Annotated in this window: 236 protein-coding genes, 2 tRNA genes and 1 other RNA gene (2 of these 239 only partly in view); 123 read left to right on the forward strand and 116 right to left on the reverse strand. The window is 62.0% G+C overall.

Features of this window, described 5'->3' with window-relative positions:
* On the reverse strand, nt 1-553 hold the start of the coding sequence (locus G6N74_RS14115) for a phosphoserine transaminase (protein ID WP_165118344.1). It extends 623 nt beyond the left edge of the window; only the first 553 of its 1,176 coding nucleotides appear in the window; the start codon lies at nt 551-553; its stop codon lies off the left edge, out of view.
* Nucleotides 554-1,139: 586 nt separating this feature from the next.
* Here G6N74_RS14115 and G6N74_RS30515 point away from each other — a divergent pair.
* Nucleotides 1,140-3,041: a calcium-binding protein gene (locus tag G6N74_RS30515; RefSeq protein ID WP_205826684.1), complete on the forward strand. Its 1,902-nt coding sequence runs from the start codon at nt 1,140-1,142 to the stop codon at nt 3,039-3,041.
* A gap of 247 nt (nt 3,042-3,288) precedes the next feature.
* Here the strand turns inward: G6N74_RS30515 and G6N74_RS14125 are convergent, their stop codons facing one another.
* From G6N74_RS14125 to G6N74_RS14145, 5 genes are all read right to left on the reverse strand, one after another.
* The gene (locus G6N74_RS14125) at nt 3,289-4,056 is read right to left on the reverse strand and encodes an outer membrane protein (protein ID WP_165118859.1); all 768 of its coding nucleotides are present in this window, start codon (nt 4,054-4,056) and stop codon (nt 3,289-3,291) included.
* Nucleotides 4,057-4,281: 225 nt separating this feature from the next.
* On the reverse strand, nt 4,282-5,145 hold the full coding sequence (locus tag G6N74_RS14130; RefSeq protein ID WP_165118860.1) for an outer membrane protein: 864 nt from the start codon (nt 5,143-5,145) through the stop codon (nt 4,282-4,284).
* 191 nt (nt 5,146-5,336) lie between these two features.
* Entirely contained in the window at nt 5,337-6,689 is a 1,353-nt protein-coding gene (gene glmM / locus G6N74_RS14135) for a phosphoglucosamine mutase (protein WP_165118346.1), read from the reverse strand.
* 250 nt (nt 6,690-6,939) lie between these two features.
* Complete coding sequence (locus G6N74_RS14140) at nt 6,940-8,031, reverse strand: SO2930 family diheme c-type cytochrome (protein ID WP_165118348.1); 1,092 nt, start codon at nt 8,029-8,031, stop codon at nt 6,940-6,942.
* A gap of 192 nt (nt 8,032-8,223) precedes the next feature.
* Nucleotides 8,224-9,465, reverse strand: coding sequence for a parallel beta-helix domain-containing protein (locus tag G6N74_RS14145; RefSeq protein WP_165118350.1), 1,242 nt, complete (start codon nt 9,463-9,465; stop codon nt 8,224-8,226).
* Nucleotides 9,466-9,522: 57 nt separating this feature from the next.
* On the opposite strand from G6N74_RS14145, the gene G6N74_RS14150 reads away from it, so the two are divergent.
* The 4 genes from G6N74_RS14150 (at nt 9,523) to G6N74_RS14165 (ending at nt 12,291) form a co-directional block, all read left to right on the forward strand.
* On the forward strand, nt 9,523-10,179 hold the full coding sequence (locus tag G6N74_RS14150) for a TetR/AcrR family transcriptional regulator (RefSeq protein ID WP_165118352.1): 657 nt from the start codon (nt 9,523-9,525) through the stop codon (nt 10,177-10,179).
* Between the two features lie 609 nt (nt 10,180-10,788).
* Nucleotides 10,789-11,511: a hypothetical protein gene (locus G6N74_RS31645; protein ID WP_446685582.1), complete on the forward strand. Its 723-nt coding sequence runs from the start codon at nt 10,789-10,791 to the stop codon at nt 11,509-11,511.
* 109 nt (nt 11,512-11,620) lie between these two features.
* The gene (locus G6N74_RS14160) at nt 11,621-11,992 is read left to right on the forward strand and encodes a hypothetical protein (protein WP_165118354.1); all 372 of its coding nucleotides are present in this window, start codon (nt 11,621-11,623) and stop codon (nt 11,990-11,992) included.
* Complete coding sequence (locus tag G6N74_RS14165; RefSeq protein ID WP_165118356.1) at nt 11,989-12,291, forward strand: hypothetical protein; 303 nt, start codon at nt 11,989-11,991, stop codon at nt 12,289-12,291. Before G6N74_RS14160 ends, G6N74_RS14165 begins: the two co-directional genes overlap by 4 nt.
* A gap of 71 nt (nt 12,292-12,362) precedes the next feature.
* Here G6N74_RS14165 and G6N74_RS14170 read toward each other — a convergent pair whose 3' ends face one another.
* Nucleotides 12,363-12,887, reverse strand: coding sequence for a MarR family winged helix-turn-helix transcriptional regulator (locus tag G6N74_RS14170; protein WP_165118358.1), 525 nt, complete (start codon nt 12,885-12,887; stop codon nt 12,363-12,365).
* 115 nt (nt 12,888-13,002) lie between these two features.
* Between G6N74_RS14170 and G6N74_RS14175 the strand changes: the two genes are divergently transcribed.
* Nucleotides 13,003-13,353 (forward strand): cupin domain-containing protein, encoded by a 351-nt coding sequence (locus G6N74_RS14175; RefSeq protein ID WP_165118360.1) that lies wholly within the window; start codon nt 13,003-13,005, stop codon nt 13,351-13,353.
* A gap of 379 nt (nt 13,354-13,732) precedes the next feature.
* Here the strand turns inward: G6N74_RS14175 and ftsH are convergent, their stop codons facing one another.
* The 9 genes from ftsH to G6N74_RS14220 all read right to left on the reverse strand — a co-directional run bounded on the left by ftsH (nt 13,733) and on the right by G6N74_RS14220 (nt 23,177).
* A complete protein-coding gene (gene ftsH, locus G6N74_RS14180) occupies nt 13,733-15,670 on the reverse strand; it encodes an ATP-dependent zinc metalloprotease FtsH (RefSeq protein WP_165118362.1) in 1,938 nt (645 codons plus the stop codon).
* A 106-nt stretch (nt 15,671-15,776) separates the two neighbouring features.
* Entirely contained in the window at nt 15,777-17,135 is a 1,359-nt protein-coding gene (gene tilS / locus G6N74_RS14185) for a tRNA lysidine(34) synthetase TilS (protein WP_205826696.1), read from the reverse strand.
* The gene (gene ybgF / locus G6N74_RS14190) at nt 17,132-18,199 is read right to left on the reverse strand and encodes a tol-pal system protein YbgF (RefSeq protein ID WP_165118364.1); all 1,068 of its coding nucleotides are present in this window, start codon (nt 18,197-18,199) and stop codon (nt 17,132-17,134) included. The genes tilS and ybgF overlap by 4 nt, the downstream gene beginning before the upstream one ends.
* A gap of 227 nt (nt 18,200-18,426) precedes the next feature.
* Nucleotides 18,427-18,933 carry a peptidoglycan-associated lipoprotein Pal gene (gene pal / locus G6N74_RS14195; protein ID WP_165118366.1) on the reverse strand — a complete coding sequence of 169 codons (507 nt, stop codon included), beginning with the start codon at nt 18,931-18,933 and terminating at the stop codon, nt 18,427-18,429.
* Between the two features lie 211 nt (nt 18,934-19,144).
* The gene (gene tolB, locus G6N74_RS14200; protein WP_165118368.1) at nt 19,145-20,461 is read right to left on the reverse strand and encodes a Tol-Pal system beta propeller repeat protein TolB; all 1,317 of its coding nucleotides are present in this window, start codon (nt 20,459-20,461) and stop codon (nt 19,145-19,147) included.
* A 38-nt stretch (nt 20,462-20,499) separates the two neighbouring features.
* Nucleotides 20,500-21,564 carry a cell envelope integrity protein TolA gene (gene tolA / locus G6N74_RS14205; protein WP_165118370.1) on the reverse strand — a complete coding sequence of 355 codons (1,065 nt, stop codon included), beginning with the start codon at nt 21,562-21,564 and terminating at the stop codon, nt 20,500-20,502.
* Nucleotides 21,565-21,570: 6 nt separating this feature from the next.
* Nucleotides 21,571-22,029, reverse strand: a complete 459-nt coding sequence (tolR, locus tag G6N74_RS14210; protein ID WP_165118372.1) for a protein TolR — start codon at nt 22,027-22,029, stop codon at nt 21,571-21,573.
* Nucleotides 22,030-22,041: 12 nt separating this feature from the next.
* The gene (gene tolQ, locus G6N74_RS14215; protein WP_165118374.1) at nt 22,042-22,752 is read right to left on the reverse strand and encodes a protein TolQ; all 711 of its coding nucleotides are present in this window, start codon (nt 22,750-22,752) and stop codon (nt 22,042-22,044) included.
* 263 nt (nt 22,753-23,015) lie between these two features.
* Nucleotides 23,016-23,177: a hypothetical protein gene (locus G6N74_RS14220; protein ID WP_091909320.1), complete on the reverse strand. Its 162-nt coding sequence runs from the start codon at nt 23,175-23,177 to the stop codon at nt 23,016-23,018.
* A gap of 353 nt (nt 23,178-23,530) precedes the next feature.
* Here G6N74_RS14220 and G6N74_RS14225 point away from each other — a divergent pair, with 353 nt between their 5' ends.
* From G6N74_RS14225 to G6N74_RS14250, 6 genes are all read left to right on the forward strand, one after another.
* On the forward strand, nt 23,531-25,438 hold the full coding sequence (locus G6N74_RS14225; protein WP_165118376.1) for a propionyl-CoA synthetase: 1,908 nt from the start codon (nt 23,531-23,533) through the stop codon (nt 25,436-25,438).
* A 120-nt stretch (nt 25,439-25,558) separates the two neighbouring features.
* Entirely contained in the window at nt 25,559-26,347 is a 789-nt protein-coding gene (locus G6N74_RS14230; protein WP_165118378.1) for an SDR family NAD(P)-dependent oxidoreductase, read from the forward strand.
* A gap of 169 nt (nt 26,348-26,516) precedes the next feature.
* Entirely contained in the window at nt 26,517-26,693 is a 177-nt protein-coding gene (locus G6N74_RS14235) for a hypothetical protein (protein ID WP_165118380.1), read from the forward strand.
* A gap of 18 nt (nt 26,694-26,711) precedes the next feature.
* Nucleotides 26,712-27,293, forward strand: coding sequence for a DJ-1/PfpI family protein (locus tag G6N74_RS14240; RefSeq protein ID WP_165118382.1), 582 nt, complete (start codon nt 26,712-26,714; stop codon nt 27,291-27,293).
* 82 nt (nt 27,294-27,375) lie between these two features.
* Nucleotides 27,376-27,783, forward strand: a complete 408-nt coding sequence (locus tag G6N74_RS14245) for a hypothetical protein (RefSeq protein ID WP_165118384.1) — start codon at nt 27,376-27,378, stop codon at nt 27,781-27,783.
* Between the two features lie 4 nt (nt 27,784-27,787).
* A complete protein-coding gene (locus tag G6N74_RS14250; RefSeq protein ID WP_165118386.1) occupies nt 27,788-28,504 on the forward strand; it encodes a helix-turn-helix transcriptional regulator in 717 nt (238 codons plus the stop codon).
* A gap of 6 nt (nt 28,505-28,510) precedes the next feature.
* On the opposite strand, the gene G6N74_RS14255 is transcribed toward G6N74_RS14250, so the two are convergent.
* From G6N74_RS14255 to G6N74_RS14265, 3 genes are all read right to left on the reverse strand, one after another.
* On the reverse strand, nt 28,511-30,259 hold the full coding sequence (locus tag G6N74_RS14255) for a DGQHR domain-containing protein (protein ID WP_165118388.1): 1,749 nt from the start codon (nt 30,257-30,259) through the stop codon (nt 28,511-28,513).
* A gap of 20 nt (nt 30,260-30,279) precedes the next feature.
* Entirely contained in the window at nt 30,280-31,230 is a 951-nt protein-coding gene (locus G6N74_RS14260) for a DNA-methyltransferase (protein WP_246245757.1), read from the reverse strand.
* A gap of 113 nt (nt 31,231-31,343) precedes the next feature.
* Nucleotides 31,344-32,252, reverse strand: a complete 909-nt coding sequence (locus G6N74_RS14265; protein ID WP_165118390.1) for an SDR family oxidoreductase — start codon at nt 32,250-32,252, stop codon at nt 31,344-31,346.
* Between the two features lie 90 nt (nt 32,253-32,342).
* On the opposite strand from G6N74_RS14265, the gene G6N74_RS14270 reads away from it, so the two are divergent.
* Nucleotides 32,343-32,912 (forward strand): TetR family transcriptional regulator, encoded by a 570-nt coding sequence (locus G6N74_RS14270; protein ID WP_165118392.1) that lies wholly within the window; start codon nt 32,343-32,345, stop codon nt 32,910-32,912.
* 15 nt (nt 32,913-32,927) lie between these two features.
* Here the strand turns inward: G6N74_RS14270 and G6N74_RS14275 are convergent, their stop codons facing one another.
* Nucleotides 32,928-33,800 carry a sigma-70 family RNA polymerase sigma factor gene (locus tag G6N74_RS14275; protein ID WP_165118394.1) on the reverse strand — a complete coding sequence of 291 codons (873 nt, stop codon included), beginning with the start codon at nt 33,798-33,800 and terminating at the stop codon, nt 32,928-32,930.
* A gap of 117 nt (nt 33,801-33,917) precedes the next feature.
* Between G6N74_RS14275 and G6N74_RS14280 the strand changes: the two genes are divergently transcribed.
* A complete protein-coding gene (locus G6N74_RS14280; RefSeq protein WP_165118396.1) occupies nt 33,918-34,373 on the forward strand; it encodes a carboxymuconolactone decarboxylase family protein in 456 nt (151 codons plus the stop codon).
* A 9-nt stretch (nt 34,374-34,382) separates the two neighbouring features.
* Here G6N74_RS14280 and G6N74_RS14285 read toward each other — a convergent pair whose 3' ends face one another.
* On the reverse strand, nt 34,383-35,084 hold the full coding sequence (locus G6N74_RS14285) for a class I SAM-dependent methyltransferase (RefSeq protein WP_165118398.1): 702 nt from the start codon (nt 35,082-35,084) through the stop codon (nt 34,383-34,385).
* Between the two features lie 200 nt (nt 35,085-35,284).
* Here G6N74_RS14285 and G6N74_RS14290 point away from each other — a divergent pair, with 200 nt between their 5' ends.
* The 5 genes from G6N74_RS14290 to G6N74_RS14310 all read left to right on the forward strand — a co-directional run bounded on the left by G6N74_RS14290 (nt 35,285) and on the right by G6N74_RS14310 (nt 37,183).
* Nucleotides 35,285-35,572, forward strand: coding sequence for a hypothetical protein (locus G6N74_RS14290; protein WP_165118400.1), 288 nt, complete (start codon nt 35,285-35,287; stop codon nt 35,570-35,572).
* 124 nt (nt 35,573-35,696) lie between these two features.
* A complete protein-coding gene (locus tag G6N74_RS14295; protein WP_165118863.1) occupies nt 35,697-36,020 on the forward strand; it encodes an ArsR/SmtB family transcription factor in 324 nt (107 codons plus the stop codon).
* Nucleotides 36,017-36,427: an SRPBCC family protein gene (locus G6N74_RS14300; protein ID WP_165118402.1), complete on the forward strand. Its 411-nt coding sequence runs from the start codon at nt 36,017-36,019 to the stop codon at nt 36,425-36,427. Before G6N74_RS14295 ends, G6N74_RS14300 begins: the two co-directional genes overlap by 4 nt.
* A 40-nt stretch (nt 36,428-36,467) precedes the next feature.
* The gene (locus G6N74_RS14305) at nt 36,468-36,698 is read left to right on the forward strand and encodes a hypothetical protein (RefSeq protein WP_165118404.1); all 231 of its coding nucleotides are present in this window, start codon (nt 36,468-36,470) and stop codon (nt 36,696-36,698) included.
* 5 nt (nt 36,699-36,703) lie between these two features.
* The gene (locus G6N74_RS14310) at nt 36,704-37,183 is read left to right on the forward strand and encodes a DUF1801 domain-containing protein (protein ID WP_165118406.1); all 480 of its coding nucleotides are present in this window, start codon (nt 36,704-36,706) and stop codon (nt 37,181-37,183) included.
* Nucleotides 37,184-37,208: 25 nt separating this feature from the next.
* On the opposite strand, the gene G6N74_RS14315 is transcribed toward G6N74_RS14310, so the two are convergent.
* Nucleotides 37,209-38,009, reverse strand: coding sequence for a dienelactone hydrolase family protein (locus G6N74_RS14315; RefSeq protein ID WP_165118408.1), 801 nt, complete (start codon nt 38,007-38,009; stop codon nt 37,209-37,211).
* 61 nt (nt 38,010-38,070) lie between these two features.
* Nucleotides 38,071-38,772, reverse strand: a complete 702-nt coding sequence (locus tag G6N74_RS14320; RefSeq protein ID WP_165118410.1) for a DUF1013 domain-containing protein — start codon at nt 38,770-38,772, stop codon at nt 38,071-38,073.
* Nucleotides 38,773-39,002: 230 nt separating this feature from the next.
* Between G6N74_RS14320 and G6N74_RS14325 the strand changes: the two genes are divergently transcribed.
* Nucleotides 39,003-41,204, forward strand: a complete 2,202-nt coding sequence (locus tag G6N74_RS14325; protein ID WP_165118864.1) for an esterase-like activity of phytase family protein — start codon at nt 39,003-39,005, stop codon at nt 41,202-41,204.
* 78 nt (nt 41,205-41,282) lie between these two features.
* On the opposite strand, the gene G6N74_RS14330 is transcribed toward G6N74_RS14325, so the two are convergent.
* Nucleotides 41,283-41,903, reverse strand: coding sequence for an NAD(P)H-dependent oxidoreductase (locus tag G6N74_RS14330; RefSeq protein WP_165118412.1), 621 nt, complete (start codon nt 41,901-41,903; stop codon nt 41,283-41,285).
* 79 nt (nt 41,904-41,982) lie between these two features.
* On the opposite strand from G6N74_RS14330, the gene G6N74_RS14335 reads away from it, so the two are divergent.
* Nucleotides 41,983-42,603 (forward strand): TetR/AcrR family transcriptional regulator, encoded by a 621-nt coding sequence (locus tag G6N74_RS14335; protein WP_165118414.1) that lies wholly within the window; start codon nt 41,983-41,985, stop codon nt 42,601-42,603.
* Nucleotides 42,604-42,725: 122 nt separating this feature from the next.
* Here the strand turns inward: G6N74_RS14335 and G6N74_RS14340 are convergent, their stop codons facing one another.
* A complete protein-coding gene (locus G6N74_RS14340) occupies nt 42,726-42,866 on the reverse strand; it encodes a DUF1127 domain-containing protein (protein ID WP_165118416.1) in 141 nt (46 codons plus the stop codon).
* Nucleotides 42,867-43,112: 246 nt separating this feature from the next.
* Between G6N74_RS14340 and G6N74_RS14345 the strand changes: the two genes are divergently transcribed.
* Nucleotides 43,113-44,405: a GGDEF domain-containing protein gene (locus tag G6N74_RS14345; RefSeq protein WP_312857874.1), complete on the forward strand. Its 1,293-nt coding sequence runs from the start codon at nt 43,113-43,115 to the stop codon at nt 44,403-44,405.
* A 267-nt stretch (nt 44,406-44,672) separates the two neighbouring features.
* Here G6N74_RS14345 and G6N74_RS14350 read toward each other — a convergent pair whose 3' ends face one another.
* The 7 genes from G6N74_RS14350 to G6N74_RS14380 all read right to left on the reverse strand — a co-directional run bounded on the left by G6N74_RS14350 (nt 44,673) and on the right by G6N74_RS14380 (nt 49,173).
* Complete coding sequence (locus G6N74_RS14350) at nt 44,673-46,871, reverse strand: xanthine dehydrogenase family protein molybdopterin-binding subunit (RefSeq protein ID WP_165118420.1); 2,199 nt, start codon at nt 46,869-46,871, stop codon at nt 44,673-44,675.
* 2 nt (nt 46,872-46,873) lie between these two features.
* Nucleotides 46,874-47,332, reverse strand: a complete 459-nt coding sequence (locus tag G6N74_RS14355; RefSeq protein WP_165118422.1) for a (2Fe-2S)-binding protein — start codon at nt 47,330-47,332, stop codon at nt 46,874-46,876.
* Between the two features lie 203 nt (nt 47,333-47,535).
* Complete coding sequence (locus G6N74_RS14360; RefSeq protein ID WP_165118424.1) at nt 47,536-48,135, reverse strand: DUF922 domain-containing Zn-dependent protease; 600 nt, start codon at nt 48,133-48,135, stop codon at nt 47,536-47,538.
* Between the two features lie 123 nt (nt 48,136-48,258).
* Nucleotides 48,259-48,519 (reverse strand): DUF1488 family protein, encoded by a 261-nt coding sequence (locus tag G6N74_RS14365; RefSeq protein ID WP_165118426.1) that lies wholly within the window; start codon nt 48,517-48,519, stop codon nt 48,259-48,261.
* 11 nt (nt 48,520-48,530) lie between these two features.
* Nucleotides 48,531-48,737, reverse strand: coding sequence for a hypothetical protein (locus G6N74_RS14370; protein WP_165118428.1), 207 nt, complete (start codon nt 48,735-48,737; stop codon nt 48,531-48,533).
* A gap of 55 nt (nt 48,738-48,792) precedes the next feature.
* Entirely contained in the window at nt 48,793-48,930 is a 138-nt protein-coding gene (locus tag G6N74_RS14375; protein WP_165118430.1) for a hypothetical protein, read from the reverse strand.
* A 15-nt stretch (nt 48,931-48,945) separates the two neighbouring features.
* Complete coding sequence (locus G6N74_RS14380; RefSeq protein ID WP_165118432.1) at nt 48,946-49,173, reverse strand: hypothetical protein; 228 nt, start codon at nt 49,171-49,173, stop codon at nt 48,946-48,948.
* Between the two features lie 946 nt (nt 49,174-50,119).
* On the opposite strand from G6N74_RS14380, the gene G6N74_RS14385 reads away from it, so the two are divergent.
* The gene (locus tag G6N74_RS14385) at nt 50,120-50,434 is read left to right on the forward strand and encodes a hypothetical protein (protein WP_165118434.1); all 315 of its coding nucleotides are present in this window, start codon (nt 50,120-50,122) and stop codon (nt 50,432-50,434) included.
* 164 nt (nt 50,435-50,598) lie between these two features.
* On the opposite strand, the gene G6N74_RS14390 is transcribed toward G6N74_RS14385, so the two are convergent.
* A complete protein-coding gene (locus G6N74_RS14390) occupies nt 50,599-51,579 on the reverse strand; it encodes an NAD(P)H-quinone oxidoreductase (RefSeq protein WP_376767717.1) in 981 nt (326 codons plus the stop codon).
* 229 nt (nt 51,580-51,808) lie between these two features.
* On the opposite strand from G6N74_RS14390, the gene G6N74_RS14395 reads away from it, so the two are divergent.
* The 3 genes from G6N74_RS14395 (at nt 51,809) to G6N74_RS14405 (ending at nt 53,639) form a co-directional block, all read left to right on the forward strand.
* Nucleotides 51,809-52,003, forward strand: a complete 195-nt coding sequence (locus G6N74_RS14395) for a DUF1192 family protein (RefSeq protein ID WP_165118438.1) — start codon at nt 51,809-51,811, stop codon at nt 52,001-52,003.
* 81 nt (nt 52,004-52,084) lie between these two features.
* The gene (locus G6N74_RS14400) at nt 52,085-53,332 is read left to right on the forward strand and encodes an MFS transporter (RefSeq protein WP_165118440.1); all 1,248 of its coding nucleotides are present in this window, start codon (nt 52,085-52,087) and stop codon (nt 53,330-53,332) included.
* A 43-nt stretch (nt 53,333-53,375) separates the two neighbouring features.
* Complete coding sequence (locus G6N74_RS14405) at nt 53,376-53,639, forward strand: ArsR/SmtB family transcription factor (RefSeq protein WP_091909381.1); 264 nt, start codon at nt 53,376-53,378, stop codon at nt 53,637-53,639.
* A gap of 248 nt (nt 53,640-53,887) precedes the next feature.
* Here the strand turns inward: G6N74_RS14405 and G6N74_RS14410 are convergent, their stop codons facing one another.
* Nucleotides 53,888-54,067 carry a YdcH family protein gene (locus G6N74_RS14410; protein WP_091909384.1) on the reverse strand — a complete coding sequence of 60 codons (180 nt, stop codon included), beginning with the start codon at nt 54,065-54,067 and terminating at the stop codon, nt 53,888-53,890.
* 234 nt (nt 54,068-54,301) lie between these two features.
* Here G6N74_RS14410 and G6N74_RS14415 point away from each other — a divergent pair, with 234 nt between their 5' ends.
* From G6N74_RS14415 to G6N74_RS14440, 6 genes are all read left to right on the forward strand, one after another.
* On the forward strand, nt 54,302-54,505 hold the full coding sequence (locus G6N74_RS14415; protein ID WP_165118442.1) for a YdcH family protein: 204 nt from the start codon (nt 54,302-54,304) through the stop codon (nt 54,503-54,505).
* Between the two features lie 144 nt (nt 54,506-54,649).
* Nucleotides 54,650-55,114 (forward strand): 5-(carboxyamino)imidazole ribonucleotide mutase, encoded by a 465-nt coding sequence (gene purE / locus G6N74_RS14420; RefSeq protein ID WP_376767718.1) that lies wholly within the window; start codon nt 54,650-54,652, stop codon nt 55,112-55,114.
* Nucleotides 55,111-56,187, forward strand: coding sequence for a 5-(carboxyamino)imidazole ribonucleotide synthase (locus G6N74_RS14425; protein WP_165118446.1), 1,077 nt, complete (start codon nt 55,111-55,113; stop codon nt 56,185-56,187). Before purE ends, G6N74_RS14425 begins: the two co-directional genes overlap by 4 nt.
* 131 nt (nt 56,188-56,318) lie before the next feature.
* Entirely contained in the window at nt 56,319-56,444 is a 126-nt protein-coding gene (ykgO, locus tag G6N74_RS14430) for a type B 50S ribosomal protein L36 (protein WP_047568381.1), read from the forward strand.
* 107 nt (nt 56,445-56,551) lie between these two features.
* Nucleotides 56,552-57,142, forward strand: a complete 591-nt coding sequence (locus G6N74_RS14435) for a tetratricopeptide repeat protein (RefSeq protein ID WP_165118448.1) — start codon at nt 56,552-56,554, stop codon at nt 57,140-57,142.
* A 70-nt stretch (nt 57,143-57,212) separates the two neighbouring features.
* The gene (locus G6N74_RS14440; RefSeq protein WP_165118450.1) at nt 57,213-58,277 is read left to right on the forward strand and encodes an alpha/beta fold hydrolase; all 1,065 of its coding nucleotides are present in this window, start codon (nt 57,213-57,215) and stop codon (nt 58,275-58,277) included.
* A gap of 32 nt (nt 58,278-58,309) precedes the next feature.
* Here the strand turns inward: G6N74_RS14440 and pyk are convergent, their stop codons facing one another.
* Both pyk and G6N74_RS14450 read right to left on the reverse strand, forming a co-directional pair.
* A complete protein-coding gene (gene pyk, locus G6N74_RS14445; protein ID WP_091909401.1) occupies nt 58,310-59,746 on the reverse strand; it encodes a pyruvate kinase in 1,437 nt (478 codons plus the stop codon).
* On the reverse strand, nt 59,743-60,297 hold the full coding sequence (locus tag G6N74_RS14450; protein ID WP_165118452.1) for a DUF1036 domain-containing protein: 555 nt from the start codon (nt 60,295-60,297) through the stop codon (nt 59,743-59,745). The genes pyk and G6N74_RS14450 overlap by 4 nt, the downstream gene beginning before the upstream one ends.
* 179 nt (nt 60,298-60,476) lie before the next feature.
* Between G6N74_RS14450 and G6N74_RS14455 the strand changes: the two genes are divergently transcribed.
* From G6N74_RS14455 to G6N74_RS14475, 5 genes are all read left to right on the forward strand, one after another.
* Complete coding sequence (locus G6N74_RS14455; protein ID WP_165118454.1) at nt 60,477-61,274, forward strand: N-formylglutamate amidohydrolase; 798 nt, start codon at nt 60,477-60,479, stop codon at nt 61,272-61,274.
* A gap of 11 nt (nt 61,275-61,285) precedes the next feature.
* Nucleotides 61,286-61,594 (forward strand): DUF1244 domain-containing protein, encoded by a 309-nt coding sequence (locus G6N74_RS14460; RefSeq protein WP_165118456.1) that lies wholly within the window; start codon nt 61,286-61,288, stop codon nt 61,592-61,594.
* 225 nt (nt 61,595-61,819) lie between these two features.
* The gene (locus G6N74_RS14465; protein ID WP_091909407.1) at nt 61,820-62,080 is read left to right on the forward strand and encodes a DUF2312 domain-containing protein; all 261 of its coding nucleotides are present in this window, start codon (nt 61,820-61,822) and stop codon (nt 62,078-62,080) included.
* 198 nt (nt 62,081-62,278) lie between these two features.
* A complete protein-coding gene (locus G6N74_RS14470) occupies nt 62,279-63,040 on the forward strand; it encodes a L,D-transpeptidase (RefSeq protein ID WP_165118458.1) in 762 nt (253 codons plus the stop codon).
* Between the two features lie 98 nt (nt 63,041-63,138).
* Entirely contained in the window at nt 63,139-63,579 is a 441-nt protein-coding gene (locus G6N74_RS14475; protein ID WP_165118460.1) for a hypothetical protein, read from the forward strand.
* Between the two features lie 3 nt (nt 63,580-63,582).
* Here the strand turns inward: G6N74_RS14475 and G6N74_RS14480 are convergent, their stop codons facing one another.
* The 5 genes from G6N74_RS14480 to G6N74_RS14500 all read right to left on the reverse strand — a co-directional run bounded on the left by G6N74_RS14480 (nt 63,583) and on the right by G6N74_RS14500 (nt 66,488).
* Nucleotides 63,583-63,948 carry a DUF488 domain-containing protein gene (locus G6N74_RS14480; protein ID WP_165118462.1) on the reverse strand — a complete coding sequence of 122 codons (366 nt, stop codon included), beginning with the start codon at nt 63,946-63,948 and terminating at the stop codon, nt 63,583-63,585.
* Between the two features lie 3 nt (nt 63,949-63,951).
* Nucleotides 63,952-64,353, reverse strand: a complete 402-nt coding sequence (gene msrB / locus G6N74_RS14485; protein WP_165118464.1) for a peptide-methionine (R)-S-oxide reductase MsrB — start codon at nt 64,351-64,353, stop codon at nt 63,952-63,954.
* Between the two features lie 68 nt (nt 64,354-64,421).
* Complete coding sequence (locus G6N74_RS14490) at nt 64,422-65,612, reverse strand: vWA domain-containing protein (protein ID WP_165118865.1); 1,191 nt, start codon at nt 65,610-65,612, stop codon at nt 64,422-64,424.
* 8 nt (nt 65,613-65,620) lie between these two features.
* The gene (locus G6N74_RS14495; protein ID WP_165118466.1) at nt 65,621-66,052 is read right to left on the reverse strand and encodes a DUF6691 family protein; all 432 of its coding nucleotides are present in this window, start codon (nt 66,050-66,052) and stop codon (nt 65,621-65,623) included.
* A gap of 4 nt (nt 66,053-66,056) precedes the next feature.
* A complete protein-coding gene (locus G6N74_RS14500; RefSeq protein WP_165118468.1) occupies nt 66,057-66,488 on the reverse strand; it encodes a YeeE/YedE family protein in 432 nt (143 codons plus the stop codon).
* Nucleotides 66,489-66,722: 234 nt separating this feature from the next.
* On the opposite strand from G6N74_RS14500, the gene G6N74_RS14505 reads away from it, so the two are divergent.
* Nucleotides 66,723-67,799, forward strand: a complete 1,077-nt coding sequence (locus G6N74_RS14505) for a glycoside hydrolase family 25 protein (protein ID WP_165118866.1) — start codon at nt 66,723-66,725, stop codon at nt 67,797-67,799.
* On the opposite strand, the gene G6N74_RS14510 is transcribed toward G6N74_RS14505, so the two are convergent.
* Together G6N74_RS14510 and G6N74_RS14515 are read right to left on the reverse strand one after the other, a co-directional pair.
* Entirely contained in the window at nt 67,777-68,223 is a 447-nt protein-coding gene (locus G6N74_RS14510; RefSeq protein ID WP_165118470.1) for a GNAT family N-acetyltransferase, read from the reverse strand. The two genes, G6N74_RS14505 and G6N74_RS14510, sit on opposite strands and share 23 nt — an antisense overlap.
* Nucleotides 68,224-68,482: 259 nt before the next feature.
* Nucleotides 68,483-69,322 carry an AAA family ATPase gene (locus tag G6N74_RS14515; RefSeq protein WP_165118472.1) on the reverse strand — a complete coding sequence of 280 codons (840 nt, stop codon included), beginning with the start codon at nt 69,320-69,322 and terminating at the stop codon, nt 68,483-68,485.
* Between the two features lie 178 nt (nt 69,323-69,500).
* Between G6N74_RS14515 and ssrS the strand changes: the two genes are divergently transcribed.
* The 5 genes from ssrS to G6N74_RS14545 all read left to right on the forward strand — a co-directional run bounded on the left by ssrS (nt 69,501) and on the right by G6N74_RS14545 (nt 72,427).
* A non-coding RNA gene (gene ssrS, locus G6N74_RS14520) (6S RNA) lies at nt 69,501-69,656 on the forward strand.
* A 97-nt stretch (nt 69,657-69,753) separates the two neighbouring features.
* Nucleotides 69,754-70,329 carry a 5-formyltetrahydrofolate cyclo-ligase gene (locus G6N74_RS14525; protein ID WP_376767715.1) on the forward strand — a complete coding sequence of 192 codons (576 nt, stop codon included), beginning with the start codon at nt 69,754-69,756 and terminating at the stop codon, nt 70,327-70,329.
* Between the two features lie 119 nt (nt 70,330-70,448).
* Nucleotides 70,449-70,769, forward strand: a complete 321-nt coding sequence (locus G6N74_RS14535) for a helix-turn-helix domain-containing protein (RefSeq protein WP_165118867.1) — start codon at nt 70,449-70,451, stop codon at nt 70,767-70,769.
* On the forward strand, nt 70,766-71,590 hold the full coding sequence (locus tag G6N74_RS14540; protein WP_165118478.1) for a TIGR00282 family metallophosphoesterase: 825 nt from the start codon (nt 70,766-70,768) through the stop codon (nt 71,588-71,590). Before G6N74_RS14535 ends, G6N74_RS14540 begins: the two co-directional genes overlap by 4 nt.
* Nucleotides 71,591-71,665: 75 nt before the next feature.
* Nucleotides 71,666-72,427 (forward strand): TerC family protein, encoded by a 762-nt coding sequence (locus tag G6N74_RS14545; RefSeq protein WP_165118480.1) that lies wholly within the window; start codon nt 71,666-71,668, stop codon nt 72,425-72,427.
* Nucleotides 72,428-72,474: 47 nt separating this feature from the next.
* On the opposite strand, the gene G6N74_RS14550 is transcribed toward G6N74_RS14545, so the two are convergent.
* The gene (locus tag G6N74_RS14550; protein WP_165118482.1) at nt 72,475-72,819 is read right to left on the reverse strand and encodes a winged helix-turn-helix transcriptional regulator; all 345 of its coding nucleotides are present in this window, start codon (nt 72,817-72,819) and stop codon (nt 72,475-72,477) included.
* A gap of 143 nt (nt 72,820-72,962) precedes the next feature.
* Here G6N74_RS14550 and G6N74_RS14555 point away from each other — a divergent pair, with 143 nt between their 5' ends.
* On the forward strand, nt 72,963-73,661 hold the full coding sequence (locus G6N74_RS14555; RefSeq protein WP_165118484.1) for a glutathione S-transferase family protein: 699 nt from the start codon (nt 72,963-72,965) through the stop codon (nt 73,659-73,661).
* Nucleotides 73,662-73,848: 187 nt separating this feature from the next.
* Here the strand turns inward: G6N74_RS14555 and G6N74_RS14560 are convergent, their stop codons facing one another.
* Nucleotides 73,849-74,655, reverse strand: a complete 807-nt coding sequence (locus G6N74_RS14560) for an MBL fold metallo-hydrolase (protein ID WP_165118486.1) — start codon at nt 74,653-74,655, stop codon at nt 73,849-73,851.
* Nucleotides 74,656-74,837: 182 nt separating this feature from the next.
* Here G6N74_RS14560 and G6N74_RS14565 point away from each other — a divergent pair, with 182 nt between their 5' ends.
* Nucleotides 74,838-75,587 carry a YebC/PmpR family DNA-binding transcriptional regulator gene (locus G6N74_RS14565; protein WP_165118488.1) on the forward strand — a complete coding sequence of 250 codons (750 nt, stop codon included), beginning with the start codon at nt 74,838-74,840 and terminating at the stop codon, nt 75,585-75,587.
* On the forward strand, nt 75,584-75,874 hold the full coding sequence (locus G6N74_RS14570; protein ID WP_165118490.1) for an Rdx family protein: 291 nt from the start codon (nt 75,584-75,586) through the stop codon (nt 75,872-75,874). Before G6N74_RS14565 ends, G6N74_RS14570 begins: the two co-directional genes overlap by 4 nt.
* Nucleotides 75,875-75,942: 68 nt before the next feature.
* Here the strand turns inward: G6N74_RS14570 and G6N74_RS14575 are convergent, their stop codons facing one another.
* Nucleotides 75,943-76,422, reverse strand: a complete 480-nt coding sequence (locus G6N74_RS14575) for an anthrone oxygenase family protein (RefSeq protein WP_165118492.1) — start codon at nt 76,420-76,422, stop codon at nt 75,943-75,945.
* Nucleotides 76,419-77,264 carry an NmrA family NAD(P)-binding protein gene (locus G6N74_RS14580; protein ID WP_165118494.1) on the reverse strand — a complete coding sequence of 282 codons (846 nt, stop codon included), beginning with the start codon at nt 77,262-77,264 and terminating at the stop codon, nt 76,419-76,421. Before G6N74_RS14580 ends, G6N74_RS14575 begins: the two co-directional genes overlap by 4 nt.
* A gap of 91 nt (nt 77,265-77,355) precedes the next feature.
* On the opposite strand from G6N74_RS14580, the gene G6N74_RS14585 reads away from it, so the two are divergent.
* Complete coding sequence (locus tag G6N74_RS14585; RefSeq protein ID WP_165118868.1) at nt 77,356-77,991, forward strand: TetR/AcrR family transcriptional regulator; 636 nt, start codon at nt 77,356-77,358, stop codon at nt 77,989-77,991.
* 262 nt (nt 77,992-78,253) lie between these two features.
* Here G6N74_RS14585 and rpmE read toward each other — a convergent pair whose 3' ends face one another.
* Nucleotides 78,254-78,475, reverse strand: coding sequence for a 50S ribosomal protein L31 (gene rpmE / locus G6N74_RS14590; RefSeq protein WP_091909459.1), 222 nt, complete (start codon nt 78,473-78,475; stop codon nt 78,254-78,256).
* Nucleotides 78,476-78,670: 195 nt separating this feature from the next.
* Between rpmE and G6N74_RS14595 the strand changes: the two genes are divergently transcribed.
* Together G6N74_RS14595 and G6N74_RS14600 are read left to right on the forward strand one after the other, a co-directional pair.
* Complete coding sequence (locus G6N74_RS14595) at nt 78,671-80,473, forward strand: ABC transporter transmembrane domain-containing protein (protein ID WP_165118496.1); 1,803 nt, start codon at nt 78,671-78,673, stop codon at nt 80,471-80,473.
* Between the two features lie 202 nt (nt 80,474-80,675).
* Nucleotides 80,676-81,554, forward strand: a complete 879-nt coding sequence (locus G6N74_RS14600) for an MBL fold metallo-hydrolase (protein WP_165118498.1) — start codon at nt 80,676-80,678, stop codon at nt 81,552-81,554.
* Nucleotides 81,555-81,757: 203 nt separating this feature from the next.
* On the opposite strand, the gene G6N74_RS14605 is transcribed toward G6N74_RS14600, so the two are convergent.
* The 3 genes from G6N74_RS14605 to G6N74_RS14615 all read right to left on the reverse strand — a co-directional run bounded on the left by G6N74_RS14605 (nt 81,758) and on the right by G6N74_RS14615 (nt 87,889).
* A complete protein-coding gene (locus G6N74_RS14605; protein WP_165118500.1) occupies nt 81,758-83,410 on the reverse strand; it encodes an FAD-binding dehydrogenase in 1,653 nt (550 codons plus the stop codon).
* A gap of 301 nt (nt 83,411-83,711) precedes the next feature.
* Complete coding sequence (locus tag G6N74_RS14610; protein WP_165118502.1) at nt 83,712-85,196, reverse strand: carboxypeptidase M32; 1,485 nt, start codon at nt 85,194-85,196, stop codon at nt 83,712-83,714.
* Nucleotides 85,197-85,291: 95 nt separating this feature from the next.
* Entirely contained in the window at nt 85,292-87,889 is a 2,598-nt protein-coding gene (locus G6N74_RS14615) for a DUF3857 domain-containing transglutaminase family protein (protein WP_165118504.1), read from the reverse strand.
* 126 nt (nt 87,890-88,015) lie between these two features.
* Between G6N74_RS14615 and G6N74_RS14620 the strand changes: the two genes are divergently transcribed.
* Nucleotides 88,016-88,369 carry a DUF1304 domain-containing protein gene (locus G6N74_RS14620; RefSeq protein ID WP_165118507.1) on the forward strand — a complete coding sequence of 118 codons (354 nt, stop codon included), beginning with the start codon at nt 88,016-88,018 and terminating at the stop codon, nt 88,367-88,369.
* A 63-nt stretch (nt 88,370-88,432) separates the two neighbouring features.
* Here the strand turns inward: G6N74_RS14620 and G6N74_RS14625 are convergent, their stop codons facing one another.
* The 8 genes from G6N74_RS14625 to G6N74_RS14660 form a co-directional block, all read right to left on the reverse strand.
* A complete protein-coding gene (locus tag G6N74_RS14625; protein WP_165118509.1) occupies nt 88,433-88,915 on the reverse strand; it encodes a hypothetical protein in 483 nt (160 codons plus the stop codon).
* A gap of 235 nt (nt 88,916-89,150) precedes the next feature.
* Nucleotides 89,151-90,179 carry a peptidoglycan -binding protein gene (locus G6N74_RS14630; RefSeq protein WP_165118511.1) on the reverse strand — a complete coding sequence of 343 codons (1,029 nt, stop codon included), beginning with the start codon at nt 90,177-90,179 and terminating at the stop codon, nt 89,151-89,153.
* Nucleotides 90,179-91,201, reverse strand: coding sequence for a MotA/TolQ/ExbB proton channel family protein (locus tag G6N74_RS14635; RefSeq protein WP_165118513.1), 1,023 nt, complete (start codon nt 91,199-91,201; stop codon nt 90,179-90,181). Before G6N74_RS14635 ends, G6N74_RS14630 begins: the two co-directional genes overlap by 1 nt.
* Nucleotides 91,202-91,308: 107 nt before the next feature.
* Nucleotides 91,309-92,013 (reverse strand): PAQR family membrane homeostasis protein TrhA, encoded by a 705-nt coding sequence (gene trhA / locus G6N74_RS14640; RefSeq protein WP_165118515.1) that lies wholly within the window; start codon nt 92,011-92,013, stop codon nt 91,309-91,311.
* A gap of 98 nt (nt 92,014-92,111) precedes the next feature.
* On the reverse strand, nt 92,112-92,912 hold the full coding sequence (locus G6N74_RS14645; RefSeq protein WP_165118517.1) for an inositol monophosphatase family protein: 801 nt from the start codon (nt 92,910-92,912) through the stop codon (nt 92,112-92,114).
* Nucleotides 92,913-92,935: 23 nt separating this feature from the next.
* Nucleotides 92,936-93,502, reverse strand: a complete 567-nt coding sequence (gene efp / locus G6N74_RS14650) for an elongation factor P (RefSeq protein ID WP_165118519.1) — start codon at nt 93,500-93,502, stop codon at nt 92,936-92,938.
* Between the two features lie 127 nt (nt 93,503-93,629).
* Nucleotides 93,630-94,703 (reverse strand): tetratricopeptide repeat protein, encoded by a 1,074-nt coding sequence (locus G6N74_RS14655; protein WP_312857875.1) that lies wholly within the window; start codon nt 94,701-94,703, stop codon nt 93,630-93,632.
* A 14-nt stretch (nt 94,704-94,717) separates the two neighbouring features.
* Nucleotides 94,718-95,386 (reverse strand): thiamine phosphate synthase, encoded by a 669-nt coding sequence (locus tag G6N74_RS14660; protein WP_165118521.1) that lies wholly within the window; start codon nt 95,384-95,386, stop codon nt 94,718-94,720.
* Between the two features lie 247 nt (nt 95,387-95,633).
* Here G6N74_RS14660 and G6N74_RS14665 point away from each other — a divergent pair, with 247 nt between their 5' ends.
* The 13 genes from G6N74_RS14665 (at nt 95,634) to G6N74_RS14725 (ending at nt 105,088) form a co-directional block, all read left to right on the forward strand.
* Nucleotides 95,634-96,410 (forward strand): sulfite exporter TauE/SafE family protein, encoded by a 777-nt coding sequence (locus tag G6N74_RS14665; RefSeq protein WP_165118523.1) that lies wholly within the window; start codon nt 95,634-95,636, stop codon nt 96,408-96,410.
* A 134-nt stretch (nt 96,411-96,544) separates the two neighbouring features.
* Nucleotides 96,545-97,747 (forward strand): OpgC family protein, encoded by a 1,203-nt coding sequence (locus G6N74_RS14670; protein WP_165118525.1) that lies wholly within the window; start codon nt 96,545-96,547, stop codon nt 97,745-97,747.
* A gap of 141 nt (nt 97,748-97,888) precedes the next feature.
* The gene (locus G6N74_RS14675; RefSeq protein WP_165118527.1) at nt 97,889-99,529 is read left to right on the forward strand and encodes an acyl-CoA synthetase; all 1,641 of its coding nucleotides are present in this window, start codon (nt 97,889-97,891) and stop codon (nt 99,527-99,529) included.
* A 151-nt stretch (nt 99,530-99,680) separates the two neighbouring features.
* Nucleotides 99,681-100,094, forward strand: a complete 414-nt coding sequence (locus tag G6N74_RS14680; RefSeq protein ID WP_165118529.1) for a hypothetical protein — start codon at nt 99,681-99,683, stop codon at nt 100,092-100,094.
* A 341-nt stretch (nt 100,095-100,435) separates the two neighbouring features.
* A complete protein-coding gene (gene rcdA, locus G6N74_RS14685; RefSeq protein ID WP_165118870.1) occupies nt 100,436-100,969 on the forward strand; it encodes a protease adaptor protein RcdA in 534 nt (177 codons plus the stop codon).
* A 102-nt stretch (nt 100,970-101,071) separates the two neighbouring features.
* Nucleotides 101,072-101,584, forward strand: coding sequence for a crossover junction endodeoxyribonuclease RuvC (gene ruvC / locus G6N74_RS14690; RefSeq protein ID WP_165118531.1), 513 nt, complete (start codon nt 101,072-101,074; stop codon nt 101,582-101,584).
* 64 nt (nt 101,585-101,648) lie between these two features.
* Complete coding sequence (locus tag G6N74_RS14695) at nt 101,649-101,891, forward strand: AbrB/MazE/SpoVT family DNA-binding domain-containing protein (protein WP_165118533.1); 243 nt, start codon at nt 101,649-101,651, stop codon at nt 101,889-101,891.
* On the forward strand, nt 101,891-102,304 hold the full coding sequence (locus tag G6N74_RS14700; protein WP_165118535.1) for a type II toxin-antitoxin system VapC family toxin: 414 nt from the start codon (nt 101,891-101,893) through the stop codon (nt 102,302-102,304). The genes G6N74_RS14695 and G6N74_RS14700 overlap by 1 nt, the downstream gene beginning before the upstream one ends.
* A gap of 13 nt (nt 102,305-102,317) precedes the next feature.
* Complete coding sequence (gene ruvA, locus G6N74_RS14705) at nt 102,318-102,938, forward strand: Holliday junction branch migration protein RuvA (RefSeq protein ID WP_165118537.1); 621 nt, start codon at nt 102,318-102,320, stop codon at nt 102,936-102,938.
* A 64-nt stretch (nt 102,939-103,002) separates the two neighbouring features.
* Complete coding sequence (locus G6N74_RS14710; protein ID WP_165118539.1) at nt 103,003-103,281, forward strand: AbrB/MazE/SpoVT family DNA-binding domain-containing protein; 279 nt, start codon at nt 103,003-103,005, stop codon at nt 103,279-103,281.
* On the forward strand, nt 103,278-103,682 hold the full coding sequence (locus G6N74_RS14715) for a type II toxin-antitoxin system VapC family toxin (RefSeq protein WP_165118541.1): 405 nt from the start codon (nt 103,278-103,280) through the stop codon (nt 103,680-103,682). The genes G6N74_RS14710 and G6N74_RS14715 overlap by 4 nt, the downstream gene beginning before the upstream one ends.
* Nucleotides 103,679-104,710, forward strand: coding sequence for a Holliday junction branch migration DNA helicase RuvB (gene ruvB / locus G6N74_RS14720; protein WP_165118543.1), 1,032 nt, complete (start codon nt 103,679-103,681; stop codon nt 104,708-104,710). Before G6N74_RS14715 ends, ruvB begins: the two co-directional genes overlap by 4 nt.
* Nucleotides 104,711-104,746: 36 nt before the next feature.
* Nucleotides 104,747-105,088: a hypothetical protein gene (locus G6N74_RS14725; RefSeq protein ID WP_165118545.1), complete on the forward strand. Its 342-nt coding sequence runs from the start codon at nt 104,747-104,749 to the stop codon at nt 105,086-105,088.
* Between the two features lie 6 nt (nt 105,089-105,094).
* Here G6N74_RS14725 and G6N74_RS14730 read toward each other — a convergent pair whose 3' ends face one another.
* Nucleotides 105,095-106,327 (reverse strand): glycoside hydrolase family 5 protein, encoded by a 1,233-nt coding sequence (locus tag G6N74_RS14730; protein ID WP_246245772.1) that lies wholly within the window; start codon nt 106,325-106,327, stop codon nt 105,095-105,097.
* Between the two features lie 108 nt (nt 106,328-106,435).
* Between G6N74_RS14730 and ybgC the strand changes: the two genes are divergently transcribed.
* Nucleotides 106,436-106,924, forward strand: a complete 489-nt coding sequence (gene ybgC, locus G6N74_RS14735) for a tol-pal system-associated acyl-CoA thioesterase (protein WP_165118549.1) — start codon at nt 106,436-106,438, stop codon at nt 106,922-106,924.
* 45 nt (nt 106,925-106,969) lie between these two features.
* Here ybgC and G6N74_RS14740 read toward each other — a convergent pair whose 3' ends face one another.
* From G6N74_RS14740 to tkt, 5 genes are all read right to left on the reverse strand, one after another.
* On the reverse strand, nt 106,970-107,995 hold the full coding sequence (locus G6N74_RS14740) for a class I fructose-bisphosphate aldolase (protein WP_165118551.1): 1,026 nt from the start codon (nt 107,993-107,995) through the stop codon (nt 106,970-106,972).
* A gap of 146 nt (nt 107,996-108,141) precedes the next feature.
* Nucleotides 108,142-109,338, reverse strand: coding sequence for a phosphoglycerate kinase (locus tag G6N74_RS14745; RefSeq protein ID WP_165118553.1), 1,197 nt, complete (start codon nt 109,336-109,338; stop codon nt 108,142-108,144).
* A gap of 256 nt (nt 109,339-109,594) precedes the next feature.
* Complete coding sequence (locus tag G6N74_RS14750) at nt 109,595-111,418, reverse strand: potassium/proton antiporter (RefSeq protein ID WP_165118554.1); 1,824 nt, start codon at nt 111,416-111,418, stop codon at nt 109,595-109,597.
* Nucleotides 111,419-111,603: 185 nt separating this feature from the next.
* Nucleotides 111,604-112,614 carry a type I glyceraldehyde-3-phosphate dehydrogenase gene (gap, locus tag G6N74_RS14755; protein WP_165118556.1) on the reverse strand — a complete coding sequence of 337 codons (1,011 nt, stop codon included), beginning with the start codon at nt 112,612-112,614 and terminating at the stop codon, nt 111,604-111,606.
* Nucleotides 112,615-112,640: 26 nt separating this feature from the next.
* Complete coding sequence (tkt, locus tag G6N74_RS14760; RefSeq protein WP_165118558.1) at nt 112,641-114,638, reverse strand: transketolase; 1,998 nt, start codon at nt 114,636-114,638, stop codon at nt 112,641-112,643.
* Between the two features lie 259 nt (nt 114,639-114,897).
* On the opposite strand from tkt, the gene G6N74_RS14765 reads away from it, so the two are divergent.
* Both G6N74_RS14765 and G6N74_RS14770 read left to right on the forward strand, forming a co-directional pair.
* Nucleotides 114,898-115,170 carry a DUF4164 domain-containing protein gene (locus tag G6N74_RS14765; RefSeq protein WP_165118560.1) on the forward strand — a complete coding sequence of 91 codons (273 nt, stop codon included), beginning with the start codon at nt 114,898-114,900 and terminating at the stop codon, nt 115,168-115,170.
* Between the two features lie 7 nt (nt 115,171-115,177).
* Complete coding sequence (locus G6N74_RS14770; RefSeq protein ID WP_165118563.1) at nt 115,178-115,555, forward strand: cell division protein ZapA; 378 nt, start codon at nt 115,178-115,180, stop codon at nt 115,553-115,555.
* Nucleotides 115,556-115,625: 70 nt separating this feature from the next.
* Here the strand turns inward: G6N74_RS14770 and rpoH are convergent, their stop codons facing one another.
* Nucleotides 115,626-116,537: an RNA polymerase sigma factor RpoH gene (gene rpoH / locus G6N74_RS14775; RefSeq protein ID WP_165118565.1), complete on the reverse strand. Its 912-nt coding sequence runs from the start codon at nt 116,535-116,537 to the stop codon at nt 115,626-115,628.
* A 179-nt stretch (nt 116,538-116,716) separates the two neighbouring features.
* A complete protein-coding gene (locus tag G6N74_RS14780; RefSeq protein ID WP_165118567.1) occupies nt 116,717-117,745 on the reverse strand; it encodes an RluA family pseudouridine synthase in 1,029 nt (342 codons plus the stop codon).
* Nucleotides 117,746-117,777: 32 nt separating this feature from the next.
* On the opposite strand from G6N74_RS14780, the gene G6N74_RS14785 reads away from it, so the two are divergent.
* The 3 genes from G6N74_RS14785 to G6N74_RS14795 all read left to right on the forward strand — a co-directional run bounded on the left by G6N74_RS14785 (nt 117,778) and on the right by G6N74_RS14795 (nt 118,749).
* Complete coding sequence (locus tag G6N74_RS14785) at nt 117,778-118,167, forward strand: fimbrial protein (RefSeq protein WP_165118569.1); 390 nt, start codon at nt 117,778-117,780, stop codon at nt 118,165-118,167.
* Nucleotides 118,164-118,562 carry a VOC family protein gene (locus G6N74_RS14790; RefSeq protein WP_165118571.1) on the forward strand — a complete coding sequence of 133 codons (399 nt, stop codon included), beginning with the start codon at nt 118,164-118,166 and terminating at the stop codon, nt 118,560-118,562. The genes G6N74_RS14785 and G6N74_RS14790 overlap by 4 nt, the downstream gene beginning before the upstream one ends.
* Nucleotides 118,563-118,674: 112 nt before the next feature.
* Nucleotides 118,675-118,749 (forward strand) — tRNA-Glu (locus G6N74_RS14795).
* 240 nt (nt 118,750-118,989) lie between these two features.
* Here G6N74_RS14795 and G6N74_RS14800 read toward each other — a convergent pair.
* Entirely contained in the window at nt 118,990-119,250 is a 261-nt protein-coding gene (locus tag G6N74_RS14800) for a hypothetical protein (protein WP_165118573.1), read from the reverse strand.
* A 176-nt stretch (nt 119,251-119,426) separates the two neighbouring features.
* Between G6N74_RS14800 and G6N74_RS14805 the strand changes: the two genes are divergently transcribed.
* Complete coding sequence (locus G6N74_RS14805) at nt 119,427-121,052, forward strand: sulfatase-like hydrolase/transferase (protein WP_165118575.1); 1,626 nt, start codon at nt 119,427-119,429, stop codon at nt 121,050-121,052.
* Nucleotides 121,053-121,133: 81 nt separating this feature from the next.
* Here the strand turns inward: G6N74_RS14805 and yidC are convergent, their stop codons facing one another.
* The 3 genes from yidC to G6N74_RS14820 form a co-directional block, all read right to left on the reverse strand.
* Nucleotides 121,134-121,835, reverse strand: coding sequence for a membrane protein insertase YidC (gene yidC / locus G6N74_RS14810; RefSeq protein ID WP_165118577.1), 702 nt, complete (start codon nt 121,833-121,835; stop codon nt 121,134-121,136).
* 41 nt (nt 121,836-121,876) lie between these two features.
* Entirely contained in the window at nt 121,877-123,328 is a 1,452-nt protein-coding gene (locus G6N74_RS14815; RefSeq protein ID WP_165118579.1) for a class I SAM-dependent methyltransferase, read from the reverse strand.
* Nucleotides 123,329-123,887: 559 nt separating this feature from the next.
* Nucleotides 123,888-124,739, reverse strand: coding sequence for a helix-turn-helix transcriptional regulator (locus tag G6N74_RS14820; RefSeq protein WP_165118580.1), 852 nt, complete (start codon nt 124,737-124,739; stop codon nt 123,888-123,890).
* Nucleotides 124,740-125,172: 433 nt separating this feature from the next.
* Between G6N74_RS14820 and G6N74_RS30520 the strand changes: the two genes are divergently transcribed.
* Nucleotides 125,173-127,011: a calcium-binding protein gene (locus tag G6N74_RS30520; RefSeq protein WP_205826686.1), complete on the forward strand. Its 1,839-nt coding sequence runs from the start codon at nt 125,173-125,175 to the stop codon at nt 127,009-127,011.
* Nucleotides 127,012-127,127: 116 nt separating this feature from the next.
* On the opposite strand, the gene pcaQ is transcribed toward G6N74_RS30520, so the two are convergent.
* Nucleotides 127,128-128,045: a pca operon transcription factor PcaQ gene (gene pcaQ, locus G6N74_RS14830; protein ID WP_165118582.1), complete on the reverse strand. Its 918-nt coding sequence runs from the start codon at nt 128,043-128,045 to the stop codon at nt 127,128-127,130.
* Nucleotides 128,046-128,140: 95 nt separating this feature from the next.
* Here pcaQ and pcaD point away from each other — a divergent pair, with 95 nt between their 5' ends.
* The 11 genes from pcaD (at nt 128,141) to G6N74_RS14885 (ending at nt 137,696) form a co-directional block, all read left to right on the forward strand.
* Nucleotides 128,141-128,941, forward strand: coding sequence for a 3-oxoadipate enol-lactonase (pcaD, locus tag G6N74_RS14835; protein WP_165118584.1), 801 nt, complete (start codon nt 128,141-128,143; stop codon nt 128,939-128,941).
* A 4-nt stretch (nt 128,942-128,945) separates the two neighbouring features.
* Nucleotides 128,946-129,356 carry a 4-carboxymuconolactone decarboxylase gene (gene pcaC / locus G6N74_RS14840; RefSeq protein WP_165118586.1) on the forward strand — a complete coding sequence of 137 codons (411 nt, stop codon included), beginning with the start codon at nt 128,946-128,948 and terminating at the stop codon, nt 129,354-129,356.
* Nucleotides 129,353-130,108, forward strand: coding sequence for a protocatechuate 3,4-dioxygenase subunit beta (gene pcaH, locus G6N74_RS14845; protein ID WP_165118589.1), 756 nt, complete (start codon nt 129,353-129,355; stop codon nt 130,106-130,108). Before pcaC ends, pcaH begins: the two co-directional genes overlap by 4 nt.
* A complete protein-coding gene (gene pcaG, locus G6N74_RS14850) occupies nt 130,108-130,725 on the forward strand; it encodes a protocatechuate 3,4-dioxygenase subunit alpha (protein ID WP_165118591.1) in 618 nt (205 codons plus the stop codon). Before pcaH ends, pcaG begins: the two co-directional genes overlap by 1 nt.
* A 3-nt stretch (nt 130,726-130,728) precedes the next feature.
* Entirely contained in the window at nt 130,729-131,781 is a 1,053-nt protein-coding gene (locus G6N74_RS14855) for a 3-carboxy-cis,cis-muconate cycloisomerase (protein ID WP_165118593.1), read from the forward strand.
* 28 nt (nt 131,782-131,809) lie between these two features.
* Nucleotides 131,810-132,982 carry a 4-hydroxybenzoate 3-monooxygenase gene (pobA, locus tag G6N74_RS14860; protein WP_165118595.1) on the forward strand — a complete coding sequence of 391 codons (1,173 nt, stop codon included), beginning with the start codon at nt 131,810-131,812 and terminating at the stop codon, nt 132,980-132,982.
* A 150-nt stretch (nt 132,983-133,132) separates the two neighbouring features.
* Nucleotides 133,133-134,305 (forward strand): ABC transporter substrate-binding protein, encoded by a 1,173-nt coding sequence (locus G6N74_RS14865; protein ID WP_165118597.1) that lies wholly within the window; start codon nt 133,133-133,135, stop codon nt 134,303-134,305.
* A 64-nt stretch (nt 134,306-134,369) separates the two neighbouring features.
* On the forward strand, nt 134,370-135,233 hold the full coding sequence (locus G6N74_RS14870) for a branched-chain amino acid ABC transporter permease (RefSeq protein WP_165118599.1): 864 nt from the start codon (nt 134,370-134,372) through the stop codon (nt 135,231-135,233).
* Nucleotides 135,234-136,238, forward strand: a complete 1,005-nt coding sequence (locus tag G6N74_RS14875; protein ID WP_165118601.1) for a branched-chain amino acid ABC transporter permease — start codon at nt 135,234-135,236, stop codon at nt 136,236-136,238.
* The gene (locus G6N74_RS14880; RefSeq protein WP_165118603.1) at nt 136,235-136,999 is read left to right on the forward strand and encodes an ABC transporter ATP-binding protein; all 765 of its coding nucleotides are present in this window, start codon (nt 136,235-136,237) and stop codon (nt 136,997-136,999) included. The genes G6N74_RS14875 and G6N74_RS14880 overlap by 4 nt, the downstream gene beginning before the upstream one ends.
* Entirely contained in the window at nt 136,980-137,696 is a 717-nt protein-coding gene (locus G6N74_RS14885; protein WP_165118605.1) for an ABC transporter ATP-binding protein, read from the forward strand. Before G6N74_RS14880 ends, G6N74_RS14885 begins: the two co-directional genes overlap by 20 nt.
* A 208-nt stretch (nt 137,697-137,904) precedes the next feature.
* On the opposite strand, the gene G6N74_RS14890 is transcribed toward G6N74_RS14885, so the two are convergent.
* Nucleotides 137,905-138,672 (reverse strand): IclR family transcriptional regulator domain-containing protein, encoded by a 768-nt coding sequence (locus G6N74_RS14890; RefSeq protein WP_165118607.1) that lies wholly within the window; start codon nt 138,670-138,672, stop codon nt 137,905-137,907.
* 201 nt (nt 138,673-138,873) lie between these two features.
* On the opposite strand from G6N74_RS14890, the gene G6N74_RS14895 reads away from it, so the two are divergent.
* From G6N74_RS14895 to pcaF, 3 genes are read left to right on the forward strand one after another with little or no spacing between them, the layout of a single operon-like run.
* On the forward strand, nt 138,874-139,590 hold the full coding sequence (locus tag G6N74_RS14895) for a 3-oxoacid CoA-transferase subunit A (RefSeq protein WP_165118609.1): 717 nt from the start codon (nt 138,874-138,876) through the stop codon (nt 139,588-139,590).
* The gene (locus tag G6N74_RS14900; protein WP_165118611.1) at nt 139,590-140,261 is read left to right on the forward strand and encodes a 3-oxoacid CoA-transferase subunit B; all 672 of its coding nucleotides are present in this window, start codon (nt 139,590-139,592) and stop codon (nt 140,259-140,261) included. Before G6N74_RS14895 ends, G6N74_RS14900 begins: the two co-directional genes overlap by 1 nt.
* A 3-nt stretch (nt 140,262-140,264) precedes the next feature.
* On the forward strand, nt 140,265-141,473 hold the full coding sequence (gene pcaF / locus G6N74_RS14905) for a 3-oxoadipyl-CoA thiolase (protein ID WP_165118613.1): 1,209 nt from the start codon (nt 140,265-140,267) through the stop codon (nt 141,471-141,473).
* Nucleotides 141,474-141,694: 221 nt separating this feature from the next.
* On the opposite strand, the gene G6N74_RS14910 is transcribed toward pcaF, so the two are convergent.
* From G6N74_RS14910 to alkB, 4 genes are all read right to left on the reverse strand, one after another.
* Nucleotides 141,695-142,216, reverse strand: coding sequence for a methylated-DNA--[protein]-cysteine S-methyltransferase (locus tag G6N74_RS14910; protein WP_165118615.1), 522 nt, complete (start codon nt 142,214-142,216; stop codon nt 141,695-141,697).
* Between the two features lie 73 nt (nt 142,217-142,289).
* Nucleotides 142,290-142,859, reverse strand: coding sequence for a methylated-DNA--[protein]-cysteine S-methyltransferase (locus G6N74_RS14915; protein WP_312857877.1), 570 nt, complete (start codon nt 142,857-142,859; stop codon nt 142,290-142,292).
* Nucleotides 142,856-143,599 (reverse strand): 2OG-Fe(II) oxygenase, encoded by a 744-nt coding sequence (locus G6N74_RS14920; protein ID WP_165118617.1) that lies wholly within the window; start codon nt 143,597-143,599, stop codon nt 142,856-142,858. Before G6N74_RS14920 ends, G6N74_RS14915 begins: the two co-directional genes overlap by 4 nt.
* Before the next feature lie 91 nt (nt 143,600-143,690).
* Entirely contained in the window at nt 143,691-144,341 is a 651-nt protein-coding gene (gene alkB, locus G6N74_RS14925; protein ID WP_165118619.1) for a DNA oxidative demethylase AlkB, read from the reverse strand.
* Between the two features lie 231 nt (nt 144,342-144,572).
* Here alkB and G6N74_RS14930 point away from each other — a divergent pair, with 231 nt between their 5' ends.
* On the forward strand, nt 144,573-144,992 hold the full coding sequence (locus G6N74_RS14930; protein ID WP_165118621.1) for a hypothetical protein: 420 nt from the start codon (nt 144,573-144,575) through the stop codon (nt 144,990-144,992).
* Nucleotides 144,993-145,545: 553 nt separating this feature from the next.
* Here G6N74_RS14930 and G6N74_RS14935 read toward each other — a convergent pair.
* Nucleotides 145,546-145,698 carry a hypothetical protein gene (locus tag G6N74_RS14935; protein ID WP_165118623.1) on the reverse strand — a complete coding sequence of 51 codons (153 nt, stop codon included), beginning with the start codon at nt 145,696-145,698 and terminating at the stop codon, nt 145,546-145,548.
* 421 nt (nt 145,699-146,119) lie between these two features.
* Between G6N74_RS14935 and G6N74_RS14940 the strand changes: the two genes are divergently transcribed.
* Entirely contained in the window at nt 146,120-147,043 is a 924-nt protein-coding gene (locus tag G6N74_RS14940; protein ID WP_165118625.1) for a hypothetical protein, read from the forward strand.
* Nucleotides 147,044-147,197: 154 nt separating this feature from the next.
* A complete protein-coding gene (locus G6N74_RS14945) occupies nt 147,198-147,374 on the forward strand; it encodes a hypothetical protein (RefSeq protein ID WP_165118627.1) in 177 nt (58 codons plus the stop codon).
* A 27-nt stretch (nt 147,375-147,401) separates the two neighbouring features.
* Here the strand turns inward: G6N74_RS14945 and G6N74_RS14950 are convergent, their stop codons facing one another.
* From G6N74_RS14950 to G6N74_RS14985, 8 genes are all read right to left on the reverse strand, one after another.
* The gene (locus G6N74_RS14950; RefSeq protein WP_165118629.1) at nt 147,402-148,913 is read right to left on the reverse strand and encodes a helicase HerA domain-containing protein; all 1,512 of its coding nucleotides are present in this window, start codon (nt 148,911-148,913) and stop codon (nt 147,402-147,404) included.
* A 158-nt stretch (nt 148,914-149,071) separates the two neighbouring features.
* Nucleotides 149,072-149,833: an ABC transporter ATP-binding protein gene (locus G6N74_RS14955; RefSeq protein WP_165118631.1), complete on the reverse strand. Its 762-nt coding sequence runs from the start codon at nt 149,831-149,833 to the stop codon at nt 149,072-149,074.
* Nucleotides 149,821-150,654 (reverse strand): ABC transporter ATP-binding protein, encoded by an 834-nt coding sequence (locus G6N74_RS14960; RefSeq protein WP_165118634.1) that lies wholly within the window; start codon nt 150,652-150,654, stop codon nt 149,821-149,823. The genes G6N74_RS14955 and G6N74_RS14960 overlap by 13 nt, the downstream gene beginning before the upstream one ends.
* On the reverse strand, nt 150,651-151,568 hold the full coding sequence (gene nikC, locus G6N74_RS14965; protein ID WP_165118636.1) for a nickel transporter permease: 918 nt from the start codon (nt 151,566-151,568) through the stop codon (nt 150,651-150,653). The genes G6N74_RS14960 and nikC overlap by 4 nt, the downstream gene beginning before the upstream one ends.
* Nucleotides 151,565-152,632 carry an ABC transporter permease gene (locus G6N74_RS14970; protein WP_165118638.1) on the reverse strand — a complete coding sequence of 356 codons (1,068 nt, stop codon included), beginning with the start codon at nt 152,630-152,632 and terminating at the stop codon, nt 151,565-151,567. Before G6N74_RS14970 ends, nikC begins: the two co-directional genes overlap by 4 nt.
* Before the next feature lie 22 nt (nt 152,633-152,654).
* Nucleotides 152,655-154,295 carry an ABC transporter substrate-binding protein gene (locus tag G6N74_RS14975; protein ID WP_165118640.1) on the reverse strand — a complete coding sequence of 547 codons (1,641 nt, stop codon included), beginning with the start codon at nt 154,293-154,295 and terminating at the stop codon, nt 152,655-152,657.
* A gap of 51 nt (nt 154,296-154,346) precedes the next feature.
* The gene (locus G6N74_RS14980; protein ID WP_165118642.1) at nt 154,347-155,399 is read right to left on the reverse strand and encodes a dipeptidase; all 1,053 of its coding nucleotides are present in this window, start codon (nt 155,397-155,399) and stop codon (nt 154,347-154,349) included.
* A 161-nt stretch (nt 155,400-155,560) separates the two neighbouring features.
* A complete protein-coding gene (locus tag G6N74_RS14985; RefSeq protein ID WP_165118644.1) occupies nt 155,561-155,806 on the reverse strand; it encodes a hypothetical protein in 246 nt (81 codons plus the stop codon).
* A 173-nt stretch (nt 155,807-155,979) separates the two neighbouring features.
* On the opposite strand from G6N74_RS14985, the gene G6N74_RS14990 reads away from it, so the two are divergent.
* The 7 genes from G6N74_RS14990 (at nt 155,980) to phoB (ending at nt 165,766) form a co-directional block, all read left to right on the forward strand.
* Nucleotides 155,980-159,246: a response regulator gene (locus G6N74_RS14990; RefSeq protein ID WP_165118646.1), complete on the forward strand. Its 3,267-nt coding sequence runs from the start codon at nt 155,980-155,982 to the stop codon at nt 159,244-159,246.
* Between the two features lie 244 nt (nt 159,247-159,490).
* Nucleotides 159,491-160,528, forward strand: a complete 1,038-nt coding sequence (locus G6N74_RS14995) for a PstS family phosphate ABC transporter substrate-binding protein (RefSeq protein WP_165118648.1) — start codon at nt 159,491-159,493, stop codon at nt 160,526-160,528.
* Between the two features lie 66 nt (nt 160,529-160,594).
* The gene (gene pstC, locus G6N74_RS15000; protein ID WP_165118650.1) at nt 160,595-162,061 is read left to right on the forward strand and encodes a phosphate ABC transporter permease subunit PstC; all 1,467 of its coding nucleotides are present in this window, start codon (nt 160,595-160,597) and stop codon (nt 162,059-162,061) included.
* Nucleotides 162,058-163,374 carry a phosphate ABC transporter permease PstA gene (pstA, locus tag G6N74_RS15005; RefSeq protein WP_165118652.1) on the forward strand — a complete coding sequence of 439 codons (1,317 nt, stop codon included), beginning with the start codon at nt 162,058-162,060 and terminating at the stop codon, nt 163,372-163,374. The genes pstC and pstA overlap by 4 nt, the downstream gene beginning before the upstream one ends.
* A 14-nt stretch (nt 163,375-163,388) precedes the next feature.
* On the forward strand, nt 163,389-164,213 hold the full coding sequence (gene pstB, locus G6N74_RS15010) for a phosphate ABC transporter ATP-binding protein PstB (RefSeq protein WP_165118654.1): 825 nt from the start codon (nt 163,389-163,391) through the stop codon (nt 164,211-164,213).
* A gap of 33 nt (nt 164,214-164,246) precedes the next feature.
* Nucleotides 164,247-164,954, forward strand: coding sequence for a phosphate signaling complex protein PhoU (gene phoU, locus G6N74_RS15015; RefSeq protein ID WP_165118656.1), 708 nt, complete (start codon nt 164,247-164,249; stop codon nt 164,952-164,954).
* Between the two features lie 122 nt (nt 164,955-165,076).
* Nucleotides 165,077-165,766, forward strand: a complete 690-nt coding sequence (phoB, locus tag G6N74_RS15020; RefSeq protein WP_091909675.1) for a phosphate regulon transcriptional regulator PhoB — start codon at nt 165,077-165,079, stop codon at nt 165,764-165,766.
* Between the two features lie 3 nt (nt 165,767-165,769).
* Here phoB and G6N74_RS15025 read toward each other — a convergent pair whose 3' ends face one another.
* On the reverse strand, nt 165,770-167,011 hold the full coding sequence (locus G6N74_RS15025) for an ROK family protein (RefSeq protein WP_165118658.1): 1,242 nt from the start codon (nt 167,009-167,011) through the stop codon (nt 165,770-165,772).
* Nucleotides 167,012-167,297: 286 nt separating this feature from the next.
* Here G6N74_RS15025 and xylF point away from each other — a divergent pair, with 286 nt between their 5' ends.
* From xylF to G6N74_RS15045, 4 genes are all read left to right on the forward strand, one after another.
* Nucleotides 167,298-168,341, forward strand: coding sequence for a D-xylose ABC transporter substrate-binding protein (gene xylF, locus G6N74_RS15030; protein WP_165118660.1), 1,044 nt, complete (start codon nt 167,298-167,300; stop codon nt 168,339-168,341).
* Between the two features lie 193 nt (nt 168,342-168,534).
* A complete protein-coding gene (locus G6N74_RS15035; protein ID WP_165118662.1) occupies nt 168,535-169,854 on the forward strand; it encodes a sugar ABC transporter permease in 1,320 nt (439 codons plus the stop codon).
* 22 nt (nt 169,855-169,876) lie between these two features.
* Nucleotides 169,877-170,665 (forward strand): ATP-binding cassette domain-containing protein, encoded by a 789-nt coding sequence (locus G6N74_RS15040; RefSeq protein WP_165118664.1) that lies wholly within the window; start codon nt 169,877-169,879, stop codon nt 170,663-170,665.
* 84 nt (nt 170,666-170,749) lie between these two features.
* A complete protein-coding gene (locus G6N74_RS15045; RefSeq protein ID WP_165118666.1) occupies nt 170,750-172,414 on the forward strand; it encodes a CHASE domain-containing protein in 1,665 nt (554 codons plus the stop codon).
* A gap of 34 nt (nt 172,415-172,448) precedes the next feature.
* On the opposite strand, the gene G6N74_RS15050 is transcribed toward G6N74_RS15045, so the two are convergent.
* The 4 genes from G6N74_RS15050 to G6N74_RS15065 form a co-directional block, all read right to left on the reverse strand.
* A complete protein-coding gene (locus G6N74_RS15050) occupies nt 172,449-172,775 on the reverse strand; it encodes a hypothetical protein (RefSeq protein WP_165118668.1) in 327 nt (108 codons plus the stop codon).
* Nucleotides 172,776-172,857: 82 nt separating this feature from the next.
* On the reverse strand, nt 172,858-173,913 hold the full coding sequence (locus tag G6N74_RS15055; protein ID WP_376767716.1) for a sensor histidine kinase: 1,056 nt from the start codon (nt 173,911-173,913) through the stop codon (nt 172,858-172,860).
* 182 nt (nt 173,914-174,095) lie between these two features.
* Nucleotides 174,096-174,260, reverse strand: a complete 165-nt coding sequence (locus tag G6N74_RS15060; protein WP_018429836.1) for a DUF1328 domain-containing protein — start codon at nt 174,258-174,260, stop codon at nt 174,096-174,098.
* A gap of 126 nt (nt 174,261-174,386) precedes the next feature.
* Nucleotides 174,387-175,181, reverse strand: a complete 795-nt coding sequence (locus tag G6N74_RS15065; RefSeq protein ID WP_165118672.1) for a response regulator — start codon at nt 175,179-175,181, stop codon at nt 174,387-174,389.
* 221 nt (nt 175,182-175,402) lie between these two features.
* Here G6N74_RS15065 and G6N74_RS15070 point away from each other — a divergent pair, with 221 nt between their 5' ends.
* Nucleotides 175,403-175,600: a NepR family anti-sigma factor gene (locus G6N74_RS15070; RefSeq protein WP_165118674.1), complete on the forward strand. Its 198-nt coding sequence runs from the start codon at nt 175,403-175,405 to the stop codon at nt 175,598-175,600.
* A gap of 5 nt (nt 175,601-175,605) precedes the next feature.
* Nucleotides 175,606-176,154, forward strand: coding sequence for an RNA polymerase sigma factor (locus G6N74_RS15075; RefSeq protein WP_091910293.1), 549 nt, complete (start codon nt 175,606-175,608; stop codon nt 176,152-176,154).
* On the opposite strand, the gene G6N74_RS15080 is transcribed toward G6N74_RS15075, so the two are convergent.
* Nucleotides 176,140-176,529 carry a response regulator gene (locus G6N74_RS15080; protein WP_246245759.1) on the reverse strand — a complete coding sequence of 130 codons (390 nt, stop codon included), beginning with the start codon at nt 176,527-176,529 and terminating at the stop codon, nt 176,140-176,142. The genes G6N74_RS15075 and G6N74_RS15080 overlap by 15 nt on opposite strands.
* Before the next feature lie 144 nt (nt 176,530-176,673).
* On the opposite strand from G6N74_RS15080, the gene G6N74_RS15085 reads away from it, so the two are divergent.
* Complete coding sequence (locus G6N74_RS15085) at nt 176,674-177,435, forward strand: Crp/Fnr family transcriptional regulator (protein WP_165118676.1); 762 nt, start codon at nt 176,674-176,676, stop codon at nt 177,433-177,435.
* A gap of 39 nt (nt 177,436-177,474) precedes the next feature.
* On the opposite strand, the gene G6N74_RS15090 is transcribed toward G6N74_RS15085, so the two are convergent.
* Nucleotides 177,475-178,563 (reverse strand): AI-2E family transporter, encoded by a 1,089-nt coding sequence (locus G6N74_RS15090; RefSeq protein WP_165118678.1) that lies wholly within the window; start codon nt 178,561-178,563, stop codon nt 177,475-177,477.
* 119 nt (nt 178,564-178,682) lie between these two features.
* On the opposite strand from G6N74_RS15090, the gene G6N74_RS15095 reads away from it, so the two are divergent.
* Complete coding sequence (locus G6N74_RS15095) at nt 178,683-179,018, forward strand: ElaB/YgaM/YqjD family protein (protein ID WP_165118680.1); 336 nt, start codon at nt 178,683-178,685, stop codon at nt 179,016-179,018.
* Between the two features lie 24 nt (nt 179,019-179,042).
* Nucleotides 179,043-179,507, forward strand: coding sequence for a hypothetical protein (locus G6N74_RS15100; protein ID WP_165118682.1), 465 nt, complete (start codon nt 179,043-179,045; stop codon nt 179,505-179,507).
* Nucleotides 179,508-179,515: 8 nt separating this feature from the next.
* Here the strand turns inward: G6N74_RS15100 and G6N74_RS15105 are convergent, their stop codons facing one another.
* Nucleotides 179,516-181,060: a sensor histidine kinase gene (locus tag G6N74_RS15105; RefSeq protein WP_205826687.1), complete on the reverse strand. Its 1,545-nt coding sequence runs from the start codon at nt 181,058-181,060 to the stop codon at nt 179,516-179,518.
* 122 nt (nt 181,061-181,182) lie between these two features.
* Here G6N74_RS15105 and G6N74_RS15110 point away from each other — a divergent pair, with 122 nt between their 5' ends.
* The 3 genes from G6N74_RS15110 (at nt 181,183) to G6N74_RS15120 (ending at nt 182,700) form a co-directional block, all read left to right on the forward strand.
* Nucleotides 181,183-181,359, forward strand: a complete 177-nt coding sequence (locus tag G6N74_RS15110) for a hypothetical protein (protein ID WP_165118684.1) — start codon at nt 181,183-181,185, stop codon at nt 181,357-181,359.
* A gap of 45 nt (nt 181,360-181,404) precedes the next feature.
* Nucleotides 181,405-181,695 carry a hypothetical protein gene (locus G6N74_RS15115; RefSeq protein WP_165118686.1) on the forward strand — a complete coding sequence of 97 codons (291 nt, stop codon included), beginning with the start codon at nt 181,405-181,407 and terminating at the stop codon, nt 181,693-181,695.
* An 87-nt stretch (nt 181,696-181,782) separates the two neighbouring features.
* Nucleotides 181,783-182,700: a PRC-barrel domain-containing protein gene (locus G6N74_RS15120; protein WP_165118688.1), complete on the forward strand. Its 918-nt coding sequence runs from the start codon at nt 181,783-181,785 to the stop codon at nt 182,698-182,700.
* Between the two features lie 60 nt (nt 182,701-182,760).
* Here G6N74_RS15120 and G6N74_RS15125 read toward each other — a convergent pair whose 3' ends face one another.
* On the reverse strand, nt 182,761-184,305 hold the full coding sequence (locus tag G6N74_RS15125; RefSeq protein ID WP_165118690.1) for an alkaline phosphatase family protein: 1,545 nt from the start codon (nt 184,303-184,305) through the stop codon (nt 182,761-182,763).
* Nucleotides 184,306-184,523: 218 nt separating this feature from the next.
* Here G6N74_RS15125 and G6N74_RS15130 point away from each other — a divergent pair, with 218 nt between their 5' ends.
* The 3 genes from G6N74_RS15130 (at nt 184,524) to G6N74_RS15140 (ending at nt 186,465) form a co-directional block, all read left to right on the forward strand.
* Nucleotides 184,524-185,456: a VOC family protein gene (locus tag G6N74_RS15130; RefSeq protein ID WP_165118692.1), complete on the forward strand. Its 933-nt coding sequence runs from the start codon at nt 184,524-184,526 to the stop codon at nt 185,454-185,456.
* Between the two features lie 71 nt (nt 185,457-185,527).
* Complete coding sequence (locus G6N74_RS15135) at nt 185,528-186,169, forward strand: alpha/beta hydrolase (RefSeq protein WP_165118694.1); 642 nt, start codon at nt 185,528-185,530, stop codon at nt 186,167-186,169.
* Complete coding sequence (locus tag G6N74_RS15140; protein ID WP_165118696.1) at nt 186,166-186,465, forward strand: GNAT family N-acetyltransferase; 300 nt, start codon at nt 186,166-186,168, stop codon at nt 186,463-186,465. The genes G6N74_RS15135 and G6N74_RS15140 overlap by 4 nt, the downstream gene beginning before the upstream one ends.
* A gap of 263 nt (nt 186,466-186,728) precedes the next feature.
* Here the strand turns inward: G6N74_RS15140 and G6N74_RS15145 are convergent, their stop codons facing one another.
* Genes G6N74_RS15145 through G6N74_RS15160 form a run of 4 tightly spaced genes read right to left on the reverse strand, consistent with a single transcriptional unit; the run spans nt 186,729 to nt 191,378 of the window.
* Nucleotides 186,729-186,980 carry a hypothetical protein gene (locus tag G6N74_RS15145; protein WP_165118698.1) on the reverse strand — a complete coding sequence of 84 codons (252 nt, stop codon included), beginning with the start codon at nt 186,978-186,980 and terminating at the stop codon, nt 186,729-186,731.
* Between the two features lie 2 nt (nt 186,981-186,982).
* Complete coding sequence (locus G6N74_RS15150; RefSeq protein ID WP_376767719.1) at nt 186,983-188,203, reverse strand: aminomethyl transferase family protein; 1,221 nt, start codon at nt 188,201-188,203, stop codon at nt 186,983-186,985.
* Between the two features lie 12 nt (nt 188,204-188,215).
* Nucleotides 188,216-189,772: a phytoene desaturase family protein gene (locus tag G6N74_RS15155; RefSeq protein WP_165118702.1), complete on the reverse strand. Its 1,557-nt coding sequence runs from the start codon at nt 189,770-189,772 to the stop codon at nt 188,216-188,218.
* Entirely contained in the window at nt 189,759-191,378 is a 1,620-nt protein-coding gene (locus G6N74_RS15160; RefSeq protein ID WP_165118704.1) for a phytoene desaturase family protein, read from the reverse strand. Before G6N74_RS15160 ends, G6N74_RS15155 begins: the two co-directional genes overlap by 14 nt.
* Nucleotides 191,379-191,539: 161 nt before the next feature.
* On the opposite strand from G6N74_RS15160, the gene G6N74_RS15165 reads away from it, so the two are divergent.
* From G6N74_RS15165 to G6N74_RS15175, 3 genes are read left to right on the forward strand one after another with little or no spacing between them, the layout of a single operon-like run.
* The gene (locus tag G6N74_RS15165; protein WP_165118706.1) at nt 191,540-192,340 is read left to right on the forward strand and encodes a methyltransferase domain-containing protein; all 801 of its coding nucleotides are present in this window, start codon (nt 191,540-191,542) and stop codon (nt 192,338-192,340) included.
* Nucleotides 192,341-192,346: 6 nt separating this feature from the next.
* Entirely contained in the window at nt 192,347-193,045 is a 699-nt protein-coding gene (betI, locus tag G6N74_RS15170; protein WP_246245760.1) for a transcriptional regulator BetI, read from the forward strand.
* A gap of 30 nt (nt 193,046-193,075) precedes the next feature.
* The gene (locus G6N74_RS15175; RefSeq protein ID WP_165118708.1) at nt 193,076-194,158 is read left to right on the forward strand and encodes an extracellular solute-binding protein; all 1,083 of its coding nucleotides are present in this window, start codon (nt 193,076-193,078) and stop codon (nt 194,156-194,158) included.
* A gap of 14 nt (nt 194,159-194,172) precedes the next feature.
* Here G6N74_RS15175 and G6N74_RS15180 read toward each other — a convergent pair whose 3' ends face one another.
* From G6N74_RS15180 to G6N74_RS15195, 4 genes are all read right to left on the reverse strand, one after another.
* Complete coding sequence (locus G6N74_RS15180; RefSeq protein WP_165118710.1) at nt 194,173-194,544, reverse strand: VOC family protein; 372 nt, start codon at nt 194,542-194,544, stop codon at nt 194,173-194,175.
* 277 nt (nt 194,545-194,821) lie between these two features.
* Nucleotides 194,822-195,895, reverse strand: a complete 1,074-nt coding sequence (locus G6N74_RS15185) for an ABC transporter ATP-binding protein (RefSeq protein WP_165118876.1) — start codon at nt 195,893-195,895, stop codon at nt 194,822-194,824.
* A 22-nt stretch (nt 195,896-195,917) separates the two neighbouring features.
* On the reverse strand, nt 195,918-196,739 hold the full coding sequence (locus G6N74_RS15190) for an ABC transporter permease (RefSeq protein WP_091909761.1): 822 nt from the start codon (nt 196,737-196,739) through the stop codon (nt 195,918-195,920).
* The gene (locus G6N74_RS15195) at nt 196,736-197,653 is read right to left on the reverse strand and encodes an ABC transporter permease (RefSeq protein WP_165118712.1); all 918 of its coding nucleotides are present in this window, start codon (nt 197,651-197,653) and stop codon (nt 196,736-196,738) included. Before G6N74_RS15195 ends, G6N74_RS15190 begins: the two co-directional genes overlap by 4 nt.
* Nucleotides 197,654-197,897: 244 nt before the next feature.
* Between G6N74_RS15195 and G6N74_RS15200 the strand changes: the two genes are divergently transcribed.
* A complete protein-coding gene (locus G6N74_RS15200; RefSeq protein ID WP_165118714.1) occupies nt 197,898-199,322 on the forward strand; it encodes an aminotransferase in 1,425 nt (474 codons plus the stop codon).
* Nucleotides 199,323-199,418: 96 nt separating this feature from the next.
* Here the strand turns inward: G6N74_RS15200 and G6N74_RS15205 are convergent, their stop codons facing one another.
* The 5 genes from G6N74_RS15205 to G6N74_RS15225 all read right to left on the reverse strand — a co-directional run bounded on the left by G6N74_RS15205 (nt 199,419) and on the right by G6N74_RS15225 (nt 204,333).
* Nucleotides 199,419-200,618 (reverse strand): aromatic ring-hydroxylating oxygenase subunit alpha, encoded by a 1,200-nt coding sequence (locus G6N74_RS15205; protein ID WP_165118716.1) that lies wholly within the window; start codon nt 200,616-200,618, stop codon nt 199,419-199,421.
* Nucleotides 200,619-200,849: 231 nt separating this feature from the next.
* Nucleotides 200,850-202,115, reverse strand: coding sequence for an ABC transporter substrate-binding protein (locus G6N74_RS15210; protein WP_165118718.1), 1,266 nt, complete (start codon nt 202,113-202,115; stop codon nt 200,850-200,852).
* Between the two features lie 98 nt (nt 202,116-202,213).
* Complete coding sequence (locus tag G6N74_RS15215) at nt 202,214-203,263, reverse strand: aldo/keto reductase (RefSeq protein WP_165118720.1); 1,050 nt, start codon at nt 203,261-203,263, stop codon at nt 202,214-202,216.
* 4 nt (nt 203,264-203,267) lie between these two features.
* Complete coding sequence (locus G6N74_RS15220) at nt 203,268-203,624, reverse strand: TIGR04076 family protein (protein ID WP_165118722.1); 357 nt, start codon at nt 203,622-203,624, stop codon at nt 203,268-203,270.
* Entirely contained in the window at nt 203,617-204,333 is a 717-nt protein-coding gene (locus G6N74_RS15225; protein ID WP_165118724.1) for a GntR family transcriptional regulator, read from the reverse strand. The genes G6N74_RS15220 and G6N74_RS15225 overlap by 8 nt, the downstream gene beginning before the upstream one ends.
* Nucleotides 204,334-204,548: 215 nt before the next feature.
* Here G6N74_RS15225 and G6N74_RS15230 point away from each other — a divergent pair, with 215 nt between their 5' ends.
* From G6N74_RS15230 to G6N74_RS15250, 5 genes are read left to right on the forward strand one after another with little or no spacing between them, the layout of a single operon-like run.
* Complete coding sequence (locus G6N74_RS15230; RefSeq protein ID WP_165118726.1) at nt 204,549-205,361, forward strand: ABC transporter ATP-binding protein; 813 nt, start codon at nt 204,549-204,551, stop codon at nt 205,359-205,361.
* Nucleotides 205,358-206,113, forward strand: coding sequence for a branched-chain amino acid ABC transporter ATP-binding protein (locus G6N74_RS15235; RefSeq protein ID WP_165118728.1), 756 nt, complete (start codon nt 205,358-205,360; stop codon nt 206,111-206,113). The genes G6N74_RS15230 and G6N74_RS15235 overlap by 4 nt, the downstream gene beginning before the upstream one ends.
* Nucleotides 206,110-207,021: a branched-chain amino acid ABC transporter permease gene (locus G6N74_RS15240; RefSeq protein ID WP_165118730.1), complete on the forward strand. Its 912-nt coding sequence runs from the start codon at nt 206,110-206,112 to the stop codon at nt 207,019-207,021. The genes G6N74_RS15235 and G6N74_RS15240 overlap by 4 nt, the downstream gene beginning before the upstream one ends.
* The gene (locus G6N74_RS15245) at nt 207,018-208,034 is read left to right on the forward strand and encodes a branched-chain amino acid ABC transporter permease (protein ID WP_165118732.1); all 1,017 of its coding nucleotides are present in this window, start codon (nt 207,018-207,020) and stop codon (nt 208,032-208,034) included. The genes G6N74_RS15240 and G6N74_RS15245 overlap by 4 nt, the downstream gene beginning before the upstream one ends.
* Nucleotides 208,018-209,475 carry an aldo/keto reductase gene (locus G6N74_RS15250; RefSeq protein WP_165118734.1) on the forward strand — a complete coding sequence of 486 codons (1,458 nt, stop codon included), beginning with the start codon at nt 208,018-208,020 and terminating at the stop codon, nt 209,473-209,475. The genes G6N74_RS15245 and G6N74_RS15250 overlap by 17 nt, the downstream gene beginning before the upstream one ends.
* On the opposite strand, the gene G6N74_RS15255 is transcribed toward G6N74_RS15250, so the two are convergent.
* Nucleotides 209,439-210,026 (reverse strand): DNA-3-methyladenine glycosylase, encoded by a 588-nt coding sequence (locus G6N74_RS15255; RefSeq protein WP_165118736.1) that lies wholly within the window; start codon nt 210,024-210,026, stop codon nt 209,439-209,441. The two genes, G6N74_RS15250 and G6N74_RS15255, sit on opposite strands and share 37 nt — an antisense overlap.
* 267 nt (nt 210,027-210,293) lie before the next feature.
* On the opposite strand from G6N74_RS15255, the gene G6N74_RS15260 reads away from it, so the two are divergent.
* Nucleotides 210,294-211,199 carry a prohibitin family protein gene (locus tag G6N74_RS15260; protein ID WP_165118738.1) on the forward strand — a complete coding sequence of 302 codons (906 nt, stop codon included), beginning with the start codon at nt 210,294-210,296 and terminating at the stop codon, nt 211,197-211,199.
* A gap of 120 nt (nt 211,200-211,319) precedes the next feature.
* On the opposite strand, the gene G6N74_RS15265 is transcribed toward G6N74_RS15260, so the two are convergent.
* A tRNA-Arg gene (locus tag G6N74_RS15265) sits at nt 211,320-211,396 on the reverse strand.
* Between the two features lie 76 nt (nt 211,397-211,472).
* A complete protein-coding gene (locus G6N74_RS15270) occupies nt 211,473-212,636 on the reverse strand; it encodes a M20 aminoacylase family protein (RefSeq protein ID WP_165118740.1) in 1,164 nt (387 codons plus the stop codon).
* A gap of 213 nt (nt 212,637-212,849) precedes the next feature.
* Here G6N74_RS15270 and G6N74_RS15275 point away from each other — a divergent pair, with 213 nt between their 5' ends.
* Nucleotides 212,850-213,995 (forward strand): D-alanyl-D-alanine carboxypeptidase family protein, encoded by a 1,146-nt coding sequence (locus tag G6N74_RS15275; protein ID WP_165118742.1) that lies wholly within the window; start codon nt 212,850-212,852, stop codon nt 213,993-213,995.
* A gap of 15 nt (nt 213,996-214,010) precedes the next feature.
* Complete coding sequence (locus G6N74_RS15280; RefSeq protein ID WP_165118744.1) at nt 214,011-215,126, forward strand: CobW family GTP-binding protein; 1,116 nt, start codon at nt 214,011-214,013, stop codon at nt 215,124-215,126.
* A gap of 263 nt (nt 215,127-215,389) precedes the next feature.
* Here the strand turns inward: G6N74_RS15280 and G6N74_RS15285 are convergent, their stop codons facing one another.
* The 5 genes from G6N74_RS15285 to G6N74_RS15305 form a co-directional block, all read right to left on the reverse strand.
* The gene (locus G6N74_RS15285) at nt 215,390-215,623 is read right to left on the reverse strand and encodes a sulfurtransferase TusA family protein (RefSeq protein ID WP_165118746.1); all 234 of its coding nucleotides are present in this window, start codon (nt 215,621-215,623) and stop codon (nt 215,390-215,392) included.
* 6 nt (nt 215,624-215,629) lie between these two features.
* A complete protein-coding gene (locus G6N74_RS15290) occupies nt 215,630-216,940 on the reverse strand; it encodes a L,D-transpeptidase family protein (protein ID WP_165118877.1) in 1,311 nt (436 codons plus the stop codon).
* Nucleotides 216,941-217,151: 211 nt separating this feature from the next.
* A complete protein-coding gene (locus tag G6N74_RS15295) occupies nt 217,152-218,102 on the reverse strand; it encodes an acetyl-CoA carboxylase carboxyltransferase subunit alpha (protein WP_091909853.1) in 951 nt (316 codons plus the stop codon).
* Between the two features lie 89 nt (nt 218,103-218,191).
* Nucleotides 218,192-219,115, reverse strand: a complete 924-nt coding sequence (locus G6N74_RS15300) for a site-specific tyrosine recombinase XerD (protein WP_165118748.1) — start codon at nt 219,113-219,115, stop codon at nt 218,192-218,194.
* A 5-nt stretch (nt 219,116-219,120) separates the two neighbouring features.
* A complete protein-coding gene (locus G6N74_RS15305; RefSeq protein ID WP_165118750.1) occupies nt 219,121-219,270 on the reverse strand; it encodes a histidine kinase in 150 nt (49 codons plus the stop codon).
* Between the two features lie 95 nt (nt 219,271-219,365).
* Between G6N74_RS15305 and G6N74_RS15310 the strand changes: the two genes are divergently transcribed.
* Nucleotides 219,366-219,793, forward strand: the 5' portion of a protein-coding gene (locus tag G6N74_RS15310; RefSeq protein WP_246245761.1) for a shikimate kinase. It continues 196 nt past the right edge of the window; 428 of the gene's 624 nt are visible here — the first part of the coding sequence; the start codon lies at nt 219,366-219,368; its stop codon lies beyond the right edge, outside the window.

The raw sequence follows: 219,793 nt of genomic DNA on the forward strand, positions 1-219,793 counted from the left end.
GCTTGTCGAAATCGAGCTTCTGCGCAAACGCTGCCGAGGTGGCGTCGCAGATGGTCAGGCCCTTGCGGTCTGCCGGGATGAAATCGCCATTGGCGACGCGCACGCCCGAGGTCGTGCCGTTCCAGGTGAAGACCACGTCGCGGTCGAAATCGACTGCTGCGAGATCGGGCAGCGCGCCATAGGGCGCGTCGAAGGTGCGGACGTCGGGCAGCTTGAGCTGCTTGACCACGTCGGTCACCCAGCCGGCGCCGAAGCTCTCCCAGGCGACCATGTCGACGCCGCGCTCGCCGAGCAGCGACCATAGCGCCATCTCGACCGCGCCGGTGTCGGACGCCGGCACGATGCCGATGCGATAGTCGGCGGGGACCTGAAGAACTTCGCGGGTAAGGTCGATGGCGCGGGCAAGCTTGGCCTTGCCGATCTTGGCGCGGTGCGAACGGCCAAGGGCCGCATCGCGGAGGCCTTCAAGAGACCAGCCGGGGCGTTTTGCGCAGGGACCTGAGGAGAAATTGGGGTTTGCCGGACGGAGTCCTGGCGCGGAAAGCGTCGTCATCGTGGTTCTATCCTTCCAGATAGCTGGCCCCTCGTTGGGGAGGGGTGGCCCACGGCGGGAAATACAGAAAGACGCTGGGGATCGCAAGAGGGAATCGGCGTGCCGGCCGGGCCGAAGGGTATCAGGCGCAGTGCGAATGCATCACATGATGAAATCAAGAGGAAATGAATCCTCTCCGCAAATTTTCTTGATGTGATGAAATTTACATAAGAAAGTGTCTTTGCCTTTGGAAATAATTTTTCCAAGCGGTGCTTTATCGTAATTAGGTATACTCATCATCCGATTTATACCTATTGATTGCGATGAGAATATTATGCAATCTGTTGGTGTTCAGAAGTACGTGGGCCTCTTTTGAGGCAGTTCATCCGGCCTGAATGCGATAAGAGCAGAGGAGTCTGCAGAAGATTTGGGTTCCATGAAAGCATGGCGTCGCAGGTCTATTGATAAGATTCAAAATAACAAAAGAAGACGCAATGTAATTGCGTCATCGCCACGAGGACAAATGGAGCGAGATAACGGTTCCAGACTTGTCGCGTGGCATCATTTGGGTGGCTTTTTCGCATGAATAAACCGCTCGGCCTTTCGTTTGAGCAAGGCCGTGGCAATTCAGATGAACACAGTTAGGCCACAAGGGGGCTTCGAGATGACTGTCACAACAACGTTCACGACCAACTTCGTCAAGTCAATCACGCTCAATTCGGACGGTTCGCAGGGTTCCCTGGTCAGCTTGCCTGGTGGAAGCTTTGGTGTTGCCTCTACAAGCTCGGGCAATACTGTTTTCGGGCAGCTCTACAATTTGTCAGGCAATCCGACAACTTCCAGTTTTCAGATAAGCAATCTCGGCGTAAACGCTGCAAACCCGGCAATCGCGCACCTGACGAACGGCAACAATGTCGTCGTTTTCCAGGATACGGACAGCATCGTTTTTCAGGTCAATTCGCCGACAGGGGCGATCGTCGTCTCCGATGTTGACATCGGAGACACCAATAGCAGCAATCCGGATGTGACCGCCCTGACGGGCGGCGGCTTTGTGATCGTCAATCAGGACAATTTTTCCGCTACCGATAATGATATCGATGTCAGAATTTATAATAACCTGGGCGTGGTGTCGAACGCATTTGCAGTTGACAGCAGCGGCGCGCACGACACCAACGCGAAAGTGGCGGGTCTCCTTGACGGCGGCTTCGCCGTAACATGGCAGCGGCTTGTAGCAGGCGAGACCGAGGTGTGGCGAGCGGTCTATAATGCCGATGGCTCGGTTCGCGCGGCCGCCGCTCTCTTTGATTCGGCCGGGACGATCAATGAAAACCCGGATATCGTGGCACTCGCCAACGGTGGCTTCGCCGTCGTTTACGCCGACAATGGGTGGGATGGTGTCGAGCGAGAAATAACCTATGCCCGTTTCGACATCGCCGGCACGTTCCAGGGGTTTACGAGGCTCAACACCAACACGCAGTCCGAGTTTCAGCCCAGCGTGGTGCAATTGTCGAATGGAGTTGTCGCCGTCAGCTATCATGATGATGTCTTCGGAGATACAGATCCGATGGTTTCATTCGTTGACGGCAATAGTGGTGCATTGCTTTCGCCAAGCGGGATTCGCTTGAACAGTTCGGTCAGCAACGAGCAGGACACCTCGATCGCGGCTCTGAATGACGGGCGGTTCGTCGTATCCTGGCACAACGGTTCAAACAATGATGTCGTTGCCGAGATACATCAGGCGGTAAGGTTTTCCAGCAGCGACGCCGCCAGCGATACCGTTAACGGATATGCTCTCGTCGACGAGATGCATGGTAATGGCGGCGATGACACGCTTAACGGCCTGGCCGGCAACGACATACTTTTTGGGGAGGCCGGCAATGATTTCCTGAATGGGGGCGCCGGCAAGGACACAATGTACGGCGGGGCCGACAACGATATTTATTTCGTTTCTTCGGCCGACGATCGTACCATCGAGGCCGTAGGGCAGGGCACGGACACTGTCCGGTCGCTGATCGACTGGACACTCGCGGCCAATGTTGATCGGCTCGAATTGCAGGGTACCGCCAATCTGACCGGAAACGGCAACGGTCTGAAGAACACGCTTGTCGGCAATAGCGGCAACAACATCCTTCGCGGCGCTGCCGGCAATGATCTGCTTGCGGGTGGAGCCGGCAACGATACCCTGGTCGGCGGCACCGGCATCGATGCTTTCCACTTCAATGCAACACTCGGCCCGACCAATATAGACAAGATCACCGACTACACCGTGGTTGACGATCTCATCCAGCTCGACAAGGGCATCTTCACCGGCCTTGCTGCCGGATGGCTGACGGCGGGCGCCTTCCATACCGGAAGTGCGGCGCATGATGCCAGCGATCGCATCATCTACAACAGCACGACTGGTGCACTGCTGTTCGACAAGGATGGCATAGGCGGCACTGCCGCGGTCAAGTTCGCCCAACTGTCGTCGGGCCTGAGCATGAATGCGGGCGAGTTCTTCATCGTCTGAACTCCGACTGCCTGAGCAACAAAAATCCCGCCACCCGAGAGGGTGGCGGGTTGTTGCCTGGGCGCTTGCGCGCCGCGGTACTCAATACTCTGCCGCTGGACCCGGAGGATGCACCTTCATGGTCAATGACCGGTTAATTCGGCCGCTCGAATCCGACTTTATTTTTCAAGGAAATGTTTGCCGTGGTCCGGAACGGAACAAGGCGAGCCGAAGCCCGCCTTGTTGTTGCCGGTAGCGATGTTGGAACTCACCACAAATCGTAGCGCAGGCCGACCTTGAGCTGGTGATAGTCGATGCCTTTCGATATCCGGTAGCTGTCCAGGCCTGTCATCTCGACATATTGCGCACTCGGTGCTGCCAGATACTGGTATCCGACGTCGAGGGCGATATTCTTCGACAGCTGATACGCGACGCCGGCGTTCAGCGAATAGGCGAAGCTGACCTGGCTCTTCTTGTCGGCGAAGTCGACGTCGACGAAGACCGGATCGCGAATGTCTTCGTTCAGCGTGTAGCTTCTCTTGGAATAGACCGCGCCGACACCGGCGCCGATATAGGGCGTCAGGCCGACATAGGTGCCGAGGTCGGCATAGGCGTTGACCATGCCGCTCCAGGCTTTGTTCTCGGCGCTGACCCCTACGTCGGAAAAGACGACGCCGGCATCGTCGGCAATCAGGTAGTCCAGCGACGACTCGCCCTTCGACAGGAAGCCGAGGTTGATTTCGCCACGCAGGAAATCGTTGAAGTGGTAGCCGGCACCGATGCTTCCCGAGAGAGCGGTGTTGTCCTGGTCGAAGGAATAGATCGGGCTCGGCCCGATCTCGGTGTTCTTGAATGGCTTGTTGAAGTTGTAGCCGAGGTCGCCGCGCAGGTACCAGCCGGAGCCGACTTCCACGGGGACATATTCGGGCGCGTTGTCGACGAAGATCGGAGGATCGTAGTCGGCGGCATTTGCCGCGTTGCCCGCCAGCGCCGCCGCTACGGCAAGCGAAAAGATCAAAATGCCATGCGATTTCATCACGCCAAACTCCCGCAAATGCGGCACGACCGACTGTCGTGCAACCGCCACCCGAGAGCATTGTTAACCATAGGGGTTAAGTTGCAGTTAAGGCTAATGGATGGTTAGCGGATTTGTCGTCTTGGCCGCCTTGTTAAGGTTTTGGGGCTGGCCATTGATCGTTGTTTCGACCAAGAAAAAACCGCCCGGCGAAGGCCGGGCGGTCAAATGTGGTGGGCAGGGTAATTACTTGTAGACGGGCTCGACCGGGGGCGGCTCGTAGGCCACCGGCTCCGGCTCGGCGCAATCGGCCTTGCCGCCGCCGAACTGGTAGCGCAGGCCGCCGCGCACTTCATGCACGTTGAAACCCTTGTCGTAACCTGGGCCAGCGCCTGGGCCGCCGGCCGAAGAGTCGACATAGTCGAACATCTTGCCGCCATTGACGCGGGTGAAGCGATAGCCAGCGTCGAATTGCAGGTTCTTGGTGATGCAGTAGGAAGCACCGGCCATGAGCGCATAGGCAAAGCGCCATTCCTTGCCGCCCTTGTGGCTGTCATCGACGCCGGGGAACTGGTTGCGGAGGTTGTCCCACTTGACGTAAGCGCCACCGATACCGGCGCCGACATAAGGCGTCACGCGGTGCCAGGTGCCGAGGTCGACATAGGCGTTGGCGAGCAGCAACAGCGCGCTGTAGGACGAAGTGTCGGTCGAGACGTTGACGCCGTCCGAGGTCTGGCCGTTGAATTTCGACTTGAACCAGTAATCGGCCGTCACGTCGGTGCGGAAGTAGTTGTTGACCTGGTAGCCGACGCCGCCGCCGAACGACATTGCGCCCTTCAGGTCGCCGAAATCGAATGATTTCGAACCGGGAACCGGAACAGGTCCGCAGCCCGCGTCGCAGACGCCGTAGGTGATGTAGTCGGCGCCGCGGAATTTCGACCAGCGGTAGCCGAGGTCGCCGCGCAGATACCATCCGCCCGTCTCGACCGGCTGATAGACGACTTGCGGCTGCGGCTCGACCACCGGTTCATACATGTCGGCGGCAACCGCGGGCGCGGCAAAGCCGGTCACCAGCAGCGCGGCGAACACCCGCTTGGAAATGTAGAGCATTTTCATTACCCCTGCGAATCCCTCGCACCCCCACCGGGGCGAGATCGGTTGAATTCGACGTGGATAATGGAGTCCAAAGGTTAAGTTGTGCTTAACCCTGTTCCTTAACCATGGCGAGCAACCGGCAGGCGTTTCCCGAACGGAAAAAGCCCGCCGGAGGCGGGCTTTTCAAAGGCATTGTCGGTCTTGAATCAGGCGGCCGTCTTGAGGTCCGAAATGACGCCGACGATGTCGTTGACCACCGTCTCGACCAGCTTGGGATCGTCACCCTCGGCCATGACGCGGATCAGCGGCTCGGTGCCGGAAGGGCGGATGACGAGCCGCCCGGACTTGCCGAGGCGGTTGCGCGCATCCTCGATCGCCGCCTTGACGGGCGCGGCTTCCAGCGGCTTGCCGCCGGAGAAGCGGACATTCTTGAGAAGCTGCGGCACGGGCTCGAACTTCCGGCACAGGTCGCTCACCGGCTTGTTCTGGCGCTTGATGCAGGCCAGCACCTGCAGGGCCGAGACGAGGCCGTCGCCGGTGGTGGAGAAATCCGAAAGCACGATATGGCCGGACTGCTCGCCGCCGATGTTGAGGCCGTGGGCGCGCATATGCTCGACGACGTAGCGGTCGCCGACCTGGGTGCGGTGAAGCTGCAGGCCGATATCGCCGAGGAAACGCTCCAACCCAAGATTGGACATGACTGTGGCAACGACGCCGCCACCGACGAGGCGGTCGTTCTGGTTCCAGGATTCGGCCACCAGCGCCATGATCTGGTCGCCGTCCACCACCGTGCCGTTCTCGTCGACGATGATCATGCGGTCGGCGTCGCCATCGAGCGCGATGCCGATGTCGGCGCGAACTTCATGCACCTTCCTGGCAAGGCTTTCCGGATGGGTGGAGCCGCATTCCTCGTTGATGTTGAAGCCGTTGGGGCTGTCGTGGATGGCGATGACCTCGGCGCCGAGTTCCCAAAGGGCGGCGGGTGCGACCTTGTAGGCAGCGCCATTGGCGCAGTCGATCACGACCCGCAGGCCCGCCAGCGACATGGAACGCGGCAAGGTGCGCTTGGCGAATTCGATATAGCGGTCATGCACGCCGTCGATGCGCTTGGCCCGGCCGAGCGCGTCTGCATCGGCAAGGGCGAGGTCAATGTCCTGATCGAGCATCGCCTCGATGCGCATCTCGATCTCGTCGGAAAGCTTGTAGCCGTCCGGGCCGAACAGTTTGATGCCGTTGTCGTAATAAGGGTTGTGCGAGGCCGAGATCATGACGCCGATATCGGCGCGCAGCGAGCGCGCCAGCATGGCGACCGCCGGTGTCGGCACCGGGCCGAGCAGGAACACATCCATGCCGGCGGCGCAGAAGCCGGCTACCATGGCGTTTTCGATCATGTAGCCAGAAAGGCGCGTGTCCTTGCCGAGAACGACGCGATGGCGATGATTGCCGCGCTGGAAGGAAAGGCCGGCTGCCATGCCGACTTTCATCGCGATCTCGGCAGTCATCGGAAATTTGTTGGCGCGTCCGCGGATTCCGTCGGTTCCGAAATATCGTCTGCTCATACTCTACTATCCCCGGCCGAGAACTCATGTCCCGGCGCTGCTCTTGCCATAACAAGCCGGCCGCCCGATATCACATTATGTGATTATCTGTCATGAATCCTTCGAAATTCTTTCATTTTCAGTGACTTTGATTGCATAGACCCTTCATCGCCGGAGTGCCACATCTCCATTCGAATGCGCGAAGGTGTTCCGACACTTGCATTGGCGCATGATCCGGCCGGGAAATCGATTCCGATTTTCGGTGGATAGGCTAACGCATCGAGGCAATCCAGTCGCGCAGCAAGGCTACCGCTTCCGGGTCTGCGACATGGCGGCCAAGCTCCGGCATCATGACGCCGGGCTCGGTGCTTTCGACGCGGTACGGCAGTATCGAGCCGTCGGGATCGCCGGGCTTGATGTCGAAGGAGCGGTCGCCCGAACCCTTGCCGGCCGCCACCGGCCGCTTGCCGACGCCGTAGCGCACTCTGTCCTTCTCGCCATAGGTCAGGAACAACCCTGAATTGCTGGCCGCCCCTTCGGCGCGGTGGCAATGGGCGCAATTGACGTCGAGCCAGGCGCGGGCGCGGGCGTCGAGCGGGGCGGCGGCATCGCGCCAGTCCGGCACGGCGGGGGACGACGCAGGCAGGCCCGATAGGATTTTGGCCTCGGCCCAGTGTGCCAGCTGGTTCTGCGGGCCTGAGGCATAGGGAAAATCGCCGTTGAGGTTGCGCGCCTTGGGGCCCAGCGGCACGATTTCGCCGTTGAAGGCATGGCAGCCTTTGCACTGGTTCTTGTTGGGCACGGCATAGGTGAAGGTCAGCGGCGTGCCATCGGCCTTGACCGTTGCGATATCGACCTTGGCGCCGGTGATCTTCAGCGTCGCCTCGGTCTGCTCGTCGTTCCACAGATACGCCCAGGCCTGCCAGCCGGTTTCATGCTTCAGCAGCACGCGGGTTTCGATCAGGCGGACATTTTTGTCGGGCGCGCGGAAATCGGCGGGAAAGGCGAAGGTTTTTATGAGCGCGGTGCCTACGGGGAAGTCGAAGGCTTCGGTGTCGTTGTACTGCGCTGACTGGACTTCGGGAACGTAGACGAAGCGGTATTTCAGCGCGTTGTCGGAGAAGAGCGGCGTTATCGGCGCGAAGGGGATGACGTTCTCGGCAGGTGTTTGCTTCGCTATATCGGTGAAGAAGCCGAATTCGGAGAGGAGCTTTGGCGGAGTGTCGGCGAGGATGGCGTCGGGGGAGACGGCGAAAGAGGGGGAGGAGGCCGTGCAGAACGCTGTCACCAGCGCGAATATCTGAACGAGAAAATGCGACCAGAGACGGAGCCCTACGTTGCCCCCCTCTGTCCTGCCGGACATCTCCCCCACAGGTGGGGAGATTAGCTGTGGCAATGCCGGTCCAATCCTTACAACGTTGAAGATTGGCGAAAGGCTTGATGACAGCCTGATCTCCCCACCTGTGGGGGAGATGTCCGGCAGGACAGAGGGGGGCAACGTAGAGTGCATATCTCGCCGATCAGTGGTCACCGCCGCTGCGTCTCGGGGCCTATCTTAAGCCCCATTCTCCTGCGGCAGCTTCACCGCTGTCGGCTCCGGCAAACTCCCCTTATACGCCGAAATATCCTTATCCGGCGAAGTCGACCACGGCAGCATCAACTGCGAGATCATCTTGAGATTGGCGAATGTCGTGCCCTCGGCCTCGTCGATATAGATGCGGTCGGCAGCCGAAACCCAGGTGAGATATTCGGGAATGCGGGTGACACCGTCCCAGACGATGCTCGGCACCGGCGTGCCGGAAACATCGGAGATGGTCTTGCCGACCTCGCCGTCCGGCGCGTTGCCGCCCTCGCCATAGGTGTTGCCGTGGACGAAGACGCCGCGCGGCACGAACATGTAGTTGTCGTCGTCGTAATCGTTGGGATAGGCGGCGATCAGCACATGGGTGGTGGCGTTGCCCGACAGGCGGTTGCCGAAGACATGGACGTTGCGGTTGGCCATGACCATGATGCCCATGCCCTTCGGCACCATGGCGACGGTGTTGCCCTTGGGCGCGAAATTGGGCGTGTCGTTGTCGACCACGTCATTGTCGAAGACGCGGATGTCGTGGCCGCCCTGCACCGGCAGATTGGGCAGGTCGAAGATGAGGATGCCGCCGGTGTTGTGGGTGGCGGTGTTCTTGTAGACGTCGGCCTTCATCGAATTCTCGATCTCGATGCCGGCGACGTTGTATTCGGCGCGTGAATTGCGCACCACGATGTTCTCGCTCTGGCCGACATAGATGCCGGCGTCCGCCGCACCCTTCACCGTCACGCCATCGACCAGGATGTTCTTCGAGGTGACCGGGTAGACGCCGTAGGCGCCGTTGTTGGCGTCGGGCCCATTGGTCCATTCGACGCGCAGGTTGCGGAAGGTTATCTGGTCCGAGCCCTTGGCCTTGACGCCGTCGCCCTTGGAATCCTCGACCGCGAAATCCTCCAGCACCACACGGTTCGAGGTGACCAGCAGGCCTTCGCCCGAGCCGGTCTGGCCTTTGAAGGAAAGGATCGTCGCATCGGGCCCCGCGCCCTTGACCAGCACGTCGTCGACATCGAGCGACAGGCCCTCGGTGAGTTCGAATTTGCCGGTGCCGATGGCAATCGTGTCGCCGGGCTTGGCCATGATCAGCGCCTCGGTCAGGCGTTCGGCGGCGCCGTCTCCGGCTTCGACAGGGATCTCCGCGGCCAGCAGCGGGCCGCAGGCGGCAGAGGTCAAAAGCACGGCAAGAAAGGCCGCGCGCGGCGACAATGAACGCATGAAAATCCTCCCTCTTTGCATTGACGATGCTCCCACGATCGATCAAAGTCAATAAAGATGAAACAGTTTCAGCTTTTGCCGAAATCGGAAACCGGCGCACCTGCGACCAGCCCGGTCGTGCCGCGCCAGAAGCGGGCGCAGCGCACGCGCACGGCGCTGCTGGACGCAGTGGAGGCGCTTGTCGCCACTGAGGGCGCGGATGCGGTGACGACGACGCGACTCGCCGAAACCACCGGCGTCTCGGTCGGCACGATCTACCGCTATTTTTCCGATCGCGACCAATTGCTGCTCGCCGCCTATGACGGCACCGTCGCGCGCATCGTCGAAACATGCGGCGAAGCGCTTGCCGATCTCGATCCCGGCATGCCGATGGCGGCGGCGGCAAGGAAACTGCTTGGGCTCTATCTCGATACGGCCGAAACTATTCCGGCGCATTCCGGTCTTTTGGCCGCCATGCGGGCGCTGCGCCCGATCGAGGCCGACCAGGGCGGCGGCAACGAGGCCAGCATCGTCGGCGCTATCGTGGCGCCGTTTCTGCAGAAGTTTTCGGCCGGGGGCGTTGCGGCCGACCCTTCCCGCCTGCATTTCCTCAGCGTGCTGATGGGAACGCTGGTCGATCTCTATCTGGTGACACCGGACACTTCGGATCGGACAAGGCTGCGCGAAGAGATAGAGGCGCATATGCTGCTGGCGCTCGAGCGTCTTTCCGGCTGAAAAGCGGGCGCAATCGTGCTGGCGAAGTTTTAGTCATAACAACGTCCAAAATAGATAGTATCTGGCGCAACTGTCCGTTGCAGGGTAAAGATTTGCTCAGGGACGTTTTGTGGGCAGCATTTACGGAGAATTGCCATGCTATTCAACAAACTAGTCACCCTATCGGGCTTCGCGGCCCTCGCCCTGTTCATGGCGTCGCCAGCCAGCGCTCTGACCATGAAAGAATGCAGCGCCAAATATAACGCCGCCAAGGACGCCGGGTCGCTCAGTGGGCAGACCTGGAACCAGTTCCGCAAGGCCGAATGCGCTGCCGACGACAGCGCTGCAACCGCGCCGGCCAAGGCCGACACGAAAAAGGCTGCAAAGACGACCAAGAAGGCTTCTGACACGGCTGCCTCCGATGACGAGGCCAAGGGCCTGTCGATGAAGGAATGCAGCGCCAAATACAATGCGGCCAAGGACGCCGATGCGCTGAACGGCATGAAGTGGAACGACTTCCGCAAGGCCCAGTGCGGCCCGGGCGCCAGCACCACCGTTGCCGCCAAGCCTGCAAAGGCTTCCAAGTCGTCCGACACGGCAGCTGCCGGTGACGAGGCCAAGGGCCTGTCGATGAAGGAATGCAGCGCCAAGTACAATGCCGCCAAGGATGGCGACGCGCTGAACGGCATGAAGTGGAACGATTTCCGCAAGGCTGAATGCGGCCCGGGCGCCAGCGCCACGATGGCGGCAAAGCCCGCGGCTGCTTCCGACGACGAGGCCAAGGGCCTGTCGATGCAGGAATGCAGCACCAAGTACAATGCCGCCAAGGATGCGAACGCGCTGAACGGCATGAAATGGAACGACTTCCGCAAGGCCCAGTGCGGCCCCGGCGCCAGCGCCACCATGGCGGCAAAACCGGCGAAAGCCTCTAAGTCCGACACCGCTGCTGCCGACACCGGCGGCAAGGGCCTGACGATGAAGGAATGCAGCGCCAAGTACAGCGCGGCCAAGGACGCCAACTCGCTCGGCGGCCAGAGCTGGAACCAGTTCCGCAAGTCGTCCTGCAGCGCTTCGGCGGCTGACGACGACAGCGTGCCGAACCTCGACCAGGCGACCTATGACGGCGAGCCGGACCAGCCGACCGTCACCGCGCCGCGCGGCGTAAGCTTCCCGAAGGCCGTGTCGAAGAAGTTCGCCACCGAGACCCCCGGCAAGGCACGCATGCACACCTGCCTCGAGCAGTATTACGACAACAAGGACAGCGATTCGCTGGCTGGCCTGCGCTGGATCCAGAAGGGCGGCGGCTACTACAGCCTCTGCAACGCCCGCCTGAAGGCCAGCGTGTCCGGATAAGCGCCGACCGTCTCAGGACAACGGAAAAGCCCGCGCACCGAAAGGTTTGCGGGCTTTTTGTTGGGTGCATCTTCTTGGGTTCGACCCGCCAGTTACTGCAAAGGAAGAAATGCTTCTCAAAAAGAGAGTAAAGCCTGTCAATTCACTCATCTTCATTTCCGATGTCGATGGGGGTGAGGCGCCGGATCCCGTAAAAGGCCCCTTAATTCTCGCAACGCAATCATGTATTTCCGTTGGAACCTTTCCGGAAATCGAGGGTGCAACGGAAATTGTCATGGGACCTGTGGACGAGGCCGGTCCGGATGGTCCGCCCGACTTCAGCGGACTTCTCGAGACGCCGACCAGGCATTTGGTGGTGACTACGGTCGATGGGCGGGTCATTCTCAAGGCCTCTGTACAGGCTGCCCTGACATCTGTTCAGATTTGGCTCAGCCATCCCAAGTGGCCCGAAAGAATTATCATCGGTTGGGGAGAGCAGTGAAGCTCATCTCAAAGCAAATAGCCGTTCCCAACTGCCTGCTGTTCATCAGGGACGCACAAAATCGCGACTATCCCGAAATTGATGGTGAAGAGTTCTTCTGGAGAGCCCCTAGCTGCATTGCCGTCGGTTGCCTGCCTGATAGCGAAGGCGACACCGCGGTCAGCCTTGGCGGAATGGGAGATATCCCAGCGGGGCTGGTTCAGATATTCGACGGAGAGATCGAGACGCCCAGCCGCAAAGTTGTGGTCGACATCGTTCCGGGCCTCAAGGTGCTTGAGAGCGAGGTTTCCGGCCGGTGAACCCATATTCAGGTTTGGACGAATGGCGATAACTGCTCGGACGTCGTGTTCGTTTGCCTGCGGTAGCTCTCTCATGAGGAAGGCGTCGCATCGCCCTCCTCCACCCCCCGCACCAACTCCCGCAGCAGATCGGCAAGGGCTGCGCGCTTTTCCGGGCTGAGCTTTTCGAGGAACTGCATTTCGCTGGCCATATCGGCGCGGAACGCTTCTTCCGCCCGCTTCTGGCCCTCCGGCGTCAGCGCCACGAAGAAGCTGCGGCCGTCCTCGGATGACTTCTCGCGGCTGATCAGCCCTGCTTTTTCCAGCCTTCCCAGCCGGTGGGTCAGCCCGCCCGAGGAGATCATCAGCGATGTGTAGAGGTCGGTCGGGGTCAGCCTGTAGGGCGGGCCGGAGCGGCGCAGGGTGCTGATGACGTCGAACTCGCCGCGGTCGAGCCCGAAGCCGGCGAAGGTCGCCTCGATGCTCGGGCGGACAAGGTTCGACAGGCGGTAGGCCCGCCCGAGGATCGTCATCGGCGTTGTGTCGATGTCGGGCGCTTCGCGGGCCCACTGGCCGCGCAGGCGGTCGACATGGTCGGGTTTCGGCTTGTCGCTCATGCTTTTCTCCATGGAAAGCCTATAGGCGCATTATATCTTGACGTGAAGATATTTTTAGATATCTTCACGTCAAGATAGTTTTGCCGTATCAATTGAGCCAACCGGGAGAAGCAAGATGTACGAAGTCATTCGCCGCACCGAACCGAAGCCCGGCGCAAGCCGCACCGTTCTCTTCCAGGGCAACGAGCACGGTTCGCAGGTATCATTCTTTCTGGTCGACAACGATCCGGGGCAGGGGCCGGGGCTGCATGTCCACCCCTATACGGAAACCTGGGTCGTGCGCTCGGGCGAGGCGGAATTCACCGTCGGGCGGGAAAAAACCCGCGCCACCGCCGGCGATATCGTCGTGGGCGCTGCCAACATCCCGCACAAATTCGTCAATGTCGGTACGGGACGGCTGGAGATCGTCTGCATCCACGCCAACGACCATGTCGTGCAGGAGTTTCTGGAAGAGGCGAACGGTTAGTTGAGCAGGCAGGGTTTGTTCGCATAAACCCCCTCTCCGTCGCGCTTCGCGCGCCACCTCTCCCCCGCCTTGCGGGGGCGAGGAACCCAAGTTCTGAAATGTTGCGGCCTCGATGGGTGCCGGTTCCTCGCCCCCATAAAATGGGGGAGAGGTGGCGCGCGAAGCGCGACGGAGAGGGGGAACGTCCAAACGAAAAACGCCGCCGGATTTTCATCCAGCGGCGCTTCAATCTTCAATCCTGCCCTTCGCTAGGGCTCCGGGTGTTGGTCGACCGTATCCCGGCCGGGTCCCCGCTGCCTACGGCAGCGTCCCGGCGTTCGCTGGCCTATCATGATGCTACTGGCATCATGATTTTCTCGCTACGCTCGAAACCGGCTGCTCACCCCTGCGGCTGAGGCTCCATGCCGCCTTCGGGCTCCTCGCCCTTCTTGCGGCGGCCGCCGGTGGAGCCGGCTTTCGGCACGGCCGAACCGCGGCTCGGGGGCGTGTCATCGCCAAGATCACGCGATGGCTTCTTGCCGGCCATCAGCTGCTTGATCTCTTCGCCGCTCAGCGTCTCGTATTCGAGCAGGCCTTCGGCGATCGCGATCCATTCCTTCTTCTTCTTGGTCATGATCCGCATCGCTTCGGCATAGGCCTCGTCGATCAGGCGGCGCACTTCGGCGTCGATGATCTGCGCGGTCTCTTCCGAGACGTTCTGCGTGCGGGCCACCGAGTGGCCAAGGAAGACCTCTTCCTGGTTATCGCCATAGGCGACGCGGCCGAGCTTGTCGGAATAACCCCACTGGGTCACCATCGAGCGCGCCAGCTTGGTCGCCTGCTGGATGTCGGAGGAAGCACCGGAAGTGATGTTCTCCTTGCCGAACTTCAGTTCCTCGGCGACGCGTCCGCCCATCATGATCGCAAGGCGTGAGATCATCCAGGTGTAGGTCACCGAGTAGCGGTCGCCTTCCGGCAGCTGCATGACCATGCCCAGCGCGCGGCCACGCGGAATGATGGTGGCCTTGTGCAGCGGGTCAGCCTTCGGCACGTTCAGCGCGACGACGGCGTGACCAGCCTCGTGATAGGCGGTGTTGGTCTTTTCTTCCTGCGTCATGGCCGAGGAGCGGCGCTCCGCGCCCATCATGATCTTGTCCTTGGCGTCCTCGAACTCCGCCATGGTGACCAGACGCTTGTTGCGGCGTGCCGCCATCAGGGCGCTCTCGTTGACGAGGTTGGCCAGATCAGCGCCCGAGAAGCCCGGGGTTCCGCGCGCGACGACCTTGAGGTCGACATTAGGAGCCAGCGGCACGTTGCGCACATGCACCTTCAGGATCTTCTCGCGGCCGACGATGTCGGGGTTCGGCACCACGACCTGACGGTCGAAGCGGCCCGGACGCAGCAGCGCGGGATCGAGAACGTCGGGGCGGTTGGTGGCGGCGATCAGGATGATCGATTCATTGGCCTCGAAACCGTCCATCTCGACCAGAAGCTGGTTCAGCGTCTGTTCGCGCTCGTCATTGCCGCCGCCGAGGCCGGCGCCACGATGGCGGCCGACGGCGTCGATTTCGTCGATGAAGATGATGCAGGGCGCGTTCTTCTTGGCCTGCTCGAACATGTCGCGCACGCGGCTGGCGCCGACGCCGACGAACATTTCGACGAAATCCGAACCGGAAATGGTGAAGAAGGGCACATTCGCCTCACCCGCCACCGAGCGGGCAAGCAGCGTCTTGCCGGTGCCGGGAGGGCCGACGAGCAGCACGCCGCGCGGGATCTTGCCGCCCAGCCGCTGGAACTTCTGCGGGTCGCGCAGGAACTCGACGATCTCTTCCAGATCTTCCTTGGCTTCATCGACGCCGGCGACATCGCCGAAGGTGACGCGGCCATGCGCCTCGGTCAGAAGCTTGGCCTTGGACTTGCCAAAACCCATGGCGCGGCCGGAGCCGGACTGCATCTGGCGCATGAAGAATATCCACACGCCGAGGATGAGGATCATCGGCAGCCACGAAAGCAGCATCGAGAACAGCGAGCCGGAACCGTCGTTTTCAGGACGTGCCTGGATGGTGACGTTCTTGTCCTGCAGGCGCTGAACCAGCGTCGCATCGCCCGGAGAATAGGTCTGGAAGGCGGTCGCGCTGTCGTTATAGGTGCCCGAAATGCGGTCACCGGCAATCGTCACCGTCTTGACGCGGCCAGCCTCGACCTCCTTCAGGAAATCCGAATAGGCGACATCGCTCGATGCGCCCCGCGTCTGCGGCGTCTGGAACAGATTGAACAACGCGATCAGAAGAACGGCGATGATCGCCCAGAGCGCGAGATTACGATAATTCGGATTCATCGATTATCCTGTTCGTGCCCGCAAGCGAACACGCATTGTTGGTGAAAAGCTTGGCTCTAACATAGGCACCGTCTCGGCCAATGCCAAGCAGAAGAGCACGGATCGGTTAAGCTTTAGCTTTGTGGCCTCGCCATGGCGAAGCGGGCAGGGGTGCAGCGCCCAGCAGTGCAATGACGGCGCGGGCCGGCTCAAGATCGAAAGCCGGCAGAAAACGCGCCCACGGGGCCGCCACCGGCATCGCCTTGAGCCCTCGCAAAGCGGCGTCCGCTGCAATCCGGCCGAGGCATTCTTCACCCCGCCACAGCGCCGGTTCGGCGGCCAAGGCAGAGCGGACAAGGCTTGCCGGCAGGTTTTCCGTCTGTGTCGTCAAGGACTTGGCCTGCAATGCGCCGAGCGGTGCGACGGTGACGCCGTCGATCGAAGCGGCGCGCAAGATGCGGTAGCGCCCGTCCCAGATCATCCCGTCATCGGGCATCGATGGGGCAGGTAGGCCGCGCGCCTCGCGGTGGAGAAAAATGCCGATCCGCCGCTTGTCGATCACCGTCCGCGACAATGTGGCGCAAAAAGTGTCTCGCGAAAGATTGCCGAAAAGTTCCGCAGAACGAGCCTCGTCGGGCAGGAAAGGCGTGCCGCCGACGACCGCTAGCAAGGTGCGCAGCGCGTAGATGGCGGCATCGCGGGTTTTGGGTGCTGCGAAATCGCGGTCGAGACGCAAGAGTCCGGGTGCCGGCCGGCTGGCAAAAGCGCCGATCAGGGCGGCTGCTTCGGCTCCAAGACGCATACGTTCGCCGGCAGCGTCGGTGGCGATCTCCAGTGCTTCGGCAACCCGCTCGCCGTCCTGTCTTAGCTCTGCCCGCATGCGTGGACGCTCGAAAAGCTCGTTGGTGTTGGTCGGGTCCTCCAGCCACGTCACGCCTTGTGTGCGCAGAAAATTGCGCAAGGCTTCGCGGCGTGTGGCGAGCAGGGGCCGGGCGATCCAGACGTGGCAATCGAACAGGGTCGCCGGCGCCATGCCGGCCAGCCCGCGCCCGTCGTCCTGGCGCGCCTTACGCATCAGCACCGTCTCGGCCTGGTCATCGGCGGTGTGGCCGGTGAGGATCAGGTCTGTGCCTTCGAGCTTTGCCGCCTGCGCCAGCAGCCCGTAGCGCGCCTCGCGGGCGGCGGCGGGAATGCCGGCCGCTGGCTTCTCGCCCGTCCATGTCATGGTGCGGTGGGCGATGCCATGGCGGGCGGCGAGCTGTGCCACCTCATCGGCCTCGGCGGCCGAGCCCGGCCGCAAGGCGTGATCGACGGTCACTGCCACCAGCCGGATCGCGGGGGCGGTCCGGTCGAGAAAGGATTTTGCCAGGAGAAGGAGGGCGAGGGAGTCGCTGCCGCCGGAAACCGCTGCGATCAGCGCGCGGCGGGGCGCGACATCAAAATTCGAGAATAGCTGAAGCGGGTCGACGCCCACCGGAGCGGTCAGCACGCGGCAAGCGCCTGTTCCTGCTTGATGCGCTCCTTGAGGGCGCCGGAAACTTCGGGGTAGCGCTTGCCGATCTCGCCGAAGGTGGCGCAGGCAACGTCGCGCTGATGCAGGCCGACCAGCGAGACGCCGAGCTTGAACAGCATGTCGGGCGCTTTCTTGGCCTTGGGGAATTCCTTGTTGGCGGCGAGGAAGATTTCGGCCGCATCGCGATATTTCTGCTGCCCGAGCAGGGCCTCGCCAAGCCAATAGCGCGAATCAGCGGTCTTGGGGTCGGCCGGGAAACGCGCAATGTGATCGCGGAAGCCGGATTCCGCCGTGCTGTAGTCGCCCGAAAGAATGAACTGGTAGGAGTTGCGGTAGACTTCGTCCGGATCGTCGGTCGCGGGCAATGCTGCAACGACCGCGCCGTTCGAAGGTGCCGCGTCGTTGTTGGCGGGGGCGTCCAGGTCGCTGCCGCCGACGGAAGCCTGGTCACCGACGCTGCCGCTGGTGACGTTGCCGTCGGCGTCAAAGGTGATCGTGCCGAAGGTCGTCGGCGCTTTCCCGGTTCCGTTTCCGGGCGGGGTGGTGCCGCCGCCGTTCTCGCCGATGACCTGCTCGACGCTTTCCGATGACGAACCGCCGGTGGCGGCGGTCGTCTGCTTGTCGGAAGACGTCGCGGAATTCTCCGCGACGCTTCTGTTTGTCTTGCCCGAGCCGGCGTCCGACTTCTTCTTGCCTTCGAGTTCCTGGAAGCGGAACTCGTTGTCTTCCTGCATCTTGCGGAGCTGTTCCTGCATCTGCAGGATCTGGAAGTTGAGTTCCTCGACCTTGCCGTTCAGCGAACGGATCTGCTCTTCGAGGCCGCTGACGCGCGGGTCGCCGGCCTGTGCGACCTGATACGTGCCGCTGCTGCTGCGGTTGCCGAAAACCCCCGGCAGGCCCGCGGCCGGCGATGGTGTGGAAATACTCGCGCCGTCGCTTCTGCCCGGGCCGTGCCCCGGTCCGGCATCACGCGCAAAAGCCGCGCCTGAAAGCAATAGCACGGCAAGTGTGCCGCTCAGGATGGATCGAAAATACATGTGCCTCTCGCCATTGAAAAACGGGAAATCGCGCGGTTGCGCACCGCCTTTTATCAGGGAGCGAGACTTCGGCCAAATTTTGTTTGCAAAATGTGGCAATGAAAAAGGCGGCCCTTGAGCCGCCTTTCCAAAACAGGTGTTGCTAATTTACCGCGTGTAGCGGGATCAGGCTTTCTGCTTGCGCATGATCTTGTCCGTAAAGTCTGCAACTTTACGGGATCAAGCGCTTAGCTGCCGGCTCCGCCCAGCGTGGTAACGGCGCGACGGTTCTGCGACCAGCAGGAGATGTCGTCGCAGACTGCGACCGGGCGTTCCTTGCCGTAGGAAATCGTCTTCAGGCGGTTCGAGGCGACGCCACGGGCGACGAGGAAGTCACGGGTAGCGGCGGCGCGGCGTGCACCGAGCGCCAGGTTGTATTCGCGGGTGCCGCGCTCGTCGGCATGGCCTTCGACGACGATGGCGTAGTTGCCGTACTTGTTAAGCCACTGTGCCTGACGGCTCAGGATGCCCTGCGCGTCGGCGCGGATCGACGAGGAGTCGGTATCGAAGAAGATACGGTCGCCGACATTGACGGTGAAGTCCTGGGCCGAGCCAGGCGTTGCAGCGCCCGCGCCGCCCAGTCCGAGATCGGCAGCACTGTTCGGGGTTTTCTTGGAAGCACAGCCGGCGATAGCCAGCGACATCATCAAGGCGATGACCACAGGGTTGGTTGCTAGTTTAGCGATGCGGCGCATCCCGCCTCTCCTTCGTATTCGAGTGATTTCGTTGATCGATCAGTAACCACATCGCAGTTAACCGGCGGTCAAGAAACAGGGTTAATGATTGGTTGCCGACGCCCGTCCGCGTTCGGCACACGACCCACATTTCATTTCCCGCGCACCGTAGGCCGAAATGCGGCGGAAACGCGGCGATCCTATGAACCGCCGCGTTCTGAAGGCTTTCGCTCTATTCGAGAAGCGGCGACCAGGCTGGGTCAGAGCCGAAATTCGCCGTCGGAATGGCCTGTTCGTTGCGGCCGGTCAGGTCGATCGAGTGGAGCTTCGGTCCGCCGGCACCTGCCGCATCGCGGAAGAACATCAGCACGCGGCCGTTGGGCGCCCAGGTCGGGCCTTCCTGCTGGAAGCCCGAGGAAAGAATACGCTCGCCCGAACCGTCGGTCTTCATCACGCCGATCTGGAACTGGCCGCCGGCCTGCTTGGTGAAGGCGATCAGGTCGCCGCGCGGCGACCATACCGGCGTCGAATAGGTGCCGTCGCCGAAGGAGATGCGGGTCTGGCCGGAGCCGTCCGCGCCCATGACGTAGATCTGCGGGCGGCCGCCGCGGTCGGAGGTGAAGACGACCTTGGAGCCGTCCGGCGAATAGGACGGCGAAGTGTCGATCGAGTTCGAATTGGTCAGGCGCGTGGTGGTGCGGCTGCGGAGGTCCATGGCAAAGACGTTGGAATTGCCGTCGTCGCGCAGCAGGCTCATGATGACCTTCTGGCCGTCAGGCGAGAAGCGCGGGGCGAAGGTCATGCCGGGGAAATTGCCGACGAGTTCGCGCTGGCCGGTCTCGATCTGCAGCAGATAGACCTGCGGCTGGCCGCTCTCATAGGACATGTAGGTGATTTCCTGGCGCGTCGGCGAGAAGCGCGGCGTCAGCACGATCGAGCGGCCATCGGACAGGTAGCGGATGTTCGCGCCGTCCTGGTCCATGATGGCGAGGCGCTTCTTGCGCTGGTTCTTCGCGCCCGATTCGTCGATGAAGACGACGCGGGTGTCGAAATAACCCTTCTCACCTGTCAGGCGCTCATAAATGGCGTCGGCGATGATGTGGGCGACGCGGCGCGAATTTGCCCGCGAGGAGAAGAACTGCTCGCCGATGAGCTGCTGGCCGGCAAAGGTGTCCCACAGCCGGAACTCCGCCTTCAGCCTGCCGTCCGCTTCCTGGGTGACCCGGCCAGTGACGAGCGCCTGCGCGTTGATGACCTTCCAGTCCTCGAAGCGCGGGGCGGCGTCCGGATTGGAGATCTTTTCGATGAAAGCGCCCTTGTCGATCGGCGCGAACAGGCCGGAACGCTTGAGGTCGGCTGCGACGATGCCCGAAATCTCGGCGCCGACGGCGTCACCCGACAGGAAGTCGGTGATGGCGACCGGCAGCGGCTCGACGGTGCCCTTGTTGACGTCGATCTCGACCAGCGCATGGGCCGGCAGAGTGGCGACCGCGCTCAGCCCCGTGGCAAGCGCGCCCATCAGCATGATCGTCTTGAAAAAATTCTTCATGAAGTTCGGCCTCTTTGGTCCAGATGCGCGGATGTGGGTCAGAACATCTCGCTGGGGTCGAAATTGACGATGACGTCAGCCCAGGCGTCATACTTATCGGCGGGAAGATTGTAGGGGGAGCAGCGCGAGACGGCGCGGCGGGCCGCTTCTGCGGCTGCGCGTTCGACGCCGGAGCTGCCGCCGCCGGAAATGATCTCCGGGCTGCCTTCCAGCGCGCCGGAGCGGTCGAGCTTGAACTTGACCGAAACCTTCAGCGTGTCGCCGTCGAGCGCGCCGGCTGGAATGTTCCAGCAGCGCTGCACCTGGCCGCGCAGCGCGTCCATTTCGCTCATCGACAGTTTCGAGCCGCCGGTGGTCTTTTCGCCGCCCAGCGATGCCTGTTCGGTCGAGCGCTTGGCGCCGCCGCCGGAAGCCTTGTCCTTGTTGAGGAGCGCTGCGACTTCGTCGGCGTTGAACGACTTTTCCGTCGATTTCGGCTTGGCGGCTGCTTCCTTGGCCGGCTTTTCCGCTTCCTTGCGGTCGGGCGTCTTTGCCGTCTGGGCCTGCGGCGGCTGCGGCTTGGCGGCCGGCGAGGGCGCGGTATTCGGCAACTGTACCGTCTCGGCGTCGGGCTTCTCGGCCGCGATCGTCTCGGCGACCGGGTCCGGCTTCACTTCCTGCTTGGGCTGCGGCTGCGGCGTCACTTCCGTGGCGGGCACCGGCGTCGGCTTGGGCTCTTCCTGCTTGACCGGCTCGGGCTTGGGCTGTTCGGGCGCAGGCTTAGGCGTCGGTTCGGGCGAGGGCGGCGGCGCGTCGGCTGCTTCCACCGGCTTGGGCTTGGCTTCCGGCGTCACCTTCTTGTCGGTGTCGACGCTGTTTTCGCCGACCTTCTGCGCGTCCGGCACGATGTCGGGGCGCTGCGTCGGCTTGGGCGCAGGCTTTTCGTTCACCGCGGCGGTCTTGTCGCCCTGCTGGATCTGGGTGATTTCCTCGATCGGAATGATGTCGACCGGAAACGCCTCGACATCGGCGACCTCAAGGGCGCTCGGTGCCGACAGCGTCAGCAGGCCGAAGGTGAGGACCGCGGCATGCAGGACAACCGATGTGGTGAGACCGGCCTTCATCGAATTCTACTGGTCCTGTTCCTGCAGCGTCACAAGGCCGATCTTGGTGTAGCCGGCCGCCTGGATACGGGCCATCACCCGCATCACCGTGCCGTAGTCGGCGGTCTTGTCGCCACGCACGTAGATGCGTTCCTCATAGCCGGCCTGCGCGATCGCGCCGAGCTTGGGCACCAGTTCCTCGATCGGGATCTCGGTTTCCTGGATGTGGATCTGGCCGGCCTGGTTGATCGAGATGGTGATCGGCTGGGTTTCGGAATTCAGCGCCTTGGCCTGCGTTTCCGGCAGGTCGATCGGCACGCCGACGGTCATCAGCGGGGCTGCCACCATGAAGATGATGAGCAGCACCAGCATGACGTCGACGAAAGGCGTGACGTTGATTTCGGACATCAGGCCGTGATGGCGGCCGCGCCGCCTGTGGCCGCGCCCGCCGCGTCCGCCTCCCGCCGCTCCTACAGACATTCCCATGATTGCTCTACCTCAGGCCTTGGCCGCGACTTTTTCATCGATTTGGCGCGAGAGTATGGCGGAGAACTCATCCGCGAACCCTTCCATACGCACCGCGATCTTGCTCGCGTCCGATGACAGCTTGTTGTAGGCGATGACCGCCGGGATAGCGGCGAGCAGGCCGATAGCGGTAGCCAGCAGCGCTTCGGCGATGCCGGGGGCGACGACGGCGAGGTTGGTCGATTTCGATCCGGCGATGGCCTGGAACGAAGTCATGATGCCGACCACGGTGCCGAACAGGCCGATGAAGGGGGCTGCCGAACCGATGGTGGCGAGGAAGCCGAGCCGGCCTTCCAGGCGTTCCATCTCGCGGGTCAGCGCCAGGTCCATCGCCTTGTCGATGCGGGTCTGGAGGCCGAGCGGCGCCTTTGCGCCCTTCTCGAAACTCTTCTTCCATTCGCGCATGGCGGCAACGAAGATCGCGCCCATGCCGGTGGTCTTGCGGTCCGACAGCGTACGGTAAAGCTCTTCCAGCGACTGTCCCGACCAGAATATCTGCTCGAAGCGGTTCAGCGCCGCGCGCATCCGGCCATAGGCGACGATCTTGTCGACGACGATCGCCCAGGTCCAGACGGAAGCGCCGAGCAGGCCGAGCATGACCAGCTTGACGACCCAGCCGGCCTGCCAGAACAGCGCCCAGATAGACAGTTGTGCGCTCGGTTCGGCGAGTGCGAGATTTTCCATGATAAGACAGTCCTTAATATTTCCGGGCGCCGCTCGCGGCCCGCCCTTGCGCATCATCCCATGTGGTCCGTTCGCGCGAAGCTTCCGGAAGTACCCCAAAATGCGCCGTTACCCGGCCTTTTCAGGGCGAAATTTGGTCAAAGGAAGGCGTTAAAAAAAGACGCATTCCTAACGATCTTCTTCATGAACTGTTATGGTTAAGGATGAGTTAGTGTTTGAAGCGCGCAAATGCGATGCGTTTTATTTTTCCGCAGGGGCGTTCTTCAGACCGCGTGGCTCAGCAATACGGTGATCCCGATCGCGCCCAGCGCCAGCACCGCCAGCTTCCAGAAGTCGCGCCGCTGCCTGAGGCCCGGCAAGCCCAGCGGCTTGATGAGCTGAATTGCCATGATGGCTATGATGACGAGCGACAGCGCCTTGGACATGCGCGTGTTTGAGCAGCAATGGGGGTGGCTGTCAAAGCGGGGATTGCAATAGTAGAGGTGGTGCGCTGGCGGATGCCGTAGTTCCCCCTCTCCGTCGCGCTTCGCGCGCCACCTCTCCCCCATTTCATGGGGGCGAGGAACCGGCACTCGCCGAGGTTCGTGGTATTTCAGAACTTGGGTTCCTCGCCCCGCTTGCGGGGAGAGGTGGCGCGCGAAGCCGAGACGGAGAGGGGACCTTAAGTGGAGCATTCCACGGGTCAAAAATCCCACATCTATCCCTTAGTCAGATGGACGCCGGCCCTGATCTTCATCTAAGACGCCCACAGTTCTGTCGCTGCTTGGGAGGTGTTGCGATGCGTTCGCGTTATCATGAAGTCTACGAAAGCTGGGAAAATGACCCGGAGGCATTCTGGGCCGAGGCGGCGCGCGACATCGACTGGGTAAAACCGTGGGACAAGGTCTTCGACGCCGAGGCCGGCGTCTATGGCCGCTGGTTTCCAGGCGCCGAATGCAACACCTGCTTCAACGCGGTCGACCGTCACGTCGCCGGCGGCCGCGCCGGCCAGCTCGCGCTGATCCACGACAGCCCGATCACCGGCACCCAGAAAAAATTCACCTATGCCGAGCTTCTGGCGGAAGTGACCGCACTCGCCGCCGTGCTCCAGGATCAAGGCGTGGAAAAGGGCGAGCGCGTCATCATCTACATGCCGATGGTGCCGGAAGCGGTGTTCGCCATGCTCGCCTGCGCCCGCATAGGCGCTGTCCATTCGGTGGTGTTCGGCGGCTTTGCCGCGCGCGAACTCGCGACACGCTTGGACGATGCGACGCCGAAGTTGATCATCTCCGCTTCCTGCGGCATCGAGCCGGGGCGTGTCGTGGCCTACAAGCCGCTGCTCGACGGCGCCATCGAGCTGGCGCGGCACAAGCCGTCCGCCTGCATCGTCCTCCAGCGCGAGCAGCTGACCTGCGACCTGATCCCCGGCCGCGATGTCGATTACGCCGAGACGGTCAAAGCTGCGAAAGCCGCCGGCCGCGAGGTCCCCTGCGTGCCGGTCGCTGCCACCGATCCGCTCTATGTGCTCTACACCTCCGGCACCACCGGCCAGCCCAAGGGCGTCGTGCGCGACAATGGCGGGCACATGGTGGCGCTGAAATGGTCTATGGAAAACGAATACGGCGTCAAGCCCGGCGAAGTGTTCTGGGCCGCTTCCGATGTCGGCTGGGTGGTCGGCCATTCCTACATCGTCTATGCGCCGCTGCTGCACGGCTGCACCACCATCCTGTTCGAGGGCAAGCCGGTCGGCACGCCCGATGCCGGCACCTTCTGGCGGGTGATTTCCGAGCACGGCGTCGTTGCCCTGTTCACCGCGCCGACCGCCTTCCGCGCCATCAAGGGGCAGGACCCTAAGGGCACGTTCGTGCCGAAATACGATTTGTCGAAGTTCCGCACGCTGTTCCTGGCCGGCGAGCGCGCCGACCCGGAAACGATCAAATGGGCCGAGCGCAATCTCAATGTTCCCGTCATCGACCATTGGTGGCAGACCGAGACCGGCGGGCCGATCAGCCAGAATCCGGTCGGGCTCGGGCAGCTGCCGGTCAAATACGGGTCTCCCGGCGTGCCGATGCCAGGCTATGATGTGCAGATACTGGACGATGCCGGCCACCCGGTGGAGCGTGGCACGCTCGGCAATGTCGTGGTCAAGCTGCCGCTGCCGCCCGGCTGCCTGCCGACGCTGTGGAACGCCGACGAGCGCTTTCGCGAGGCCTATCTCATCGAGTTTCCCGGCTATTACAAAACCGCCGATGCCGGCTATATCGACGATGAGAACTACCTCTTCATCATGGCGCGCACCGACGACATCATCAACGTCGCCGGCCACCGGCTTTCCACCGGCGGCATGGAGGAGGTGCTGGCCGAGCATCCCGATGTTGCCGAATGCGCCGTCATCGGCATTGCCGACGCCATGAAGGGGCAGGTGCCCTGCGGCTTCGTCGTGCTCAATGCCGGCGTTTCCCGCGACGCTGCCGAGATCGAAAAGGAAGTGGTGGCGCTGGTGCGCGATCGCATCGGGCCGGTCGCCGCCTTCCGCATCGTGGTGGCGATCAAGCGCCTGCCCAAGACGCGGTCGGGAAAAATCCTGCGCGCCACCATGCAGAAGATCGCCGACCGCGAAGAATGGAAGATGCCGGCCACGATCGACGATCCCGCCATCCTTGATGAGATCAAGGCGGTGCTGAACGCGCGCGGGATCGGCGTCTGAGAGACCGCCCCGCTAACTCTACCCTGCCGGCCATCTGACGCCGAGCGGTTGACCGGGTCTGTCCTTGCGATAAGTGTCCGTCACAAGCGCCGCTGGACGGCTGACTGACAGGAGAATTCCATGGCCCTTACCGGCAAGACAGCGATCGTAACGGGTGCGGCGGGTGGCATCGGGCTGGCGATTGCCCAGCGTTTCCTGCATGACGGCGCCCGGGTGATGATCGCCGATGTCGATCACGAGAAGGGCGAAAAGGCCGAACGCGATCTCGCCAAGCTCGGCAAGGTCCAGTTCGTCAAGGCCGATGTCGGCAAGCGCCTCGACATCCACAATCTGGTCGCCGCCACCATCGACGCCTTCGGCGACATCGACATTCTCGTCAACAATGCCGGCATCGTCCATGGCGCCGATTTCCTCGACCTCAAGGAAGAAGATTTCGACCGCGTCCTGCAGGTAAATCTGAAGGGTTCCTTCCTCGCCGGGCAGGCGGTGGCGAGATACATGGTCGAGAAGGTCGGCAATGGCGGATCGCCCGGCTCCATCATCAACATGTCCTCGATCAACGCTGTCGTGGCCATCGCCAACCAGCTTCCCTATTCGGTGTCGAAGGGCGGCGTGAACCAACTCACCCGGGTCATGGCGCTGTCGCTGGCACCCTACGGCATCCGCGTCAACGCCATCGGGCCGGGTTCGATCATGACCGACATGCTGTCCAGCGTGAACAACGATCCCGAAGCGAAGAACCGCATCCTGTCGCGCACGCCGATGGGCCGTGTCGGCGAGCCGTCGGAAATTGCGGCGATCGCGGCGTTCCTTGCCTCCGACGACGCCAGCTACATCACCGGCCAGACCATCTACGCCGATGGCGGCCGCCTGCCGCTGAATTATACGGTGCCGGTGAAGGGGGCGTAGGCTTAAGCAAGGCCCCTCTCCGGCTCGGCGAAGCCGAGACGGAGAGGGGGCTGCTTTTGATCGCCTGAAACGACCGCAACAAACCTTTCCACCAACGCTGCCACCCTCCTGACAGACTGCTGTCAGCAGGGGTGTGGGATAGTGTCTCCATCAACGAAGGAGAACTGTCATGTTTACCACCGATATTTTCAACACCATCAGGCACTACGCTGGCAAGTTCCAGACCCTGCACGACGATATCCGCACCGAGCGCCTCATCAATTCCCTTCCGCACAGCATCCAGAAGGATATAGGCTGGCCGGACAATTATGCTGCCCGCCGTGCATTCCGCGCACGTCGCGGTTGAGCGGAGAAGGTGATGCTCATGTCCGCGGGGAAAACGATAGGGTTCCTGTTCATCGAGGGTCTTGCCGACTGGGAATACGGCCTGCTTTCCGGTTCGGCGGTCGAATGGTTCAGCGCGCGCGCCGTGTCGCTGACCCCGACCGGCGAGCCGGTGACATCGATGAGCGGTTTCCGTCTTACGCCCGACCGGGGCGCCGATCCCGCGGAAAATGCCGATCTTGACGCCATTGCCGTCATCGGGTCCGACGGCTGGGCGTCGAAAAAGGCGCCGGATGTCTCCGCACTGCTGCACACCGTCGAGGAACGCGGCGGCGTGGTTGGCGGCATCTGCGCCGGCACATTGGCGCTGGCCCGCGCCGGCCTGTTCAGGAAAGCCAAGCACACCAGCAATGGCCGCGACTGGATCCTTCACCACGAGCCCGACTATGCCGGCAGGGAAAACTACCAGGACGTGCCGCACGCAGTGGTTGACGGGCGCATAGTATCGGCACCCGGTTCCGCCTCCGGTACCTTCGCGCTGGAGTTCCTGCGCACGCTTTATCCCGAACGCGCGGACGCGGTAACCGAAATGCGCTCGCTGTTTGCGCGCGAATATTCCTGACTATCCCGACGAGGCTCCTGACATTATGCTGTCAGGAGGATCATGCCATGTTGCCATTTCGGGATCGTGGAGGATGCTCGACATGAAAAGCTGGACCGACAGGCTCAACGCGCCGGCGAAAGTCGAGATCAAGCCCGCGCCGGTGTCGATTGCCGGCATGCGCAAGGGCGAGGTCATGCTGGTGCCGACGCCGAAGCTAGTCGACGATTTCATTCGCGCCATTCCCGCCGGCCACCATGTCGACGTGGTGACGATGCGCAAGACGCTGGCTGTGGCCCACAAGGCGGAAGTTACCTGCCCGATCTATACGGGCTATCATCTGCGCACGGTGGCCGAGGCGGCACATGAGGCGCTGGAGCGCGGCGCGGACCTCGACGACATCACGCCGTTCTGGCGGGTGCTCGATGCGAAGACGCCGACGACGAAGCGGCTGACCTTCGGCGCGGGCTTCGTTGCCGAGCAGCGGCAGCGCGAAGGATTGACGGGATAACACCATGCGGCGCGCCGACAGGCTTTTTCAGATCGTTCAGCATTTCCGCGGCGGCCGGCTGGTCACCGCGCAGAAACTTGGCCAGTGGCTCGAAGTGTCGGAGCGCACGATCTATCGCGACATCGCCGACCTTCAGTCGACGGGCGTGCCGATCGATGGCGAGGCCGGCGTGGGCTACATAATGAGGGAGGGGTTCGACCTTCCGCCGCTCATGTTCACAAGAGATGAAATCGTAGCACTGGTTGCCGGCGCGCGCATGGTGAGGGCCTTCGGCGGCGCCACCATGGCGCGGGCGGCAGACGAGGCGCTGGTCAAGATCGGGGCGGTGCTGCCGGACGCCGAGAAGGACCGCATCGCCCGCACGGAAATCCACACGCCGATGTGGGTGGTGAGCGATGCCGACCGCAAGGCGATCGACATCCTCGAGCGTTCCGTCGAAAAGCGCGACGTGCTGACGCTCGACTACCGCGACGAAGCCGGCCGCACCACCGCCCGCGACGTGCGCCCGCTCGGCCTCTGGTTCTGGGGCAAGGTCTGGACGCTGGTCGCCTGGTGCGAGATGCGCGACGATTTTCGCGCCTTCCGCATCGACCGCATCAGCGCCATCACCCCCTCCGGCCGCCCCTTCCGCCACGAACGCGGCAAGCAACTGGCGGATTTTTATCGGCGGGTGGAGAGGAACGAGTATGACGGGAGCGGGGCGCGGTCGGCTGGGGCGTGAGGGGCATCATGTATGGAAGTGTTTGTCGTAAATTTCCCCGGCCATTCGTCCGTATTGGCTGGAATGGAAAGCTGAGAAGTCGAACTCATGTATTCCCTCAAGTTTATTCTTTAGAATCAGAAAATCGATAGCCCCACGATTCTCGATAATCCGCCTCATAACGATCAGGAAGCTGTTTACATATGTAACGGTGAGTACTCTATTCTTAACTTGTGCCTCAGTCGTCCATCGCTCGTTTGGCACATTTGCCTTAACTGCATTCAGGAATATCTCAATTTGAGAGGCGCTAAACTTGATGTATTCTGCAAGCGCAGCCGGGGCCCTTCCTGATGCAATTTCGGCCTTCTGCGGATGAGAAAACAGCGTGAACAATGAATCGTTTCCTCCAAGTTTAATTAGCGGGCCTAAGCCATAACTAACGATAGAGGTTGTTTTGAGCTTGCCTTTGTCAAAGAAATACGCCTCCACATGCCCATGTAACGGGCCAGAAGCGGCAAGCCTCTGCAGGACTTGCTTGCCAATGGCGGTCGGACTGTAAGGTTTCAGTATTACCTCAATTTCTTGTTTAAGTGCAGGGGGAGCGTTTGTTTGGTTGGAATTAATTGCTAGAAAGAGTGTCGCTTCAAAACGTTCTGCAATCTCTTGAGGCGTTCCATCAGGGTATATTATTCCTGTGACTAGTAGGTTCTGCTCATTTCTCAGTTTGGCGATATGCTTATCATCCTCCCTAGACTCGTAGTATGAAAAGAGGCGATGCTGTCCATCAATTAATCCAATTGAGTTCGGCCTTAATGGAAGTGATATTTTTACTGGGGCTGTCTCTTCCAGAAGCTTTATATCTACGGTCTTTCCCTCGTCATTAACCGGATGAACATCTGACGGAAGTGTGGCGATAAGGTTGTTTACGAAAACCTGCCCATCCGACTTTAGCTTACGTCGAATTTGCTCAATCTTTGTGGGTTGCACCATGCGCTGATACGCTTGGAATGAAGATCGCCACCCATTCCTGCGTAAAACGTATGCCCGCTGCAACAGAGAGGCTGCGTCAGCATAAAATGAGACGACTTTATACCCCGGAGGAAATCCAGATGCAGAATCCGGAAGAATTGAGCCATCGTACTTAATATCAGTCGAATTCTTGGGGAATATTCCGTCTTTCGCTACCTTTGTTGGGTCTATATTTGCAAATTCAAGAAACTCTGGGAGGGCGGACATTTTTATGGTGCCGCATATCTTCTCAAAGTATTTAAGTAGAGGGAAATCTAGATAAATCGGCTCATCGACCGTATTTTTAACCCCGGCGTCAAAATCGTATCTTGAACAGTATATTATTCTAGTTATAAATTTCTTATAATGGAATCTATTTCCAAGTCTTTTGTCGAAGTCTGGAGATTTTTCTCGAAGATAAGCGATGAAGCCATCTGGATCGGATTCTACTTTTGAAAAAATTATCTTTTTATTCTTAAGGTGCCCAGTAACGTCGGATGGCTGCGATGTTGTGTATTCAACTAGAAGAATCACATTTTGATACACAAACGCGTCGTCAAACTCACCATCTTGGCCGCCAAAATTAATCTGCAATTCAGCGATTTCTGGCGCTCGATCAAAGCCGGCATTTCGTAAAGTTGCCCGTGCTGTACGGATGTGGTCCGCCTTGACTTTTTGAATTTTGCGCTGTTCTGGCGTGAGCTTGCTTTTGAGTTTTTTCGCTTTCTTTTGTTTAGTTCTACCCGGTTTTTGAGTATTCACTGCCATCCCCTATTTACCGCCGTCCCCTATTCAGCAGCCCATTCCTCAGGAATGGTAGCAACTTTTTCCCCTGATTTTGGTCTTCGTATAGGCACTCCCATGGGCCTTGTGACCAATTCGCCACTTTCCTGATCGGCAAGGCGCTTGCGTGCAATTTCAATGTACTTTTCGCTTTTGTCTATTCCGATGCCAACGCGACCATGTTTTGCTGCGGCGATAACGGTTGTACCTACCCCGACAAAGGGGTCGAGGATTCTATCGCCCGGCTTGGTGAGTGCAAGAACACACCTTTCGACCAGTTCGCTAGGGAATGAGCATGGATGAATCGTCTTCTCAGGATGTCTTGCCTTGACGTTGGGCAGATCCCATATCGGCTCATCCAGGAAAGCTTTGGTAGCATCAAAAGCCCAGAAATCGCTTGGGTTTTTTCCTTTCGGATTGCCACTAGGTTTCCCAGCCCTATCCCCCTTGCTGGCAGCGTGCCGCTTTCCAGGGTAGAGCTGCGGAACGAGAACTGGCTCGAGATTGAAGTGGTAGCTGTCAGTTTTCGAGAACCACAAAAGCGTCTCATAGCGACCGGAAAATCTTCGTGTCGCATGAAGTCCAAAATTGAAATGCCAAATAATTCGATTTCTTAGTCTAAAACCCCGCTCATGTATCATTCCATAGAAATAGTAATCTAATGGATATACTTGCCCGTTATTAACATAATTTCCAACCTGCCAGCATATATGGCCGTCGTCTTTAATTTTTTTGCAGGTTTTATCAACTATCGGCTCGAGCCAAGCTAGGTACTCTTTTAGAGTCAGGCGCTGATCTCGCTCATACTCCTTGCCTATGTTATAGGGCGGTGAAGTTATAGCAAGACTGCAAGAGGCGTCAGGCAACTGATCCAAGGCGGTGATTGCATCCCCTTCGATCAGTTGATGAAATGCAGTCAGACTGCCAGACCGTTTCGTTGTTTCCGGTACTGTCAACCTAGGCCCCCGATTCGTCGCAAACCTAGGCGTAAGCGAACGAAAAGGCGAATTCCAGTACAAATAGTTGACTGGTTCGTTTTGATAACAAGTTGTGGTAGTTGCCGTCCCCCTCACCGATACCCCGTAGCATCCGCCGGCTTCCCCGCATCCTGCACCTCCGGCACATAGCGCCAGGCATCAGGCCTTGAGCCGTCGAGGTCTATAAAACCGTAGACCTGCGCAAGGCCACCGCTGGAGAGCGACTGGCCGTTCCAGCGGGCGCGGTCGGGGTCGGCGGCGAGCGCTGCCACCGCACGGCCGACGAAGCGCGGGGTTTCGGAGATGATGAAGTGGGGGATGTTGGCGGTGGCGTCGCGCCAGTTTTCCTCCTTCACGCCGAACGCTTCCAGCATCATTTCGGAGCGCATCCAGCCCGGCGTGATCGCCACGGCCGTCGCGCCATGCGGCGCAAGATCCTTGGCGTGCGCCCAGGCCATGCGCAGCACGGAGGCCTTGCAGAGGTCGTAGAAGGGCGACAGGCGGTAGTGCTCGGCGTTGTACTCGGCGGTGCCGTCCGTCACCTCCACCAGCAGGCCGCCGGGCCGCTCGATCAGCAGGGGCAGGGCATGGTGCGCGGTGATCAGATGGGTGTCGATGGCCAGCCGCAGCATGCGCAGGCCGTTTTCCAGATCGTGGTCCCACACTGGCTTGTTCCATTCGAACAGCTTTTCGCCGCCCCACACGTCGTTGACCACTACGTCGAGCTGGCCCTGCTCAGTGCGGATGCGCGCTACGAGATCGCGGACCTCTTCGGAAACCAGATGGTCGACGCGCACCGCGATGCCCTTGCCGCCGGCGGCGGTGACCAGCTCGGCGGTTTCCTCGATGGTTTCGGGCCGGGCATATTCGGATTGCTGCTCGCGCGTCGTGCGCCCGGTGACATAGACGGTTGCGCCCGTCGCCCCCAATTCCGTTGCAATGCCCCGGCCCGCACCGCGCGTGGCGCCGGCGACAAGGGCGACTTTTCCGGCAAGCGTCATCGAACTCTCCTGTGATCAACCACCATCGGCACTGGCCTTTACGGCCGGAATTATTTATAAGTGAATATTCGTTTATAAATGGAAGTCAAGATGCCCCGCCGCAAGATGCAGTCCGACGAGCAGGTGCTGGAAGCCGCGCTGAAAATCATCCACGAGCGCGGGCCGGAGGCGCTGACCTTCGACAGCCTCGGCCGCTCCTGTGGGCTTTCGCCGGCGACACTGGTGCAGCGTTTCGGCACCAAGGCGTCGCTGAAGCAGAAGGCGCTGCTGCATGCCTGGGACGGGCTGGACGACAAGACCGCGCGGCTCGCCGCCAGCGCCCCGAAGACGCCCGACGGCGCCATCGCGCTGCTGGTCGGGCTGTCGCAGGATTATGGTGGCATCGAAACCTATGCCGAGGGCCTGCTGGTGCTGCGCGAGGACCTGCGCGATCCAGCACTCCGGGCGCGCGGTGCTGCGTGGAAGGCGGCGCTGTCGGTAGCACTTGAGGATTGCTTTGCCGGCTTTCCCGATGCGCCTTCCGGCATCGGGCTGCTGATGGCCTCGCAATGGCAGGGCTCGTTGCTGTGGTGGGGCTTTGATCCGCAGGGCGGTGTGGCGAGTTTCGTCGAGGACGGCCTGAGGCACTTCGTCGGCGCCATCGTCACCGCCCGTCGGTGACGATGGCGGTTGCCCTCAATCGAGCGATGTCACGCCGAGCCGGGCGAGATGGTCCGGGTCGGCGATGGCATCGATGGCGGTGATCCTGCCGTCTGCGATGGTCAGGCGCAGCGCAACGCGCAGCTGTCCGCCGACGACGACCTGAACCCCGACGCCGCCGTCGACCAGCGCCGTCTGCGCGCCCTGGGCGCGTCCATTGAAGGTGGCGGCCACGGCCTGCGCGCCGCGGATCTCGGCCTGCGATCCCATGCGCGCGGCGGTCGGGTCGGCGCGGAAGACGACGTCGGGGGCAAGCATGGTCAGCAGCGCCTGGAAATCGCCGCTGCGCGAGGCGGCGAGGAAAGCGTCGACGATTTCGCGTTGCCGGCTGCGGTCGGTTTCAGCCTTGGCATCCGCGCCTTGCACGCGCCGGCGGGCGCGGCTGGCCAGTTGCCGCGACGCTTCCGGCGTGCGCCCGACGATGGGCGCGATCTCGTCGAAGGGCAGGTCGAACATGTCGTGCAGCACGAAGGCGACGCGCTCGGCCGGCGCCAGCGTCTGCAACACCACCAGCAGTGCGATGCCGATCGAGTCGGCCATGATCGCCTCGCGTTCGAGATCGGCCGAAGTGTCCGGTATGGCTATCGGCGCGGAGCCATCCACCTCCAGCGGTTCCTCGCGCCGCGATTTGCGCGAGCGCAGCATGTCGAGGCAGATGCGCGCCACCACCGTCGTCAGCCAGCCGCCGAGATTTTCCACCGCGCCGGCATCGGAGCGGGTGAGCCGCAGCCAGGCTTCCTGCACTGCGTCGTCTGCCTCGTTCTGCGAGCCAAGCATGCGGTAGGCAACTGCCCGCAGATGGGCGCGATTTGCCTCGAAGCGATCAGCCAGAAATTTTTCTTCGGTCATCTGTCACGTTTCCTCCTTGCGGTCCGTCATGGCCATGACGAACGAAACCCGGCCAATGTGACGAGACGGTCCGGGCCCGTCAGATCGAAGCGCAAAAGACACTAGAGGAGACCGACAATGCAATCCCGTATGAAGAACCCGGCAGCGATCATCCCCAATGCCATGCAGGCCATTCTGGCGCTCAAGGCAGCGACGGAAAAGGGCGACGTGCCGGCCAAGACGCTGGAACTCGCACATCTGCGCGCCAGCCAGATCAATGGCTGCGGCCTTTGCGTCGACATGGGCGCGAAATCGGCCAAGAAGGCGGGCGAGACGGACGAGCGGCTATTTGCCGTCGCGGCCTGGCGCGACGCGCCCTATTTCACCGATTCTGAGCGCGCAGCACTCGCGCTCACCGAAGCCGTCACGCGGCTCAGTGACCGGGCAGATCCGGTGCCGGACGACATCTGGGAAGAGGCCGCCCGTCACTATGACGAGCGGGCGCTGTCGGCGCTGATCCTGTCGATCGCCACCACCAACGTCTTCAACCGCCTCAACGTGACGACGCGGCAGATCGCCGGGTCGTGGGGCTGACTGGTTGGCCTAGGCGTAGCCCACCCAGCCCCTGAAGCTCAGCCCTGCATAAAACAGGCTGATGCCCGAGAAGCCGGCGTCGCGCAACATCGCCTCGTCTTCCTCGGGCGACAGAATGGACAGCCTGGTGCCGATCGCCCGCCGGGCGTTCTCTGCGTTGGCGGGGTCGCTTCCACCGAATGCAATGTGGCGGTCAATCCACATCGACCGCTCGGGTTCAGTCTGCGGAAAGCTGATGTGAGCGACGACGAAGGGTGCGCCCGGTGCCAGGCGGCGGTGAATCTGCCGGAGTGTCTCGATGCGCTGGTCGCGGGGAACGAAATGGAGCGTCAGCAGGCAGGCGGCGCCGTCGAACGGTCCTCCCGGCGCGGCATCGATGTAGCCCTCGTGAAGGCGCATGCGCTCGGCGTGCGGCCCCACGATCTGCTCGGCCACCCGAAGCATATCGGCCGACGGGTCGACGCCGTCGAACGTCCAGCCGGGATGATCGTCGGCGAGAGCCTTCAACTCAAGGCCGCCGCCCGCCCCGAGGACCAGAACGCGGCCGTCCGAGGGGACACGCTCCGAAAGGAGCATCGAAGTCATGCGATGCAGGCCGGCGAAGCCGGGCACCTGACGCGGCGGCCCCTCCGCATAGGAACGCGCATGGGCGGCGTTGAAAGCGGCTGCATCTCTTTCGGGTACGCTAGGGAGATCGTCGTTTCTAGTCATGTAACTTTTATTGTTACGTTTAGTATCTCGATGTCAAGCTCAGAGCCGATCCCGAGCCGCTTAAGGCCCTGAAACCACACGCTCCAACACCGCAAATTTGATCGGTTCGTGATTGTCCCAGCCCCGTCATCATCACAGTTGTAGCACCATCGGGGCGCAATCTTTGCCTACATCAGGAGGTAAGGACTATGCGTATGGCCTTGCTACTTTCACTGGGCCTGTTGGCACCGCTGGCGGGCTGCGTAACGGAAGATGTCTACGGACCCGGCTACGCCGCCTACGCGCCACTGGGCTACTATGACGGCTACGACGGCTTTGCATTCGACGGCGGAGTCCGCTGCGGCTGGCGCTGCCACCACATGCCACCACCGCCGCATCATCATGGCTCGGGTTTCCCCGGCCATGCGTTCCCGGCCTTTTCGACAGGCGGCTCCCAGGGCATGCATGGCGGCGGCCGCATGCCGATCATGCCCGTGGGCCGTCGCTAGAACGTCGTGCCGAGAAAGCGCGAAAAGATAGCCTGAACGGTTCGAGGTTTAAAGGCATCGCTTGACTTATCCATATCTCGGCGGTTATTGATTTCAATCAATAGCCAGAGAGTTATGGATGGCGATGACGCAGCCCCACGATGTCCTTTTCAGAACGCTCGCCGATCCGACGCGGCGGGCCATCTTTGAGCGGCTGTGCCGCGACGGAGCCCAGACGGTGGTCGCCCTGACGGCCCAGGCCGGAGTCTCGCAACCTGCCGTATCAAAGCATCTCGGGGTTCTGAAGCGGGCCGGGCTGGTGCACGACCGCCACGAAGGCCGCCAGACGCATTACAGCGCGCAGCTCGGCGCCCTGGCCCCGTTGATCGACTGGACAAACCAGATGGGCGGGTTTTGGCAAGACCGGTTCGACGATTTGGAAGACCTGCTCAAAAGGATGGATCAATGAGTAATACAGCGATCGAAACACTCTCCGTCATTGTCGAACGGGAGGTGCCTTTTGCGCCGGAAAAGATCTGGCGCGCGCTCACCCAGCCGCACCTCATCGAGGAGTGGCTGATGAAGAACGATTTCAAGCCGGTTCTGGATCACCGTTTCAATCTCAGCGCAGACTGGGGCAGCGTGGATTGTCGAGTACAGACAGTCGAGCCGAACAGGAAGCTGTCCTACACCTGGGAGACCAAGGATCTCGAAAGCGTCGTTACATGGTCGCTCATTCCGACGAGCACGGGGACGCGCCTGCGCATGGAGCAGACAGGCTTCCGGCCGGATCAGCAGCCTTACTACCGGGGCGCCACGGTTGGCTGGCAAAGGTTCTTTGCAGCCCTGGAGCAGGTCCTGGCACGGCCCGATTGAAGCGCGCTGCCAAGCTTTACCCATGTGAAAGGAGGATCTCATGAAGTGGAATTTTTGGATTCGGCAGCTCCACCGCTGGACGTCGATCATCTTCACGGTGATCGTCGCCGCCATCTTCATCGCATTGGGCGTGGGGAAGGAGCCCGTCCAGTGGGTGTATTTCCTGCCGCTGTTCCCGCTCGCCTTGCTCCTGCTCACCGGGCTGTACTTGTTCGCGCTGCCCTATGCCGTCAGATGGCGCAGTGGCCAAGGCACCGCCGGCGAGGCGTGAACATAATGGCCGATGAAAAGTCCGGCACATCGCCGAAGGCACCCGCCAAGCCGCGAAAACCCGTACCAAAGCCGGGGCCCAGCAAGGTCGTGCTTCTTTCCGGCGGCAACCCGCAGATCGCCAAGGGATACGGAGACGCCCCGGTGCAGGCCTATATAGCGGCCATGCCGGGCTGGAAAAGCGACCTTGGGCGGCGTCTCGACGCGCTCATCGAACGCATCGTCCCCGGCGTCAGCAAGGCCGTCAAATGGAACTCGCCTTTCTACGGCGTCGAGAGCGGAAACTGGTTTCTCAGCTTTCACTGCATGACCAGGTACATCAAGGTCGCCTTCTTTAAAGGCGCTGCCCTGCATCCTCTTCCGCCCGGCACGTCCAAGCAGAAGGATGTGCGCTATCTCGACATCCACGAGGACGACCCGTTCGACGAGGCCCGGTTCGCCGACTGGGTGAAGCAGGCCAGCCAGTTGCCCGGCGAACGAATGTGAGCGGCAGAGGCGGGCACCGCAGCTCCTAAGGTTTCAGGGCAAGACGCTCCAGCAGAAACCTCGCGACGCGCTCGCGGGCGGTTTGCGCCTGATGGCCCGGTCGAATGAAGAAATCGTGCCGGGCGCCGTCGTAGATATCGAGAATAGCAGTCTCGCCCAAGGCAGCCGCCGTCCTTTGCAGGTTGTGTCCGGTCGACAGCGGAAACACCTGATCGGCGCTCCCCCATATCAACAGGAGCGGCGGGATCGACCGCACCTGGCCTGCATGGCTTTCGGGAAAACCGCCATCGACCAGCACAAGGGCGCTTACGCCGGAAGCATTTGCGGCAGTCGCTGCGGCAACATTCGCGCCAAGCGATATGCCGAGCAAACCTATTTTGTCGCCGTATAGGGGGTCCCTCCTCAGAAACGCGACGACGGCTCGAACCGATGAGATCCAATCCGGAAGGCGTTTGTCGTAATATCGCTTGCGCGCCGATACGCCGCCGGCCTGCTCGATCGTGTCAATGTCTTCCCGCGTCAGATAGTGCACGAGAAAGACATCCATTCCTGCCGCCTGGAACTTGCGCGCGAGCTCGCCATAGGCAGGCGCGGCCAATCCCCGGCTTCCGCTGAGCAGGATTATCGCAGGTCGCGTCGATCCGCCGGCTGCGCCATATTTTTCGACAAGGACATTGCCTGCCGGCGTCGGGATTTTCGTTTTCTGAGGCGGCGTTTCGGCTGCAAAGGCGGTGACGCATGCCAGCATCAGCCATGCGAGGAGAAGTGGCCCTCGCAAAAAACGGAACAGTGCTGCGCTCATGCGGTCGGTATCCGGTCCTGCCATGAAAAAGGCCCCGCTTGCGGGGCCTTTGAATCCATCGATTGCGGGCTGATATGCCTTGCAATCAGGGACGGTCGTCTTCGTCCTCGTCGGGGGTCTTGGACTTCAGCGCCGAGAGCTTGGCGAAGACGGCGTTGGCGTCGAGTTCCTTGTCCTCGTCGGCCACGGCTTCGACCCTCGGCTCCAGCCTTTCGGTCATCGAAGCCGGCAGCAGCGTGTCGCCGGTAGGCGCGGCCGCCGGGCGGCCGCTGGAGGCGCGCTGCACTTCGATGTCGAGGTCGATCTGCGAGCACAGGCCCAGCGTCACCGGGTCCATCGGCTGCAGGCTGGCGGAGTTCCAGTGCTTGCGCTCGCGGATCTGCTCGATGGTCGCCTTGGTCGTGCCGACGAGGCGCGATACCTGTGCGTCCTTCAGCTCGGGATGGTTGCGCACCAGCCACAGAATGGCGTTGGGGCGGTCCTGGCGCTTGGACAGCGGCGTGTAGCGCGGCCCCTTGCGCTTGCTCTCGGGCACCCGCACCTTCGGCTCGGAAAGCTTCAGGCGATGGTTGGGGTCCTTCACGCCGCGGGCGATCTCTTCGCGGGTGAGCTGGCCGGTCATGATCGGGTCCATGCCCTTGATGCCCTGCGCGGACTCGCCATCGGCGATCGCCTTCACTTCGAGCGGATGCAGGCCGCAGAACTGGGCGATCTGCTCGAAGGAAAGCGCTGTATTGTCGACCAGCCAGACTGCGGTCGCCTTGGGCATCAGAAGCGTGTTGGCCATCAGATAATATCCTCTCGTTCGCCCGCGTCCCTTGTGCGCGGGCGGTGGTTCAGACCACCGGAATTGGGAAATTCGAGGCGTATATAACCTTGTTCGCGGCCGGGAGCAAGAAAACTTCGCATCGGCCTTCGATGACGGTTCGTTGTCATCGAACTGTCACGCCTCCGTCATCGCGCTGAAATATCGATCGCCCAAAGCAGCATGGAAACATCAACCAGGAGAGGTCCATGATGCCCCGTCACTCCCGCCTTTTGATACTCACGGCGGCACTTGCCGCTTCGGTCTCGTTGCCGGCCCATGCCGACAGTTTCTTCAACCGCGTCGCCTCCTTCCCGGTCGCCTCGAACCTGCCTTCCGACATTGACCAGAAATCACCGACCTCGTCGGAAATCATCAAGGCGAGCGAAGACGGCAAGACGCTGGTCTATTCCGACAGCCCGCTCGGCGCGGTCGGCTTCGTCGACATTTCCGACGCCAAAGCACCGAAGGCCGGCGGCATCGTCAAGATCGATGGCGAGCCGACCTCCGTCGTCTTCGCCGGCACGAAAGTGCTCGCCGGCGTCAACACCTCCGAGAGCAAGGCCAAGCCTTCGGGCAACCTCACCGTCATCGATGCCGCCACCAGGAAGATCGAAGCCACCTGCGACCTCGGCGGCCAGCCCGATTCCGTCGCCGTCAGCAAGGACGGCAAGTTCGCGGCCATCGCCATCGAAAACGAGCGCGACGAGGAGCTGAACGATGGCGAGCTGCCGCAGCTTCCGGCCGGCTTCCTGAAGATCGTTTCGCTGAAGGACGGCACGCCCGACTGCGCCACCATCAAGACCGTCGATATGACCGGCCTGTCGGAAATCGCCCCGGAAGACCCGGAGCCGGAATTCGTCGACTTCAACGACGCCAATGAAATCGCCGTCACGCTGCAGGAAAACAACCACATCGCCATCGTCGATGCCGAGACCGGCAAGGTCACGGCGCATTTCTCCGCCGGCACGGTCGATCTCGAAGGCATCGACACCGAGAAGGACGGCGCGCTGAACTTCACCGGCAGCATGAAGGGCGTGGCTCGCGAGCCCGACGCCATCAAGTGGCTCGACAACGACCGTTTCGTCATCGCCAATGAAGGCGACTACAAGGGCGGTTCGCGCTCCTTCACCATCTTCGACAAGACCGGCAAGGTGCTCTACGAATCCGGCCCGTCGCTCGAAATGAAGATCGCCGCCGCCGGCCATTACCCGGAAAAGCGCAACAAGAAGGGCGTCGAGCTGGAAGGCGCTGAAGTCGCCAAATTCGGCGACGCGCAGTACATCTTCATCGCCAGCGAGCGCGCCTCGATGATCGCCGTCTACAAGGACACCGGCGCCGAGCCGGAATTCGTCCAGCTGCTGCCCTCGGGCATCGGCCCGGAAGGTCTGGTCGCCATCCCCTCGCGCAACCTGCTCGTCACCGCCAACGAGACCGATCTGGTCGAGGATGGCGGCGTGCGCTCGCATGTCATGGTCTATGAAATGGGCGAAGGCCCGGCCGCCTACCCAATGATCGTTTCCAGCACCGCCGAAGACGGCAAGCCGATCGGCTGGGGCGCGCTCTCCGGCCTCGCCGCCGACCCCAGGGAAGCCGGCAAGCTTTATGCCGTGTCGGATTCGGTCTACCGCTCGCAGCCGTCGATCTTCACCATCGACGCCACCAAGACACCTGCTGTCATCACCAACAAGCTGGTCGTCACTCGCGACGGCGCGCCGGCCCAGAAGCTCGACATCGAAGGTATCGCGTCGGACGGCGATGACGGTTTCTGGCTGGCCTCGGAAGGCGATGCCGCCAAGCTGACGGCAAACGCGATCTACAAGGTCAACGCCAAGGGCGAGATCAAGCAGGAAATCCCGCTTCCCGCCGAACTCCTCGGCAAGGACGGCCGCTTCGGCTATGAAGGCATCACCACCATCGGCGAGGGCGACGACCTGACACTGGTCATGGCCGTGCAGCGTGAATGGGCCGACGATCCGAAAGACCAGGTCAAGCTGCTCGCCTACAAGCCAAAGGCCAAGGAATGGTCGGGCGTGCGCTACCCGCTCGAAAAGACCGAAAAGGGCTGGGTAGGCCTGTCGGAAATCACCGCCCATGACGGCAAGCTCTACATCATCGAGCGCGACAACCTGATCGGCGCGGAAGCCAGGCTGAAGAGCGTCCAGTCCGTTTCGCTCGACGCCTTCAAGCCGGCCAAGCTCGACGGCGAGCTGCCGCTGGTCGAAAAGACGCTGGTGCGCGACCTCGTGCCCGACCTGAAGGCCGCCACCAACGGCTATGTCGTCGACAAGGTCGAAGGTTTTGCCATCGACGCCAATGGCGACGCCTATGTCGTCACCGACAATGACGGCGTCGACGACTCCTCGGGCGAAACCCTGTTCCTGCGCCTGGGCAATATCGCGGCGATCAACTGATTGCGGAAACTTAGCCGGCAACGAAACGGCCGCGGCGAAAGCTGCGGCCGTTTTTGTTGGATACGGCAGGCCACGCGCTCATGCTACGTTGGCCATTAGGCGTTGCCCTGATGCATCGAAGAGATTGCGGCCAATGGCGCGGGCCGTGTCCAGATGAGAACTCATATCCTGCGTTTCCGATGGCAGCAGGAGTTCGGACGTTACCACCCTAGCGCCGCAATAGTCGAAGATGCCATGATCGATCTGCGTCTTCATCGCGCCGAAATAGCCATGTCGCGCATAGGTTCGCAGGTTGGCGCCTCCGATGGCGACCAGATGAACTTTCAGATGGCGAAGCTTCTTTGCCGGCTTGGTGTCCGGGCCTTCGTCGTAGGCCCAGCCGTTTGTGAACACGCGGTCGATCCATCCCTTGAGAAGCCCCGGCATCGACCACCAGTAGACCGGATAGACCAGGACAAGTGCGTCTGCGCGATCGATCCTCGCCTGCTCGGCGGCAATGTCCGCAGAGATCGGCGTCTGCCTGAGGTGAACCGCGATATCGGTCGCGCTGAACCTCGGATCGAAAGCTTCCGCCGAAAGGTCGGCAATTTCGAAGGAATTGCCGGGGCCGGACAGGGACAAGCCCTCGGCGACATGCGCGACGACGCTATGGGTGAGCGATTTGGGATCGGGATGCGCGACGACGATGAGCGCGTGCATGTTGAAAGCTCCGGCTGAATGATTGCAGTTGATGAATGAGGCTTATATACTTTTAGTAAGTTACTTTTGGTATATAGCGATGTCAAGCACCAAAACGAATGAACAGGGTTCCAACTCGCCGCCGCGTCGTCGCCTGTCGCGGGAGGATCGGCATCGCCAGCTTCTGGATGTTGCATGGCGGGTGGTTCGGGAAGAGGGAACGGACGCCTTGACGCTTGGGTGGCTCGCCGAGCGGGCGAATGTCACGAAGCCGGTCGTGTACGATCATTTCGGTACGCGCAACGGGCTGCTGGCGGTGCTCTATCGGGAATACGATGCACGCCAAACAGCGCTCATGGACGCCGCACTTCAGGCAAGCGAGCCGAATTTGGCGAGCAGGGCCGGGGTTATCGCATCGTCCTATGTCGACTGCGTGCTTCTCCAGGGGCGCGAGATACCTGGAGTGACCGCGGCGCTGGCGGGTTCGCCAGAACTCGAAAAGATCAAACGCGACTATCAGGCGGCATTCATCGAGAAATGCCGCGTCGCGCTCAGTCCGTTCGCGGGCGGTCGTGCCGTTGCGTCGGCTGGTCTCTGGGCGATGCTCGGGGCGGCCGAGGCGCTGTCCAATGCTGCCGCTACCGGAGAAATCACCGCCGCGCAGGCGCAGGACGAGCTTTTCGAGACGATTATCGCAATGGTCGGCAGAAGTGCGCGGTGACAATTTTCATGTCGCCAAGCCGGCCCAAGCCAAGAACGACAAAACCCGCCGGACAGGGTCCGGCGGGCTCGGAACCGGCGGGATGAACAATCCCTACTAGGCCGGCTCTGCTTTCGATCGCGTTAGATCGAGGTGCGGGCGATGCTTGCGATGTTGCCACGGTTGATGCCGAGATCGCCAAGCTGGCGATCGGTAAGACGGCTCAGTTCGCGGACGGTTTCGCTGTAGCGGCGCCAGTTACGGAAAGTGCGGATCGGGTTCATGGTAGCCTCCATTGTTTCGGTAACCTGTAGATGGGAATGCCCCGATCCGACTTGAACAGACGCTTTTGCATGGCGGGAATGCATTTATTGCATTGCAACATAAATCTCTGGTAACAGGTCTCGACCCTAAACTCGGTTGCGGCCATTTTTATTTGCCTTGCACCAAAGAAAGGGCGGATTAACCATTAATCGTCACAAAGAATGGTGGTTTGGACGCTGACCGCGTCTTGAGTTGGGTGGGTGGACGTGGCGAATAGTCTTTTGCTTCTGGCCGAGGCGGTTCTTTATTTCGGTGTCATGGCAGCGTTGTTTCGCCTGCGCGCCCGCGTCGGCCTCGGCCTGTTCGTCTGCGCGCTCGGCGTCATGCATTTCCTCGAGACCTATCTGGCCAGCGTCTTCTACATCGAATTGCCCTTCGGCATGGTTTCGCCCGGCTCCACCGTGATGTTCTCCGGCAAGCTGGTGATGCTTCTGCTGCTCTACATGAAGGAGGATGCCGCCACCGTCAGGCAGCCGATCTACGGCCTTCTCATCGGCAATTTCCTGATGGTCGGCCTCGGCCTCATACTGCGCCAGCATCAGGTGGCCGATCTTCCCACCGGCCAGTCGCCCGACATCGGTTTCCTCGATGAAATGGGCTGGCTGATGGTCTGGGGCACGACGCTGCTCTTTATAGACGCCATCGCCATCATTCTTCTCTACGAGCGGCTTGGGCGCAGCCTGGGCCAGCATCTGTTCGCGCGCATCGCCGTCAGCGTCTGCCTCGTGCTCACCTTCGACCAGCTCGGCTTCTATTCGGTGCTGCACATCGTCACCGGCGCGCCGCCCTCGGTGCTGGTTGGCGGCTGGATCGCCAAGATGGGCGCCGGCCTCGTCTTCAGCGCCATGACGGTCGGCTATCTCCGCTGGTTCGAGCGGCCGAGCCTGCGCCCCCAGCGCGGTCTGTCGGACGTTTTCGAGACGCTGACCTATCGCGAGCGCTACGAAAAACTGGTCGAATTCGCCGGGCGCGACAGCCTCACCGGCCTTCTTCACCGCGGCCGCTTCGAGACCATGGGCGAGCAGGCCGTGACGGCGAGCGTCAAGACCGGTACGCCGCTGACGCTGCTGATCGTCGATGTCGATCACTTCAAATCCATCAACGATCGCTTCGGCCATGCCGAGGGCGACCGCGTGCTGAAATGGATCGCCGAAAACCTGACCGGCGCGGTGCGCGTGCAGGATCATGTCTTCCGCATCGGTGGCGAGGAATTCGCCATCCTGTGCCCGCTGCCGCACAATGTCGCCCGGCTGCTCGGCGAGAACATCCGCCAGTCGATCCGCGCCGCAAGCGAAACGGGTCCCGTCAGCCTCACCGTCAGCATCGGGGTTGCGACGGTCGATGCCGGCAAGACGAGCCTTGGTGAACTCTTCGCAGTGGCCGACAAGCGCCTCTACATGGCCAAGGATGCCGGCCGTGACAGAGTGATGGGGGATGTCGCCGAAGAGGCGATGCCCGCCGGCGTGCGTGCGCCTTCTGCCGGGTCTGCTGCGGGGTAGGGTGTTCGTTGCTGGTGCGCGAGGATACTATTTCGTGCTAGGCGCATAGCCCCCTCTCCGTCTCGGCTTCGCCGAGCCACCTCTCCCCCGCTTCGCAGGGGCGAGGAACCCAAGTCCTGAAGTGTTGCAGCCTCCCAGAACCCAGGTTCCTCGCCCCATGAAATGGGGAGAGGTGGCTCGGCGAAGCCGAGACGGAGAGGGGCCTGCATCCAGAAAAACAAAACGGCCGCGATTCTCATCGCGGCCGTTTGCATGTCTTGCGTCGAACTACGCCGACAGGTTCTTGATCAGCGGCAGCTTGCGGATGGTCTTGCCGGTGGCTGCCCGCAGCGCATTACCGACGGCCGGGCCGATCGGCGGCACGCCGGGTTCGCCGACGCCCGTCGGCGGCTCGGTCGAGGGTACGATATGCACCTCGATGCGCGGCATCTGGTCGATGCGCAGCGGCGTGTAGGTGTCGTAGTTCTCCTGGTCGACGACGCCACCCGTCAGCGTCAGCTCTTCCTGCAGGATCGCGCCGAGCCCGAAGCCGATGCCGCCTTCCATCTGGGCGCGGATCTGGTCCGGGTTGATCGCGGTGCCGCAATCGACGGCGCAGACGACGCGGTCGACGGTGAAGTCGCTGCCGCCCTTGTAGGTGATCTCCACCACTTCGGCGACGAAGGTCGAGAAGCTTTCATGCAGCGCCACGCCACGGAAGCGGCCTTCCGGCAGCGGCTTGTCCCATTCGGCCTTCTCGGCGGCCAGCTTCAGCACGGCGGCATGGCGCGGATGGTTTTCCAGCATCGACAGGCGGAACTCGACCGGGTCGCGGTTGGCAGCGGCGGCGAGTTCGTCGATGAAGGTTTCCATGACATAGGCGGTGTGGGTCGAGCCGACCGAACGCCACCACAGCACCGGGATATTCACGTCGCTCGTCGTCAACTCGATCTTCATGTTCGGGATCGCGTAGGGCAGGTTCGATGCGCCCTCGACCGAGGTCGGGTCGATGCCGTCCTTCATCATTGCCGCAAACGGCGAACCGTTCATGATCGACTGGCCGACGATGTGGTCCTGCAGGGCGACGATCTTGCCGTCCTTGTCGAGCCCGGCCTTGATGGCGTGGACATAGGCCGGACGGTAGCGTCCGCCGCGCATGTCGTTTTCGCGCGTCCACTGCACCTTTACCGGCTTGCCGGGGCCGAGCGCCTTCGCGGTTGCGACCGCCTCAACGATCAGGTCGGCATCGGCGACCGCGCGGCGGCCGAAGCTGCCGCCGGTCTTCATCACATGCAGCTTCACCTTGTCCGGCGTCGTGCCGCCGACCTGGGCTGCTGCCGCCTGATAGATGTCGGGCATCTGGTGGCCGCCCCAGACGTCGATGGTGCCGTCCTCATTGACGCGGGCGACCGCGTTGAGCGGCTCGATCGAAGCGTGGACGAGATAGGGGAACTCGTAATGCCCCTCGACCACCTTGGCGGCACTTGCCAGTGCGCCCGCCGCATCGCCGTCATTGCGGGCGGTGGCTGCTCCGGGGCCGTCGGCTGCCTTGTTGTACTCGGCCATGATCTCGGCGGTGCCGCGGTTCTCGGCCTTCGCCTCGTTCCACTTCACCTCGACCAGATCGCGGCCCTTCATCGCGGTCCACATGTTGGTGCCGACCACGGCGATGCCGCGCGGCGTCTGCACCACATCGACAATGCCGTCGAGCGCCTTGGCCTTGGCGGCATCAAAACTCTCGACCTCGGCGCCGAATTTCGGCGGATGGATCATCACGGCCGTCACCAGCCCATCCATCTTCAGGTCGATCGTGTAAGTCTGGGTGCCGTTGGTCTTGCCGTGCGAATCGTAGCGCTTGAGGCTGTCCGAGCCGATCTGGGTCCATTTTTCACGCGGCTTCAGTTCGACGACTTCGGGGACCGGCAAGGCAGCTGCCGCCTGCGCCAGTTCACCGAAGCTGGCGCGCTTGTCGGTGCCATGCGAGACGACACCGCCGGCGACGGTAATTTCACCCGCCGGCACGTTCCAGGTCTTGGCGGCGGCAGCCACCAGCATGGTCCGCGCCGCAGCGCCCGCCTTGCGGTAGCGTTCCCATGACGAAGTCATGGAGGTGGAGCCGCCGGTGCCCTGCATGGCCCCGCCCCAGGCGAGGTTACCGTAGAGCGCGGTGTTGCCGGCGCCGCCGATGACATCGACCTGCGCCCAGTCACCGTCGAGTTCTTCCATCACCAGCGTGGCGATGCCGAAATAGGAGCCTTGCCCCATCTCGAACTGCGAGGAATGGATGATGATCTTGTTGTCGGGCGTGACCTCGACATAGGCCTGGAACGGATTGGCCGCTGCAGCGGCGGGTGCCGATTGCGCGAGTGCCGGCTCAGTGGCGAGCAGCCGGTAGCCGACGGCGAGACCGGCAGCTGCCGCCGTGCCGATGAGGAACTGGCGGCGCGTCGTCTGAACGGCTTCTTTCTTCATACGAAATTGCAACATGGTCATGCCTCCAGCCGGTGCGCGGCTTCGTGGATCGCGGCGCGGATGCGGTGATAGGTGGCGCAGCGGCAGAGATTGCCGCTCATCGCCGAATCGATGTCGTCGTCGGTGGGTTTCGGCGTCTCGGCCAGAAGGGCGGTTGCCGACATGATCTGGCCGGACTGGCAGTAGCCGCATTGCGGCACGTCCATCTCGGCCCACACGGCCTGCACCGTCTCGCCGACCTTGCCGGACACGCCTTCGATCGTGGTGATCGAGGCGCCTTCGATGTCGCTGACGCTGGTCTGACACGAGCGCGTCGCGGTGCCGTCGATATGGACCGTGCAGGCGCCGCATTGGGCCATGCCGCAGCCGAATTTCGTTCCCGTCAGCCCGATGACGTCGCGGAGCGCCCAGAGCAGAGGCATGTCCGGATCGACGTCGAGCGTTTTGGCTTCACCATTGAGTGTGAAAGCGACCATGGCTTGCTCTCCTTATGTTTGAGCTGGCTATCGCGTAGCATTTTCGCCGGTGGGGAACCGGCGTTATTCGAATTGGGTTGCAACGCCCAACTTATGGCCACGCCGTCACGCCAACAAGCGTTCACGTGCCCAATCGCGAGATCGTGAAGCGAGGCGTCAAAGAACACGGAAAATGTGATCGGCGCCGGCGGGCTCGTGGCGCGCTACTGCCCGTTCACCAGCCGCAGGATGAGCTGGTGGACATTGCCGCCATCGCTCATTTCGACGCGGTCGAAATCGCGGCTGTGCTGGCGTTGCGCCTGCGAAGCGGCCGCCAGCAGCTTCGTCAGCTCGACCCTGATCTTCTTGCAGCCAGGGTCCTTTGGTGCGGAAAAACCGACGCTGAAGGCGACGATCTCCGTCACCATGTCCTTGATGCGCTGGCCATGCACCAGCTCGTGCCTGCGCAGGCCCTCGGCGAAGACGTCCCAGTGCTCCTTCATGGGGCTTGAGAGCTTTGCGGCCGGTTTGGGCAATGTGTAGGTGATCACGAGGTTTGGCTGCGCCGATGCCAGCATGCAGCTGCCGTCGCTTTGCGGACGGTAATCCCTGCGCCAGGTCAGCTTGAAATTGGTGAGGGCAATGGTGCGCCCGACGCTGACCTTGGGTCCGTTCAGGCCGATGGATTCATAAAGCTCGGGCCCGGTTTTGCCCGTGACGCCATAGGTCTGCACCTTTTCGACCGCCTTCCAGTCGGCGCGGGCAAGGGTCGGCAATGCGGCGAGGCCTGCTGCCAGCAAGCAAAAACGGAAAGCTGTCGTCACGCGAATCCCCGCAGTCGAACTTCATTGCGCGACATGCTCTAACATATAGGGAATTGGGGAACAGCCTGATTTCCGGACCCGCAAGGTCGCGGTGACAGCGCCGGCCGGCCGAGACGGAAGAGACTATCTGAGATCGGCGGATGTCAATATGTGCCGGTTCTTGCGATCGCGGGCATAGGCCTTCTGGGCGGCCTCGTAAACGGAAGTGCGGGCCTCGTCGAAAGCCGCAAGAAGCTCGCTTTCGGTGGCCGCTGCCGCCGGCGGGAAAAATGCGCCTGCTTCCATGAAGAAGGCAATCTCGGCCATGCCGTCATAGCCGCTGAAGCGGATGCGCCGGGCGGTGTCGTCATAGCTCCGGCTGCGGTTGGGAAATTGCAATGCCATGGCAATGGACCCTAAAGTAATCGGCTGTTCTCAACGAGCTGCCGCATGCGCCGCAGCGTGCCGTCGCTGTCGGCTCTCTTGCGTCTGGCTGCCGCGTCCTTTTCGTAACGCTTCCACTGCTCGGCCGACATTCTCTGTCCCGGCTCCGGCAGTTTCGTCAGAAACCTCGTTTTCATGACGGGCATCTTCACGACAGGTATCGCGTTCACATCGGGCATCGTTGTCTTTCTTTCGTTAAGGCGCAGCAGTCGAAGGGATCGGCTTCCGCGACGCTCACATCTTGTGCGGCTTGCGCATGAGATCGCTGGTGGCAGCCTTGACCTGTGAGCCGGACGACGTTTCCACCTTCGCCGTCACTTTTTCCTTCTTGGGCTTCCTGGATTCACGATTACTGCGTTGCTGTTTCGCCATGGCGAATATCTCCTTTCACTGCACGGGCTCCTGTGAAACCGGATTGGCCTCGCATGCCTCGATGCTGTCTTCCGTCGTCACGCGCTCGTAACGCTCTTCGTCGTTGCGGATGCGGTATTGAGGCGAATTGTTTCTTTCCGGCAGAGTGCCGGTAATGCGGTAGACCTCCGCCGTCGTCGGTGACAGGCCAAGCCCACCTTTGAGGCGAACCAGCTGGTCGATGACGAAACGATGGTTAGACATGTCCTTGCCCGTTCTTTGTCAGCCGCATGCCAAGCGCATGCGGGGTAGCGATCAGGCTTGTTCCTCGTCCTGGCGCAATGCAGCGTCGAATTCACCGGAATCGATCTGCGGCAAGCGGCTCGAGCGACCGGCAGAGGATATCGCCGGCTGACCCCGCAGCGCGAAAGGCGCCGAGAAGTGCACGATTGAATGCCTGGTGCGTGTCGAGGCCATTGGTCTGCCCTCGCAAAGAAAAACCCGCGCAGCGATCGTTATCGCCGGCTTATATCTATCGGAAATCTGGAAGAGATTGGCGCGCCGAAAATCTTTGCGCCCGCAAAAGCCAAACCTGGCCCAAAAAATCGATGTAATTTTCTTAGTTGTCAATTGAGGTTTAATTGCGGCTTTACATGTTTAAATTTGATTTCGACTTTTTTGGAGTTAAAAATATTTATGAGTTTCCCATGAGTATTTGACGAGAATATAGGAAAACGAACTTTTCGCAGGGTGGAAAAGTTTCATGCCTTTCGGCGCGGTTTTCGTTGTTTTTTAGCTGCGGCTGCGAGCCATCCCTTTGAAAATGTTCGAGGTTCTTTCGGGCGTTTCTGCCGGTTGGAAAGATCTTTTTCCCCACCCCAAACGCTACCCGCATAATCTCGGCGTCGCCCTCACGGGAACGCGGGTCATGAACCGGATGAGCGTGGAGGGGACGGCGTCCGGGCTGGTGGCACTACGGTGGTGCTGCTGGGTGATGAACCCCTAAGCCCGGGTCTTAGCTACGGCTGGCCACGCGAATGTGGAGGCGACTGAGCGGGACAAGAGCGTCGGCGGGCGCATGGCAAGCGTCACATAAACATAAAAAGACAGGCGCAAGCCATGCGTCCGCTTTCCCACTTCATCCCGGCCTCGTTCGAGGCGCGGGCCTGTTCACCATGCCCGGAGTTTCCCCAACGGAGGATTTTTTCGCATGACCGAATTTCCTAACATGCACCGCCGCGCCGCGCGCAAGAGAGCCGAGCCTCGTCCAGCCGTCATGATCGACGGCAAGCCTGCGCCGAAACCGCTGTCCGATGGGCTGGTGCTTGCCTGGAGCATCGCTGCTTCGCTGGAGGGTGCGCATTTCCGTTGCCAGCGGCGCGAGTGCCGCATCGCCGGGCGCTGCTGCTCGGCTTCGGGGGTGAGCAAGGCTACGCTGTGCGACGTGCCCTTGCCGGAGAGTGCGGAGAAACTGGTGGTCGGCATGATCCTGTTCGCGCATAGGCTGGCGAGCGGGAAGCGGTGAGGAGCGCCGGCGTCTTCTCCCCCCTCGAGGGGGAGATGGCGCAAAGCGCCAGAGGGGGTCGTTCATGCAGCACTCGGCGCAAAAGGAACGTCGAGCACTGCCGCAGCGACCCCACCCGACGGCTTCGCCGCCACCCTCCCCTCAAGGGGGAGGGAAACGCCGCGTTACCCCACATCCAGCACAATCTTGCCGATATGCTCGCCTTCCTCCATGCGCTCATGGGCGCGCCAGGCGTCGGTCAGGGGGAAGATCATGTCCATCACCGGGGCGACGCGGCGGCTGGCGAGAAGCGGCCAGACCTGCGCTTCCAGGCCGGCGGCGATCTGCGCCTTCACTTCGATCGGGCGGGGCCGCATGGTCGAGCCGGTATGGGTGAGCCGCTTGACCATCAGCTTGGAAAAGTCGGCGCTCGCCACCGCGCCGCCCTGCGTGGCGATCTGGACGATGCGGCCTTCGACGGCGGCTGCACTGTAGTTGCGGGCGACATAATCGCCGCCGACCATGTCGAGGATGACGTTGGCGCCGCGCCCCTCGGTCGCTTCCTTGACCGCTTCAACGAAATCCTCCTCGCGGTAGTTCACGGCGCGGTCGGCGCCGAGCTTCAGGCAGGCTTCGCATTTCTCGGCGCTGCCGGCTGTGGTGATGACATAGGCGCCGAAGGCCGAGGCAAGCTGGATCGCTGTAGTGCCGATGCCCGAGGAGCCACCATGGACCAGCAGCGTCTCGCCGGCCTTCAGCCCGCCGCGCTCGAACACATTGTGCCAAACGGTGAAGAAGGTTTCGGGCAGGGCGGCTGCTTCCGAGAAGGTGAAGCCGGCGGGCACAGGCAGCGTGTTGGTTTCGTGAACCTTGGCGTATTCGGCATAGCCGCCGCCGGGCGTCAGGGCGCAGACACGGTCACCGACGCGCCAGCGCGTCACGCCCTCGCCAAGGGCCGCCACTTCGCCCGCCACTTCGAGGCCGGGCAGGTCGGAGGCGCCGGGCGGCGGCGGATAGGCGCCCTTGCGCTGCTGCACGTCGGGCCGGTTGACGCCGGCAGCCTTGACGCGGATCAGGATTTCTCCCGCTTCCGGCTTGGGCACATCGCGCCTTTCGGCCTTCAGCACCAGCGGGCCGCCGGGCGTCGAGATCGCCACCGCCGTCATCTTGTCCGGAATTGCCGCCTTGTTCGCCATTTTTGTCTCCCTTCCCACCGGTGTGGTGTCGGCCTACGTTCTTGCCCGTCCTTATGGAGCGTGTCGCCACGACAGGCAAATGCGCAAACCGTCGAACCGAGGCTTCCAATTCGTCACGGCTGCCCTAAGCTCTTGTTCCGACGTATGATCCTGCCCGAAGAAGTCGGGCTTTCGGATCAAGCAACAGGGAGATGCAATCATGGCGATCTTCGAGGACGAGCCGAAAAAGCCGGCGAGCGCGCATGTGCTCGGGCAGGATCTTTCGCTGCTGTCGGTGTCGGACCTGTCGGAGCGAATCAGTCTGCTCCAGGCCGAGATAGTGCGGCTGGAGGCCGAGCTGAAGACGAAGGATGCCACCAAGAATGCAGCGGAGGCACTGTTTCGGCTGAAATAGTCGAAAGATGTCGTAAGCACGCCGTCGAAAAACCCGATTATCGGTATTTTCAGGTGGCGGAAAGCAAAGCCGGGGAGACGCATGTTCGCAGCCTACAGACCGATCCTCTCGCTCCTGCGCGGCACGGCGTTTCTTCTGGCGGCATCGGGGCTTCACGGCCTGCTCCTCCCCTTGCGCGGGCAGGAAGAAGGGTTTTCCACCGCCGCCCTCGGCCTGATGGGCACGGCCTGGGCCGGCGGGTTCGTCGCCGGCTGCTTCTTTGCGCCGCGACTCGTTCGAAGGGCCGGGCATGTGCGGGCCTTCGGGGCGTTCGCCGCCTCGGGCGCGATCGTCGCACTGCTCACCGGGCTGATGATCGACGAGTATATCTGGATCCTGCTGCGCGCCTTCACCGGCTTCACCATGGCCGGCGCCTTCATGGTCATCGAAAGCTGGCTCAACGAGAAAGCCACCAACGAGAACCGCGGCACCGTCTTCGGTCTCTACATGATGGTCACCTATGCCTCGATCATGGCCGGCCAGATGATCGTCGCCTTCGGCGACGTGAAATCGGCCTCGCTGTTCATGGTCGCCGGCATCTTTTTCTGCCTGTCGCTGATCCCGACCGCCGTCTCGACCGCCTCGACGCCGCAGCCCTTGCAGGATGTCTCGCTCGACCTGAAAGGGCTCTACGCCAACTCGCCGGTGTCCTGCGTCGGCTGTTTCCTCACCGGCGTCGCCAATGGCGCCTGGGGCACGCTGGGTGCGGTCTATGGCGCGCGAATCGGCATTTCGACACCCGAGATCGCGCTGATGATGAGCATTGTCGTGGTTGCGGGTGCTGCGATGCAGCTGCCGATGGGCCGCATTTCCGACAAGACCGACCGGCGTTTCGTGCTGGCGGCGGCGGGCTTCGCGTGTGCGATCGTCGGCGTGCTGATTTTCCTGACCGGGCCACGCTCAGGCGTATTGGTCATCACCATGACGGCTGCCTACGGCGCTTTCGCCTACACGCTCTATTCGTTGGCGGTGGCGCATGCCAACGACCACGCCAAGCCGGAGGATTTCGTCAAGGTGTCGGGCGGCCTGCTGCTGCTCTACGGCTTCGGCACGATGATCGGCCCGATCATCGGTGCCGCTTTGATGGGCTATCTCACCCCGGAGAGCCTGTTCCTGGCCACAGCGCTCGCGCATTTCTCGCTCGCCGGCTACACGTTGCTGCGCATCAGCCGCCGCGCGCCGGTGCCGGTGGAAGATCGCGAGGCCTTCAAGACGCTGCCGTCCGAGCGCGGCGTGACCCCGGAAGCCGGCAGGCTCGATCCGCGCACGCCGCCGGAACCGGCAGAATAACAAGGCAGTTGAGATTGGCGGCGGATTACCGCACAAATAGGGAATGATCCTTTCCGATGCGTTCCTGGCCATTGCGGATCCCAACCGGCGTCACCTCCTGGAGGAGTTGCGGCGCGGCCCCAAGACGGTCGGCGAACTGGCGTCCGGATTACCCGTCTCCCGCCCCGCCGTATCGCAGCATCTGAAAGTCCTGCTCGACGCCGGCCTGGTCAATGCAACGGCCGAAGGCACCAGGCGGGTCTATGCCGTCAGCGCCGGCGGCTTTTTGCAGCTAAACGTCTGGCTCGATCAGTTCTGGGAAGCCTGACGAGCGGTGTCGTCGCTTCGGCCTGTGAATGGCGGGTTGTGAATAGCGGGGAAATCTCGACCTGAATCAGGATCGGTCCGAAGGCGTGAAGCGTCTTTCGGAGGCTCCAAACAAACAGAGCGGCCATGCTCCATCTGGTCGCAGGCCGCTCTGGATTTCTGGCAGGGATAAAAAAACCTACTGACCCGGCGGCTAACCGCACCGCCGGCGGAAGAACGCGCAGAGCGCGCGTCTATGCAAAACTGATTTTAGTGGGTGGTCGGGTTTGCCTTCAGTTTTTCAATCTCGTCCTTGAGTGCCAGCTTGCGCCGCTTCAGATTCACGATTTCGAGGTCGTCCACCGATGGATGGTTCAGCGCTGTGTCGATTTCGCGCTCGATGTCGCCGTGCTTCCGCTGCAACTCTTCAAGATGGTTGGCAAGAGACATGATTGGAGCTCCCTTTCATGGTTTCCTCGATTGCGCCACACACGGATCCTCCGCAGGGCCCGTACTGTGACGGCACGATGACAGTGTGCCACCATCTCGCTTGCGTGTCGAATGTGCCGTGGTAGCATTTCCTGAAAGATTGAAATGTGCTATGGGCTGCGCGCCGGAAGGAATTGCACTTCCGATCATGCCTACGGGTGCTTTCGGGCACCCGAAATTCTGCAGACGGTGGACATGTCAGATCAGGAACAGACTGAGATTCGTCTCGAGTTTGCAAAGCTTAAGCAGGAACACGCCGATTTCGACGCGGCGATCAACGCGATGATCGCGATGGCCTGTGATCCGCTGCAGATTCAGCGCATGAAAAAGAAGAAGCTGCTGCTGAAAGACCGGCTGTCGCAGCTGGAAGACAAAATGATTCCCGACATCATCGCCTAGCGGCGAGGCCACTTCTCATCGCAAGGCTGCTTGCCGGACGCCGTTCATTTCGCTAATCGGCTGGCAGAAATTTCTATCGAGCCTGTTTCCAGCAAAGCAGAGGCCAGAGATTTGAGCACAGTGCGCGCCGACGTCGCCATCATCATGGGAAGCCAGTCCGACTGGGCAACCATGCGCCACGCCGCCGAGACGCTGGAAGCGCTCGGCATTGCGCATGACACGCGCATCGTGTCGGCGCATCGCACGCCGCAGCGGCTCTACGATTTCGCCAAGGGCGCCAAGGCCGAAGGGTTCAAGATCGTGATTGCAGGCGCTGGGGGTGCAGCGCATCTTCCCGGCATGACGGCGGCTTTGACGTCGCTGCCGGTGTTCGGCGTGCCGGTCGAATCGAAGGCGCTATCGGGGCAGGATTCGCTGCTGTCGATCGTGCAGATGCCGGCTGGCATACCGGTCGGAACGCTGGCCATCGGCAAATCCGGCGCGGTCAACGCGGCCCTGCTGGCCGCTGCCGTGCTCGCGCTTGGCGATGACAAACTCGCGGAGCGCCTGGATGCCTGGCGCGCCGAGCAGACCGCCAAGGTCGCGGACCATCCCATGGACGAGGCATGAGCGGACCTCTGCCCGCCGGCTCGACGATCGGCATTATCGGTGGCGGCCAGCTCGGCCGCATGCTGGCGATGGCTGCCGCCCGCCTCGGCTATCGCACGGTGATCCTCGAGCCGCAGGCCGATTGTCCGGCATCGCAGGTGGCCAACAGCCAGATCGTGGCCGCCTATGACGACAGCGCAGCGCTTGCCGAACTGGCTCGCGCAAGCGCGGTCGTGACCTACGAGTTCGAAAACGTTCCGGTTTCCGCCGCCGAATTTCTTGCGCGTTCGGTGCCGGTTTTTCCGCCGGCCCGTGCGCTTGAGGTGTCGCAGGACCGCGTGGTGGAAAAAAGCTTTCTCAACGGCATCGGCATTCCAACCGCTGATTTTCGTGCCATCGACAGTGACGAAGACCTTGGCGCGGCGCTCGACGCCTTCGGCGGTGCCGGCGTGCTGAAGACCCGGCGCATGGGCTATGACGGCAAGGGCCAGCGCCTGTTCCGCAACGCCGCGCCGGATGGCGCCAACGGCTCTTATACCGCGATGGGCAGCGTGCCGCTGATCCTGGAAGCCTTCGTGAGTTTCGACCGCGAGATTTCCGTTATCGCGGCGCGCGGCCGTGACGGGGCGCTTTCGGCCTATGACCCCGCCGAGAATGTTCATAGCAGCGGCATCCTGCACAGCTCGACCGTGCCGGCGACGATCTCGCCGCAGACCGCCCGGAGTGCCACCGAAGCCGCCTTCGCCATTCTCGAGGCCCTCGACTATGTCGGCGTCATCGGCGTCGAATTCTTCGTGCTTCCAAACGGCTCGCTGCTCGTCAACGAGATCGCGCCGCGTGTCCACAATTCGGGCCACTGGACGGAAGCGGCCTGTGCCAACTCGCAGTTCGAGCAGCACATTCGTGCAATCGCCGGACTGCCGCTCGGCTCTGCCGCGCGACATTCGGATTGCGTGATGGAAAACCTCATCGGCGACGAGGTCGAGCGCGCCGAGAGCCTGCTCGCCGAGCCGGAAGTGGTGTTGCATCTCTATGGCAAGGCGGAAGCCCGCCCCGGCCGCAAGATGGGTCATTTCACCCGGTTGATGCGCTAATTTACCGGACAGGCCCCTGCCGGAGGTTGACATCGGCAAACCATCTCGTCTAAGAGCCAGCTACAAATTTGGGGCGCGCTGTTGGCGCGCTTTTTGATTAGGCCTTCGGGCCCCATTCGACAGGCAAGACCATGAAGATCAAGAATTCGCTCAAGGCCCTCAAGGGCCGTCACCGCGACAACCAGCTGGTTCGCCGCAAGGGCCGCGTCTATATCATCAACAAGACTGCCCCGCGTTACAAGGCTCGCCAGGGCTGAGTGGCCGACCCGGGAAGCATGGCTTTTCGGGGATGACCGGTTCAAGGCCCAGGCCTTCACGCGAAATTCAGTTTGACGTTCCGATGCGAGGGGATAGATTCTCTCGCATGCGGAACGTTTTTGCGTTTTTTCTTACCTTTGCTCTGGCCGGTGCCTTCGTGCCGGTGGTTCACGCACAGCAGACCGGACCGGCGACAAGCACGCAGGTTGTCGCAAAGCCCGATCGGCTCGACGCGCTGTTCGGCGAGTTGAAGCGCGAGCGCAACGAGCGCGCCGCACAGCGTATCGCCCAGCGTATCCGCGAGGAATGGAACAGGTCCGGCAGCGCCTCCATCGACCTGATGATGCAGTGGTCGCAAAAGGCGATGGAAGAGCAGAAGTTCGACATCGCGCTCGATTTCCTCGATCAGGTCGTCACGCTCGATCCCTCATATTCCGAAGGCTGGAACCGCCGCGCCACGGTGCATTTCATGATGCAGAACTTCGGCAAGTCGATGTCTGACATCAACCAGACCTTGCGGCTGGAGCCGCGCCATTTCGGCGCGCTGGCCGGCATGGCGCAGATCATGAAGGAGAGGGGCAACAAGCAGTTGGCGCTCAATGCCTGGCAGCGCGTGCTCGATATCTATCCGATGATGCGCAGCGCCCAGAACGAGGTTTCCACGCTTTCGGAAGAGCTGGCCGGTGAAGGCATCTGATGCATCGGCCCGCCGGCGATGCTGATTTTCCAGTACCCGTTTTCCACACCGCTCGTCGAACAATCCTGAAATGAACCTCCTCTACGCCGCCGCTGCCTTTCTGCTTGCGCTTCTCTTGATAATGGTCGGCGTGACGCGCGTTGGCTCGTGGCTGGTCGAACGCCGAAACCCGCCGGTGGGAAGTTTTGTCGACATCGACGGCGCGCGCATCCATTACGTCCATGTGCCGGGGCCAGAGAAACCGGACCTGCCGCCAATCGTCTTCATTCATGGTGCCAGCGCCAATCTGAACGATCAGATGGTGCCGCTGCGGCCGTTGCTCGAAGGGCGTGCCGAAATGCTGTTTTTCGACCGGCCGGGCCATGGCTGGTCGAGCCGGGGGTCGGGAAACAACGAGAACCCTAGCGCGCAGGCCGATACGATCGCGAAGCTGATGGACCGGCTCGGGATCAAGCAAGCGATCATCGTCGGCCATTCCTTCGGCGGTGCGGCCACCACCGCACTCGGCCTCGAACATCCCGACAAGGTGCGTGGCCTGGTGTTTCTGTCGGCGGCGACCCATCCATGGCCGGGTGGAGCAACGTCCTGGTACTACAGCCTGACATCGGTTCCGGTGATCGGCCGGCTGTTTGCCGAAACCGTCACCACGCCAGCCGGGCTGATGCAGCTCAATGGTGCCACGACCTGCGTCTTCGCACCCAACAAGGTGCCGGACGATTATGTGAAAAGGGCGTCGATCCCGCTGGTGCTGCGTCCGAGCGCCTTCCGCGCCAATGCCATCGATGTCGAGGGCCTCTATCGCTACGCCCTGGCCACCGCACCGCGCTACAGGGAGATCAAGGCGCCGACGGTCGTGATCTCGGGCGATCGCGATACGGTGGTTTACGAGGAAATCCATTCCGTCGGGCTTGCCCGCGACATTCCGAATTCGGAACTCGTTTGGGTCCACAATCTCGGCCACAAGCCGGACTGGATCGCTCCTGATCTGGTTGTTGCGGCCATCGAAAAACTTGCCGGCAAGCCTGTCGATCTACAGGCCACCGCTCGGGCTGTGGAGGCACGCATCGCCGGCGACGCCTATGGCGCGGGCTGCATCGACGAGACGGTTATGGACGGTGAACTCGCGCCGGAGTAACCGGCGCGCTTCACAGGGTCAGCGAGTGGCGCTCAAGCGCCGCCGCGGCCCTCGGCGCCGATATAGGCGATGCGCAGCATATTGGTCGCGCCCGGCGTGCGCAGCGGCACGCCTGCCGTGATGATGACGCGGTCGCCCGGCCGGCCGAAATTTTCCTCGAAGGCGATGCGGCAGGCGCGATCGACCATGTCGTCGAGGTCGAAGGCATCTTCGGTGACGACGCAATGCGTGCCCCACACCAGCGAAAGCCGGCGCGCGGTTTCGACCACTGGCGAAAGAGCAATGATCGGCACTTGCGGCCGTTCACGCGCGGCGCGCAGGCCGGTCGTGCCGGAGGCCGTGTAGGTGATGATTGCCGAAAGCTTCAGCGTTTCTGCGATCTGGCGCGAGGCCAGCGAAATGGCGTCGGCTCCCGTCGCTTCGGGCTCGGAGCGCTGGGCGTTGATGATGCCGGGATAGGTCGGGTCCTGCTCGACCCGCTCGGCGATGCGGTTCATCATCGACACGGCTTCGACTGGATATTCGCCGGCCGCAGATTCGGCCGACAGCATGATCGCATCGGCGCCTTCGAACACGGCGATCGATACGTCGGACACTTCGGCGCGGGTCGGGACGGGGGCTGAGATCATCGATTCCAGCATCTGGGTGGCGACGACCACCGGCTTGCCGGCGCGGCGGGCTGCGCGCGTGATCTGTTTCTGGATGCCGGGCACGGATTCGAGCGGCATTTCCACGCCGAGGTCGCCACGCGCCACCATCAGCGCGTCGGAGAGTTCGATGATCTCGGCCAGCCGCGCCACGGCCTGCGGCTTTTCGATCTTCGACATCAGGAGCGCGCGGCCGCGAGCGATCTTGCGCGCCTCGGCAAGATCCTCGGGCCGCTGGATAAAGGACAGCGCGACCCAGTCGACCCCGGTCGCCAGGACGGCGTCGAGATCGGCACGATCCTTCTCGGTCAGTGCGCCGACCGGCAGTTCGGTGTCGGGCAGGCTGACGCCCTTGCGGTCGGAGATGCCTTTGCCGGCAATCACTGTGCAGACGATGGACTTTCCATCGCATTTGACGGCCTTCAGCTCCAGCTTGCCGTCGTCGATCAGCAGGCGGTGTCCCGGCTGGACCGAGGCAAGAATCTCGGGATGCGGCAGGTGGACGCGCTTGGCGTCGCCCGGCGCGGGATTGTCGTCGAGCGTGAATTCCTGACCGAGTTCAAGCGTTTCCTTACCGTTGGCGAATTTGCCGACACGCAGCTTCGGCCCCTGCAGGTCGGCCAGAATGCCGATCGGCCGGCCAAGTTCGGTCTCTACCGCGCGAATGCGGCGGACAAGTTCGCGCATGAGCGGGTGGTCGGTGTGGCTCATATTGATGCGGAAGACATCCGCGCCTGCCTCGAAAAGCTTTCGGATCATCTCCTCGGAAGAGGAGGCTGGTCCGATCGTTGCGAGGATTTTTACCTTGCGGCTACGTCTCATGGAGAATTCGTTCCCGTGACGGCTGCTGCACCGCCCGTTGCGGGCTCGTCGGTCAGCTGGACCATCCAGCTTGCCTGCTCGCCCGTGTCATATTCCTGGAAGCCCGCGCGCTGGAATCCGCGGGCGACGCAATCGGTCACGCCCGCAATCTTGAATTCCTTTTCGGCGACGCACATGTTGATCGGACCGTCCCAGCGCCCACCGCGCTCGGCGTCTTCTGCATAAAGATAGTAAAACCGTGATGACAAAGGACCCTCGATCAGCGTCTTGCAGGTCGAACCTTCGATATGCCACCAGCCTTCGGTGACCCAGCCGGCCTTGGCGCGATAGCCGATGCCGACGCCGATCAGGCTCTGCGTGGCGTTGCAGACCCGGAAATCGGCGCGCGCATCGCTTGCGGTGGCAATTGAAAATACCGGGATGGCGAGGAAAAGAAGCAGCGCGGTCCATGCAGAACGCATGCGCGATGCCCCGGCGAAATCCATCCTCGAACCCCTCTTGTCTGCTGTCAGCATTGTTGGATGCCCCTTTTCGGAAAAGTCCGTGCGCATGTCAACGCGCCCAAGCACGTCAATCCAATCGATTTAAGTGGCTTCATGTCGCATCCTTGATCGCTCTCGCATGATTTCTGCCAGAACATTGACCAAACAACGACATTGCACCCAGCCTAACTTCATGAAATGACGGGCCTATCCCCATCAACACCGGCAGACGGGACGTTTGCAAGCCCATGACGCGATCCGCAGTTTTTGCCCCCTATGAAATCATCGAGGGAGACCGCAAACGCGGCATAGTCCTGCTTGGGGACCATGCGAAACGTGCTTTGCCGGATGAATATGGCGATCTTGGCCTGCCGCCGGCCGAATTCCAGCGTCACATCGCCTATGACATCGGCGTCGAGCAGGTCACGCGCAAGCTGGCGGCCCTTCTTGGCGCGCCAGCGGTGCTGGCGAATTTCTCGCGGCTGCTGATCGATCCCAATCGCGGCGAGGATGACCCGACACTGATTCGCCAGCTCTATGACGGCACCGTGGTGCCCGGAAACTATCCGATGACGCCGGAGGAGCGGGAACGTCGGCTCGATAATTATTACCGGCCCTATCATGATGCGGTCGGCGCCATGGTCTCCTCCGTCGCGCGGGAATCCGGCAAGGCGCCCTTCCTGTTTTCGGTGCATTCCTTCACGCCAGTGATGCAGGGCTATGTGCGGCCCTGGCATGTCGGCCTCTTGTGGGATCGCGACGACCGAGCCATTCGCCCGCTGATCGAGCTTCTTGCCAGGGATGAGACCTTGGTTGTCGGCGACAACGAGCCCTATGACGGCGCCTTGCGCGGCGACACCATGTTCAAGCACGCCATCGTCAACGGCTATGCCCATGCGCTGATCGAGATCCGACAGGACCTGATCGCCGACGATGCGACTGCCGAGGATTGGGCAATCCGGCTCGCGCCCATCGTTGACGCGGTCAATGCGCGCCCCGATATACATGAGGTCAAGCTATTCGGCTCGCGCACGGGGCCAGTATGAAGGAGCCTTCCATGACCGATCTCAGCGAAGACCAGAAGCGCGATTTCGAAGCCGCAGCCTTCCGCCGGCTGGTCGAGCATTTGCGCGAGCGTGGCGACGTCCAGAACATCGACCTGATGAACCTGGCCGGTTTCTGCCGCAACTGCCTGTCCAATTGGTATCGCGAGGCGGCCGAGGCGGACGGGGTGGCGCTTTCGAAGGACGCATCGCGCGAAATCGTCTACGGCATGCCCTATGCCGAATGGCAGGCGCTGCACCAGACCGAGGCCTCTGAAGCCAAGAAGGCCGAATTCGAGGCGCGTCGGCCGAAAGACCACTAGATCGCGTGCGTCCATTCGGACGCACGAAGGACGATCCAGCACTTGGAATGAGCATCGGAAATTCCGAAACCGGATTCCACTTTTCGGTCCGATGCTCTGACGTTCAACTTTGGCAACAGTGACGATATGCTGCTTTTTCCGCCCTTGACCCCTCCGGCTGGGTAAGGCAATCGAACGCGACCCATCCGCGGCCCGAGTCGCCGCCTTTCATTCGGAGCAGGAAAAATGGCCGACGACATCACCGAAACCAGCCAGACCGTTGCCGCGGGCCAGTTGCGCGCCTTCATCGAGCGCGTCGAGCGCCTCGAGGAAGAGAAGCAGACGATTGCCGACGATATCAAGGACGTGTTTGCCGAGATGAAGGGCACGGGCTTCGACACCAAGGCCGTGCGCACCATCATTCGCCTGCGCAAGAAGGACCAGGCCGAGCGGCAGGAAGAGGAAGCGATCCTCGATCTCTACAAGGCCGCCCTCGGCATGGAGTGAGCCATGTCGCCCGCCCGGCCTTACAGCAGAGCGGGCGAGGGAAGAATTTGACTTCGGCCGCCGCCGGGCGGCTGGAGTCCGGTACCGGGTCCGGAAGCCGAAAGAAGAACCCAGTCGGGGTCCCCGCTTGAGGGCACCTCGAACGGGAAATTATGAAACCCGGCTTTGCTTCCACCCTGAACATGGGTAGAAAGTCGCATGCCGAACTTCAACCGCCGCAAGATACTGGTAATGGCTGCGACAAGCGCCGCGTCGACCGCGCTGGCCGCTTGCACGAGTGGTCCTCCACGCCAGGCGGGAGGGTTCGTCCAAACCGCAGAACCGCTGCCGGAGCCGCTGCCACAGCCCGTCGTCAGTCCCAGCTTCGGCGATCCTCGCATGATGTATGCCGCCATGTCCGACGACGGTCATGACATTCCTGCCGTGCCTTTCGAAAAGATCAATCCGAAATTCTATCGACAGGTCGTGCCTGACCCGACCGGAGAGCAGCCGGGAACCGTCGTCGTCGACACGGCAAACCATTTCCTCTTTCTCGTCGGCAACATGGGGCAAGCAATCCGCTATGGTGTTGGTCTTGGCCGCCAGGGTTTCGAGTGGTCGGGCCAGGGGGTGATCCAGTGGAAACAGAAATGGCCACGCTGGTTCCCGCCCAACGAAATGATCGACCGCCAGCCCGAGTTGGAAAAATATCGAGCGCGGCAGATACCCCGCACGAACGATTGGGAGGGTGGCATGCAGGGCGGTGTCAGCAACCCGCTCGGAGCCCGCGCGCTCTACATCTTCCAGGACGGTAAGGATACGCTCTATCGCCTCCACGGCTCGCCGGAATGGTCGTCGATCGGCAAGTCGGTCTCGTCAGGATGCGTGCGGCTTATGCACCAGGACATCATCGATCTCTATGACCGGGTTCCCGATGGGACGCCTATTGTTGTCACCGGCGGGTTGTCGTCGGCAGTCTAGCCTGACAGCCGATCAGCGGGTTCGTTAGGTATCCTTGATCCTGTGCTTCAATCCGGCCTGTTCGCCTGGGCTTGCAGGAGTTGAGGGAGCGGCGAGCGATGGAAGAATTTGATTTTGGACCCCGACGGGCTTCAGAATTCCGGCATCGGGCCTTCTGGGCGCTGTTCGAGGAACGGCATCCCGAAGAAAAGCCTCGCCGGGCGCGGCACGGGCCATGGTTCTGGCAGCGCGGGCTGCCCGAGATCGGCCTCGTCATCACGATGTATGTGGCGCCGGAGCCAAATCTCGTCGGCGTCTTCTTCGGCCGCAACGAGAAGCTCGGCGCGGTCGATGCCCAAGCGCGGCTGAAACCTTTCCAGGCCATTATCGAGGAACGGCTGAAGATCAGGCCCGAGCAGCGTTTCGATGGGACAAGCCTCGGCTGCACATGGCGGGTGAATTGCTTTGCCGAAGACAACTGGCCGGCCATGGCCGACTGGCTGGTGACCGAGGCCTCGCGTTTTGAGCGCGTCGTGACAGAACTGCTCAGCGAGCGCTAACCTTCAGCCAAGCAGCACTTCACGTAGAACAACGGCATCATTGTGCGTTTCGTCGCGGGCGGAATAGACCAGCGTCACCACGCCGGTCTTGGCCAATTCGCGCAGATGTTCGATCTGCTCTTGATGCGTTTCGAGTTCCGCAATGTATCGCCTGCGGAACTCCTGCCATCTTTCAGGATCGTGCCCGAACCATTTTCGCAGTTCGGTGCTCGGCGCGATTTCCTTCATCCACTGATCGAGCCTGGCGTCCGCCTTGCTCACGCCGCGAGGCCAGAGCCGGTCGACCAGGATGCGAGCGCCGTCATCGGCGGACGGCGGCTCATAGGCCCGCTTGAGCCTGATCCTGTCCGCCGGGATCTTGCCGGCCATGCCTCAGGCAGGCTGGAAGTTCAGGGCCACGCCGTTGATGCAATAGCGCAGGCCGGTCGGCGGCGGGCCGTCTTCGAAGACATGGCCGAGATGGCTGCCGCAGCGCGCGCAATGGCATTCCGTACGGACCATGCCGTAGCTGCGGTCGACGGTTGTTTCGACCGAGCCCTCGACCGGGTCGTTGAAGCTCGGCCAGCCGGTGCCGCTCTCGAACTTCAGCTTTGCTTCGAACAAAGGCTGGTCGCAGCCGACGCAGGTGAAGGTGCCGGCGCGCTTCTCGTAAAGCAGGGCGCAGCTTCCCGGCCGCTCGGTGCCGTGACCGCGCATGACCGCATATTGTTCCGGTGTCAGCTTGGCGCGCCATTCTGCGTCGGTGCGGGTGACGGGATAAGTGTGGGTGTCCATGAGGCCGCCTCCAGGGGAAGTTTTGTTCCGGCCGAATGTAAGACTGAAAGCCGGGTTTACCAAGTGCCTCAATGCTTCCTGGAAAGCTCCTTGGTCGCGCTTTCCAGCCCCGAAAGCGTCAGCGGGTACATGCGGCCGGAAAAAATGTCGTTGATCGTCTTGATCGAATGGGTGTAGCTCCAGTGCTTTTCGCGCGTTGGATTGATCCAGATGGCATTGGGCCATTGCGCGATAACGCGCTGCAGCCAGACCGCCCCGGGCTCGGGGTTCCAATGCTCGACGGAACCGCCGGCATAGGCGATCTCGTAGGGGCTCATGGAGGCGTCGCCGACGAAGATGACCTTGTGGTCGTGGCCGTATTTATGGAGCACGTCGTGGGTCGGGATGACTTCGGAATGGCGGCGGCGATTGTCCTTCCAGACGCCTTCGTAAAGGCAGTTGTGGAAGTAAAAATATTCGAGCTGGCGGAATTCGGCGCGCGAGGCCGAAAACAGCTCTTCCACCACCTTGATGTGGTCGTCCATCGAGCCGCCGACATCGAAAAACATCAGGAGCTTGACCGCGTTGCGTCGTTCCGGCCGGGTCTGGACGTCGAGATAGCCGTGCTCGGCGGTGGCGTGGATGGTGCCGGGCAGATCGAATTCCTCGTCCGCCCCCTCGCGCACCCAGCGGCGCAGGCGCTTCAGCGCGACCTTGATGTTGCGGGTGCCGAGTTCGACGGAATCGTCGAAATTCTTGAACTCGCGCTTGTCCCACACCTTAACCGCGCGGCGGTGGCGGCTTTCGTTCTGGCCGATGCGCACGCCTTCGGGATTGTAGCCATAGGCGCCGAAGGGCGAGGTGCCGGCGGTGCCGATCCATTTCGAGCCGCCCTGATGACGGCCCTTCTGCTCTTCGAGGCGCTTCTTCAGCGTCTCCATCAGCTTGTCGAAGCCGCCCAGCGCCTCGACCAGCTTTTTCTCGTCGTCGCTCAGGTGCTTTTCGGCAAGCCGCCGCAGCCATTCCTCGGGCAGGTCTTCGACATCGATGGCGCCTTCGCCGGCCAGCGCCTCGACACCCCTAAAGACGTGCGCAAAGACCTGGTCGAAGCGGTCGATATGGCGCTCGTCCTTCACCAGTGCTGCGCGGGCGAGGTAGTAAAAGCCCTCGACGTCATAGTCGACCAGTCCCGCTTCCAGCCCTTCGAGCAGGGATAGATATTCCCGCAGCGACACGGGGACTTTGGCGGCCTTGAGCTCGAGAAAGAAGGGAATGAACATGGCTTGCTTCATGCCTGCTTCAGGGGCGGTCGGGCAAGGGTCAACATGCGGGCGGCCCATAGACCTGCAAACATTGCGGGCACGAATACCAGCGCTCCGGGCGCGGCAAATCCAAGCGCCGTCAGCGCCGGGCCCGGACAGAAGCCGCCAAGACCCCAGCCAATGCCGAAGATCGCAGCGCCGGAAAGCAGGCGCGCATCCACGTCCTTGGCCGTTGGCAGCCGGAATGCATTCGCTAGAAGCGGGCGGTCACGTCTCAGCACGATACGGTAGCCAAGAAACGTCACGAGCACGGCGCCGATCATGACGAATAGGAGCGACGGGTTCCACGTACCGGCCAGATCGAGGAAATTGAGCACCTTGGGGGGGTTGGACATGCCCGACACGACAAGGCCGATGCCGAAGAGCAGGCCGAGCAGGAGATTGACGACGAATGTCATGGGCTCAGCCTCCAACCATGTGACGCACGACAAAGACCGTGACGAAGGCGGTGGCCATGAAGGTGACTGTTGCGACGATCGAGCGCGTCGAGAGGCGCGAGATGCCGCAGACGGCGTGCCCGCTGGTGCAGCCGCCGCCGAGGTTTGCGCCGAAGCCGACCAGCAAGCCTGCTATGGCCATCAAGGGCAGGTTCGATGAAACCGTCTGCAGGACAGGCTGGCCAGTCACCGCCATCACGACGAAGGGAGCGCATACCAGGCCTGCCACGAAAGCGAGCGCCGACAGGCTGCCGGCGCCTTCCCGATAGGGCGGCAGCAGGCGCGTGGCTATGCCGCTGATTCCGGCGATCCGGCCATCCAGTGCCATCAGCAGCACGGCGGAAAGGCCGATCAGGGCACCGCCGATCAATGACGAGAACGGCGTGAATTCGGTCATGGATACCTCCGATTGAGCCAATGGGCCTTGCGTGGCCGAAAGCCGGCCGATGCTACAGCAAATCGCATCCAATGAAATCGCCGGGTGTGCATCTGGTTGCCAGCCTCTTTCGAGTTGTCGTGGTTAACGGCGGGATTCAACCTTTCTTGGTAATTTGTCGTTAGGAATTTGCCTCAGTGGGGTTCGATGGCGTTTTCCTTGACCATCGACATGTTCGTTTGCGTGCGGGTGTTTATGCGTTTTTCAGGGGTTCCAGCAATTCTCTTCGCCTGCATGGCTTTGGCCGGCTGCACATCCAGTTCGGGCGTGGGCGACATTCTGGCGCAGCCATCGCTCGAAACGACGAGTTCCGTCGTTAGGCCAAGCGGTCCGGTGCCTGCGGCAAGCGTCGGTGCCGTCAGTCCCGATCCCCAGCAAACGCTGCCTCATCAGGCATTGGCTGCGGCCGCTCCGATCCCGCCGGCAGCGGTGGCGCTTGCGGTCGAGACCAAGTCGGCGGGAATGCCGGTGCCCGAGCTGAAACCGGTCGCACTGATGGTGCCGTCAGACCCGTCGGGCAGCAGAACTGTGCCCCGCGAACGCAGCCGCGTCTACAGCCGCCAGTTCCGCGATGCCAAGCCGATCAATTTCGGCAAGGCCTCGCCAAGGGCGCTGGCCGTGCACGGCGTCGACGTCTCGCGCTGGCAGGCCGACATCGACTGGCAGAGGCTGCGCAGCCAGGGCGCGAACTTCGCCTATATCAAGGCGACCGACGGCGGCGACCATCTCGACCCGATGTTCAGAAAAAACTGGCGCGGCGCACAGGAGGCCGGGCTGAAGCGCGGCGCCTATCACTTCTTCTACTGGTGCCGCACCGCCGGCGAACAGGCCGACTGGTTCATCCGCAACGTGCCGAAGGTGGAAGGCGCGCTGCCGCCGGTCATCGATGTCGAATACAATGGCGAGTCGAAATGCCAGCGCCGCCTGTCGCCCGCCAAGGTGCGGGAGAAAATGCAGGTCTTCATGGACAAGCTGGAGCGGCATTACGGCCAGCGCCCGATCATCTACACCGCGCCGGATTTCTATCGCGACAATCTCAGGGGCGAATTCCTTGACTATCCGTTCTGGCTCCGCGCCGTCGCCCAGCACCCGTCCAAGGTGTATCCCGGCCGCAAGTGGGTGTTCTGGCAGTATTCTGGGTCCGGGCTTTCGCACGGCGTTGCCGGGAAGATCGACCTCAACGTCTTCCACGGCAGCGAGAGCGACTGGCACCGCTGGGTCGACCGGGTGACCGGCCAGACCGAGGTGGCTACAGCAGGTCGTACTCAATAAAGCCGGTGCGCCGCGCGACGTAGTCGTAAAGCTTGCGCGCGGTGGCGTTGGTCTCGTGCGTCATCCAGTAGACGTTCGACACGCCGATCTTGGCGGCTTCCTGCTTGACTGCCTCGATGAGAGCCGCGCCCACGCCCTTGCCGCGCACGTCAGGGTCGGCGAACAGATCCTGCAGATAGCAGTTGTTGACCACTGACCAGCATGAGCGGTGATACATATAATGCGTCAGGCCGACAGCTTTGCCGTCGAGCAGGGCAATGAAACCCTTGGGCTCGTACTCGCCCTCGGTGAACAGGCGTTTCCAGGTCGTCTGGTAGACTTCCTCCGGCACGGTCGCCTTGTAGAAGATCAGATAGTCGGTCCACAGGCGGCGCCATTCGGCATGGTCGATTTGTTCGAGCGGTCGGATGGTGACTTCGGTCATTGGCTGTCGCTTTCTATCGTCATTGTTCGTGGTGAGCCTGCCCGAGTGCGAAGCTATTACCAACGGTCCAGAGCTGGAAAAGCATTGTCCGCGCTGTGGAGCCCCCTCTCCGTCTCGGCTTTGCCGAGCCACCTCTCCCCCATTTCATGGGGGCGAGGAACCTAGATTCTGCAAGGCTGCGACATTTCAAGGCTTGGGTTCCTCGCCCTGCTTGAGGGGAGAGGTGGCTCGGCGAAGCCGAGACGGAGAGGGGAAATTTCTACCCTTGCCGTCTCGCCATGAACGCCAGCCGCTCGAACAGGTGCACATCCTGCTCGTTCTTGAGAAGCGCGCCGTGCAGCTTGGGCAAGGCGTTCTTCGGGTCGGCGCGTAGATCGGCTGGATCGATGTCGTCGGCGACCAGCAGCCTGATCCAGTCGAGCGCCTCGGAGGTCGAGGGCTTCTTCTTCAGGCCTGCCACGTCGCGGATTTCGTAGAACTGGGTCAACGCTGCGCGCACCAGGTTCTGCTTGATGCCGGGGTAATGAACCTCGACGATTTTCGTCAGCGTGTCGGCATCGGGGAAGCGGATGTAGTGGAAGAAGCAGCGGCGCAGGAAGGCGTCGGGCAGTTCCTTCTCGTTGTTGGAGGTGATGATGACGATGGGGCGCACATCGGCGTGGATCGTCTCGCCGGTCTCGTAGACGAAGAATTCCATCTTATCGAGTTCCTGCAAAAGATCGTTGGGGAACTCGATGTCGGCCTTGTCGATCTCGTCGATCAGAAGCACGACCTTCCTGCCGGCGGCGAAGGCTTCCCACAGCTTGCCGCGCTTGATGTAGTTCTTGATGTCGTTGAAGCGGTCGTCGCCGAGCTGGCTGTCGCGCAGGCGCGAGACGGCGTCATACTCGTAAAGGCCCTGCTGGGCGCGGGTGGTCGACTTGATGTGCCATTCGATCAGGTCGAGGCCAAGGGCGGATGCCACCTGCTTGGCAAGCTCGGTCTTGCCGGTGCCGGGCTCGCCCTTGACCAGCAAGGGCCGCTCCAGCGCGATCGCCGCATTGACCGCGACCATCAGATCCTTTTCGGCAACATAGGCCGAGGTGCCTTCAAAACGCATTCCAAACTCCAGATTGGTGTTGGCCGCGACAGTAGGGGCGGGATGGGGACGGGGCAAGGGTTGTGCCGGCGTTTCCCTCCCCCTCAAGGGGGGAGAAAACACCGGCGCTTTAATCTAAATTTTTTCAAAGCTGGCAATTCTCTGGCGTGCACCCTAGATGCGTCCTATATTCATCGATGACGGTCTGTGCTTCCCGGCAGGAGAACATTTTCCCCGGGGCCTTAACGATCCTTAGGGAGCTGTCCCTGGGAAGACCCGTGGGTCTTTCCATACGGCGCCCACCTACTTTGTAGGTTCCCGGGATCGCTCTCTCCACCGGTTGTGTGGATCGTCACTTTCCCTATTTCGCTGCGTCTTGTGAAAACGTCGCTTCTGCGATGGCGACCCGCAACTGGCATTTTTTATCCTGCCCCGGCATAAGGGGCGCGATGATGGAAAAAGCACTCAAGAAACAACTGCGCCTGGAAGCGCTCGCCCGCCGCGACGCGCTGCCGGTCGTGTGGCGCATCGAGGCGTCGTTGCAGATGGCGGATATGGCAGCTGCGATCCCGGTCGAACCGGGGCAGATCGTCTCGGCTTTCTGGCCGATGCGCTCGGAGGTCGATATCCGGCCGCTGATGTTTTCCTTGCGCGAAAAGGGCGCGCGGCTCTGCCTGCCGGCGATCCTCGACAAGACGACCATCGTCTTTCGCGAACTGGTGCGCGGCGCCGAGCTTGTCCAGATGAGCTATGGCACTGCGGGGCCGCCCGAGGATGCAGAAGTGCTAGACCCTTCGCTGATGCTGATACCGCTGGCCGCCTTCGACGCGCGCGGCCATCGCATCGGCTATGGCGCCGGCTATTACGACCGGGCGATTTCGCGCCTGCACGACAAGGGCCTCGACCCGCGCATGATCGGCATCGCCTTCGATTGCCAGGAGGTGCCGCTGGTGCCCGACGAGCCGCATGACGTGATCATCCCGGAAATCCTGACCGAAAGCGGCTTGCGCCGGTTTGGCGACGCTTGACCCGTCAGACAGAACAACGGTGGTTTACACGGAGCGCGGTGAGCGAATAAGACTGATTTCCGCCCGAAAGGCGAAGCGCCGTGAACAAAGAACATATGACCAGGAACGCCAAGGCTGAAATGAAGAGCGGTTGGGACCGGCTGCGGTCCATGGGCTATGCCGAGGTGGCGGCTGCGGCCCTCGACGACGCAGACACTATGCCGCTGGACGAAGCGCCGTTGAACACGCCTGGCCGTGTGCCGCGCGTGAAGATCATCCGGCGCGCGTTACATCTGTCACAAGAAGAATTTGCCAGCCGCTATCTGATCCCGCTAGGGACGCTGCGGGATTGGGAGCAGGGCAGGACGGAACCGGATCAGGCCGCGCGCGCCTATCTGCGCGTTATCGCCAAGGAGCCGGAAACCGTATCGCGCGCGCTCGGAACACGGGACGCTGCATGAGACTTCTTTTTCTCGGGGACATGGTGGGTAAATCCGGCCGCACGGCAGTGTGGCAAAGGCTGCCGGGGCTGATTTCCGACTTCAAGCTGGATTTCGTCATCGTCAATGGCGAGAACGCGGCCGGCGGTTTCGGCATAACCGAAGAGATTTTTCGCGAGACGCTGAATGCCGGCGCCGATGTGGTGACCACCGGCAATCATGTCTGGGACCAGCGCGAGGCGCTGACATTCGCACCGCGCGAGGACCGCTTCCTGCGCCCGGTGAATTTTCCGAAGGGCACGCCGGGGCGCGGTTCGGGCGTCTATATCGCCAAGAACGGCGCGCGGGTCTTCGTCTCCAACATCATGGGCCGGGTGTTCATGCATCCCGAACTCGACGATCCTTTTCAGGCGGTGGAGCGCGAGCTTGCGGCCTGCCCGCTCGGCGAGCAGGCAGATGCGGTGGTGATCGACTTCCACGCCGAGGCGACGAGCGAGAAAATGTGCTTTGCGCATTTCGTCGATGGTCGCGCCAGCCTCGTCGTCGGCACCCATACGCACCAGCCGACCGCCGACCACCAGATCCTCAACGGTGGCACGGCCTACCTGACCGACGCCGGCATGTGCGGCGATTATGATTCCTCGCTCGGCATGGACAAGGAAGAACCGCTGAACAGGTTTCTTTCGAAGGTGCCGAAGGGGCGTTTCGAGGCCGCGAACGGCCCTGCGACGATTTGCGGCCTCGGCGTCGATATATCCGACCGTACCGGGCTTGCCGAGAAGGTCGCGCCGTTGCGGCTCGGGCCGAGGCTCGAAGAAACCGTGCCTTCTTTCTGGTCTTGACGTTGAAGTGAGCCTGTAGCCTACCTACTTCTGCCGGAATATTTTTCTCTCAGATTGTCAGGGGACATTCAGCAGATGCCGATCATCGACTTTCTGGCGCCGCACTTCGCCTTCGTGAATGATCCAACGGCGTGGGTCGCACTTGTGACGCTTGTCGTGCTCGAGATCGTGCTCGGCATCGACAATCTGATCTTCATCTCGATCCTGACCAACAAGCTGCCGGCAGAGCAGCAGTCGCGGGCGCGAAAGCTCGGCATAAGTGCTGCACTCATCATGCGGCTGGTGCTTCTGGCGACGATCTCCTTCATCGTGCAATTGACGACGCCGGTTTTCTCGGCCTTCGGCCATGGCTTTTCCTGGCGCGACATCATCCTGATCGCCGGCGGCCTGTTCCTGGTGTGGAAGGCGACCAAGGAAATCCATCACACGGTCGATCCGGAAGATCACAAGGATTCGATGGTCGGCGCCACGGTCAAGCTTTCGATGGGTGCCGCGATCTTCCAGATCCTGCTGCTCGACCTGGTCTTCTCCGTGGACTCCATCATCACCGCCGTCGGCATGACCGACGAGATCGTCATCATGTATATCGCCGTCATCGCCGCCGTCACGGTGATGATGGTGGCTGCCGACCCGCTGGCGAAATTCATCGCCAAGAACCCGACCATCGTCATGCTGGCGCTGGGCTTCCTGCTGATGATCGGCATGACGCTGATCGCCGACGGCATGGGCTACCACGTGCCCAAGGGCTACATCTACGCCGCCATGGGTTTTTCTGCGCTGGTCGAGGGGCTCAACATGCTGGCCAGAAAGCGCAAGGTCAAAGGGCACGGCGAGTAATGGCGGGGCGGGCTTTCGCCCGCCATCGTCTATTGTTCGCCTGAGGTCTATTCCGCGGCCTGGCGCCGGGCCGCGATCACGTCGCCATATGTCTTGCCCCATTCGGCAAGCGGGATCAGCGCATCGTCGAGCGAGACGCCAAGTGCGGTCGCTGAATATTCGACGCGCGGCGGGACCTCGTGAAACATCTTGCGATGAACGAGGCCGTCGGCTTCCATTTCGCGCAACTGCTGGATCAGCATCTTCTCGCTGATGTCCGGTACCAGCCGCTTCAATTCACCGAAGCGGCGCGGCTCGGTGTGGATCAGCCACAGGATCAGGGCCTTCCATTTTCCGCCGATAACCTGGAATGCAGGGCCGAGCCCGCAGCTGTCCGGCTGTTTTTTTGCCATGGAAATCCTCAATACTTACGATCAGGTTAGTACCTTACAATATTGTAGGTACTTGCTCATGGTCAAGTATTGCATAGGTTTCCGGTCAGCGTCGCGCTGGCGTTTCCGGTCGGTGCGGTGAGCCAACCCGAAAGGAAATCAAGATGGAACCTGTACTTTTCTACGGCGTGCCGCATGGCTGCTCGTTTGGCTCGATCGTCGCCCTCGAATGGCTGGGCCAGCCCTATCGCCTCTGCCGCATCGACATGCTGGCCAAGACGGAAAGCGAGACTTTTGGCGGCGTCAGCCCGCTTGGCGAGACGCCGGCGCTGCTGCTGGAGGACGGCCGCCCGCTGGTCGAGAGCTTCGCCATCATGCAGAACATCGTGGCGCGTGGCCGAGACGGCCGGTTTGCGCAAGGTTCGGCGGAGTTCGACCGGCTGAACAGCGTGCTTGCCTATCTGCACACGACGTTCCATTCGGCCTTCTCGCCGGCCTGGACGGCCTACAAGCTGGCCGAGGACGATCCGAACCGGGAGGTGCTGCGGGCGTTGGCGCGGGAGAAGGCTGCACGGAGCTATGCCCATCTGCAGGACATGATGGCGGATCGCGAATGGCTGGCGGGCGATACGAAGACGGTCGCCGACGCCTATTTCATCGGCATTGCGCGCTGGGGTGAGGACCTTGGGCTGTTCGACCTCTCCCGGGAATATCCGGGTTTGCACAAGCATATCCGGAAGCTTGAGGCGGATCTTGGCGTGATCTTTGCCCATGCTATCGAGGATGAGACGCCGGCGACCAGCAGTGGCGGGTTTCTGGGGCATGTGACGTTGGCGGAGCTTGAGCGGCGGGTCGCCGCTTAGCCACTTCGCTGGCAGATAGATTGCCCCTCACCCTTACCCTCTCCCCGTAAGGACGGGGAGAGGGAGGCGCCGCCGTTGGAGATTCCTCCTTCTCCCCGTTCACGGGGAGAAGGTCCCGGCAGGGGGATGAGGGGCAAGAACTCTGCAAGAGCATTGGCATTCTGGTCGTCAGGCCGCCGCTGACCCCTCAAATCCCCTCCAGCACCACAATCGTCGGCTGGCGCGGCAGTGTTTTCAGCGAGACGGTAAACGAGGGGCTGTCGCGGAAGTCGACGGCGAAGCCTTCGCCTACGCGGCGGAGGAATTCGTCCAGCGGCGTTGCATGGCGGTGCATGGGCAGCACGACTGACGAATAAAGCCGCGTCGTGATCTCGCTGATCGAGCCGATCGACTGGGTCAGGCCGCCGTCGATCGGCACCATGACGATGTCGAGCCGGCCGATCTGGCCATATTGCTGGTCGCTGAGGCGCGTATGCAGGTGGCCGAGGTGGCCGATGCACAGGTCTGCCACCTCGAAGATGAAGATCGAATTGCCGTCGCGCTCGAGCTCGCCGCCCCAGCTGCGAATATCGGTCGGGACGTTGCGGATATAGACATCGTCGACGATGACCCGGTGCTTCGCCGGCCCGCCTTCCGGGTTCCAGCCGCGCAGGACATGTTCGATGCCGGGGTTGGGCGCGTTGGTGTAATGCGTGCGGTGCGCCTTGTTCATGGTGACGACGCGCGGCAGCGGGTCGCTGCCATAGATGCCGCTGAAGTCGGTGGCGATGCGCACGCCGGCAGGGCTCTCGATGACATAGGTGGAATGGCCGGCATAGGTGATTTTCACCTCGCCGCTGGTTCTCGCCTGCGCCGGCGTGAAATTGGCATAGGTGACGCCGGGCAGCGCCTGCGCGATGGCGATGCAGCGGCTCGGCACCGGGTCTTCCTGCGCGAATGCGGCCAATGGCCAGAGCAGGAAGGCGAGCAGAAAGGCAAGGCGAAAAGCTGGCATTCCAAGGCTCCCGTCGCAGGCGGCGATGAATGATGCGGCGACGCAATATGACCGGCGACAGGGCATTATCGGGAGTCACGTTTTCGCGAGGGCGGCAAACACCGGTACTTCTGGACGTTCACCGTCATTCTGGTTTATAAGCCGGCCCATTCCAGATAGCCGAGTAAAGACTAAGGGGTCCCATGGCCGGCCATTCACAATTCAAGAACATCATGCACCGCAAGGGTCGTCAGGACGCGGTGCGCTCGAAAATGTTTTCCAAGCTGGCGCGCGAAATCACCGTCGCCGCCAAGGTCGGCGTGCCCGACCCGGCGATGAACCCGCGCCTGCGGCTGGCCGTGCAGAACGCCAAGGCCGTGTCGATGCCGAAGGACAACATCCAGCGCGCCATCAACAAGGCGTCGGCGGGCGATGCGGAAAACTATGATGAAGTGCGCTACGAGGGCTACGGCCCCGGCGGCGTCGCTGTCATCGTCGAGGTGCTGACCGACAACCGCAACCGCTCTGCTTCCAATGTGCGTGCTGCCTTCACCAAGTCTGGCGGCGCGCTCGGCGAAACCGGCTCGGTGTCCTTCATGTGGGACCGCGTCGGCGAAATCTTCTATCCGGTCTCGGCCGGCAGCGCCGACAAGCTGATGGATGCGGCAATCGAGGCGGGCGCCGACGACGTGCAGTCGGACGAGGACGGCCACACCATCCTCTGCGCCTTCGAGAACCTCGGCGAAGTGTCCAAGGCGCTCGAAGCCTCGCTCGGCGAAGCCGAATCGGTGAAGGCGATCTGGAAGCCGCAGAACAACATTCCCGTCGACGAGGACCGCGCCCAGTCGATCCTGAAACTCGTCGCCACCCTCGAAGACGACGACGACGTGCAGAACGTCTACGCCAATTTCGAGGTCGATGAAGAGACGATGGCCAAGCTCAGCGCGGCATGACCGAAGCCGCGCCAAAAGCCCGCGTAGCAATCACCTACTGCACCCAATGCATGTGGCTGCTGCGCGCGGCGTGGCTGGGGCAGGAGCTTCTTTCGACCTTTGGCACCGAGCTTGGCGAGGTCGCGTTGGTGCCGGGCACCGGCGGCGTGTTCGAGATCACCTGCAATGGCGAACTGATCTGGGAGCGCAAGCGCGACGGGGGTTTTCCCGAGGCCAAGGTGCTGAAGCAGCGGGTTCGCGATATCATCGATCCCGAACGCGATCTCGGGCATTCGGACCGCAAGTAGCGGCCCATTCGATCATTTGCCCTCGCACGGACCAAAGACGATATGCGCAATCGAACGCGCCAGGCCGTCTACCGCAGCGCTATGATGAAGCAGGCGAGCGAAGCGATGCCGCTCACCGTGCGAACATGGTTCCAGGGCACCCATTCGGCAAGGTAGCGGGTCCAAAGGTTTGCGCCTTCGGCCGTTTCGGGGCCGGCCGCAGCCAGCGCATCGTTCAGCGGCACGTTGAAGATCATCGTCACCAGAAGAATGCCGACGATGTAGAGCAGGCTGCCGGCAAGCAGCCAGGCCGAGCCGATCTCGCTCCAGCCGATGATCGCCTTGACGGCGAGGATCGCGCAGATCAGCGCCGTCCCCATGAAGGCCGTGAGGAACAACGGGTTGATGATGACGACGTTGATGGCGTTCATCGCAGCCGCGCCGTCGCCGGCGGGCAAGCGCGCGAGTGCGGCCATGATGGTGGTCGAAAAGACGAAGAACAGCCCTGCCATGATGCCGCTGCCCAGCGCGGCGGCGAAGGTGAGGACGATGAAGAACGGCGCGATCATTTTTTCTCCTCCCAGATGCCGGTGGCGGCGGTGTCGCGAGCATAATCGGAAAAATCCCTCGGGGTGCGGCCGAGAATGCGCTGCGCGCCGTCGGTGACATAGGTGTTGCGGCCGTCGAGCACGTCGGTGAACAGCTCCGTCATAAGGCCGAAGAACTCGGCCGGTATGCCGGCCTGCTTCAGTGTCTCGAAGAAGACTTCGTGGGAAATCTGCTCATAGCGAATGTTCCGCCCGCTCGCCTTGCCGATTTCAGCGGCGGCCTCGGCGAAGGTCAGCAGGCGCGGGCCTGTCATTTCGTAGAGTTCTCCGAAATGGCCGGGCTCGGTCAGCGCGATGACGGCGGCGTCGGCAATGTCGTCGGCATCGATGAAGGGTTCCTTCACATCACCGGCGGGCAGGGCGATCTCGCCGGCCAGGATGGAGTCGAGCAGAAAACCCTCGCTGAAATTCTGGGCGAACCAAGAGCAGCGCAGGATGGTCCAGTCGGCGCCGGAGGCCTTGAGTTCCTCTTCGGCGCGCTGTGCCTCCGGCTCGCCACGGCCGGAAAGCAGCACCAGCCGCTTCACGCCGCTTTCCACCGCCAGCCGCGAGAAGGCGCCGACAGCCTCAGTGGCACCCGGCACGGCGATGTCCGGATAATAGGTGATGTAGACGGCGCCGACGCCGTCAAGCACTGCCTTCCAGGTCTTTTCGTCGTTCCAGTCGAAGGGCGGCTGGCCGGAACGCGAGCCGATGCGCACCGGCAGGCCGCGGGCGGCCAGGCGTTGGGCGACGCGGCTTCCGGTCTTGCCGGTGCCGCCGAGAATGAGGGTCGGTTTGGTGGTGTCATTGATCGTGTTCATCACTTCCTCCATAATGTGAGTAACCCTCACATTTGCAAATGTGATAAACCCTCATATTATGGCTGTCAACCGGAATCGCATCGAGGACATCATGGAGCCGACCCCAGCACCTGCCGAAGACACGCCGACTATCACGCGCCGCGCGCCGACGCAGCAGCGCAGCCGCGAGCGGGTGGAGCGCATCCTCGAAGTCGCCTCGGCACTGATCGCGGCAACCGGCAGCGATGCCATGCGCATGAGCGAAGTGGCTGAAAATGCCGGGATTTCGATCGGCTCGCTGTACCAGTATTTTCCTGACAAGGGCGCGATCCTGCGCACTCTGGCCGAGCGCTACAACGCGCAAGGGCGCGAATGCATCGAGGCCGAGCTTGCCGACGTGCGCGACCTCGAAGGGATGCGCGTGGCCTTCGGCCGGCTGATCGACATCTATTACGGGCTGTTCCTGGCCGAGCCGGTGATCCGCGACATCTGGTTCGGCATGCAGGCCGACAAGGGCCTGCGCGATGTCGAGCTGGAAAGCGGCCGGCTCAACGGGGCGCTGCTTGCTGCCGTGCTGAAGCGGCTGCGGCCCGATGCGGACGAGGCGGAGCTCGATCGCTCGGCGTTTCTCATCATGTCGCTGGGGGAATCGACGATGCGGCTGGCGATCTCGGTCGAGCGTGCCGAGGGCGATGCGCTGGTGGAGAGTTACAAGCACATGGTGCTGCGGGAGATGGAGGCGGGGTGAGGGGAAAAAGGCTTCTTCGGCCACGCATGCGCTGCCCCTCATCCCGCTGCCGCGACCTTCTCCCCGTATAGTGACGGGGAGAAGGAGGAAGCTGTGACGCTGACGCCTCCCTCTCCCCGTCCTTACGGGGAGAGGGTAAGGGTGAGGGGCAGCACCTGCCTGTGCGGATTGGCCAACCAGATCGCTGTTGTCCTCACCTGACGTCCCAAAACAAAAAACCCCGCCGAAGCGGGGTTTTTCGAAATCCGTAATGCACTCAGGCTTACATGCCGAGGCCTTCGTAGCGCTTCTTGAACTTCGAGAGACGGCCGCCGCGGTCGAGCAGCGTCTGCTGGCCACCGGTCCAGGCCGGGTGGGTCGAAGGGTCGATGTCGAGGTTCATCGTGTCGCCTTCCTTGCCCCAGGTCGACTTGGTCTGGTACTCGGTGCCGTCGGTCATGACGACCTTGATGGTGTGGTAGTCGGGATGGATATCGGTCTTCATCGGTCTGTTCCTGGCTGTCGCGCTGCGGCTCACGGCTTGCGCCTGCGGCGATGCGCCTCTTTTGAAAACTCGAAGCCGCAGCTATTGAAGAGCCACGGCTTCTAAAACGGTCGCGGTGCCTATACATCAGGCGAAAATAAATCACAAGGCCGCACTCGGCGCTTTTGCCAGATGCTGCTGCACAGGGATGGCAACATGGCTGAGACAGGGCGCAGCGCGGAGGAAGATCGCCGGCGTTCGCTGCAGCCGCTGCGACGGCTTTCGCCCTATATCTTGCGCTATCGCGGCATGGTGGCCGGTGCGTTGGTCTCGCTGGCAACCGCTGCCGGCGTGACGCTGGCCCTGCCGATTGCCGTGCGCCGCATGATCGACCACGGCTTTTCCAACTCGGATTCCGGCTTCATCGCCAATTATTTCTCGATGCTGGTGGTGATGGCGGCGCTGCTCGCGCTGGCCTCGGCCTGCCGCTATTATTTCGTCATCACGCTGGGCGAGCGGGTGGTGGCGGATGTGCGCCGCGACGTTTTTTCCCATGTGACGAAGCTTTCGCCGTCCTTCTTCGACACGGCGCAGTCGGGCGAGATCATCTCGCGGCTGACGGCTGATACGACGCAGGTGAAATCGGCGGTCGGGGCAACGGCATCGGTGGCGCTGCGCAACGTCATTCTCGGCCTTGGCGCGGTCGGCATGATGGTGGTGACCAGCCCCAAGCTTTCCGGCCTCGTGCTCGTCGCCATTCCCGTCATCGTGCTGCCGCTGGTCGCCTTCGGCCGCTCTGTGCGGCGCAAGTCGCGCGCGGCACAGGACACGCTTGCGGAAGCGACCGCCTATGCCAGCGAGCAGATCGGCGCGATGCGCATCCTGCAGGCCTTCACCAACGAGAAGCTGGTGACCGGGCGGTTTGCCAAGGCCGTGGACACGGCTTTCGAGGCGGCGCGGTCTTCGGTGTTTGCGCGGTCATTCCTGACCTTCTTTGCCATCTTCACCATTTTCGCTTCGGTGGTGGCGGTGCTGTGGTTCGGCTCTCGTGATGTGCTTGCGGGCACGCTGTCGGCCGGCACGCTGGGCCAATTCCTGCTCTATTCGGTGTTTGCCGCCGGCGCGCTCGGAGCGCTGTCGGAAGTGTGGGGCGAACTGGCGCAGGCGGCAGGCGCGGCCGAGCGGCTGACCGAGATCCTGGCCGAGACGCCGGCAATCGCGGCACCTGCGAACCCGCTGCCCCTGCCCAAGCCGGCGCGGGGCCTTGTCGAGTTCCGTGACGTTTCCTTCGCCTATCCGGCGCGGCCTGACCGGCCGACGCTGCACGGCGTCAGTTTCACCATCAAGCCGGGCGAGACGGTGGCCATCGTCGGGCCGTCGGGAGCCGGCAAGAGCACGATCTTCGCGCTGCTGCTGCGCTTTTACGATCCCGTTTCCGGTTCCATCCTGATCGACGGCGTCGACATCGCCAAGGCCGACCCGCAGGCAGTGCGCGACCGCACGGCGATCGTGCCGCAGGACGTCACCATCTTTGCGGCGACAGCGGGCGAGAATATCGGCTTCGGCAGGCCCGGCGCCGCGCAGGCCGAGATCGAGGCGGCGGCCAAGGATGCGCTGGCCGACGAGTTCATCGAAAAGCTTAGCAACGGTTATGACACGCAGGTGGGCGAGCGTGGCGTCATGCTGTCGGGCGGCCAGCGCCAGCGCGTGGCGATCGCCCGCGCGATCCTGCGCGATGCGCCGATCCTGCTGCTCGACGAGGCGACCTCGGCGCTCGACGCACAGAGCGAGACGCTGGTGCAGACCGCGCTCGAACGGCTAATGAAGGGCCGCACGACCATCGTCGTCGCGCACCGGCTGGCGACCGTGCTGAAGGCCGACCGCATCCTGGTGATGGATGGCGGGCGCATCGTCGAGGAAGGCACCCATCGCAGCCTCGTGCGCAAGGGCGGCGTCTATGCCGGACTGGCCAAGCTGCAGTTCGAGACGGGGGCGACGGCCTTCCAGGCTGCCGAGTAGGATGCGCTGATATTCAGGCCATGACGGCCTGCAAATGGCGGCTTTCGCCTCGTCCTGACCTGAATCTCAACACATCCTGGGTGCGGCCAGAACCTACGCCTTCAAGACGACCCTGCGTCGATCGTGGCGATTGCCTTTTCCATGGCCGGTATGCTTCATTCCGGGGAAAAATTGGCATGGCTTTGCATAGCAGGGAAGATTCGTGGAAAATAATCCTCTTGTTGCGGCGTTTTTCGATGAACGCACGTTTTCGGTCCAGTATGTCGTGGCCGATCCCGAGACGCGCAAATGCGCGATCATCGACCCGGTGTTGGATTTCGACGAAAAGTCCGGCGCGACCGGCACCCGCAATGCCGACCGGCTGCTTGACCATATCGCTGCTGAAAAGCTGGAGCTGGCGTGGATTCTCGACACCCACCCCCATGCCGACCATTTTTCCGCCGCTTCCTATCTGAAGGCGAAGACCGGCGTGCCGACGGCGATCGGGGAGCGGATCATCGAGGTGCAGAAGCTGTGGCGCGATATCTATAATTGGCCGGAACTGGCGGTCGACGGATCGCAATGGGACCGGCTTTTTGCCGATGGCGACCGGTTCAGGATTGGCAATCTCGACGTTTCCGTCATGCACTCGCCGGGCCACACGCTGGCCTCGATCACCTATGTCGTCGGCGATGCGGCCTTCATCCATGACACGCTGTTCATGCCCGACAGCGGGTCGGCGCGAGCGGATTTTCCCGGCGGCAGCGCAAGCCGGCTGTGGCAGTCGATCCAGGCCATTCTGGCGCTGCCGGAGGACACGCGGCTGTTCACCGGCCATGATTATCAGCCGGGCGGGCGCGAACCGCGCTGGGAAAGCACGGTGGCGGAGCAGAAGTGCGGGAACAACCATCTGACGCAGAACCGCACCGAGGCCGAGTTCGTCGCCGTGCGCGAGGCGCGCGACAGGACGCTGCCGATGCCCAAGCTCATTCTTCATGCGCTGCAGGTCAACATCAACGGCGCGCGGCTGCCCGAGCCGGAAGCGAACGGCAAGCGCTATCTGAAGTTTCCGCTGGATGCGCTGGATGGGGCGGTTTGGTGAGGGATTGAATGGGGCGGAGTATTGTTGCCTTGTGAGGTCCCCTCTCCGTCTCGGCTTCGCCGAGCCACCTCTCCCCCGCTTTGCGGGGGCGAGGAACCTAGGTTCTGCGAGGCCGCAGCGCTTCAGGACTTGGGTCCCTCGCCCCATGAAATGGGGAGAGGTGGCTCGGCGAAGCCGAGACGGAGAGGGGTCTTTATGCCCCGCTACCGTCCCGCATGCCTCCCGGCATTCCTGCCCGAAAAAATGCAGCCGCCCAGAAACGTCCCTTCAAGCGCGTTGTAGCCGTGATAGCCGCCGCCGCCAAAGCCGGCGACTTCGCCGGCCGCGTAAAGGCCGGGGATCGGCTCGCCGTTCTTGTCCAGCACCTGTGAGTCGAGATTGGTGTGCAGGCCGCCCAGCGTCTTGCGGGTCAGCACGTTGAGCCGCACGGCGATCAGCGGGCCGTTGGCCGGGTCGAGGATCTTGTGCGGCTTGGCGGTGCGGATCAGCTTGTCGCCGAGGTAGTTGCGCGCGCCGTTGATGGCGGTGATCTGCGCGTCCTTGGCGAAGGGGTTGTCGATCTCGCGGTCGCGCGCCTCGATCTGCATCAGCAAATGGTCATGGTCGATCAGTTTTTCGCCGGTCAGCGCGTTCATGGCCTCGACGAGGCCGCTGAGATTGTCCCTGACGATGAAATCCTCGCCGTGCTGCTTGAAGGCCTCGACCGGCGGCGGCGCGCCCTTGGCCCGCCGGCTTTTCAGCACGGCAAGCCAGCTTTTCGAGGTGAAATCCGGGTTCTGTTCGGAGCCGGAAAGCGCGAATTCCTTCTTGATTATCTTCTGCGTCAGCACGAACCAGGAATAGTCGTAGCCGGTCGAAAGAATGTGTTTCAGCGTGCCCAGCGTGTCGAAGCCGGGCAGGTAAGGTGCCGGCAGGCGGTTGCCTTTCGCGTCGAACCATAGAGAGGATGGGCCGGGCAGGATGCGGATGCCATGGTTCGGCCAGATCGGCGCCCAGTTCTTGACGCCCTCGGTGTAGTGCCACATGCGGTCGCCATTGATGACCGCGCCGCCGGCATCTTGCGTGATCGCGACCATGCGGCCATCGACGTGATGCGGTACGCCGGCGATCATGTTTTTCGGCGGCGGGCCGAGGCGATCCTTCGGCCAGTTCTTCCTGACCAGATCGAAATTGCCGCCGATGCCGCCGGAGGTGACGATGACGGCATTGGCGTTGAACTCGAACTCGCCGATGACGCCGCGCCCGGACTGCTGGCCGCGCTCGACCGTCGAGGGTTCGAGGATTTCACCGGCGACACCAGTGACCGCGCCCTTGATCTTGATCAGCCGGCTTGCCTGATGGCGGAATTTGAGCGCGATGCGGCCGCTGGACACATGCTCGCGCACGCGGCGCACAAAAGGCTCCAGAACGCCGGGCCCGGTGCCCCAGGTGATGTGGAAGCGTGGCACCGAATTGCCGTGGCCATGCGCCAGCGCGCCGCCGCGCTCGGCCCAGCCGACGACCGGAAACCAGCGCATGCCCTGCGCATGAAGCCATGGCCGCATCTCGCCGGCGGCGAAATCGACGAAGGCTTCCGCGACCTTTCGCGGCCAGAAATCTTCCGCGCGGTCGAACTGCGCCGAGCCTAGCCAGTCCTGCATGGCGAGGTCGCGGCTGTCCTTGATGCGCAGCCGCCGCTGCTCGGGGCTGTCGACGAAGAATAGGCCGCCGAGCGACCAGAAGGCCTGCCCGCCAAGTGAGTTTTCGCCCTCCTGTTCGAGGATGATGACGCGCTTACCGGCATCGGCAAGCTCCGCCGCCGCCACCAGCCCGGCCAGCCCACCGCCAACGATGATCGCATCTGCCTGTTCTGCCATCCTGCTCCCCTCCCAAGGCAGCTTGTTGCCGTGGGCAGTTTGGGGGAATGGTTTTCGAGATCAAGGGGGAAATTCAGGGAGAGGGAGTGACGGTGGGGAAGGGGTGGAAAAGGAAGAGGCCCCTCTCCGTCGCGCTTCGCGCGCCACCTCTCCCCATTTCATGGGGCGAGGAACCTAGGTTCTGCAAGGTAGCAACGCCTCAGGACTTGGGTTCCTCGCCCCGCTTGCGGGGAAAGGTGGCTCGGGGAAGCCGAGACGGAGAGGGGAACTTCCAGTGGGATGCCAGCCTCCGCCGTCTACCTCACGCCCCGTACCGTTCCTTCAAATGGCTCGTGAAATACGCCGCATTCAGCTTCTCACCGGTGGCGCGTTCCATGATTTCCGGCGTCGAAAAGCGCGAAGCCTGCGACCAGATGTTTTGTCGCCGCCAGTCGGTGACGGCGTCGAACCTGCCCTTGGCGACATCGTCATTGACGGCGGGATGCTGCTTTTCCAGTGCTGCCCATTGCTGCGCGGCCATCATGGCGCCGAGGGTGTAGGAGGGGAAATAGCCGAAGGCGCCGCCTGGCCAGTGCACGTCCTGCATCGGGCCGTCCTGCGGCGTGTCGATGGTGGACAGGCCGAGATAGTCGCGCATCTTGGCATCCCAGGCTTCCGGCAGATCGACGGCGTTGAGCTTGCCCGAAACCAGATCCTGTTCCAGTTCGAAGCGCAGGATGACATGCAGGGGATAGGTCACCTCGTCGGCATCGACGCGGATCAGGCCGGGCTTGACCAGATGGACATGGGGCAGGATGTCAGCCTTGCTCCAGCTTTCGCCGAGATGCTGCTCGACCAGCGGCAGTGCCCAGTCCCAGAAGGCCGGGTTGCGACCGAGCTGCTTTTCCACGAACAGGCTCTGGCTCTCATGCATGGCCATGCCGCGCGCCTTGCCGAGCGGCCAGTGCGACCATTGCTTGGGCAGGTTCTGCTCATACATGGCGTGGCCGGTCTCGTGCAGCACGCCCATAAGCGACGACAGGAATTCGGTCGTCTTGTAGCGCGTGGTGATGCGTACGTCGCTCGGCACGCCGCCGCAGAAGGGGTGATGCGAAACCGAGAGGCTGCCATGGGTGAGGTCGAAGCCGACCGCCGCCATCATGGCAAGGCCAAGCTCGCGCTGGCGCTCGATGGCATAGACGCCGGACAGCGGCCGCAGCGGCGTCTTGGCCAGCCGCTCCTCCTGCACCGCGAGCGCTTCCGGCACGAAGCCCTTGAGGAAGGTCTTCAGCTCGGACAAGACCGGCGTGATGTCGGCAGCGCGATGGCCGGGGTCGTATTGCTCCATCAGCGCATCGTAAGGAGCGAGGCCGAGTGCTTCGGCGCGCATCGCGGCCTCCTCGCGCACCAGCGCGATGACGCCTTCCAGCGCTGGCAGGAAGCCTGCCCAATCGTTCTTGGCGCGCAGGTCGCGCCAGAGCTGCTCGCAACGCATGCGCGCCGTGGTCTGGCGCTCGACGAACTCGGTCGGCAGGCAGGTCATGTTGGTGTATTGCCGCCGGAATTCGCGCAACGCCGTCTGCTGTTCCTCGCTGAGCGTTTCGCCTTCGGCTGCTTCGATCCAGTCGGCAATCTCGGGCGCTGTCGCCTGGCGGTGATGCATGCCGGCAAGGGCCGCCATCGCCTCGGCCCGCTTCTCGCCGCCGCCGACAGCCATGTGGGTGGCTTCGTCCGCACCGAGAATGGCAAGCGCATGCTCCAGCGCTTCGAGCTTGTGGCCGAGTTGGTCGAGTTTGGTGAAAGACATGGCTGCTCCGGAGTTTTTTGGAAGGCGGGAGAGGACACCAAGTCGGGCGCGATCGCAAGCCGGATGCGAAGATCGAGGAAGCTTCCGGAATTATCCTAGCCTGGGAAATTCCAAATGGAGAGCGTCATGACCGCACATGCTGCAATTCCGAAAACGTCCCACCGGGAGACTCTCGAATTTCTTGCTTCATTCTCGGGCATAGGCTCGTTCAGCCGGTTGATCATGATCAGCAGGGGAAGCGGAGCTAAAGACTGTATGGCGGTTCCGGCACCATCCCACCACAACGGCGTAGTGTCCTGGCCGAACACGATTTCCGGAGTGAGGTCGACAAGCCAAACAGCAAGGAACGTGACGGTGCCGATAACGATCGTCCATAGTGGAAGCTTTCTACCGGCCATCTGCTTGTCAACGTCCAAAAAAGCCGGGATCAGCCAGAATGGAAGGAAGACGGCGCGCCAGAAGGGCCACGTTTTCAATCCGGAGTTCGCGCGCTTCTGCCGAAAGGCTCGCCATGCCCAGAGCAAATTATAAATACCCAGGCTGAGCAGCGACATGACAGTGAATTTTTTGATCGACATCGGCCAATAGTGCTGGTCGTTCGGCAGGATCTGCTTCTTTGCTTCGCGTATGATCATGGCAACGAAACAAACTAGGGATACCAGGATGCCTGTTACAGTGACGAAGCGCAGAGTTGAGTCTTCCGCGCTGGGTGCGATAGCGCCTGTCTGGGTAAAATCGTAATTCCATTGAATATTGCGGTTCACGTCATCGGCCGCTTTGAGATAGTCGACAATTCGTGCAGCCGGGACCTTGTCCACCAGCGTCTTGTAGTTCCAGTCGATTTCAAGTTCGGTGGGCGTATTCGAGTAGCTGATCTTGAACGAAAGCTCCGGCGTCAGGACGTCGCCATCTTGCGGCCCGGTAAATCTCGTTTTCAAGTTCGTGACGATCACCTTGTGATGCTTGTAAGTAGGGCTCCCAAGCCAGACCGGCCCGATGCGGCCGACCATTGTCGGCGTCGGCAGATTGGAGACGCCTACATCGGCTTTGAGCGGGAATTTCTTGTTCAGGTCATTTGCCTGCAAGGCCGTCGCGGCCAATTCGTAAGCCTCCTTTACGGAAACGATGTTTCGATCCCGGTCATCCTTGGTTTCGAGCGCAGCGACGCTTTTCAGCCCAGGATACTGCTTGCTGTAATATTGCAGATAGTCGTCGCCCATCTTGGACAAGGCTTCGCCTGCAAGTTTTCGGCGCATGCCATCAGCGTCGGCATCGATGTAAGTAGTGGTGACCGTGAGCTTGAGAGGATCGCTGTCCTGCTTGGGGAACTCAAAACGCTCCACGACCGAAGTTGTCGGCTTGGCGGGTTCCGGCTGAAGCATTTTCTCCAATGCGGCCGTCGAGGATACTAAGGGCAGCGCGAAGCCGTAGTCCGGCTGGGAAAGGTTCTCAATCCTGCCACCTTGAAGGTAGGAGGTCGCATCCAGCCAATAGATGCGCTCGCCGATGACGGCTTTGACGATTGCATGATCGAAGGCCCGCAAGGAGGGAAGCCGCTGATACAGCGCCCTGCCTTCGTCAAGATCGGCAAGGGAAACGTAAGCCTCGATGCCGAGATGCCTGAGCGCTGAGGTCAGCAGCAGCGCCTTGTCCTTGCAGTCGCCGAAGCCGCTTGCCAAGACGGTTTCCGGGCTCCGTGGTATGTAGGAACCGGCGCCGATCGACAGGCTGACATAGCGTATCTCGTCCTGCACCAGCCGGAACGCCTCGACCATGCGGTCTTCCGGCTTGGGATATTGCGCGGCGATGCGCGCGAGCTTGTCCGTAAATTCCTTCGGGAAGACGGTCGCAGGCTGATAGTAAGGCAGGATCGCGTCTACGACGTCCTGCCAGTTTGCGGTCGAGGAAATTTCAACTATCCCCTGGTTGGGATAGTCGACCGGCAAATTGTCTTCCCATTTGATCGGGGCGGGATTCGAAACCTTCCAAGCGTAGACGGTATCCTCACCACTGACCGTGATCGAAGGTTTGATGCCTGTTGCGGTTGGACGTATTTGAAGTGGCTGTGAGGTTGGCCAGACAATCTTTTCGTGAACGAGGGCCACAGGCTCCGTCCATTCAGTCAAAAACTGTTCGATGAACAGATCTGGGCCGACAATCGGTGTGACTTCGTAGGTCGCGGCATAGTCCACGATATCGCCAACACGCACGTCCTCGATGTTGACATGGGCAGTCAGCCTGCCGTCGAAGATGCCCTTCTCGGAATCCCTTTCGCGGCGATAAACATCGAACTTCACATCAGGTAGCCGGTCCAGAACGACACCGTCGCGAATCACGTGAAGGCGGTTCAAAGTTACCTTGTGGCGTGATGGATCGAATTCCAAATCCATGCCGGCGCCTCTCTCCAGACCAGGTCGATCGACGATCTGATAGGCATAGCGGTCGAACCTCGTGAAGCCGTTGGTGCGATGTTTGTATTGGTAGTCCGACAGAAGATTTGAAATTCCGTTTTTGATTCTGTCGCGATAAGCCGGATCCGCCTTGGGGAGATCGACGAATTCAACCCAGCCTTCTGCCGGTCCCTTGGCTACCTGGTCGTCAGCCGCCGCCGGCCCGCCCAAGGCAAAAGATGAAACGGTGAAAACGACACAACACAAAACTGCCCGCAGGCTACAACGGAACCCTGACTGCATAATTTCCCACACCAACCCCTAGTTGATAATGTTTTCCAAGCTTCGAGGGAAATGTAAAGCTGGTCCGAGTGCCGATGGCGTTCAGCGCCAAGCCGGACAGTGAAGAAACGTCCACGGGAGGGGTAAATGATCGCCAACATTCTGATCGCGCTGGTGGCGGCGCTGCATCTTTATTTCATGTATCTGGAGATGGTTGCGTGGGACACGCCGGCGGGGCGGAAGGCGTTCAACCTGACGCCGGAATTTGCCACCGCATCGAAAGTGCTGGCGGCCAATCAGGGGCTTTATAATGGTTTTCTAGCAGCCGGGCTGATCTGGGGGCTGTGGTTGGGGGAGACCGGCTTTGCGGTGAAAACGTTCTTCCTGATCTGCGTTGTGGTCGCCGGCCTGTTCGGGGCGGCAACCGTCAGCCGCAAGATCCTTTTCATTCAGGCGCAGCCGGCGGCGTTGGCGCTTGTGGCGCTGTTCGCCGGCTGGTGATTTCCGACCGGCAAGGAAAGGCCGCTCCCCGCCAACTGGGAGCGGCCCACCACTATGGGCGCGTCAGGCGTTGGCGACATCCCTGTGGATGGTGCGGTTAAGGTTTGCGATGCGGGTCTGCAGCCTATCGAAGCGGGCTTCAGGCAGGGTGCCGCGATGGTTCTCGGCAACTATCTGTGCGTCGGTGCGGATCATCCGGGAGCGGTTTTCCAGGTTACGTGCCTCGGCATTGTTCAGGTATCCATCCCGCCGATCGAGCATGATGCGGTGGTTTACCCGGCTGATTTCACGATCGATCCGGGCAAGCCGTTCGTGGTGAACCGCAGCCATGGTTTGTGGGGCAGGCATTGCCTGCACTCCCAGGGCGGCGTCGGTTTGTGAGGTGATCGAATCCGGAATGGGCGTGTCGTCCCCGCTGCTGAACCGGTTGCCATCGAAGTTGTGTTCATGTCCGTGGCCGCCGGAGTGATCTGCTGCGTAGGCGCCGGCGAAGGAGGTTGAAGCGAGAGCTGCGGCAAGAGCCGCCTTGATGAGAAAAGAGCGCATGATTTGCGTCCTCTGTTCTGCGCGGGCGGGCAATGTCGCCCGCAAGTCAGGCCGTCCGGTTCTGTCGCGTCGCGAATGGGAGTATCGCCGGCAGTTCCCGACCTGTGCAGCGAAGCTACGCCCAGCCTCCCATCACGCGCAAATTACAAAAAGATAATTCGCGTTTGATGGGAAATGCTGCATTCGCGGACATATTTGAGCGAATATGGCATGAATTCGGCGTTGTTTTCGCGGTCTAGCGCTCTGTCAGCTTCAGCTCGATGCGGCGGTTCTTGTTGCGCGCATCGTCCGTGTCGGCAGTGTCGAGCGGCTGGAATTCGCCGAAGCCGGCGGCCACCAGCCGGTTGGCCGGCACGCCGTTTTCGATCAGGAATTTCACCACCGAGGTCGCGCGGGCGGAAGAAAGCTCCCAGTTGTCGCGATAGCGGCCGGTGCCCGAAAGCGGGCGGTTGTCGGTGTGGCCATCGACGCGCAGCACCCAGTTGATCTCCGGCGGGATTTCCTTCTGCAGTTCGATGATGGCGTCGGCGAGCTTCTTCATCTCGCCGCGGCCGGCATCGTTGATGACCTCCGAGCCGACCGGGAACAGCACTTCCGACTGGAAGACGAAGCGGTCGCCGACGATTCGGATGTTTTCGCGGTCGGACAGGATTTCGCGCAGGCGCCCGAAGAAGTCGGAGCGGTAGCGGTTCAGTTCCTGGACGCGCTGGGCGAGCGCGACATTCAGCCGTTTGCCGAGATCGGCGATCTTGACGTTGGAATCACGGTCCTTGGCCTCGGATGCGTCCAGCGCCTGTTCGAGCGCGCCGATCTGCTTGCGCAGGGCGGCGATCTGCTGGTTGAGAAGCTCGACCTGGCTCAGCGCGCGCTGGCTGACCTGGCGTTCATTGTCGAGCTGGCCCGACAGGGTGCCGATCTGGGCGGTGGCGGCAGCACCGGCACCCGCGCCTTGCGACAGGAGCTGTTCGAGCCGGCTTTTCTCGGCTTCGGCGGCGGAAAGCGAGGCTTGCAGATTGGCGAGCGAATCCTGTGCGTCCTGGGTGCTGGATTTCTCCAGGGCCAGAAGCTGCGTCAGTTCGTTGATCTGCGAGTTGAGGCGGTTCAGCACCGCGTCCTTGCCGGTGATTTCTCGGCTGAGCAGGAACTGCGCCAGCACGAACACCGATAGCAGGAACATGATGGCCAGCAGCAGCGTCGACAGTGCGTCGACGAAGCCCGGCCAGTAGTCGATACGGCGGTCGGTGCGCCGGCGCGACAGAGCCATTAATTAGGCTCCCGCTTCTTGAGCGCATCGGCGATTTTTTCGAGCGTGTTGCGCATCGCCTTCTGTTCCTGCGACTGCGCCTCGACCCAGTCGCGCATGATCTGCTGCTCGGAGCGCATGTTCTTGACCAGGCCGGAAATGCCGTCGGCGAGATTGGCCATGGCGGTGGCGACGCGCGGGCTGGAGCCGCCGGTTTCCTGCATGTTGCGGAGCTTCTCCGACAGCGCCCTGATCTCGTCGGAGGACCCACTGCCGGTGGGCGCGACCACCTGGATGTCGGAGGAAAGGTCGGTGACAGAGGAGAGCCAGTTTTCAAGCTCGGTGTAGAAACGCGTCTGCGCCCGGCCGGCCTGCAGGTCGAGGAAGCCGAGCACCAGCGAGCCGGCAAGGCCGAACAGCGAGGAGGAGAACGCCGTGCCCATGCCTTCCAGTGGGGCAGCCAGGCCGGCCTTGAGTGCGTCGAGCACGGCGGCGGTGTCGCCGGTGCCCGGGTCCAGCGACTGGATGGTGTCGCCGATCGAGCCGATGGTGTGCAGCAGGCCCCAGAAGGTGCCGAGCAGGCCGAGGAAGACCAGGAGGCCGATGAGATAGCGCGAGATGTCGCGGGTTTCGTCGAGGCGGGTGGCAATCGAATCGAGCATGGTGCGCATCGAACTGGTCGAGAAGGCCATCGATGACGAGCGGCTGAGCAGTGCCTTCATCGGCGCCAGCAGCACCGGTTCGGCTTCCTCGGAGCCAGCGCGGAAGGTGTTGACCCAGCGCACTTCGCGGAACAGCCGCGTCACCTGCAGAAAGGCGAGCAGGATGCCGATGACGAGAACGCCGAGAATCAGGCCGTTGAGGCCGGGATTGGTGGTGAAGGCCGACGAAATCTGCCGCGTCAGGATCGCCGCGATGAAGGCGACGATGGCCAAAAACACCACCATGGAGAGAAGAAAGACCTGCGGGCTCGACAGCTTGTAGGGATCGTAGCCTTCGGCATCGGAGGCTTCGCCTATCCCGAAAATTCTCATGAACGCCATTGCCGCTCCGATTCCGTGCCCGCAATCAACTTGCCCGCGACTCTAAACGGAAATGTGACGAAATTGAAAGACGCAAGGTGCAGCTTGTCGCAAGCAAGGCCAGATAATCAGAGCCGGTTGACGACCAGAACATCCAGTACGGCGGCGAAATGCAGCCCGGCGCCGGTCACCACGAAGCCGTGCCAGACGGCGTTCTGGAACCGCAGGCCCCGCCACGCGAAGAAGACCACGCCGCAGGAATAGACGATGCCGCCCGCCAGCAGCAGCATGAGTGTTGCCGGTGGCAGGGTATGCAGCAGGGGCTGAAGCACCACGACGCCGCTCCAGCCGATGGCGAGATAGAAGCCAACGGCGATGCGGTCGAAACGACCGGGGAAAAGCATCTTGAGCGCGATGCCGAGGGCTGCCGCTGACCAGACGAGAATGAGCATCCGGCGCGTCAGCGCGGCGTCGTTCAACTGGGCCAGGAACGGCGTGTAGGTCGCGGCGATGAGAAGATAGATGGCAGCGTGGTCGAAGCGGCGAAGGATCCATTTCGCCGGCGATATCGGCCAGAGATTGTAGGCGAGCGAAATCGACAGGACCGTGAGCAGCGACACGACGTAGAAGACCGCGGCGACATATTCGCCCGGACCGGCGTGGAAGGCGGAGATTGCGAGAAGTGCGGAGCCGGCTGCGATGGCGAGCACGATGCCGACCGCATGGACGATGCCGTCGGCGATCAGTTCGGCGCGCGAATAATGAAAGCGCCCAGGTAGGGGGAGGGCGCTTTCTGCATTCCGATCAGTGTTCGGTTGCGCGGCTTTCGTCATACCAGACGATATGAACGACCGAGGCAGGCTTTTTCAAGACGCCAATTGGGAGAAGACAGGGCGACGCTTTGCGCCTTCCGGCGGAGACAGGGGGCGTTTCAGCGCGCCGTTACCGGCTTCTTCAGCGTCTTGAGCAGGGCGCGATGGATCGTTTCGTTGCCGGCGACAATCGCACCGGTGTCGAACATATCATTGCCGCCATTCTTGTCGGAGACGAAGCCGCCGGCCTCGCGCACCATCAGGATGCCGGCTGCGACGTCCCAGGGCGAGAGCGATTCTTCCCAGAAACCGTCCATGCGGCCTGCCGCGACATAGGCGAGGTCGAGCGCTGCCGAACCCAGGCGGCGGATGCCGGACACTTCGCCCATGACGTTGCGCAACTCGACGAGGTAGTTGCCGTGGTGGCCCCGGCCGAGATGCGGCACGCCGGTGCCGATAACGCAGTCGGTGAGCTTGGTGCGACCGGCGACCCGCAGGCGGCGATCGTTCATGAAGGCGCCGCCGCCGCGCTCGGCGGTGTAGAGTTCGTCCATTGCCGGGTTGTAGATGACGCCGGCGACGATCTGGCCCTGACGCTCCAGTGCGATCGAGATCGAGAAGATCGGGATGCCGTGCAGGAAGTTTGTGGTGCCGTCGAGCGGATCGACGATCCAGCGGTGCTGGTCGTCCTCGCCTGCCACCACGCCACGCTCTTCCATCAGGAAAGCGTAACCCGGCCGCCCCTTGGCCAGCTCGGCATGGATGATCTCTTCGGCCTTGCGATCGGCCTGCGAGACATAGTCGCCGGGGCCTTTCATAGAGACCTGAAGGTTCTGCACTTCGCCGAAGTCGCGCGACAGCGAGCGGCCGGCCTTCATAGCGGCCTGGACCATGACATTGAGGATCGCCGAACGCGCCATTTACTAGACTCCGAACGCTGCGCTTAGTCGGCGCGGCGGATGTAGGTGATTTCGTTGGTGTCGACGACGATGCGTTCGCCCGAAGCAATGAAAGGCGGAACCAGAACGCGCACGCCGTTTTCCAGCACTGCCGGCTTGTAGGACGATGCGGCCGTCTGGCCCTTCACCACCGGGTCAGCCTCGGTGATCGTCAGCGTCACCTGGTCGGGCAGCGCGATGCCGATGGGACGTTCGTCGTAAAGCTCGACAGTCACCATCATGCCGTCCTGCAGGAAGGCTGCGCGATCGCCCACGAAGTCCTTCAGGAGTTCGAGCTGCTCGTAGCTCTGGGTGTCCATGAACACCAGAGCATCGCCCTGTTCGTAGAGGAACGAGAAGTCCTTCTGTTCCAGCCGCACTTTTTCGACCGTCTCGGCCGAACGGAAGCGCTCGTTGAGCTTGGTGCCGTTGATGAGGTTCTTCAGTTCAACCTGGTTGTAGGCGCCGCCCTTGCCGGGCTTGACGTGGTTGGTCCTGACCGCCACCCAGAGGCCGCCATCGTGTTCGATGACATTGCCGGGACGGATTTCGTTGCCGTTGATCTTGGCCATTGTTGTAAAGTTCCGGAGAGGTTTATCCGTCTGGTCGACGGTTTCGGCGCTTCCAAGACCACAATTTGCGTGGAGAGGCAAGAGAGAGGCCTGAAAACGCGGTGTTTACGGCCTGAAACCACCCATGTCAGCGCAAACGGTTAGCCCGCTGCAGCGCCGTTTTCATTTCGTCGTCGGTCAGGCCGTCGAGAAAATCCTCCATCGCCGCATCCCTCAAGCCGGCGCGGCGAGCGAGCATGTACCATGCGGCGGCGCTGATGGAATCGGGATCGGTGCCAAGGCCCTGCATATAGAGTTTGGCGAGGCGGTTCTGTGCGGCGACGTTGCCGTCAAGGGCTGCGATCCGCATCCAGTTGAAACCGGCCTTGCGGTCGCGGTCGCCGCCGCGCCCGTCCATCAGCCATGTGCCGAGATCGAGCTGGGCGGTATCGTAACCCTGGATGGCGGCGCGCAGCAGCCAGCGCCGCGCTTCGACGTCGTCGTGTTTCTTGCCGCCGACGCCGTTGGCGAAGATCTGCGACATCGCATATTGCGCATCGGCCAGTCCGGCGTCAGCGGCGCGCTGGTAATAGACGACAGCGTCGTCCATCCCCTTGCCTTCGGATTCGCGCCCGACCAGCATCTGCGCGAAGTTGAACTGGGCAAGCCGGTTGCCGGCTTCGGCGGCCGATTGCATCAGCGCGTAGGCGGCCTGCGCATCCTTTTTGACGAAATCGCCATCGAGCAGCATCAGGGCATATTGGAACTGCGCTTCGGGGATGCCCTGCTCGGCGGCCAGCGCGTACCATTTGGACGCTTCCTTGTCGTTGCGCGGGACGCCGAGCCCGCGCGACAGGATTTCGGCAACCAGCGTCTGCGCGGCGGCATCGCCGGCCGTGGCGCGCGGCAGGGCCAGATTGTAGGCTGTCATGTAGAGGCCGCGCTGGAACGCCCCGTAGGCCGGGTCGGTTTTCGCGCCGCCGAAGCGATCCAGATCAGGCTCGCCGCCATTGCCCTTGCCGCCGCCGAAACGCTGCGGGTCGACAATGTCGGTGGGTGCCGGCAGGCGCTTCATTTCGGTGGGCGCCGGCGTCGTCGTCGGTAGGGGTTTCGGCTCGGTTGGCGTCGTCTTCGGGTCGTCCACGGCAAGTGCTGCCGCCGGCGTCAGGCATAAGGCCAGCGTCAGGCCAAGGATGGCGCGGGAAGTCTTCTGGCCCCTCACGGTTCGCCCACTCCTCAATTACCCGCCGACGAGAAACTCGGCGCGGTTTCGTCAAGGATGGCATTGGCGCGGGCGATCGCATCCCTGGGGTCTACGCCTTCGCCGAATACTGCGCTCGACAGCGCGACAAATTCGGCCCCGGTGGCAGCGACCGCCTCGACGGAAGCGACGTCGGAGCCGGCCAAGACGATGCAGGGGATCTCGATCACCTCCGCCCACCATTGGCCGAGCGACAGGTTGCGGTTGTGCGGTTCGGGTTTGTTGTCGTAGCCGAAGCGGCCGAAGAAGATATAGTCGGGACGTAGTTCGCCAAGCTCGAGCGCGTCGTCGCGCGTCTTGGCGCCGCCGGCGCCGACCATCATTTTCTGCTGGTAGTGCTCGATCGCTTCCTCAAGCTCTGCCTTCTTCGTTTCGAGATGAAGGCCGTCCGCCCCGACGCGGCCGGCGGCGCGGGTGTCATCGGCGATGATCGCCGCGATGCCGGCTTCCTGGGCGACCGGCACGACCTTTTCGGCAAAGGCCTGGAAAGAGGCCTCGTCGAGATCATAGGGCGGCAGGATGATCGAGGCGATGTCGCCCCCGGCAATCGCCTGGCGTAGCCGCTCGACGAAGTGGTCCGGTTTCTCGCCCGACGGGGCGATCAGCACGATGCGGCAGCGATTGGGTGAGGATGCTTCGGTCATTGTCGTCTTTCCAGAATGCCAGACCCCATGCAGGGTGATCATGGTTGCATTTGGGCATAGAGGAAGACGGGCTGCTTGAACAGTCGCGAGGCTAGAGCGAGATGGCGTCTCCTTGAGCCGCCATCTCGCTTTTGTTTTGAAGCATGATCTTGTCCGAAAAGTCTGCAACTTTTCGGGATCATGCTTTGATCGATCTCGCCAAGACGAAAGAACCGGGTTATTTCATCGGGCGAAAGGCTTCCCTCCCATGAATGCGCTGCTTCTCGATCCGTGGTTCTACGCGGCTGCTCTGCCTGCCGTGTTTCTCGTCGGCCTGTCCAAGGGCGGGTTCGGCGGTGCCGTTGGCTTCGTCGGCGTGCCGCTGATGGCGCTGGTGATGCCACCGGTGCAGGCAGCCGCAATCCTGCTGCCCATCCTGGTGCTGATGGACATGGTATCGCTGTGGACATGGCGCGGCGTGTTCGACAAGCAGACGCTTTTCTACATGATGCCCGGAGCGCTGATCGGCATCGGCATCGGATGGCTGACGGCCGCGGTGGTGACGGCAGACATGGTGCGCTTCATCGTCGGCGCGGTTGCTATCGTCTTCGTCTCGCGCTGGGCCTGGCAGCAATTTCGCCTTGGCGCCGAGTATTCGGCGGCACCCAATCGCGTGGTAGGCGGTTTCTGGGGCACGGTTTCGGGCTTCACCAGCTTCGTCGCCCATGTCGGCGGACCACCCTTCCAGGTTTATACGTTGCCGCTGAAGCTCGACCCGAAAGTGCTGTCGGGCACTGCCGCGATATTCTTTGCCATCACCAATGCGGTGAAGCTCATTCCCTACTTCGCTCTCGGGCAGTTCGACACGACGAACCTGACTGCCTCGGCAGCGCTGATGCCGCTTGCGCCGCTATCAACTCTTGCCGGCGCCTGGCTGGTGAGACGGATGCGGCCGGAGCTCTTCTATCCCTTTACCTACGCGACGGTGGCGCTGATCGCGGTAAAACTGATCTGGGATGGCGGGGCGCAATTGTTGCAGCCTTAAAACATTTTTTGACGGGAACCCGTCGAACCTTGCCTTCATTTGTGCATTTCCACGTCATAGCAACAGGTTCGAACTGGCATGCGTTGCGCTCTGGGCGCCAGGCTGTCGTAAACCTGTAATACGCAACGAGTTTTATGGCGGCCATGACGAATATCGCATCAAATCAACGGGATACCCGCATCGACGTGTTTCGGGCGCTGGCCCTGCTCACGATCTTCATCAACCATGTGCCGGGCACCATCTACGAGTTCGCTACCCATAAGAACTTCGGCTTTTCGGATTCGGCCGAGGCTTTCGTGCTGATTTCGGGCATCGCCGTCGGGCTAGCCTACGGGACGAAATTCAAGCCGGGCAACCGGCTTCTGATCGCGCTGAAAGCGTGGCGGCGGGCCGGTGTGCTCTATGTCTCGCACATCATGACGACGGTGGCGACGCTGGCGATCTTTTCGGGTGCAGCACTCCATTTCGCGCGGCCGGACCTGCTCAAGCTGATCAACATCCAGATGATCATCGAGGACACGCCAGAAGCGCTTGTCGGCATCGCCACGCTCAGCCATCAGGTTGGCTACAACAACATATTGTCGATGTATGCCATCGTACTCCTGATGATGCCGCTGTTCCTGCTTCTCGGGAATATCAGCCTGCTTCTGATGGTCTGCGTTTCAGGTGCCCTCTGGCTCGTGGCGGGCGTCTACCAGATCGCGCCCGGCAACTTCCCCGGCGACGGCCTGTGGTTCCTCAACCCGCTGTCGTGGCAGTTCCTGTTCGTCATCGGCATCGCCGCGACGATGCATGTGAAGCGCGGCGGCGAGATCCGCTTCAGCCCGTGGCTGGCCGGCATCGCCGCGTCCTACGTGCTTTTGTCGCTGGCCTGGGTGCGGGTGCCGTTCTGGGGTGTCGATACCTCGCTCGGCCTGCCGATGGTGCTGACCGGTTTCGACAAGACCTTCCTGTCGTTGTCGCGGCTCGCCCATGTCCTGTCGCTCGCCTATTTGATCACCGTCATCCCCGCACTTTCCAACCTGGCGCGCACGCGGGCCGACCACCCGCTGGCCATTCTCGGGAAGCATTCGCTGCCGGTGTTCATTGCCGGCACGCTGCTGGCAATGGTGGCGCAGGTGATGAAGATGGTCAGCCCCGGCGGCCTGTTCTACGACACGGTGCTGATCTCGACCGGCATCGCCCTGCAGTTCGGCTTCGCCTATTATCTCGAATGGCTGCCGAAGATCGGCTGGGGCGGCAAGCCCGCCGCGCAGTCCTCGAAGACCGCTGTCACGCAGCGGCCGATGGGCGGAAAGGCACCTGCGATGACGGCGACGCGCTTTCCGGATCGGTAAGACAGCAAAAGAAATCCCTTCCGGCCCGCGGGGAGGGATTGGCGTTCTCCACTTTGACCAAAAGCACTGCCGAAACCATGTTCCCACCGCGCGGGGTCATGGTCTAATGTCCGCCCGAATTCGTCGCCTTCGGGAGGTATCGTGGCAAGCATTTATGACAGCGGTCTGGACCGCAACCCCGCCAACCATCAGCCGCTGACGCCGCTGACCTATCTGGAGCGGGCGGCTGCCACATACCCAAATCACGTAGCGATCATTCATGGCGACCAGCGCGTCACCTATCGCGATTTCTGGCGCCGTTCGCGCCAGCTGGCTTCGGCGCTCGCTGGCCAGGGCATCGGCAAGGGCGACACGGTAACGGTGATGCTTTCCAATACACCGCCGATGCTGGAGGCGCATTTCGGCGTACCGATGACGAAGGCCGTCCTTCACTCGCTGAACACACGGCTCGACGCCGCCGTCCTCGCCTTCCAGCTCGACCATGCCGAGAGCCGCATCGTCATCGTCGACCGCGAATTTTCAGGCGTCATGAAGGAGGCGCTGGCACTGGCCAAGGTGAAGCCGCTGGTGATCGATTATGACGACCCGGACTATGCCGCGGATGCGCCCTACCCGAAGGGCGAGCGCATCGGCACGCTGGATTATGAGGATTTCGTCGCGTCGGGCGATCCCGATTTTTCGTGGTCGATGCCAGACGACGAATGGGATTCGATAGCGCTCAACTACACCTCCGGTACGACCGGTAATCCCAAAGGCGTCGTCTATCATCACCGGGGCGCTGCTTTGATGGCCTATGCCAACACCATTCATGCCGGCATGGGCAAGCACGCCGTCTATCTCTGGACGCTGCCGATGTTCCATTGCAACGGCTGGTGCTTTCCCTGGACGGTTGCCGTGCAGGCCGGCACCCATGTCTGCCTGCGCTGGGTGCGGCCAGGTGCGATATATGACGCCATCGCCGATCATGGCGTGACGCATCTGTGCGGCGCGCCGATCGTCATGTCGGCGCTGATCAACGCCAAGGACGAGGAGAAGCGCGAGTTTCCGCAGGTTGTTACCTTCAACACGGCTGCCGCTCCGCCGCCCGAGGCAGTGCTTTCGGGCATGGCCGAGGCCGGCTTTGCCGTGAACCATCTTTACGGCCTGACCGAGACCTATGGCCCGGCGGTGGTCAACGAATGGCACGGTGAATGGGATGCACTGCCTGCAGCAGAGCGCTCGGCGAAGAAGGCGCGGCAGGGCGTGCGCTATGCCGCGCTCGAGGGACTGACCGTGATGGACCCGCAGACCATGGTCGAGACGCCGCGTGACGGCGAGACCATCGGCGAGGTCATGTTCCGCGGCAACATCGTCATGAAGGGCTATCTGAAGAACCGACCTGCCACCGACGAGGCGTTCGCCGGCGGCTGGTTCCATTCCGGCGACCTCGGAGTCATGCACCCGGACGGCTACATCCAGCTCAAGGATCGCTCCAAGGACATCATCATCTCGGGCGGCGAAAACATTTCTTCCATCGAGGTCGAGGATGCGCTCTACAAGCACCCGGCGGTGGCTTTCTGCGGCGTCGTTGCCAAGGCCGACGACAAATGGGGCGAGACGCCCGTCGCCTATGTTGAGCTCAAGGCGGGCAAGGAAGCGACAGAAGCCGAACTCCTCGAGCATTGCCGCAAGCTTCTGGCGCGGTTCAAGATGCCCAAGACAGTGATCTTCGCCGAAATCCCGAAGACCTCGACGGGCAAGATCCAGAAATTCCGGCTGCGGGAGCTGGCGAAGGAACTCTGACGCAGCCGCGACGGTTCAGGGCCGGACACCCTTTTGGCTGACTGTCTGGCTTTTTGCGCGCGTGCTAATATTTCGCCCCGCCGGGGGACAGGCGTTCTCCGGGCAATCAACCCATTCCCGCTTCGGGAAAAGGCAAATTGAGGGGACCGAAATGCAAGGCGTTGCACGCAATTTCTTCACCTTGGCGATCATCTACGCAATCTGCGGGATGATGCTCGGGCTGTCGATGGCGATGAGCCAGGATCACACCGAAATGCCGACACACGCGCATATCATGGTGGCGGGCTGGCTGATGTCGGCCGTCTTCGCCTTCTTCTATCATCTGTTTCCGGCGGCGCGTGCATCGCGGCTGGCCGTGGTGCACTTCTGGCTGACGGCTTTGAGCGGCATTGGCCTTGTCGTCGGACTTTATTTCCTGCTTGCCGGACATGAGGCGATCGAGCCCTTCGTCGCGGTCAGTTCTATTGGCTTCTTCCTCGGCATGCTGCTGTTTGCATGGATTGCCCTTCCGGTGATCTACGGATCGCGGCCGGCTCGCGAAAATGTGCCCTTATGGGACAGATAAGGCCGCTATCTCGAAAAATATCGAGTCGGTTAACCGGTCATTAAGCTTTACGGGCGTTTACTATGTTCATCCAGTTTACCTGGATTCTTACCGAGTGGCTGGAGCCACTTCGTTTGACGCCTCCCTGTTAACTTCTGAGAGCCGCTTTCCGCGGCTCTTTTTTTTGCCCGTTCTTATCCAGGCGTCCACGCTTTTGTCATATTAACCTTTTGTTAAACATGTGCTTGCGTTCGCGCGGGCGCGGGCGCATTTTCCACAGCCAATGAGGATGGGGCACGCGACCTGGGGCAGCCTGTTGTGGCACCAGTGCGCGGCAAGAGCGTGAGTACAGAGGCGTAATGATGATCGAGCCTTCCAAAGAAAGCGGCAATACAATAAAATTGGCGGAGCGGCGGGTTTTCTCGCACTCCTTCAAGCCGCTTTACGACGAAGGCATGGGCCTGGTCGAACAGACTGCCGAATATCTCGACGGCAAGGGCCGCGCTGAGGCCAAGAAGCTGTCGCGGCTGGCCGCCACGCTCTATGCCGCCGAATCGATGCGCCTGACGACCCGGCTGATGCAGGTCGCATCCTGGCTGCTGCTGCAGCGCGCCGCCAATTCCGGCGAGATGACCCGCGATCAGGTCGCGTCGGAAAAATCCAAGGTGCGGCTGGATACGGCCTCGGCCCGGGAAGACGCAGCCGGCTGGAGCGAACTGCCCGCCGCCTTTCTCGATCTGGTCAACCGTTCGCTCAGCTTGCAGGCATTGGTGCGCCGCATGGATGACGAGATCTACGGCGAACGCACCGAGCTTTCCACGGCAGCTTCGATGCGCCGGACCAATCCCGTCTCCGACCAGATCAGCCTTTTGAACACGGCCTTCGCCCGCGGCTGAAGAGACGCTTGCCAACTCTACCCTGTCGGCCATCTGGCTTGCTTGTTTCCGGTTTGTTCACAATTTTCTGACAAGCCGGTGCGGTGGAGGTACAGTCACCGCATGAAGCAAGCGATTCGCATCATAGGCATCGACCCGGGGCTTCGGCGCATGGGCTGGGGCATCGTCGAGACACTCGGCAATTCGCTGCGTTTCGTGGCGGCCGGCACGGTGCGGTCCGACGACAAGGCGGCATTGGCGACAAGGCTTTGTCAGTTGCATGACGGGCTTGTCGATATCCTCCATCAGCAGACGCCGCACGAGGCGGCGATCGAGATCACCTTCGTCAACAAGGATGCCGGCGCCACGCTCAAGCTCGGCCAGGCGCGCGGCATCGCCATGCTGGTGCCGGCGCGTGCCGGCCTCGTGGTTGCCGAATATGCGCCCAACGCTGTGAAGAAGGCGGTGATCGGCGTCGGCCACGGCGACAAGAAGCAGATCCAGATGATGGTGAAGGTGCTGATGCCCAAGGCCGTCTATGACAGCGACGACGCCGCCGACGCGCTCGCCATCGCCATCTGCCATGCCCATCACCGCCAAAGCGCGATGTCGAGACTAGCTGTGCTGGCCGGGTAGTCTGAAATCGATGTTCTTGACTTGTTCCGGGCTTGCCGATAAGTAATACCGGAGAGGTATTACCATGCGCGTCACCGAAAAAGGTCAGGTCACCATCCCGAAGAATGTTCGCCGCAAGCTGGGAATTGTCCCCGGCAGTGAGGTGGAGTTCAGCTTGCAGGACGACGTCGCCATTTTACGCCCGGCCTCGCCGCAGGACGGCGATCGCGAGGTTGCCGATTTCATGGATCACATCCGCCGCCATAAGGGATCGATGGATCTAGGGGGTATGACCGGGGATGAATTCTTCAAACTTCTGAGGGACTGATGCCGACGCTTGTCGACACCAATGTTCTGATTGACCTCTTCGATACGGGCAGCCCGTGGGAAGACTGGTCAAATCGGCATATCGAAAAGCTTCGGGCGGAAGGTCCGATCGTCATCAACCCGATCATTTACGCGGAAATGGCTGCAGGCTATCCGCTGGAATCGGCACTGGAGTCAGCGCTGTCGCCCTCTCGTTTTTTCAGGGAGGATTTGCCCTGGGAAGCGGCATTCGCGGCCGGCCATGCGTTCCTCGCATATCGTCGCGACGGCGGTCCAAAACGGTCGCCTTTGCCGGACTTCTATATCGGCGCGCACGCGGCCATACGCGGCTACTCGTTGCTGACGCGGGATCAGGGCCGCTATCGAGCTTATTTCCCGATGCTGCGCATAATCGCGCCGGATACGCACCCATGACAGGACGCCATTCATGATCGGCAAGCTCAAGGGCACCGTCGACGAGATCGCCGAGGACTATTGCGTCGTCGACGTGCACGGTGTCGGCTATGTCGCCTATTGCTCGGCGCGCACGCTGGCCGCACTCGCCGGGCCGGGCGAGGCGGTGGTGCTGTTCATCGAGACCTATGTGCGCGAGGACATGATCCGGCTCTACGGCTTCAAGACCACGCTGGAGCGCGAATGGTTCCGCCTCTTACAGAACAATGTGCAGGGCGTCGGCGCCAAGGTGGCGCTGGCTATCCTCTCCACGCTTGCGCCGGCCGATCTCGCCAACGCGATTGCGCTGCGCGACATTGCCATGGTTTCGCGCGCGCCGGGCGTTGGCAGGAAAGTCGCCGAGCGCATCGTCACCGAGTTGAAGAACAAGGCGCCCGCCTATGCCGGCGAGGCCGCCGGCACCATCGGCCTGAAGCAGGAACTCGGCGAAGGCGTCGCGCCTGCGCCGATCGCAGATGCCGTTTCGGCGCTGGTCAATCTTGGCTACTCGCGCGACATCGCCGCCAATGCGGTTTCGGCTGCGCTGAAGACGGCGGGCGAGGATGCGGATTCCTCGAAGCTGATCCGGTTCGGGTTGAAGGAACTGGCGCGGTGAGTTGCAGTCGAGGAAATTTCTTACTATTTTGAAGATGGTAAGAAATTATGGGAAAGGTAGGAAAATGGGCGAATACGTCACCATGACCTCGAAAGGGCAGCTTACCATCCCCAAAGACGTTCGGGATGAGTTGGCTCTGAAGCCGGGTGATGCGATCGCCTGGACTGTCATGGACGGTCATCTGATCGGCACGCCGCGCAATCTCAGCTTCTCGGATATTGCCGGAATGCTCGGCGATGCGCTGGGCGGGCCAGCGACATTTGAGGAAATCGACGCTGCTGTGGCGGATGCAGTCGGTCGTCATGTCGCGGGCGATCCTGACGGGCGAGAGGATACCGCGTGAAGCCGATCGGCATCGATACGAATGTGCTGCTGCGGATGGTGCTGAATGACGATCCGGGGCAGAGAGCCAAGGCTCTCGCCTTTGGTGAACGCTTGACTGAGGAGATGCGCGGCTTCGTTAGCCTGCTTGTCCTGATCGAGTTCAACTGGTCTTTGCTGTCCCGGTATCGGCAAACCAAGGAACAGACATTGGCTGCAATCACGAAGCTCCTGAAAATAAGAACGCTCGTGTTCGAAGATTTTGATGCGGTTGTCCGTGCGCTTGAGCGGTCGAACTTCGCCGGGGTGGATTTTGCCGACGCGCTTATCGCAGAACACAATCTCGAGTCCGGCTGCACCCATACAGTCACCTTCGACCAGCGCGCAGCAAAGGCCATCCCATCCATGGAACTCCTCGCGTGAACGACCGCCTCATCACGCCCGACAAGCGCGGCGAAGACACCGACACGACGCTGCGGCCGCAGAGCCTGGACGAGTTTGTCGGGCAGGCGGCGGCGCGGGCCAATCTGAAGGTCTTCGTCGAGGCGGCCAAGGGGCGTGGTGAGGCGCTTGACCATGTGCTGTTCGTCGGCCCGCCCGGCCTCGGCAAGACGACGCTGGCGCAGATCATGGCACGCGAGCTCGGGGTCAATTTCCGCTCCACCTCCGGCCCGGTCATCGCCAAGGCCGGCGATCTGGCCGCCCTTCTCACCAATCTGGAAGAGCGCGACGTGCTGTTCATTGATGAGATTCATCGGCTGAGTCCGGCAGTGGAAGAAATCCTCTATCCGGCGATGGAGGATTATCAGCTCGACCTGATCATCGGCGAGGGGCCGGCGGCGAGGTCGGTCAAGATCGACCTGGCAAAGTTCACGCTGGTTGCGGCCACCACGCGGCTCGGCCTGCTGACCAACCCGCTGCGCGACCGCTTTGGTATTCCGGTCCGGCTCAATTTCTACACGGTCGAGGAGCTGGAGCTGATCGTGCGGCGTGGGGCGCGCATCCTCGGCATGCCGCTGGGCGACGACGGCGCGCTGGAGATCGCGCGGCGTGCGCGCGGCACGCCGCGCATTGCCGGCCGCCTGCTGCGCCGGGTGCGCGATTTTGCCAGCGTGGCCGGGGCGGATCACGTTAACCGCAAGATCGCCGACGAGGCTCTGTCACGGCTGGAGGTCGATGCGCTCGGTCTAGACCAGCTCGACCGGCGCTATCTCTCGATGATCGCGCTGAATTTCGGCGGCGGTCCGGTCGGCATCGAGACCATCGCGGCGGGACTGTCGGAGCCGCGCGACGCCATCGAGGACATCATCGAGCCCTATCTGATCCAGCAAGGCTTCATCCAGCGCACGCCACGCGGCCGCGTGTTGACCGCCTATGCCTGGAAGCATCTCGGGCTCGACGCGCCGAATGATCTGGCGCAGCAGCAGATCAGCCTGTTTCAGGAGGAGTGATGATGCCAGGCTTCAGGCTAAGCAAAGGGGGAGTTGATGCGCGGTAAACTTGCAGGACTTATATTGTTGATGGGGTTTGTTCCATCCTCTTCGTGGGCAGAGTACCGCGTCTACGAACATACCGGCTGCACGAAGGATCACGTCAAGGTAACGGAAGAGATAATCTGGGATTGTATGGGCTTATGCGCGAGCACCCCGCTTAAACCGACGATCATGCAAGAGGCAAAGAACACCAGGCGTGTTTATCCCGGTGTCGTATCTTCCTACACAAAAGCACAGATCGCCAAAGGGGCGCATGTCTCCACAATCAAGGCGAAGGCTAAAGTAAAAACCAGGAATCTGACAGCCAACAAGCCCCGGTTCGGCGGTAGCTGCTGACAGGGCTTACTTCAGCCCCCGCACCATCTCCAGCACGTCCGGTTCGGCTGGTTTGCCGTCGAATTGCTCGACGACACCGAATGCGCCGCCATAGGACCACACCGACCATGCGAAGCCATGTGCTTCGGCGCGGGCACTCATGTCGCGGACATAGGCCGCGCGATATTTGGCTGGCATGACATAGGGGTTGCCATATTCCTGGCGGATCATGCCGAATTCACCGAGGAAGATGTTTTCCGGCTTGATGCCATGCTTCTCGGCCCAGGCATCTACCGTCTTGAACGGTGCATCGAGGATGGACAGCAGCTTGTCTTCGGTGTCCATCGTCGCGATCTGTTCGCCGAGATAGGCGAGCATGCCGCTGCGCCGCGTCCACGGTGCTTCGGCCTTGATCTTGGCGCGCACCTGGTCGAGCGCGGCGTCAAGCTCGGCGCGCGGCACGGCATAGGGCGGGTAGGGCAGGCCGGTGACATAGGGAATGAAATCGCCGGCCCAGGTTGCGCCCTGATGTGTCAGCAGGAATGGGTCGTAGGAATGGAAAGTCCAGATGACATTGTCATCCGGGATCGTCTTGGGATCGAGCTTGGCGAGGCTTTCGGCATTGGAATAGCAAGCACCGGTCAGCACCAGCGTCAGCCGCGTTGCCGAAGCGCGGGCGGCGGCGAACAGGCGCTGCAGCTTTTCCGGCCAGAGACTGGTCTTTTCGTCCTTGCAGTCGATCACCGGTTCATTCATTGCCTCGAAGGCGACCAGCGCGGGGTCTTCCTTCGACAGGTTTTTCGCCATGGCGCGAACGAGATCGACATAGGCGTCGAAGAGTTTGGGGTCATTCATCACCTCGGCCATGCCGAGCGAGCGGTTGCCGCCGGCCGGGACGAGATGCATGTCGACGATGACCTTCAGGCCGGCGGCGTTGACCAGCCGCACCGATTCCAGCACCGAGGCGAAGAGTTTGTCGCGAAGGCCGACCGTCTTGGCAGACAGGAAGGGCGAGGGGTCGACCGGCATGCGCACGAAATCGAAGCCGTTATCCTTCAGGCTTTTCAGGTCGGCCTCGGTCACCGACTTTCGCCATTCGGGAAAGGGCAGGATGGCCTTCTCGTCGCCCCATTGGCTTTCGTCGGGCCAGGTGACCCAGATGTCGAGATTGATGCCGCGCTTCATCGAGAAGCTGGCCGCATCGGCGGCGGTCACGGCGACGGAAAGCAGGGCGAGCCCCAGAAGGCCAGCCTTGAACATCGACGCCAATGATGTCATCCGGGAAGTCATCGGGTTTGCCCCAAGCCCAATTCGACGGAATTACCCTCATGTAATTCCTGTCAGGTCGCCGGCGAAAAGGAAAGAGCGATGGACGATCATGGTGAACGCGAAAGGCTGATGGCGGGGCTTTCGGGCGAGCTGACGTCGTTCGGCCACCGCATCATGGCGCGGGTCTATTATGCCGACACCGATTTCTCCGGCGTCGTCTACCATGCGCGCTATCTCGAATTCTTCGAACGCGGCCGTTCCGATTTCCTGCGGCTGGCAGGCGTCCACCACACCGAGCTTGCCGACGGCAAGCATGGCGAAAAGATCGTCTGGGTGGTGCGGCGCATGGAGATCGATTTTCGCGGACCCGCCCGCATCGACGACATCCTCACAATCGATACTCGCACCGAAAAGATTTCCGGCGCGCGCATCTGGATGGCGCAGCAATTGAAGCGCGGTGACGATGTGCTGGTGGAGGCTCGGGTCGAAGCCGCCATCATCGGCGAAAGTGGCCGTCCGCGACGCTTCCCGAAGGAATGGAACGAAGCATTTTTGCCGAAGGGGCAAGCCAGTCTGGATACCGAATGAAAAAAAGCCCCGCCGAAGCGGGGCTTTTCATTTAAATCTGTTGGTTCAGGCGGCCTTTTCGGCAGTCTGCTGCCATTTGCCGAGGGCGGCGAGGCTGTTCATCTTGGCGCGGTGGGCGAAGGCTGCCTGGCCGGCGGCGATGTTTTCCACCTTGCCGCTCCATGCCTTCTGCGGTGCTGCCTGCAGCGCACGGCCATAGGAGAAGGTCAGCTTCCATGGATGCGGGCCGATGGCGTTGATCGCGTTGAGGTTGGCGGTGGCCTCCTCGTCCGACTGGCCGCCCGACAGAAAGGCAATGCCCGGCACTGCGACCGGAACCGTCTCGCGGAAAAGCTTGATGGTTTTTTCGGCAACTTCCTCGGGGCTGTTCTTGATGCCCGACTTCTTGCCGCCGATGATCATGTTCGGCTTGAGGATCGTGCCTTCCAACGACACGTTCGCAGCATAAAGCTCGGAATAGAGCTGCAGCAGCGTGACCTTGGTGATCTCGTAGCAGGTGTCGATGTCGTGCGAACCGTCCATCAGCACTTCCGGCTCGACGATCGGCACGATGCCGGCTTCCTGGCAAAGTGCGGCGTAGCGCGCCAGCGCGTGGCAGTTGGCGTCGATCGCGGTCGAGGAGGGAACGTTCTCTTCCTCGTTGATGTCGATCACGCCGCGCCATTTGGCGAAGCGCGCGCCGAGCTTGTAATATTCGGCAAGGCGTTCGCGCAGGCCGTCGAGGCCTTCGGTGATGGTGTCGCCCGGAAAGCCGGCCAGCGGCTTGGCACCGGCATCGACCTTGATGCCCGGAATGGCGCCGGAAGCCCGGATGAGATCGACCAGCGGCGTGCCGTCGGCGGCCTTCTGGCGGATCGTTTCGTCGTAGAGGATGACGCCGGAGATATGGTTCTTCATGGCGCTGGTGGCGCGGAACAGCATCTCGCGGTAATCGCGGCGGGAGTCGGCGGTGGATTCGACCCCGATCACGTCAAAACGCTTCTTGATCGTGCCGCTGCTTTCGTCTGCAGCCAGAATACCCTTGCCGTCGGCAACCATTGCGGCTGCGATATCTTCGAGACGTTCGCTCATTCAAAATCTCCTCTGTGATCAGCGGCGAATAACAGAAGTGTGTGACGAACGGAATGCCGCCGAAGTGCTTGAATCGATTGAAACTCGATCACACCTGCCAACGAAGTATTTCACCTCGTCGGCAGACAGACCAGATGATTTCGTCGTTACGCTTTCAGAACGTCGACGCCGGGCAGAGGTTTGCCTTCCATCCACTCCAGGAATGCGCCGCCGGCGGTGGAGACATAGCTGAAATCGTCAGCGGCACCCGCGTGGTTCAGCGCTGCCACCGTATCGCCGCCGCCGGCGACCGAGACGAGCTTGCCTTCCCTGGTGCGGCTTGCCGCATGCTTCGCGGCTGCGACCGTGGCGCGGTCGAAGGGCGCGATCTCGAAGGCGCCGAGCGGGCCGTTCCAGACCAGCGTCGCGGCGCGGTCGATCCACTGGTTGACGGTCTCGATGGTCTTGGGACCGACATCGAGGATCATGGCATCGGCCGGCACAGCGTCGATGGAGACGGTCTCGTTGGCGGCGTTGGCCTTGAACTCGCGGGCGACGACGCCGTCCGACGGCAGGATGATCGCGCAGCCGGATTGCGCGGCCTCGATCATGATCTGCTTGGCGGTCGGGGCAAGGTCATGCTCGCACAGCGATTTGCCGACATCGCTGCCGCGTGCCGCCAGGAAGGTGTTGGCCATGCCGCCGCCGATGACCAGCGCGTCGACCTTCTTCACGAGGTTCATGAGCAGGTCGATCTTGCTCGACACCTTGGCGCCGCCGACGATGGCGACGACCGGGCGGACCGGATTGCCGAGGCCCTTTTCCAGCGCTTCCAGCTCGGCCTGCATGGTGCGGCCGGCATAGGCGGGCAGCAGATGGGCAAGCCCCTCCGTCGAGGCATGGGCGCGGTGGGCGGCGGAGAAGGCGTCGTTGACGTAGAGATCGCCATTGGCGGCGAGCTGCCTGGTGAAGTCGGGGTCGTTCTTTTCCTCGCCCTTGTGGAAGCGGGTGTTTTCGAGAAGCAGGATGTCACCGTCCTTCATGGCGGCGACCGCGGCGGCTGCCTTGTCGCCGATGCAGTCTGCGGCGAAGGCGACCGGCTTGCTGATCACGTCGCCCGTGGCCTTTGCGATAGGCTCGAGCGAGAGCGCCGGATCGGGACCGTCCTTCGGGCGACCGAAATGGGCGAGCAGGATGACCTTGGCGCCCTTGCCGGAAAGCTCGGTGATGGTGGGCGCGACGCGCTCGATGCGGGTGGCGTCGGTCACTTTGCCGTCGGCGACGGGGACATTGAGATCGACGCGGACGAGGACGCGTTTGCCTTTGACATCACCGATATCGTCGAGCGTCTTGAAACCGGCCATGGCAATTTGTCTCCTCGCTGAAATCGGCGGAACCTTACCGTGCCGTGTGGATGATTCAAGACTGCCGTTGGTTCTGGACGCGCGGCGAATCGCAGCAAGCTGAGAGACCGCCTGCTAATTCCACCCTGCCGGCCATCTGACGCGGCTTTCTACGCTTCCGGTGCTCATGGACTTAATGTCCACTCCGCTCCGGTTCTCGAAAATCCACGCCATATGCCTCAGCAGGGCGAATTATCAAACGATCTCTCGATCAGTCTTAAGCTTCTTCGCCGGCTTTCTCCTTAACCGGGCGGCGAAGGATGCGGTCGAACAGTGCACCTGCGCGCTCGCGCAGGTTCTCCGGGATCACCGGCTGAGGCGGTGTCGGCTCGAAGGAGAGACCGACACCGATGATCTTGCCCTTCTCGTCGATGTCGCGGACGATGAGTTCGATCGGGCCGAGTGTTAGCCGGTCGGCGTATTCGGCGCGGCCGCCGAGCCGCGACAGCATAAGTTCGCCGATGGTCATGTTCATTTCGGCTTCAGCCAGGCCAGGCCCGTATGCTGCCTCCAGCTCGGATGCAGGCCTTTCCGGGTCGACCGCGAATGCACCGAAGAAATCGGCATCCTCGGGATCGACATCGACGCGGCTGGCGAACAATCGGTCGAGGAGGGCCGGATAGCGATCCGAAACGAAGATGTAGACGCGGTCGCCGGCGACCAGGCGGCCGAAGTCCGGGAATTTCATCGAGCGCCCTTCGCGGACGACCAGCGAGGGCCGCGCCCAGCGCGGCAGCCGCTCGCCGCGCAGCACCGGGCTGCCGGGCACGACGCGGTAGCTCAGCAGCTCATGGTGCGCCGAGCCGGGCAGTTCCAGCTCGACCTTTTCGATCGGGCCGGGACGCGGCGGCACGATCAGGCCAAGACGGCGCGCAAGCGGCCCGACCGTCCAGCCCTGCACGACGAGGGAGACGAGGACGATGATGAAGGCGGAGTTGAAGATATCGCGGCCATGCTCCAGCCCGCTGAGCAGCGGCGTGATGGCCAGCAGGATGGAAACCGCACCGCGCAGGCCGACCCAGGAAATGAACGCCGTTTCGGTCTTGGGAAAGCGGAACGGCTTGAGGCAGAGCCACACTGCAAACGGCCGGGCAATGAAGATCAGGAACAGGCCCAGCACGACGGAGACGCCGAGGATGGCTGGAAACTGCGACGGCGTGGCAAACAGGCCCAGCACCAGGAACATGATGATCTGCGCCAGCCACGACATGCCGTCCTGAAAGCGCTTCAGCACCGAGGCGGCGCGGATTTGCGAATTGCCGGCGACAAGGCCCGCCAGATAGACGGCGAGGAAACCAGAACCGCCGAGGGCGCCCGCTCCGGCGAAGACGAGCAACGACAGCGTCAGCACGAAGATCGGCAGCAGGCCGTGGTCGAGATTGAGCCTTTCGACGAGACGCACGATGCCGAAACCGCCGAGAATGCCGACGGCGGCGCCAAGGCCCATGGTGAGGAAGAAGCCGACGATGAGGTCGGTGACCAGCACCTTGGCTTCGGGATCGACGCCCATGGCGATGACTTCGACCAGCGTGATGGTGAGGAAGATGGCGATCGGGTCGTTGGTGCCGGATTCGATTTCGAGCGTGGAGCGCACCCGGTCGCGCAGATGGATATTGCCGGCGCGCAGCAGGAAGAACACCGCCGCCGCGTCGGTGGAGGCGACGGCAGCGCCAAGCAGGAAGGATTCGAGCCAGGTGAAATTGGTGAGATAGTGGGTGGCGACGCCGAAAATGGCCATCGTCACGGTAACGCCGACCGTCGCCAGGGTGACGGCGGGCAAAGCTGCCTGCCGGAGCACATTGACCGGCGTGCCGAAGCCGGAATCGAACAGGATGACAGCAAGTGCCAGTGAGCCGGCAAAATAAGCGACAGGGGCATTGTCGAAGCGCAGGCCGAGGCCGTCGACGCCGCTGGCAAGGCCGATGCCGAGGAACAGGAGCAGCAGGGGAGCGCCGAAACGGAAGGCTATCAGGCTCGAAAACGCTGCGGCCAGGACCAGGGCCGTACCTACCAGCGTTGCGAGATAGATAACATGATCCATAGGCGGCCTGTTTTCCTACCGTTTGAAATCTCCAGTTCAATGCACAGTGCGGCGAAGACATGGCCATGCGCAAGCAAGTTGCGCATTTCTTTGAGAAATTTGTCCGGCTCAGGCTCTGCTCTCAGCGCAAACGAAAACGCCCGGCCGAAGCCGGGCGTTCCAGATGCTGTTGGAGTGTCAGGCTATCAGGCGATGAGCTTGCCGACCGCGACGGCCGTGTCGGCCATGCGGTTGGAGAAGCCCCACTCGTTGTCATACCAGGACATGACGCGGACGAGGTTGCCCTCGATGACCTTGGTCTGGTCGAGCGCGAAGGTCGACGAGGCCGGGTTGTGGTTCAGGTCGATCGAGACAAGCGGCTCGTTGGTGTAGGCGAGGATGCCCTTGAGCGGGCCGTCGGCGGCTGCGACGAGGGCTGCGTTGACCTCTTCGACGGTCACAGTCTTCTTGGCGAGGAACTTGAAGTCGATGACCGAGACGTTCGGGACCGGCACGCGGATCGAGACGCCGTCGAGCTTGCCCTTGAGTTCCGGCAGAACCAGGCCGACAGCCTTGGCAGCACCGGTCGAGGTCGGGATCATCGACATCGCCGCGGCGCGGCCGCGGTACAGGTCCTTGTGCATCGTGTCCAACGTCGGCTGGTCACCGGTATAGGCGTGAATCGTGGTCATGAAGCCCTTTTCGATGCCGAAGGCATTGTTGAGGACCATGGCGACCGGCGCCAGGCAGTTGGTGGTGCAGGAGGCGTTGGAGATCACGACATGATCCTTGGTGAGCTTGTCGTGGTTGACGCCGTAGACGACGGTCAGGTCGGCGCCGTCGGCAGGAGCCGAGACGATTACGCGCTTGGCGCCGGCGGTCAGATGGGCGGACGCCTTGTCCTTGGACGTGAAGATGCCGGTGCATTCGAGCGCGATGTCGACGCCGAGTTCTTTCCACGGCAGCTGCGACGGATCCTTGATCGCGGTGACCTTGAACTTTTCCGAGCCAATGCTGATGGAATCGCCTTCGACCTTGACCTCATGCGGGAAGCGGCCATGGACCGAGTCGTAGCGCAGCAGGTGGGCGTTGGTCTCGACCGGGCCGAGATCGTTGACGGCGACGACGTCGATGTCCTTGCGGCCGGATTCATAGATGGCGCGCACGATGTTGCGGCCGATGCGGCCAAATCCGTTGATGGCAACTCTGACAGTCATGCTGGTTTCTCCATTGGAGCCAAAAATCAGTTCGACTTCTTGTGCAGGCGCGCTTCGGCGGCCTTCACGGTCGCATCGGCAGTGATGCCGAAATGCGGGTAGAGCTGTTCGATCGTGCCGCTGGCGCCGAAGCCATGCATGCCGATGAAGATGCCGTCCTGGCCGATAAAGCGGTCCCAGCCGAGGCGGATGGCGGCTTCGATGGCGATCTTGACCGGGGCATTGCCGATGATGGCGGCCTGGTACTTTTCGCTCTGCTTCTCGAACAGTTCGAACACAGGCACCGAGACGACACGGGTCGGATGGCCGTGCGCCTGAAGGGCGGTGCGGGCGGCAAGCGCGATCTCGACTTCGGAGCCGCTGGCGAAGATCGTCACGGCTGCGTCGCCGTCGGCGGTGGCCAGTTCGTAGGCGCCGTATCCGCAGAGGTTTTCCTCGACGAATTCGGTGCGCACGGCCGGCAGGTTCTGGCGGGTCAGCGCGATGGTCGAAGGCGTCTTGGTGTCTTCCAGCGCAAGCTGCCAGCATTCGGCGGATTCGGTCGCGTCTGCGGGGCGGTAGACATTGTGGTTCGGGATGGCGCGCAGTGCGGCCAGATGCTCGACCGGCTGGTGGGTCGGGCCGTCTTCGCCGAGACCGATGGAATCATGGGTCATGACGAAGATCACGCGGATGCCCATCAGCGAGGCAAGGCGCATCGCCGGGCGGGCATAGTCGGAGAAGGTGAGGAACGTGCCGGAGTAAGGGATGACGCCGCCATGTAGCGCCATGCCGTTCATCGCAGCGGCCATGCCGTGCTCACGGATGCCGTAATAGACATAGCGGCCGTCATACTGGCCCGGCGCGATCGGGTTGGTCTGGCTGGTCTTGGTGTTGTTGGAGCCGGTCAGGTCGGCCGAGCCGCCGATCGTCTCGGGCACTGCGCCGTTGATGACTTCCAGCGCCATTTCCGACGACTTGCGGGTCGCGACCTTGGGCTTGTCGGCGGCCAGCTTCTTCTTGTAGTCGGCAATCACGGTGTCGAAGTTGCCCGGCAGTTCACCACGCATGCGGCGCTCGAACTCGGCGCGGATTTCGCTTTCAGCAGCGGCGAGGCGGGTTTCCCATTCCTTGCGCTTCTTGGCCGCGTTGAGGCCGGAAAGGCGCCAGGCGTCGAGAATGTCGGACGGAACCTCGAAGGGCGGGTAGTCCCAGCCCAGCGCCTTGCGGGCGCCGGCAATTTCTTCCGCGCCCAGCGGCGAGCCATGGGCCTTGTTGGTGCCGGCCTTGTGCGGCGCGCCGAAGCCGATGGTGGTCTTGCAGGCGATGAGCGTCGGGCGGTCGGAGCGGCGCGCCGCTTCCAGAGCGTCGGCGATCGCCTCGGGATCATGGCCGTCGACGCGCGAGGCGTTCCAGCCGGAAGCGGCGAAGCGTGCGAGCTGGTCGGTCGAATCCGACAGCGACACCGCGCCGTCGATAGAGATGTTGTTGTCGTCCCACATGACGATCAGCTTGTTGAGCTTCAGGTGCCCGGCAAGCGCGATGGCTTCCTGCGAGATGCCTTCCATGAGGCAGCCGTCGCCAGACAGCACATAGGTGTAATGGTCGACCAAGTCATCGCCGAACTTGGCGTTCATGATGCGCTCGGCGAGCGCCATGCCGACCGAATTGGCAAGACCCTGGCCGAGCGGGCCGGTGGTGGTCTCGATGCCGGCGGCGTGACCGTATTCGGGATGGCCGGCCGTGCGAGAGCCGAGCTGGCGGAAATTCTTGATCTCGTCGAGGGTGATGTCCTCGTAGCCAGTCAGATAGAGCAGCGAGTAGAGCAGCATCGAGCCGTGGCCGGCCGACAGCACGAAACGGTCGCGGTCGGCCCAGTGCGGCGCCTTGGGGTCATGCTTCATGAAGCGGGTGTAGAGCACCGTGGCAATGTCGGCCGCGCCCATCGGCAGGCCGGGATGGCCGGAATTGGCCTTCTCGACGGCGTCCATGGACAGAAAGCGGATCGCGTTGGCCATCCGGTCGTGTTTTTCGCGTGATGTCATGATTGCTCGCCAAGCCTTGAATTTTGAGGGGGCAGACCCCTGGAGAAAGCACGGGGACACATAGCAGGCGCGCCGCGTGAGTCAACAAAAGCATGGTTTCCGGACGCAGAGATGACCGTGATTGGACATGTCGTCGCACGATAGCGGGGGAAAGGACGAATCGCTTTGTTGACGGTTCGTTTGCACGATGCCTAATGTTTCACTGGTAAGTCGTTCTGAATGCGAACGATTCGGTGATGGGCGGGAGTTTGACGGAGCCATGACCGGGGAAACGACACTCAAGGAAGTCATAAGCCGGCTCGGCAAGGCGATCGATGTGCTTGAGCACAATGTCGCATCGCGGCTGGAGAATGAGCAGGATTACTCCGAAGCCGAGGCCGAAGTGCAGCGCATGAATGCCGACCGTGGACGGCTCGCGCAGGAACTCGACAATTCCGAAGCGCGCGCCGAGCGACTGGAGGAAGCCAACAAGGAAGTATCGCGCAGGCTGGTTACGGCGATGGAAACCATCCGCGCGGTGCTGGACAGGTAGGTACGCCATGGCACAGGTTACTGTCACGATCGACGGCAAGGCCTATCGAATGGCCTGCGACGAGGGCCAGGAAGAACATCTGATCAGCCTGGCCGAGCGGTTCGACCGTTATGTCTCGCATCTGAAGGAGTCCTTCGGCGAGATCGGCGACCAGCGCGTCACCGTCATGGCAGGCATCATGGTCATGGACGAGCTGTCGGAGCTTTCGAAGCGCCTCAAGGGCATGGAGAGCGAGATCAGCACGCTGCGCAAGACCCGCGACGAAGCCCTGCTGAAGGCCGACAAGAACGATGCAGCGCTTACCGGCGCGCTCAGCGGCCTTGCCCAGCGCATGGAAGAGCTGGCCCATAAGCTGGTGGTGCGGAACGTTCAGCCGGAATCATAAGATAAAAAAAATCGCGCCGGCCGAAGCCGACGCGATTTTGTTTTTCAGGCCTTTGCTGCCGATCGTAAGATCAAGCGGCCGGCTGGGCTTCGATGGTGCGCAGCGACTGCATCTGACGCTTGGCTGCCGCCTTGACGGCATCCTGCACCTTCTCGAAGGCACGAACCTCGATCTGGCGAACGCGCTCGCGGCTGATGTCGAATTCGCTCGACAGTTCCTCGAGCGTCATCGGCTCGTCCGAGAGGCGGCGCGCCTCGAAGATGCGCCGTTCGCGATCGTTCAGCACAGCCATGGCGCCGGCGAGCATGCCGCGCCGATTTTCCAGCTCGTCCTGCTCGATCAGCATGGCTTCCTGGCTTTCGTGGTCGTCGACCAGCCAGTCCTGCCATTCGCCCGACTCGCCTTCCGTTGCCCGGATCGGCGCGTTGAGCGAGGCATCGCCCGACAGGCGGCGGTTCATCGAGACGACTTCCGCCTCGCTGACGTTCAGCCTGGTGGCGATCTCGGTGATCTGCTCGGGCTTCAAATCGCCGTCTTCGAGCGCCTGGATCTTGCCTTTGACCTTGCGCAGGTTGAAGAACAGGCGCTTCTGGTTGGCGGTGGTGCCCATTTTCACGAGGCTCCACGAGCGCAGGATGTATTCCTGGATCGAGGCCTTGATCCACCACATGGCATAGGTCGCCAGGCGGAAGCCGCGCTCCGGTTCGAATTTCTTCACGGCCTGCATCAGGCCGACATTGCCCTCGGAAATGACTTCGCCGATCGGCAGGCCATAGCCGCGATAGCCCATGGCGATCTTGGCAACGAGTCTGAGATGGCTGGTGACGAGCTTGTGGGCAGCGCCGGTGTCCTCATGCTCCTGATACCGCTTGGCGAGCATGTACTCTTCCTGCGGCTGAAGCATCGGGAACCGACGGATTTCCTCCAGGTAGCGGCTGAGGCCGCCTTCGCCGGAGACAATACTGGGTAGTGACTGGGCCATAATAGCGCCCTCCCTCTTTGAAGCGGAATGTGCCCCCTGATAAAGGCAGGCATGTGTCACAGGTGCCTCATGCACTCCTGCGACAGCTACCTTTATACAGGAACAAATCGAGAAACGCATCCATATTGTTCAACACGAAACAGTGTGTCACGCCGAAGTGAACAATGGTTGTCAAGTTTTCACAAAATGCGGAAACCCCGGACGATCTCGTCCATATCCCCCGGCAGAGGCGCCTCGAACCTCATCAATATATGGGTGGTGGGATGGCGAAATGCCAGTAGCCTGGCATGCAACATTTGCCGCGAAAGATTGTCGACCAGCGCCTTCAATTGTTCGGGCAGGCGGTTGGCCTTGGTGCGGAAGGCCTGGCCGTAATCGGGGTCGCCGACGACTGGATGGCCGATATGGGCCATGTGCACGCGGATCTGGTGCGTGCGGCCCGTCTCGAGGCGGCATTCGACAAGGGCTGCCTTCACCGTTTCCTTGTCCCTTTCGCCGAAACGCTCCAGCATGGTGTAATGCGTGATGGCGTGGCGGGCGTCGTCGCGGCCTGCTGGCACGACCGCTCGCCGAACGCGGTCGGAGGCACGGCCGAGCGGTGCGTCGATGACGCCGCTGACCCGCGCAGGGATGTTCCAGACAAGCGCGACATAGGCGCGCTCAAGATCGCCCGTCGCGCCGTGGTCGGCGAAGGCCTCCGACAGCGACTTGTGGGCCTTGTCGGTCTTGGCGACAACCATGACGCCGGAAGTGTCCTTGTCGAGGCGATGGACGATGCCGGGGCGCTTGACGCCGCCGATGCCGGACAGGCTGTCGCCGCAATGGTGGATCAGCGCGTTGACGAGCGTGCCGGTCCAGTTTCCCGCGCCGGGATGGACGACGAGGCCGGATGGCTTGTTGATGACGATGAGCTGGTCGTCCTCATAAAGAATATCGAGCGGAATGTCCTCGCCCTGCGGTTCGGCCGGTTCGGCCTCGGGCATCTCGACCGTCACCGTTTCGCCCGCGGCCATCTTGCGCTTGGTCTCGGTGACGGCCGCGCCATTGACCAGGACTGCGCCCTGTCGGATCAGCGTCTGCACGCGGTTTCGCGAGAAATCGGGGCCGAGTGCGGCGGAAAGCCACTGGTCGAGCCGGGTGCCGGCCGCTGCCGCATCGGCGCTGAGCTCTTTCAATACGCCGCCGGCTTCGCTATCAGGGTCGCTCATTTGCGCTTCAAAAATCCGGAACTGTTGAGACGATGGCATCGCCGAACCTGAACGACGAAGACGAAAAGCCGCTCGACCCTGCGGTCGAAAAGGTCAGGCGCAAGCTGGTGCGCTTCGTCGCCATCAATCTCGGCCTGCTGTTTCTTGCCCTTATGGCCGTGCTGGGGGCGATTGTCTACAAATCCGGCTCGAAGAGTGAGGCGCCCGTTGCCGTCAACGGCGCGACCGTGCCGTCGCCGGCGGAGGGCGCCTTCCTGTCGGGCGACATTGCCTTGCCGGTCGGCGCGAAAATCGTTTCGCAGTCGCTGTCGGGCAATCGCATCTCGATCGACGCCGAGCTTGCCGACGGCAGCCGCGCCATATTCCTTTACGACATTGCCGAACGCCGCGTGATCGGCCGCTTCGCGATAACCGCGCAATGAGTGCGCCCGCGCGCAGGATCGCTACCGTCGCGCTGGTCGTGCGCGACTATGACGAGGCGATCGCCTGGTATGTCGAAAAGCTCGGCTTCTCGCTGCATCAGGACATCGATCTCGGCGATGGCAAGCGCTGGGTGGTCGTCGGGCCGGACGGCGCGGGTGCGCGCGTGCTTCTGGCGCAGGCCAAGGACGAGCACGAGCTTTCGCGCGTCGGCGACCAGACCGGCGGCCGCGTCTTCCTGTTTCTGGAAACCGACGATTTCGACCGCGACCACCGGGCGATGCGCGATCGCGGCGTGACGTTCAGGGAAGAACCGCGTCGCGAAGGCTATGGCACGGTTGCGGTCTTTGCCGATCTCTACGGCAATCTCTGGGACCTGATCGAGCCGAAGCGGTAGAGAAGGCGGGCGAGTTCGGCGCTGGATTTTCCGCGCCGCGGGCTGAGTATTCTCCATTCCAGAATGGCGGTTGCCTTTTCCCGAATGCTCGCCTATATCGCGGAAGTCTTCCGCGCCCATCGTCTAGCGGTCAGGACACCGCCCTCTCACGGCGGGAACAGGGGTTCGATTCCCCTTGGGCGTACCAAAGATTCTCAAGACATTCGCTTGCTCAAGCTCGAAAGCGGTCAACGACCTTGCCACTTGCTCAGCGCAACGCGTTTTTCTCGCTTCCTATGTCAAATGAAATAGTCAGGGCGTTTCCACGCGAGTAAGCCTTGCAGCAGAATGGCCCTTGGCCCGCTGCCAGCTCTGGTGGTGGGCCTTTTTTTTATCAGGTCGAACATGGAAAGTTTGATCGTTCCGCCAAAGCGAGACGATCGGGATTTCAACGGTTCTGGTAATAGAAAATCCCGAAGTTAAGTAGCAGCAAGGCGGCCAGCGCGGCCAGAAACCCGCGAAGAAACAGCCAGGCCTTCTGACCTTTCGATTTTTCGCGGTTCTTTTTCGCGAAGATGGCGGCAATCGCAACCCCAAAGGATATGCCGACGACTGCCGGTGCGGACATGATTTGCATGCTGGGCTCCATTTCTGGAGCCGGGTTATGGAAACGGGTGCCTTTGTTCAATCGCTTGATGTCTCTATCCACATGTCGCGCTCCACGTCGCTATCGGCTTCCAGTCGAAAGCCAGCGTCTTTCGAAACGCGAATCGCACCATGTGATCGGCGACGACTTGCGCAGTGGGGCGGCATTTATCCTTGAAACGTATACCAGGGGTTGTTATGAGCGTCGGCTAATAACCAGGGGTGGGTTGGGGGTAGAAAATGAAGCCGGCAAGCCTTGTACAAGGGCTGGCGATGCTCGTTCTTTGCGCGGCATGGCCAGTATTGGATTTCGCAGTTGCAAACCTGTCGGATCAAAGTTTCCAGCCGGCAAAGCTGATCGTCTATTTCGGCGCATTGCTGGCAATGGGAGTTGTGGTCAGCCTTCTTGCCAAGTTGGTACGGCCGCGCTGGAATCTGGGTACAGTATTCTCGGCCGCAGGGGGTGGGCTTGCCGTCCTGTTCAACTATAACCTGATTGCCAGAACGGTGGAGGTCCTGCCGACAAAGTTCAACGGCGAAGTCCTGTCACTCATTGCATTCGTGATCTTCTTCCTGGCTGCAGTGACATTGGTGACATTCCTGTCGCGGAAGGGCTCCATCATCGCGGCTGTTGTTTTTGGCCTCGGTATCATGACCGCCCACAATGGCTTTGTCGTCGGAAAACACCTGTTTTTCAGCGAAGCCGGACGGGCTTCGCTTGCGAGCTCTACCGCCAAGACTCGCAATTGGCCAAGCGACGTTTCGCGCCTGTCCGTCAATCGCCACTATAAAGGCTCTGCCGCCGAGCGGCCCGCGAACGTTTATTTCATCATTCCGGACATGTTCATGAGCGAAAATGAATATGTTCGGATGACCGGCAAGCCGTACGAAATGGACGACTATCTACGCAATCAGGGGTTTAAAGTCCTCGACAACCACTATTCCAATGCGCCGGTTACAAGATTTTCTCTCGCCCATGTGTTCGGGCAGAAGTATTTTGTAGAGGAGGGGGGTAAACCAAAAATAACTGCAGAGATGCAGAAATTCCTGCCGTGGCGCATCAACAACGATGTAACGGCCGAGTTTCGCAAGCGCGGTTATAACATATTCAATTATATTGACGCTTATGTGAATCCCGAATGCGACAAGCTGGCCGACTTTTGTTTCAGCAAGGCGAGTTTTATCGGAAATCAGGATCTCGTATTCCTTGAGCGTGCGCCGTTCTTCGATCTTGTTCTGCTGAGCGGCAGCGACAAGCTTGCTATCTGGCGGCGTCTTTTGACGTATTCAGGCAGGTACGAGATTCCCGAAATACTGGCATCGCTGCCAAAGAAGGGCGCTTCGCCGCATTTCACCTATATTCATTCCGGTTTGCCGCATTCGCCTTATCGCTTTACGGCTGATTGCACCTATTATGACGCCTATCCGCCGATCCGAAAGAACAAGTACGAAGGCTCCGTGCGAGCCTATGCCAACCAGGTCGATTGCGCGAGCAAGCTCTATCCGCAACTGATCGACGCGATTCTAAAAGAGGATCCCGACGCAATGATCGTGTTCCAGGCGGATCACGGCGTGAATTATCGCGGTCAGGAAACCGGTGCGAACATCAAGGCGCTGACGGACGATATGGTTGCGCAGAACCTGAGCGCCATCAGCGCCTACCGCTTGCCGGAACGCTGCCAGCAGAGCCTGGGGCCGGACATGTCACCGGTGAATACGTTCCGGGTCGTTTTTGCGTGCCTCGACAACCGGGAGCCGGAGTTGCTGCCCGCGCGTCACTTTCTCATGTATTATCTTGGCTGGCAGCCGAGCGGCATGATCAGGGAAGTGACGGACATCATCAACAAGAGAAAGTTGGCAGACTAGTCGGACAACTTTCTCCGCTAGGCGATCGGGTTTGTCCTGCGATTCTATTCGGGTCAGGGGCTCCCCCCCAACAGGCCTGCTCTAACTATCGCTCTTCGCAGGCGCAGGTTCGCGGTTTGACGCGGTAACGGCTGAAAACTGTGACCTGATCAGCGACCAGAAGTTGCTGCACAGCCAGTAGAGACATACGGCCGCGGGGAAGGGATAAATCAGAGCCAGCAGGACGAGTGAAACTATGAGGAAACGGCGCCGCGACTGTGCCGTGGCTTCCGGTTTCGTAAAGGAATCGAGCAGTGCGATCGCCGTCAGTGCTATCGGCAGGATGTTCAGCGCATAGGAGCCCGGCAGGAGGGCGAGAGCGTCAGGCTTGCTAAGATCCTGTACGAAGAGAAATCCCTGGCCTGCCAACGGCGGGTAGTTCACCAGCATAAAAAGTGCTGCAAGCAGGAATGGCAGCTGGAGCAGCAGGGGGGCCAGTGACGCCATCGACTTTATCGGATGGTAGCCGTGCGCCTGGTAGATCTCGTCTATCTTCTCAAAACGATCCCGTCCCTTGTAGCGCTCGCGGGCGGCTGCAACCAGCGGCGCCATTTCATCCTGTCGAACCTTCTCTTTCTGTTCGAGCTCGCGAGCCTTGCGCGCGATCGGGGATGTGATGAGGGTGGCAACCAGGCTCAGAAGAATAATGGAAATGCCGTAGTTGCCGGTCGCCGCGAATATGCCTTCGTAAACAGTCTGGAAGACCCAGGTGAGCGGGGAAATGATGAATTCCAGAAGCTGCATCCGTTTGCACCTTTGTCGCGACGCCGGCTAACCAAAAGGGGTCAGAGAGGGCGTAGATAGTAGATTTTGCGAGCCCCGCCCTTGAGCGACTCGGCATCGATGATGGCGTATTTCTTCTTGACGATCTCTTCGAAGTGAGCCTCCGTAAAGTCGTCGTACTGGTTGACCTTGTTGCGCAGCAGCATCTGCGACATGTCATCGGACACGCTGACGAACTCGATGATCAAGTCGCTTCCGAGACTGTGGAGCCAATCGACGAATTCCGACAACGGGATGTTGGCGGAAATGACGATGTGGTGGATGAGCGCCAGGCAGAGTACCAGGTCGGGCTTGCCTCTTCCATCCAGCGCCTTTCGCTCGGCGCCGCGCCAGCCCTGGTTGGGCGACACGTTGCTCAGATCCATGATCAGCGGAAGTATATTCGAAGCCGGCTGTGCTTTTTCATAATTGTAGAGACGATCGATCGCCTTGGCATCGCCATCGATCGAAATCACCACGTCGGCGCCTTTTCCTGCCAAGCGAGAGAAGGTTCCGGTGTTGCACCCGATATCCCACACCATCTTCCGGTGTTTTTCGGCGGCGTGACGCTCCACGAAGCTCTTCTTGCTGTCAAACGACGCTTCCGCATAGCTGTGATCGGTGTCGTAGCTTCCCCATGTCGTCCGGGATTCGGGGGTCTGAAGCTTGTTGATCGTCCGGCGCAGTCCCTGGATCGTTCCGAGCACCATCGCTTCCGAATGCTTGAAGGAACGCGACCTGGAGACATTGCCCTGAGCCGTTTCCGTAAGCGATTTCGCCTCGTTGAGATCCCGGCTTGCCGCACGCTGCTGCATCTTGGCGTGAAGGTAGACATTACCGAACACGCCCTTCCGGAACCGGCTGAAACCGGTCAGGATTTTCGATGCCAGTGACGGGTCGATGCCATCGAGACTGCTTCGAAGCAGGGGAATGTAGTCGATCTCCTTGTAGGCGCGGAGCATCAAGGGAAACAGGAACATCATGCAAAATTGGCGGTAGCCCCGCCATGGATCACCCGCCGTGTAAGGTTCAAACGACGGAACATCGATGAAAACGGGGCGGCAATTGACCCATTGGACGTTGTAGGCGGATGCGTCCTTCAGCGTCCATCCATTGGGAATTGAACGCTCGAGCAGGTCAAGCGTGAGCAGCGCGGCATCCTTGAGCATGCCGAACGACCATTCATACGGATATGAGATGAACGGCACGCGTTCATGGGACATCACAGCCGGCCATTTCGATGCGGCCGAGTTGTGCGGAATTTCCATCTCCACGAGTTCGGTCGGCACGACCTTCGAATGACGCATCATGGCCTTGAAGAAGTTCTCCGAGGAGATCTTTCTCCAGTTATGCAGCGCTTCATCGCTGATACCGCGATAGATACGAGTACCGTCGTCGTAGACGCGATTGTTACGATCGCGGAAAGAACCACGGTCAGGACTGAGTGATTTTGCGGCGCTTGTTTCCTGCTTCACTGGTCGTCACGTCCTTCGCTGTTCTTGGACTTGTTTCGACCAGTCAACATATCCGTGAGCTTGTAGAAATATTTCCGGAATGTGTATGCGATGGCTGCGAAGAATCCGAGAATTGCGGTGGTAATGACGCTGCCGGAGCCCGGATCAATGTAGGCGTGCGCGCTGCTTGCAGTTGAAAAAAGGACTATTGCGGCCAGAACGGCCGTGGATATTGCATATTGCACGTGTGAGCCCCCGCTCATTCGTTGAAGTCTTTGTATGTGCCAGTAGTAATAAATATGTCATAAAACTGTCACATAACGATGGCGACTACCATGGGTTGCTATCGAGGTCTAGGGTCATACCCGTATTTTGATCGGCATAGCGCGCGCCGAGCGGAAAGGATGCAGGCGGTGGCATAGAGGCCGCAGGCAAGCTTCGGTCGGGCATTTCGGTGCAGTGGTCGTGTTTCGTTAGGGTGCGGTTCAATGCGCCGACTTGGGAACGGCTTTCCGCGGCGAACAGCAATCGATCCTGCCAAAACAACGGCGCGGTGATACGCCGCCGCTCCGTCAAGACGCTATATCGATCCCCTGACCTCCGTTGGCGTCTTGCCGTAGCGGAGCCTGAACTGGCGGTAGAATGTGGATGGCTCGATGAAGCCGACTTCAAAGGCTATATCGGCAATTTGCCGCAGCGCCTGCCGGCGATCGAGAAGGCAGCTGTGGACGTAGGCAAGGCGTCGCTCGGTCACATAGTCGGAGAAACTCGTGCCTTCCTCGAAAAAGAGCTGGCGGATGTAGCGTGAACTGATCGCATATTTCCGCGATACCTGTTCTGCGCTGAGCCGGGGGTCGCGAAGGTGCCTGGCGACATGCTGTTTGATCGCGGCCAGGCGCGCCGCGCGAACGCCCGAGTTCGGCACGCCATGCTGGACGCTGCCGAACGACAGGGCGAGCAGGTCGGTAATGTGCCGGGACGCCATCGGCGCGAGCCCGTTGACCGACGACGCATGGAGAACCGACCGGAGATAATCGAACAGGAGGCAATGAGCCGGCTGAAGGCGCGCGATGCTGTCTGGGCTGACGTCATCCAGATTCTTCACCAGCGGCGCCAGAAGCGATCGCTTGAACTGGAGCGCCATTGTCCAGCTGGAATCTTCGGTTTCTATCGAGAATCGCCGGTCGAGCGGCAAGATGGCGGCCGTTCCGGGCTTTGTCTCGTAGTCTCCGCGTCCGGGCATGGTGAAACGATAGCCGCCCTTGTTCCACGAAAGAATGATGTCGTCGTTGTCGTCCGACATCAGATCCGGCGTTCGATCCCATGTCATGGGCGATACCGAACCCATCGTACACATCATGTCTGGAAGGATCAGCGTGCGGGCCTTGAAGTTCAGCGGATGGTCCTGATGCGGTTTGACCTGGAGGCGCATCTGGATCCGCCCATAAAAGTCGCGAACGAATTCATCCCGGAAATGCTCGGGAATGTCGTCAGACGAAAATGAGGCAACCTGTTCAGCCGCGTCCGGAAGCAACGTCGCCTGCCCCCACAAGATCCGAAGCGGAAATTGCCGGAATTTTGGGTTTCCATCAAGAGTTGATGGCAGATTTCAGCCGTGCAGTTCCGCTGCTGCAATAGCGTGTTCCGTCTCGTCCATACGCCGGCTCAGGTTCCATGCTAGCGGTCTCCGGCATCGCGGCGCGGTCAAAACCAGACGACAGGCGCTGCATGCGGTTACGCAGAACGGTTCGAGGCCCAGATCGCAGTTGCGATGGCCGACATCATCCGCGCTGCGCCGCATCGAACAACCAATCCTCATCGTCGCCGACCGGACGAGAATCTAGCGAGCCACAAGGGGGGCTGTAATGACTGTAACGACGACTTTCACAAGCGAACTGCTCAAATCCGTGACGATCAGCCTGGATGGCTCCGGCGGACAACTGACGAGCCTGCCCGGCGGTGGTTTCGCCGCGACTTACACAACTGCCGACAACAACGTCTATGCAAAGATGTTCGATTCCGCGGGCAATGCGGTCGGGGCTAGCTTCCCGATCAGCAACATCGGGGTTGCCGCCGCCAGTCCGGTGATCGCCCAATTGTCGAACGGCAACAATGTTGTGGTTTTCCAGGACAGCGACAGCCTCGTTTTCGAGATCAGCGCGCCGGACGGCAGCGATATCCTGGCCGATATCGACCTGGGAAATCCCAATACCAGCAATCCGGACGTGGCCGCACTGACCGGGGGCGGCTTCGTCATCGTCGGGCAGGATACGATCAGCGCGACCGAATCCGACATCGTCGTGTCGGTCAGGCTCAACAATGGCCCCGCCGTTTCCACGTTCACTATAGATGCCACAGGAAAGCATACCAACGCCAAGGTTGCCGCGTTGGCCGACGGCGGTTTTGCCGTGGCGTGGCAGAAAGAATTCAATGGGGAGACCGAACTCTGGTCGGCGATCTACAATGCGAACGGCAGTGTTCGCAAACCTCCGGCACTCCTCGATACTGTCGGCACGATCAACGAGAATCCCGATGTCGTGGCGCTTGCCAATGGCGGCTTCGGCATCGTCTACGAGGATAACGGCTGGGGCAGCGAACGCGAAATCAGCTTTGCACGTTACAGCAGCGCCGGCACCTATCAGGGTCTGACGCAAATCACTGACAACTCGCAGTCGGAGTTCCAGCCAAGCGCAGTCCAGCTTTCGAACGGTGTGGTCGCGATCAGCTATCATGACAATCTTTTCGGCGACACCGATCCCATGGTGTCCTTTGTCGACGGCGATACCGGCGCGGTGCTGTCGCCCGGCGGGCTTCGGGTCAACGCCGGCACCGGCAACGAGGTCAAGACGTCGATCGCGGCACTGAACGACGGCAAGTTCGTGATGTCCTGGCACGACGGTGCAAACAACGATGTCGTTGCCGAGATACATCAATCCGTGCGGGTTTCGACCGGCGATGGAGAGGATGACGTCATTGTCGGATACGAACTGGTTGACTTGATGAAGGGCGGCGGCGGCGGCGACACGCTGGAAGGCGGCGCGGGCAATGACAAGCTCTACGGCGAAAGCGGTCACGACATCCTGAACGGACAGGCCGGCAAGGACAATATGTATGGCGGCACCGGAAACGACATCTATGTGGTGTCGTCCGCGGATGACCGTACGATCGAAAACGCGGCGGAGGGCTCGGACACCGTGCGCTCCTACATCGACTGGATCCTCGATGCCAATGTCGAGCGGCTGGAGTTTCTCGGTACGGCCGATCTCACCGGGAACGGCAACACGCTCAACAACACGCTTATCGGCAATGACGGGAAGAATATTCTTCGCGGCGGCATCGGCAATGACACGCTGGATGGCGGCAAGGGCGCGGACACGCTTGTCGGCGGCGATGGCAATGACAGCTTCGTCTTCAACAAACCGCTTGGCTCGAACAACATCGACAAGATCAACGACTACAATGTCGCGCAGGATACGATCCAGCTGGAGAACAGCGTCTTTACCGGTCTTGCCGGCGGTGTGTTGACGGCGGGTGCCTTCTACGCCGGCACCGCAGCTCACGATGCATCTGACCGCATCATCTACAACGCAACGACCGGTGCGCTTCTGTTCGACAAGGACGGTGCAGGAGGTGCGGCTGCCGTGCAATTCGCCACGCTCTCCACCGGGCTAGCGATGTCGGCTGGTGAGTTCTTCGTGATCTAGGACGGCGCGCGTTTCAGGCCGTCGTGCCGGAGTTTCCGGCAGCGAGTTGAAGAGGCCCGGCACAGGCGTTGGCGCCCCGTGCCGTGCCTCAAGAGTACATGCCCTGCTTGAGAAATTTATAGCTGTCTTTGCGCGGCCTCGCGCACGGTCTTGAGCAGGATGGAAAAGGCGGCCGAGGTTGCGGTGTCGGTGCGCATGGTCAGGCCGACCGGACCTTTTGTTTCGCTGGTGTCGATAGGAAGCGTTGTGAGCACGCCGGTCTTGAGGTCGTCGGCGACGACGCCGGCGGAGATGATCCAGACGGCGTCGCTCTGGCGCACGAAGGCGCGGCCAAAGGAATCGGAAACGGTTTCGATCTCGGTCGGGATGGTGGCGACGCCATTGGTGATGAAGAAGCGCTCGACGAAGGGCCGGATGATCGAGCCGCGCGTCGGCATCAGCACCGGATAGTCGCGGAGGCGCTCGAACACGTCCGCGCCGGCACGCAGCAGCGGGTGCTTTGGCCGAACGGCGAAAACCACCTGTTCGGAATAGAGATGCTCGAAGAAGAAGCCCGTCATCTTCTCGGGCGCGGCCAGCCGTCCGACCACGAGATCGAGCTCGCCGAGGCGCAGTTGATCGAGCAGCACGGCATTCTCGCCGGTGACGATCTTGATCGTCGCGCCCGTCTTCTCCTTGAGGAACAGGCTCATGGCCTGGGGCATGATATGCGCCGAGACTGTCGGCAGCGCGCCGATGCGGATTGGCGGCCCGCCATCGGCGCCGGCATTGGAAACGGAATCGATGCCTTGCCTGAGCGCCGTGATCGCCATGCCGGCATGCTGCATGAAGATCTCGCCCGAACGCGTGATCTTGATGCCGCGCCCGTCGCGCTCGAAAACGGCAACGCCGAGCGCCTGTTCAAGCTCGCGGATGGTCTTGGTGACGGCCGGCTGGCTGACATTGAGCAGCCCCGCCGCCTTGACCACGCTTTTCTGACGAGCGACTTCAAGGAAGGTCTGCAGGTGACGAAACCTGACGCGGCTCTCGATCATGGATTTTCATAACCCCTGAGTTAAGAGAATGCCACAAAATATCATTTTACCAAACCAAACAACTAGGTCATTTTCCGAAGCGAGGAGCCAAGCCATTGCAATTCATCGAAATCGGCGGCGTTACGCTGCACTACCAGCTTATCGGCGGGCCTGCGGACAAGCCGGTCATCGTGTTTGCCAATTCGCTTGGCACGGATTTCCGCATCTGGCGTGACGTGATCATCCGGCTTGCCGGCGATTTTCCGATCGTCACCTATGACAAGCGCGGCCACGGCCTGTCGGACGTGGGTGCTGCGCCCTATTCGATCGATGACCATGTCGACGATCTTGCCGGGTTGCTCGATCATCTGAAGGTCAAGAATGCCATCATCTGCGGCCTCTCGGTGGGCGGGCTGATCGCGCAAGGGCTTTACGCGAGACGTCCCGATCTGGTGCGCGCGCTGGCGCTTTGCGATACGGCGCACAAGATCGGCACTGCCGATAGTTGGAACACCCGCATTGCGACGGTCGAGAGCAAGGGCATCGAGGTTCTGGTCGAACCGGTGATGAAGCTCTGGTTCACGCCGGCCTTCCACAAGGACCGCAAGGACGAGCTGACCGGCTACAGCAACATGCTGATGCGCCAGCCCGTGGCCGGCTACACTGGAACCTGCGCCGCACTGCGCGACGCCGATTATACGCAAGCCGCGAAGGCAATCGCCGTGCCGACGCTCTGCGTCGTCGGCGACCAGGATGGGTCGACGCCGCCCGACCTCGTGCGCTCGATGGCCGATCTCATTCCAGGCAGCCGTTTCGAGATTATCGCCGGTGCCGGCCACATCCCTTGCGTCGAGCAGCCGGAAGCGCTGGTCGATCTCATTCGCGGCTTCATCGCCGATCTTTCATCCGGAGAATAAAACCATGCATCAACCGGCTCAGGACTCGGCGAGGTATCGCGAAGGGCTGGCCGTCAGGAGGTCCGTGCTCGGCGATGCCCATGTCGATCGCGCCTCGAAGGCCTCCACCGAATTCGACCAGCCATTCCAGCAGTTGATAACGGAAGCGGCCTGGGGCACCGTCTGGGCACGGCCGGGCTGGAGCAAGCGCGAGCGCTCGATGGTGACGCTGGCACTGCTGGCAGCCCTCGGCCACGGCGAGGAGGTTGCCATGCATGTGCGCGCCACAGCCAACACGGGCGCCACGCGCGAGGACATCTGCGAAGCCTTTTTGCATGTCGCGATCTATGCCGGCGTGCCGGCGGCAAACCGCGCCATCAAGATCGCCAAGGAAGTGTTTGCCGAAATGGATGCGCAGGGCGATAACGCAAAATGACTGCCGATCCCCTTTCGAACCGCAAGCCGGAAACCGGCGCCTTCTTCCAGCGCGACCGCACCTGGCATCCGGCGGCTTTCACACCGGGCTACAAGACCTCGGTGCTGCGCTCGCCGCAAAAGGCGCTGCTGTCGCTCGACAACACGCTGTCGGAAATCACCGGGCCGGTCTTCGGCCATGACATTCTGGGCGAGCTCGACAACGACCTGATCCACAATTTCGCCAAGCCCGGCGAAAGCGCCATCGGCCCGCGCATCGTCGTCTATGGCCGCGTGCTCGACGAGCGCGGCAAGGGCGTACCAGGCGCGCTGCTGGAGTTCTGGCAGGCCAATGCCGGAGGCCGCTATCGCCACAAGAAGGAAGGCTATGTCGCCGCCCTCGATCCGAATTTCGGCGGCTGCGGCCGCACCATCACCGACGAGGATGGCGGATATGCTTTCCGCACCATCCAGCCCGGCCCTTATCCCTGGCCGAACGGCCCGAATGACTGGCGCCCGGCCCATATCCATTTCTCGGTCTTCGGCCACGGCTTTGCGCAGCGGCTGATCACGCAGATGTATTTCGAGGGCGACCCGATGATCTGGCAGTGCCCGATCGTCAAGACTATTCCCGACAGGGTGGCCGTGGAAGGGCTGATCGCGGCGCTCGACATGCAGGCGACGATCCCGATGGACGCGCGCGCCTACAAGTTCGATATCGTGCTGCGCGGTCGGCGCTCGTCGCTGTTCGAAAATCGGCTGGAGGGCAATTGATGGCGCAGTCACTGGATCGCCTCAGGGAAAGCGCCTCGCAGACAGCCGGGCCTTACGTCCATATAGGCCTGACGCCTAACTTTTGTGGCATTGGCGGGGTCTACGAGAACGATCTTGGCGCCGGCATGGTCAACGACAAGACCAAAGGCGAGCGCATCAGCGTGCGCATGCGGGTGCTCGACGGCACCGGCACGCCGCTGAAGGATGCGCTTGTCGAGATCTGGCAGGCAGACACCGACGGGCTCTACAATTCGCCGTCGGAAATGCGCGGCGCGGCAGATCCGAATTTCGTCGGCTGGGGCCGCAAGGCAACTGACATGGACACGGGCGAGTGCATGTTCGAGACGGTCAAGCCGGGCTGGGTACCGTTCAAGGACGGCCGGCTGATGGCGCCGCACATCACGGTGTGGATCGTGGCGCGCGGCATCAATATCGGGCTGCATACCCGCATGTATTTTCCCGAGGAGGAAAAGGCCAATGCGGAAGACCCGGTGCTGGCCCGCATCGAGCATCGCGTGCGCGTGCCGACGCTGATTGCCGAGCGGCAGGGCGACGGCTCCTACATCTTCGACATCCATCTCCAGGGGGAGAAGGAAACGGTCTTCTTCGATATCTGAATCATGACCGTGTCCCCCTTCGATCACCTCTTTTTGTCTGGTCTGCTCGGCGACGCGGAGACGGCGCGGCATTTTTCGGCGGAAGCCGAGATCGCGGCGATGGTCGATTTCGAGCGGGCATTGGCCGAAGCGGAAGCGGGCGAGGGGATCGTTTCGACGGAGGCGGCTTCGGCAATCGTGTCGGCGCTAGGTTCGTTCAAGCCGGATATGGCAGCGCTGAAGGCCGGCGTAGCGCGCGACGGTGTCGTGGTGCCGGAACTGGTGCGCCAGCTTCGCGCGGCTGTCGACAAGCCGCATGACAAAGCGGTGCATTTCGGCGCGACCAGCCAGGACGTGATCGATACCGGGCTGATCCTGCGGCTGAAGCCGGTGATTGAACATTTCGACCGGCGGCTTGCGGCGCTGGTCGATGCGTTTGCGGCGGTTGAAGACCGCTTCGGCGCAAGGCCCTTGATGGGCAAGACGCGGATGCAGGCGGCGATCGGGATATCCGTTTCGGATCGCGTCAGGGCGTGGCGGGAGCCGTTGGTCCGGCATCGTGAGCGATTGGCGCAGCAGAAACAGGACTTGCTTGTCGTCCAGTTCGGTGGTGCGGCTGGAACGCTGGAGAAATTCGGCGAAAAGGCTCCGGCCGTGCGCAAGGCGCTGGCGGCAAAGCTCGGATTGGCCGACGCGCCGCAATGGCACAGCCAGCGCGACCGGCTGGCGGATTTTGCGGGCTGGCTGTCGCTGGTGTCTGGCAGCCTCGGCAAGTTCGGGCAGGATGTCGCGCTGATGGCGCAGGCCGGCGGCGAGATTGCGCTGAAGGGCGGCGGCGGCTCGTCGGCGATGCCGCACAAGCAGAATCCGGTGGCGGCCGAGGTGCTGGTGTCGCTGGCGCGGTTCAACGCGACGCAGCTTTCGGGCATGCATCAGGCGCTGGTGCACGAGCAGGAACGCTCGGGTTCTGCCTGGACGCTGGAATGGCTGATCCTGCCGCAGATGGCGGCGACGACGGCCGCCTCGCTGCGGCTTGCCGGCGAGCTTGCGGGACAGATCGAAAGCATCGGCGTTTAGACTCCTCGCCCCTGGCGAAAGGAAAAGAATGCGCACGCAGGTCGTCATCATCGGCTCGGGTCCGTCCGGCCTTCTGCTCGGGCAGCTTCTGGCTGGCATCGGCGTCGAGAATGTCATCCTCGAACGCGTCGACCGCGACTATGTGCTTGGCCGCGTGCGCGCCGGCGTGCTGGAGCAGGGGACTGTCGATCTGCTGGACGAGGCCGGCGCGGGCGCCCGCATGCGTGCCGAGGGCCTGCCGCATGACGGTATCTCGCTTGCATTCGACAACCGGCTGCACCGTATCGATCTGGCGGCGCTGACCGGCGGCAAGCGCGTGACGGTATACGGCCAGACCGAGGTGACCCACGACCTTATGGACAAGCGCAGCGCAGCTGGGCTGATGACCGTCTACGACGCCAAGAATGTGCTGCCGCAAGGCTTCGATACGGCTTCACCGTTCGTCACTTATGAAAAGGACGGCGTCACCCATCGCATCGATTGCGATTTCATCGCTGGCTGCGACGGGTTTCACGGCGTCAGCCGCAAGTCGGTGCCGCAGGATGCGCTGAAACTGTTCGAGCGCGCCTATCCGTTCGGCTGGCTCGGCATTCTGGCCGAAGTGCCGCCGGCCGACCATGAGCTGATCTATGCCAATCACCCGCGCGGCTTCGCGCTCTGCTCGATGCGGTCGGAGCATCGCAGCCGCTACTATGTGCAATGCCCGATTGACGACAAGGTCGAGAACTGGAGCGACGAGCGCTTTTGGGACGAGCTGCGCCTGCGTCTGCCGAAGGAAGCGGCCGAAAAGGTCACGGTTGGCCCGTCCTTCGAGAAGTCGATAGCACCGTTGCGCTCGTTCGTGGCCGAGCCGATGCAGTTCGGACGATTGTCGCTGGTGGGCGATGCTGCCCACATCGTGCCGCCGACCGGCGCCAAGGGCCTGAACCTTGCGGCAAGCGATGTGCGCTACCTGTTTTCGGGCTTAAAAGAGTTCTATCTCGACAAGTCACCGGCGGGCATAGACGCCTATTCCGGCAAGGCGCTTTCGCGGGTGTGGAAGGCGGTGCGCTTTTCCTGGTGGATGACGACGATGCTGCATCGCTTTCCCGATACGGACGCCTTCGGCCAGCGCATTCAGGAGGCCGAGCTGGATTATCTCGTCCATTCCCAGGCGGCCGCTACGTCACTTGCAGAGAACTATGTCGGGTTGCCTTATTAAAAGCCGTCGATGACGTCGGGACATATATCCCGGTGATTATGCATTGCTTGTTTCTTTTCATTTTACATTACCGTTTCGAGCATGACAGTTGCGATGGTGGGTTTGGTGTGGCTCGTTGGGAGGAGCCGCTGTGATCTGGTGGAGGAAAATATGAAAAAGCTTCTCTTGGCCGCGACTGCGGCACTCGCGCTATGCGGCTCGGCCTATGCCGATACGATCAAGGTCGGCGTCGTCGGCCCGTTCTCCGGGCCGTTCGCCATCCAGGGCAAGAATTTCAAGGCGGGCATTGATGCCTGGATGGCGCTGAACGGCAGCAAGGTCGGTGACGACGACATCGAGATCGTCTATCGTGACGTGCCGCAGGCCGATCCGGCGCAGTCCAAGGCGCTGGCGCAGGAACTGGTGGTGAAGGAAGGCGTGCAGTATCTCGCCGGCTTCTACTTCACGCCGGACGCCATGGCGGTGACGCCGCTGCTGGAGCAGGCCAATGTGCCGCTGGTGGTGATGAATGCCGCGACATCGGCCATCGTCACCAAGAGCCCGCTGGTGGTGCGCACGTCGTTCACCACCTGGCAGACCTCCGTGCCGATGGCCAAGGTCGCCAAGGAGCGCGGCGTCAAGAAGGTCATCACCGTGGTCAGTGACTACGGCCCGGGTGTCGATTCGGAGAACGCCTTCGTCACGACGTTCAAGGCCGAGGGCGGCGAGATCGCCGAGTCGGTACGCATGCCGCTGTCGACCAACGATTTCAGCCCGATAATGCAACGCGTGAAGGACTCCGGCGCGGACGCCGTCTTCGCCTTCCTGCCGTCCGGCCCGACGACGCTCGGCTTCGTCAAGGCCTACAACGACAACGGTCTGAAGAATGCCGGCATAACCCTGCTTGCACCGGGCGACCTGACGCAGGAATCCGACCTGCCAGCACTTGGCGCTTCCGCCGAAGGCATGCTGACGACCTTCCACTATGCGATCTCGCATGACTCAGCCGAGAACAAGAAGTTTGTGGAAGCAGCCCACAAGGCCATCGGCAACCCGGCGGAACTGTCGTTCCCCTCGGTCGGCGCCTATGACGGCATGCATGTCATCTACAAGATGATCGAGGCGACCGGCGGCAAGCAGGATGCGCAGAAGGCTGTCGATGCGGTGAAGGGGATGGCGTGGGAAAGCCCGCGCGGCCCGGTCTCTATCGACGCCGAAAGCCGCCACATGACGCAGAACATCTATCTGCGCGAGGTGACCAAGGCCGAGGACGGCACCTACTACAACAAGGAAATCGCGACTTTCGAGAAGCAGCCTGATCCGGGTCTGGCTGCTGTAAAATAAGCCGCGTTCCAGGGCAGACCGCCCGGTAGCCGAGCAGGCTTCCGGGCGATTGTTGGATCAAGCGATGCAGACTGTTTTAAGTGTTGGGGTGGACGCGCTTGCCTACGGCATGGTGCTGTTCGTCATCTCGATCGGGCTGTCGGTGACCATGGGCCTGATGCGCGTGGTCAATCTCGCCCATGGCGCATTCGCCATGATCGGCGGCTACATCGCCTCCTATGCGGCGCGCGACCTCGGCCTCGGCTACGGTCTTGCCATCCTGATCGCGGTTGCCGGCACGATCCTTATCGCCATTCCCATCGAGCGGTTTTTATACCGCCGCATCTATGGCGCGCCGGAACTGACGCAGGTGCTGATGACCATCGGCATCACCTTCTGTGTTATCGGCATCGCCAATTATGTTTTCGGCCCGACGCTGAAGACCATTCCGCTGCCGGAAACCCTGCGCGGGCCGGTCGATCTCGGCTTCCGTTCGATTGCCGCGCACAAGCTGTTCGCCATCGCCTGCGGCGTCGTGGTTGCCGGCGCGCTCTGGTACCTCATCGAAAGGACGTCCTTTGGCGTGAAGCTTCGCGCATCGGTCGACAATGCTGCGATGGCCGCATCGCTCGGCGTGCGCACCAAGATCGTCTATGCCGTCAGCTTCGCGGTCGCCGTCGGGCTTGCTGCCTTCGGCGGCATCGTCGGGGCGGAACTGCTGCCGATCGAGCCTTACTACGCGCTGCGCTACATGGTGACGTTCCTGGTCGTCGTCTCGGTCGGCGGGGCCGGGTCCATTCCCGGCGCGCTGCTCGCCTGCCTCGTGCTCGGCGCCATCGACACGACGGGGCGCTATCTCGTCCCCGAATATGGCGAGTTCTTCTTCTATCTTGCCGTGATCGCAATCGTCTGCGTCTTCCCGCGCGGCCTTCTGGGCAGGAACAAATAGATGGCCGCGATTGAGACATCGGCGGCTGCCAAGCCTGAAACGGCGCGCCCGAATTGGCTGCTGCGCGATCTGACCGGCCTTGCCATCATCCTCATCGTTGCTGTCATTGGCTACTTCCTGTTCCCCAACAACCTGGCGCTGCTGACGCGCATTCTCGGCATCGCGCTGCTGGTGCTGTCGCTCGATCTTGTCACCGGCTATTGCGGCGTGGCGACGCTCGGCCATGCAGCGCTGTTCGGTGCGGGCGCTTATGCGTCGGGCATTGCCGCTGTTCACTTCGGCATCACCGATCCGATCGCCATGGTCGGAGTGGGCGCTATCGGCGGGGCGGTTGCGGGCCTGCTCTCGGGTATCGTCATCCTGCGTGGGCATGGGCTGGCGCAGCTGGTGCTTTCCATCGCGGTGATCCACCTATTCCACGAAGCGGCGAACAAGGCATCGAGCTACACCGGCGGCAGCGACGGCCTTGCCGGCATTTCGCCCGATCCGGTGTTCGGCCTGTTCGGCTTCGACCTCTGGGGCCGCACGGCTTACGGCTTCGGCGTGGCGCTGCTGGTCATCGTCTTCATCCTGCTGCGCTTTCTGGTGCGTTCGCCCTTCGGCATGCTGTGCCGCGGCATTAGGGAAGACCCGATCCGCGTGAGCGCCATGGGCGCTTCGGTGCAGGGCACGCTGATCAAGATGTATGTCATCTCCGGTGCTGTCGCCGGTGTCGGCGGCGCGCTCAACGCCATCTCCACGCAGGTCGTCGGGCTGGACAGTCTGAGCTTCACCACCTCGGCCGAGGCGCTGGTCATGCTGGTGCTGGGCGGCACCGGCTCGCTCTATGGCGCGCTGATCGGCACGGTCACCTTCATGTGGTTCGAAGACGTCGTCTCGGCGGCAAATCCATTCCACTGGCTGACCATCGTCGGCGCGCTGTTGATCGCCGTAGTGCTGTTTGCGCCGAAGGGCCTTTACGGCACGGCGGCATCGCTTCTCGATCGCTACAGGGGGCGTTCATGAGCGCGGTCTTTCAGGTCGAGAAGCTCCAAAAATCCTTCGGCGGGCTTGCGGTTACGCAGGACGTGTCGATCACCATGCAGCCGGGCGATCGCGTTGCGCTGATCGGCCCGAACGGTGCCGGCAAGACCACCTTCGTCAATCTGGTGACGGGGCATCTGAAGCCGGACGCCGGCAAGGTGATGCTCGGCGGCGAGGACGTCACCGCGCAGGGCCCGACGCGCCGCGTGCGGCAGGGCCTGGTGCGATCCTTCCAGGTGACGCGGCTGTTCTCCGAGATGACGCCGGAGGAGCACATTGCCATTGCGATCCTGCAGCGCACCGGGCGCTCGGGCCGCGTCTTCGGCAATTTCCACGCCATGCCTGACGTGATGAAGGAAACCGATGCGCTGCTCGCCACGCTCGGCCTCGACCATATCGCCACGCGCAAGGTCAGCGAGATCGCCTATGGCCAGCAGCGCCTGCTGGAAATCGCGCTGGCGCTGGCGCTGAAGCCGAAAGTGCTGCTGCTCGACGAGCCGGCGGCAGGCGTGCCGCAGAGCGATACGCCGCGCATCGAGGCGGCCCTTGCCGGGCTGCCGCCCGACCTTGCCGTGCTGATGATCGAGCACGACATGGACCTCGTTTTCCGCTTCGCCAAGCGCGTCATCGTGCTTGCGGCCGGTGCCATCATCTTCGACGGTTCGCCGCAGGATGTGACCAGTGATGCGCGCGTGCGCGAGGCCTATCTCGGAAACTATGCCAATGCCAGCCCAGCTGCTTGAAGTCACCGATCTCAGCGCCGGCTACGGGCCGACGCGCGTGCTGGAGGGCGTCAGCTTTTCCGTGCCGGCCGGCTCGCGCCTTGCCGTGCTCGGCCGCAACGGCATGGGCAAGACGACGTTGCTTGCCACCATCGCCGGCCAGACCAAGCGCTATGGCGGCGCGATCCGCATGGGGGATACCGAACTGACGAACCTCGAAAGCTCATCGCGCGCCAGAAGCGGCCTCGGCTATGTGCCGCAGGCGCGCTGTGTCTTCCCGTCGCTGACGGTCGAGGAAAATCTGTTCGTCGGCTTGAAGGACCGCGACCGCTCGGCGATTTCGGAAGCCTATGAGATGTTCCCACGCCTGGCCGAGCGCCGGAAAAATCTCGGCTCGCAGCTTTCCGGCGGCGAGCAGCAGATGCTGACCACCGCGCGCAGCATTCTCGGCAAGCCGACGGTGCTGCTGCTGGACGAGCCGCTGGAAGGGCTGGCGCCGGTCATTTGCGAGGAGCTGATGGCGGCGTTCTCGAAGCTCGCTTCGGGTGGTGAGATGACGGTGGTTCTGGTCGAGCAGCGCATTCAAAGCGCGCTGGATTTCGCCGACCGCGCGATCATTCTGGAGCGCGGGCGCGTGGCTTGGTCGGGAACGCCGGCGGAGCTGGCGGCGCAGCCGGAGGTGGTGGAGAGGTTGCTGGGGATTGGTGGGCTGCATTGAGGGGGCAAAAAGCGTTGTTCATCGAGATAACGGTGAGGTGTAGACGCAGCAGACCCCCCTCTCCCCCGCTTTGCGGGGGAGAGGAACCGGCACCCGCCGAGGTCGCGGCATGGCAGGACTTGGGTTCCTCGCCCCATGAAATGGGGAGAGGTGGCTCGGCGAAGCCGAGACGGAGAGGGGTCCTTCTGCAGCCCAAACCTATCCGCAACTACACGAAAAAATCCTCAATCCGCGCCGCCGTTTCCTGCAACAGCGGCAGGAACTTCCGCTCCATCTCCGCAACTGGATAACGCGCCGACTGTGTCGAGACGTTGATTGCCGCGACGATGGCGCCGGAGCGGTCGCGCAATGGCACCGCGACCGAGCGCAGGCCGATTTCCAGTTCCTCGTCGACGACGGCGTAACCGTCCTGCTTCACCCGGGCGATGATCGCTGCGAGTTGCTTTTTGTCGGTGACGGTGTTTTCCGTCTTGGGCGTGAGTTTCGCCTTGTTGAGAAAGGCATCCAGTTCTTCCTGCTTCAGGCCGGACAGAAGAACGCGGCCCATGCTTGTGCAATAGGCCGGCAGGTGCGCGCCGACGTGAAGCTCGAGGCTGACGATGCGCGGCCCCTGCACGCGGGCGACATAGACGACGTCCTCGCCGGATAGAATTGTCGCCGAGCAGGATTCCTGTAACTCCACTGCCGTCTGCCGCATGAAGGGCTCGGCGAATCCACACAGCGACGTGCCCTGCAGCCATGTGCGCGCAACCGAAAGCAGGCGCGGCGAAAGCGCGAACTGCCGGCCGGTCTGGGTGGCGTAGCCGGTTGCCGTCAGCGTCAGCAGAAAGCGCCTTGCCCCGGCGCGGGTCAGCCCGGCTTTCTCGGCCATCTCCGTCAGAGTCAGCCCGGCCGGGTATGCGGCAAGAATCTCCATCACGCCGAGGCCGCGTTCCAGCGAGCCGACGTGATCGCGGGCGGTCTCTTCATCGCGCATTGGTGTGGCTCCAAAACCGGCGTTTCCGATCAGGGATTCGCATTGACTTTTCATCGGATGTCATTCACAAAGTATCGCATACAAAACAAATGTTCGCAATACGAACTTTTTGGTTGTGCTGGCGAGTTGCGAGTGAGGCGGTAGCAGCGGTTTCCGGCTGCGGTTGTTGCCACCGCCAATCGGGATGGGTGAGGATCAACGATGAGCAAAATCAGTCCAAGCGTGGAGGAGGCGGTCTCCCACATTCAGGACGGGATGGTGGTGATGATCGGTGGGTTCGGTGGCGCTGGCGCGCCGATCGAGCTCATCCATGCGCTGGTCGAGCGCTACAAGAAGACCGGATCGCCGGGCCGGCTTATCGTCGTCAACAACAACGCCGGCAATGGCGCGGTCGGCATCGCGGCGATGATCTATGCCGGCATGGTCGCCAAGATGGTGTGCTCGTTTCCCCGCTCAACGGACCCGAAGGCCTTCACCGACAAATATCTGGCCGGCGAAATCGAGCTTGAGCTGGTGCCGCAGGGAACGCTGGCCGAGCGCATCCGCGCCGGCGGTGCAGGCATCCCCGCCTTCTACACGCCGACGAGCTTCGGCACGCTGGTCGCGGAAGGAAAGCCGGTCGCAGAATTCGACGGCAGGAAATACGTCCAGGAGCGCTGGCTCAAGGCGGACGTGGCGCTGATCAAGGCCGAGCTGGCCGATCGCAAGGGTAATCTCACCTATCACATGGCTGCGCGGAATTTCTCGCCGCTGATGGCGACTGCGGCTGCCGCCACCATCGTGCAGGCAAGCCGGATCGTTGAGCCGGGCGGGATCGACCCCGAACATGTCGTGACGCCGGGCATATTCGTGAACCGCATCGTGGAAGTGCCGAACCCGAAGCAGGAAGAAGCTCTGTTGCGCGAGGTGACCAAGTGATGACTGCCAAACTGACGAATGCGCAGATCGCATGGCGCGCCGCGCAGGACATTCCCGACGGCGCCTATGTCAACCTCGGCATCGGCTTTCCCGAGATGGTCGCCAAGTTCAAGCCCAAGGGCCGCGAGGTCATCTATCACACCGAAAACGGCATCCTCGATTTCGGCGAGGCTCCGCCCGCCGGGCAGGAGGACTGGGACCTGATCAACGCCGGCAAGAAGGCCGTTACGCTCAATCCGGGCGCTGCATTCTTCCACCATGCCGACAGCTTTGCCATGGTGCGCGGCGGCCATCTGGATGTCGCCATCCTGGGCGCCTACGAGGTTGCCGAAAATGGCGATCTGGCCAACTGGAGCACGGGCCCGGGTTCGGTGCCGGCAGTGGGCGGCGCAATGGACCTTGTCCACGGCGCGAAGCGGGTCTGCGTCATCACCGACCACACCACGAAGGACGGGCGGCCTAAGCTGCTTAAGCAGTGCCGCCTGCCGCTGACCGGCGTCGGCTGCGTGACGACCGTCTATACCAGTCTCGCCGTGGTCGACATCGTGAACGCGCGTTTCGTTCTTCGGGAAAAACTGCCGAGCATCAGCCTCGATGAACTTCAAGCCTTGACCGAAGCCACGCTGGCGGTCGAAGGCACCGTCAAAGATCTTATCGTACCGGAGGTTTGAAAAATGGCTGACGCTTATATCTGCGATTACATCCGCACGCCGATCGGCCGTTTTGGCGGTTCGTTGTCCTCGGTTCGCGCCGACGATCTCGGTGCGGTGCCGCTCAAGGCACTGATCGAACGCAATGGCTCGGTCGATTGGGCAGCGGTGGACGATGTCATTTATGGCTGCGCCAACCAGGCCGGCGAGGACAACCGCAATGTCGCGCGCATGGCGCTGCTTTTGGCCGGGTTGCCGAAGGAAGTGCCGGGCTCGACGGTCAACCGGCTCTGCGGTTCAGGCATGGACGCGCTGACGATCGCAGCCCGTGCCATCAAGGCGGGCGAGGCGGAACTGATGATCGCCGGCGGCGTCGAGAGCATGAGCCGCGCGCCCTTCGTCATACCCAAGGCTGACACGGCCTTTTCGCGCAATGCCGAGATTTATGACACGACCATCGGCTGGCGCTTCATCAACCCGCTGATGAAGAAGCAGTATGGCGTCGATTCCATGCCGGAGACCGGCGAGAACGTCGCGGAAGACTTCAACGTTTCCCGCGCCGATCAGGACGCCTTTGCCGTGCGCAGCCAGGACAAGGCCGTCGCGGCGCAGGCCAATGGCCGGCTCGCGAAGGAAATCACGCCGGTGACGATCCCGCAGCGCAAGGGCGATGCGATCGTCGTTGCCAAGGACGAGCATCCGCGCGCCGGCACGACCGTCGAGACGCTGGCCAAGCTGGCGACGCCCTTCAAAAAGGAGGGCGGCACGGTGACGGCGGGCAACGCTTCGGGCGTCAACGACGGCGCTGCCGCCCTTATCGTCGCCTCGGAGGCTGCGGTGAAGAAATACGGCCTGACGCCGATCGCGCGGGTTCTCGGTGGTGTGGCGACGGGCGCCGCGCCGCGTATCATGGGCATTGGCCCGGTGCGGGCGACGCAAAAACTCTGCGCCCGGTTCGGCATCAAGCCGAGTGATTTCGACGTCATCGAACTCAACGAAGCATTTGCCTCCCAAGGCATCGCCGTGCTCCGCGAACTCGGCATTGCCGAAGACGCGGAGCACGTGAACCCGAATGGCGGGGCTATCGCGCTCGGCCATCCGCTCGGCATGTCGGGTGCGCGCATCGCCGGCACGGCGGCGCTGGAGCTTCGGGAGCGTGGTGCCAGATTGGCGCTGGCCACGATGTGCATCGGCGTCGGGCAGGGGATTGCGGTGGTGCTGGAAAGGGTGTGACGAGTTCGTCGAGCTAGGGCGTTCGGTCGTTTGAGTGTTTGGATCGCTGCAAGATCCCCTCTCCGTCGCGCTTCGCGCGCCACCTCTCCCCCGCTTTGCGGGGGAGAGGAACCCAAGTTCTGCGATGCCCAGACCTTCGCGAGTGCCGGTTCCTCTCCCCGCCTGCGGGGAGAGGTGGCTCGGCGAAGCCGAGACGGAGAGGGGCCTTCTCACAGCCACACTCAAGCCAGCTCGAAAGCCACGGCCTTCTGCTCGCGCGACAGCAGCGCGCGCTTGCGCTGAAAACCCCAGCGATAGCCGGACAGCGAGCCGTCCTTTTTCACCACACGATGGCAAGGAACGAGGATCGCGATCGTGTTGGCGGCGCAGGCTTCCGCGACTTCCCGAGCCTCGCGCGGATTGCCAAGCTTTGCCGCGAGGTCGCCATAGCTGGTGGTCTTGCCGGCGGGGATTGCACGCAGCGCTTCCCATACGCGCTGCTCGTAGTCGCTGCCGCGCAGGTCGAGTGGCAGAGCGAGGTCGTGCTCCGGGTGGTCGATCAGGCCGGCAAGCTTCGCGACCGTATCGGCAAGCCCGTCCGCGTCCTCGACAAGATCGGTGTCCGCGAACCGCTCGCGCAGGGCATCGAGCGAAGCCGCGCGCCGATCCGAAAACTCGAACATGACGAGGCCGCGTTCGGAGCGGGCGGCGATGAAGTCACCGAGGGAGCTTTGCCCCCAGGCATAGCGAATGGTGCTGCGCATTTTCTTGTCCAATCTCTCGAAATTTTCAACGTGACTGGAAGATAAGCCCCTGCAGCGGCACAAACGACCCGATTCATGCGCTCCCGGTATTTGCTTCATGGTCGAGCAGCCAGCGCTTGCGCTCGAGGCCGCCGCCATAGCGCACCAGATCGCCGCCGGCACCGACAAGCCGATGACAGGGGACGACGATAGAAAGCGGATTGGCGCCGTTGGCGGTACCCACGGCGCGAATGGCCTTGGGCTTTCCAATGCGCGCGGCAAGGGCCGAATAGGCGAGCGGCTTGCCCGCCTCGACATGGCGCAAGGCTTGCCAGACCGCGTTCTGGAAATCGGTACCGCTCAGCTTGACCGTGATCTCGTCAAGAGCCTCGATCTTGCCGGCAAAGTAATCCGAAAATGCTTTTGCGGTTACCGCCGGGACATGGCCGGGCACCAGCACATAGCCATCGGGCCCGAAGCGGCGGCGCAGCCAGCGATCGAGGCGATGGCCGCAGTCTTCGAACTCTGCCGCGCACAGCCTGCCCTCGCCATCCGCCAGCAGCACGAGATGGCCGATCGGCGTGTCGATCGTCTCGCTGGTGAGCGCCGCCAGGGCTTTCTCGTTCCTTGTGGTGGCTGAAACCGTGCTTTTCATACTGCTCATTTGGCGTCGTGGAAGATGATGCCGACGGTGTGCCGTTTGCCTGAGCGAACCCGGCTGACGCCGTGGCGCAGATTGACCCGGTAGCTGCCCCCCTGAACCGGCCGGTTGTGCACGGCAAAAGCCACAGCGTCGCCCTGGCGCAGCGGCACGACCTCGGCGCGGCTCTGCATGCGCGGGCGCTGTTCGGTCAGCACGAATTCGCCGCCGGTGAAATCCTTGCCCGGTTCCGACAGCAGGATCGCCACCTGCAGCGGGAAGGCGAGGTCGCCGTAAAGGTCCTGATGCAGGCAGTTGAAGTCACCCGGCACATATTGCAGCAGCAAAGGCGTTGGACGGGTCTGGCCGGCATCATGGCAGGCTTTCAGGAATTCGGCATGGGTTTCCGGGTAGCGCGCAGCAATGCTCATGCGAGCGTTCCAGTCGTTCGCGATGGGCGCGAGACGGGGATAGAGCACGGTGCGCAGGTCGCCAAGAAGATCCGGCAGCGGGTAGCGGAAATAGCGGTACTCGCCCTTGCCGAAACCATGCCGCGCCATATGGATATGGCTGCGAAAATGCTCCTCATGCGGGTAGAGCTCTGCGATGTCGCGGCATTCCTGCGGCGTCAGCAGATTTTCCAGCACCGCACAGCCATAGCCGCTCAAATCGGCGGCAAGCGCATCCCAATCATATCCGGCGACACGGTCGGTGGCGGTGCTTATTGAGGGTGGGGCTTCGGCGATCTTTGCTCGTGCGTTCATTGCCGTTGATCCTGTTCAGCTGGTTATACAAGATAGAGGCCTGCCTCGATGGCAACCACCCGAAACCTGCCTTGCCGGACGACGCTGAAATTCAAAGCGCCTTGCGGAAGGTCAGGTTGATGCGCCTGCGCCCCAGCGTTTCGTGGTCGCCGTCCTTCAGTGCCAGAACGCCGTGATAGAACAGGCGTGAGGGGCCGCCCCACACGACAACGTCGCCATGGTGCAGCGGTATTTTGCGGATCGGGTCGGTTCGTTTCAGGCCGCCGAACTGGAAGGTCGCGGGCAGGCCGAGCGAGACGGAGACGATCGGGTTGGCAAGGTCGCGCTCGTCCTTGTCCTGATGCAGCGACAGCCTCGCGCCGGGCTCGTAGAGATTGACGAGGCAGGCATCGGGCGCGAAAGCCGGATAACCGGCATCCGCCGCCGCCTCGGTCGCAAGCCTCAGGAACGAGGCCGGCATTTCCGGCCACGGCTCTCCCGTCAGCGGATCGCGAGAATCGTAGCGATAGCCTGTCCGGTCGCTCACCCAGCCGGCGTTGCCGCAATTGGTCATCGCAACGGACATCTCGAAGCCGCCCGGCGTCACCAGATGACGGAAGGGAGCCTTGGCAACAACGCTTTCGAGAGCGGCAAGCAATTCGGCCTCGAAAGGCAGTGCGCGCCTTCGCAGCAGGATAGCGCCATCGGCGAGCTGCTCGGTCGGCGGTTCATGGAAGACTGCGTCGCCGAAAAGATCTCTCATGGCTTGCTCCTGTGCCTGCATAGGCAGTGCTTAGCGATCATGCACTGCCGGGCAACCCGTTTCCTGCCTTGCGGTTTCCGCGGTCTGATCATGCAACGATAACGCTGTTTTTAATCCGCTGTTGCTGCCGCCATAGAATCTGATAGCTGGCATCGATCGATCAAGGGCATGAAAGGCGAATGAACAAAACCGCCTTGAGCGCGTTGAGGTCGACAAACGAGGAGCCTTTCCATGCATTCTTTCATTCGTAATTGTGCGCTTTCGGCACTCATAGGTATCGGCAGCCTGTCGTTTGCCCCATCACTGGCATCGGCCCAGACATTGCAGCTCGAACTCGGACAAGACGGTCCACGCGTCCTGATGCGGCAGGATTGCGAAGGCCGCCATCGTTATGATCCTGGCTGCCGCGATCGCCGCGACAGGAGAGACCACCGCAGGGACGAGCGCTACGGCAACGACTCTCGCCGTGACGACAGAGGTTCGCGCTCCTGTACCCCGGACCGGGCGCTTGAGAAGGCCGAGCGCATGGGCGTCAGGCGTGCGCGGATCGTCGATGTCGGCCGCCGCACGATCGAAGTCGGTGGCAGGTCGGAAGGCCGGCGGATTATCGTCAGCTTCAGCCGCGAACGCGGTTGCCCGGTTATCCGCTAAACCGCCAGGCAGTTTCGTGGTCCCGGCGTGAAATGTGCAGAGATCACATTTCTTTTCCAGCGGGGCCACTGCGGTTATCATGATAACGATCGGCCGGCGTGAGTCGGTCGGTCGTGAAATCGTTTAGGGGATACTTCGTGATGGTAGACCGCGTCTGGTCGATGCTGACTATCGCTACCTGTTGTGGGCTCTTGGCGGCGGGCGGATGCTCGCGAACGTCCGATGGCTCCATCGAATTCCAGGGGCAGACGACCGACTGGTCCAACATGTTCAAGCGCCGGAGTGCGCCGGAACCGAGCCTGAGCGACGCGGTCGTCTATTCAAGTTTTCCCGCCCGCCCTACCGAGCCCGCTGTCGCGGCGCCGGCCAGCAAACCCAAACCTCGTGTGAGAGCCGCTCCGCGCAAGAGCAGAACCGTTGCCCGTCCGGCAGCGCAGCCGGTAGCCGCCGCTCCTGCCAAGCCCGTCTCTTGCAGCAACGTATCCCGGCCAGGCAGCCGCGTGAAATATGTCTGCAAGTAGGTTTCGGCCGGCGCTGTGATCAGGCGCAGTGCCTATCGCTGATAGGGCCCGAAGCAGGCCGGGTTGGTCGATACCCGGCAACCGGTATCGTAGCGGGCCGACGTGTCCGACAGGTGCACGACGCCCGCGAAGCCGCCGGCAAACAGCGCTGAAATCAGGAAAACCACTCCTAACCGGGTAACCATTGCCGCACTCCGTTTCGTCAACCGTCCCCAACGGTTTGCAATGTCACTTCGCCCGGATTCACTAAAGATTTAATCTAATTACGAAAAGCTTAACGGGTTGCTTTTTCGCCACAAGAAAAAGCCGCCTCGCGAGAGACGGCTTTCTTTGGCAGCGGCGGGATAGGAGGGGACTTCACCCGCCGTTGCTACTCAACAGGTGTCGACCCGAAAGGTTCCATCGCGCACGAAAGAAAGAAGTTCTGCGCGACGGACCACGCAGTGGAACTTTCATCGCGCGCTGCGGTTGCTGAGGCACGGGGCGATTGGTGCCTCAACAATCCAAGGAGAATAATCATGGGTCGTGGAATCCTGCTGTGGCTGCTCGGTATACCTATCCCGATCATCATCCTCATCCTTCTCTTCGTTCGATAAGGGGGTGGTCATGCAACAAACAATTTCATCGACCGAAGCAGTCGTTCCGAGCGAATCCTCGTCATCCGCTGTCTCCTGGGCTGCAATCATCGCAGGAGCGGTGGCAGCATCCTCGCTGACGCTTCTTTTGATCGTACTGGGTTCCGGTCTCGGCCTGAGCTCCGTTTCGCCATGGTCCGGCTCCGGCGTCTCGATGACGACCTTCGCCGTATCAACCGCAATCTGGCTTATCATCGTGCAGTGGTTTTCGTCAGCTTTCGGCGGCTATATAGCCGGGCGGCTGCGCACGAAATGGTCGGGCGTTCATGACGACGAGATCTATTTCCGTGACACCGCGCACGGGTTCTTGTCCTGGGCGCTGGCAACGCTGGTCGTCGCCGGCGTGATGGGCTCGGCCCTGACCTCGGTTGTGGGCGGTGGCGTGCAAGCGGCGTCGACGGTGGTTTCGGGCGCAACATCGGCAGCCGGTGCCGGCGCAAGTGCGGCCAGCCAGAGTGGCATGGCTTCGCAGGCGAACGACATGACCTCCTACTTCGTCGATTCGCTGTTCCGTCCTGCCGATGCGGCAGCAGCCAATGCGCAAGGTGCCGAAGGCAATGCGGCGGCAACTGGCCAGGCCACGCGCATCCTGCTTTCCAGTGCGGCATCAGGTGAAGTGTCAGTCGAAGACCGTACCTATCTCGCCCAGCTGGTTGCTGCGCGTGCCGGGGTTTCGCAGGCCGACGCGGAAGCGCGTGTCGATGGCGTCCTGAAGCGGATTGAGACGGCCAAGACCGACGCGAAACAGGCTGCTGACACCGCCAGGAAGGCTGCCGCGACATTCTCGTTGGTCACGGCGCTGTCCTTGCTGCTGGGTGCCTTCATCGCATCGGTCGCCGCACTTATCGGCGGGCGCGGACGCGACGAAAATCCGGACGTCATGATCGTTCGATAACCGACGTGCGAGTGGATGCAAATGCCCGCCCCTTCACCGGGGCGGGCGTTTGTTTAAGGAACGCTCGATCATGAAAACATGAGCTTTTCTGGAACGTTCGCTGGGCGGGGCAGTTGTCCTGGCAAGTACCGAGTAGCGTAGGAAGGGACGGAAAATGCAGGAAGATCGCAGACAGCTTCGAGAAACGCTGCGGCAAACCTACGGCACCCTGAAGGATTTGCGTAAATCCCTTGCAGCGGCGGACGCAGATTATATGCTGCACGACCTTGGCGCGCTGCTGTCGGTGGCAGAGCAGGAAGCCTTGAACAGGCTGCGCGAAAGCGAAAGCTGAAACCCCGGGCAGCAGGCGTTTAATCGGCTATTCCGCCGCGAACTGGCTGTCGACCGCGTCGTCCGGCAGGTTCGGATCGCCCGGCGCGGTTTCGCAGCCGAGATCGGGGAAGGCGACAACGCGATTGTTACGGAAATCGGTGCGCACGACCAATAGGCCGCGTTCCTCGAAATAGGTCAGCAGCCGCCGCGCGCGCCGCGCCGAGTGACTGCCGAATACGCGGGCGATCGCAGCGTCGGAGGGGCAGGGCAAGCTGTTGACGGCTGCCTGTGCGACCGACAGGAAAACGCCCTGCATGTCGTCCGGCACACCCGCCGACAGTTCCAGTGCATGCTGCCATGTCTCGCTTTCGGCCGTCGCACCATCGACGCCGGCACGCGCAACCGCCAGCTTGCGCCGGAAGGCCGGCAGTGACAGCGGTTCACCAGCCACGCGCCGGATGCGGCAGCGGACGAGAAAATCCTGATAGAGGATAGCGTCGGAGCGGAAGGAGGCGTCCACGTCCTCAAGGATTTCGCGCAGCACGCCTTCGATCTGCATGTCGCGCTCGGCTTCGTCGATGATGGCGAAGACCGGTTCTGCCGGGGCTTCCGGTGCCGGCTTGGGCTGCGAAAGCTGGGCCAGGATATCGGCGGTCGGGGTCGGTGTGGGGGGCTGTGGCGTGCGGCGCACGATCGGGCGACGCTCCTCCGGGCCGGGTGTGAAAATCAGTTCACTGAGGTCTTCGCCGGTTTCCGGCAGCGGCATCAGCTTCGGGCTGGTCGAACGCGGGGCGGTCTCGACATTGCCGATTGTGACGGGCAATGGGCGCCGCGCGATTGCGGGCCCGAGCGCCACGAAATGGCCGCGCCCGAGGTCGCGGAACATTTCGGCTTGACGCCGCTCCATGCCGAGAAGATCGGCGGCGCGCGCCATATCGATGTCGAGGAAGGTACGGCCCATCAGGAAGTTCGAGGCTTCCGCCGCAACGTTCTTGGCTAGCTTTGCAAGACGCTGCGTGGCGATGACGCCGGCCAGTCCACGCTTGCGGCCGCGGCACATCAGGTTGGTCATGGCAGCGAGCGAAATTTTTCTCGCCTCGTCGGCAACCTCGCCGGCGGCGGACGGTGCGAAAAGCTGGGCTTCATCGACGACGACGAGAACCGGATACCAGTGGTCGCGCTCGGCATCGAACATGCCGCCGAGGAAGGCGGCGGCGGCACGCATCTGCTGCTCGACGTCCAATCCCTCGAGATTGAGCACGACGGAAACGCGATGCTGGCGTATGCGCGCGGCAATGCGGGTAAGTTCGGCCTCGGTGCGTGCGGCATCGACGACGACATGGCCGAATTTATCGGCCAGCGAGACGAAATCGCCTTCCGGATCGACAATGCATTGCTGCACCCATGGCGCGCTCTGTTCGAGCAGGCGGCGCAGCAGATGCGATTTGCCCGAGCCCGAATTGCCCTGCACGAGCAGGCGGGTCGCCAGCAATTCCTCAAGGTCGAGCATAGCCGGCGTCCCGTTGGACGTCGCGCCCATATCGATGCCTACCTTCATTGCGCCTCCTCGACGCGCCGCATGATTCTCTTGTCCATTTTAGGGGTCTAGCACAGCGGGCGGGAACAGGCGTGACGGAGTTCAAGCCTGAATTTTTAATGCTCTTAGCATTGCCGTGACGACGAATGGTGGCGGTTTTGCCGAAACCCACAGATGAGTCACGCGCTGCGCTTGAAGCCCTCGCTGGCGACAAGCAGATTGCGCGTATAATCCTTGGTGACGCGCCGCGCGACGAGGTCTGATGCGGTCAAGCGCTCGACCTCTTCGCCATTCTGCATGACCATCAGCCGATCGCACATATGGGTGATGACGGCGAGGTCGTGGCTGACCATGATGAAGGTCAGTTTACGGTCGGCGCGAATCTGCTCGAGCAGGTTGAGCACCTCGGCCTGCACCGAAGCGTCGAGCGCAGAGGTCGGCTCGTCGAGCAGCAGGATCGACGGTTCCAGGATCAGGGCGCGTGCGATGGCGATGCGCTGGCGCTGGCCGCCGGAAAGCTGGTGCGAATAGCGGAAGCGGAAACCCGAGCCGAGCCCGACCTCGTCCAGCGCGCGCAGGATGCGCTTTTCGGTGTCTTCGAAGCCATGGATGGCGAGCGGCTCCAGCAGCAGGCGGTCGACGGTCTGTCGCGGATGCAGCGAGCCGTATGGGTCCTGGAACACCATCTGCACCTGGCGGTAAAAGGCCTTGTCGCGCTTTCGCCCCAGCGGCTTGCCGTTGACGACGATGGTTCCGCCCGCCACCGGCGCCAGCCCTGCAACCGCGCGCAGCAGCGTCGACTTGCCGGAGCCGGATTCGCCGACCAGCCCGAAGGATTCGCCCGAGGCGACATTGAGGCTGACATCGTTCAGCGCGACGAAACCGTCGAAGGTGACGCGCAGGCGGTCCAGGGCAAGGGCGGCGGCGGTCATAGTGCCCATTCCGGCTTGCGGTCGAGAACGGGCAGTGGGTGCCTGTCGGCGTCGATCTGCGGCATGCAGTTGAGCAGTCCGCGCGTATAGGGGTGCTGCGCATTGGCAAGCTCGGTGGCCGGCAGTTCCTCGACGATCCTGCCGGCATACATGACGATGACGCGGTCGCAGAAGGAGGAGACAAGCCGCAGGTCGTGCGAAATGAAGATCAGGCCCATGCCCCGATCGCGCACGAGGCGGTCGAGAATGCCGAGGACTTCGAGCTGGACCGTGACGTCGAGCGCCGATGTCGGTTCGTCGGCGATCAGCAGTTCGGGACCGGCAATCAGCATCATGGCGATCATGGCGCGCTGGCCCATGCCGCCGGAAACTTCGTGCGGATAGAGCTTGTAGACCCGCTCGGGATCGCGAATCTGCACGGCCTGCAACATGTCCAGCGCCCGCTTGCGGGCTTCGGCCTTGCCGACCCTTTCATGGGTGCGCAAGGTCTCGACGATCTGTCGGCCGATGGTCATGACCGGGTCGAGCGAATATTTCGGATCCTGCAGTACCATGGCGATGCGCTTGCCGCGCAGGGTGCGGCGTTCTCGTGCCGGCACGCGCAGGAGGTCGATGCCGCTGAACGCCAGCTTTTTGGCCGAAATCTCCGCATGCTCCGGCGTCAACCCCATGATGGCGCGGCCGGTCTGCGACTTGCCGGAACCGCTCTCACCGACGATGCCGAGCCGTTCCTTGCCGAGCGAGAAGGAAACGCCGCGCACCGCCTCGATGACGCCGGTGCGGGTCGGGAAGCTGACGCGCAGGTCTTTTACCTCAAGCAGCGCGCTCATTGGCTGCCTCCGCGCGGGTCGAGCGCGTCGCGCAGGCCGTCGCCAAGAAGGTTGAAGCCAAGGCTGACGATCAGGATCGCGAAGCCGGGAGCAGCTGCCACCCACCACTGGTCGAGGATGAACAGGCGTCCCGCCGCGATCATCGCACCCCATTCGGGCAGCGGCGGTTGCGCGCCGAGGCCGAGAAAGCCCAGGCCGGCGGCGGTGAGGATGATGCCGGCCATGTCGAGCGTGACGCGCACGATGAGCGAGGAGACACAGAGCGGCATGATGTGGCGCAGCACGATGCGCGTCGGCGAAGCGCCCATGAGCTGCACAGCGGCGATGTAGTCGGAATTGCGCACCGTCAACGTTTCGGCCCGCGCGATGCGGGCATAGGGCGGCCACGAGGTGATGGCGATTGCGATGATGGCGTTGCCGATGCCTGGTCCGAGGGCTGCGACGAAAGCTAGCGCCAGCACCAGCTTGGGAAAGGCGAGGAAGATGTCGGTGATGCGCATCAGCACGGCATCGACCCAGCCGCCGGCATAGCCTGCGACCGTGCCGACCAGCAGGCCGATGGGGGCGGCGATGATGGCGACGAGGACGACGACCTGCAAGGTCAGCCGAGAGCCGTAGATCAGGCGCGAGAGGATGTCGCGGCCCTGTCCGTCGGTGCCGAGCCAATGATTGGCATCGGGGAACAGAAGGCGCGAATTGGCAAGATCGCCGATATAGGGGGAATGGGGCGCCAGCACATCGGCGAGTGCTGCCACCAGACACAGCGCCAGGATGATCAGTAGGCCGACAACGGCAAGCTTGTTGGCGGTGAAGCGCCGCCACGTCAGATAGGCGCGGCCGAGCCTTGCCTGCAGGCGCGAGGCCGGGCGCTCGGTAAGCAGCCATTCGCGGCGGGTCTGCATAGTTTCGCTCATCGTATCCGCGTCCTTGGATCGAGAACGCGGTAGAGCAGGTCGGAGAACAAGTTGAGCGCGATGAATACCGAGCCGATGACGAGCGTGCCGCCGAGCACTGCGTTCATGTCGGCGTTCTGCAGCGAATTGGTGATGTAGAGGCCGAGGCCCGGCCATGCGAAGACGGTTTCGGTCAGCACCGAGCCTTCAAGCAGATTGGCGTAGGATAGCGCGATGACCGTCACCAGCGGCACGGCGGCGTTGCGCAGCGCGTGGCCCCAGATGATGCGGGTTTCGGACAGACCCTTGGCACGCGCCGCGACGATGTATTCCTGCTGAAGTTCGTTCAGCATGAAGGAACGCGTCATGCGGCTGATATAGGCGAGCGAGAAATAGCCGAGCAGCGAGGCCGGCAGGATGATGTGGGCGAAGATGTCGCGAAACGCCGCCCAGTCCCTGTGCAGGATCGAATCGAGGAGGTAAAAGCCGGTGATCGGCGTGAAGGTGTATTCGAAGACGACGTCGATGCGGCCGGGGCCGGCTGTCCATCTCAGCCGCGCGTAGAACACCAGAAGCCCGAGCAAGCCGAGCCAGAAGATCGGCACGGAATAGCCGACGAGCCCAATGATGCGCACGATCTGGTCGACGATGCTGCCGCGTTTTACGGCGGCAAGCACGCCGAGCGGAATGCCGAACAGCGCGCCGATGATGGTGCCGAGCGAGGCGAGTTCCATGGTCGCCGGAAAGACGCGCCTTATGTCCGACATCACCGGGTTCGTGGTCAGCACCGAGGTGCCGAAATCGCCCTGAAGTGCGCCTTTCACATAGAGGAAGAACTGCTGGTAGTAGGGCAGGTTCAGCCCCATCTCGATGCGCGTGCGCTCGACCACATGGGCGGGCGCGCGGTCGCCGACGATCGCCAGCACCGGGTCGATCGGGATGACGCGGCCGATGAAGAAGGTGACGGCCAGAAGACCAAGATAGGTTGTCACCACGATCACCACAAAACGGGCGATCGCGGCGGCGCGGGCGGAGGCGCGACCGCTTTCGCGTTTCGCCTCCGCGCGTGTTTGCGTGTTGCTCAACGAACCGATCTTCTCGGTTCTATTACTTCGTGACCGGTGCCAGGAAGTTGCTGTCGAAGCTCGGTCCGAGCTTGTAGTTCTTGACGTTGCCGCGCAGGCCGGCGACTTCCGTCTGCTGGAAGATCATCACGAAGGGGCTCGTATCCAGCGATTCCTTCTGCAGCTTCTGGTACATCTCGGCGCGTTTGGCGTTGTCGCGTTCCAGAAGGGCCGCCTTGGTCTGCGCCGTCAGCTCCGGCACATCCCAGGAATTGCGCCAGGCCAGCGTCTTGGTGGCGGCGTCGTCCTTGTTGTCGGGATTGCTGGTGAAGGTTTCCGCATTGGAGTTCGGATCCCAGTAATCCATGCCCCACTGGCCGATATAGATGTCGTGGTTGCGGGCGCGGTATTTGGTCAGCGTCTGCTTGCCGTCGCCGGGGATGATCTCCAGCTTGATGCCGGCCTGGCCGACGGTCTGCTGGATGGATTCGGCAATGCCTGTCACCGGCTGGCTGCTGCGCACGTCCATGGTGACGGAGAAGCCGTCCTTCAGGCCGGCCTTTTCCAGAAGCTCCTTGGCCTTGGCGACATCGAGCTTGAAGGGTGCTTCGTCGAGCGAACCGAGCACGCCCTTGGGCTGGTAGGTCTGGCGGATTTCGCCGATGCCCTTGATCAGCGTCGAGCCGATCGCGTCATAGTCGACCAGATATTTGAAGGCCTGGCGCACTTCGGGCTTGGCCAGCGTCTCGTTCTTCTGGTTCAGGCTGATGTAATAGACGGTGCCCTTCGGCGCGCTGGTGGTGGCGAGTTTTTCGTTCTTGGAAACGGCATCGAGATCGCCGGGTTCGAGGTTGCGGGCAACGTCGATATCGCCGGTTTCCAGCATCAGGCGTTGCGTGGCGCTTTCCTTGACATGGCGATAGATGATGCGGGCCAGTGCCGGCTTGTCGCCGTAGTAATTGTCGTTGCGCTCGAGAACGAGCAGCTCGTTGGCGCGCCAGTCGCGGATCTTGAACGGGCCGGAACCGGCAAAGCCGGTCTTGAGCCAGCCATTGCCGAAATCGTTGTCGAATTTGTAGTCGTCGGTCGGCGTCACCGGCGCGACGTGTTCCAGCACCAGCTTCTTGTCGACGACTGCGCCCACGGTGGCGGTGAGGCAGTTGAGTACGAAGCTTGGGGCATAGGCCTTGTCGACGGTGAAGACGAAGGTGTTTTCGCCGGCAGCCTTGGCCTTTTCAGCCACGTTCTCGCCGGTCAGGCCGAACTGGGTGAGGATGAAGGCCGGGCTCTTGTCCATCTTGACGACGCGCTCGAAGGACCAGGCGACGTCTTCGGCGGTGATGGGGTTGCCGGAGGCGAATTTGAGGCCGGGCTTGAGCTTGAAGGTGTAGGTCAGGCCGTCGTCGGAAACGGTCCAGCTTTCGGCAATGCCGCCCTTGACCTTGGTGGTGTCGGCGATATCGAGGCGCACAAGCATGTCATAGGAATTGCCGATGAATTCCGCGGGGCTGATCTCGAAGGACTCGCCCGGATCGAGCGTGATGGTGTCGTCGATGGCCCAGGCCAGCACCAGCGTGTCGGCCGGCGTTTCGGCGAATGAAGGAGCGGCGGAGAAGACCAGCATCGACATTGCCGCGCCGGCAAGCAGCGGGCGGAAGCGAGCGTTCATTTTTCCCATCATCATCTTGTTCGTTCCCTGTTTTGTTGAAGAAGTTATTGTTTTTGTTAGGCGGCTTCAGTTCTCGTGCCAGGCGGAGCGCAGGACACGGAACCAGTTTTCGCGGCATAGTTTCGCCAGTTCCGCGCCACCATAGCCCGCACCCTGCAAGGCTACAACGAGGTTCTGAAGGCCCGCCGCGGTGCCGATTTCCCTGGGGATCAGGGCGCCGTCGAAATCCGAGCCGATGGCGACGCCATCGATGCCGAGCTTGTCGACGAGGTAGTCGATATGGCGAACCATGTCGGAGATCGGCGTATCGGCGTTTTCGCGGCCATCTGCACGCAGCATGGTGACGGCGAAATTCAGCCCGACAAGCCCGTTGCTTTCGCGGATGGCGTCGAGCTGTTTGTCGGTGAGATTGCGCGCGACCGGCACCAGCGCATGCGGGTTGGAATGGCTTGCCACCAGCGGCTGGTCGCTCAGCTTGGCGACGTCCCAAAAACCTTTTTCGGTGATGTGCGACAGGTCGATCATGATGCCGAGGCGATTGCATTCGCGCACGAGTTCGCAGCCTGCGTCGGTCAGGCCGGGGCCGGTATCGGGGCTCATCGGATAAGCGAAGGGCACGCCGTGGCCGAAGACATTGTTGCGGCTCCAGACCGGCCCGAGCGAGCGCAGGCCGGCGGCGTAGAACACTTCCAGTGCCGCAAGATCCGGTCCGATAGCCTCGCAGCCTTCCATGTGAAGCACGGCGGCGAAAGCCTCGTCGGCCAGCGCATTGTCGATATCGGCCATGGAGCGGCACAGACGCCATGCGCCGGCGCGCTCCAGCTTCAGCGCGACGGCCGCCATCTCCAGTGCGATGTCGAGGGAGGGAGCACGCTCGAGCGGCTTGGAAAGCGGGGTCTCATAGCTGCCGTCGGCGCCCGGTTCCTTCAGCACCAGATGGCCAGAGGGAATGTAGATCGCACACAGGCCGCCAGCGAGCCCGCCAGCACGGGCGCGGGGCAGATCGATATGGCCTTTGGCCGTGCCCTTGGCGAACTCGGCGACGGCGTCGCCGCCATCCTTTTCATGCCGCCAGAGGCGAAGCAGAACGTCGTTATGGCCGTCGAAGACTGCGTGCATGGGCAACCCTTTTTGCATTGATGATGCAAATGGTTCGGCAAGATCAAGAGATATCGGCGTGCCGCCTTTACTGGCTCGACCGAAACAAGCCGGCTGGTCTCACTGCCGTTGCGTCAATGCCGGCCGATATTTGCACAAGCACGGCAAAGCAAAGAGCTGAGCTACTCCTCTTCGTCATCGGTAGCGGACGCCCATGAATGCGGGTTGATCTTCTTCTGCGTGCTGGAATCGGTGAACGCCCACCAGCCGACATCCGTCTCGTCGCCTTCGCCGCCGAGCGCCTTCAGCATCTCGGCCGAGCGATACTGGGCTATGGATTCGTTCTCCTGACCGTCGGCGTCTTTCCAGAAGACGCGGACCTTGCTGCCGTTCCTGGGGGCGGTGGCGATGGGCTTGGGATTCGGCATTTTGTTCCTCCTGATATCCGCATGAAGGTAAGGCCGAATTCGCGAATGGCAATCGGGTCGTTCATCACTGTGAAGGCTGGTTAAGGTTAGTCGATCGTTAAAACTTGTCGGGCACAGTCCGCTGACGGGACGACCGCGGGGGCGGTCGGCGATGGATTCGCGGTGGGGTAAGTATGCTGGATATCGTAGGCGCGGGAGTTTCGCCGGGAATGGGCGAATTGGCGTCGGACCTGGAGCGGGTCCTCGATTCCATGAAGATGGGCGTCGTGCTTGTCGATGCCGACCTCAACGCGCTGGTCGTCAACACGGAATTCTACAAGCTCTGGAAGATGACGCCCGACGATATCGGCGTCGGTTCATCGTTTCGGGCGGTGATGGACTTCAACCGTCACAACGGCATCTACGACGTCAACGACGAGAAGTGGGAAAGCTACGTCGCCTATCGGCTGAATGAAATCCGCGCCGGCGATGTCGCCCCGCGCGAATTCAAGCGCGCTGACGGCTGCACCATGATCTATTCGGTGACGGCACTTTCCGGCGGCAAGCGTCTCGTTTCCTATTACGACATCAGCGAGATGAAGGAGCGCGAACAGCGGCTCGCCGAGACGGTGGAAAAGACGCGCCTCTCCGAAGCCGTCATCAACGGCATCAAGGACCCGATCTTCGTCAAGGACGCAGACCTGCGTTTCGTCTTCGTCAACGAGGCCTTTTCGGCCCTGTTCGGCAGGAAGCCGCAGGACATGCTGGGAAAGGTCGGCGGCGATTTCTTTGCCGCCGAACAGGCCGAGGGCTTCGAGGACAGCGAGCGCCTCGTGCTGCTCACCGGCCAGCCCTACGAGGTCGAGGAGAATTTCGAATTTCTCGGCAAGGCCAAGTCGCGCATCGTGCGCAAGAACCGCGTCAGCTTTGACAGCGGCAAGAATTTCGTTGCCGGCTTTCTTTTCGATGTGACGGATATCAAGTCGCGCGAGAACGAAGCCGACGAAGCGCGACGGCGGCTGGCCAATGTTCTGGAATCGCTGCCTGCCGGCGTCATCATCTACGATCGCCACGACAAGTTCGTGCTGGCAAACCGCAAGCTGCAAGCCTCGCTGCCGGCGATGGCGGCTGCCTGGGTGCCTGGTTGCACGCTACGCGAGGCGATGGAGATCGCCCATCGTGCCGGTTATTTCCGCCAAAGCGGCGATGCCGAACTGGATGCGCTCTACGACAGCGACCCGGAGACCTGGGTCCGTCGCTATATGGGGCGCTATCACATCAAGCAGGCGGTCTATGAGCGCATCAACCCGGATGGCCGGTGGCATCAGGCGTTCGACATGCGCATGGATGACGGCACCTATATCGGTGTGCGCGTCGACATCACGGAACTGAAGACACGTGAAAAGGCGCTGCGCGACAGCATGCGCCAGATCGATCTCTTCCGTCACGTTCTCGATGAACTGCCGGTCTCGACCTATGTCAAGAATGCCGATTTGACCTTCGAATTCGTCAACAAGGCCTGGAGCACAATCACCGGGGTCTCGCAGCAGGCGGCGATCGGGCGAAGCGACCGCGATTTCTTCGGCGAGGAAGGCGAGGGCTTTGCCGAACGCGATCTCGACGTGCTGCGCAGCGGCAAGCTGAACGAGACGGAGGAGACGTTGACCCATGCCGACGGTACCGTGCGCCAGCTTTATGCCAAGAAAAGCCGGCTCGTTTCCATCGATGGCTCGTTGCATCTGATCGGCTCCAGCACCGACGTGACGGAGCTGAAGGAGCGCGAGGCGGAGCTTCAGGAGGCGCAGCGCCGGGCGGTGCTGGCCGACCGTGCGAAGTCCGAATTCCTCGCCAATATGAGCCACGAGATCCGCACGCCAATGAATGGCGTGCTCGGCATGGCCGAGCTGCTGGCCAAGTCCGACCTCGACCCGAAGCAGAAGACGTTCACCGACATCATCGTGAAATCGGGCAACGCGCTGCTGACCATCATCAACGACATTCTCGACTTCTCCAAGATCGATGCCGGGCAGCTGGTGCTCGATCCCGCGCCGTTCAATCTGGCCGAAGCCATCGAGGATGTCGCCACGCTGGTGTCGACGCGTGCCAAGGAAAAAGACCTCGAGCTGATCGTTCGCGTTGCGCCCAATCTCTACGATCTTTTCGTCGGCGACGTTGGCCGCATTCGCCAGATCATCACCAATCTGGTCGGCAACGCCGTCAAGTTCACCGATTCCGGCCATGTGCTGATCGACGTTACCGGCGAGACGGTGGATGGCATCGCCAATCTGCGCATTGCGGTGACCGATACGGGTATCGGCATCCCGGCGGACAAGCTGAAGCAGGTGTTCGAGAAATTCAGCCAGGTCGATGCCTCGTCGACGAGACGGCACGAGGGAACGGGTCTCGGTCTTGCGATCACATCGCGGCTGGTCGGCCTGATGGACGGCGACATCGGCGTCGAAAGCACCGAGGGCAAGGGCTCGACCTTCTGGTTCACGCTGTCCCTGCCGAATGCGGGACGGCCGGAAGGCCGCAAGGTGACGCCGGTCGACGTCACCGGCGCGCGCATCCTCATCGTCGACGACAATGCGGTCAATCGCGCGATCCTGATCGAGCAGATGGCGTCCTGGACCTTCGATGCCTGCGCTGCGCAGAGTGGGGCGGAGGGCCTGAAAGTGCTGCACGCCGCTGCAACCCTCGGCGTTCCTGTCGATTGCGTGGTTCTCGACTATCAGATGCCGAACATGTCGGGCGCTGAAATGGCGCGCATCGTGCGCAACACGCCCGGCCTTGCAAACACCCCGATCGTCATGCTGACATCGGTCGACCAGTCGCTCGTCAATGCCAGCTACCGCGATCTGGCGATCGATGCGCAGCTGATCAAGCCGGCGCGTTCCTCGACGCTTCTCGAAGCGCTCGTCTCGACCATACAGCGCCGGCGCAGCGCCTATTTTGCCGGCGAACCAAGGCGCGGCGCCATTGCCGATGCGGCGATGAAGCCGGTGTCCCAACCTGCCGTGAGCCTGCGGACGCGCAGCCGTCCGGCCAAGTCCGGCGAACACCGGCTCGATATCCTCGTGGCCGAAGACAATGAGGTGAACCAGCTCGTCTTCACCCAGATACTGGGCGAAACCGACTTCACCTTCGAGATCGTCGGCAATGGCAGGAAGGCGCTGGCCGCTTTCACCGAGATGCGGCCACGCATGATCCTGATGGATGTTTCCATGCCGGAGATGAACGGGCTGGAGGCGACCGCCGCAATCCGCGAGCTGGAGGCGCAGTCCGGAACGCGCATTCCGATCATCGGCGTGACGGCACACGCGCTGAAGGGCGACCGCGATCGCTGCATCGAAGCCGGCATGGATGACTATCTCGCCAAGCCGATCAGCCCCAAGGCCCTGCTCGAAAAGGTCCAGCGCTGGGCATGGCTCGATGATCAGGATCAGCGCGAGGCGGTCTAGGGCATTATTTTCCCGCGGGCGCGATCTTTGTTTCCACATGGCGCGGCGAGCATGGCTTGCCGCGTAACTGCTTGATTCTTTCAGGCAACGCGTCCGCGTATTCGGACGGGCATCGGAACCGCCGTTTTCAGGCGTTACCGAGGTGACATGAAACTGTCATCTGACTGTTACAAATGGTCGTTAATGCCTCTCCCGACGCAAAGAAACGCGTCGAAGAAAATTCCCCGACAGGAGTTAGGCCCCAATGACCAAATTCTTTCTTACGGCGTCGGCCGCAGCGATCGCGCTTGCCGCTTCCGCCGGCTACGCAGCAGCCCGCGACCAGATCCAGGTCGCTGGCTCCTCGACCGTTCTGCCCTATGCAAAGATCGTTGCCGAGAACTTCGGCGAGACCTTCACCAACTTCAAGACCCCAGTGGTCGAGTCCGGCGGCAGCGGCGCCGGCATCAAGGAATTCTGCAAGGGCGTCGGCGAGAACACCATCGACATCGCCAATTCCTCGCGCAAGATCAAGGACGACGAAGTGAAGTCCTGCGTTGACGCCGGCGTCAAGGACATCCAGGAAGTCAAGATCGGCTATGACGGCATCGTGTTCGCCACCGACCTGAACGGCCCGGATTGGGCGCTGGTGCCGGAAGACGTCTACAAGGCGCTTGCTGCCCAGATCGTCGTCGACGGCAAGCTCGTCAACAACCCGAACACCAAGTGGAACCAGGTCAATCCGAACCTGCCCGACTGGGACATCGCTGCCTACATCCCGGGCGAAAAGCACGGCACTCGCGAAGTGTTCGAAGAAAAGCTCCTTGCCGAAGGCTGCAAGTCCTCGGGCGCGCTCGAAGCCATCAAGGCCGCCGGCCAGGATGACAAGGCTGCCGCCAAGACCTGCGTGGCCGTGCGCAAGGACGGTAAGGCTGTCGACATCGACGGCGATTACACCGAGACGCTTGCCCGCATCGCTTCCAACAAGACCGGCGTTGGCGTGTTCGGCCTCTCCTTCTACGAAAACAACGCCGACAAGCTGAAGGTCGCGACCGTCGAGGGCATCGTTCCTTCGACCGAGACCATCGCCAAGGGCGAATATCCGGTGTCGCGTCCGCTGTACTTCTACGTGAAGAAGGCTCACCTCGGCGTCGTTCCCGGCCTCAAGGAATATGTAGACTTCTTCCTCGACGACCAGATGGTCGGCCCTGAGAGCCCGCTGGCCGATTACGGCCTGGTTGCGGCTCCGGAGGGCGAGCGCAAGGAACAGCGCGAAGCCTTCAACGCCGGCAAGACCATGTAATCAGACGATATTTCGGGGCGTGGGATCATCCCGTGCCCCGAAATGCCTGCCATCCCGGAGTAGTCCATGTCCTTGATGCTCGTCTTCGCGCTCGTCTTCGTCATAGGCGCCGTCGCCTTTTTCATCGGACGACAGCGTGCCGCCGCCCACGACAATGGCAAGGTCAAGCCACACTCCCGCGCTCACTATCATGGCTGGTGGGCCTTCCTGCTCGCCACGCTGCCAGCACTTCTCCTGCTGGCCATCTGGAGCATCGGCTCCAGCGTCTATCTCAACAGCCATATCAATGGGCAGTTGCCGGCACAGACCGCCGAAAGCGCCATTGCCAGCCGCACATTGGCCGCCAGCCTGACCAAGAGCCTCGCCAACGGCCTGCGCAAGCTTGAGCCGGAAGCGGCCAATAATTTGCCGGCTACCTTCACCGAACTGCAGCCCATGCTTGCGGCGCGCGGCGTAGCGCTGGCGCCGGATACGCAGGACTACATGATACCGATCGCGGTTGATGCCAACCGCACGCAGGACACGATGCAGCTGATCGGCGGCGTCCTGGTTCTCGCGCTTGCCGTCGCTGGCGCCGTCTTCGGCCTTTCTAAGATCAAAGTCAGGGCGCGTGCGCGCAACAATGTCGAACGGCTCATTCTCTGGGGCCTGCTCGGTGCCTCGACCATCGCCATTCTGACGACGGTCGGCATCGTGCTTTCGATGCTGTTCCAGTCGATCAATTTCTTCGAGCGCGTCCCCTTCTTCAGCTTCTTCTTCGGCACTGTCTGGGACCCGCGCTTCGCTGCCGCCGGTGCGGGCGAGTCCGCCGGCCAGTTCGGCCTGATCCCGCTTCTCGCCGGCACACTCTACATCGCGCTGGTCGCCATGCTGGTTGCCGTGCCGGTCGGCCTGATGTCTGCGGTCTACATGGCCGAATACGCTTCGCCGAAGGTTCGTGCCGTGGTCAAGCCGGCGCTGGAACTGCTCGCCGGTATCCCGACCATCGTCTACGGTATTTTCGCGCTGGTGACGCTTGGACCCTTCCTGCGCGACCTCAGTGCAGCCCTTGCCGGCGGAACCTCCTTCATCCAGGCGCAGAGTATTCTGACCGCCGGCCTCGTCATGGGTGTCATGCTTATCCCGGTGGTATCGTCGCTTTCCGACGACATCATCACCGCGGTGCCGCGCGCCATGCGTGACGGCTCGCTCGGCCTTGGTGCGACGCGCTCGGAGACGATCCGCAAGGTCATTCTTCCTGCCGCGCTGCCGGGCATCGTCGGCGCCATCCTGCTCACCGCCTCGCGCGCCATCGGCGAAACGATGATCGTGGTGCTTGCCGCGGGTGTCGCCGCCAACCTGACGCTCAACCCGTTCGAGGCGATGACCACCATCACCGTCAAGATCGTCAATCAGCTCACCGGCGACCTCGAGTTCAATTCGCCGCAGACGCTCGTCGCCTTCGCGCTGGGTATCACGCTCTTCTTCCTGACGCTGATCATGAACATCTTCGCCCTCTACATCGTGCGCAAGTACCGGGAACAGTACGAATGACCGACATTTCCATGGACACAGTTGCCGGCGCCGTCCCCCGTCCGCGCCGCGATATCGGGCTGAAGCGCCGCTACGCCGCCGAACGCCGCTTCCGCATCTACGGCATGCTGGCGATCTCGGTCGGCCTCATCTTCCTGGCGATCATGCTGTTTTCGATCGTGTCGAAGGGCTACACGGCGTTCTGGCAGACGACGGTGTCCCTGCCGATCAATTTCGACGAGAAGATCCTCGATCCGGACAACAAGCGCGCCACCGATCCGAGCGTGCTGATTTCGGCGAATTATCCGAAGCTTGCCGAAAACGCGCTGGTCGCCAAGCTTGGGATCAATCCGGACGACAAGGTGACGATCCGCAAGCTCAAGGGCTTCCTGTCGGATGGCGCCCGCACGCAGCTTCGCGATGTGGTTGCCGCCGATCCCTCGGTCATCGGCACGACCCGCAACGTCGACATTCTCGCCGCCGCCAATCTTGACTCGGCCTTCAAGGGCCAGATCGACCTCAATGTCGACGAGGCGCGACGCAAGGTTTCCGACCAGCAGGTCATCTGGATGAAGCAACTCACCACCGATGGTTCGATGGCCGAGCGTTTCAACACGGGCCTGTTCACCTTCGGCGCTTCCAGCCGTCCTGAAACCTCGGGCATGGGCGTGGCGATTATCGGCTCTTTCTACATGATGGTGATCGTGCTGCTGCTTGCCCTTCCGATCGGCGTTGCCGCCTCGATCTATCTCGAGGAATTCGCCAAGAAGGGCCGGCTTACCGACCTGATCGAGGTCAACATCAACAATCTCGCCGCGGTGCCGTCGATCGTCTTCGGCCTGCTCGGCCTGTCGGTGTTCATCAACTTCCTCGGCCTGCCGCGTTCGGCGGCCTTCGTCGGCGGCCTCGTGCTGACCCTGATGACGCTTCCAACCATCATCATCGCCACCCGCGCGGCCCTTGCCGCCGTGCCGCCGTCGATCCGTTCGGCAGCCCTTGGCCTCGGCGCGTCCAAGATGCAGATGGTGTTCCAGCACATCCTGCCGCTGGCCGCCCCGGGCATCCTGACCGGCACCATCATCGGCCTGGCGCGTGCGCTTGGCGAGACGGCGCCGCTGCTGCTGATCGGCATGGTCGCCTTCGTTGCCAACTACCCGACGACGCCTTTCGAACCGGCGACGGCCTTGCCGGTGCAGATCTACATGTGGGCCAACGAGGCCGAGCGCGCCTTCGTCGAGCGCATGTCGGGCGCCATCATCATCCTGCTCATCTTCCTGATGGCGATGAACATCACCGCGATCGTGCTGCGCCGCCGCTTCGAACGGCGCTGGTAGAAAGGGACCATGTTATGAACATCATGACCGAGAAAGCACTCGAAAGCGCAGTGAGCGATAAAATGAGCGGCACACCCAACGAAATCATCAAGATGCGCGGCAACAAGGTCGGCGTGTTCTACGGCGAGAAGCAGGCGCTGTTCGATGTCGATCTCGACGTGCGCGAAAACCAGGTGACGGCGCTGATCGGCCCTTCGGGCTGCGGCAAGTCGACCTTCCTGCGCTGCCTCAACCGCATGAACGACACGATCGACAGCGCGCGGGTGACCGGCAAGATCACGCTCGACAATGAAGACATCTACGACAAGAACATCGACGTGGTCGAACTGCGCGCCCGCGTCGGCATGGTCTTCCAGAAGCCGAACCCGTTCCCGAAGTCGATCTACGAGAACGTCGCCTACGGACCGCGCATCCATGGCCTGGCCAAGAAGAAATCCGACATGGATCATGTCGTCGAGACCAGCCTGAAGAAGGCTGGCCTGTTCAACGAGGTCAAGGACCGTCTGCTCGAACCCGGCACCGGGCTTTCCGGCGGCCAGCAGCAGCGCCTGTGCATCGCGCGCGCCATCGCGGTTTCGCCGGAAGTGATCCTGATGGACGAGCCGTGCTCGGCGCTCGACCCGATCGCGACCGCAAGGGTCGAGGAACTGATCGACGAACTGCGCCAGAACTACACGATCGTTATCGTCACCCACTCGATGCAGCAGGCAGCGCGCGTTTCGCAGCGCACGGCGATGTTCCATCTCGGCTATCTCGTCGAGGAGGGTGCGACCGACAAGATGTTCACCAACCCCGACGACAAGCGAACCCAGGACTACATCACCGGCCGCTTCGGCTGACGCGAACACGACGCGGATTGCAAGGACAGCATCATGGGCGAACATACCGTCACCTCTTTCGATGAAGATCTGGGACATATCGACCGTCTCATCCGGGACATGGGCGACCTGGCCGGTGCGATGGTCAGTGCCTCGATCCAGGCGCTGGTCCAGTCGGACAATGCGCTCGGCCAGCGCGTCGTTTCTGACGACGCCATCATGGATGCGCGCCAGCGCGAGCTGGACGAGCGCGCGATCACGCTGATCGCCAAGCGCCAGCCGATGGCGCAGGACCTGCGCGCGGTTGTCGGCGCCATCCGCATGGCCGGTGATCTGGAGCGGATCGGCGATCTCGCCAAGAATATCGCCAAGCGCGTCAGCGCAGTCGGGCAGAGCGCCACGCCGCGCGACCTTGCCCACTCTATCGAGGCGATGTCGGGCATGGTGCTGGATCAGGTTCGGGAGGTGGTCGACCACTATGTGTCGCGCCGGCCTGAAGAGTTGCAGGCGCTGCGTGCCGCCGACGAGAAGATCGATGTCAAATACACCGCCGTGTTCCGCGAGCTCCTGACCTACATGATGGAAGACCCGCGCAACATTACCGCTTGCACGCACCTTCTGTTCTGCGCCAAGAATCTGGAGCGCATCGGCGACCATGTCACCAACATTGCCGAAAACGCCTATTATGTGATGACCGGAAAGCAGCTTCCGCTCAATCGGCCGAAGCAGGACGAGACGTCGATGACCGCACCGGCCGCCTGAGGCGTGTCGATTGCGGAGATTTAAAAGGGTAAGCTTGTTCCGCCGGCGGGAAGAAGACGCGCCGGAACCATGCGAAAGGCGAGGGGGCTCGAACCGGATCGCGTTAACAGGACGGCAAATTTATGATCGCACCCAAAGTTATGGTGGTGGAAGACGAAGAGCCGCTGGGCGTGCTGCTTCGCTATAATCTTGAATCGGAAGGCTATCAGGTCGAGATCGTGCCGCGCGGCGACGAGGCCGAAATCAGGCTTCAGGAAAACGTGCCCGATCTTCTGGTGCTCGACTGGATGCTGCCGGCCGTTTCCGGCATCGAGCTTTGCCGCCGGCTGAGAATGCGTCCCGAAACCGAGCGCCTGCCGATCATCATGCTGACGGCGCGTGGCGAGGAAAGCGACCGCGTGCGCGGCCTTTCCACCGGCGCCGACGACTATCTGGTCAAGCCGTTCTCGACGCCGGAATTCATGGCGCGGGTGCGCGCACTGCTGCGCCGCGCCAAGCCGGAAGTGCTTTCCAGCGTGCTCAAGGTCGGCGATATCGTGCTCGACCGCGAGGCGCACCGCGTCTATCGCAAGAAGAGCGAGATCAAGCTCGGGCCGACGGAATTCCGCCTGCTCGAATTCATGATGCGCCATCCCGGCCGCGTCTTCTCGCGCAGCCAGCTTCTCGACAATGTCTGGGGCGAGACGATCTATATCGACGAGCGCACCGTGGACGTGCATGTCGGCCGCCTGCGCAAGGCCGTCAACACGGGCCGCATGCCCGATGTCATCCGCACCATTCGCGGCTCAGGCTACGCCATCCGCGAGGACTGATTTTCAGGCTACGTTCCTGCCTGCTGCCGCCGGGCTTGCGCCCGGCGCAAAAATCTCCTGGTCGACGAAGGTCAGCGCCTGCATGGTGCAACCTTCCCGAATGAGCGGAAGCTCGTTCGGCTCGATGTCGAAAGAAATCGCCTTGTTGTGCTGGCCGCCGGCGGTCTTGTCGATCGCTTCGCGCAGCGCCGGCTCGATCAGGTCGAATGCGGTCGCGCCGATGCCGACGACGGCGACCGGAGCGGGATCGATCAGCGCGAACAGGCTGCCAAGGCCGAAGCCGATCGCTTCGCCGGCTTTGCGGAATGCTTCACGCTCTGGGCCAGGCCCGGCGCGCGCAACATCGGCCAGCATGCGCATATCGCCATCGCTGATATCGGCAAGCGGCGCTTCATCTTCGCTTGCCTGCTTCGCCTTGCGCCATATCGCGTAGTTGCCGGCATAGGCTTCGACGCAGCCGCGACGGCCGCAGCGGCAGAGCGCTCCGTCGGGCCGGTGGATCATATGGCCGAACTCGCCGCCGGAGGACTGCGTACCGGTGAAGAGTTCACCCTTCAGCACCATGCCCATGCCGATGCCGTGGGAAAGCAGCACGGCGATGAAGTCGTTGTGGTAGCGCTCGGGCTTGCGCCATCTCAGCGCCACCGCAATCATGTTGCAGTCGTTCTCGACGGTCACGGGAATGCCGGTCGCTTCCTCGATGATGTCGGCGAACGCAATGTGGGTATGCGCCGTGATCGGCGTCCACAGCATGGCTCGGGACGTGGAATCGGTGATGCCCTGCACGGCCATGCCGATGCGCATCACGCGCCGGCCGGCCGATTTGCGCAACGCGATCTGCCGGCACACCATGGCCACGCATTCGCCGATCAAGCCGTCGCGCGACATGGTCAGCGTTTCGAGCTTGCGCTCTTCCTCGGACACGACCTTGCCGGAATAGTCGACGATCGCGACCGAAAGGAAGTTCAGGGAAAGGACGACGGTGACGATTTCGGCGGCATCGGGGTTCAGTTCCAGCGCCACCTGTGGCCGCCCGCGCTTTTGTGACGACGCCTCGGGCCCCTTGGCTTCCAGCAGAATCCCCTCGGCGATAAGGTCCGACGAGATTGCGGAGATGGTCGAGTGGCTGAGCCCGGTCGAACCGGCGATCTCGGTACGCGACGGCTGTTGCGCCTGGCGCACGGCGGCAATGACCATGGCGCGGTTGCGCTTGCGCAGATCGTCGTGACGGATCGCGACCGACATGTTTTCGTATTCCTCCCGGGAGCCTGTTCATTCCGCTGAAGCGGAACGGCCCCTGCCTTGTTGTTGGACCGTGATCCTTCCGAAGGCTGTTCGGACAAGGGATCCTAGCCTTTGCAACCATCGTGAACCATCCCTTCACAGGGCAGGCCCGTCAACAGCGGCACAAGGATATTGACAGAACTCTGCGCATGCGTCATTCTTTTTTTCGAGGCTCGAAAAAAAGAGCTTCTGGGTAGGCCCGAAGGCCAAAGTATCGTTGCGCTGTCTTGGCGCCAGGGAGGAAATCATGAAGAAGTTTGCAACCGCCATGCTGGCGGGTGTTGCGCTGTCCATGTCGCTGGGCGCTGTCGCGCATGCGAAGGACAAGATCGTTGGCGTGTCCTGGTCGAATTTCCAGGAAGAGCGCTGGAAGACCGACGAAGCGGCCATCAAGGCCGCTCTCGAAGCGTCGGGCGACAAATACATCTCCGCTGACGCGCAGTCGTCGGCCGCCAAGCAGCTCACCGACGTCGAAAGCCTGATCAGCCAGGGCGCCAACGCGCTCATCATCTTGGCGCAGGATTCGAGCGCCATCGGACCGGCCGTCGAAAAGGCCGTTGCCGAAGGCATTCCGGTCGTCGGCTATGACCGCCTGATCGAAAACAAGGACGCCTTCTACCTGACCTTCGACAACAAGGAAGTCGGGCGCATGCAGGCGAAGGGCGTGTTCGACGTCAAGCCGGAAGGCAACTACGTGTTCATCAAGGGCTCGGGCTCCGATCCGAACGCGGACTTCCTGTTCGCAGGCGCCATGGAAGTGCTCAAGGACGCCATCGATAGCGGCAAGATCAAGAATGTCGGCGAGGCCTACACCGATGGCTGGCTGCCCGCCAACGCGCAGAAGAATATGGAGCAGTTCCTGACCGCCAACGACAACAAGGTCGATGCAGTCGTGGCTGCCAATGACGGCACTGCCGGCGGCGCGATTGCCGCTCTCGACGCGCAGGGCCTGGCAGGCTCGGTCCCGGTTTCGGGACAGGATGCCGATCATGCAGCGCTCAACCGCATCGCGCTCGGCACCCAGACCGTTTCGGTGTGGAAGGACTCGCGCGAACTCGGCAAGACCGCAGCCGAGATCGCCTCGCAGCTCGCCGACGGCACCGCGATGGACAAGATCGCGAACGCTGTGAAGTTCGACGGCGGCCCGAACAAGGTCGAGATGACCTCAGTGTTCCTGAAGCCGGTTCCGGTGACCAAGGACAATCTGAACGTCGTCATCGACGCCGGCTGGGTTTCCAAGGAAGTCGTCTGTCAGGGCGTGAAGGCAGGTTCGGTTCCGGCCTGCAACTAAGCCATTCGGCTTGAATAGCGACGCCGCGGTTTGAAGAGAACCGCGGCGTTTTCTTAAGGGCTTTTGCAAGAAGGCCCAATTTTTGAAACGACGCGTGATCTCGGTCGGGAAATCGTTCCGGTTTTCCAGGTGCATGCGCTAGGATGAAGCCCGGCTATCGGCGAAAGACCGCAACGGCCGGCGGGAGGAAGTCATGACGGACGTGACAACGAGCGAATCTGCGGATCGGGCTCGAGCATCCGAACTCGGCGCAGTTGCCCGGTTTCTCAAGGCCACCGAAATCGATACCCGCATGCTCGGCATGGTCGGCGCGCTTCTGGTTATCTGGATCGGCTTCCATATCCTGTCGAACGGGCTGTTTCTCACGCCCCGCAATCTGTGGAACCTCTCGGTGCAGTCCTCGTCGGTCGCGGTCATGGCCACCGGCATGGTGCTGGTCATCGTTACGCGCAACATCGACCTCTCCGTCGGCTCGCTGCTCGGCTTCGTCGCCATGATCATGGGCGTCACCCAGACGGTGTTCCTGCCGCGGGTGATGGGCTTTTCGCTTGGCGACCCCACGATCTGGATGATCGCGCTTGCTGCCGGCCTTGTCGTCGGCGTCGTGATCGGCGCCTTCCAGGGCTTTCTCATCGCCTATCTCGGCATTCCGGCCTTCATCGTTACCCTCGGCGGCCTGCTCGTCTGGCGCGGTGCTGCCTGGTGGGTCACCAGCGGCCAGACGGTCGCACCCATGGACGCGACGTTCCGCCTGATGGGCGGCGGCCCTGAGGGCGCGATCGGCGCGACGTGGAGCTGGGTCATCGGGCTCGTCGCCTGTGTTGCCGTCATCCTGATGCTGCTTTCGGGCCGCCGCCAGCGCAAGCGCTTCAAGTTCCCGCTGCGGCCGGTCTGGGCCGAAGTGTTCCTTGGCACCGTTACCTGCGCCGTCATCCTCGGAGCCGTCTGGGTCGCGAATTCCTATCCGTGGCCGGCAGGCACGGTGAAGAAATATGCTGAGGCCAACAACATAACCATTCCCGAAGGCGGTCTGTTCATCGCCCATGGCATCGCCATTCCGGTGCTGATGGCGATCGCCGCCGGCATCATCATGACCTTCGTCACGACGCGAACGCGCTTTGGCCGCTACGTCTTCGCCATCGGCGGCAATCCCGAGGCTGCAGAACTCGCCGGCATCAACACGCGCTGGGTGACCATGAAGATCTTCATGGTCATGGGTTTCCTCGCCGCCATCAGTGCCGCGATTTCCACCGCGCGCCTCAATGCCGCGACAAATGCCCAGGGCACGCTCGACGAGCTCCTGGTCATCGCGGCAGCCGTCATCGGCGGCACGTCGCTGGCGGGCGGCGTCGGCACGGTCGCCGGCGCCATGCTGGGTGCCCTGCTGATGCAGTCGCTGCAATCGGGCATGGTGCTGCTTGGCGTTGACACACCACTGCAGAACATCGTCGTCGGCCTCGTGCTGGTCGTGGCCGTCTGGCTCGACACGCTCTACCGCCGCCGCGTCCAGTAAGAAGAAACCGGGAGGCAATCATATGGATCAGACCAGCACCCCGCTCGTCGACATGAAGAACATCTCGATCGCCTTCGGCGGCATCCGCGCCGTCGATGATGCGTCGGTCGATCTCCATGCCGGCGAGGTCGTTGCCCTGCTCGGCCACAACGGCGCCGGCAAGTCGACGCTCATCAAGATACTGTCGGGCGCCTACAAGCGCGACGGCGGCTCGATCTTCGTCAATGGCGAGGAAGTCTCCATAGGCAACCCGCGCGATGCCAAGAAATACGGCATCGAGACGATCTACCAGACGTTGGCGCTGGCCGACAATGTCGATGCCGCAGCCAATCTGTTCCTTGGCCGCGAGCTCAGGACGGCCTGGGGCACGCTCGACGACGTCGCCATGGAAGCAGAAGCGCGCAATGTGATGGGACGGCTCAATCCGCGCTTCCAGCGCTTCAAGGAGCCGGTGAGCAAGCTTTCCGGTGGTCAGCGCCAGTCGGTGGCGATCGCGCGCGCCATACTGTTCAACGCCCGCATCCTGATCATGGATGAGCCGACGGCAGCCCTCGGCCCCCAGGAGACCGCGCAGGTCGGCGAACTGGTCAAGCAGCTCAAGGCCGACGGTATCGGCATCTTCCTGATCAGCCACGACATTCATGACGTGTTCGATCTCGCCGACCGCGTCTGCGTCATGAAGAACGGGCAGGTCGTCGGCACCGCACGCACCCAGGACGTCACCAAGGACGAGGTTCTGGGCATGATCATCCTCGGCAAATGCCCTCCCGGTGCAATCCCGGGACCGGGAGCGATGGCCATCGCTGCCTGAACCTGTTGCGCTGAGGCCACGCGCAATCCATCGCATGGGCCTGTGCATTGCATTACCCTCGGCACCCTTTAATAAGGGTCTGGTATGAGCAATTCGCAGGCCCGGCCCTTGAAGAAATTTCTCTCTGTCGCGGTTTTTCTGGCCGTCGCGGCTGCGAGCCTGGCGATGGCTGGTTTTGCTTATCATTCGTCCCAGGAAGCCGCGCGTTTCAAGTTCGCCGCGACGGTGGACGATGCCATGAACCGCATCGAAAGCCGTCTCAACCTCCACCTCTCGCTGTTGCGTTCCACGCAGGCCCTTTTCAAGGTTCGGGGGCGTGAGATCGGGCGAACGGAGTTCAAGGCATTCTTCGATGCGCTCGACGTTGAAAACAACTTCAAGGGCCTGAGGGGCATCGGGTTTCTTGGGATTGCCAAGCGTGGCGATGAAGCTCAGCTCGAGCAGGACATCCGCAGGATCGGGGGCACCGAAGGGTCGATCTACCCGCCATCGGAGCTGGAATGGCGGACGCCGATAGTGCTCTACGAGCCGTTGAGTGAGGCCAACATATCCAGCCTTGGCTACGATATGTTCACGGAAGAAGCGCGGCGCGCTGCCATCGAAATGGCGATGACCAGCGGGGTTCCCCGGGCGACTGCGCGGATCGTTCTCGGCGAAAATACCGGTTCGGCAGAAAAGGTGCCCGGGTTTCTGGTGTTCGCAAGCGTGGATGAAGATGGATCGGATACCGCCACGGGAGGCGTCAAGCCGACCGTCTCGGGACTGGTGTATGTCGCGTTTCGCACCGGCGACCTGTTCGAGGCGGCGCTCGGCTCGGCACCGCTATTGCCTGTTCATGCCGAAGTCTTCGACGGCGACGCCAGCGACGACAATTTGTTCTACCGCTCGCCGACACCGCCGGGCGCTGCCTACAGCGAAGATTTTCGCGTGACGCGCAGCATCGTTCTGGCCGGCCGGCCATGGACGGTGCGCTTCCGTCCAACGGAAGGGTTTTCCGAGCCGTCGTCGCCTACCATTCCCGTCATGCTTGGCCTGTTCGGGCTCCTGCTCGCCGGCGCCATCGCTATGGTTGCGCGTTACCAGGAGCGTGCCTACAATGCCGCGGAGCGCCTGCATGAAACGACGGAAAAGAGCCTGCTGGAAAAGGATCTGATGCTTCAGGAAATGAAGCATCGCATCAAGAACTCGATCACGCGGGTGCTGGCGATGGCGCGGCAGACGGCGGCGCACGCGACCGACGTCAACGAGTTCTCCACGTCCTTTGCCGCGAGGCTGCAGGCGATGGCCGCCTCGCAGGACATGCTGACGCGTTCTCGCTGGCAGAAGGCCGATCTCGGCGAACTCCTGCGCATCGAACTCGGGCAGGTCTTCGGCAAGGATCTACCCGACGACATGCTATCGGGTCCGGTCGTCCTGTTGAACGAGACCACGACGCAGGCGCTCGGCCTGACATTCCACGAGCTTGCCACCAATGCGCTGAAATATGGCGAGGCTGGCAACACGGTGGGTGCATTGAAAGTGAAATGGCGGGTTCATGAAGAAGGCGGCGAACGGCGCCTTGGCTTGACCTGGACGGAAAGCGGCAACAAGGCGATCTCGCCGCCGACAAGAACAGGGTTCGGCACCAAGCTCATCGACATGAACATCACCAGGGAACTCTACGGCACCATCGAACGCGATTATCGCGCCGACGGTCTTCTGGTCCAGATCGATATCCCGCTGAAAGGTCTTTCAAAGACCAGGGAGTGACATCAGCAGTCACCCCTTCGAGGATCGTGCGATCCTACTGCTGGCGAACGGAGTTTTTGTCGGAACGCGCCGGGTTCGAGGCGACGACGACATTCGGTGCGCCGATTTCGGCGACCAGCTTGCCACTAGGGAGGACATCCCAGGTCAACTCGGCGTCTTCCTCTTCCATGGCGGGATCGACCGGAACGCATGTCGCGAAAGTGCGCGTATGTTTGCCCTTGGCATCACGCAAGGCCATCGGAAGAACGCTCTGGCATTCCTCGGCGGTTTCGAAAATGGTGACAGGCGCCGGCATTTCGGTGCATTGCTTGAGATCGCCGGAGCATCCAATTATCAGCAGCAGTGCAGCAATATGTTCCATGGCTGGATCCTTTCGCCATGTAAACGAGTCATGTGCCCTTAAAGTTCCAGAGCGGTTTCGTCAGGAACAGGCGCCCGTTGCTCTACTCTATCTCGAAGCTGCCGGCGGGAATCTCGAGTCGGTATTCCAGCGTGTCGCCCTCGATCGCAAAGTTCGCGGTGCCGTTCATGGAAGCGGGAACGACGCGCTCAAGTGCCACGCTGCCGAACTTTTTCTCGCCCATATCCCTGGCTTCCGGACCGACCGTTTCGGTCCAGGAAAAGGACAGCGCAACGTCGCCGTTATCTCCGTTGACCGGTTTGGCGGACACCGTGACGAAGCCGCCGTTGCGGGCGAGCGCGCCGTAGCTGACGGAATTGACCACAAGCTCGTGCAGCGCCAGACCGATATGAAGTGCTGCATTTGGGTTCAGATAGGGATTTATGCCCTCGAAGACGATCGAACGGGACGCTCCCGGGCTGTAGCGCCCGACCTGGCTGGTGACCAGCTCACGCAGATCAGCACCGCGCCAGTTCGACGAGGTTATCAGATCCTGCGAGGAGGCCAGCGATTGCAGCCTGCCCCGAAAGCGCGACAGAAAGCTGTCGATCGTGCCCGAGTAGCGGCCGGTCTGTGTGGCGATGCTCTGGATGATGGCGAGAAGATTCTTCGAACGGTGGCTGAGTTCGCGAAGCAGGGTCTTCAAGGTCTGCTCGCGGCGTTTCTGGTCGGTCGTTTCGATGACCGTGGTCATCACGCCGACCACGTCACCTTCACCGGTTGCGCCTTTATCGGCATCGATCCAGAGATCGAACCATCTCATGCCAGCCTCATGAGGAAGGCTGAATTCCAGAGTTTCGGAGTTTCCTGTTTCGAGCACCCGGCTTTTCGCGGAAATTATCCTTTCTGCCTGATGGCCGGGAATTATCTCGTCGTCGCTGTGGCCGATAACGGTATCAGGGGTCCAGGGTTCGGGCAGGTTATGGACCCAGAGGTAGCGAAGATGACGATCCTGATAGAGTACGCAGACGCCGGTGTTCTTCAGGACTTGAAGCAGGCTTTGACCAATTCTCGCACCGTCGCCCGGTAACGTAGGCCTCTGCCCATCTTTCCCCACGCTTGCCTGCCTTTCCGCCGTGCTCATTGTCCAATGCGACATGAGGTCAAGCTGAACGGTTCAATCTGTTATGAGTTCCCGATCTGCGGTGAGTTCCCGAAAGGATCTGGCTCCCAAAAAGGTTCCGCCGAGCGGCGCCCTGTTGGGAAGCGCTGCCCGGCGGCTATCTGGAAACCGTTTGAGGGGTGCGGTCTCCAGCATCCCGTCATTTCCGGCGAAGACCGCTATGCGCGGCGGAAAAGACCCGCGATCAGCGAGATCACGAGGAACGCCAGGAAAATGAAGAACAGAATCTGTGCAATACCGGCCGAAGTGCCGGCAATACCGCCAAAGCCGAGCGCGCCGGCAATGATGGCTACGACAAGGAATACAAGGGCCCAGTAAAGCATGATCTAACTCCCTGAATTTCTATGTTGGAAAAACGCGCTTCCGCGTTGTTGGTTCCCGAAACAAGATATTCTCAAAGAAAAAGGCCGCCGCAGGGACGACCTTCTTCGCCTAAACGTGCGTCACGACTATGCAGCCGCTTTCGCCTGCCGGTCGAAGAACAGCGCCTGGCTGATCAGCGCCTTGACCATATCAGGATTGAACGGCTTGGTGACGAGGAATGCCGGCTCCGGGCGCTCGCCTGTCAGCAGGCGCTCGGGAAAGGCGGTGATGAAGATGACCGGCACGGCGGCGGTAGTCAGGATTTCATTGACGGCGTCGATGCCTGAGCTGCCGTCCGCCAGCTGGATATCAGCCAGCACCATTTTCGGCCGCGTCTTGTTGAATATCGCCGTTGCTTCAGAGTGTGTGCGAGCGGTGCCGACGACGCGATGGCCAAGGCTCTCGACCATCTCCTCGATGTCCATGGCGATCAGCGGCTCGTCCTCGATGATAAGGATATCCGTGGCCACCTGCCGCGAAATCTCGTTGCTGGCCTGGGTCAGCAATTCGACGAACTTTTCCTCGGTAACGCCAAGGATCTCGGCGCTTTCCTCATTGGTGAAGCCTTCGACTGCGACCAGCAGGAAGGCCTGACGCGGCAGCGGCGAAAGGGCAGTGAGGTTGGCGGCGGCGCGCTGTTCCCACGCGGAGTTGGTTTCCTCCTGCGGTACGCGGATGGCAATCGACGTGAACAGCTTGGTGAAGACCTTGTAGAGCGCGATGCGATCGTTGGAAGCCTCTGGGAAAATGCTTATATCGGCAATGATCGCCTCGAGAACCGCCGCTACCAGCGCATCTCCACTCTGCTGCGATCCGGAAACCGCACGGGAAAAACGCCGGAGAAAAGGCAAGTGCGGGGCAATTGTTGCAGATAGACTCATGATAGGATGCTTCCCTCAACTGATGGGTCGAAATTGACTTAGTTTGAATGACCAGTCCCTTCAACGAGACTTTTACGAAAAAGTTCCCTCATACGGGGAACGAATTTCAGGCTGCGGCGTTTCCGGGGGAATTTGGGTAACCAGATGCCGATGCCGTTCGCCTTGTTTTCTCTACAGCGTGACCGGAAGACGCAAGGCAAGAAACAGGACGAAATTATAGCATGACCAAGCAAAAGACCGGGGCAGAACCCGTCAATCGGCGCCGAAACGGGTCAGGTGATCCACTCGGGACCAACTCGGAAATTGGCCGCAAACTCAAGCAATATTATGACGAACTGGTCTCCGACGAGGTGCCGGATCGTTTCGCTCAGCTGCTCAGCCAGCTGGAACAGGCTGAACCTCTTCAGAAGAAGGGTTGATCAGCATGGCCGTTTCTCCGGCATTCAAGACGGAACTGCTCGCGACCATCCCGAACCTGCGCGCCTTTGCAGTTTCCCTTACCCAGAGCGCCGACAAGGCCGACGATCTGGTGCAGGAAACGCTGGTCAAGGCGTGGGACAAGCATGAGAGTTTCCAGATGGGGACCAATCTCAAGGCTTGGCTCTTCACCATTTTGCGCAACGAATTCTATTCGCAGATGCGCAAGCGCGGGCGTGAAGTGCAGGACAGCGACGGTGTGATGACCGAGCGCCTGGCGGTTCACCCCAGTCAGCACGGCATGCTCGACCTCAAGGATTTCCGCGGTGCGCTGGAACAGCTTCCCGAAGACCAGCGCGAGGCGATCATCCTGATCGGCGCGTCGGGGTTCTCGTACGAGGAAGCGGCAGAGATCTGCGGCTGTGCCGTCGGCACCATAAAGAGCCGTGTCAGCCGTGCAAGAAATCGCCTTCAGGAAATCCTGGACATATCCGGTGAGGCTGAGTTCGGGCCGGACGCTATCTCGGCGCAGGTCATGGGCTCAAACGCCGCCTGAATCAGGCAGGCGACCGGCGGTCGCTGCCAGCGCCTCGATCAGGTCGGTGCCGGAATAGGGCTTGCCGATGACGGGGATGCCGGGAAAGGCGGTAAAGATTTCATCGACATCCGCATAGCCCGACGCAAAGATGAACGGCACGCCGTTCTCATGGATTTTCTTCGCGAAAGGCAGTGTGGAGGCACCCCCGAGCATGACGTCGAGGATCGCCGCATCGAAGTTTTTCGATGCTTGCTCCTGGTCGATCTCGTCAAGGTTGCGGGCAATCACCGCCTCAGTGGCTCCATTGTCCCGGCAAAGCTGTTCGACATCCATCGCAATGAGGAACTCATCCTCAAGGATCAGGATACGCATACCGGAAAGCAAATTTGCCAATGGAAATCACTCTGTTGAAAGGCGGCGATTCATGACGGCTAACACCGGCGTTGTCATTTAAAAAAGACATGTATCCAAATGCGCGCAATTGGAACTCTCCGACCTCCAATGCGTTGAAATAAATCGACTTTTGGGGAGAGTTCCGTGGCAGCACAGCAGGCGAGATCATTTTCGGCGCGGCAATTTTCCTGCGAGAAGTGCCCGCTGCGGCCGCTAAAGGTGTTTCGCGAGTTCGAGAAAGAAGAGCTCGCTTTCGTCAGCAAGTTCAAGAAGGGCGAGCTGGCGGTGGACAAGGGCGCGACGGTCCTGGTCGAGGGGAACCACAGCGCTCACCTTTATACCGTGCTTTCGGGTTGGGGTTTCCGCTACAAGCTGATGTCGGACGGACGCCGCCAGATACTCAACTATCTGATGCCGGGCGATCTGATCGGTCTGCAAGGCAGCCTGATGGGGGAGATGCAGCATTCGGTCGAGGCGCTTTCGCCGCTGCTTTTGTGCATGTTCGAGCGCGACCAGCTGCACGAGCTCTATCGAAACTATCCCGGCCTTGCCTACGACATCACCTGGATCGCATCGCGCGAAGAGCAGATGCTCGATGAAAACCTGCTGAGCGTCGGGCGCCGCACCGCACTTGAACGCGCCGCCTATCTCATCGCCTTCATCGGCAGCCGGGCGAAGACGGTCGGCCTGAACGGCAAGCAGGCGATAGAAATACCGATTACCCAGCAGCACATCGCCGATACGCTTGGCCTGTCGCTCGTCCACACCAACAAGACGCTGCGCAAGCTGATGGACCGCGAGTTGATCATCTGGCGGGATGGCGGCTGTGAAATCCTCGACGTTGATGGCCTGATGAGGCTGGCCCGTTGGGAAGGGCTGAGCGAAGTGCTTCGCCCCTTGGTATAGATTCAGGTGATGACGGCCTGACCTGAATCCGGGCGGCGCTCAGTCCGCGCCCCAGTCCATTCCCGGAACGATATTGCGGAAGATCGCGTAGACGATCAGCAGCGCCGGAATGGCTATGAAGCCGCCGAGGGCACCCCACAGCCAGATCCAGAAAATCAGCGCCAGTACGACGAGGAAAGGGTTCAGCGTCATCGTTCGACCGATCACCATCGGCGTGACGAACTGCGCCTCAATGGTGTTGATGGCGAGGTAGATCGCGACCGGCAGGAAGGCCCCGCCCAGCGAATCGAATTCCGAGAGGCCGATCAAAAACAGGATGACGACCATCACTGCCGGGCCGATGAAGACGACGAAATTCGTCAGTATCGCCAGCGCGCCCCAGAGCAATGCCGAAGGCACGCCGATAAGATAAAGCCCGACGCCCACGGCCAGCCCCTCGCCAATGTTGATGAGGCTGATGGACAGCAGATAGCGCGACACCATCTGCTCGACGTCGCGAAAGATATGCGCGACGCGCCAGCGCAGCCGGCGATTGAAGCAAAGGGTCAGCACTGCCGTGCGCGTCTGGTGGCGGGTGGCGACGAAAAAATAAAGGCTGGCGAAAAAGATCAGGATTTGCCCGAAGACGGCAGGCGCCAGCGTTGCCATGCTTTCCACGCCCATGCCCTCATCGACCGATACGGTCAGGCCCTTGCCGCCGGTCAATTCGCGCAACTGGTCGCGCATGCCGCGCATCGCGTCGAGAGGACCTTTCAGCTCGGAGAGCTGGTGCTGCAGATTTCCCCAGATCTGAGGCAGCCGCCCGATCCAGAACGAAAGCGGCGCTGCAACCGCAAGCGCAAAGAGACAGGCGACTGCGACAAACAGAAGGACGACCAGAATGGCCGAGAGTCCGGGTAACAGGCCGCGCCGCTCGAGTTTCGAGGCAAGCGGGCCGAGCATAAGGCCGACGACGATGCCGAGTGAAACGGGCGCCAGAATATATTGGCCTGCCGACAATGCGAACACGAAGGCGAGCAGCCCAATGAAGATGACCGACACCTGCGAGGATCGGGTAAGGAAGATTTCGATATTCGACTTTGGCGGCAATCTTACGATTGGCGCCTTCTTGGCCGCTCGTTCGGTCATTCAATAATTCCGGCTGGACTTGACCACGGAAACGCACTTTCATCGCGTTTCGTTCCTTCCCGGCGGAACCTCGCCGCATATGAGGCGTTTTGGACCGTACAAACCCAAGGAGTTGAACCATGGCCGCAGCTGCAGGCAAATCCACCCGGAACGGCAACGACACGGTCACGACCTCGGATATCGAGGCCGATATCCGCCAGTTGCGCGCCGATATCGCCAAGCTGACCGAACAATTGGCCACCACCGGAGAGCACTCCTACGGTGCCGCGCGCCGCGCCGCCAAGGAAGGCGTCGACCAGCTCCGCGCGCAAGGTGAAGCGACGATCGAGAGCCTGCGCGGCAATGCCAAGGATATCGAAGACCAGATCACCGCCGCCGTGCGGGAGAAGCCGGTTACTTCGCTCGCCATTGCAGCGGGCGTCGGCTTCCTGTTCGCGCTCTTGTCGCGCCGCTAGATCGCGCGGCAGGGGGCGTAGAATATGCTCGCATCGCTCATTGCCAGTTTCGCTTCGGGCGAGACGCTCCATGCCGTGCGCCGCGCCAAGCGCGCGGCGATCGCCTATCTTCTTGCGGGTGTCGCGGCGCTGATCGGTATCGGCTTCCTGATCGGCGGCGCCTATATCTGGACAGCTCACCACTATGGCTGGACACGAGCAGCCGTGGCGTTCGGCATAGGCTTTCTCGTCCTTGCCGGGCTCGTTCTCCTCATCAACAAGCTGACCTCCGGCGCGCAGCGGCGACGCGAAACGCGCAGGCGCAACAAGGATTTGACGGCGCTTGCAGCCGCTTCGGCTCTTGCCGTGCTGCCGGGGCTGTTCCGTGGCAAGGCCGGCCTGGGTGCGATCGTAGCGCCCGCTTTGGCCGTGGTGGCCTACGAAATCTATCGGGAAAACCGCAAGTCACGCCGCCGGTCCGGCGAAAATCCACTAGACGACGCGGACTGATCACTACATCAGTCGGAGAACTGCTCGAGCGGCATGGATATTTTCGCCTTCACGCCGCCCGGCAGGAATTCGTGCGTCACCTCGCTCGAGATGACCTTCGACAGGCTGCGCCGTATCAGGATCGAGCCGAAACCAAAGCGTTTCGGCGTTTCGACTGCGGGGCCGCCTGTTTCGGTCCATGTCAGTGTAAGGCGTCGCGAATGCCGGCTTTTTTCCACCGTCCAGGCAAGGTCGACAGTGCCTCCCGGCGTGGAAAGAGAGCCGTACTTCATCGCATTGCTGGCCAGTTCGTGCAGGATAAGGCCGAGACCAAGCGCCTGGTCGGGCGACAGGAAGATATCCTCGCCGGAAATGTTGATGCGTGGGCTTTCTCCGTCGTCGAACGGCTTTACTTCAAGCTGGATCAGTTCGTTGAGCGCTATGCCGCGCCATTCCCTGTCCGACAGCATGCCGTGGGCGAGCCCGAGCGCCTGCAGCCTGGCGCTGAAGGCGTCCAGAAACTCGCCGGGCTCGCGCGCGTGGCGCACTGTTTGCGTCGCCAGCGCCTGCACGGTCGCAAGCGTGTTCTTGACGCGATGGTTGAGTTCGCGCAGCAACAGGCGCTGGCGTTCTTCAGCCAGCTTTCTTTCACTGATATCGTAATTGACACCGAAGACGAGCGTGGCATTGCCCGCCGCGTCGCGTTCCACGACCCGCCCGCGCGCGCCGAGCCATCGTGCTGGTTCGATGCCGGCGATCCGGTATTCACCGACATAATCTTCATTGCTCGACAGGGCCTGCCTGAAGCTACTTTCGGCCTGCCGCACGTCGCGGCGGTCGACGGCGCGGAAAATCTGCCGTGCGGTCAACCGCGTGGTTGGCGCCAGACCGAGCAGGACCGGGAAAAGCGTATCGCATTCGATCGCGCCGGTGCGCACGTCCCAAGCCCAGCTTGCCAGTGAGGCGGCCTCCACTGCAACAGTGCGGCGTTTTTCTTCACGCTCCAGTTCGGCGCGGGCAAGCGCGCCGGTGCGTGTGCCTTCCTTGAGCGCGAAGAGGCTGGAGGCGAGCCCTGCAAGCATCTTCAGCTGGTCGAGTTTTTCCGTCGAGGGGCGCTGTCGTGGCTTGCGGTCGATGACGCAGAGCGTGCCGATGCGTTCGCCGGAAACGGTGATCGGCGCTCCGGCATAGAAACGGATGTGAGGCTCGCCGGTGACGAGGCTGTTTGACGAAAAGCGCGGGTCGGCGGTGGCGTCCGGGATCACCATCACATCGTCGCCGGCGGTGATGGCATGTGCGCAGAAAGACAGGCTGACCGGCGTTTCCCTGCCCTCCATGCCGATGCACGACTTGAACCATTGCCGCTCGATATCGACCAGGCTGACAAGCGCGATGGGCACGTCCATGAGTGCTGCGGCAAGGCCGGTGAGGCGATCGAAATCGGGGTCGGAAGACGTATCCAGTGTCTGCAAGCCATGGAGAACTGCGCGCCTGTGTTCGTCGCCGACGATCTGACGGACGTCTGCCGGCAGGGCGTCCAGCGTTTCCGAATTGTCCCGATCCACTTCGTGCATTTCTAACTGCCCAGGCCCAAACTGAAAAAATCCCGTGACAGCCGTCGCGGGAACCACACCGGTCTGGACGCATTGACCATGAGGAGAAGAAGGCGCGCAGGTGCGCCACATGGAGGTTTATCTTGCCCAAGACAATTCCGACCGACAAGGCGCGACAGGGCCGGCGCGGCTGGCAAGTCCTTGTGGTGCTGATATGCGCCCTGCTGCTTGCGGTTGCGGCGTGGTTTGCAGTCGAGCTTTACGGCAAGTCGATAGAGCCCGGAGCCGATCAGCCGGCGGCGACCAGCCAGACGAACTAGATCCGACGTTTTGCCCGGGATGATAGATTTCAGGTAATTTCCAGCGTGCTGCGCGGAACCGACGATTTCGCAAGCCGCACTCATGTGCGGCGAAACCCTGAAGGAACGCGGAACGCAAATCGTGCTCTCACCCCGGTAGAGCACGGCAACAAAATCATCGGGAATGCTCCAGATACATCGAAGAAACGGCTACCCCAGTCGCCGGCAGAAAAAGAACCCGTGCGCACAAACGCGCTGAGCGCGGAATGGTTCCGTCGCGGCGCAAATTTTCTGCTTGTCCAAAAGGATAAGCCGGACGGCAAATTTCGGAACTGGATGGAAGTAACGGCGTTGTGAGGTTGTGATGCCGCGCCCGAGTTTTCCCTGCGACGGTTCGACCGAGGCGCGGCAGTGCATAAAGATCACGCACAAGGAGAGACTATCATGTTCCGCAATCTTTTGGCTACGACTGCAATCGCCACGCTGATGGCGACCGCTGCATATGCGCAGGAATCCGCTACTCCTGCTCCTGCCAGCCCGGCTCCAATGACACAGGAAGCACCTGCGGCAGAGGCCCCGGTCACCCGCGCTGACGGTCATCTTGCCAGCAATATCATGGGCGAAACCGTCTACAACGGCACTGGTGAGCAGGCAGAGAACATCGGCAAGATCAACGACATAGTCATCAACAAGGACGGCGCTATCGAGGCGCTCGTCGTCGGCGTTGGCGGCTTCCTCGGTCTCGGCGCGAAGAACGTTGCCGTCAACTATTCCGAGGTCGATTGGGCCGAGCAGAACGGCGACCGCTGGGCCGTGGTGAACACCACCAAGGAACAGCTCCAGGCCCTGCCGGACTTCGATCGCCGCGGCTATGACCCTGAGCCTGCCGCTGCGGCTGCAACGGATACGACCGCACCGGCAACCGACAATACCGCGATGGCCCCGGCCACGCCGGCACCGTCGAACGATAACACTGCGCAGGCTCCGGCAGCGACCGACACCACAGAAACAGGTGCGATCGACAAGTCGCAGCTGACCGAGGTGCCGGTCGGTGAAATCCGTTCGGAAGAGCTGACGGGCACCACCGTCTACGGTGCTGAAGACGCCAATGTCGGCAAGATCGGTGATGTCGTTCTGAAGGACGACAAGGTCGATGCAGTCATCATCGATGTCGGTGGGTTCCTCGGCGTCGGTGCAAAGGAAGTCGCCGTCGGCATGGATAAGCTGGCCTTCATGACGGACAAGGACGGCAAGAAATATCTCTACACCAACTTCACCAAGGAGCAGCTCGAAGCGCAGCCCGCTTACGACAAGGCAACCTTTGGTGACAAGCGCGATGAGCAGCTTCTGAAGATGAACTAACCGTCGTTCAAAGTATCAGTGATTTTGGCCCGCGCCGGCAACGGCGTGGGCTTCTTTTTGTCACCCCTCATAGGCGATCACGCCATGCTCCGTCAGTTCGACCAAAGCCAGCGATTGGTCGAGATGGCGCGCGCGCCATGAAAGCAGTCGCTCGGCGAATTCGAGTCGGACGCCAAGGAAAGCAGGTTCCTTTGCGAGGTTGTTCAACTCGCCCGGATCCTGATCAAGATCGAAAAGAAGCGGCGGCAGGCCGCCGCCGAAATGCACATATTTGAAGCGTTGCGAGCGGATGACGGCGAGGTTGCAGTCCTGCGGCCTGAGACCGAAATGACGCTCGGCCGTTCCTTGCGAGATCGAGCGGAAATCGAACTCCCAATGCGCCGCGTCGCGCCACGTCTCTGGCGTCTGGCCCTTGAGGAAAGGCTTGAGCGAGTGGCCGTCGAGATGGGCCGGGACGCTTTCGCCAAGCAGGTCTATCAGCGTCGGCATGATATCGACCGCCTCGGTGAAATGCGTCACCGTCGTTCCGGCAGTCTTGTTGCCCGCAGGGTCGCGGATGATCAGTGGGATGTGAAAACTCTGGTCGTAAAACCCGCCTTTGCCGAGCATGTAATGGTCGCCCATCATCTCGGCATGATCGGAGGTCAGGACGATGATCGTATCGTCCCACGTACCGCTTGCCTTCAGCGCCTGCCAGATGCGGCCGAGCTGGGCGTCGACCTCGGAAACCATGCCGTAATAGAGCGCGCGGATGCGGCGAAAATTGTCTTCGCCCCAGTCGCGCACCTTGCCCTTCGCGCCAGGAATGAATTTCGAGCGCTTCTGCTGCTCATATTCATAGGCGAGATAGGGATGCGCCTTCGCTTCCTTCTTCCAATCCCTGGCACGGTGAAATTCCGGACCGGCGGCCGGGTCGTACATGGTGTTGTAGGGCTCAGGCACGATGAAGGGCGGGTGCGGGCTGAGGAAGGAAACATGCGCGAACCATGGCTGCGCTTCTTCCTGCTCGCCCAGCCAGCGGATGAACTCGCCCGACAGAAACGCAGCTGGTGTCTCGTCCTTCGAATAGACAGGCGGCGCGTTGGTGACGTCCTTGCCGCTACTGTTCACAGGCCGATGAATATCGGGGAAGCCGGCGCTGGAATCGATGCCGCGCGCAGCGAGCCAGGACAGCCACTGTTTCTGGTGTTCGGGCAGAAGCTGGCGCGCGGTGAAGCCCGGCAGCACGCCTTCATAGGTGCGCAAAAACGGATCGCCCGGCGCATGGAAATCCGGATCGGGTGCGACGTCGGTATAGCCGAACAGGGTGGGGTCGTAGCCGAGGCGACGGGCGGCGAGCGCGATGTTGTCGTGGCGCGCGTCAAGCGGCGTGCCGTTGCGGCAGACGCGATTGTTCATCTGGTAGAGACCGGTATAGAGGCAGGCTCGTGCCGGAGAGCAGGGCGCTGCCCCGCCGAAATGCCGGCTGAACAACACGCCCTCAGTGGCCAGCGCATCGGCATTCGGTGTTTTCACCGTCGCGTGGCCGGCGGCTGAAAGGCAGTCACCGCGCCACTGGTCGCAGGTGATCAGAAGGATGTTTTGACGTTTGCCTTTGCGTGCCACGCGATGCTCCCTCAGAATGCTGTCTCGCTCATGGAGCCGAATTTTCAGGGCGGCGCAAGTGTGATCGGATGGCGTCAATAGTGAACAGTCTTTGATCTATCGTTCACAAAATGAATACAGTCCATTCTGTCATTGGCGTCTTTCCAGCAGGCCGGTTTGACCGACATATGGGGACATGAAGCAGCAAGCGCTGCATGGCGAAAACGGGAGCAAAGAACATGCTTGACCAGATCAAAGGCCTGCACCACGTCACCTCGATGGCGAAGGATGCGCGCCAGAACAACGACTTCTTCACTCACAAGCTCGGCCTGCGCCGCGTCAAGAAGACGGTCAATTTCGACGCACCGGATGTCTATCATCTCTACTATGCCGACGAGCTTGGCACGCCGGGTTCGGTGATGACCTATTTTCCCTTCCCGAATATCGGCAAGGGCAGCCACGGTACCGGCGAGGTCGGCACGACGGTCTATTCGGTTCCCGAGGGCACGCTCGGCTACTGGGAAAAGCGATTTGCCGAGCAGGGCGTTACCGGCCTGAGGCGCGATACGGTGTTCGGCGAGAACCGGCTGGCCTTCGACGGCCCTGACGGCGACGGCTTTGCGCTTGTCGAAGCGAAGAACGATAGCCGCGCGCCCTGGACCAAGGGCGGCGTGCCCGGCGATGAGGCGATCCGCGGATTCCATTCCGTGTCGCTGCGCCTTAAGGATGGCGGCGCGACCGAGGAGCTGTTGAAGTTCATGGGTTACGAGGAAGTCGACACCGCCGGCAACGTGAAGCGGCTGGCAGTGAAGGGCGGCAACGGCGCCGATGTCGTCGACATCGAAAGCCTGCCGGGCGTCGGCTTTGCCAATCTCGGGGCAGGTTCGGTTCATCACGTCGCCTTCGCCGTCGAGAATCGGGCCAAGCAGCTCGAAGTGCGCAAGGCGCTGATGGATACAGGCCATCAGGTGACGCCGGTGATCGACCGCGACTACTTCTGGGCGATCTATTTCCGCACGCCGGGCGGCGTCTTGTTCGAGGTCTCGACCAACGAGCCGGGCTTCGACCGCGACGAGGATACGGCCCATCTCGGCGAGGCGCTGAAACTGCCGAGCCAGCATGCGCATCTGCGCGACTATCTCGAAAAGAACCTGCAGCCGCTTGGCGACTGACGGTCGCTCAAAAAAGTCCGAGCCGGATTTTTCCGGCTCGGATAGGCTGTGTCCATAATGCGAGGAACATCATGTCCAAGGATGCCTATACCTACACCTCATTGCCCGGCACATCGGGCGGGGCGCTCGCCTTCCTGTTCCATGGAACGGGCGGCAACGAAAACCAGATGCTGGGGCTGGCGCTCGACCTGCTGCCCGGCGTGGCAGCGATCTCGCCGCGCGGCGACGTCTCCGAACAGGGCGCGGCGCGCTTCTTCCGCCGCACGGCTGAGGGCGTCTACGACATGGACGATCTGGCCGAGCGAACGAAAAAGATGGCCGGTTTTGTCAAAGCCCATATCAAGGAAGCAAAACCGTCTTCGGTGATCGGCATCGGCTTTTCCAACGGCGCGAATATCCTGGCGTCGCTGCTGTTTGCCGACCCCAAGCTGTTCGATGCGGCGGTGCTGATGCATCCGCTGATCCCGTTCGAACCGGAGGTGAAGGGTAGTCTTGCGGGCAAGCGCATTCTCATCACCGCCGGCCATCACGACCCGATCTGCCCGCCGAACCTGACTTCCCGACTCGACAGCTATCTGCGTGCGGACAGCGCCGACGTCACGCTGGAATGGCACGAAGGCGGGCACGAGATGCGGCAGAACGAAATCGTGGCGGCACGCGCCTTTCTCGCACCCTATCGCGCCACGGCAAACACAGCAGGAGCCCGGACATGACCGACCAGACACCCGAAATCCAACTGGAAGAGACCGGCTCCAAGGGCCGCTATTTCCTGCGCGGGCCCGGCGGCGCGGAGGCCGAAATGACCTTCAGCAAGGCCGGCGAGCATCTTATGATCATCGACCATACCGAGGTGCCGGATGCGTTTCGCGGGCAGGGCGCGGGCTTGCGGCTGGTGACGCGCGCGGTTGAGGAAGCGCGCGCGGCGGGCAAGAAGATCATTCCGCTTTGCCCGTTTGCCAATGCGCAGTTCAAGCGGCACCCGGAATGGGCGGATGTGTTGAAGAGCTGAGGCTGTGTCTCTGATGGAGGGGCAGGCCAGGTCCGGAGCGAAAGCGTCCCCGTCCTCTCTTGACGAATTCCCCCTCTCCGTCTCGCTTCGCGTGCCACCTCTCCCCCATTTCATGGGGGCGAGGAACCCAGGTTCTGTGATGTCGCAGCCTTCACGGTTAGCTATTCCTCGCCCCTGCGAAGCGGGGGAGAGGTGGCTCGGCGAAGCCGAGACGGAGAGGGGGTTCTGGGTCGAAGTTTTCAGGAGACGGTGAAAGCTGCTCCTCAGCGCAACTTCCTTTCTTCCATCTTGCTCAACCACTCCTTTCCCACCCCGCGGTCGCGGATGATCGGCAGAGGGTCTTCGGCGTCGAGCCGCGCGCAGATGCGGTAGACCTCCAGCGTTTCGGCGCTCATGTCGCCGCGCTTGTGGAAATACATCGCCGCCGCATAGCGCGTGCGGCCCGACCAGACTTCGCCAAGCGGCGTGTTGACCAGCGCCCACTGCTCGGCAAGTTCGGCGTCGGGCTCGGCCATGGTCAGAAATCCGCCGGTGGGCTGGCAGTGCGTCGGTCGAGCTTGATGAAGGGCCGCGGCACGATCCTCGCCCGCTTCATCAGCCGCTCGTATCTGAGTTCGCGCATGGCATAAATCTCGACCCAGAGGTCATCGGTGATCGTGTCGCCATAGGGCCGCGAAAGGCTCGCCAGCGCAATGTTGCGCTTGGCCATGGGCGACCAGATCGCGGCGCTGACCAGCCCGACCTCCTTCTTTTGCTTGTGATAGACGATGGCGTGCTCGGCTGGAATGTTGCCTTCGATCTCCAGCCCGACCAGCACATGGCGCATCGAGCCCTTGGCGCGCGCCTGCGCGATGGCGCGGCGGCCGTTGAAATGGCCCTTTTCCAGATCGACCATGAAGCCGAGCCCGATCTCGTCGGGCATGCGTACGCGGTCGGGCCGGATGGCGTGTTCGGCAGTGACGAAGTCGGCATTGGCGACGATCAGCCCGGCCTCCAGCCTTGCGCGGTTGAGCGCTGTGTAGCCGATGGCGCGGATGCCGCGCAGTTCGCCTGCCTTCCAGAGACGGTCCCATAGCGAGAGCGCCAATTCAGCCGGGGCGAAAAGTTCATAGCCGAGATCGCCGGTGAAGCCGGTGCGCGAGATGGTGACGCGGCCCCCTTCATGCGGGAACTCGGCAAGATCGAAGACCTTCAGCCTTTCGACACCGGCAAAACCGGCCTCCCGCAGCACGGCAACGGAAGTCGGGCCTTGTAGCGCCAGCCCGGCCACCGCCTCGGTTTCCTCCAATACGGAAACGTCGAAGCCGATGGCGCTGTCGAGCAGCCAGGGCAAATGCCGCTCCTGGCAGCACAGGCGGAAACGATCAGGCGCCAGCCGGAACAGCGTTCCGTCGTCGAGCACATAGCCTTCATCGTCACACCACGCGGTGTAATGCACGCGGCCGGACTTCAGCTTTGCTACGTCGCGCAAGGTGACGCGGTTGAGGAAATCTTCCCCGTCCGGACCCTCGATGCGGTATTTCACCATCGGCGAGATGTCGAAGAGTGCGGCCTGGCTGCGGATGGCGAAATATTCCAGTTCCTCGTCCCACAGCGAGGCCGGTGCGCGGTAGCCACCCCAGTCGTACCAGTCGTTGGTTTTCATCAGCGCATCGATGCGCGGCTGGAACGGCGTGCCGAGGCGCAGCGTGCGGAAATGGGACTGGGCGGTGAGGCGTGCGGAGGACAGCTTTGGCATCTGGTTCATGGCCTAACCCCGCATCTCGATGATCCGCCGCGCCGCATTCAGTCCCGGCACGCCGGAGATGCCGCCGCCCGGGTGCGAACCGGCACCGCAGAGATAAAGCCCGTCGATCGGCGTGTCATAGCCTGACGCACCGAAGGCCGGGCGCGACATCATCATCTGGTCGGCCTGCAATTCGCCATGGTGCCAGTGGCCGCCGGGCATACGGTAGCGCGTCTCGATATCGGCGGGCGTCAGCAGTTCGGCATGGCGCACGAGCTTGCCGATGCCGGGTGCGTAAAGCTCCAACTGCGCCATGATCGCCTTGAGGAATTTCGGCTTGCCGGTCTCCCAGCCTTCCTTCAGCGCATAGGGCGCATACTGTACGACCGCCGAAAGCACACAGGCACCGTCCGGTGCAAGCGACGTGTCGGCAAGGCTCGGCAGCGTGATCTCCATCACCGGCTCGGGCGAGAATTCGCCATATTTCGCGGGGTTGAAGGCGCGTTCGACATGGTCGGACGACGGCGCGATGACGAGGCGGCCGCGATGGCCGGTAGCATCGACGCCCGAGAACTCCGGTGGCCGGTCGAGCGCCAGATGCAGCTTGGCGACATTGCCCTTCATGCGGATGTTTTTTATCCGCCGCACGAAGCCGGTATCGAGCTCGCGGGTGCCGACGAGGTCGATGAAAGTGGAGCGCGGGTTGATCGCCGAGATGACTGTTTTGGCCCGGATTTCCTCGCCGCTGTCGAGAACCACCCCAGCGGCGCGGCCCCTTTCGATCAGGATTTTCATTGCCGGGGCATCGGTGCGGACGCCGACGCCAGCGGATTTCGCCGCACTCAAGATCGCGGCGATGACCGCGCCCATGCCGCCGGCTGGCAGCGCCTGAGCGCCGGGCTGGCCGCTAATCTCGCCGGCGAGGCGATAGTAGAGGCCGAGCAACGAGGTCGGCGAACGTGGCCCGAGATGGCTGCCGAGCGTGGCGTCGAAGGCGAGCAGACCCTTCAGGCGGTCGTCCGCCAGATGCTCGTCGGCGACGTCCGAGACATTCATCAGGAGCATGCGCAGGAAGTCGCGCATGTCCTCCTTGCCAAGCCGGCGCAGCGACAGGCCGGTCATGGCGAAGGCGGAACTCTCCATCAGCGACATGTTGCCGAGGTCGGGTGGACGGCGCGCCAGCAGCGGCTTCAATATGCCGGCGTAACGCAGAAGCTGTGCGCGGAATTCCTGCCACGCGGCCTGTTCGGAGGCTGACGTGCCGGTGAGTGTCTCGCCATAGGCACCGTGCAATGTCAGCGGGTTGCCGTCGCGCGACAGCGCCACGCTGGGCGCGATCGGGCCGAAGGACAGGCCGTGCCGTTCAAGCTCCAGCGTCTTCATCACCTCCGGGTGCAGGCGGTTCAGCAGATGCGCGGAGGAAACGCGAAAGCCCGGAGCGAATTCTTCGGTGCGGGCCGCGCCGCCGACTTCGCCCGCCGCTTCCAGCACAAGAACCTTACGCCCGCTTTTTCCGAGTGTTGCCGCCGCGACGAGCCCGTTGTGGCCGCCGCCGATGACGATTGCATCAAATGACGTCATGGGCCGGGCTCATATGCTTGGTGCCGCGCGAGAGGTCACGCAGGATTTCCGCGGCTGCGTTGCGGCCCGGTGCGCCCATCACGCCGCCGCCGGGATGGGTGGAGGAACCGCACATATAGAGCCCGTCGACCGGCGAGCGGTATTGCGCGTAACCCGGCACCGGGCGGTTGAACAGAAGCTGATCGAAGGTCAGTTCGCCCTGGAAAATGTTGCCCTCGGTGAGGCCGACTTCGGCCTCCAGTTCGCGCGGCGTGCGCACTTCCATATGCACGATGCGGTCGCGGAAACCGGGCGAATAGTCGGCGATCTGCGAGATCACCGTTTCGCCGAAAGCGTCGCGATCGGCGTCGGTCCAGTCGCGTCCTTCCACCTTGGGCGGGCAATATTGGACGAAGCAACTCATGAAGTGCTTGCCGGGCGGGGCCATGGTCGGGTCGAGCGTGGTCGGGATGACCATGTCGAGGAAGGGATCGGCCGACCAGCGTCCGGCCTTCCAGTCGTCATAGCCGCGCTCCATGCGCTCGACCGAGTCGGTGAAATGCATGTCGCCGCGATAGCAGGGCGAATCCTTCGGCAGCGCCGGAAATTCCGGCAGTGAATCCAGCGCGATGTTCACCTTGCCCGACGAGCCGCGCATCTTGAAATTCTTCACCCGCCGCAGGAAGATTTCGGGCAGTTCCTTTTCCTCGACCAACTTGAGGAAGGTGCGCTTCACATCGGCATTGGAGATGACGAGGTTGCCATAGATCTCCTCGCCGTCGGCCAGCACAAGTCCGCGCGCCTTGCCGCTCCTGACAAGAACCTGCTCGACCTCGGCTCCGGTGCGGATCGTGCCGCCCGATGCGCGGAACGAGTCCGCCAGCGCCTTGGTCACCGCGCCCATGCCGCCGCGGGCATAGCCCCAGGCGCCGACCGAGCCGTCGACCTCGCCCATATAGTGATGCAGCAGAACGTAAGCCGTGCCGGGCGACATGGGCCCAAGTGCGGTACCGATGATACCGGAAAGCGCGAAGTTGGCCTTGATCACGTCGGTCTCGAAATACTCGTCGAGGAAGTCGGAGATCGACATGGTCCAGAAGCGCAGCGTGTCGGCCATCTCGGCCGCACCCAGCCCGGCGAATTTCTTGCCGAGGTAGAGCAGTTCGGAGATATCGCGCGGGCGAAAGCTTGTCGGGTCGGGTGCGGTGCGCATCAGCAGCGGCTGGATGAAACGGCACTGCCGCGTCACGTCGCGGGCGTAGCGATCATAGGCCTCGGCGTCGCGGGCCGAGAAGCGCGCGAATTCGCGGCGATGGGCATGGTGGTCACGGTAATTGGCGAGATAGTCGCCGTCCCTAGTGAACACCGCGCCGCCCTCATAGGAGATGACCTGAAGGCCGAAGCGCGGCAATTCCAGATCGCGCATGATTTCGGGCCGGAACAGCGAGCAGACATAGGAACAGTTGGAATAGAGAAAGCCCGGCGTCAGCGAGCGGCTGACGGCGGCGCCGCCGATCCAGTCGTTCTTTTCGACCACCAGCACGTCGAGCCCGGCGCGCTGCAGATAGCAGGCGTTGACCAGCCCGTTGTGCCCCGCGCCGATGACGATGGCGTCCCATTTCTTCATGCAGGTTCCCGCTTTTATTTTCTGCAAATCTGACACGGAGGCGGCATGCCTGTCCAGAGATTTTGAATGAATGTTCAACAAATGACATTGCGTTTTGATGCGAGTGGAGTAGGCTTTGGAGAAATTTCGACGTTGAAAACCTTTGGCTTGGACGGGGAACAATGATCGAGACGGCAGACGCCGCGCCGGAATATGACGACACCGCCATTCGCTTCCTGGAGGCGCTGTGGGGCGAGGGCTACCTGTCGCCGGGCGGGCCGGGGGAAGTCGACCGCGTGGTCGAAGGCCTTTCGCTTGGCGGCAGGCGGATACTGGATGTCGGCTGCGGCGCGGGCGGCATTGCGTTGCATTTCGTCGAGAGCCATGACGCCGGGCATGTCACCGGCTTCGATGTGGAAGAACCCGTCATTGCCGTCGCAACGAAGCGCTCAGCCGAACGGGGCCTGTCGGCGCGCACGGCATTCGTTCAGGCGCCGCCGGGACCGCTGCCTTTTGCCGATGGCTCGTTTGACATGGTGTTTTCCAAGGATGCGCTTCTGCATGTGCCGGACAAGCATGCGCTGTTTTCAGAAATCTTTCGCGTGCTGAAGCCCGGCGGCGTCTTTGCCGCTTCGAACTGGATGATCGGCCATGACGGCGAGCCGTCGCGGGAGATGAAGGCCTATATCGCGGCTGAGGGGCTCTCCTTCGCCATGCGCTCGCCGGTGCATTATCGAAAGGCGATGGAGGATGCGGGTTTCCGTGACATTGCGGTTACCGACCGCAATCACTGGTATCGCGAGGTGGCGCGCGGCGAGCTGGCGCGGCTGAAAGGTCCGCTCTACGAGCCGGTCGCGGCTGCGGTTGGCCGTGACTATGTCGACAAGAACATCAAGACCTGGGAAGCCATGCAGAAGGTTCTTGACAGCGGCGAGCACCGTCCCACTCATCTGCGCGGATGGAAGCCGGACGAGGGACGTTAGCCGGCGATGCGGAGCATGGTAGCAGCAATGAAGACGGCGACGGTGAAGGAAGCAGGCCCCGAGGCCGAAAAGCGCGGGCGCAAGGCGTCCAAGGAAACGCGGCAGTTGCAGCTCATCGAGGCGACGATCGATTCGCTGGCCAAGCGCGGCTATTCCGACACCACCATGGCAGATGTGGCCGATGGCGCCGGCCTGTCGCGCGGCATCGTCAACTTTCATTTCGAGAGCAAGGAAAAGCTGCTGATCGCGACCTTGCAGCACATGTACGACGAATATTCCGCGCATTGGCGTGCTGCGCTTACCAAGGCCGGCGACGATCCGGCGCGCCAGCTTCAGGCGCTGGTGGCGGCCGATTTCGACCGCTCGGTCTGCAACAAGCGCAAGCTTGCAGCATGGTGTGCCTTCTGGGGCGAGGCCAAGTCGCGCCCGACCTATCAGGCGCTCAGCGGTTCGCGCGACAAGGATTATCAGCAGACGGTCGTCGATCTCTGCGTGCGTCTTAAAGACGATGGCGGCTACGATTTCGATCCGGAGGCGACGGCGCTCGGCCTTAGCGCCATGCTCGAGGGACTGTGGCTGCGCCTGATGATGGCGGCGGAAAACGTAACGCGTGAAACCGCGCATCAGGCGGCCACGGACTATCTTGCCTCGGCCTTTCCGAAGCATTTTTCGCGCAAGGAGGCCGGCGCGCGCAAGATCGCATGACCCCATAATCATAAGACAGAGGATGGAACGATGACGCGACTTATCGGAAGGCTTTCAACCACGCTTGCGCTTGCTGGCGCGCTTTCGGCCTATGCCGTGGGCATGGCCACCGCGGCCGACAAGGACCTGATAATCTTTGACTGGTCGGGTTACGAGGAACCATCTTTCCATCCCGGCTATGTCGAGAAAAACGGCGACTCGCCGACCTTCACCTTCTTCGGCGATGAGGACGAAGCTTTTGAGAAAGTGCGCGCCGGCTTCAAGGCCGATCTCGGCCACCCCTGCTCGCAGAGCGTAACCAAATGGCGCGAGGCCGGTCTTCTGCAGCCGCTGGATACGTCGAAGATCACCGGCTGGAACGATCTCAACCCCGGCATCATGGCGATGAAGAATCTCGCCACCACGGAGGACGGCAAGGCCTGGTTCATGCCGTGGGACTGGGGCAACACGGCGCTCACCTACAATTCGGACAAGGTCGACGAGAAGGACATCCAGTCGCTAAAGGCCTTTGCGGATCCGAAGTTCAAGGACCGCATCTCGATCGGCGACAATGTCGACGACGCCTATGCGCTGGCCAGTCTCATCATCGGCCTGAAGGACTGGACGCAGATGACCGACGAGCAGTTCAAGCAGGCGTCCGACTTCCTGCGCGAAGTGCACAAGAATGTCCGCATGTACTGGACCGACACCACCGAGATCGTGCAGGCGATGAGCGGCGGCGAGGTCGATCTCGCCTGGGCGTGGAACGACGCTGCGGTGCAGTCCGCAGCCGCCGGCGCGCCGATCAAGAACAAGCGTGACACGGCAGAAGGCATTTCCACCTGGGTCTGCGGCTATGTCCGCTACAAGGATGCTCCGGGCTCGGAAGAAAAGGCCTATGATTATCTCAATGCGGTGAACGATCCCAAGGTTGCGCAATATATGGTCGGCGACTGGGGTTACGGCCATGCCAATGCCAAGGGCATGGCGACCGTCGATCCCGAAGTGCTGGCGGAAAAAGGCTATGCCGATGTCGACAAGTTCATCGACAAGACGCTGTTCCAGTCGCCGGTGCCGAGCGAACTTAAGCAGAAGATGATCGCCGAGTTCGAGAAGATCAAGGCGGGGTATTGAGGCACGACCCGCTGTCAGCGGCTCGCTTCGTCCTGAATAAGTTCGATGCGGTTGCCGAACGGGTCGCTGACAAAACATCTCTCGACCCCTTCCAGCGTGTCATCCGGGGTCACTGGGAATCCGGCTGCGTGGAGTTTCTTTGACAAGGTCGCAAGATCGTCCACCAGCAATGCCGGATGTGCTTTGCGGGCAGGCTGGAAGCCGGCCTCGACGCCGAGATGGATTTTCACCGCCCCCTGTTCGAACCAGCAGCCGCCACGCGCCGCGAGCGGGGCGGGTTTTGCGGCTTCGGGGATGCCGAGCAGTTCGCCGTAGAAACGCCGCGCCGCGTTTTCCTCGCCGGCCGGCATGGAAAGCTGGATGTGGTCGATGCCGGTTATGGTCATGAGGTGGCCATCAATGATTGACCACGTAGCGATGGGGCTCCTTGTCAGGGTCGCCTGTCAGGCGTGGTAGCGCAACTGGCTGCCGCTGTAATCCCCTCTCCGTCTCGGCTTCGCCGAGCCACCTCTCCCCGCAAGCGGGGCGAGGAACCCAAGTTTTGCGAGGCTGCCGCATTTCAGGATTTAGGTTCCTCGCCCCATGAAATGGGGAGAGGTGGCTCGGCGAAGCCGAGACGGAGAGGGGAGCCCGAAGGGCATAACCGGCAAAGAGAGGTCGCCTTCAATCTGCCATCGCCACCAGCGCGTCAGGATCATAGGCCAGCCTGATTGGCGCGCCGACCGGGATATCGTCGGCGCCGAAATTGTTGGTCTCGGTCACCGACAGAGGCTTTTCCAAGCCGGGTATGTCGACGATGAGATGGGTGATTTCGCCGAAATAATGCCGGTCAACGACCGTGCCGGCGACTTCGTGCTTGTCCTTGGCGTCGTCCCACAGCACCCGCAGCCGCTCCGGTCGGATGCCGAGGGTGGCTGCTTTGCCGTTGCGGACGAAGGCTGCCGGTTTGTCGGTTTTCACGCGGCCGAAGCCGAGCGTGTCGACGGTCATGGAGGCGCCGTTCTCCTCGACGATCTCGGCTTTGACGAAGTTCATGCCGCCGAGGAAATCGGCGACCTGCCGGTTGACCGGGCGCTGGTAGATTTCCTTGGGCGAGGCGACCTGCGCGATCTTTCCGCCGAACATCACGGCGATGCGGTCGGACATGGCCAGCGCCTCATACTGGTCGTGGGTGACGAGGATGAAGGTGATGCCGACGGCCTGCTGCAGCCGGCGCAATTCCACCTGCATCTGCTCGCGCAGTTTCTTGTCGAGCGCCGACAGCGGTTCGTCGAGCAGCAGCACCTTCGGCCGCATCACCAGTGCGCGGGCGAGTGCCACGCGCTGGCGCTGGCCGCCGGAGAGTTCGGTGGCACCGCGCTTGCCAAGGCCCGTCAGCGACACCTGCGCCAAGGCTTCCTCGACGCGGCGCTTTTCTTCCGTTGCGTCAAGCCGCAGGCGTTTCAGACCGTAGCCGACATTCTGCTCGACATTGAGGTGCGGAAAGATGGCGTAACTCTGGAACACCATGTTGGTCGGGCGGCGGTTGGCCGGGATGCCCAGCATCTCCTGCCCGTCCACCGCAATGCTGCCGCTGGTCGGATTGTCGAAGCCGGCGATCATCCGCAGAAGCGTGGTCTTGCCGCAGCCGGACGGGCCGAGCAGCGAGAAGAACTCGCCTTCCCTGATCGTCAGCGAGGCGTCGTCCAGCGCCTTGAAGGCACCGTAGCTGCGCGTGACATGCGCAATCTCGATCATCGGCCGTTCGGATTTGGAGCGTTCAGGCAAAGACGCCTCCCGTGTTCTGGGTGCGTCGCGCGGCGCGGCGGCGCAGGATTTCGGCAAGGGTCAGAAGCACGAAGGAGCCGACCAGCAGCAGCGTGCCGAGCGCCAGCACGCCGGGCAGCTTCGAGGCAAAGCGCAACTGGCCCCAGATATAGACGGGCAAGGTCGATTCCGTGCCGGTGAGGAAGAAGGCCATGATGAATTCGTCGAGCGAGATGGTGAAGGAGACGAGCAGACTGGAAATTATTGCAGGCGCCACCATCGGCAGCGTCACCCGGCGGAATGTGCCGAAGGCCGATTCGCCGAGGTCGGCGGAGGCTTCCTCAAGGCTGCGGTCGAAACCTTCGAAGCCGGAGGTCAGCACGCTGAGCGAATAGGGGATGCAGACCAGCACATGGCCGAGCACGACGGTTACCAGAGACAGGCTGAGGCCCAGTTGCAGCATGACCAGCAGCATGGAAACCGCGACGATGATTTCCGGCAGCACCAGCGGTGCCATCAGCAGGCCGTTGATGGTTCGGCGGCCGGGAAAGCGGTAGCGGGTGATGGCGCGCGCCGCGCAGATGCCGAGAACGGTGGACAGGATGGCGGCGGAAACACCGACCATCAGGCTGTTCCAGGCTGCATCGAGCAGAGCCGGCGTGTGCGGCAGTTCCTCGTACCATTTGAGCGTGAAGCCGCTCAGCGGGAATTTCGGCGAGGCCGATGTGTTGACCGAGAATATCGGCAGGAAGATCACCGGCAGATAGAGAAAGACGATGTAGAGGAAGGCATAGGCCGGCAGCCAGTTCGACAGGATTTTGCGCAGTCCGCTCATCGCGCCAGCCTCGCTGCCGAGCGGATGATCAGCACGGTCGCCGCCGCCATCATTGTGACGATCGCCATGGTCGTCACCGAAAGTGCGGCACCCAGCGGCCAGTTGGCGCCCTTGCCGAACTGCGCCTGAATGGCGTTGGCGATCATGACGCCGTCTTTGCCGCCGACGAGGCGCGGCGTGACGAAATCGCCGACCGTCGGGATCATGACGATGAGGATCGCCGAGACGATGCCGGGCACCGACAGCGGCAGCGTCACCCGCATGAAGCGGCGCAGTGGCCCGTCGCCGAGATCGGTCGCCGCTTCGATCAGCGTGCGGTCGATCTTTTCGAGCGAGACGAAGATCGGCAGGATGGCGAAGGCCGCCCAGGCATGGGTCAGCGTGATGACGACGGCGCTGGTGTTGTAGAGCAGGGCGGTCGAGGGTTCGTCGATGATGCCGAGGCCCAGAAGGCCGGAATTGAGCACGCCATTGTAGCCCAGGATGACCTTCCACGACATGACGCGCAGCAGGTAGCTTGTCCAGAACGGAATGGTGATCAGGAACAGCCACAGGCCCTTGTGCCGCCCGCCATGGAAGGAAATGTAAAAGGCGATCGGATAGGCCAGAACGACGGTGAAGAAGCTGACCAGTAGCGAGATCCGCAGCGAGCGCATCAGAAGGTCGCGGTAGATCGGCTCGGTCAGCGCGATGCGGTAGTTTTCCAGCGTGAAAGTGCGGTCGATGGTGAGGTAGTTCTGCGTCCAGAAACTATGCGCGATCACCACCAGGATCGGCACGACCAGAAGCACCAGCGCGTAGAGGAATGTCGGGCTGATAAGGGCAAAGCCCTGGGCCGATTCCGATTGCAGAAGGGAGGTTCTTCGAGACTGCGCGGGTCGCAGCGCAGGTGCCCCTTCCGCAGCCGCCGTCATTGCAGGGGCTCACATAAGAATGCTGGCTCGGTGTCCGGCATGACCATCCCATTTTTGCGCCGGCGTCACATTCCCTGGGTGCGCCGGCTTTCTTTCATCATGAGCCCATCCGTGGATTGAAATCAAGCGCTATTTCTGCGATATTGACTGAACGGACATTCAATATGATCCGAATAAAGGCTTGCTTCTGCATTCATGCCGGACTGTGGCGAATGCGATGAGCTGGCCGGGAAAGCGAGGGAAAATGGCTGCGGTGAAAGACATGTGGAAGGCCGGCGGCGGCATCGAGATGCTGCCAAGCGAGGATACGGTCGATCTTGCAAAGCGCCATCTGGTTCAGCCCTGGCCGACCGCCGGCGAGATCGGCGCGGAGACGCGCAGCCTGATCGGCAGCGGCGACGGCATCTACATCACCGACGGCGACGGCAAGCGGCTGATCGACGGGCCGGCGGGCATGTGGTGCGTCAATGTCGGCCATCGCCGCGAGGAGCTTGCCCGCGTCATGTACGACCAAGCCATGCAGCTTTCCTACAACACGCCGTGGTACACGATGAACGAGCCTTCGGCCGTCCTGGCCGAGCGCATCGCGGGGCATGCGCCGGGCGATCTTTCCCACGTCTTCTTCACCACCGGCGGCTCGTCGGCGGTGGAAAGCGCGCTGCGCTTCATGCAGTTCTACAACAATGTCCGCGGCCGGACGGAAAAGAAGCTCATCCTGTCGCGCGGCGGCGCTTATCACGGCTCGACCTATCTGTCGGCCTCGCTCAACGGTCGCCCGCGCGACCGCGACTGGATGGACGGCGCCGATGAGCTGATCGTCAAATTGTCCTCGCCCGATCCATTCCGGCGGCTTGCCGGAATGAGCGTTGCGGCCTTCTGCGACCGGCTGGTGGCGGAGTTCGCGGAAACGGTGAAGCGCATCGGCGCAGACAGGATCGGCGCTTTCGTCGGCGAGCCGGTGCAGGCATCGGGCGGCGTCATCGTACCGCCGGAAGGCTATCTCAGGCGCATCCGGAAAATCTGCCGCGACAACGACATCCTGTTCATCGCCGACGAGGTCGTCACTGCCTTCGGCCGGCTTGGGCATGTGTTTGCATCGGGTGATGTGTTCGGCATCGATCCCGATATCATCACCTTCGCCAAGGGCGTCACCTCCGGCTATTTCCCGCTCGGCGGCATGATCGTCTCAGAGCGGTTGCTGGAAGATTTGCGTCGCTCGAACCATCCGACGGCGATGTATGCGCATGGCCTCACCTATACCAGCCACCCGGTTGGCTGCGCCGTGGCGCTCGCCAATCTCGATCTTCTGGAAAATGGCGTTCTCGCCCATGCGCGAGAGGTCACGCCCTATTTCCAGGCGCAGCTGAAGACGCTGGAGGAACTGCCGCTGGTGGGCGAAGTGCGCGGCGTCGGGCTTATGGCCTGCGTCGAATGCGTTGCCGATCGCGACAGCAAGGACCCGCTGGAACTCGACCGCAATGTCGGCCAGCGCATCGACGCGCATTGCCACGACCTCGGCCTGCTGGTGCGCCCGCTGATCAACATGTGCGTAATGTCGCCGCCGCTCACCATCACAAGGGAGCAGATCGACGACATGGTCGGCATTCTGCGCGAAGGCATTTCGCGGACGATGGACGATTTGAGGAAAGAGGGTGTGTGGCGGGGGTGATGCCATTCTCTGCGTTGTGGAGGGGTGTTCTCCGCAAATGTCGGGGCGTTTGAAACACCCCCACCCCTAACCCCTCCCCACAAGGGGGAGGGGAACTCACCCCCGCGATCGCAGCGCCTCATTCAGGCCCGCCATTTCCTTCTCGTCGGGCGCTGTCTCCAGATCGAGCACCGGTATCTGCGCGCGCAGGTGGTCGTGGTGGGTGCGCACGCCGTATTCGAGGTCGGAGAGGTAGAAGCCGGCAAACGCCTCCGACAGCATGGACTCGTTCGACCAGACCGAAAGCTGCACGTCTTCCGACATGGTTTCGCGGTCGATGCGGAACGACAGGTAGCGGGCGGCTGCCTGCTCGCGCGTCTCGTCGCGGTATTTGTAGATGGCGCCGCGCAGCAAGGTCTCGCCGGTCGAGAGCGGGAACTCCTGATAGAACTGCACCGATTCCGGCATCACCGAAATCACCGCATTGGGAAACAGGCCGTAATAGACCCAGGCCTTTTTCAGCTTCTCCGGCAGGTGGGCCGGCTCGGGCGCGATGTTGACGTAGTTCTTTACGCTCCAGCGCCGGCCGGCGTGCGGATTGTAGGTGGCGAAGGAACGCGACACACCCTTGACGAAGGGTTCGTCGAAATAGGTCGAGCCATAGAGGTCCTGAAGCGCCGGGTGCGCCATGGCGACGTGGTAGCCTTCATTGTCGACATCGCGCACCGACTTCCAGTTGACCGGGCTGGTCTGGGTCCAGATGCCATAGGAAGGCTCCATATCGGCGATGCCGTAGTGGCCAAGTTCTGCCTCGAAAGGTTTCAGCAGTTCGGCAACCGACGGCTGCGGCCCCTTGCGGAAGCGCACGAAGATCAGCCCCATCCAGATTTCCAGCTCAAGCGGCGTTAGGCCGAATTCGGCCTTGTCGAGTTCGGGGAAGCTGCCGGGGCGGGCGGCACCGCGCAGCGTGCCGTCGAGATTGTAGACCCAGCCGTGGAAGGGGCAGACCAGCGCGTTCTTGCAGGTGCCCTGATTGTCGGCGACGACGCGGCTGCCGCGGTGGCGGCAGATATTGTGAAAGGCCCGCACGACGCCGTCCTTGCCGCGCACGATCAGCGCGCGCTCGCCGACCACATCCATGGTCAGGTAATCGCCCGCGTTCGGCACGTCCGAGATATGGCCGACGATCTGCCAGTGGTTGCGGAAGATGTGCTCCTTTTCGAGCTCCAGCAGCGCCGGGCTGTGATAGGCCCAGCCGGGCAACCCGCGCCGGTCCCAGTCGCTGGGAACCTTCACGTCACGAATATGCGGGTTCATTGGCGCGCCCCTTTTCTTATTGAATTATCATTCAATAAGATCATATTTTCCATTAAATTGCAATGCTTTACGGAAATACGGTTGAATTCAAGAAAGAGCGGGTCGTGCCTGATTGGCGGAAAAAGCTCGGCTTTTCCGGGTGTTAACCGGGTATCGAGCACACAAAAAAACGCGCCGGCGAGGGGCCGGCGCGATGCCTGATTTCAGCGGAGAAGAGGGACGACCGTCGCCCTATTTCTGGATTTCGGCCTTGATCTTGGTAACTTCCTCGGCGCTCATTTCGCCGACTGTCTTCACCTCGCCGCCCTGGATGCGCCACAGCCGGAACGGGCCGGTGATGTCGCCATACTGGTCGAAGGTGACCGGGCCGATGACGCCTTCATATTTGATCGGCTTGCCTTCCTTGATCAGGCCGAGCGCCTTGGCGAATTCGTCCTTGCCGGCGTAGATCGGCTCGCCGCCGTCGGCTACGACTTCGGGGATGGCCGTCTTGATTGCAGCGGACTCAGGCTTGCCTGCCTTGGCGATGGCCAGTGCCACGATAGCGCCGGCGTCATAAGAGCGGTCGGCAGCCGGTGCGTCGGGCTTGATGCCGCCGGAGAAGGCCTCGTAATTGGCATTGAAATATTCCGTCGACTTGGTCGGGCTGGTGCCCGACGAGATGCCATAGGCTTCTTCAAGATATTGCGCGCCGACGCTGGAGATGAACTCGCTCGAATTCATGCCGTCGTTGAGCATGAATTTCTGTGGGCCGCCGCCCGAAATCCAGGCACGCGCGATGGTCGCGCCATCGACCGGATAGCTGATCAAATAGAGCGCTTCCGGCTCGCCCTTCATCGCCGCACTCGCCTCGGACGAATAGCTCGCCTGCTTTTCGTTGTAGGGCGTGACCGAGGTGATGGTGCCGCCGAGCTTCTCGTAGACTTCCTTGAATTCGCGCACCAGGTTGACGCCGAAGTCGTTGTTGACGTGGATGATGGCGATCTTCTTCAGTCCCTGGCCGAGCGCATGCTTGGCGGCGGCGACGCTTTGCAGGGCGTCCGAGGTGATGGTGCGGAAGAAGACGCCGTTGGTCTTGCCGTCGCGGCCAAGCTGGGTGAGCGTCGGCGAGGACGATGCCGGCGAAACCTGCACGACGCCGGCCGGTCCTGTGACCGAAGTCAGGATCGGCAGTGACACCGACGAGATGATGCCGCCGATGATGACCGGTACCTTCTTGATGTTGACCAGCTGGGTTGCCTGGTCGACGGCGACCGTTCCCTGGCTCTGGCTGTCGCGCGTGTCGGTCACCAGCTTGCAGCCGTTGACGCCGCCGGCTTCGTTGAAATCGCGAAACGCCATGTCGACCGACTTCGCGCCGGCCTGGCCGTATTCGCCGGCAGGTCCGGTCAGTTCCATGACGAGGCCGACGGTGATGTCGCAATCGGCCGCAAGCGCGGGCAGTGCCGAGGCACTAAGCGCCGTCAGCATGCTGGTGAGCAGAAGCATTTTCCTCATGTTCGTATTCCCCTTATTTGTTCGGGCCGGCTCGTTGCGCGGCCGCTGCATCGTTCATTCTCGGTCGTAGTATCGCGCCGTCTCCCGAGGCGCGGTGGTCAGGCAGCTCCCTTGTTGAGATTGTATTTCATGATCGCGCCGTGGCGGCCGTGGCGGTCGCGCTCCAGCGTATAGACGTCGCCTTCGAGTTCGTTGGCTTGCGCCAGCACTGCGTCGATTTCGGCCTGATCGCCAGCCGTCAAAGCGAGATCGGAAATAGCCAGATTGGAAGGCAGATGCGTGCGGTTGCGCGCGCCGACGATAACGCCGGCAACGCCCGGCCGCGTCAGCATTGCAGCGCTCGCTATGGTGGCGATGTCGGTGCCGTGCCGGTCGGCAATGCCGCGTAGCGTCTTCAGCAAGGTTTGGAACAGGTCCCAGCCGCCGAAGTCCTCGATGACAAGCCTGTATTTGACGAGCGAGCGGTTCTCCAGCGCGTCGTCCGGCTCGGCGACTCCCAGCCATTTGTCGCTCAGGAAGCCGCCGGCAACGGTACCGTAGCACAGCAGCGAAACGCCGTTTTCGCCTGCGGCCTTCACCATCCGCTTGGCCGGGCGGCTGTCGAGCAGCGAATATTGCACCTGCATGGAAACCAGCGGCACGCCGCCGCCGATGATGGCCAGCATATGGTCGGTGTCGAAATTGGTGCCGCCGATGTGGCGTATCTTGCCGGCCTTGCGCAGTTCCTCCAGCCATTGCGCGGCTTCCAGCCAGCGCGGCGCTTCATAGTCCCACCAATGGAACTGGACGAGGTCGAGCCGTTCGAGATTGAGCCGGCGCAGCGACTGGTCGATGACGCTTTCGACATAGGATTTGCTGATGCGCGGCAGCACCTCGAGGTCGGGCACGAATTTGGTATGCACCCCAATCCGGGCCAGCGCCTCCTCGCCACGCAGGTCGCGGTAGCGCAGGCGGAAGCGGCCGATCAGTTCCTCGACGCCGGTGTAGATATCGGCGCAATCGAAATTGGTGATGCCGGCATCGGCGAAGGCGACCATGTCGGCGATCGGATCTTCGCTGGCCAGCGCGCCATGGCCGCTGGCCATCTGCCAGCCGCCGCGGATCACCCGCGATATCTCATAGTCCGGCGCCAGTCTGGTTCTCTGCATGGTTTCAGCCTCGATCGTCTTGAAGCGGCACGGCGGTTGTCTGCGCATGGCTGAAGCGGCGCAGGCCGGTGCGGATGATGCGGAAGCGCGAGGTGCAATTGGGGTCAGGGCAGGCGACCTCGGCGTCGGTCGTCATCCAGTCGTTCTTGTGGGTGGGGCGCTGCTTTGCCGGCAGCAGCGGCAAGAGCGATGCCAGTGAATAGATCGAAAAGCCCTGGCCGGGCGGCAGATGCAGCATCTCGCCGCGCATCTCGAAATAGTCGCCGACCTTGGCGCCGCAATAGATGGCGCCCCCTTCGGGGGCCGTCACCTCGACGCGCAGGTCGTAAAGTTCGAAGGAATCGTCGTACTCGTCAGCCATGGCGAACGGCCCTTTCCTCGGGATCGTCGGCGTCGAGGCGCCCGCGTATCAGGTTGAAGGAGCGGGTGATGTCGTCGGTCAGCGCCTTGATCGAGCCTTTCACATCGCCGCGCTCCAGCGCGTCGATCAGCGCCCAGTGGTGATGGGTTGCTGGAATGTCGCGATGCTCGTCATGGATATGGGCGGCGGCGCGGACATAGGGGCCGGACTGCAGCCACAGGCTTTCGACGATGGGGATCAGCACGGCCGATCCGGCGGCGCGGTAGACATAGAAATGAAAGGCGTGGTTCAGCTCGGACGTCTTGTGCGCCCGGTCGCCGTCGTCGCTACGAAAGGCCGTCTCGCAGGCGACGGTGAGCTGCTTCAGCTGCTCGAAATCCTCCGCCGAAAGGTTAGGCAGCGCCAGCGCCGTGATCTGCCCTTCGATCAGGCAGCGGGCGCGGGCGAGGTCGTCTAGCCGCTCGCGGGTGATGGTGGGAACCCGGACCGAGCGGTTGGGCAGTGCTTCCAGCGCCTGTTCCGATACCAGCCGTCCCAGCGCCTCGCGCACCGGCATGGTGCTGGTCTGCAGCGTCTCGGCCAGATCCTGAATGCGCATCATCTCGCCGGCGTCGAACAGGCCGTGGATCAGCGAGCGGCGCAGCTCGGCATAGACGCGGTCATGCAGGGTTTCGCGCCCGACAGGGGAGAGAGCTCCGCGCCGGCTCATGGCAGCGATCCTTCGAAAATACTGTCTCGAAGGCCGTCCCGCCCGGTATTTCCGGGGGGGCGTATTGCGTGCTGATTTTTCCGATCGGGCATGCTTGTCCGCCGTTCAAAATCGGAGGCCGTCATGCGGCCAACGTCAATTTTTTTAGTTGCAATTGTGAAAGATGTAAAGTTTGATCAAACATCACCGATCAAAATATTTCGAATGAGCCCCGGATGCACCCCGTTGCAAATGACCCGAACGGTTCGACAGAAACAAAGCGCGCGCCGCTCGTTGAGGCACGCGACCTGGTCAAGCAGTTCGGCGGTTTGCGTGCGGTCGACGGCATGTCGATCACGCTGCATCGCGGCGAGATGATGGGGCTGATCGGGCCTAACGGTGCCGGCAAGACGACGCTGTTCAACCTGCTGGCCGGCAGTCTCAGGCCGACCTCCGGCGAGATCAGGATTTCCGGCCAGGCGGTTTCGCATGAAGGCCCTGAGCGGCGCATCGCGCGGGGCGTCGGCCGCACCTTCCAGATCCCAAAACCATTCGCCGAAATGACGGTTCTGGAGAACGTCCTGACCGGCGGCCAGCATCAGGCCGGCGAGCATATCTGGAAGAACTTTTTGCAGCCCGGCCGTGTCGCTTCGCAGGAGAAAGCCGCCGTCGAGAAGGCGCGTTCGCTCCTGGAATTCGTCACGCTTTCCGGCCTCGAGAGCGAGCCGGCGCGGGTGCTGTCCGGCGGGCAGCGCAAGCTTCTGGAACTTGCCCGTATCCTGATGGCCGATCCCGAGACCATCCTGCTTGATGAGCCCGCCGCCGGCGTCAACCCGACATTGCTCGAACTCATCATCGACCGGGTGCTGGAACTCAATGCGCGCGGCAAGTCGATCCTGCTGATCGAGCACAATATGGAAATGGTCGCGCGGCTGTGCGGCCGGGTGGTGGTCATGGCGGCGGGAAAACATCTGGCGGAAGGGTCTCCCGTCGAAGTGTCGCGCGACCGCACCGTCATCGAAGCCTATCTCGGCGGGGTGGCGGCATGACGGCAACCGGCCAACCCGTCGCCCTGTCCACGAAAGCGCTGGTCGCCGGCTATGAGCGCGACCTGCCCATCGTGCGCGGCGTCGATTTTTCCATACGCTCGGGCGAACTCGTCATCGTGCTTGGGCCCAATGGCGCCGGCAAATCCACTTTCGTCAAGGCCGTCGCCGGGCTGGTGCCGATCCATTCCGGCGCAACATTCCTTGGCGATCGCGACATCACCAGTGTTCCGGCGCATGAAAAAATCCGCCACGGCCTGGCCTTCGTGCCGCAGACCGAAAACATCTTCGCGACGCTGTCGATTAACGACAATCTGCTTCTGGCGGCAAACATTCTGCCGAAGGAAAAACGCAGCCGTCGCATCGCCGATCTCTACGCCATGTTCCCAGACCTTGCATCGCGGCCGTCGTTGCGGGCCGGCCAGCTATCCGGCGGGCAGCGTCAGATGCTGGCGGTGGCGCGCGCGCTGATCGTCGAGCCTTCGGTGCTGATCCTCGACGAGCCGTCCGCCGGCCTGTCGCCGAAGATCGTCTCCGAGGTTTTCTCAAAGCTCAAGGCGATCAACGAAACCGGGGTCACCATCATTCTCGTCGAGCAAAATGTGAAGGCAGCGCTCGCCATCGCCGACCGCGCCGTCATTCTGGTCGAAGGGCTGCTGCGCCACGAAGGGCCGGCTGCGACATTGGCTGACGACCCCATCGTCGCGGAACTCTATCTCGGTGCGCGGCATCAGTCGAAGGCGGTGGCGTCATGAACCCGCAAGCCATCATGGACGGGCTGATCACCGGCTCGATGATCGGGCTTGGCGCCATCGGCGTGACACTGACCTATTCGATCCTGCGCTTCGCCAATTTCGCCCATGGCGAATTCATCAGCTGGGGCGCCTATTTCGCGCTCGCCATCAGCGGGGCGCTGGGTTCGCTGTCGGGCGCCTTTCTCGCGCCCATCGGGCCGTTCTCCTTCGGCTGGTCGCTGCCTTTGGCGACCGTGCTAGCCGTGGCGCTCACCGGCGGGCTGGCGCTTCTCGTTGACGCTCTGCTGTTCGGCCGCCTGCGTGCCCAGCGCGGTGCCGTCATCATTATGGTCATGGCGAGTTTTGGTGCGGCTCTCACCCTGCGCAGCCTGCTCGAATTCATCTTCACCTCCAAGCCGGCCTATTTCTCGAAGGCATTGCAGATCGCGATGCCTCTGGGCGGTGGCTTGCGCGCAACGCCCGACCAGCTTCTGTCGCTCGGCATTGCCGTACTGCTTGTCGTCGCCGTTCACCTGCTGCTCACCCGCACCGCGATCGGCCGCTCTATGCGCGCCGTTAGTGAGAACCAGCAGCTTGCCGGCGTCGTCGGCATCGATGTGCGCAAGGTCATCCGCACGGTCTGGGTGCTTGGCGCGGGGCTGGCCTGCGTCGCGGGCGTCATGGCCGGGCTGCTCGTGCAGATCCGTCCGTATATGGGTTTTGACCTCCTGCTGCCGCTGTTTGCGGCGGCGATACTGGGCGGCATCGGCAGCGTACCCGGCGCCATGCTTGCCGGCCTGATCGTCGGGCTGACGGAGGCCTTCGCGGTCCAGCTCATCGGTGCGGAATGGCGCGCGGCCATCGCCTTCGTCATCCTCGTCGCGGTGCTGCTGCTGCGCCCGCAGGGCCTGTTCGGGAGGCCGGAATGAGCGTCGAACTGATCGGCTATGGCGCCTTCTTCCTCACCATGGCGCTCACCTACGCCATCATCTGCCTGGGCCTCAATGTGCAGTGGGGGCAGACCGGCCTGTTCAATGTCGGCATTGCCGGCTTCGTCGCCATCGGCGCCTATGTCTCGGCGATCCTGACCACGCCCGACACAGCCAACCGCTTCGGTGGCTTTGACCTTCCGATCGCCGTCGGCTGGCTCGGGGCAGCGCTCGCCGCCGGCATCATCGCCTTCCTGATCGGCTGGCTGACGATCCGGCTGCGATCGGACTATCTCGCCATTGCCACCTTCGGCGTCGCGGTCGCAGTCCAGCTCTGCGCGCTTAATCTGGAGCGGTTGACCGGCGGACCCTTCGGCATCGGCTTCATCCCGCGCCCCTTCGCCAGCCTTGCCGGCGATCCGCTCGCCTTCAGCCTGCTCAATCTGGGCGTGCTCGTCGTCGTCGTGCTTGTGCTTTATCTCGCATTGGAGCGGCTGGTGCGCAGCCCGTGGGGGCGCGTGCTGCGCGCCATTCGCGAGGACGAGACGGCAGCGCTGGCACTGGGCAAGAGCGCGGTCAGGTTCCGTCTCCAGGCCTTCGCCATCGGCGGCGGCATCATGGGGCTGGCGGGTGCCGCGCAGGCGCATTTCATCGGCTTCATTGCGCCGGAAAACTACCTGCCGATGCTGACCTTCCAGGTCTGGGCGATGCTGATCGTCGGCGGTTCGGGCAACAATCGCGGCGCGATCCTCGGCGCGGTGCTGGTCTGGGGCATCTGGGCTGCTTCGGCGGCGGCTGTGTCGGCCATCTTCCCGCCCGATCAGCAGGCGCGCGCCGCAGCGCTGCAGATCGTCATGATCGGCGTCGCGCTCTGCGCCATCCTGCTCCTGCGCCCGCGTGGCATTCTGGGCGAGGTGCGGGTGGTTTCCCGCCATCTCGGCCGCCTGTCGCCGCTCAAGCGCGCCACCTCGATCCCGCAAAACAACGAGCCTCAGCATGTCCAAAAGCCCTGACCGCATCGCGCTCAGTGATACGCTTTCCATCAGCCGCCTGGTCTGCGGGCTATGGCAGGTGGCCGATCTCGAAAAGGGCGGCACGCTGCTCGATCCCGAACGCGCGGCGGATGCACTGCAGGCCTATGCCGAGGCCGGCTTCGACACCTTCGACATGGCCGACCACTATGGCAGCGCCGAGGTGATCACAGGCCGGCTTCTGGCGCGTTACCCTGCCAGCAAGCGCCCCGTCGCTTTCACCAAATGGTGCCCGGAGCCCGGACCGATGACCGCCGAGATCGTGCGCGAGGGCGTGCAGGAACGCCTCGACCGGCTCGGTGTCGACAAGGTCGATCTCCTGCAATTCCACTGGTGGACCTTCGAGCATCCGGCATGGCTCGACGCGCTGCATGAGATGGCGCAGCTCAAAGGCGAGGGGCTGATTGGCGCGATCGGCGTTACCAATTTCGATGCTGCGCATCTGGCGCTGGCGCTGGCCGATGGCGTGCCGGTCGCCACCAATCAGGTTTCCTTCTCGCTCGTTGACCGGCGGGCAGCCGGCGCGCTGTCTGGGTTGTGCAAGAAGACCGGAGTGAGACTGCTGGCCTATGGCACGCTCTGCGGCGGCTTCCTCTCCGAAAAATGGCTGGGCCAGCCGGAGCCCTCAGAAATCGCCGACTGGAGCCGCTCGAAATACAAGCGCTTCATCGACACGGCCGGCGGCTGGGCCGGTTTCCAGGGCATTCTCGTAGCTGCCAGCGAGATTGCCAAAAAACACAAGGTCTCGATCTCCAATGTCGCGACGCGCTGGGTGCTCGAACATGAGGCGGTAGCAGCGGCCATAATCGGCGCGCGCATCGGCGAGAGTGAGCATCGCTCCGACAACCTCAACATTTTCGACTTCTCGCTCGACGCTGAAGATAGAGCGCGGCTCGAAGAGGCTTTCGCCGCGACGAACCCTATTCCCGGTGACTGCGGCGACGAATATCGCCGCCCGCCCTATCTCACTGCGTCGGGCGATCTCAGCCACCATCTCGACGCGATCCCCTCGGTGTTTAAGGCCGAACCCATGCCCGGGCGTCCTGATCGCCTGCGCGTTTCCTCCGGCAGCATCTGGGAGCCGATCGCCGGCTACAGCCGCGCCGTGCGGGTGAAGGACATGATCCGCGTCTCCGGCACCACGGCCACGCACGCGTCCGACCGTTGCGTTGCGCCGGGCGATGCCGGCGCACAGACCACATACATTCTCGACAAGATTGCTGCTTCCATCACGGCGCTCGGCGGCAAGATGGAGGACGTCGTGCGTACCCGCATCTATCTGCGCGACGCCTCGAAATGGGAGCCGGTTTCGCGCGCCCATGGCCGGGTGTTCGGCGAGGTGTTGCCGGCCAACACGCTGATCGAAGCCGGCGATCTGATCGGTGACTATGAGGTCGAGATCGAGGCCGAGGCGATTGTCTGAGGTTCCGTGGCAAAGCGCCGGCTGACGAAACGTGAGCCGGCAAGGCCAAAGCGCCAGGGATAATCGACCGCCTGGCTGATGCCGATGCGCTTTCCGACGAGGATGCCGACATCCCTTGCTCTCGGCTCAATCCGGATATCAGGACCGTCGAGCGAGAGCTTGTCATGCGAGCGGTCGATGGCGAGCGCCTGGCAAAGCCTGCCGGGGCCGGCGCAAAGCAGGCGCAAATCGTCGAGACCGCGCCGTTCGCGCATCAGCTCCATGCCATCGAGCGGTTCTAGCGCCCGGATCAGCACCGCGCTGCCTGGTTCGCAGACCGTGTTCAGGCACCAGTGAATTCCGTAGGAACGGTAGACATAGGCACGTCCCGGTGGCCCGAACATTGCGGCATTGCGCTCGGTTGGTCCACGAAAGGCGTGCGAGGCGGGATCGTCAGGACGATAGGCCTCGGTCTCGACGATGATGCCACCGACGCCATTGGCATGGATGATCGCGCCGATCAGATCCTTTGCGACGGTCACGGCGTCCCGTGCGAAAAATGAACTGGTCATGCCGGTCCGAAAAGTTTGCGGTTTGTACGTCAGGTGTCCGCGGCTACGCGTATCATTGCAAGGCTTTCCCTTCCACTTCGCAGTCACAAGAACCGGCGTCTCTGAAGACGTTTCCGTCATGATGATGGTTTGAGCGCCATTCCCCGTCGCAGATTGCCATCTCGATTCTTGCAATCGTCGGTAGAATCATTGCGTGAGTTTTGCGGCTTATGCGGTCGTCGCCCTTTCCTAGGGATCAGTCGGTCCATTTCAAAAAAGGAGCAGATAATGGGAAGCAATCTGAGGCTCGGCGTTCTTGCCGCCGGTGTAGTCGTAGCGCTCCTGGTTGCGATGGGGTCGTGGTACACGATCGATCAGGGAGAGCGCGGCGTCATCCTGCGCTATGGCGCCATTGCCGGGACGGCTGAACCTGGCCTCGGTTTCAAACTGCCCCTGATCGACGCCGTCGTGCGTGTTTCCGTCCAGTCCAAGGCTGTCGTCTACGACAAGATGGAAGCCTATAGCCGTGACCAGCAGCCGGCCGACATCAAGCTTTCGGTGAACTACCGAATTCCAGTCGATCAGGTCGATACGGTCTATGAAAAGTACGGTTCGGAAGATGGGCTGTTGTCCCGCTTAGTCGAGCGCAAGGTTTTCGAGGAAACCAAGACGGTTTTCGGCCGCTTCAATGCCGTCACGGCCATTCAGGAGCGCGGCCGCCTCAACCAGGAGATTGCCGAAGCCATTCAGCGAAGCGTTGCCGGGCCGGTCGTGATCGACACGGTGCAGATCGAGAATATCGATTTCTCGGACGCCTATGAGCAATCCATCGAGCAACGCATGCTGGCCGAAGTCGAGGTGCAGCGTCTGCGCCAGAACGCGGAGCGGGAAAAGGTGCAGGCCGAGATAACCGTCACCCAAGCCAATGCGCAAGCCGACGCACAGCGCGCTCAGGCCCAGGCCCAGGCGGATTCCGTACGCCTGCAGGCCCAGGCCGAGGCCGAAGCGATCCAGCTTCGCGGCAACGCCGAAGCCCTGGCGATCAAGGCGCGCGGCGATGCCTTGCGCGACAATCCCGGCCTTGTCGCCCTGACGCAGGCGGAGCGCTGGAACGGCCAGCTTCCGCAGACCATGCTTCCGAACAGCAGCATTCCGATGCTCAATCTGGATACGCGGGCGGTGGCGCAGGATTGATTGCTTTCGAGCACGCGGCCGGTCTGCATCTGGCCGCGCCGCGCCACGCATGTTGAGAAAGCGCCTCTCCCTGTCCGATGCGGGACGACGGACACTATACCGAGGCGCTCTTGAATTAATTGGTGATCCCGACAGGAATCGAACCTGTGACCTACAGATTAGGAATCTGCCGCTCTATCCTACTGAGCTACGGGACCAACCGGAAAGACACATAGCCGCTTCGGCGCGTTTCGCCAACGGTTTTGGGCAGCAAAATTTGCTGCCCTTTGCCGTTCATGCCGCCAGTGTGGTCTCGGCCAAGCGCACCCAATAGCTCATGCCGTGCGGGATGACCTCGTCGTTGAAATCGTAGGCGGAGTTGTGCAGGTTGGCGGTGTCGCCGTTGCCGATGAAGATGAAGGCGCCGGGGCGGGCTTCCAGCATGTAGGAAAAGTCCTCGCCGCCCATCACCGGCTGGATTTCGCGATGGACCTGGTTGCCGCCGGCAATCACCGCCGCGACGTCGCCGGCAATCACGGTTTCCTCGGGATGATTGAAGGTGACGGGGTAGTTCGCGTCGTAGTGGACGTTGATCGTCGCGCCATAGGCGGCAGCGATGCCTGAACAGATGGTTTCGATGCGTTCGCGGGCGATTGCGGCGACTTCCTTCTTCAGGGTGCGCACCGTGCCGGCGAGTTCGACCTGTTCGGGAATGACGTTGTAGGCGTCGCCACCGTGGAATTTTGTCACCGTCACGACGACCGAATCGACCGGGTTGACCGTGCGCGAGGCGATGGTCTGGAAGGCTGTGACGATCTGGCTGCCGATGACCACCGGGTCGATGGCGAGATGGGGCATGGCCGCATGGCCGCCCTTGCCCTTCACGGTGATGGTGAATTCGGCGGTCGCCGCCATGATCGGGCCGGGCCGGATGGCGAACTGGCCGACCGGCAGGCCGGGAATGTTGTGCATGCCGAAGACTTTTTCGATGCCGAAGCGGTCCATCATGCCGTCATTGACCATGGCAAGGCCGCCGGCGCCGCCTTCTTCGGCCGGCTGGAAGATGACGGCGACGGAGCCGGCGAAATTGCGCGTCTCAGTGAGATATTTGGCGGCCCCCAGAAGCATGGCGGTGTGGCCGTCATGGCCGCAGGCGTGCATCTTGCCGGGCACGGTCGAGGCATAGGGCTTGCCGGTGGTCTCGGTGATCGGCAGCGCGTCCATGTCGGCGCGCAGGCCGACGGTCGAGCCGGCACCGAGATTGCCGCGGATGACGCCGACCACGCCGGTCCTGCCGATGCCGGGCACGACCTCGTCGCAGCCGAAGGATTTCAGCTTTTCAGTGACGAACTCGGCCGTCTTGAACACGTCGTAGTTCAGCTCGGGGTTCTGGTGCAGCGTGCGGCGCCAGCCGGCGACTTCGTCCTGCAGTTCGGCGGCTCGGTTCAGGATCGGCATGGTGAATGACTTTCGTTGTTCATGGTTTCCCGGCATTACCCACAATCGTGATCGCAGATGCTTTGCCATCATGAGGTCACATAAGCTAAATAGCACCGCATGAACGTGGGTGCGGGACGATGATGGCCAATGCGTGCTGTCGGATATTGGCCCAGGGCCGAAATCTTACGGACCACGGGGCGACCACGGCAAGAGGCGATTTCAGGATTTCTCATGCGGCATAGCTTTTTTCCAAAAGGACTTCTCGCCGGGCTGGCAGCGCTCGGTGCGCTGGCGGCGGCGCCGGCATGGGCCAATCCGTCGATCCTTTTCGACCTGAACACCGGCAAGGTGCTGCAGCATCAAGATGCGTTCCAGCGCTGGCATCCCGCCTCGCTTACAAAGCTGATGACGGCTTACGTCACTTTCCGGGCCATCGATGCGGGTGAATTGACACTGCAATCGCCCATCAAGGTCACCAAGAAATCCGCCGCCGAGCCGCCGAGCAAGATGGGCTACAAGCCCGGCTCGGTGATGACGCTCGACAATGCGCTGAAGATGATGCTGATCAAATCGGCCAACGACATCGCCTATGCCGTGGGCGAGAATGTCGGCGGCACGATCCCGGCCTTTGCCGACCGCATGAACACAGAGGCCGCGCGCCTTGGCATGACCGGCAGCCATTTCACCAATGCCAACGGCCTGCATGACCCGCTGAACTATACGACCGCGCATGATCTCGCCATTCTGGTGCGGGCGATCCGCACGGAATATCCGCAATATGCGCCCTATTTTGCCATCGAGGGCCTCAGTGCCGGCAAGAAGGTGCTGAAGAGCTTCAATCTGCTGGTTGGCCGCTATCCGGGGGCGGATGGCATGAAGACGGGCTTCGTCTGCGCTTCGGGTTTCAACATGATCGGCTCGGCGACGCGCAACGGGCATACGCTGGTCGCAGTCGTGCTGGGCGAGAAAACGGCGGTGAGCCGCGCCGAAACGGCTGCAAATCTGCTCAATCAGGGCTTTGCGATGCCCGATGCCGGCGGCGCAACCGTGGCGACGCTGCCTGTCTATGGCAACCCGACTGCGGCTCCGCTCGATATCCGCGACCAGATTTGTCCGAAGAAGCCGGCTGCGACTGCCGCGGCACCTTCGGAGGATGCCGGCGAACAGGCAGCCACGGGTCCGAAGTCGCCTTATCTCGAAAAGCTGGATCACGAACCACGCCTCGTCGCGGTCGGGCTCGGCGGTGCGACCGGCCCGGTGCCGAAGGCGTTCGCGGCGATCGCTGCCCAGAGCTATGCCGACGTACCGATCCCGACTTGGCGCCCGGACCGGCCGGCACCTGGCGGTACGCTGGCGGCCCAGGGCGACAGCCAATAGGCTAGGGCGCTGAACATGAGCGAGCTTTATCCCATTCCCGTCTCGGTGCTGACCGGCTTTCTTGGCGCCGGCAAGACGACACTGCTCAACCGGCTCTTAAAAGACGCAAGCCTCGCCGATACGGCGGTCATCATCAACGAGTTCGGCGATGTCGCCATCGATCACCTGCTGGTCGAGCAGGCGTCGGACGGCATCATCCAGCTTTCGGACGGCTGCCTGTGCTGCACGGTGCGCGGCGAGCTGGTCGATACGCTGGCCGACCTCATCGACCGGCTCCAGACCGGCAAGATTGCCAGGCTGAAGCGCGTCATCGTCGAGACTACCGGCCTTGCCGACCCGGCCCCGGTGCTGCAGTCGATCATGGGTCACCCGGCGCTGGTGCAGGCGTTCCGGCTCGATGGCGTCATCACGCTGGTCGATGCCGTCAACGGCAATGCGACGCTCGACGCCCATGTCGAGGCGGTCAAGCAGGTGGCGGTGGCCGACCGCATCGTCATCACCAAGGCCGATCTTCAGGATGATCCGGAGGCGCTTGCCGCGCTTCACGCCCGGCTGCGCCAGATCAATCCCTCAGCGCCGCTGCTCGACGTAACCGACGAGACGACGGGCGTTGCGGCGCTGTTCGAATGTGGGCTCTACGATCCGACGACGAAGACCGCCGATGTCCGCCGCTGGCTGGGTGAGGAAGCGGCGCATGCCGCGCATCACCACGGCGATCACGATCATCACCACGATCGTGAGCATGAACATCGCCATGACGATCGCGTCCGCGCCTTCACGCTGGTCCACGACGGCCCGGTGCCGTTTTCGACCATCGAGATGTTCCTCGATCTGCTGCGCTCCACGCATGGCGAGAAGCTGCTGCGGTTGAAAGGCATTATCGAGATTGCAGAGGATCCCGGCCGGCCGTTGGTCGTCCATGGCGTGCAGAAAATCCTGCATCCGCCGGCGCGGCTGCCGTTCTGGCCGGACGCCGTTCGCGGCACGCGGCTGGTGCTGATCACGCTCGACATGCCGGAAGATTATGTGCGGCGCCTGTTTGCCGCCTTCACCAACAAGCCGGCGATAGACACGCCGGATCGTGCTGCGCTTGAGGACAATCCGCTGGCGATTGCCGGGATGCGGCGGTAGCGGGTGACGTAGTTGGCTTGCTTGTGGGCCGGCTGAATTCTGAAGGGCTGCGTTCCTTCGCGCCCCCCTCTGGCCTGCCGGCCATCTCCCCCGCAGGTGGGGAGATCAGCCTTCATGACAGCTTTCGCCAGTTTTCAACGTCGCAAGGGATGAGCCGGCAGGGACACAGCTAATCTCCCCACCTGCGGGGGAGATGGCCGGCAGGCCAGAGGGGGGCAACGTAGAGCGCCGGCAATGCCGACTTGCGCCCTGCCTCGAAGCGCCTACGCTCCCCGCTCCACCAGAAACCGATGCCCGCCACCCGCCGCCTGCGTTTCCACAAGCCGATGTCCGTTGTCGGCGCAAAAGGCGGGGATGTCGATGACGGCCAGCGGGTCGGTGGTTTCGAGCCACAACAGGCTGCCGGGGACCATCTCGGACAAGCGCTTGCGGGCTTTCAGCACGGGCAGGGGGCAGTTCAGCCCCTTGAGGTCGTAGACGCCCGCTTCAGCCGACATCGCGCCTCAGCTGCCGAAAATATTGGTGATGCCGGCAAGGCGCTTTCGCACATTGCCGAGAATGCCCGGCTGTTCGACGGGTGCACCTGCAGCGGTGGTTGCGGATTCCGGCGGTACGATGGCGATCTGGCCGGCGTCGGCCGTTGCAGGTTGGGCGGGTGCGGGAGCCGGTGCTGCCTTCTGCGCCTTGGCCAGAGCGATCGCGGCCTTCTTTTCGTCTGCCGCGCGCTGTTTTTCTTCGGCTATCTTCTTCTTTTCGGCTTCGGCGGCTTCCAGCGCTGCCATACGCCGTCCAGCCGGCGAATCGATGCGGCCCATGCGGGTGGTGGTGGCAACGACCGTGCCGTCCTGCTGCAGCGACGGCGGCTCGATCGGTACGCGCTCGCCGCGCGCCCGCTTGTGGGTCCATTCCTGAACCAGCTTGGCTTCCGTGATCCCGGCAATTGCAGGCTTCGGTGCGATCTTCTCGCTCTTGCCGATGGCGCTCGAAAAAGCCGCATCATAGGTCGACTGATAGGACTGATAGGCCATCTTCAGCGAATCGGGCTGGGTCGAGGCCGGGCAGGCGCTGGTCGGCGAGAAGGCAGCACCTCCTTCGGGCACCTGGTTGAAAACGTAGCGCTTCTCGCAGACATCGACCTTCGGCGGCACCTTGGTGATCTCGAAGTTGTCGTAACCTTCCTTCAGCATCTTCCAGAACGCGTAGTTCGGGTCGTTGCGGTAGCGCGCCATGTTGGCGGCAGTCATGCGGAAGGGAAATGCCTGGATCTGGAACTCGGTCTGGCCGCCATTGAAGGCGTCGCGGCCGAAGGCGTAGATCTGCTCGATCTGTTCGTCAGTCATCGAATAGCAGCCGGAGGACGAGCAGGCGCCATGCACCATCAGGTTGGTGCCGGTGCGGCCGTTGGCGCGGTCATAGGCGTTGGGATAGCCGATGTTGAAGGCCAGATGGTACTGCGAGTTCGGGTTCATCTGCGCCGGGCGCACCGTATAGAAACCCTCGGGAGCCTGGCGGTCGCCCTCGATATATTTCGGTCCGAGCTTGCCCGACCATTTGCAGATATCATAGGTCGCGATGACGTCGTAGCGGCCGTTGGTCTTCTGCTTCCAGATCTCGACCTTGCCTTCTTCCTTGAAGACGCGCGCCATGATCGGCGCGTTGCGCTGCATGCCCTTGGCCTTCATCTCGGCCACGACTTTTGGCGACAACTGCTTGTTGGCCTTGGGCGACAGATCGGTGAAAGTCGTCTGCTCGTTGCAGCCAGCCACAGCGAATGTGGCAATCAGCAATCCGGCGCGTATGACGTTGGCAATCAGCGGCATGAAAATCGTCTTCGTTTCCATCGGTCGCGGCGAGAAGAGCGTCTCCCGTCGTCCGGTCATTTCCAGGAACCGGACAATATGCCCGTTAACCTTGAAAATTGATTACCGCAAGGGTTAACAGCCCACTCTCACCACAGGCGATACACGAAAAAGTGGCGGCAATTTTGTGGCAGAAATTTGGAACCCCGCCGTAATTCCCCAACGATCAGAGGCTGCGGCCGATGGCGAGGTATTTTTCGCGGCGCTGTTCGCGGAAATCGGTCGGCTTGGCGGCGAAATCGGCAAGCGTCTTGGCAATCAGGTCGCCGGCAGCCTTCATCACCGTTTCGGGTGCGCGGTGGGCGCCGCCGAGCGGTTCGGGAATGATCGCGTCGATCACCTTGAGGTCGAGAAGGTCCTGCGCGGTGATCTTCATGTTGGTCGCGGCGTCCTTGGAACGCGTGGTATCGCGCCACAGTATGGAAGCGGCACCTTCCGGCGAGATTACCGAATAGATGGCATGTTCGAGCATGAAGACGCGGTTGGCCGTGGCAATGGCAATCGCGCCGCCCGAGCCGCCTTCACCGATGACCACCGAAATCGACGGAACCTTCAGGCCGAGGCAGGCCGAGGTCGAGCGGGCGATGGCTTCGGCCTGTCCTCGCTCTTCCGCCTCGACGCCGGGAAAGGCACCGGCGGTGTCGACCAGCGTCACGACCGGAATTGAGAAGCGGTCGGCAAGCTCCATGATGCGCACCGCCTTGCGGTAGCCTTCGGGCTTCGCCGAGCCGAAATTATGCTTGATCCGGCTCTTGGTGTCTGAGCCCTTTTCCTGGCCGATGACAGCCACTGGCTCGCCGCGGAAGCGCGCAAAGCCGCCGATGATGGCCTCGTCCTCGCCAAAGGCGCGGTCGCCGGCGAGCGTCGTGAAATCGGTGAACAGCGCATCGACATAGTCGAGGCAGTGCGGCCGGTCGGGATGGCGGGCCACCTGCACCTTCTGCCACGGCGTCAGCGCCTTGTAGGCGTCGCGCAGTGCATCCTTGGAGCGCTTCTCCAGCCGGGCGATCTCGTCGGCGACATCGACAGCCTCGCCGCTTTCGGCAAGCTTCTTAAGCTCGATGATCTTGCCATCGAGATCCTGCACCGGTTTTTCGAAATCGAGGTAATTGTACATGCGTGAGCGGACCAATACGCCTGAATTAAAACACAGCCAGAACCTTCAAAAGACAGGTTCGGCGCCGCGAAACTCGCCTCCACATAGCGTCAGCTTGTCTTGTCGGCAAGCGGATGATGGTCATTGACCAGTCGCATCAACCGTTCCTCGAGCACATGGGTGTAGATTTGTGTCGTCGATATGTCGGCGTGGCCGAGCAATTGCTGCACGGCGCGCAGGTCGGCTCCGTTCTGCAGGAGATGGCTGGCGAAGGCGTGACGCAGCACATGCGGCGAGATTTTCGCGGCTGTTATTCCGGTTCTAGCGGCGAGCCCCTTCAGGTCGCGCGCAAACACCTGCCGCGGCAGATGGCCGCTTTCGGAGGCTGCGGGAAACAGGAATGGGCTCTCGGCAAAGGCCGGCACTTTCTCACGTTCCGTGAGCCAGCTGCGCATCGCTTCGCGCGCCTTGGCCGAGAGCGGCACCATGCGATCCTTGTCGCCCTTGCCGCGCACGATGAAGAAGCGCTCGTCGCGCAGCGCCACCGTTAGTGGCAGGCTGACCAGCTCGGAAACGCGCAGGCCCGTCGCGTAAAGCACCTCGACCAGCGCATGCATGCGCCTTGCCGCGATATGGGCGCTGTAGCCGGTCGATGCGTCATTGGCTTCAGTCGCGGCGCGGTCGAGCAGGCGGCCGGTCTCGGCCTCGCTCATGATCTTGGGCAGCGGCCGGTCTTTTTTCGGGCTGTCGAGCGTGCCGGTGGGGTCGTCGGTGCGCAGCCCCTCGGCATAGAGGAATTTGTAGAACTGCCGCAGCACCGAAAGTTTGCGGGCCTGCGAGGTCGCGGCAAAACCGCGCCCGGCGATGTCGCCGAGATAGGCGCGGATGCTTTCGGTCGCAGCACCGGCCAGGTCGCCGATGTTTTCGGCGGCATCTTCCAGGTCTCGGCGGTAGGAGGAGAGCGTGTTGTTGGCAGCGCCCCGCTCGGCGCTCATCATCTCCAGAAAAGCCTCGATGCGTGCGCCGCTTCTCATGGTCGCTATTTCTTCTGATTGATCTTGTCGGCGGGAATGCGGATGGTGATCTCGCCCTTCTTCGGCTCGACATAGGTGACCAGAGCGAACATTGCGCCGTAGGCAATGCCCGCCAGAACGCCCAGCGTCACCAGAAACCGGAATAAGGTCGGCATTGTTTGGTCGTGCCCTCCCTGTGCCGTGCCGTTATGGGACGCCCTTCATGTCATTTCAAGGGCGGGTCCTAACCCTTGACGCGCAAAGGGTTTTGATGTCGAAACGCCGCATGATGAGCGAGGCGCCCGAAAACACGGTTCCGAGACAGGCCGAACTGCTGCAGCAGCTCGGTTCGCGCTCTATCGTGTTCGTCGGGCTGATGGGCGCCGGCAAGACGGCGATCGGCCGGCGGGTTGCGAGCGTTCTGCATCTGCCTTTCACCGACAGCGACCACGAGATCGAAAGCGTATCGCGCATGACGATCCCGGAATTGTTCGAACGCTATGGCGAGCCGGAATTCCGCGCGCTGGAGCAGCGCGTCATCCACCGAGTGCTGGAAGGCGGCCCGCAGGTGCTGTCTACCGGCGGCGGCGCCTTCATGAATGCGCAGACGCAAGGCATCATCGCGGATCACGCCGTCTCGGTGTGGCTGAAGGCCGATATCGACACGCTGATGGAGCGGGTCGGCAAGAAGCCGACGCG

The sequence above is a fragment of the Mesorhizobium zhangyense genome (genome assembly GCF_011045115.1).
Classification (GTDB): domain Bacteria; phylum Pseudomonadota; class Alphaproteobacteria; order Rhizobiales; family Rhizobiaceae; genus Mesorhizobium_M; species Mesorhizobium_M zhangyense.

Bases quoted from the DNA above. Each gene is read 5' to 3' on its own strand.
- G6N74_RS15035 (WP_165118662.1), top strand. From the start codon at position 168,535: ATGACGGACGTGACAACGAGCGAATCTGCGGATCGGGCTCGAGCATCC.
- G6N74_RS14275 (WP_165118394.1), bottom strand. From the start codon at position 33,800: ATGACCGAAGAAAAATTTCTGGCTGATCGCTTCGAGGCAAATCGCGCC.
- tolB (WP_165118368.1), bottom strand. From the start codon at position 20,461: ATGAAGAATTTTTTCAAGACGATCATGCTGATGGGCGCGCTTGCCACG.
- G6N74_RS15255 (WP_165118736.1), bottom strand. From the start codon at position 210,026: ATGACCAGTTCATTTTTCGCACGGGACGCCGTGACCGTCGCAAAGGAT.
- G6N74_RS14980 (WP_165118642.1), bottom strand. From the start codon at position 155,399: ATGCACGCAGTCTTCGACGGCCATAACGACGTTCTGCTTCGCCTCTGG.
- G6N74_RS14325 (WP_165118864.1), top strand. From the start codon at position 39,003: ATGCCCCGTCACTCCCGCCTTTTGATACTCACGGCGGCACTTGCCGCT.
- G6N74_RS14540 (WP_165118478.1), top strand. From the start codon at position 70,766: ATGAGACTTCTTTTTCTCGGGGACATGGTGGGTAAATCCGGCCGCACG.
- G6N74_RS15300 (WP_165118748.1), bottom strand. From the start codon at position 219,115: ATGAGAAGCGGCGCACGCATCGAGGCTTTTCTGGAGATGATGAGCGCC.
- G6N74_RS14780 (WP_165118567.1), bottom strand. From the start codon at position 117,745: ATGAGCGACCCTGATAGCGAAGCCGGCGGCGTATTGAAAGAGCTCAGC.
- G6N74_RS14945 (WP_165118627.1), top strand. From the start codon at position 147,198: ATGCAGGAAGATCGCAGACAGCTTCGAGAAACGCTGCGGCAAACCTAC.
- G6N74_RS14745 (WP_165118553.1), bottom strand. From the start codon at position 109,338: ATGGCCGGTTTCAAGACGCTCGACGATATCGGTGATGTCAAAGGCAAA.
- G6N74_RS14855 (WP_165118593.1), top strand. From the start codon at position 130,729: ATGACCGTGTCCCCCTTCGATCACCTCTTTTTGTCTGGTCTGCTCGGC.
- G6N74_RS14880 (WP_165118603.1), top strand. From the start codon at position 136,235: ATGAGCGCGGTCTTTCAGGTCGAGAAGCTCCAAAAATCCTTCGGCGGG.
- G6N74_RS15260 (WP_165118738.1), top strand. From the start codon at position 210,294: ATGGGAAGCAATCTGAGGCTCGGCGTTCTTGCCGCCGGTGTAGTCGTA.
- G6N74_RS15120 (WP_165118688.1), top strand. From the start codon at position 181,783: ATGTTCCGCAATCTTTTGGCTACGACTGCAATCGCCACGCTGATGGCG.
- G6N74_RS15105 (WP_205826687.1), bottom strand. From the start codon at position 181,060: ATGCACGAAGTGGATCGGGACAATTCGGAAACGCTGGACGCCCTGCCG.
- pcaF (WP_165118613.1), top strand. From the start codon at position 140,265: ATGGCTGACGCTTATATCTGCGATTACATCCGCACGCCGATCGGCCGT.
- G6N74_RS31645 (WP_446685582.1), top strand. From the start codon at position 10,789: ATGAAGGAATGCAGCGCCAAGTACAATGCCGCCAAGGATGGCGACGCG.
- G6N74_RS14370 (WP_165118428.1), bottom strand. From the start codon at position 48,737: ATGCCCGATGTGAACGCGATACCTGTCGTGAAGATGCCCGTCATGAAA.
- ruvA (WP_165118537.1), top strand. From the start codon at position 102,318: ATGATCGGCAAGCTCAAGGGCACCGTCGACGAGATCGCCGAGGACTAT.
- G6N74_RS14695 (WP_165118533.1), top strand. From the start codon at position 101,649: ATGCGCGTCACCGAAAAAGGTCAGGTCACCATCCCGAAGAATGTTCGC.
- G6N74_RS15100 (WP_165118682.1), top strand. From the start codon at position 179,043: ATGCTCGCATCGCTCATTGCCAGTTTCGCTTCGGGCGAGACGCTCCAT.
- G6N74_RS14310 (WP_165118406.1), top strand. From the start codon at position 36,704: ATGGCCGATGAAAAGTCCGGCACATCGCCGAAGGCACCCGCCAAGCCG.
- G6N74_RS14900 (WP_165118611.1), top strand. From the start codon at position 139,590: ATGACTGCCAAACTGACGAATGCGCAGATCGCATGGCGCGCCGCGCAG.
- G6N74_RS14480 (WP_165118462.1), bottom strand. From the start codon at position 63,948: ATGGCCGGCAAGATCCCGGCGGACAGGATCAGGCTCAAGCGGGCCTAT.
- G6N74_RS14995 (WP_165118648.1), top strand. From the start codon at position 159,491: ATGACCAAATTCTTTCTTACGGCGTCGGCCGCAGCGATCGCGCTTGCC.
- G6N74_RS14740 (WP_165118551.1), bottom strand. From the start codon at position 107,995: ATGAGCGAACGTCTCGAAGATATCGCAGCCGCAATGGTTGCCGACGGC.
- G6N74_RS14595 (WP_165118496.1), top strand. From the start codon at position 78,671: ATGGCTGAGACAGGGCGCAGCGCGGAGGAAGATCGCCGGCGTTCGCTG.
- G6N74_RS14460 (WP_165118456.1), top strand. From the start codon at position 61,286: ATGACCGATCTCAGCGAAGACCAGAAGCGCGATTTCGAAGCCGCAGCC.
- G6N74_RS15075 (WP_091910293.1), top strand. From the start codon at position 175,606: ATGGCCGTTTCTCCGGCATTCAAGACGGAACTGCTCGCGACCATCCCG.
- G6N74_RS14220 (WP_091909320.1), bottom strand. From the start codon at position 23,177: ATGTCCAAGGCGCTGTCGCTCGTCATCATAGCCATCATGGCAATTCAG.
- G6N74_RS15025 (WP_165118658.1), bottom strand. From the start codon at position 167,011: ATGTCGGTCGCGATCCGTCACGACGATCTGCGCAAGCGCAACCGCGCC.
- G6N74_RS14305 (WP_165118404.1), top strand. From the start codon at position 36,468: ATGAAGTGGAATTTTTGGATTCGGCAGCTCCACCGCTGGACGTCGATC.
- G6N74_RS14940 (WP_165118625.1), top strand. From the start codon at position 146,120: ATGCAACAAACAATTTCATCGACCGAAGCAGTCGTTCCGAGCGAATCC.
- G6N74_RS14250 (WP_165118386.1), top strand. From the start codon at position 27,788: ATGCGGCGCGCCGACAGGCTTTTTCAGATCGTTCAGCATTTCCGCGGC.
- G6N74_RS15050 (WP_165118668.1), bottom strand. From the start codon at position 172,775: ATGGAACATATTGCTGCACTGCTGCTGATAATTGGATGCTCCGGCGAT.
- G6N74_RS15135 (WP_165118694.1), top strand. From the start codon at position 185,528: ATGTCCAAGGATGCCTATACCTACACCTCATTGCCCGGCACATCGGGC.
- G6N74_RS14920 (WP_165118617.1), bottom strand. From the start codon at position 143,599: ATGAACGCACGAGCAAAGATCGCCGAAGCCCCACCCTCAATAAGCACC.
- G6N74_RS14570 (WP_165118490.1), top strand. From the start codon at position 75,584: ATGACCGAAGCCGCGCCAAAAGCCCGCGTAGCAATCACCTACTGCACC.
- G6N74_RS15145 (WP_165118698.1), bottom strand. From the start codon at position 186,980: ATGGCCGAGCCCGACGCCGAACTTGCCGAGCAGTGGGCGCTGGTCAAC.
- G6N74_RS14710 (WP_165118539.1), top strand. From the start codon at position 103,003: ATGGGCGAATACGTCACCATGACCTCGAAAGGGCAGCTTACCATCCCC.
- G6N74_RS14125 (WP_165118859.1), bottom strand. From the start codon at position 4,056: ATGAAATCGCATGGCATTTTGATCTTTTCGCTTGCCGTAGCGGCGGCG.
- G6N74_RS15240 (WP_165118730.1), top strand. From the start codon at position 206,110: ATGAACCCGCAAGCCATCATGGACGGGCTGATCACCGGCTCGATGATC.
- G6N74_RS15185 (WP_165118876.1), bottom strand. From the start codon at position 195,895: ATGATCGAGATTGCGCATGTCACGCGCAGCTACGGTGCCTTCAAGGCG.
- G6N74_RS15155 (WP_165118702.1), bottom strand. From the start codon at position 189,772: ATGACGTCATTTGATGCAATCGTCATCGGCGGCGGCCACAACGGGCTC.
- efp (WP_165118519.1), bottom strand. From the start codon at position 93,502: ATGGCCAAGATCAACGGCAACGAAATCCGTCCCGGCAATGTCATCGAA.
- G6N74_RS14365 (WP_165118426.1), bottom strand. From the start codon at position 48,519: ATGGCATTGCAATTTCCCAACCGCAGCCGGAGCTATGACGACACCGCC.
- G6N74_RS14375 (WP_165118430.1), bottom strand. From the start codon at position 48,930: ATGGCGAAACAGCAACGCAGTAATCGTGAATCCAGGAAGCCCAAGAAG.
- G6N74_RS14145 (WP_165118350.1), bottom strand. From the start codon at position 9,465: ATGCGTTCATTGTCGCCGCGCGCGGCCTTTCTTGCCGTGCTTTTGACC.
- alkB (WP_165118619.1), bottom strand. From the start codon at position 144,341: ATGAGAGATCTTTTCGGCGACGCAGTCTTCCATGAACCGCCGACCGAG.
- G6N74_RS15175 (WP_165118708.1), top strand. From the start codon at position 193,076: ATGACGCGACTTATCGGAAGGCTTTCAACCACGCTTGCGCTTGCTGGC.
- G6N74_RS15295 (WP_091909853.1), bottom strand. From the start codon at position 218,102: ATGTACAATTACCTCGATTTCGAAAAACCGGTGCAGGATCTCGATGGC.
- G6N74_RS14820 (WP_165118580.1), bottom strand. From the start codon at position 124,739: ATGCGCCTCCAGGTCAAACCGCATCAGGACCATCCGCTGAACTTCAAG.
- G6N74_RS14990 (WP_165118646.1), top strand. From the start codon at position 155,980: ATGCTGGATATCGTAGGCGCGGGAGTTTCGCCGGGAATGGGCGAATTG.
- G6N74_RS14515 (WP_165118472.1), bottom strand. From the start codon at position 69,322: ATGCGTTTTGAAGGCACCTCGGCCTATGTTGCCGAAAAGGATCTGATG.
- msrB (WP_165118464.1), bottom strand. From the start codon at position 64,353: ATGGACACCCACACTTATCCCGTCACCCGCACCGACGCAGAATGGCGC.
- G6N74_RS14955 (WP_165118631.1), bottom strand. From the start codon at position 149,833: ATGGGCACTATGACCGCCGCCGCCCTTGCCCTGGACCGCCTGCGCGTC.
- G6N74_RS15215 (WP_165118720.1), bottom strand. From the start codon at position 203,263: ATGCAGAGAACCAGACTGGCGCCGGACTATGAGATATCGCGGGTGATC.
- phoB (WP_091909675.1), top strand. From the start codon at position 165,077: ATGATCGCACCCAAAGTTATGGTGGTGGAAGACGAAGAGCCGCTGGGC.
- G6N74_RS14470 (WP_165118458.1), top strand. From the start codon at position 62,279: ATGCCGAACTTCAACCGCCGCAAGATACTGGTAATGGCTGCGACAAGC.
- G6N74_RS14505 (WP_165118866.1), top strand. From the start codon at position 66,723: ATGCGTTTTTCAGGGGTTCCAGCAATTCTCTTCGCCTGCATGGCTTTG.
- G6N74_RS14535 (WP_165118867.1), top strand. From the start codon at position 70,449: ATGAAGAGCGGTTGGGACCGGCTGCGGTCCATGGGCTATGCCGAGGTG.
- G6N74_RS15205 (WP_165118716.1), bottom strand. From the start codon at position 200,618: ATGAACCCGCATATTCGTGACGTGAAGGTTCCCAGCGACTGGGACCGG.
- G6N74_RS15280 (WP_165118744.1), top strand. From the start codon at position 214,011: ATGAGCGAGCTTTATCCCATTCCCGTCTCGGTGCTGACCGGCTTTCTT.
- G6N74_RS14975 (WP_165118640.1), bottom strand. From the start codon at position 154,295: ATGATGATGGGAAAAATGAACGCTCGCTTCCGCCCGCTGCTTGCCGGC.
- G6N74_RS14170 (WP_165118358.1), bottom strand. From the start codon at position 12,887: ATGAGCGACAAGCCGAAACCCGACCATGTCGACCGCCTGCGCGGCCAG.
- trhA (WP_165118515.1), bottom strand. From the start codon at position 92,013: ATGACGAAAGCCGCGCAACCGAACACTGATCGGAATGCAGAAAGCGCC.
- G6N74_RS14455 (WP_165118454.1), top strand. From the start codon at position 60,477: ATGACGCGATCCGCAGTTTTTGCCCCCTATGAAATCATCGAGGGAGAC.
- G6N74_RS14870 (WP_165118599.1), top strand. From the start codon at position 134,370: ATGCAGACTGTTTTAAGTGTTGGGGTGGACGCGCTTGCCTACGGCATG.
- G6N74_RS14405 (WP_091909381.1), top strand. From the start codon at position 53,376: ATGATCCTTTCCGATGCGTTCCTGGCCATTGCGGATCCCAACCGGCGT.
- G6N74_RS14270 (WP_165118392.1), top strand. From the start codon at position 32,343: ATGCCCCGCCGCAAGATGCAGTCCGACGAGCAGGTGCTGGAAGCCGCG.
- tolR (WP_165118372.1), bottom strand. From the start codon at position 22,029: ATGGGAATGTCTGTAGGAGCGGCGGGAGGCGGACGCGGCGGGCGCGGC.
- G6N74_RS15210 (WP_165118718.1), bottom strand. From the start codon at position 202,115: ATGAGGAAAATGCTTCTGCTCACCAGCATGCTGACGGCGCTTAGTGCC.
- pcaH (WP_165118589.1), top strand. From the start codon at position 129,353: ATGACTGCCGATCCCCTTTCGAACCGCAAGCCGGAAACCGGCGCCTTC.
- G6N74_RS14320 (WP_165118410.1), bottom strand. From the start codon at position 38,772: ATGGCCAACACGCTTCTGATGCCCAAGGCGACCGCAGTCTGGCTGGTC.
- G6N74_RS15040 (WP_165118664.1), top strand. From the start codon at position 169,877: ATGGATCAGACCAGCACCCCGCTCGTCGACATGAAGAACATCTCGATC.
- G6N74_RS15225 (WP_165118724.1), bottom strand. From the start codon at position 204,333: ATGAGCCGGCGCGGAGCTCTCTCCCCTGTCGGGCGCGAAACCCTGCAT.
- G6N74_RS14565 (WP_165118488.1), top strand. From the start codon at position 74,838: ATGGCCGGCCATTCACAATTCAAGAACATCATGCACCGCAAGGGTCGT.
- G6N74_RS14670 (WP_165118525.1), top strand. From the start codon at position 96,545: ATGGCGGCCATGACGAATATCGCATCAAATCAACGGGATACCCGCATC.
- G6N74_RS14950 (WP_165118629.1), bottom strand. From the start codon at position 148,913: ATGAAGGTAGGCATCGATATGGGCGCGACGTCCAACGGGACGCCGGCT.
- G6N74_RS15165 (WP_165118706.1), top strand. From the start codon at position 191,540: ATGATCGAGACGGCAGACGCCGCGCCGGAATATGACGACACCGCCATT.
- G6N74_RS14500 (WP_165118468.1), bottom strand. From the start codon at position 66,488: ATGACCGAATTCACGCCGTTCTCGTCATTGATCGGCGGTGCCCTGATC.
- G6N74_RS30520 (WP_205826686.1), top strand. From the start codon at position 125,173: ATGACTGTAACGACGACTTTCACAAGCGAACTGCTCAAATCCGTGACG.
- G6N74_RS14645 (WP_165118517.1), bottom strand. From the start codon at position 92,912: ATGGCGCGTTCGGCGATCCTCAATGTCATGGTCCAGGCCGCTATGAAG.
- G6N74_RS15180 (WP_165118710.1), bottom strand. From the start codon at position 194,544: ATGACCATAACCGGCATCGACCACATCCAGCTTTCCATGCCGGCCGGC.
- G6N74_RS15095 (WP_165118680.1), top strand. From the start codon at position 178,683: ATGGCCGCAGCTGCAGGCAAATCCACCCGGAACGGCAACGACACGGTC.
- G6N74_RS14890 (WP_165118607.1), bottom strand. From the start codon at position 138,672: ATGCGCGATGAAGAGACCGCCCGCGATCACGTCGGCTCGCTGGAACGC.
- G6N74_RS15220 (WP_165118722.1), bottom strand. From the start codon at position 203,624: ATGGCTGACGAGTACGACGATTCCTTCGAACTTTACGACCTGCGCGTC.
- G6N74_RS15245 (WP_165118732.1), top strand. From the start codon at position 207,018: ATGAGCGTCGAACTGATCGGCTATGGCGCCTTCTTCCTCACCATGGCG.
- G6N74_RS14550 (WP_165118482.1), bottom strand. From the start codon at position 72,819: ATGGCAAAAAAACAGCCGGACAGCTGCGGGCTCGGCCCTGCATTCCAG.
- G6N74_RS14355 (WP_165118422.1), bottom strand. From the start codon at position 47,332: ATGGTCGCTTTCACACTCAATGGTGAAGCCAAAACGCTCGACGTCGAT.
- G6N74_RS14960 (WP_165118634.1), bottom strand. From the start codon at position 150,654: ATGAGCGCGCTGCTTGAGGTAAAAGACCTGCGCGTCAGCTTCCCGACC.
- G6N74_RS14415 (WP_165118442.1), top strand. From the start codon at position 54,302: ATGTCAGATCAGGAACAGACTGAGATTCGTCTCGAGTTTGCAAAGCTT.
- G6N74_RS14395 (WP_165118438.1), top strand. From the start codon at position 51,809: ATGGCGATCTTCGAGGACGAGCCGAAAAAGCCGGCGAGCGCGCATGTG.
- G6N74_RS14555 (WP_165118484.1), top strand. From the start codon at position 72,963: ATGGAACCTGTACTTTTCTACGGCGTGCCGCATGGCTGCTCGTTTGGC.
- G6N74_RS14150 (WP_165118352.1), top strand. From the start codon at position 9,523: ATGAAACAGTTTCAGCTTTTGCCGAAATCGGAAACCGGCGCACCTGCG.
- G6N74_RS15045 (WP_165118666.1), top strand. From the start codon at position 170,750: ATGAGCAATTCGCAGGCCCGGCCCTTGAAGAAATTTCTCTCTGTCGCG.
- G6N74_RS14425 (WP_165118446.1), top strand. From the start codon at position 55,111: ATGAGCGGACCTCTGCCCGCCGGCTCGACGATCGGCATTATCGGTGGC.
- G6N74_RS14300 (WP_165118402.1), top strand. From the start codon at position 36,017: ATGAGTAATACAGCGATCGAAACACTCTCCGTCATTGTCGAACGGGAG.
- G6N74_RS14450 (WP_165118452.1), bottom strand. From the start codon at position 60,297: ATGCGCACGGACTTTTCCGAAAAGGGGCATCCAACAATGCTGACAGCA.
- G6N74_RS14490 (WP_165118865.1), bottom strand. From the start codon at position 65,612: ATGTTCATTCCCTTCTTTCTCGAGCTCAAGGCCGCCAAAGTCCCCGTG.
- G6N74_RS14440 (WP_165118450.1), top strand. From the start codon at position 57,213: ATGAACCTCCTCTACGCCGCCGCTGCCTTTCTGCTTGCGCTTCTCTTG.
- ftsH (WP_165118362.1), bottom strand. From the start codon at position 15,670: ATGAATCCGAATTATCGTAATCTCGCGCTCTGGGCGATCATCGCCGTT.
- G6N74_RS14750 (WP_165118554.1), bottom strand. From the start codon at position 111,418: ATGGATCATGTTATCTATCTCGCAACGCTGGTAGGTACGGCCCTGGTC.
- tolQ (WP_165118374.1), bottom strand. From the start codon at position 22,752: ATGGAAAATCTCGCACTCGCCGAACCGAGCGCACAACTGTCTATCTGG.
- G6N74_RS14610 (WP_165118502.1), bottom strand. From the start codon at position 85,196: ATGTCTTTCACCAAACTCGACCAACTCGGCCACAAGCTCGAAGCGCTG.
- G6N74_RS14625 (WP_165118509.1), bottom strand. From the start codon at position 88,915: ATGCGCTCTTTTCTCATCAAGGCGGCTCTTGCCGCAGCTCTCGCTTCA.
- G6N74_RS14330 (WP_165118412.1), bottom strand. From the start codon at position 41,903: ATGCACGCGCTCATCGTCGTCGCGCATCCCGATCCCAAATCGCTCACC.
- G6N74_RS14885 (WP_165118605.1), top strand. From the start codon at position 136,980: ATGCCAGCCCAGCTGCTTGAAGTCACCGATCTCAGCGCCGGCTACGGG.
- G6N74_RS15275 (WP_165118742.1), top strand. From the start codon at position 212,850: ATGCGGCATAGCTTTTTTCCAAAAGGACTTCTCGCCGGGCTGGCAGCG.
- G6N74_RS15150 (WP_376767719.1), bottom strand. From the start codon at position 188,203: ATGCCAAAGCTGTCCTCCGCACGCCTCACCGCCCAGTCCCATTTCCGC.
- purE (WP_376767718.1), top strand. From the start codon at position 54,650: ATGGGAAGCCAGTCCGACTGGGCAACCATGCGCCACGCCGCCGAGACG.
- G6N74_RS14635 (WP_165118513.1), bottom strand. From the start codon at position 91,201: ATGGCGTTCATGAGAATTTTCGGGATAGGCGAAGCCTCCGATGCCGAA.
- G6N74_RS14660 (WP_165118521.1), bottom strand. From the start codon at position 95,386: ATGACCGAAGCATCCTCACCCAATCGCTGCCGCATCGTGCTGATCGCC.
- G6N74_RS14380 (WP_165118432.1), bottom strand. From the start codon at position 49,173: ATGTCTAACCATCGTTTCGTCATCGACCAGCTGGTTCGCCTCAAAGGT.
- G6N74_RS14350 (WP_165118420.1), bottom strand. From the start codon at position 46,871: ATGTTGCAATTTCGTATGAAGAAAGAAGCCGTTCAGACGACGCGCCGC.
- xylF (WP_165118660.1), top strand. From the start codon at position 167,298: ATGAAGAAGTTTGCAACCGCCATGCTGGCGGGTGTTGCGCTGTCCATG.
- G6N74_RS15060 (WP_018429836.1), bottom strand. From the start codon at position 174,260: ATGCTTTACTGGGCCCTTGTATTCCTTGTCGTAGCCATCATTGCCGGC.
- G6N74_RS14930 (WP_165118621.1), top strand. From the start codon at position 144,573: ATGCATTCTTTCATTCGTAATTGTGCGCTTTCGGCACTCATAGGTATC.
- G6N74_RS14390 (WP_376767717.1), bottom strand. From the start codon at position 51,579: ATGACGGCGGTGGCGATCTCGACGCCCGGCGGCCCGCTGGTGCTGAAG.
- G6N74_RS15195 (WP_165118712.1), bottom strand. From the start codon at position 197,653: ATGACGGCGGCTGCGGAAGGGGCACCTGCGCTGCGACCCGCGCAGTCT.
- G6N74_RS14585 (WP_165118868.1), top strand. From the start codon at position 77,356: ATGGAGCCGACCCCAGCACCTGCCGAAGACACGCCGACTATCACGCGC.
- G6N74_RS14280 (WP_165118396.1), top strand. From the start codon at position 33,918: ATGCAATCCCGTATGAAGAACCCGGCAGCGATCATCCCCAATGCCATG.
- G6N74_RS14790 (WP_165118571.1), top strand. From the start codon at position 118,164: ATGAGTGCGCCCGCGCGCAGGATCGCTACCGTCGCGCTGGTCGTGCGC.
- G6N74_RS14175 (WP_165118360.1), top strand. From the start codon at position 13,003: ATGTACGAAGTCATTCGCCGCACCGAACCGAAGCCCGGCGCAAGCCGC.
- G6N74_RS14545 (WP_165118480.1), top strand. From the start codon at position 71,666: ATGCCGATCATCGACTTTCTGGCGCCGCACTTCGCCTTCGTGAATGAT.
- G6N74_RS14225 (WP_165118376.1), top strand. From the start codon at position 23,531: ATGCGTTCGCGTTATCATGAAGTCTACGAAAGCTGGGAAAATGACCCG.
- rpoH (WP_165118565.1), bottom strand. From the start codon at position 116,537: ATGGCCCAGTCACTACCCAGTATTGTCTCCGGCGAAGGCGGCCTCAGC.
- G6N74_RS14465 (WP_091909407.1), top strand. From the start codon at position 61,820: ATGGCCGACGACATCACCGAAACCAGCCAGACCGTTGCCGCGGGCCAG.
- pobA (WP_165118595.1), top strand. From the start codon at position 131,810: ATGCGCACGCAGGTCGTCATCATCGGCTCGGGTCCGTCCGGCCTTCTG.
- G6N74_RS14560 (WP_165118486.1), bottom strand. From the start codon at position 74,655: ATGCCAGCTTTTCGCCTTGCCTTTCTGCTCGCCTTCCTGCTCTGGCCA.
- G6N74_RS14580 (WP_165118494.1), bottom strand. From the start codon at position 77,264: ATGAACACGATCAATGACACCACCAAACCGACCCTCATTCTCGGCGGC.
- pyk (WP_091909401.1), bottom strand. From the start codon at position 59,746: ATGAGACGTAGCCGCAAGGTAAAAATCCTCGCAACGATCGGACCAGCC.
- G6N74_RS14510 (WP_165118470.1), bottom strand. From the start codon at position 68,223: ATGACCGAAGTCACCATCCGACCGCTCGAACAAATCGACCATGCCGAA.
- G6N74_RS14915 (WP_312857877.1), bottom strand. From the start codon at position 142,859: ATGAGCAGTATGAAAAGCACGGTTTCAGCCACCACAAGGAACGAGAAA.
- yidC (WP_165118577.1), bottom strand. From the start codon at position 121,835: ATGCAGCTTCTGGAATTCATCATTTCCCCGCTCACCTGGGTCTTCCAG.
- G6N74_RS14525 (WP_376767715.1), top strand. From the start codon at position 69,754: ATGGAAAAAGCACTCAAGAAACAACTGCGCCTGGAAGCGCTCGCCCGC.
- G6N74_RS14335 (WP_165118414.1), top strand. From the start codon at position 41,983: ATGTCAAGCACCAAAACGAATGAACAGGGTTCCAACTCGCCGCCGCGT.
- G6N74_RS14340 (WP_165118416.1), bottom strand. From the start codon at position 42,866: ATGAACCCGATCCGCACTTTCCGTAACTGGCGCCGCTACAGCGAAACC.
- G6N74_RS14230 (WP_165118378.1), top strand. From the start codon at position 25,559: ATGGCCCTTACCGGCAAGACAGCGATCGTAACGGGTGCGGCGGGTGGC.
- G6N74_RS14680 (WP_165118529.1), top strand. From the start codon at position 99,681: ATGCAAGGCGTTGCACGCAATTTCTTCACCTTGGCGATCATCTACGCA.
- G6N74_RS14410 (WP_091909384.1), bottom strand. From the start codon at position 54,067: ATGTCTCTTGCCAACCATCTTGAAGAGTTGCAGCGGAAGCACGGCGAC.
- G6N74_RS15285 (WP_165118746.1), bottom strand. From the start codon at position 215,623: ATGTCGGCTGAAGCGGGCGTCTACGACCTCAAGGGGCTGAACTGCCCC.
- pstA (WP_165118652.1), top strand. From the start codon at position 162,058: ATGACCGACATTTCCATGGACACAGTTGCCGGCGCCGTCCCCCGTCCG.
- G6N74_RS14785 (WP_165118569.1), top strand. From the start codon at position 117,778: ATGGCATCGCCGAACCTGAACGACGAAGACGAAAAGCCGCTCGACCCT.
- G6N74_RS14730 (WP_246245772.1), bottom strand. From the start codon at position 106,327: ATGTTCAAGGCTGGCCTTCTGGGGCTCGCCCTGCTTTCCGTCGCCGTG.
- G6N74_RS14665 (WP_165118523.1), top strand. From the start codon at position 95,634: ATGAATGCGCTGCTTCTCGATCCGTGGTTCTACGCGGCTGCTCTGCCT.
- pcaC (WP_165118586.1), top strand. From the start codon at position 128,946: ATGCATCAACCGGCTCAGGACTCGGCGAGGTATCGCGAAGGGCTGGCC.
- G6N74_RS14255 (WP_165118388.1), bottom strand. From the start codon at position 30,259: ATGGCAGTGAATACTCAAAAACCGGGTAGAACTAAACAAAAGAAAGCG.
- ruvC (WP_165118531.1), top strand. From the start codon at position 101,072: ATGAAGCAAGCGATTCGCATCATAGGCATCGACCCGGGGCTTCGGCGC.
- G6N74_RS14725 (WP_165118545.1), top strand. From the start codon at position 104,747: ATGCGCGGTAAACTTGCAGGACTTATATTGTTGATGGGGTTTGTTCCA.
- G6N74_RS14765 (WP_165118560.1), top strand. From the start codon at position 114,898: ATGACCGGGGAAACGACACTCAAGGAAGTCATAAGCCGGCTCGGCAAG.
- rcdA (WP_165118870.1), top strand. From the start codon at position 100,436: ATGATCGAGCCTTCCAAAGAAAGCGGCAATACAATAAAATTGGCGGAG.
- G6N74_RS14140 (WP_165118348.1), bottom strand. From the start codon at position 8,031: ATGTCCGGCAGGACAGAGGGGGGCAACGTAGGGCTCCGTCTCTGGTCG.
- pstC (WP_165118650.1), top strand. From the start codon at position 160,595: ATGTCCTTGATGCTCGTCTTCGCGCTCGTCTTCGTCATAGGCGCCGTC.
- G6N74_RS14385 (WP_165118434.1), top strand. From the start codon at position 50,120: ATGACCGAATTTCCTAACATGCACCGCCGCGCCGCGCGCAAGAGAGCC.
- G6N74_RS15270 (WP_165118740.1), bottom strand. From the start codon at position 212,636: ATGCCGATCCTGAACCGAGCCGCCGAACTGCAGGACGAAGTCGCCGGC.
- G6N74_RS14865 (WP_165118597.1), top strand. From the start codon at position 133,133: ATGAAAAAGCTTCTCTTGGCCGCGACTGCGGCACTCGCGCTATGCGGC.
- G6N74_RS15190 (WP_091909761.1), bottom strand. From the start codon at position 196,739: ATGAGCGGACTGCGCAAAATCCTGTCGAACTGGCTGCCGGCCTATGCC.
- betI (WP_246245760.1), top strand. From the start codon at position 192,347: ATGCGGAGCATGGTAGCAGCAATGAAGACGGCGACGGTGAAGGAAGCA.
- G6N74_RS15140 (WP_165118696.1), top strand. From the start codon at position 186,166: ATGACCGACCAGACACCCGAAATCCAACTGGAAGAGACCGGCTCCAAG.
- G6N74_RS14770 (WP_165118563.1), top strand. From the start codon at position 115,178: ATGGCACAGGTTACTGTCACGATCGACGGCAAGGCCTATCGAATGGCC.
- G6N74_RS15250 (WP_165118734.1), top strand. From the start codon at position 208,018: ATGTCCAAAAGCCCTGACCGCATCGCGCTCAGTGATACGCTTTCCATC.
- G6N74_RS14985 (WP_165118644.1), bottom strand. From the start codon at position 155,806: ATGCCGAATCCCAAGCCCATCGCCACCGCCCCCAGGAACGGCAGCAAG.
- pcaQ (WP_165118582.1), bottom strand. From the start codon at position 128,045: ATGATCGAGAGCCGCGTCAGGTTTCGTCACCTGCAGACCTTCCTTGAA.
- G6N74_RS14605 (WP_165118500.1), bottom strand. From the start codon at position 83,410: ATGGCAGAACAGGCAGATGCGATCATCGTTGGCGGTGGGCTGGCCGGG.
- G6N74_RS14805 (WP_165118575.1), top strand. From the start codon at position 119,427: ATGAAGCCGGCAAGCCTTGTACAAGGGCTGGCGATGCTCGTTCTTTGC.
- G6N74_RS14235 (WP_165118380.1), top strand. From the start codon at position 26,517: ATGTTTACCACCGATATTTTCAACACCATCAGGCACTACGCTGGCAAG.
- pstB (WP_165118654.1), top strand. From the start codon at position 163,389: ATGAACATCATGACCGAGAAAGCACTCGAAAGCGCAGTGAGCGATAAA.
- pal (WP_165118366.1), bottom strand. From the start codon at position 18,933: ATGCGCCGCATCGCTAAACTAGCAACCAACCCTGTGGTCATCGCCTTG.
- nikC (WP_165118636.1), bottom strand. From the start codon at position 151,568: ATGAGCGAAACTATGCAGACCCGCCGCGAATGGCTGCTTACCGAGCGC.
- pcaG (WP_165118591.1), top strand. From the start codon at position 130,108: ATGGCGCAGTCACTGGATCGCCTCAGGGAAAGCGCCTCGCAGACAGCC.
- G6N74_RS14315 (WP_165118408.1), bottom strand. From the start codon at position 38,009: ATGGCAGGACCGGATACCGACCGCATGAGCGCAGCACTGTTCCGTTTT.
- G6N74_RS15070 (WP_165118674.1), top strand. From the start codon at position 175,403: ATGACCAAGCAAAAGACCGGGGCAGAACCCGTCAATCGGCGCCGAAAC.
- G6N74_RS14620 (WP_165118507.1), top strand. From the start codon at position 88,016: ATGATCGCCAACATTCTGATCGCGCTGGTGGCGGCGCTGCATCTTTAT.
- G6N74_RS14265 (WP_165118390.1), bottom strand. From the start codon at position 32,252: ATGACGCTTGCCGGAAAAGTCGCCCTTGTCGCCGGCGCCACGCGCGGT.
- tolA (WP_165118370.1), bottom strand. From the start codon at position 21,564: ATGAAGGCCGGTCTCACCACATCGGTTGTCCTGCATGCCGCGGTCCTC.
- tkt (WP_165118558.1), bottom strand. From the start codon at position 114,638: ATGACATCACGCGAAAAACACGACCGGATGGCCAACGCGATCCGCTTT.
- G6N74_RS14295 (WP_165118863.1), top strand. From the start codon at position 35,697: ATGACGCAGCCCCACGATGTCCTTTTCAGAACGCTCGCCGATCCGACG.
- G6N74_RS14245 (WP_165118384.1), top strand. From the start codon at position 27,376: ATGAAAAGCTGGACCGACAGGCTCAACGCGCCGGCGAAAGTCGAGATC.
- G6N74_RS14630 (WP_165118511.1), bottom strand. From the start codon at position 90,179: ATGGCTCTGTCGCGCCGGCGCACCGACCGCCGTATCGACTACTGGCCG.
- phoU (WP_165118656.1), top strand. From the start codon at position 164,247: ATGGGCGAACATACCGTCACCTCTTTCGATGAAGATCTGGGACATATC.
- rpmE (WP_091909459.1), bottom strand. From the start codon at position 78,475: ATGAAGACCGATATCCATCCCGACTACCACACCATCAAGGTCGTCATG.
- G6N74_RS15305 (WP_165118750.1), bottom strand. From the start codon at position 219,270: ATGCCGACCTTATTCCGGTTTCTGGTGACGCTGGGCGTTCTGGCGGGC.
- gap (WP_165118556.1), bottom strand. From the start codon at position 112,614: ATGACTGTCAGAGTTGCCATCAACGGATTTGGCCGCATCGGCCGCAAC.
- G6N74_RS14240 (WP_165118382.1), top strand. From the start codon at position 26,712: ATGTCCGCGGGGAAAACGATAGGGTTCCTGTTCATCGAGGGTCTTGCC.
- G6N74_RS14475 (WP_165118460.1), top strand. From the start codon at position 63,139: ATGGAAGAATTTGATTTTGGACCCCGACGGGCTTCAGAATTCCGGCAT.
- G6N74_RS15130 (WP_165118692.1), top strand. From the start codon at position 184,524: ATGCTTGACCAGATCAAAGGCCTGCACCACGTCACCTCGATGGCGAAG.
- G6N74_RS14435 (WP_165118448.1), top strand. From the start codon at position 56,552: ATGCGGAACGTTTTTGCGTTTTTTCTTACCTTTGCTCTGGCCGGTGCC.
- G6N74_RS14400 (WP_165118440.1), top strand. From the start codon at position 52,085: ATGTTCGCAGCCTACAGACCGATCCTCTCGCTCCTGCGCGGCACGGCG.
- G6N74_RS14895 (WP_165118609.1), top strand. From the start codon at position 138,874: ATGAGCAAAATCAGTCCAAGCGTGGAGGAGGCGGTCTCCCACATTCAG.
- G6N74_RS15055 (WP_376767716.1), bottom strand. From the start codon at position 173,913: ATGTCGCATTGGACAATGAGCACGGCGGAAAGGCAGGCAAGCGTGGGG.
- G6N74_RS15090 (WP_165118678.1), bottom strand. From the start codon at position 178,563: ATGACCGAACGAGCGGCCAAGAAGGCGCCAATCGTAAGATTGCCGCCA.
- ybgF (WP_165118364.1), bottom strand. From the start codon at position 18,199: ATGTATTTTCGATCCATCCTGAGCGGCACACTTGCCGTGCTATTGCTT.
- G6N74_RS15235 (WP_165118728.1), top strand. From the start codon at position 205,358: ATGACGGCAACCGGCCAACCCGTCGCCCTGTCCACGAAAGCGCTGGTC.
- G6N74_RS14700 (WP_165118535.1), top strand. From the start codon at position 101,891: ATGCCGACGCTTGTCGACACCAATGTTCTGATTGACCTCTTCGATACG.
- G6N74_RS15065 (WP_165118672.1), bottom strand. From the start codon at position 175,181: ATGAGTCTATCTGCAACAATTGCCCCGCACTTGCCTTTTCTCCGGCGT.
- G6N74_RS14575 (WP_165118492.1), bottom strand. From the start codon at position 76,422: ATGATCGCGCCGTTCTTCATCGTCCTCACCTTCGCCGCCGCGCTGGGC.
- G6N74_RS14160 (WP_165118354.1), top strand. From the start codon at position 11,621: ATGCTTCTCAAAAAGAGAGTAAAGCCTGTCAATTCACTCATCTTCATT.
- G6N74_RS14910 (WP_165118615.1), bottom strand. From the start codon at position 142,216: ATGCGCAGCACCATTCGCTATGCCTGGGGGCAAAGCTCCCTCGGTGAC.
- ybgC (WP_165118549.1), top strand. From the start codon at position 106,436: ATGGACGATCATGGTGAACGCGAAAGGCTGATGGCGGGGCTTTCGGGC.
- ykgO (WP_047568381.1), top strand. From the start codon at position 56,319: ATGAAGATCAAGAATTCGCTCAAGGCCCTCAAGGGCCGTCACCGCGAC.
- G6N74_RS14285 (WP_165118398.1), bottom strand. From the start codon at position 35,084: ATGACTAGAAACGACGATCTCCCTAGCGTACCCGAAAGAGATGCAGCC.
- G6N74_RS15160 (WP_165118704.1), bottom strand. From the start codon at position 191,378: ATGAAGAAATGGGACGCCATCGTCATCGGCGCGGGGCACAACGGGCTG.
- G6N74_RS14130 (WP_165118860.1), bottom strand. From the start codon at position 5,145: ATGCTCTACATTTCCAAGCGGGTGTTCGCCGCGCTGCTGGTGACCGGC.
- G6N74_RS14615 (WP_165118504.1), bottom strand. From the start codon at position 87,889: ATGCAGTCAGGGTTCCGTTGTAGCCTGCGGGCAGTTTTGTGTTGTGTC.
- G6N74_RS15230 (WP_165118726.1), top strand. From the start codon at position 204,549: ATGCACCCCGTTGCAAATGACCCGAACGGTTCGACAGAAACAAAGCGC.
- G6N74_RS14495 (WP_165118466.1), bottom strand. From the start codon at position 66,052: ATGACATTCGTCGTCAATCTCCTGCTCGGCCTGCTCTTCGGCATCGGC.
- glmM (WP_165118346.1), bottom strand. From the start codon at position 6,689: ATGAGCAGACGATATTTCGGAACCGACGGAATCCGCGGACGCGCCAAC.
- G6N74_RS14875 (WP_165118601.1), top strand. From the start codon at position 135,234: ATGGCCGCGATTGAGACATCGGCGGCTGCCAAGCCTGAAACGGCGCGC.
- G6N74_RS15200 (WP_165118714.1), top strand. From the start codon at position 197,898: ATGGCTGCGGTGAAAGACATGTGGAAGGCCGGCGGCGGCATCGAGATG.
- G6N74_RS14935 (WP_165118623.1), bottom strand. From the start codon at position 145,698: ATGGTTACCCGGTTAGGAGTGGTTTTCCTGATTTCAGCGCTGTTTGCC.